The sequence below is a fragment of the Ditibartonella choladocola genome (assembly GCF_002007565.1).
GTDB classification, from domain to species: Bacteria; Pseudomonadota; Alphaproteobacteria; order Rhizobiales; family Rhizobiaceae; genus Bartonella; species Bartonella choladocola.
The window spans coordinates 461372-692057 of the sequence record NZ_CP015625.1; the positions used below are offsets into that span (position 1 = coordinate 461372).

Below are 230686 nucleotides of genomic sequence, written 5' to 3' on the forward strand. Positions count from 1 at the left end.
ACTGCTCAAGACCTTCTTTCCAGAATGAAAAATGGAATTGGCAATCAACCGCTAGGTTTTCCCATACATAGCTATCTTGAGTTACATATAGAGCAAGGACCAATTCTTGAAGACAATCAAAAACAGATAGGTATAGTAACCGGTGGTTTTGGATTTCGTCGTTATCAGTTGGATTTTACCGGTGAAGATGCACATGCCGGCTCCACTCCCATGGCAAAACGTAAAGATGCAATGCTTGTTGCAGCCAAATCCATCATAGTTGCCGATGAAACTGTAAAAAAGGATGATAATGCTCGTGCAACATCAAGCATATTAACGGTACATAATGGTTCACCAGTGACCGTTGCAGCAAATGTTTCACTTATTCTGGATATTCGTTTTCCAAATGAAGAAGGGCTGCAAAAACTTGAAGATGATATTTTTCAGCAAATTGCGACAATTGCCAAACAAAATGGCGTAGCATTTGATTGGAAATATATCGTTCGTTCTCAAACCGTGCATTTTGATGAAAATATTATCAATGTGGTTACAGACGCAGCAAAAACATTGGGATATAGTTCTATGCGCGTTGTAAGTGGTGCAGGACACGATGCTTTCAATTTAGCACGTAAATATCCTACGGGAATGATCTTTGCGCCTTCAGTGAACGGGCTGAGCCATAATGAGGCGGAATATACGAAGAAAGAGGACTGTGCGGCGGCAGCAAATGTTCTCTTACGCAGTGTATTGCAATTGGCACAATAAGCCGATCTTTTAATTTTAGCCAAGCAAAATCAAATTCAAAGAAAAGGTCCAGTAAATGAAATTAAAACAATTACAAGACCGCTTTGGTGGCAGCAATGAAATGGAAATATATGATGATCATTTTAGAGCTGTAGCTACGGGTGTTATTAATGAATACGGCACGCGTCAAGCACCTTTTGTAGGTATGCCAACATTATTGTCTGCACCATCACGTCAAGTCGATTGGAGCAATCCACAAATAAAGGATCTTGATGTTGCCTTACTTGGCGTGCCGATGGATCTGGCTATATCAAATCGCAATGGTTGCCGCTTTGGACCACGTGCATTACGTTCCATTGAAAGGATAGGCCCTTACAATCATGTTTTACGACTGGCGCCAGCTATGCTACTTAATATTGCAGATGTTGGAGATGTTCCATTTCGTAGCCGATACGATCTAGAGGGCTGTCATATTGATATTGAACATATTATTACAAAACTGGTTGATGCCGGCGTAAAGCCTTTATCAGTAGGTGGAGACCATTCTATTAGCCTGCCAGTCTTACGCGCTCTCGGTCGTAAAACACCATTGGCTATGATCCATATTGATGCACATTGCGATACGGGTGGCCCTTACGATAATTGTCGTTTTCATCATGGCGGCCCTTTTCGCCATGCTGTTCTTGAAGGTGTTCTCAATCCTGAAAAAACAATTCAAATTGGTATTCGTGGTGCTTCCGAATATCTTTGGGAGTTTTCATATCAGTCCGGAATGACTGTTATCCACGCAGAAGAAATTCAAAAAAACGGTATTGAACCGGTTATTGCACAAGTCCGTCAACTTATTGGAGATGACGAAGTGTATTTATCTTTCGATATTGACAGTTTGGATCCGGCTTTTGCACCCGGTACAGGAACTCCGGAAATTGGTGGCTTAACAACACGAGAAGCACAAATGCTGCTGCGCGGTTTCAAGGGGATGAATATTATTGGTGGTGATGTGGTCGAGGTATCACCTGCCTATGATGCTACTACAAATACAGCACAAGCTGGCGCACAAATGCTGTTTGAAATTTTAAGCCTGATGGCTTTCCGAAAAAGTGAGGAGAAATAATGCTAAACAAAGCGTCATCCATAACTGCCGAGGATATTAAAAGATCTGTTGATGAATTGTTTGATGAACAGGTTAAATTTCTTCAGGAATTAGTGCGTTTTCCTTCAATCCGCGGGAATGAAAAAGAAGTTCAGAACTTCATGGCAAAGGCGATGGGGGAGTTAAACCTTTCTGTTGACCGATGGACAATCAACATTGATGATATTCGCTCCCACAAAGGATTTTCGCCCGTTACGGTTTCTTACGAAAATACGACAAATGTTGTCGGCACTTATGAGCCCAAGAACCCGCCAAAAGGTAAATCCCTTATATTGAATGGTCACGTTGATGTTGTACCAACGGGAGATGAAAAACGTTGGCGCTTTGGTCCATTTAACCCGATAATTGAAGATGGTTGGATGTATGGACGCGGTGCCGGTGACATGAAAGCGGGCGTCTCGGCCAATGTATTCGCATTAAAAGCACTACAAAAATTAGGCGTAATGCCTGCTGCGCGCTTACATCTGGAGTCAGTCGTAGAAGAGGAATCTACAGGAAATGGCGCATTGGCGTGTCTCGTTCGCGGCTATACAGCAGATGCAGGAATTATTCCGGAGCCATTGGAACCTAAGCTGATGCGCGCACAAACAGGGCCGATTTGGATAAGAGTTGAGGTTGATGGAGCACCCGGACACGCTTCCGGAGATTTTGGTAGCGGCGCTGATGCAATCCATAATGCGATAGAACTTATCCAATCCCTTGACGTTCTAGAAGAGCGTTGGAATGCACGAAAAAAAGATTACCCACCATTTGATCGTCACCCCCATCCGATCAACTTTAATGTCGGTCGCATAGAAGGTGGTGAATGGGCGTCAAGTATGTCAGCAGGCTGTTGGTTTGAAGTCCGTATTGCTGTTTATCCAGGGCAAGATATAGAAAAAGCATGCCATGAATTTGAAGAATATATAAACGAACAAGCGAGTAAAAATCCTTTTTTTAGAGAGCATCCTCCACGGATAATCTATACGGGGTTTATGGCTGAAGGATATTTATTGGAAAATGCTGATGAGCAAGAGAAAATCCTTGCCAATTCACATTTGGATGTGTGGAAAAATACGTTGGAAGAAAATCTTTTTGCTGCGACAACCGATGCCCGTTTTACAGGGCTTTACGGTAATTGCCCGACATTGGTCTATGGACCATTTTGTAAAAATCCTCATGGTTTTGACGAATGTGTCGATTTGGATTCTGTCCGGAAGGTTACTCAGGTTATCGCTTTATTTATTGCGGAATGGTGTGGACTTGAAGATGTCGCAAAATAGCCATTCGGTTTAATAATACTATTAAATATAAAACTATTTTGAAAAATAATACGAACAGGGAACAAGCGTTAAAAGATGAATTATTGTTAAAACAGGCTGCCTATATCGGCGGAAAATGGATTGATGCAAATTCTGATAACGGGGTAGAAGTGACCAACCCCGCGACAGGCTAAATTATTGGTTATGTACCGAATTGTAGTGCTCAAATGGTCGAGACCGCAATCGAAGTTGCCCAAAAGGCACAAAAGGGTTGGGCGGAAAGAACAGTAAAAGAACGTTCGCTTATTTTACGCCGATGGTTCCGGCTGATAATTGAAAACCGCGAGGATATTGGTCAAATCTTGACACTTGAACAAGGCAAACCATTGGCCGAAGCCATTGGTGAAATTGATTATGGTGCAAGTTTTATTGATTGGGTTGCTGAAAAAGCGCGCCGCGTTAATGGCGAAACCATTCCAGGACATCAGCGTGACAAGCGTATTCTTGTGATGAAACAACCCATAGGTGTTGTCGCAGCTATTGCGCCCTGGAATTTTCCTAATGCCATGATTATCCGTAAAGCTGGTTCTGCTTTTACTTATGGTTGTGCTATGGTTCTGAAACCGGCAATGCAAACGCCTTTTTCTGCTATCGCATTCGCAATTCTTGGTGAGCGGGCTGAAATTACCCGCAGGTCTGTTTAGTGTCATCACCGGCTCTGCAACAGAGATTGGTAGAGTGATGACACAAAGCCCGATTGTTCGTGAAATTAACATTCACAGGCTCCTCTGAAGTCGGCATGAAACTTTATGCGCAAAGTGCACCAACCATTAAAAAACTCGGTTTGGAACTCGGTAGTAATGCACCATTTATCGTTTTTGATGACGCAGATATTGATGCCGCGGTGACAGGGGCCATTATTGCAAAATTTCGCAATAATGGGCAAACTTGCGTATGTGCTAACCGCATCAATGTTCAGGACGGCGTTTATGATACTTTTGCATCGAAACTTAAAGCTGCTGTTGAAAGCTTGAAAGTTGGTAATGGTATGGATGATGGTGTTGTCCTCGAACCATTGATTGATGAAGCAGCTTTGGAAAAGGTTGAAGAGCATGTTGCAGATGCTGTGTCAAAAGGTGGTCATGTTCTTTCAGGTAGCAAGCGACATGCTCTGGGCGGTACATTTTTTGAGCCAACGATCGTTACGGATGTGACAAAGGAAACGGTTGTTGCGCGGGAAGAAACTTTTGGTCCTATTGCACCATTGTTTCGTTTTAGCGATGAAACAGATATTATCAAACAAGCGAATGATACCGAATTTGGTCTCGCTTCCTATTTTTATGCCAAGGATATGGCACGTGTTTTCCGTGTCGCTGAAGCACTTGAATATGGCATGGTTGGCGTTAATACAGGGCTTATTTCAACGGCTGAAGCAGCATTTGGCGATGTAAAACAGTCAGGTCTTGGGCGTGAAGGTTCACATTTCGGTATTGATGATTTTGTCGAGCTTAAATATATCTGCTTGGGTGAAATAAAATAAATGTCATCATTGTTAATGAGTTAGAAAATCTTTTCTACCCATTAACAGAATTTGATTGCATAAATGGAAACCAGACTATTTTTCTATCTCGCACTTCTATTGAAGTTGCGTGTTCCATTTTGTATTCCTCGGATGGGTTCTTGAATATTCGGGCTTGACGAGCTTTGATGTTTTCGTGATGGATGTATTCGTGTGCTTGATTAAGTCTGAACGTTTAATCGGGTTGGAACGCTCTATCAAAATGGTTTGATCTTTTCACAGGCTCCATAACATTCAAGAATAATGTCGCAATCATGAGGATTATATTCGGCAAAATAAGCTCATCCTCCTGCCTTTTCAGCAGCAATCAAGATTGAACCGGAACCACCAAACAGATCGACAACAATATCATAGCGGTTTGATTGAGCTTTGTTCGCATCAGCTATTATCCCGACGGTTTTGGCTATCGGATGAGGGTCGAGTTCTTTATGATTGGCATTTCGATAAAAACAGCTCTTCATGTATGAGATAAAGTCATATCAAGCAATAAAGGCCGCCATAGCTCGTGCGAGATTCAAACAGACCGTTTGAATTATCAGGCGCGTAAAATGTCTGTCGTCACAAAATTAAATCACGAAATCTACACAGCAATAGAAAAATCAATGTTGGAAACCGAACCGGTTTACGCAATCGTGAAAAATAAATTTGCTGTTCATTTCCTGTATTTTTGTATTGCCCATAAAAATACCAATCCACACCGCAAAAATTGTAGACGAAGACAGAACGCAGAAAAATGCCAAACAATAACAGGAAATAAATCTCTTGAGAAAAAGACAGAATCTAACGCTTTGAAATCGTGCTTTATTTATATGGAATAAAAGGAACATCATACGATCATGATGTCTTAATGGCGGAGGGGGTGGGATTCGAACCCACGGTACAGTCGCCTGCACGCCGGTTTTCAAGACCGGTGCCTTAAACCGCTCGGCCACCCCTCCAAAAAGGATGCGCAAGTCTTTACAAGGTTCTGGCTAAAGGTCAATCATTTATTTGAATTTTTTTGAGCCAAATTTAATTTGCCTTCGTGCCTTTATAAATGTTCACTTTGAGATCGCGCACTTTTTTGCGCAAAGTATTGCGATTAAGCCCCAACAGTTCTGCTGCCTTGATCTGGTTTCCCTTTGTCGCCGTAAGACAGGCAAGAATAAGTGGATACTCGACCTCTTCCAATACGCGGTGGTAAAGTCCGGCAGGGGGCAGCTCATTGCCGAAAGAAGCAAAATATTTTTGCATATTCATTTCGACTGCTTCGCCAATCGTTATATTGTCACTGACCGAAACCGGATTGTCTGCCCCGTGAAGACCGGTTTCATTTTTCAACTCGGTCTCGATAACGTCGACCGCAATTTCTTCCTGCGGATAAAGTGCGGCAAGTCTGCGTACAAGATTTTCCAATTCCCTGACATTGCCCGGCCAGGAATAACGGCGCAACAAATCAAGCCCCTCATTGCTGATATGTTTTGAAGGCAACCCGTTGTCGGAGGCCAATTTGAAGAAATGGCGCACAAGGTCGGGAATATCGTCGGCTCTTTCACGCAAAGCGGGAATGCGTAGCGGCACCACATTGAGCCGATAAAACAAATCTTCTCTGAAATGTCCTTGATTGATAAGCTGGTGTAAATTCTTATTGGTTGCAGCAACGATTCTGACATCTGTTTTGATCGGCGTCCGCCCGCCAACTGTCATATATTCGCCTTGTTGCAAAACGCGTAGCAAACGTGTTTGTGCATCCATCGGCATGTCGCCAATTTCGTCGAGAAACAACGTTCCGCCGTTGGCCTGCTCGAAGCGCCCGCTCGAACGCATATTGGCACCGGTAAACGCACCTTTCTCATGCCCGAAAAGTTCCGATTCAATGAGATCCTTCGGAATTGCTGCCATATTGATTGCGACAAAGGGGCCTTTTCTGCGTCTGCCATATTCGTGAAGTGCACGGGCAACCAGTTCTTTTCCTGTTCCGGATTCCCCTGTAATCATCACAGTCAGGTCTGTCTGCATCATGCGGGCAAGAATGCGATAGATTTCCTGCATTGCAGCGGAACGGCCAACGAGCGGCATTGCATCGGCGGTTTCATCGGATTTGGGCTTTTCGTTTTCGGAGCGCGGCTCCACCATGGCTCTTCCGACAATATTGATAAGCTCCGAAAGATCGAACGGCTTGGGCAAATAATCATATGCACCCGCTTCCGAGGCTTTGATCGCCGTCATAAATGTATTCTGGGCACTCATGACAATGACAGGAATTTCCGGACGTGCCTTTTTAATGCGAGGCAAAAGGTCAAATGCGTTTTCATCCGGCATAACAACATCGGTAATGACGAGATCGCCATCGCCATTGGCAATCCATCTCCACAGCATTGCAGCATTCGGTGCGACGCGCACTTCATAACCGGCACGCGAGAGTGCCTGATTGAGAACGGTGCGGATCGCTGCATCGTCATCTGCAACAAGTATCATCCCTTTTGTCATTCGGTTTCTCCGCTGTGCTTGTGTTCTGTTTCTTCCGGCCGCCACATAGGTAAAAGAACACGAAATATCGTACGCCCCGGTTGTGAATCGCATTCGACCACCCCGCCATGGTCATTTACAAGCTTGGCAACCAGTGCAAGTCCAAGGCCGGATCCGTTCGGTTTGCTGGTAATAAACGGATCAAACAAGTTTTCCTGAATGTCTTTGGGAACACCCGCTCCATTGTCTTCCACACAGAATTCCATCGGCAAAGTGACTTTGTCATGCCGCCCTTGAACAGAAAGTTTGATACCGGGCCGATAGGAGGAGGTAAGCGTAATTGTCGGGTTCTTTACACTTTCCAGAGCTTCTGTCGCATTTTTAACGAGATTGAGGAAAATCTGGATAAGCTGGTCACGATTGGCAAAGACCGGTGGCAGCGAGGGATCATATTTTTCGACAAATTTTATATTCTTTGCAAAACCGTTTTGCGCCAGTCTTTTGACATGATCGAGAACAGTATGAATATTGATCGGAAAACGTTCGATTGGCCGTTCATCGGAAAACACTTCCATACGATCAACCAGAGCAACAATACGATCTGTTTCATCGGTAATCAGACGTGTCAACTGGCGGTCGTCATCGCCAACCACACTTTCAAGCAACTGGGCAGCCCCGCGTATTCCCGAAAGCGGATTTTTTATTTCATGGGCAAGCATCGAGGCAAGGCCGGTAACCGAGCGGGCAGCTCCCCGATGGGTCATTTGCCGGTCGAGCTTTTCGGCCATAGATTTTTCCTGAAACAGCACAACAACGCTACCCGGTATCTCCGAGAGCGGCTGGACAAAAATATCGACAAGCTTGTCATAACCCAGTTTTGGTGATGATAAATCGACATGATATTCATTAACCGGTTTGGGTTTTTCCCTCACCTGATTGATAAGCGAGAGCAGGGGGCTGCCGAAGGGCAAGAATGTTTCGAGCTTGTTTCGCGCCAATACAGAAGAACTCGCTTTAAAAAATTGTTCGGCATAGGCATTGGCATAGGCGATGCTATTGTCCTTATCGACGAGTATAACCGGATGACGAACAGCATCAAGTACAAGACCCGCCAGATTTTGCTCCGGATTTTTGGTTTTTTGTTGCATTGTCAAGCTGCCCTTTTCGGATGAACCGAATCTCTTGAAAATATCGAATTTATTAATGTAAGAACACGTTCCGGACTGCGTGAAGTCATCAGTTCCTGCCGCTCTTCGTTGCTATAAACTCCTTTGGCATGTTTGTTCAAATACCAGTCGATATGTTTTCGAGCGTGACGGAGACCGGTATTTTCACCATAATAATCAAGCATCGCCTGATAATGGTCGCAAACATAATCACCGAGATTTGCTGAAAAAGGATGGCCTGCAATTTCACCGGAGAGCCACGGCGCACCGTAACTTGCCCGCCCGATCATGACAGCATCGGCACCGGAGCGGCGCAGGCATTCTTCAGCCTCTTCAAGATTGCCAATATCGCCATTTGCTACCATGGGAATTGAAATGACATCACGAACTTTTTTCAAAGCATCCCAGTCGGCTTGACCGTTATAAAACTGCATTCTGGTGCGGCCATGCACTGTAATCATGGCAATACCGGCCGCTTCGGCCATTTGTGCGAGTTCCGGCGCATTGATTGTTGTTTCATCCCAACCAAGCCGCATTTTGAGTGAAACAGGTATTCTGGCTACTTTTAAAACGGCCTCTATCAATGACATGGCAAGTTTCAAGTCGCGCATGAGTGCCGCACCCGAATATCCACCAATGACCTTTTTGGCCGGACATCCCATGTTAATATCTATCATATCGGCATGATTATCCTGAACGATTTCAGCCGCTCTTGCCATCCATTCGGGGGCGCGACCGGCAAGCTGTACCACATGCTGGGGAAGGCCTTTGCCATTCACACGCATTTGGCTTTCAACCGCACCGGAACATAATTCCGCACTCGCCACCATTTCCGAAACCACCATGCCAGCACCGGCGAGCCAACTTCTTTGCCGGAACGGTAGATCACTTACCCCCGACATAGGGGCAAGAAAAACACGGTTTCTGAATTCCAGATTGCCAACTTTAAGAGGAGTGGAAAGAATGGACAATCACGAGTGCCTTTTTGTTGTGCAATTTTAAAAACGCCTAATCTTTTATCATTTTATTCACAAAAGGCAATGCAATGTCTAGGATTATGCATTCAAAATCGGTTCTATGCGCAAAAAATAAAGAGATCGGGAAGTGGCCTGTTAAAAATAAATTGAAATGCGCATTTGAATTGAACAATGTAAGATGAAGCGAGACTATTGAAAGAAACGAAAAACTGTATCAATTTCGGGCTATAAAACAGCAATATTTTTGAAGGGATAGAGATTATGAAATTGTATTTTGCCCCCGGTGCCTGTTCACTCTCTCCACATATCGTAGCGCTGGAAGCAGGTATACCAATTACGCTTGAAAAGGTTGATTTGGCAAAAAAGGTCACATCAAGTGGCAAAGATTACCTGACTGTCACACAAAAAGGCTATGTTCCGGCTCTTGAACTTGATGACGGTCGCGTCATTACCGAGGGGCCGGCTATTGTGCAATATCTTGCTGATCTCAAGCCTGAAAAGAATTTGGCTGAAAAGCCGGGCACTTTCGAGCGGGCAAAAGTGCAGGAATGGTTGAATTACATTGCAACCGAGCTTCATAAAGGTTTCGGGCCGCTTTTCCACCCGACCTCGGAAGAAGAGAAAAAAGCTGCGAAAACAAAACTTATCCAGAGGCTTGTCTACGCAGAAAAAAAGCTTGAAAATTCCGAGTTTGTAGCCGGTGACCATTTCACGGTTGCTGATGCCTATCTTTTCACAATTTTGACATGGTGCAAATTTGTCGGGATCGATCTTCTCGATATGCCTGCTTTGTCTTCTTATATGGAAAAAATCAATGGCCGCGACAGCGTAAAAAAAGCTTTTGCGGATGAAAAAGCTGCTTGAGTATATCAGAATCAATATGCGGAAATCACTGCATATTAGAATTCGGGTTGAGCTAGCCGGTTTCATTTTCAAGGGGAAGAAAGCCTGCTTTTGACGAGAGGTCGAAGCAGGCTTTCTGTTTTTCAATGGGGATTTTTTTATAACCATTGTTTTGCAAATTTTGTGAAGTGCTAAAATGCCTGAAGCTTGATAACGGTAGCGATTTGACTTCAAAAAATAGCAATCATCTTGATAATTGAATAAAGTGTCATCGAATTGAATTGATAAGACTTTTACCCTGTCAGCTTATTCCATTGCATCTTCAAATTCTTGCCGGTTCGCGTCATAAAGGTGGAAGCCATCCGAGATCAAACGACTTTTTCTTGTATGAAATGAAGTTTCCTCTTGAACTCGGAGTCTTTCCCGTTATATTGCGCCTCGCTGGAGAGGTGGCCGAGTGGTTGAAGGCGCACGCCTGGAACGCGTGTATACGGGCAACCGTATCAAGGGTTCGAATCCCTTTCTCTCCGCCATTGCAATCAAAAAATATATATAAAACAACAATATCAGCTACTTTAATATTTTCCCGTCCCCCATTTCATCCCCCAATACAACTTGGAAGGGACAGTATCATGATAGGCCGTAAAGGACTATAACTCATTGATAATATTAAAAAATTCTTTATGGCACGGCTTGGGACGTGCTGAAACAATAGCGAAGGGGACTTTTTCTCCGCCATTTTTAAAAGAAACTATTTTGATTCATTGGATTAATCAATTTTATCAGTTTTTCCAAAACTCTTCCTACATAAATTTTTAATGTATATTTTCGATATTTGATACAATCTGTCGCGCGAAAATATCATTATAAATGCAGGCGGTGTGACAGCTATAAAATAGTGGTCAATCACAATCGAATGACATCACTCATTTAAAGAACAGATTTACTTTTTAATTCTTTGCTTAAAGACATTTGTCCTTGGAACGGGTGCTGTAACTGCCTCTCCGATATTTCACATCAAGTTGGAAAATCGACAATGTGTTTCCAGATCTTTATCTCGATGCTACTAACATTTTGATTAACTCATATTGTCTGGTATCCGAAACGTCTGTGTGGTGATCGTTGGAATGTCGGTCATAAAACGCAATATAGCTCGTCTTTAGGGCTAACCCGCCCAATTCGGCTTAACCACTTCGTTGCGCTTTCGATAGCCGATAGTCGCCATTTCTTACTTCTATTTTTGTTTTAAGTGAATGTGAAACAACTTGAAGTGAGCTTGTTAGGTCAATTGAAGTGGCCAGCTTGACAGTTCAGTTAATAACCGGTTTACCGGGCAGCAAAAATAAAAATGGCGGCAAGGCCGCCATTTTTTAAACATCGCATCAAACCGGCTTTTTCAAGTAACAATCTGAAATAATATCGCAAACATCACGATATTCGCGATAACAATTGCCCAACCCCCGTAGAGCATATATTTAAGTGATGTCGAACGGGCTAATCCCATTTGTCCGAACATATCGGACGACGGAAAAGGACCAAACCAGTCAACCTGCGAACTGGCCAGTAGAACCGCAGTTAAACCTTCCGGGGTAACACCTTGTGCCAAAAGAATAGGTCCGAAGATTTTTTTGGTAAAGGTCATCTGGGCTACGGCAGCTCCCGGTACGTGGCCGATAATGTTGAACAGGAAAACAAAGAAGCACAACCAGGCGGCCGAGAAGCCTTGTAGATATGGCGTTACATCGTTGAGCAAAGCTTGATAAGCACTAAGTTTGTCAACCAATACCAGTACCGGATTATAAAGCCAATAAAGCAGGAACATCCAGACGAGACGACCACACCCTTTGTACATCGCATCCAGAATGTTTATGGGAGATAAACCACCTGAGAGACCGGTCAAAGTTGCAACCGTCAACATAACAAAAATCGCAAAACTGAAACCGGCTTGTACAATCACTCCTATGAAAGCCATTACAACAATGGTCAAGAAAAACACCAGTGCTGAACGCTTTCCTCTTTTTTCGTCGCCCACGTCGGTCTTATTTTTATCGACGATTTCTTCATCATATTTTATCTTGCCGACAGTCCATTGTTGAATTTTGTTAGACATAAACCAGCCAGCCAATAATGTAACAAGGCTCATTGGTAAGCCGGCGTGAATGAGAAATTGTGGATAGGACAAGCCGCCTAATTCCAGAATTGTGACTGTGCTCGGCGTAAATGGACCAATAAATAGACCGATTGATCCCGCAGTCATCAACAACAATGCCACAGTCGGGGGTGTCAATCCGACTGCAGCCGCTACGGGGATAATGACCGCAACGATGATCGCGTTCCCGCCTGCCATAGTGCCTAACGAGCCACAAATTACAATGGATGAAATAATAATTCCGAGTTTGACGCGTCTTTGGCTCGAAAGTCCAATTTTATTGACGATAAAATTGACCAGTTGCTTTGCCGCACCTGTGCGGGTTGCTACCTCTCCGACACCAGCTCCCAACATAATAATCAAGCCGACCGTAGCGATAAAAGAACCGGTGGATGCTGCTAAGAGCTTGCCTAATTCCACAGGTGTGGTCGACGTCATTATGACGCCAAGAATGATCGCAACAACCACAGATAAAACGATATCCAATCCGCAAATGGATAGAATTGCCAAGGCAAAAATTGGCGTCAAACCGATGATGCCGATTTCACCGCTAGGCAGCGTTCGCGTATATAGTGCCAATAATAGCGATACGAACATCACAAAACCAAGCACCAAATTGCGATTGCTAAAATGTAATTTCACCGCCATTTATAACCCTCCCAAGTGTTTTATTGTATTTTCCGTGCAATCTACTTTACAATGATCGAATCCGGAGAATGATTTTTTTTCCAGTACCTATAACCAAAGGTTAATGGCGGGAGAGGTAAATGGGACTTAGTCTGAAACATTTGGAAGTTTTCTATGCTGTAATGACGTGCGGAACGCTCAATGGCGCGGCATCAATTTTATGTGTGTCCCAACCTGCTGTTAGTAAATCATTGAAATTGGCAGAATATAAATTGGGTTTTTCCCTTTTTAAACGTGTAAAAGGCAAACTGACGCCTACGCAGGAAGCACATATATTATTTGAACAAATAAAATCGATTTATGTCGATCTAAACAATTTACAAAGTCTTGCAAGAAACTTGGCCAATAATCCTGAAGGCAGAATAACCATTGGCTGCTTGCCCAGTTTGGCTCTTTGTGCAATTCCGCAAGTTACAGCTCGATTTATAAAAGAAAACCCGCGTGTATTTATCACTGTCGGTACGCAACATAGCGATGAATTACAGCAACAATTAAATAATAGACTATTGGATTTGGCCATTACCTTCGGTTTGAAAAACGATAGCGGATTGATTTCGACGCCGATTGCAGAAATACCATTGGTATATATTGACAGTCTACCTCATCGTAACCCCATAAACATTCATCAGATTGATGAAGATCGCTGGATACATCCTAATGCATATTCTTTTACTACGGCGATCGGTCGATCACGAATATTCAAGAAAACAGTCGTTGATGTTCAAACTTATTACATGGCTGCCGAATTTGTAAAACAGGGCGTTGGTTCGTCAATTATCGACCTGTTCACAGCTTTTTTCATGCTGCCTGACCACATGATATTTCCAATAGAACCAAAACTTTCCGCAAAGATTTATCTCATCCAACACCGTGATTTGACAGTTTCAAAACCGACACAAAAATATATTTCCATGTTGCAACACCATTTGGCGACGCAGGTTAAACAACTTAACGAAAGGTTATATATGACAAAATAAAACTCAATTGTTGTTTTCTTCTTTATCCTTTTTACTCATTCTTATTGAAAGAAATGGGCGCGCTTATTGAAAGAAATGGGCGAGCTTATTGAAGGAAATGGGCGGGAGAGGAAAAGTGGAAAGACATGTCGTTGTCATTGGCGGTGGCGTTATCGGATTAACGACGGCCTATGCTTTGATTAAACAAGGGCAAAAAGTTACGTTAGTCGAACGAATGGACGATGTGGGATTGGTTACAAGCTTTGCCAATGGCGGGCAGTTAAGCTATCGCTACGTATCGCCTCTTGCTGACGCCGGAGTACCCATGCATGTTTTCAAGTGGATAGGTAAGCCACGGTCGCCACTTAATCTGAAGTTACGTTTTTCATTGGATCAGTGGAAATGGTTGTTTCAATTTCTATTGGCATGCAATGCCAAAACCAATAAAATCAATGGCGCTCATATTCTCAGATTATCCTTATTCAGCCAAAAAATTGTTACGCAATGGCGCGAGAGTGGCGAATTGGGTAATTTTGATTGGGTTAAGACCGGAAAACTGGTGATATATCGTGATTTGAACGATTTTAACAAAGCCAAAGCAGGTATTAATAAAGAATTTCAGAAGGCTTTGACCGCTAAAGAAAGTGTAGAACTTGAACCTTCACTCGGATTTATCGAAAACAAGTTGGCCGGTTCTATTTTTTCTCCCGGTGACGAAACCGCAGATTGTTATAAATTTTGTTGTGTTTTATTAGAGGCACTCAAAAAACATCCGAATTTTACTCTTAAAACATCAACCCATATAGATCATATTATTACACAAAAAGACCGTATTACGGGCGTCGAGACAAATTCCGGTTCTGTCACCGGAGATGATTATGTTATCTGTACGGGTAACAGCAGCAAACACATTTTGGCGCGTATTGGTATTTCTGTGCCGATATATCCGTTAAAAGGCTACAGTCTTACGCTTCCTTATCCCGAAAAACCACACATTGTACCAGCTATAAGTCTTACAGATTATAGCAATAAAATTCTTTACGCAAAACTTGGTGATCGTCTCAGGTTGGCTTGCATGGTCGATATCGGTTATGAAGATGCCGGAATCCGCCAATCACGTATTAATGCCATAAAGGAAATAGCGCGGGAAACTTTCAATGAGTTCACAACAATCGATAAAGCTGAAGAATGGACGGGATTGCGTCCGTCGACGCCAAAGGGCCCACCCATATTGGGCAAGTCGAAATATCAGAATCTCTGGCTGAATGTTGGTCACGGAAGCCTCGGATTTACGCTTTCGGCGGGAAGTGCAACTGTCCTTTCTCATCTCATAACTCATCAATCTTCACCAATCGATTTGAATGGCTTGGAACTGGAATAATATCATGACGATTGATCGTATTGACACAAATAAACGGCTTTCTGCTGCTGTTTCATGCGGCAACTTTGTATTTTTGTCGGGGCAGGTTCCCACGACACTTGACGGTGATTTTGTAACCCAGGCAAGAGAGGTATTGCAAAAAATAGATCATCTGCTTGATGAAGCTGGAAGTGATAAAGCTCATATTCTATCAGCGCAGATCTGGATCAAGAATATCGCAAAAGATTTTGGCGCGTTTAATGAAGTTTGGGAAGCATGGTTGCCTGAAAATTGTGCGCCGGCGCGTGCCGCCGTGGAAGCAAATATGGCTCGTCCGAATGTTTTGGTGGAAGTAGCGGCAATAGCTGTGAAGCGGTAAAATCAAGCTGCGTTAAAAACTATTTTTACTTCCATGAAAATGTTTTTACGGGTGCATAAAAACCGGGTTGTTACTCTTTGCAATGGATGGACTGTCCGCAGAGTGTATCATCCGGTTTTTGTTTTTTTGCAATTTTCATTATAATGATATACTAATTTGTAATTTTTATTTTATTATGGAATAATTATTATATAATAAATAAATTAAATCTAAATTTATTAATATAATTTATTTATAAAATTATTATAATATATTATAGATAGTATATATTTCTATTTTTTTATATTAAAAAATAATTTTTACAAATTGATAAGTCCCGAACGTAAGTATCATATTAAAAATTCGGGACTTTGTTTTTACCAGCGGGTTTTCAATTTGATGAAAGGGCGATTTTTTATTTTTAATTTTCACGGAAAATTTTCAGTCAGAACAGAAAAAACATTCCGACACAAACAAGTGTCATAACCCCCCAGACACCTGTCCATGATGTTGCGTTTAGTATCCACGGTATAATTGTCGGGGTTGCGAACAATATAAAGAAGGTTGCAGTGTTTGCCATTGCCATTGCGGTTGCAACGCTTTTAGGGCCTGCCATTGTTGCCAATTCGGTCATTCCGACGCCCTGCCAAGATAATATGAAGACACCGGCAACGAGTACTGCGGCAACCAAAGCCCACGATAGATGCGTCGAGGGAGTCTCTCCATAGAAGAAGGTAAGCAACGTAAGAACAAAAAACGCTATAGCACTTAATATTGTTACCGCTTTTAAAAAGCCTGCGCGATTGTTTTTCTTATCGGTATAATAGCCACCGGAAATACGTGTGAAACCGGCACTTATCTGGATAAAGAACAGTATCGCGCTGATATATTCGATATTGATATGTGCGAAGTCGTGTAAGAAAAGCATTGTAAAAGTCATCAGTGCAAACTGTGGTGCGCACAAAAGGCCTATTGCGACAACAATACGCCATATAGCGAACTGTTTGAAAACATGGGTAGCGGATTCGGTTTTTTGGGCTGTCCCGTTTGTTTCGGTGCTTTTTCCCTGATCTATATCAACAACCCAAAGATAAGTTAAAAAGGCAAAGAGAATGCAAAACAAGGCCGAGATATAAAGTGACCAGACAAAACCCATTTTATATGAAACGAGAGGGAAAAAGACTGCTCCCAAGGCATAGCCGAGCGGAACAGCAGTCTGTCTGACACCCATCGCAAATCCACGTTCGTCTTTGTCGAACCATTGCATAATAGCTCGTCCACTCGAACCATTCAGGCTGCCGCCTGAAAGGCCGATAATGAGTAGCCCGATGAATAATGTTACAGGAGCATAAACAATCGGAACGACATTTATTATGATAGCTGTCAGGATGAGGACAAATGCCGTGGTCGTCAAACCGGTTATAAGAATGGGCCGGTCGCCCAGCCGGTCGGTGAGCATTCCCCAAGGAACTTCACCAAAAGCTATGCCTATTCCGACAATTCCCATAAGCATCCCCAATACCGGTGTGGAAATTTGATAATCATCCCGCAAAAGGAGAGCTGCGGCCGGAACACCACCAATCACAAATGTAAAACATGTATTCGCCAACGCACATGTAAACAGTACTTTCCACTTGTGCCCGCTTGAACGAACCCTGTCGTTGATGAAAATTTTGTCACTCATTATTCAGCTCCGCTTTTTCAGTTGAGAAATGCGTAGCACTGGATTAATTATAAATATAACAGGAATATTTTATAAAATAATTCGGTTTTTCCGAATTTTAAAAGGTGCGTATATGCAAAATCTGGATCCCGATCTTTTAACGACCTTCATTACAATTTTGGAAACCGGAAGTTTTCTGAAAGCATCCGAACGCCTCTACCGTTCCCAGTCGGCATTGACAGAGCAAATGCAAAAGCTTGAACTTGTTTGTGGCTGTCAATTACTCGAAAGAGGAAAAAAAGGAACACGACCGACAATTGATGGCGAAAAGTTGCAAAAACATGCGCTTGCTATTTTGAAACTTAACCGTTTGGCGCTTGCCGATATGCATAATGTCGCAGCAACCGAAAACATCTCGATTTCTATTACAGATTACCTCATGCCTGAAAAAGTGGCAGAGGCTTTGGAGATGTTGACAGCAGATCGTCCGAAAATACAATTGAGCCTTACATTCAAAAGCGGCTCAAATACGCTTATTCACGAAAACAATCTTGACGGTTTCGATATAATAATCCTGACACATCTTATCGGTACGCCGTTACCCTCCTATTCCAATAGGGTTATTATAAAACGCGAGCGGTTATATTGGGCGGGTGCAGCAAAGAAGAGGTTTTCAACCGGTAGGGTCTTGCCGCTGATTGGTATGAAAAAGGGCTGTGTCATACAAAAGGCAGCCCTTCAACTTCTCTCGGATAGTTCGGTTCCTTTTGGATTGACGCATACAGCCTCGAATGTTGCAAGTTTACAATTGGCGGTCAAAGCCGGTTTGGGCATTGGGTGTCTTAACGAAAATTCGATGGATGACAGTCTAAAAGATTATACACATTTCTATAATCTCCCGACTTTGCCGGATATTGAATATCTGCTTTTATATAAGCCGGAAAAATCGGATATTGCCGAAGTTTTACGCCGCTCGCTTGATGCGACTTTAAATTAGAAAATGGAACGTGTTATCAAGGTTTTTGAATGAAAACGCCGTCACTTTCCATGAAGCCCTGAGCCTTTTTAATAAGATGGCAATGATGCAAAATCGCATAATGAAGTGCGAGGGGTACAACATATATTTTTTATCATAAATGGCCAATTTTCGTGGCATTTGCTTAAGGAAAAAGCAGATTATATTGTCGAATAAAACAGTGGTTCAGAAATTCGTAAAAAGGAAAGGATGTTCCATGTTATCAACATCCTTTCCTTTATTGTAATCTAATTAATGAACTCAATTCAGGGGTCGGCTTTGTTCAAATTGAGGGGTTTTGTTTCTGTCGCTCAAAAATATGAAACGACGAGGCCAAAAAAAGTAACAACCGCAGCAGCAGTTGGCGATGGTTCGCGGCTTATACGCAGTTCTATGCTTGGCTTTTTCCTTGCCGATTTTGCATGTGGAATAGATAGCGAGGAATTACGATATTTATTGAAGATGTGCCATCCCGAATGGTGTCCGCCTGAACCGATCAAAACAATTGCCGCAAATATCCGCATGTCATTGGAAGAATTCAATGCGAAAGGCGAAATATAATGTCAGCTTTTCAAGCTCGCTCGACATCATTAAAAATATTCATCAGTGGAATGACGCACTTTGTTTCCTGCTGATGAATAAAGGATAAATTCAATGATATTCGCTTATGTTCAACCAAAATTAGGCTGAATGGCGTTGAACCTGTCCGGTTATGATGGCCGGATATATAAAAGTTCGGGATAATTTTTCCCGCATTGCCAATTTATAGCTCCGCCAGTTGCAATTGCTTGGATGCATATGCATGATATTTGCAATGCGATTGGACTTGTCTTCGCCGATGCATTTCATCGTTTGGTAGTGAAATCACGCTTTAGCCGCTACTATTTCTAACAATTTAAGAAAATTTGTGTGTCTCCAATGTGCGATGATTGATTCATAACTATTTGAAAGAAATAGTAAAATATGATGCATAAGGGTCAGAAATGATATTTCAAATATAATTTTTCGATAAAAATTAGCTAGTAACAGATTTGAATTGCAATAATTCTGATGAAATGTAATTTATTACAAATTCGTTTTTTTAAAAATATTTTACGGGAGGATAATATGAGCGAAATAAGATTGTATATGCTGCAATCGGGGAGTCTGAAGTGCAAACTGCATAATATAAAAATGAACGAAGGCGCGAATACGGATTATGAAATTCCGGTTCCTTTTTATCTTATAACCCACCCGAAGGGTAATATTGTCATTGATGGTGGAAATGCCATTGAAGTGGCAACAGATCCGAAGGGCTATTGGGAAGAAATTTGTAATGTATACTGGCCGGTACTTGATCCTCACGACGGGTGTGTCGATCAATTGAAACGTTTGGGTATTGCTCCCGAATCCGTTCGTTACGTTGTTCAGTCGCATCTTCATCTGGATCATACCGGAGCAATCGGGCGTTTTCCGCAAGCAACCCATATTGTTCAGCGCCGTGAATATGAATATGCCCATACGCCGGATTGGTTTGCCCGTGGTGGTTATATAAATAAAGACTTTGATCGTCCCAATTTGAAATGGCAATTTCTCAACGCAGAAGCCGATGATTATTATGATATTTATGGCGATGGCACGTTGATAAGTGTTTTCACACCCGGTCATTCGCCTGGACACCAGTCTTTTCTGGTTAATTTGCCAAATACCGGATCCGTTATATTAGCTGTGGATGCAGCCTATACAACCGACCATTGGAATGAAAAGTCATTGCCCGGCTTTTTAGCTTCTGCAGTAGACAGTGTGCGATCGGTACAAAAATTACGTATGCTGGCTGATAAAACGGATGCAATGGTTGTAACCGGTCACGATCCTGACGGTTGGAAAACATTCAAAAAAGCACCCGAATATTACGATTAGGAGAATTGTGCTGTAATAGCCAAGGGATAGATGTCGCAAAAATTGCAAACCGAATTTGGTAAAGCGCATTGCGAAAGTTGATAAGCAATGCGCTTTTATATTTTCAATTGTTACGTTTTATGAAACCCGACGTGGAAATTTCAGATTCTCAAATCAACTAAGGAATGATGAAAAGGTTTTTAATTTCATTGTGATATTGATTGGTCATGTCGACCTTGGAAATATCAAGTTTGCCACGTTCATTCATGTAAAAGGCAGATTCGCAGTAATTCACTTTACCGGATAAAATAATATGCGCCGATTATATCGCACCGGTTCATATCGATAATCGTTTGCTCATCGGGAAATTTCTGCATTGTGTTTTGTCCGGTTTAAAAACGGAGAAGGGATATAGCTATGCTTGCATCAGGAAGACCGTTCACCGACAAAGGTTTTGGGAAAACGGAGTTGGCAATTTTGTATATTATGAACAGCATGATTAACATAAAAATATATTTTAACAATTTAAAACAAAAATTATATAAAAATATTATATATTATTATTGATAATGTTATAATTAATTTATTAGTAAAAACAATATAAATACATTATTATAATATTTTACTATGTGCTGTTTTTAAAGGTCTATTTTTCACGTCCTCTTGCAGCTATAAATCCGAAAACAGGATGTCAAAATCGCTTTTCTGTCCATGGCGATAGATTTTATTTAGAAAACAAATCTATCGCGACAGTGGCGTTGACATTTTCGTTGTTTTTTATCCACCTTTCAGAGGGGCGATACACCAACCGTCATACCGCCACAGACATAAAGCGTTTGTCCTGTTACAAAACCGCTCTTATCGGAAAGCATGAAAGAAACAGCTTGAGCGACATCCTCAGGCAAACCGATACGTTTGACGGGAATCGAGTTGATAATCGCTTTTGTGCGCGGTGAATCGTCAGGATTTGCCTTCTGGAACAATTCCGTTTTGATGGGGCCGGGGCCGATAGCATTGGATGTAATACCGAATTTGCCCAGTTCCAAGGCCCAAACTCTTGTCATTCCAATAAGTCCCGCTTTTGTTGCGGCATAGGCCGTGCGCAACTCTTTTCCCAATGCGGCGCGAGATGAAATGTTGACAATCCGGCCGAAGCCCGCTTCTTTCATGGAGGGAACTAACGCTTGCATACATTGCATGGCACAACGCAAATTAAGCGACAGGACGAGATTCAAATCGTCCAATGTTTGGGTTTCTGCACTCGCCGGACGGACGATGCCGACATTGTTGACGAGACGTGTGATGGGACCTTGTGCCAGTGCAGTCTTTAAAGCTTTTTCTGTCTCATCAGGATTGGAAAGGTCGGCAATAATGCCGTCGCCGGTTCTGTCAATAATTACCGGTTCATACCCGTCCTGTATCGAGCGTTGCGCGATGGCAGCACCAATCCCGTTAGCACCGCCGGTTATGAGAACACGTTGTTTCGTTGTCATTTGTTTTTCCTGGGTCTTTAATAATCGAATAGCTTGAAGAAGAAGACATTGCTTGGGTTAAAAAGAGGTCGAACCCTGTTACTGAAAACTCTCCTCGGACAGTGGCAACAGGTGTGAGGAGGGATGCGATTGCACAGGGTAGATCAAGGAGTGGTGCTGTCAAAAGAAAGCGATGCTTTTTATGGTTGCGCAACCGGTAGGCAAGTGGTGCTAAATTCCATAATTTTCCAATGAGGAGGCCGATTTTGAACAGGCAATGCTCATGCAACGGAAGAAGTGCGCAGCTATGTTCCCCTTCACGTGCCGGAAATGCTTCCACAGCATAATTATCTGCTGCAAGTGCCGCAATTTTTGTTTCGCTTAACCATTCCAGAAGCTTTTCATCGCTTCCATCAAGAACAGATGAACTGTTCTCAAGCTTGTCTTTGTCCGGATTGCGCTTCATTTTTAATACAAGATCGGCAAAGCCGGTATGGAGGCACAAGATGTCGCCCTTTGTCACTTCAATCACGTCTTTATCCAATATTTCCATAATATCGGAATAGGAAACGAGTTTACGTGCATCTCCGAAATGGGCACGTAAATCCAGCATGACAGCGCGTCCCTGAACGGCTTTGCGTGACATTTTTTCAATGCCCGATGCATATGCCGGTGAGGTACTTGCATTGTCGAAACCGGTCGGAATACCGCTATCCTTTATTTGTTCGGGACCGATAATATTTTTTCCGGCCGCAAATCCGCTATAGTAAAACGGTCGTCTGATACCCTCATCTTGCGTATTGAATAGCGAACCGGTATGCGCCAACCCTTCCCCATGGCTAGTATATTGCAGAAAAAATATAACCATATTGTCACTTGGAATGTCGGACTTTACCGGAACAAGCTTATCCATCTCGCAATGATAATTGACGCGGTTTTGACGTAACAATGGCCGCAAAACAGGTGGCTGACAATCAGGATCAAGTTTTTCACCTTCCGGATAGCCGAAGGGGGGATTTTGTGAAAAACTTGAACCCTTTTTAACTTCGGCTATACCTTCTTTCACTTTTTGCGGCAAAAGATAATTAATATAGTCCGGTTGATCGTCAGGACCAAAATCACCCCGGTTGGAACCGTCGGGGCGTTTTTTCCACCTCGATATTGGCATATTTATTTCTTTTTTATTTCTCCCGATAACTATAAAACGTTTTGGGTCGAAAGAGACCAACCGGAGTTGCCAGAATTGTTCGTAAAGCTTTTGGTCAGGCGCGTTCAAACGCGACAGCAATTCCTTGTCCGACACCGATACACATAGTCGCCAGTGCATATCTGCCTTGTGTCAGTTTCAATTGCAAAGCAGCAGTGCCGCCAATACGTGCTCCGGACATACCGAGCGGGTGGCCAAGAGCAATAGCTCCACCATTCGGGTTGACATTTTCGGCGTCGTCTTTGAGTCCGAGATCCCGCAATGTTGCAAGCGCCTGACTGGCAAAAGCTTCATTGAGTTCGATAACGTCGAAATCCTGAGGTGTCATGCCAAGATGACGGCACAGTTTTTTCGTTGCTGCTGCCGGACCAATTCCCATAATACGCGGTTCGACACCGGCGGTAGCACCTGCTACAATACGTGCAATCGGTTCTAGATTATATTTTTTTACAGCCTTTTCGGATGCGATGATGAGGGCTGCTGCGCCATCATTCACTCCCGATGCATTACCGGCTGTGACTGTAGCACCTTCTCTTTTATTAATGACACGCAAACCCGAAAGAGCTTCCATGCTGGTCGAGCGCGGATGTTCGTCTTTATCGACAATAATCGGGTCACCTTTACGCTGTTTTATTGTAACGGGAATGATTTCCTTGGCGAGGCGGCCGTTCTGTTGGGCTGCGGCAGTCTTCTGCTGGCTGCGCAGTGCGAATTTGTCCTGATCTTCACGTGAAATATTGAAATCAACTGCGACATTGTCGCCTGTTTCCGGCATTGAATCGACGCCATATTGCGCTTTCATCAACGGGTTGACAAAACGCCATCCGATTGTTGTGTCATAAATTTCCGCAGTGCGCGAAAACGCTTTATCGGCTTTCGGCAAGACAAAAGGCGCCCGCGACATGCTTTCTACACCGCCAGCAATTATGAGTTCGGCTTCTCCCGTTTTGATCGCACGGGCAGCAGTCTGGATTGCATCAAGCCCGGAACCGCACAGCCGGTTGATTGTCGCTCCGGATATTGAATAGGGCAGTCCGGCCAGAAGCAATGCCATTCTTGCCACATTGCGGTTATCTTCACCGGCCTGATTGGCGCAGCCCATCAAAACATCATCAACAGCTTCCCAATCAATGGTCTTGTTACGCTCGACAATTGCTTTGAGAGGCAAAGCTGCCAGATCGTCGGCGCGAACAGAAGCGAGCGCGCCACCAAAACGGCCGATAGGTGTTCTTACATAGTCACAGATAAAAGCTTCGGTCATTTTTCCTCCTCGATAGCTGGTACAACCAGATCTGTTATGGGGCCATCAATATGAAGTTTGGCGCCGGTTATTGCTTGTAAATCATCAAAACTGAGCGAAGCCAATTTTTCGCGTAACACAAAATGCCGGTCGACAATGTCGATGACTGCATGGCTCGTATAGACCCGTGTCACGCAATTGAGACCTGTTAGCGGAAAAGTGCATTTTTCAACGAGTTTCGGATCGCCTTTTTTGGTTATGTGTTCTGTGACAACGCAGACCTTCTTGGCTCCATGAACGAGGTCCATTGCACCGCCCACAGCAGGAACGCCTTTCGAGCCGACACGCCAATTGGCGAGATCTCCGTTTTCGGCAACCTGATAAGCACCAAGAATTGCCACATCAAGATGGCCGCCCCGCACCATGGCAAAACTGTCGGCATGATGAAAATAACAACCGCCCGGCTTCAAAGTTACAGCTTTTTTGCCCGCATTAATCAAATCCCAGTCTTCTTGACCGGGAAGTGGCGGTTCGCCAAAACCCAAAATTCCATTTTCGGTATGAAATATGGCTTCATGACCTTCAGGTTGGAAACGGGCAACCATTTCAGGAAAACCGATACCGAGATTGACATAGGCTCCATCTGCAATATCTTGTGCTGCACGCCACGCAATCTGTGCATTGGATAGCTTGATCTTCTCATACATATCCGTGTTCATTTGTAGACTACTCCCGCGTGAATAAGAACTTCTTCCTGAGCCGGATTTGTTACTTCGACAATATCGTCAACAAAAATTCCCGGTGTAATAATATTTTCAGGATCAATATCTCCCGCTTCGACCAATTTTGACACCTGCACAATCGTGTGTTCGGCTGCCATGCACATAAGCGGTCCGAAATTGCGCGCAGCCTTGTGATAGGTCAAATTACCATAGCGATCGCCGATATAGGCTTTAACCAGAGCAAAATCGGCCTTCAACCAACGTTCCTGTACGTAGAAACGACCGTCAAATTCTGCGACCGGTTTGCCAACCGCAAGTTCAGTGCCGTAGGATGTAGGCGTGTAAAAAGCGGCGATCCCAGCTCCACCGGCGCGTATACGCTCGGCCAGAGTGCCTTGTGGAACAAGCTCCAATTCAATTTTATGGGCAAGGTACTTTTCAGTGAATGCACGAGGATCACTCGAACGGGGAAAAGAACACACCATCTTCTTCACCATCCCCGCATCAATCATTGCGGCGATGCCGACATAGCCATTACCTGCATTGTTATTGATAACAGTAAGGCCGGTTACTTTTCTGTCGATCAGTGCATGAATAAGTTCGATAGGTGTACCCGCGCCGCCAAAGCCACCGATCATTAAGGTTGCTCCGTCTTTGATCGGTGCTACCGCTTCTTCGACGCTTGGAATAGATTTGTCCATCTTTAGCCTCCCGAAAGATGACATCAGTATGCTGACTTAAAAAATTTATGGTAGAGAGGGAACAAAACGGGACAAAACACAGAGTAACTGCCGGCAAACAAATAGATTTAACCTCCAGCAAACAAGATAAATCCCGTTTGCCATTAAACTTCCTGAAAATGCCGATGTCCGAATTCTAGACTCCCACACTACCTCCCATGACTCAAGTTAGGTCTTTTTTATTCCTTGCGTCAATATAAAATGTTCAATAATAGATATTTGTTCATATAGTGTACAAAAAGGAAAGCAAATGCATACGCCTGTTAAAACAGATTTTGTTGGCGGATTTGCCAAAGGGTTGAAAGTGATAGAAGCCTTCAATTCGGCTAAGGCACGCCTTTCCATTACCGATGTCGCAACGATTACAGGTTTCGACCGCGCCACAAGCCGTCGTTGCCTTCTCACGCTTTGTACACTCGGTTTTGCCAGACATGACGGAAAATATTTTTCACTCACAGCCAAAATATTACGACTCGGCTATAGTTATCTGTCATCGGCATCTTTGCCGGTTATCATCCAGCCATTTCTCGACAAGCTTTCAGCAAAAATCGGTCACAGCTCGTCTTCATCAATTCTTGATATGACAGAAATTGTCTATATTGCGCGTGCTTCGCAAGTAAAAATCATGTCGGTGAATTTGACTGCCGGAAGCCGTCTACCAGCCTGGTGTTCATCTATGGGGCGGGTATTACTTGCGGGCTTGCCGAAAGACGAGCGCAAAAGAATATTGGACGCAAGCCATATCGAACCGCGAACAGTAAAAACCTGCACCGACCGCAAAACACTTGAGAAAAAAATAGAAACTGTAGCCGAAAACGGTTTTTGCCTGATAGATCAGGAACTTGAATTAGGATTGTGTTCTATCGCTGTGCCTATAAAAATCGCTTCCGGCAAAGTCGTTGCTGCTTTGAATATCGGTGCGCCTGCTGTTGAAAATTGCTTGCATGAAATGACAACACATTATCTGCCCGAATTGCAAAAAACAGCTCATGACATTTCCGCACTTATTCCGTTTCGCTGAATAGTTCGGCGCCGGTTTAGATCATATACAGATCATATATCGCATATCTTACGAAGAAATCTTTGTCCCCAAACCGCCCGAAGTTGCACTCTTTTGAACAAAAACCGTAAGCTTATTATTGATCGAATGCCGGTTTTGCCTGAAAAGAAACGGGAAAAAGGCGCAGCCGATAGGTGGCAAGGCCTGCCTTTTCCGAAAGCTATAAATGCGATTATCACGATATAAATATCGCTCAAAAATAGCAATCGGGAAAGACATTTTAAAACGAGCAGTTTTCAAAACCCATATTTTTATGAAAACTATTCCCAAGCATCAGCCAGGCGTTCGATTTCATAAGAAACGCGACTGATATTGCCTTTATGATCGGCAAGTTCGACACGCCAATGATGCGAAAACTGGTTGACCGATTTTTTCATTGGTATTGTACCGCTCATCAATAATGTTCCGGGGCGCGCAAGACCTGCTTCTTCAAGCTTTTTCAGCCATTCGGAAGGGGAGATAAGAAGACCGGCATTGCCGTCCTGAATGAGCTGTTCTTCCTGGTTGTCTTTTACCCAAGCTTTCAAAGTAAAGTCGGAAAACGAATTTTTGACCTCGCTATAACGCCAGGCAAGATCACCGATAAAATCCGGTGCGGATTGTTTTGACCAGGCTACACCATGAGCTTCCAATGCGCGATCGGTATGATCGCATGCGGCCATTAACAGATGCTCGTTTTCATTGTTACCGATATAGAGTGCCCATTCGGCTTCACCCGAAGTTTTATCATGCGGAGCCTGATAAAGATGTTCTTGCGAAACGACGTGAGAGCCTAAAGGATAAAGTGTTGGAAATGTTTTCGGGGCAGGGACACCGAGTGCTGCTAGCTCCTCAATATGGTGACGGACTTCTTCGCTATTACATCCGGCATAACCGGCGTTGAATACCCATTTCACGTCAACAGCCCTCAAGCCACTGCCAACGACATATACAACCAGACTTCTCATTCCGTCCTCCGTAAAAAAATAGTAGACTTACTATATATCAATGATGCATATTTATGGTATACCAAATTCATTCAATAACAAGGGGAACTATTAATGAAAAATTTTTCAAAAGAGACGGAACCACCAATAGAGCGCAAAAGTCTTGTTAAAGCATTTGCTGCAAGCCTGAGTGGTACTTCTTTGGAATGGTATGACTTCGCAGTTTACGGAGCCTGCGCGGCTTTGGTGTTCGGCCATTTGTTTTTCCCTGACGGCGATTCACTTGCCGGCACGCTAAAAGCCTTCGGTACTTATGCTGTGGGATATATTTCCCGCCCATTGGGTGGCATATTTTTCGGGCGTCTTGGCGATATTGTCGGGCGCAAAAAAGTATTGGTATGGACGCTCTTGTTAATCGGCATCGCCACCTTCATCATTGGACTTTTGCCGACATTCGCCTCTGTCGGTTACCTTGCTCCGATTCTTCTTGTTTTGTTGCGTTTTGCTCAAGGTGTCGGTGTTGGCGGTGAATGGGGAGGTGCTGTTCTTCTCTCCAGCGAATTCAGCAAACCTGAACAAAGAGGTTTTTGGGCATCTGCGGCGCAAGTAGGCCCCCCTTTAGGTAATCTGATGGCAAACGGCGTTCTTGCTATTTTGGCTTTTTTCCTCACTACCGCCCAATTCAACGATTGGGGCTGGAGAATAGCTTTTCTGCTTTCTGCTCTTCTCGTCGTATTCGGTCTATGGGTTCGCTTTTCACTTGAAGAGACCCCTGTCTTCAAAAAACTTGAAGAAAAGAATGAACGCTCGAATGCGCCGGTGTCGGAAGTATTCAAATATGAGAGCAGAGCCCTTTTTGGCGGCATTCTTGCGCGCATCGGGCCTGATGTTCTTTATGCCTGCTTTACGGTTTTTGTACTCGCTTATGCCACACAATATCTGGGAATGCCGCGCTCTGATGCCATCGCATCTGTCACAATTGCTTCGGGTATTCAGGTGTTGTTCATCCCCTTTAGTGGCTGGCTATCGGATAGAATAGAACGGCGTGTCATTTATGCTGTCGGTGCGGTTCTTGCGACGATCTGGACATTTGTGTTTTTCTATATGATGGAAGAACCGACCTTTGTTCGCCTCTTCATCGGCGTGACAGGTGCTCTCATTTGCCATTCTTTAATGTATGGCCCGCAGGCTGCATTGATTGCAGAGCAATTTTCTGCACGTCTTCGCTATACGGGGAGTTCACTTGCCTATACATTTGCAGGGATTGTCGGTGGTGCCATCGCGCCTTTATTGCTCGCATGGTTTATATCATTCGATAAAAGCGGTTTTGCCATCTGCCTTTATATAGGCATTGCATGCGTATTGACCTTGATCGGGCTAGCCATGACAAGAAAATCGCACGAATCCTGACAAATAGGTTGAAACAGCACCGGAAGCCAAAACGGCACTGGTCGTTTCAGCCTATTCACCTTTTCGATAAATATGATGGGGGTTATCAGGCAAAAAACGATAAAGCTCTATCAAACGAGATATTGGCGTGTCTGCTCAAGATGTTCGAGAATGGCTTTCTTGGCTTTCCTGACATCTTTGGCGACAAGTGCATCAACGATGCGTTGATGTTCTTTCAGGACTTCAGTTCTTCTTTTCGCAGTTTTGCGGATGGCTCTTACACCAAAGGTTACATAACGGGCACGTAGCAACTCGTACATCTGGTTTAACACCATGTTACCGGTTGCTTCAATCAATGCACAATGAAAGGCACGATCATGTTCGATAAAGTCGATATAAGGGTCATCCGGTGCCATAAGTTTTTGAAATTCCAATTCCTTCATCATGGCAGGCGTCGGGTCGATATTTTGCGAGATACAATATTCTGCACTCCAGCATTCGACAACGCCACGCACCTGAAACAGGTCATTGACTTGCTGCATATTCGGTGGTGCGACAAACGCACCGCGATTGGGCTTCAGATCAATCAGATCTTCACTGGCAAGCATCATGAAAGCTTCTCTCACAGGCGTGCGGGAAATCCCCAAACTATCGGCAATTTCTCTTTCGTTCAGAAAAGTTCCGATAAAACAGGGATTGGTCAAAATAGTATTGCGTATATGCGAATATGCGCGTTCGCGACCTGACGATTTCTTGTTCATAATGCTACATTATTTATTTCTACCAAACGAATATATGAAATTACAATATTGATAAGTATAGTATAGGGAGAATTTTAATGGGTGAAAACATAAAAATAGGATTGGCACAAATAAGAAGTGGTATCGACAAACAAAAAAATAACGCCGAAATTATTGGAATGATCGAACAGGCGGCCACTCGCAAAGTCGACATACTGGTTTTCCCCGAAGCAGCCCAGGTTTCTTTTGAAGCGGCTTTGAAGGATGAGGCAGAACCGCTTGAGGGCCCTTTTGCAACATTGATCCGCTCTTATGCCGCTAAATATGATATGATGATTGTTGCAGGCATGTTTGAACCGGCAAATGACGGACGCATACGCAATAAGTTGATCATTACCGGAAAAAACACCGAAGCCACTTATCAGAAAGTCCATTTATATGACGCATTCGGCTCACGTGAATCGGACCTCGTTGAAGCGGGAAGTGATTACCTTGTTCTCGATACAGTATTCGGCAAGATCGGTTTTGCGATTTGTTATGATTTGCGGTTTGCCGAGCAATTTACGGCAATGGGAAGAAAAGGTGCAAAATTGATTATCGTTCCGGCCTCCTGGGGAGATGGTCCTGGAAAAGCCGGGCAGTGGGATTTGTTGGTTCGCGCCCGCGCTGCCGATTCTGAAGCCTGGCTTGTTGCCTGCGATCAGGCTTGGCAACCGCCAAAAGGAACAGCACCGCTGGGTATCGGACTAAGTTCTATTGTCGACCCGACAGGAAATGTGCGGGCACGTTTGGCGAGCGAAGCCGAGCTTTTGGTCTTCGACATCGATTTGGGAAATGTGGAAGCTATTCGCGCCCGTATTCCGATATTATGATAACCCGATATTCGGGTAACAAAAAATTATTCTGAAAAGATATTAAAGTGTTGCGCCACTTTCTCCAGAAGAGGTTCCGCAAAACACAAAATCGGGCAATGGTGAACTCCCGTCATGCCCGATTTTTCATTGGATTTTCATTTCAATTCGGTCGCAAAACTGTCAAGCGGATATTCTTTTTTGACAATGCCTTTTTTATAAAGATAGGCGCCGTAAGAAATATATCTTTCTCTGTCGAGGTGGAGCGGATTTTCGCTGAATAAGGGAACCGTTTCCATCCATATCTTTTTATTAAGATCTGTATCGAGTTCCTTATATTTTTTTGCAAAATTGTCCCATGTTTCCTGTGGGTGAGCCTTCAAATATTGCTGGCCTTCATGAACAGCTTCAAGGAATTTTTTATAAGCCTCGTGTTTTTTGAGGTCATTTTTGGCAACAAAAATCAGTTCGTCATAAGGGGGAATGCCATAGTCCTCAACCTTCATAATAACAGGCTCAATTCCCTGTTCACGTAATTCATTGCCTTCCACATTACGATAACCGCCAATGACAGCATCAACCTGTTTTGACATCAGCCCACTTACAAGGTTGAAATTGACGTTTACAAGCTCGACATCCTTTATCGTGAGCCCCTGATTTTCCAACATGGTTCCCAAGATCACCGGTTCAATACTGCTCACAGAAAAACCGACTTTTTTGCCTTTGAGATCGGCCGGTGTTTTGATTCCGCTATCGGGGAGCGCCAAAACAGTATTGAGCGGCGTTTCAATGAGTGTTCCTATACGTGTCAGAGGCAATTCTTCATCTTGAAAAATGTAGAGTTGCTGTTGATAAGATAAAGCAATATCGGCTTTGTCGGATGCAACCAGACGCGGTCCGATATTGGGGTCGGAGGGGGTGACGATTTCGACATCAAGTCCGCGTTTTTCAAAACTGCCAATCTGTTCGGCAACAATTAAAGGTGCATGATCGGGATTAAGATACCAGTCAAGAACAACTGTAAGTTTATCATTTGCTTTTGAGCCGAAAACGCCGAGAAAAATGATGATGATGGAGAATAATATTTTTTTTAACACGTTTCCTCCGGAAATATAAAGAAAAGAAAAATCAATTTTGTTGCGATTTTTTATCCCAGTAGATAACATATTTCAATATGATGTCGGTGATATACCATAAAATCATTGCGATAATGGAAAGTATAAATATTGCGGCAAAGCATGTCGGCGTCTGCATGCGGGCATTGGCGTTCAACATAATATAGCCGAGCCCGCCGGATGACCCCACCCATTCACCGATAATCGCACCAATCGGAGCAATGGCGGCGGCGACACGCACACCGGAACCAAGCGCGGGCAGCGCTGCCACAAGCCTGATATGGACAAGTTGCGACAAGGGAGATGCTCCCATGGTTCTTGCAAGATCAAGGTAACCCGCATTTGTGCGTCGCAAACCGTCAAAAAAGGCTGTTGTAACAGGAAAAAATATAACCAATATTGCGGCGATAATTTTCGAGAGGATTCCGTAGCCGAACCATAGAACCAGAATGGGGGCAAGGGCGAAAACCGGTATTGACTGGCTTACAATCAGAACCGGCATCAACCATTTTTGCAATGTTTTGGAAAACATTAAAAGAAGTGCCAGAGCAGCACCGGACAAAATTCCCGATACAAAGCCGATGACAATTTCGACAATTGTAATCAAAGAATTTTCCAGAAGGTATTGGCGTCCGTTCCAAAGTGATTGTGCGACAACAAGGGGGGAAGGCAATATGTATTTTTTGAGGTCAAAAATAATGGCAATTGCCCACCATAAAGCGAGAATGCCGAAGAAAACCACAAGACCGTGAAGGAAAAATGCAAGTTTTTTATTGAAGCGGTTCTGCAAACTATATCCCCTTTAAAAAATGCATCAATTCGGTTTCACTTTTTATGCGATTTTTGTCATCATAATTTCGCGGTGCTTCACCTTCAACAATGATAGCGGGCAGGAAAATTGCCGGCTGACCTTTCAGAACCAGTATACGCTGACATAATCGTGCGGCTTCCGATGGATCATGGGTAACAAGCAATACAGTTTTAGTTTTAAGAAGATCGTATGCAAGTTCCTGTATGGTGGCGCGGGTAACCGCGTCAAGTGCCGAAAAAGGTTCGTCCATCAATACAACGGGCTTGTCTTCATATAATGTACGGGCAATAGCCACCCTTTGGCGCATACCACCCGATAAAGTTTCGGGAAGCTGCTCTTTGACCGACAAAAGACCGACCTTTTCCAGTAATTCTTCGGCTTTTTTGTAATCTTTCTTCTCATGGCGCAATCTTGCTCCAAGGCAGACATTCTCTATTACCTTGAGCCAGGGAAATAGCAAATCCTGTTGCGCCATATAGGTTATACGACCATGAAGACTGTCACCGTCGGAACCTGAGATTTGTCCGCTATCGGGGGTAACCAGCCCCGCAATGATTTTAAGAAGCGTGGTTTTGCCAATTCCGCTTTGTCCCAAAAGCCCGACAAATTCACCGGCAGGAATATCAAAATCGAGCGATTGAAAAACCGGTTTTCCTTCATAATTTAGAGAAATGTTTCGACCTTTGATACCCAATAAGGGAGAAGAACTTGTCATTGATGAATGATCCTGAAATGAAGCTGTTCCGGCATTATCGAAATTCGGGTAAAAAGCAATTCTTTGTTATTACCGGCAAAGCAGTTTGAAACAAAAAGACCGTTTCTTCTCCGTGAGATGAGGTGGTTACAGGGCGACAAAGAACATGACCTGTTAAGTTACGCTAATCAAGCTAATTTTTTACCACAAATCAATAAGAAATCACCCTTAAAAACAATTTCAGGTTGTCTCGAACTGCAAGAAAATGACCGGTTGACGACAAAATGGAATGAGGCTCGTCAAATAAAATAGGCCATTATCTTCAGTTTGGGAAAATTATTCGGGATCATGCCGCTTCAAGGCTTCAATGAATAACTGGAAAGCAACCGGATGATGACGGCGATTGGGATAATAGAGATAATACCCCGGAAACGGTAAACAATATTTTTCAAGAACGCGGATGAGCCTTCCCTGTCTCATAAATTCCTCGACTTCCCGTTCAGGAATATAAGCAAGTCCGAAACCGTCAAGGACAGCTTCCACAATGTGCGGATAGGTGTTGAAAATGAGCTGTCCTTTCGGGCGTATATTCACTGCTCCGTTTTCGTCATCAAGCTCCCACGGATAAAGTCCGCCAGATGTCGGAACCCGCAAATTGATGCAATTCTGCTCCATCAGATCGTGCAAGTTTGCCGGTTTTTTATGTGTTTCAAAATAACTCGGCGCCCCGACAATTGCCATACGCATAGGCGCACCGATCGGAATGGCAATCATGTCTTTGGCGAGATGTTCGCCTATACGGATACCTGCATCAAAACGTTCTTCGATAATATCGGTAAGACCGTAATTGATATTGATCTCCACTTCAATTTTCGGATATTTCCGTAAAAAAGGCCGCAATTTCGGTCGCAAAATATAGGAAGCGGGATAATCGACCGTAGTGATGCGGATTTTTCCTTTCGGCTCTTCGGCTGCATTGGTGATAAGATCAAGCTTCTCGTCCATCGTCTCGATGAGCGGTGAAAGCTCTTCTATCAGCCGCTCGCCTGCCGTTGTTGTGGAAACATTGCGCGTTGTCCGTGTGAGAAGACGAATTCCCAAACGTTCTTCAAGACCGCGCATGGCATGGCTTAACGCCGATTGCGAGACACCCAGTTTGCTTGCCGCACGGGTAAAACTTTTTTCTCGTGCGACCACGAAAAAAGACATGAGATCATGGATGTTTTCTCTTAGCATTTTTTTGAGACAAAATCCGTTATTGGTAATTACCTTCATTATATCATGTTTATTCATGAATTGAATTCATAGAGACATGCAGAAATATCCTCTTAATTTATGCACATCATGGCTTTTAAATAGCAGGATGAAATGAGGCGACAGTTCGTCCGACAAGCTTTGAACGATTGTCATTGAGTCCGTCATTCGGGCATCATTCAAGCCGGTCATTCGGGTTTCGCTAAAAACGCCGGAAGTGTTTTAAGGGTTCGTTGCGGTGAACCGGCAAGAACCGGATTGACGGGGTGATAAATCCATTATGCCGGTTGGGGAGATTTGCAAATGTGTGAAGCGTGTGGAAATTCTAATCACAAAACCCAAGAAACATTGCCGCGACGCAAATTTTTGAAAGAAAGCGGCACGTCTGTTCTTGCCGCCGGTGCAATAATGGGGACAAGCGAACGGGTAATAGCCGAGGATGTGCGCTACCGGTTTGTTGTCAACTTTGCATCGGGTAAATCGGCATGAAACCGGCGCTCAAACTTCATCGACGACGATTTCTAAAGGCGAGTTTAATTTCCGCCGGTACGCTAACTTATTTTTCACAAAACGTTTTTGCAAAATTACAGGAAAAAACAATGTTGACACTTGAACAAAAAAGACTTGTTCCCGTTGCTGCTTTTGCGGCCGAAGGAAATATTGATGGATTAAGAAATGCTTTGGCACAAGCACTTGATGACAAGGTTGCGATCAACGCAATCAAGGAAGTTCTGGTTCAGACTTATGCATATGCGGGGTTTCCAAGAAGTCTGAATGCACTTTCCGCATTGATGGATGTAGTCAATAAAAGACGTGAAGCGGGTAAAAAAGATGAACAGGGTAAAGATGCCTCACCCTTTCACACAGATAAAACGATGGTGGAGGTCGGTACAGAAATCCAGACAAAACTGGTTGGCCAACCGGTGACAGGCCCGCTTTTTGAATTTGCTCCCGCAATTGACCAATTTTTGAAAAGTCACCTTTTTGGCGATATTTTTGTGCGTGACAATCTTGATTATGAAACAAGAGAAGTTGCTACAATTGCTATGCTTGCGGCACTTCAAGGCGCGCAGTCGCAATTGAAATCACATTATCAGATGGGTACAAATACCGGCCTTGAAAAACAGGATTTGAAGGAAATTGTTACCATTCTCGAAACGGAGGTCGGTCCGGAAGTTGGAAAACGTGCAAGCGAAGTGCTTGATAGCTTTCTGAATGGTTGAACTTTTTGGTAATCGTGTTTTTCAAGAGGCTGAATGATGAGTGAATGGACAAAGAGCGAGCTTGCGGCGATTGATGCAGCCGATGATCTCAAAATGGCTCCCTATCATGAGGATTTAGAAACAACGGGCACGCCTGTGTGGATATGGGAAGTGGTTGTTGATGGCGGCCTTTATGTGCGTGCCTATAGCGGAACGTCTTCGCGCTGGTATCAGGCTGCAATCAAACAAAAAAGCGGAAAAATTATCGTGTCCGGAAAGGTGGAATCTGTTCATTATGAAGCTGTCAAAGATCCGGCGGTTCTTGATAGAATTGATGAGGCTTATCACAAAAAATATGATCCAAGTCCCTATGTCGGACCAATGGTGGGCGAGAGAGCGAAAGCAGCAACAATCAAAATCATAAAAGCCTGATGGCTCATTGTTGGTTATCGTTTTTCAAAACAGCAATATGAAAGTTTTACATAAAAGGCCGACAGTTAGGGAGCTGTCGGCCTTCTCATAAAGATACTGTTTTAAAAAGCACGCACAGACTTGATTTGAAAATATCAAAGCCGGTTGCGCTTTTTCACTTTTTTACTGGCAAGTGACCTAGAATTCGAGTTTGTCACCTTCAAGCGGAATAATAACCGATTGGCCAATACCTGCTTTATCGACATAAGAGCGAAGTTCTTTCCGGCTTAAAACAGCATGGTTGCAGGCTTCCATATGGATAGCAACAAGCTTTGATTGCGGGGCGATTTTATGGGCGTGAACAACATCCTCCTTGCCCATAATAATTGAACCGAAGCCTTGAAGCTGTGCGTCACCTGCATGAAGAACAACAACTTCCGGCTTATATTGTTTTAAATTGTTCTCGACAGCATCGATCCATATTGTATCGCCTGCAAAATAAAGTGTTTGTTCATTCGGTGCTTGAAAAATAAAGCCGGTGGCATGGCCTAAGACTTCGCCAACCTCTCGGTTTTTGAAAGCTTCATTGCTTCCGTGCTGGCATAAAGTTTTGGTTACATGAATGCCGTTTTCATAATCAAATTTTTGCGGCAAAACGGCAAGATTTTTGAAACCCTGACTCCCAAGAAATTCTTTATCCTTTTCATTCTGGACGAATATTTTTTGTTCTTTGTCTATAAGTCCTGTCGCGACCTCGTCCCAATGGTCAGGATGGGTGTGACTTAAAAAAACGGCATCCACATTTTTGATAATGTCTTTGGCATCAAAAGGCAGTTCAACGCGCGGAAACCGCCGCTCGCTATGAACTGTACCGGGAAGTCCGGGATAGCGATCTTTTTCTGCCAGCATCGGATCAATCAAAATGTGTTTTCCGGCGTAATCAAGAATAACCGTTGCGTTACGAATGAATGTGAATTTCATGGTTCAAACCTCTTCAATTTCTTGAAGTTTATGTAAGCACGCTTTTTCTGAATAGAAACTGGCCTGATGGTCAAAAGCCATTCATATCGGGCCAAATGTTAGAGAAGTTTTTGGCCGGAATAAAAACGACCGGTTAAATTGAAAACGTCTGGCGCCATTTTGTTGGAGTGACTTTGAACGCGTCAATAAAGCTGCGGCGGAATGATTGGGTAGAGGGAAATCCGGCAAGTTGTGCAATTTCCTCAATAGAAAGTTTTGTTGTTTCCAATGCGTGTCTCGAAAAATGCAACCTTTCATGGTTAAGCCATTCCATTGGTGAACGGCCGGTTGCCTGATGAAAGCGGCGGGTAAATGTGCGTCGGCTCATACCGACATTCTTGGCCATAGCATCAAGAGAATAGGATGAAGCAAGGTTTTTTCTGATTGTTTCAAGCAATGAATTTATGCGCTGGTCACTTGTCGATATTGGAACAGGGGTGGCAAGATATTGAGCTTGTCCGCCCTCGCGATGCGGTGGCGTCACAATCATACGCGCAGCATGATTGGCAATAGCGCCACCGTAATTTTTGCGAATAAGGTGAAGACAACAATCAATACCCGCAGCAGTGCCGGCGGATGTGATGATGTTACCATCTTCGACATAAAGGGCATTAAAATCGACTTCCGTATCAGGAAACTGTTCGGCAAACTGTTTTTCATAGGCCCAGTGCGTTGCAGCTTTTTTCCCCTTCAAAAGCCCGCTAAAGGCCAGAACATAAGTGCCGAGACAAAGCCCCATAATGATTTTATTTTTTCGCACTTCATTGTTTAGACTTGTCTTCAGGTCAGAAGAGATCGGTTGTTCAGTATCCGGCCAATAGGGAATGACGATTATATCGGCGTCATCAAGGCTTTTTAGATCGTGTTCGACTTTTATCGAGAAAGCATCCTGACCTTCGACAATTCCGGTTTTTTCTGAAAACAGAATTGGCTTGTAATAGGTTTTGTCCGGCATGGCTGCGCCGAAGGCCATGACCGGAACAGAAATGTGAAACGGGCTGAAATTTGCCATGACATATATGGCAACAGTTTTCGGTGACCTGTTCAAAGTTACATTTTGACCGGCATCCATGTTGTGCAAGCCTTGTGATAACCGGTCCATTTTTTCAAACAGACCTTGCAATGGTTGTTACAATCTTGTCGAACGTCTCGTCATCAAGCCATGGACTATTCGATATGGTCAACATTCTCGCCGCAAAATCTCTGGCATTAGTGGTTGAAAAACGCATATTGAAATGCGGTTCAAGATAGGAATAATCCGCTAAAGCATGAACAAACAGGCGTGTCACGCCATAGGGTGAAGGCCACAACGTTTGAAGTGCTTTGTCCCGTGCTTCTCCGGTTTTAAAAAGCACCATAATAAATGGCCAAATGGCCCCTTCATCATCAACGCCTTTGACAACCTTGATTGAGGGAATTTTTGCAAGCTTGTTGATGCGAAGTTGCGCCTGTTTTTTTATGTCAACCAAAAAGGGTTTGAGCCTTGAAGCTGCGTTAGCACCTCTCTTCATTCTGAAACGGCTTACAAGGTGGACTGGAATATCGTCATCAAAAACATCACCGACCGCTTCCTCTATATTGCCGGCTGCAAGTTCCTTGCGCCTTGGCATGCCATAAGCGAGTGATAAAAGCCGCGGACGATAGGCGATAGAATATCCCAACAATTCGCTTATGCGTTTAAGTTCAAAGAAAATGCGGGGTTTTACTATTTTTTGGTGGGTTTCCTTTAATGACTGCCGAATTTCACTATTGGACGATGTCAAAAGGCCGCCCTCATAAAGGGTAAGCCCCTTTCCGACGGCAAGGCTGAAAAAAGCAATATCCCCCGTTTTTCCGGCTGCCGAACCGAGCGCCTGTGCCCCGTCTTCAATGACATAAGCGCCTTTTTTATGAGCCATTTGAACGCATTGTTCGACATCTGCCAATTGGCCGCCAATATGGGTCGGAATAACAGCCAGTGTTTTTTCGTCGATCAGCTTGTCGAGGCAATCAAAATCGAAATCAAAACTGTTTTTTGCTGTATCGCAGAGTTTTATTGTCAAATTGCAATGGGCAATGGCAAGCACAACGAGAGGGCAATTATAAGCGGGTATGATAACGTCTCTACGCCCTTCGTTCTTGGGCATATTTGCCAGAGTTTGAAGGGCAACAATAAGTGAAGCCGTGCCGGAACATTCCAGAATGAGCGGCGGCAAATCGAACATGTCGCTTAAATTGGGGCAGAGTTCTTTTTTTGTTGGCAACCAATCATGCCAAACCATAGGGAGACCGGCGGTTGGTGGAATTTCGCCTTGTCTCTTCATTCTTATGATTTCTCGTTTTCTTTTTTGATGACATCACGTTCGGCAAATGCAAGGCAGACAATACCCGCAACAATAAACAGCGCACCGGCAAAATGTGCCAATGAAATTGTTTCGCCGAATATCAGTACGGAAGCAATCATGACAGTGACCACTTCGAGATGCGACGCCGCAAATGCCGGACCGACAGGCGCGCGTCTTAAAAGCGTCATCCATGTGAAGAATGCCCCGACATAGCCGAGGATAGCAAAATAAACAAAAGGATGGGAAAAAATACGGTATAACCATCCGATACTTGCTTCCAATGGCAGGGCGGCTGTTGCCGAAAGCTTGAAGCTGATCTGTCCGAGCGTGTCGAACATCATCAAAAAGAAAAAGCCCAGAATATAGAAGCGACGCATTAAAAAGCTCCCACAATAGCAACACCTATGGCAACAAAGCTGATGCCGAGAACCCGCATAGAGGTGAGTTTTTCATCAAAAAACAGCCGCCCCAATACCATGATAACAATGATATTGATTGATCCGAGCAATATACCTTCCGAAAGCGGAACCAATGTCAAAAATGCCATCCATAGCAAAAATTCGGCGACATAGGCTATAATACCAAGCCATAGAAGCGGCTGGCGGAAAAGCGCTAACCAATATTGAAAAAGCGATTGCGGTTTGTTTTCCTCGTCCGGTTCTGTGGCAGCACCTTTGAAGGCAAGCTGGCCGACAGTGTCACAAACAATATTTCCAAACCACACCAGAAAAATCAGCCAACTCATTGTCAGGCAATCTCGCGAATAAACGGGTTTACAGCAGGGGGTACCAATTGATCTTTAGTGCATAAGGCACCAAAGAAGTTGGCACTTTCCTGAATGACTTTTTTACGGTCACGGTCAATTGTTATCATATGGTAGCTGTTCTCCAACGGTATCATCTTGACGGGGCCTGAAACCGAACGGGCAACAAGTCCCGAATTTGTTTCCATATTGGCAATGTCATCATGGTTTGAATGCATGATAAGGCAGGGAGCTTTTATATCATGCAATTGCGCCGCGGTTTGTTTTGCAAGTTCTTGCATCTCGGCAAGCGAACCGAGCGGATTTCCCGCAAGTCCACCTTTGGCACTGTCGCCTGAAAGCATACTTTCGGAAACGGTTTTGCGTATCCGCTCGTCTTTCAAACCATAAGGCGGCCGTTCGATAAACACACTTTTCTGGAAAATGCCGAGCGCTTTGAACCATTTCAACAAAAAGACAGACCGCTGGATATAACGAGGGATCGACCAGCCGTCATAAACAAACGTCGGACCATATACGCCAACACCTTTTACATTTTCGGGATGATCGGCGGTGTATTTGAGCGCCAGAACCGCACCCATAGAAAGTCCGCCGACAAACATTGTATCAACATGTTCCAAAAGACGATCTGCCGCACGTATGACACTATCATACCAATCATGCCAGCTTGTTGCCAGCAGATCATTTTCATCACCGCAGTGGCCTGCAAGCTGCATCCCGTAGACAGTAAAACCGTGCTTATGCAAACCTTTGCCCAGAATTTGCATTTCGGCCGGTGTGCCTGTCAAACCATGAATGAGAAGAACGCCAGCCCGACCACCTTTATAGAAAAAGCTGACATCGGTAATCATGAAGCCACCCTTTCGCGGGCTTTTTCCGGCCGTTGCAATTTGTGCCAGATTTGCATGATTTCGGCGAAGTTATCGACCTTGATGTGGTCAATGCTGTTTGCTGCACAATAATCGGCAAGTTTTCCTTTGGCGAGTACAAGGTCTGCTTTTCCGGCCGCGCAAAAATCCGACGTACCATCGCCGATATAAAGGGTAAATCCGTTACCCGCATTGGCAAAATGGCGGCATTTGCAATTGCCAGCCGGGCAAGCAACATTTTTGTAGGGAAATTGTAACTGCCAATTGTCATTACCGGCATAAAGAAGACGGTTTGCGAAAACCTTGACGTTTTCGAGACCATAACGTTTCAAAATAGTGCGGATGCTATAATCAAGCCCGTCGCTTAAAATGGCAATATCGACACCTTGTTCGTCAAGCAAATGGACAAAATCCGGAAAAGCAGGATCGATTTTCATTTCATCAAGACATTTTTTAAGCTCGGCAGGCGAGGCCTTGATAAGCGCAATCTGCCTCATCATGCATTCACGTGCACCGATTTTGCCCGAAAGCCAATCCTGTTCGATTGCTTCCCAGTTCGGAGATGCAAATCTTTCCAGAAGAACGTCTGTCACGTCATTATCGGCAATCGTGCCGTCGAAATCGACAAAGACACGGGAAAATATGGAACCCTGTGAGAATACGGGAGCGCTCAAAGCTTGAAAAGCATTCGGGAACGTTCTTGTCATATTCGTCTTAATCTCCAATAGAAGCCATAAACCGGAATTAGGTCAGCTTGATACATAGCGACCTTTTACCTATAAACAATAGAGACGAATATGCGTTCTTTGTTGCATTTCTGTAACCGAAAAGAAAAACCTGCATGAACAAAAAAATTCTTATAATAGAAGATGATACAAGGCTTGCCGAACTCGTTGCCAATTATTTGAAGCGACAAAACTATGATGTCGAGGTGCATCCTCGCGGCGATACAGCCGAGGAGGCCATCAAGCAATTGCTGCCTGATCTCGTTATTCTTGATGTCATGCTGCCCGGAAAATCCGGTTTCGATGTTTGCCGTGATGTGCGTCCTTTCTATAAAGGCCCGATATTGATTATGACGGCAAGCGAGGATGATATTGACGAAATTATCGGGTTGGAACTCGGTGCTGACGATTATATGTCAAAACCGGTCGAACCGCGCCGTTTGCTTGCCCATATAAGGGCGCTTCTAAGGCGCAAAGAAAGCGAAACTGTCGACGAAAACCATCCTGAAAGCGAAGCATCACCTTCGTCGCGCACCAAACTTGTTTTCGGCAATCTTGTCATCGACAAGGAAAACCGCGCGGTGCTGATTGATAATAAACCGGTTGATTTAACTACAGCCGAATTTGATCTTTTATGGCTTCTTGCAAGCCATGCCGGACAGATATTATCCCGCGACGATATATTGAATGCTTTGCGTGGTATCGAGTTTGACGGGTTGGACCGGTCGATTGATGCACGTATTTCAAGGCTTCGCCGCCGGCTTGGTGATGACCTTGAAAACCCGCGTTTTATCAAAACAGTGCGCGCCAAAGGGTATCTTTTTTTGCAATGGGAAGGCGAATGAGAAAATAGGCTGAAGCCATAATCAAAACCGGGGAGCCAAGCCTTACAAGAAAGATAGCAGGAAGAAGCAAATAAAAAGGCATAAAATCTGCCAGTGATTTAGCCTAAAATCTGCCAGTGATTTAAAAAGCGGATAATCGGGCTATATTTTTCGGGAAAGCTAAGCAGAAATACGTGAAAATGCGAATGACGGCAATAATGGGTGAAATGCTATGACGAGCGAAGAACACGATGGATTACAGAAAAGCCGTCGTCGAATGGTTATCATCCGCTCGATCAGTGTGCTTGTCATTTTGTTCTTTTTGCAAGGTGGCGTTGCCTATGGCACGTTACAATTGTTCCTTGCTTTGCCTGCCAACTGGACCGGCATTATTGACGACGCGGATATAGAACGCGATGCCCATCAGGGCACTGTCTATATGATTGATCGTGCGATCGCAAGCGAGCCGTTGAAAAAGCCGTCGGATGTGCTGCAAGAATTGCAGCCGCATTTTCATTTCCGCCTCACTTACATCGAAAAACCCGACCATTTTTCCGACGAGGTTCAGGAACAATTCAAATCCTATGACCTCGCTTATGATGATGAAGACGACCATATCTATGCAAAACTGCAATCGGGTGGCTATTTGAAACTCGGTCCGCTGATTACAACAGATATTAACGATGCCAATGCCAGCGCAATTTTCGTTCTTCTGGCACTGCTTACAATTGTCAACGCAGTGCTGTTTTTTGCCATTTTATATTTTGCTTTTTCCACATTGTGGCGCGAGGCGCGAGCCATCAGATTGACAGCCAATGCGTTAGGCGAAGGAAACCTGACAGCACGGGTTCCAAAAATTCGCAGCGAACCGTTAAAAATGATCGGCCATGTTATCAATGATATGGCAACCCGTCTTGAACTTCTCGTCGGTCATAGCCGTACTATGATGCATGCGATGGCGCATGAATTCCGCACACCTCTTGCCCGATTGCGCTTCGGCTTGAGCATGTTGGAAGATTCCGATCCGGAAGAAAAAAAGAAGCTTTACGCAGGAATTGACAAGGATATAGACGAGCTTGAACAATTGATTAAAATATCGCTCGATTATTTCCGCATGAACAACAAAAATATGCCGACAAAGCTTGAAAATGTCCATATCAAGCGTTGGGCAGAAAATATCATTGATGATCTGTCATTGTTGAAGCCGAAAGGATTTGAAGTCAGTTATAATATTGCCAATGTGGATAGTTCCATTGATCCGAAATTGGCTGCAATGGCGTTTCGCAATATTATACTGAACGCTTTCAAATATGCCCGTTCAAAGGTTTATATCCATGTTTATAAACAGGATGATGCGCTGATTTTTGAATTTGATGATGATGGGCCGGGCGTGGCAGAAAGCGCCAGAGAGGAAATATTTTCGCCTTTTTTCCGGCTTGATAACGATAAATCCGGCTCACATGAGGGGTATGGTGTCGGCCTCTCGTTTGTGCGTGCTATTGCCGAACTTCACCACGGTTCGGCTTTTGTCCTTTCAAGCCGCCTGGGGGGCGCACGTTTTGTCATGCGCTTCGGGCTTTAGCGCGGGAAAAATACGGCTTTCTTAAAAATACGCCTTTTAAAGATAAGCGGAAAGCGTTTCGATGAGCTTGCTATTCAACTCATGCTGTTCTTTTTGCCACTTTGTAACGAGTTCGTCGGAAACGGTTGTTTGCCCGTCAAGTTTACTTAACAGACTTTTCCAGAAACTGTGATAAGTGTAATTGGAAACTTCTCCGGTAATATCACAGGCTTCAAGTCGGGAACCGATATTGGTGATAAGGTCGGTCAAATGCCGCGGTTCCATCTCTCCCTGATCCCAATTGGTATGAATAAATTGCGGCGAAAGCGCATCCTTGTCGATTGACAGATAGACGGGAAGATTTTCCTTATAAATGCTGCTGATAAAGGCCGACATCATGTCATCGACATTGGCAAATGTCTGGAAAGCATTTTTCAAGCCCAGAATATTTGCCCAGCTTACATCCACTTTTGTCGACCAATAGGTCAATTTGCCGGACATAAGCGGCTTCAAGCGGTTTTCGACAGCATGTTTGACACCAATATCGCCGGAGGTAATGCCAACGACGTGAACATGGTCGACAAATGGCAAAGAAGCAGCATGACTGATCCATGAGCCACAATGGATACCGAAAGGATAACGCATATTGTCGGGATGGTTATCAATCACAATGAGCGTTAAAGGTTCTTGTTTGATATGTTTGTGACAATGTTTTATCAACAATTGGCTGACATGGTGATAATCGCCACTTCCAAGAAAAACCGCTCCATAAGTTTCCGGCATCTGCTTTTCAAGTTCCATTTCGAGCTTACGAAAATTAGAAAAAGTCGTAGCGTAACGGATACGGTCTTGCCACCCGCTTAAATCGATATTGATCGAATTGTCGAATGTTCCCACACTATTGTCAAAATCGAGGATAACCGGATTTTTCATCAGTTTTGGTCTCCTTGAAGTTCAAGATGGGCGTCACTCTCGAAATGATGCCGGAAGTGTTTCAATATCGCTCGCAACAAAGGATTGCGAATATAGACGGCATGGCGTGTATAAACGAATTTTGCGCCAAGATAGGCTTTGATTTCAGGATCGGTCCAACCGGCAACATAATATTTGAAGCCATTGAGGCGGGCATATTCAAGATTGAAAAACCAGCTTATGAAATAGAGATTATTGTCGGTTGCAAGCGGGTAATCGAAGCCGATATATTTATCGACAAGCATGTTTTTATAGGCAAAACAAATATTGTAACCGATGAGCTTGCCACTTTTTTTATAGACAACAACCCGCAGGCTTTCGTCGCCCGTATGTAACAAATCGTAGAAAAAATCTTCGCTCAAAAGATCGAAATGGATTTCGCTCTGTTGAAAGACCTGCAAATAAAGCTGGTAGAAGTGTTTTATCACCTCGTCACTTTGAAGATAAGGCGAGTTGGCGGTTAAAACATCAATTTCCAGATTTTCCATGGCACGGAGTTTCCGACGAAAATCCTTGCGGCGATTTTTAGAAAAACGGGAAAGAAAATCATCCTGTGAAGAATAATCGACCGGTACATAGGCAAGCGCTTGACCGGAAACAGAAATAAAGCCCGCCTGTTCCAATTGTTGGAGAAAATCCGCAGTTTTTCTCGCGTCTTCATCGGATATAAGAGGCGAAGGGGAGGGCAAGTCTTTGACAATGACAAGCGGGAAATTTTTGCCTTCTTTTTCTTTCAAGAAAAGCGCCGCTTGAGTTGCATCAAAAGGCGTGGGCAGTGGAGAAAATTCCGAGACAGTTGTGCCGACAAATAATGTTTTATACTTCAACAGCCGTGACCAGAATTTATAGAGCGGTATTTTTTTCAAACGCTTTTGATCTTCATTATCCATTGTTGTTGTGAGATCAAAAAGAGCTGAAAAAACCGGAAGTCCGACCTCGGAAATATCAGCCTTGAAATCAACAGGCGGGTGGCGCAAAAAATCGCTTAAAAGATAATCCGGTTCAAGCTTGTTCGACCAGGCTTTAATGGCGTTGTCTATCTCTTTTCGATTTCCCATATTTCACCGGTTTGTCTGTCAAATTTCTTGAAAGAATCGGGTTGAAATTCGCTTGTGCGTCTAAAATTCCCAATGAGCCAATTATCGGCACGCCGGATAAAAAGCCTGAAATTTCAAAAAATGCGAAGAATAAACTTCAACACTTAATGTGAAGGCAAACGCGTCTCCCCTCACGCCCATTGTTTGCCGGATCGGCTTAAACGCCGATCCGGCAATGTTTTATTGTTCTTTCTTTGCACGTGTAATCAATTGGTCAAGCAGCGAAATTGCTTTGTCAATTTCTTCTGTTGTGATGAGCAGTGACGGTGCAAGTGTGATGACGTTTTTATAATAGCCACCGACATCGAGAACCAGTCCGGTTTTTTTGCCCTGCCAGTCAAGGTCGCCCGAAAGGCCGATATCGACCATGCGATCAAGAAGGGCTTTATTCGGTGTGAAGCCGTCTTCGGTACAAATCTCGGCACGCAAGGCCAAGCCCAAACCGTCAACATCACCAATTTCCGGATGACGTTTCTGAAGATCTTGCAATCCTTCGAGAAAATGTTTGCCCTTTTCCATAACCATGGTTTCATAATCGGTTTCACCAAGCATATGGAAAACTTCAACACCGAGCGCAGTTCCAAGCGGGTTCGAGGCGAATGTTGAATGGGTTGACCCCGGAGGGAATATTTTCGGATTAATCAATTCTTCACGCGCCCAAAGGCCACCCAAAGGATTAAGACCATTGGTGAGCGATTTGGCGAAAACAAGAACATCAGGGGTTACGCCAAAATGTTCAATCGACCATAATTTGCCCGTGCGATAAAATCCCATCTGGATTTCGTCGACGACAAGAAGAATGCCATGCTCGTCCAGAACTTTCTTGATGCCTTTAAAGAAGTTCCTCGGCGGAATAACGTAACCGCCAGTCCCCTGAAGAGGCTCGATATAAAAGGCAGCGTATTCGGTTTCGTCAGCTTTCGGATCCCATACGCCATTATATTCTGTTTCAAACAGGCGGGCGAATTCGTTGACGCAATGTTCGCCATATTCTTCAACGGTCATTCCTTTAGGACGACGGAAAGGATAAGGGAAGGGCAGGAACATGGCGCGTTCGCCAAAATGGCCGTAACGACGGCGATAGCGATAGCTTGATGTGATAGAAGAAGCGCCCAATGTGCGACCGTGATAGCCACCTTCAAAGGCAAACATCAGGCTCTTTCCGGCCTTGGCATTACGAACGACTTTCAGTGAATCTTCGATACATTGCGAGCCGCCGACATTGAAATGGATACGCCCGTCAAGGCCGAATTTCTTCTTCATATCTTCGGCGATAATCTTTGCCAATTCGATTTTTGTCGGATGCAAATATTGGCTGGCAACCTGTGGCAAGGTGTCAACCTGCTTTTTTAACACATTATCAAGGCGGGGATTCGCATAGCCGAAATTGCAAGCCGAATACCACATTTGCAGATCAAGGTAAGGAACACCTTCGAGATCATACATATAGGAGCCTTCGCAGCCAGCAAATACTTTTGGCGGGTTTACATAGTGGACAGTGTCACCGAAGGAGCAATATTTTGCTTCATCGGCAAGTAGCCGAGACTCGAAAGCCTTGGCATCAGCGTTTGTCATTTTTTCTGGTTTTGCCATATTTGCACTCCAAACTAAAAGATAGTCAGAATTTTAGAGCTAGAAAGCGTTAGGGCTGTTGTGTTTGTGTTTTGCTTTAGTAACAAAACTTGTCTTTTAATCCGGCCACGTGGAAAATTATGGTTACAAAGTCGGATGAATCGGCCGAAAATGTCATAAAGATAGGTAATGTTCGTCGTTTTCAGCAGATTGACGCAATCAACCGACTTTGAAATATCCGTGGTCATGAACCATAGCGAATAAAACAATTGGCAGACCCATTGAATCTGCCAATCGAATTTTCAAAAAAATCTCGTATAAGTTTGTAACCTTATATAAATTTGCCTCTAAGCTTCATCTCTCTCATTAGGGATTTTTGCATATACAATAAGAGCAACAGCGCAAATCAAAGTAATGATGACCTGTGCAATAGCAAAACCCATAGCAGACAGGATGGTTCCCGTTTCATTGAGCAAATATTGTGCAATCATCGGCGTCGAACCGGCAAATATCATTGAACAAACCTGATAGGTTACCGAAATTGCCGTATAACGAACCTGGGTAGGAAATGCTTTTACGAGAATACCCGCAAGAGCTGCATAATAGAGCGAGTGCGGGACGGTTGCCAAAGCCATACCGATCATTGCTAACGGCATGGATTTTGTCTCGATGAGTGAAAACATCAGTGGCAACATGAAAATTTCAGGAATAAGCATCCATGTAACGGTTTTTCGTAAATCGAATTTTGAAGCCAGAATAGCACCGAAAGGCTGCACCAGAAGTTGGACAAAGATAGCAACACTGACAATGGATAGAAATTCGGTTCTTGTAAAAAGCTTTTCATGAACCGCCCAGGCAAGCGCAAAAGTTGTTTTGAAATAGGTTGCCGTGACTGTTATGATCGTCGCACCAATTCCCAGCAAAACGATTGCCTTATATTTTTTTAATACGTCTGCAATCGGAAGGCGGGCAACCGCTTTTTCTTTCTGTATTTTTTCCATTTCGGGTGACTCATCCACACTGATGCGGATGATAAGACCGATGATAACCAGAATGGCTGAAAACATGAAAGGCAAGCGCCATCCCCAACTGAGGAACTGTTCATCAGGCAATGTCGAGAAAAATAGAAAAACCAGGGTTGCAAGCAGATTTCCCGCAGGTGAGCCTTGTTGTGCGAAGGCCGCATAAAAAATAGATTTTCCTTTTGGCGCATGTTCGGCGGAAAGAACCACGGCACCGCCCCATTCACCTCCCATTGCCAACCCCTGGATCAATCGCAAAACAACGAGTAGAATAGGCGCAACAATACCGACATTTTGATATACCGGTAAAAATCCTATCAAAGTTGTACAACACCCCATTAACAGGAGCGTTGCTACCAATGTTTTTTTGCGGCCGATACGGTCACCCAAATGGCCGAAGACAATTCCGCCGACAGGTCTTGCAAAAAAGCCCACCCAAAACGTTGCGAATGCAGCCAGAGTTGCTGTTCCCGGATCTGTTGTCGGAAAAAACAATTTTCCCAAAACCAATGCAGCGGCCGTGCTATATGCATAAAAATCATACCATTCGATTGTCGTTCCGATGAAAGAGGCAATACCAGCTTTACGTGCGCGACGTGTTCGTTCCTTTATATTTTCTTCCATAGTTTGTTTTGTCCAAGATAAAATATGAATATTGTTAAACGGGGACGTTCAAACTTGGGATGTATTTGAAGTTCCTCCCCCTGAAATCGGACCACCTTTTAAAAAGCCTCCTGGCGGTCATTACGCAAAACGACAGAACACCTTTTGTCGCAAGCTTTGGCAAAGCTTCCGGCTGAAAGTTAAAAATAGGCTGTCGTTGATCCTCCCAATAGATTCCATAAATGGAATACTCTCTAAATAATGAAGGTTTTTATTTGAATATCAAGGGAAAAATGCGTTGGCTAAACGATATATCGCATAATCCAATCAGTTTTTTTTGAACGAAATAGTAAGTTACGGTATGGCTTCGGGAAAATGCATTGATAAATCGGGAAGCCTTAAAAAAATCGTTAAGCTAAAAAACATTCCGCGTTGAAATCTGAATGGTGAAATTTAAACGGGAAATTTTGCAAATACGCATCTGGAATGTTCAGATGATGTCTCTTAATAAAACTGCTTGGCATGAATGGCCTTTCATGCTTTCAATAACGCTTTCTGGAGTTCAGGTTTTTTGCGTTCGTTCACTTTGCGCGTGAGATTTTGCGGAGAAGAAAATGAAAACAGCACTTGTGTTGCAACATCTCGAATTTGAAAATGCCGGTTTGATCGGGAATATTCTTGGCAAACGGGGATATGAGCTAAAAAAACTTGACGCGACGAGAGATGACATTTCTTCGTTTCGGTTAACCGAAGCGGATGTTGTCGTTATTCTAGGGGGTCCTATCGGCGTTTATGATGGCGCACGCTATCCTTTTATCAATCAGGAATTGACGCTCATAGAAAATTTCTTAAAAATCAAAAAACCGATGATCGGTGTATGTCTGGGAGCGCAATTGATTGCAAGCGTTCTCGGTGCAAAAGTACAACCGATGGGTAAAAAAGAAATCGGTTTTTCGAGTTTGCAATTAACCGATGAGGGGCAGAAAAGTCCACTTGCATTGATCGGTACGACACCGGTTCTTCATTGGCATGGTGACCAGTTCGAGATTCCCGATGGTGCGAAGCGTCTGGCAGAAACCGGCATTTGTCCCAATCAGGCTTTTTCTTATGAAAATGTTTTGGCATTACAATTTCATCTTGAAGCCGATCTCGATTATTTTGAACATTGGTTGGTAGGCCATACCGCCGAGCTTTCGCAAGCCGGAATTGATCCGGTTAACCTTCGCAATGATGCAAAAAAATACCAAGGGGATTTGAGAATAAAAGCTGAAAAAATTTTCAATCTCTGGAGTGAGGAATTTTTGAAAAATATCTGATTTTTGCAAAATTGCTTCCGTCGACAGGGTAATCTCACCAACGGAAAATCTTGTTTTGTGAAGGTGAATTGAAAACGGCTGTACCGCTTCATGCATTGATAATTCTTTTTGAAGATTGTGCTTTATAAAATTTTACACGAATTTCATTCCAGTTTTTGCATAAGGTAAGGCGCGCTCTTTTTAAAATCGGTTGCAAAACTTTTGCCCCCCGACATCGCGTAACTTCGTTTGATTTTTGCCGTGATTTAAAATGAAAAATAAGGAAATAACTGTTCCGGCTTTTTTATTAATCGTAAAACAGAAGTGAAGTTATTCTGCCTGTTGTTATCAAGGCAGAATAACCGGATAAGGCGTTATTTCCGGTTTTACCAGTCCAAAGGCCAAATGTTTTCCTGAAATATTCAGAGCTATTCGGGAAACAAAATCACATATTCGGGTAAACGGGTCCTTCGCCACCTTGTGGGCATGTCCAAGTAATATTCTGGTTCGGATCCTTGATGTCGCACGTTTTACAATGGACACAATTTTGCGCGTTAATGACATAGGTTTCCCTGCCATCCTTTTCGATCCATTCGTAAACGCCAGCGGGGCAATAACGTGTCGAAGGTCCGGCATAAACGGTTAGCTCCGATTTTTCCTGAACATCAAGCGAGGTGACTTTCAAATGGCAAGGCTCGTTTTCCTCATGATTGGTATTTGAAAGAAAGACACTCGAGAGGCGGTCAAAACTGACAACACCATCAGGTTTCGGATATTCTATAGGTTTATGTTTTTCTGCCGGTTCAAGATATAGATAATCCGGCAGGCCATGCGACATTGTACCAAATAATGAAAAGTGGAAGAGCGTTTGGCACCACATGTCAAAGCCGCCCAGACGGACACCTTTTTTCGTGCCATATTTTGATAGCAACGGTTTGACATTACGTACCGGATAAAGATCTTTTCCGATTGCACTGTCACGCCAGCCATTTTCTATTTCTGTAATTTCATCATGACTGCGGCCGGATTTTATCGCATCGGCAATGGCATTGGCAGCATAAATGCCGGATAACACCGCATTATGCGATCCCTTAATGCGGGGAACATTCATAAAACCGGCCGAACATCCGATCAAAGCGCCACCCGGAAAAGTCAATTTCGGTACGGATTGCCACCCGCCTTCGGTCAGAGAACGGGCACCATAGGCAATACGTTTGCCACCTTCAAATATCGGGCGAATAGCCGGATGTGTTTTGAAGCGCTGAAATTCTTCAAACGGAGAAAGGTAAGGATTTTTATAGTTGAGGTGGACAACAAATCCGACAGCAATCTGGTTGTTTTCCATGTGATAGAGGAAAGAGCCGCCACCTGTCGCATCATCAAGCGGCCAGCCCAATGTATGCTGGACAAGCCCCGCATGATGCTTTTCCGGATTGATCTCCCACAACTCTTTTATGCCTATGCCATATTTCTGGGGTGAGCGCCCTTTATCAAGCTCGAACTTGTTGATGAGCGTTTTTGCGAGTGAACCGCGTGCGCCTTCCCCAATCAGCACATATTTGCCGAGAAGTTCCATACCCCGCATATAATTGGGGCCTTGGCTACCATCTTTTTCAACGCCCATATCACCTGTTGCAATGCCTGTAACAGCCCCGTCTTCATTATAAAGAACTTCAGTGGCAGCAAAACCGGGATAGATTTCGACGCCGAGGGCTTCCGCTTTTGTCGCAAGCCACCGGCAAACATTTCCCAAAGAGACGATGTATTTTCCATGATTGGAGAGAAGTTTCGGCATAATCCGGTTGGAAATCTGCTTGGCTCTCGTCTCGTCCAACATGAAAATATGGTCTTCTTTTACCTCCGTTGTGAAAGGATGATTTTGTTCATTGCGCCAGTCAGGCAAAAGAGTGTCAATCCCGATCGGATCGACAACAGCACCGGATAGAATATGGGCGCCGACTTCAACACCTTTTTCAACGATAACAACCGAAAGATCGGGATTGATCTGTTTCAGTCTTATAGCTGCCGAAAGGCCGGCCGGACCGGCACCAACGATAACAACATCAAATTCCATGCTCTCGCGCGGAGGTAATTCATTCATTTCAAAGTGCCTTTTCAAGCTCCGGAATAACGTCGAAAAGATCACCAACCAATGCATAATCGGCGATATGCATCATGGGTGCATCTTCATCCTTGTTGATTGCCACGATGACGCGTGAATCTTTCATGCCTGCAAGGTGCTGGATAGCACCGGAAATGGCAACTGCAATATAAAGATCCGGTGCAACAACTTTTCCGGTCTGTCCGACTTGCCAATCATTGGGGGCGTAACCGGCGTCAACGGCTGCACGGCTTGCACCCACTGCAGCACCGAGCTTGTCGGCAAGCGGAAGCAGAATAGACATGAAATTTTCTTCCGAGCCGAGGCCACGTCCACCCGAAACAATGATTTTTGCCGAAGTGAGTTCGGGCCGGTCACTCTTTTTAACCTCTTCGCCGATATAGCGTGACAAAGACGGGTCTGCTGCCGGTGTAATTTTTTCAATTGTTGCTGTACCGTTTCCGGCTTTTGCCTTGAATGAAGCGGTACGCACTGTAATGACCTTTTTGTCGTCCGTTGACTGGATCGTTTCAATAGCATTGCCCGCATAAATCGGACGTTTGAATGTGTCGGGCGAGACAACCTCGACAATGTCCGAAATCTGCATGACATCAAGCGATGCAGCAACCCGTGGCATGATATTTTTGCCATTGCTGGTCGATGCCGCCATGATGACATCATAATCTTTGCTTTGCGCAACAATTGTTGCAGCTACCGGTTCGGCCAATTGCTGTTCGAGATAGTCGGCTTCTGCCAGAAGTACTTTATGGACATTGTCGAGTTTTGCGGCCTGTTCGGCAACCGTCTGTGCATTTTTTCCACAAACGAGGATATCGACATCGCCACCGATTGCATGGGCTGCGGTTAAAGCTTTTGCTGTCTGTTCCGACAATTCCGCATTGTTATGTTCGGCCAATAAAAGAATGGTCATATTGAAATCCTTCCCTTGATGCTCAGAGGACGCCCGCGTCATTTTTCAATTTTTCGACAAGTTCGGCAACATTTTTAACTTTCACGCCTGCCTTGCGGGCCTGTGGTTCTTCCACTTTCAGGATTTTTAGTCGCGGCTGGCTGGAAATATTGAACTCGGAAAGTGTTTTTTGCTCGATCGGCTTTTTGCGTGCTTTCATAATATTGGGAAGCGAGGCATAGCGCGGTTCATTCAAGCGAAGATCAACGGTAAGAACAGCCGGAAGTTTGACTGCAATGGTCTGTAAACCACCATCGACTTCCCGCGTTACAATAGCCTCGCCATCCTTCAGCTCAAGCTTGGAGGCAAAAGTGGCCTGTCCCCAACCGAGAAGAGCCGCAAGCATTTGGCCTGTCTGGTTGGAATCGTCATCAATAGCCTGTTTGCCGAGGAAAACCATATCCGGTTTTTCGCTGTCAACCACCGCCTTCAGAACTTTTGCAACCGAAAGCGGCTCGATTTCATCATCTGTTGTAACCAGAATTGCCCGATCAGCACCAACGGCAAGAGCGGTCCGCAATGTTTCCTGTGCAGCCTGCGGCCCGACACTTACAGCAACGACTTCACTTGCGCGACCGGCTTCTTTTTCGCGAACAGCCTGTTCAAGCGCTATTTCGTCAAACGGATTCATCGACATTTTGACATTAGCAAGTTCGACACCTGTTCCGTCACTTTTTACGCGCGGCTTGACGTTGTAATCTATCACACGTTTTACAGCTACCAATATTTTCATAGGCCTATCCCTTTGCTAGAACCGCTGATCGTTTCCATTGTGCATTCGATGTTATTCGGTTGGCAAGATAATGTATAGAAGCAACATTACCTTAATCCAACCATTTTTATTGACTTTCGGGTTTGAAACCTTCCGTCAATCAAGCAACGAGTTTGCCATAATGAATGACATTCTCGATATGCACATCGCTTGAACCAAAAAGCATTTCAATCATTGTTAAACGACGGAAATAATGCGCGCCGATATATTCCATTGTCATGCCGATACCGCCGTGAAGTTGTACCGACATTTGCCCTACAAAACGGGCAGATTTATTGATTTGCGCTTTGGCTGCAGAGAGAGTGGCAAGACGTTCCTGTCGATCCTGCGCATTCAGCATCATCATCGCATAATAGCTCATGGAGCGGGCTTGCTCGGATGCAATCATTATATCAACGGCTTTGTGTTGGAGTGCCTGAAAACCGGAAATAGCGACACCGAATTGCACACGCTGTTTCAAGTAATCGACAGTAAGATGCAGTAGTTGATCCATAATGCCGGCAGCTTCTGCCATCATCGCAACCATACCTTCTTGCAAGGCACGTTCGATAACGGGAAAAGCTTCGTTTTCCTTGCCAAGGCGGTTTTCTTCGTCAATCAAAACATTTTTGAATGTAATGTTGGACGCACGCCCGCCGTCGGCGCTCTTGTAATGAGCGGCTTCAACGCCTTTTGTGTCTGCTGGCACGATAAACAAACCAAGGCTCTCTTCAGGTGCTTTGTGTTCGCCGGTTCTGGCACTGACAATATAATAATCGGCACCTTCTGCATAAGGGACGACCACTTTCGTACCATTCAGCGCATATTGATTTCCACTTTTTTTAGCAGACAATTCGATATTGAAAGGATCATTGAAAGTTTTTGCCTCATTATGGGCAAATGCAAAACGTTTCTGACCTTCAATCATAATAGAAAGCAACTTGCTCTTCTGGCTGTCATTTGCAGCTTTCGACAATATGACGCCGGGAATAACAATATTGTTGAGATAGGGAGCGGCCACCAAACCCCTTCCCAAGGCCGACATGACAATGCCGGTTTCTTCGATACCATAGCCAAGCCCGCCATCGGCTTCCGAAAAAGGCATCATTGTGAGGCCCATTTCCACCAGTTGTTGCCAATCGGCATCGCTAAAACCGCGAGTATTTTTCCGGGCGTTGTCAATAGCTTCCAGTGTCGAGAATTTTTCGCGAACAAAACGGCCAATGCTGTTTTCCAACATGGATTGTTCTTCATTAAGTTGAAAGTCCATTTTAGCCTCACATTCCCAAAATTGCTTTTGCAATTACATTATGCTGAATTTCGTTTGAACCACCATAGATCGAAACCTTGCGTGTGTTCATATAAAGTCCGGGAACACCACGGGCCCAATCCACACCGTCAGGCAGAGCTGCTGCATCACTTCCCGCCAATGATAACGGGCCGGCAAGTTCAAGTAATAATTCGGTTGATGCCTGCTGAAGCTCGGAACCCTTGATTTTTAAAATAGATGATGCCGGATCAGGTGCTTTATCGCCTGCAACTTGTTTTGATAAAACGCGCATTTGCGTTATTTCCAATGCCTTCAATTCGATTTCAAGCCAGGATAGCCGTTCCCTGAAACCGGTATTTTCCCACATGGTTTTCTGATGATAAGGAACAGTTTTGGCAATTCGTTTGATCCGCGATACACGTTCTTTGGTAAGCCCCAACCGTGCAATTCCGGAACGTTCATTCGCCAAAAGGAATTTGGCATATGACCAGCCTTTATTTTCTTCGCCGACAAGATTTTCGGCCGGTACTTTTACGTCGGAAAAGAAAATTTCATTAACTTCATGTCGCCCGTCAATGGTAATAATGGGGCGGATAGTGATGCCGGGGGTTTTCATATCAATAAGGATGAATGATATACCTGCCTGTTTTTTTACATTGGGATCTGTTCTGACGAGACAGAATATCCAGTCCGCATATTGACCGAGTGTTGTCCATGTTTTTTGTCCATTAACAATGTAATAGTCGCCTTCACGAACAGCTCTTGTTGTCAATGATGCGAGATCGGAACCCGCGCCCGGTTCGGAAAATCCCTGACACCACCAGTCGTCAAGATTGGCGGCACGTTTCAGAAAACGTTCTTTTTGCTTTTGGTTTCCGAATGTAGCAATCACCGGACCAACCATAAAGCAGTTGAACTGGAGGGGAAGGGGAACTGCATTGTAGAGGACTTCCTCGGTAAAGATATAGCGCTGGATAGGCGTCCAGTCTTTTCCCCCCCATTCAATCGGCCAATGCGGTACAGCAAGCCCTGCAGCGTTGAGAATACGTTGCGAGGTCACCATTTCTTCTTTGCTCAAACTCTCGCCGGCACTTACCTTTTCCCGAATTTTTTCGGGAATTTCGGTTTGGAAAAAATGCCGCAACTTATCGCGGAATTTCAGCTCTTCATCAGTAAAACGCAAATCCATAATGACACCTCAATTAATTTCAAAAAGTCCGGCACATCCCATGCCGCCGGCTACACACATTGTAACAACCGCATAACGTACACCGCGTCGTTTACCTTCTATCAAAGCGTGGCCGACCAATCGTGCACCGCTCATTCCAAAGGGATGCCCGATGGCGATCGCCCCGCCGTTGACATTGACAATTTCCGGATCAATTCCCAATGTGTCGCGGCAATAGACAGACTGCGATGCAAACGCTTCATTGAGTTCCCACAATCCTATGTCGGAGATCTTCAAATGATGGCGTTGCAGTAATCGGGGAACCGCAAAAACGGGACCGATGCCCATCTCTTCAGGCGAGCAGCCGACCGACACAAAGCCACGAAAAATACCGAGTGGTTCGAGATTTTGTTTGCTTGCCTGTGTTTTGGACATCAGCACACAAACCGAAGCACCGTCGGATAGCTGGCTTGCATTGCCTGCTGTCACAAAACGTTCGTCTTTAACCGGATTAAGTTTTGACAATGCTTCAAGTGTTGTGCCGGGGCGGTTGCCTTCATCCTTTGAAAGGGTAACGGTTTCTTGTGTAACCTCGCCGGTCTCTTTGTTGGTTTTCGAGCAAATCGTTGTAATGGGCACGATTTCATCATCGAAAAGGCCTTCTTTTTGTGCTTTGGCAACCCGCCTTTGACTTTCTACAGCAAATTCATCCTGCGCATGTCTTGATATATTGTAGCGTTCTGCAACAAGATCGGCCGTGTCGATCATTGACATATAAATTTCCGGAATATGTTCTTTAAGCCAGGGATTGACGACAAGGTCACGCCGTACATTCGGCTGGACAAGGGAAATGGATTCTACCCCGCCAGCAACCATAGTCGGTACTTTGTCACACATGATGCGATGGGCAGCATCGGCAATTGCCTGTAAACCGGAAGCGCAAAAGCGTGAAACAGTAACACCCGAAGATTTTACCGGTAATCCCGCAATAAGCGATGCATGGCGGGCGACATTGCCTCCCGTTGCTGCTTCCGGAAAGCCGCAACCAAGAACGACATCTTCAACATCGGCCGGATCAATACCTATTTTATTTATGGCTGCTTTGATACAATGGGCAGCGAGATCCGCACCATGTGTCAGGTTGAGACTTCCGCGAAATGCTTTGCCAATCGGCGTTCTGGCAGTCGAAACAATAACAGCTTCATCCATTTTCTCACTCCCGAATTAAACGATTTACACGGTGTTATGCCGGTCTTCCTCTCTTATGACCGGCAATTGTAAAATCGTATGGACTGGTCTTTGACCGATTGGTTTTAATCCCGTTCAGTCTTTCCTCTGTTCAGTCTTCAAAATGCTTGTTCGATTTGACCAATTGTTCAAGCAATGGCGCAGGTTTAAGACTTTCGTCACCGAACTCTTCGGCATAATGCTCAAGCCTTCCGGCAATGAGCTTCAGTCCTTTATGGTCGGCATAATAGATGGGGCCGCCGCGCCAGACCGGCCAGCCATAACCGTTGCACCAGATGACATCAATGTCACCGGGACGTGCAACAATACCTTCTTCAATAATGCGGGCGCCTTCATTAATCATGGGATAAATCAGGCGTTCGATAATTTCATCATCCGATATGGGGCGACGTTTTATGCCAAGCTTTTTCGATACATCTTCAATAAGCTTTTCAATTTCAGGATCGCGTTCGCCTGTCCTTGAGCCATTTTTATAAATATAATAGCCACGTCCGGTTTTCTGACCGAAATATCCCAATTCGCAGATAGCATCAGCGATCGGAAAGACTTGTCCGATTGCTTTGCGGTTACGCCAGCCAATATCAAGTCCGGCGAGGTCGGAAACGGCATAAGGCCCCATTTTGAACCCGAAATCGGTCATTGCCTTATCAATCTGCCATGGCAGGGCACCATCTTGTAACAATTTTTCGGAAGCTTCCGTTCTTCTTGCCAGCATCCGATTGCCGACAAAGCCATGACAAACGCCAACAACAACCGGAATTTTACCTATTTTTCTGGCAAAATTTACCGAACCGGCCAAAACCGGTAACGAAGTTTTTTTGGCTCTAACGACTTCAACAAGGCGCATAATATTGGCGGGTGAGAAAAAATGAAGTCCGAGTACATTTTCGGCGCGGGCTGTAACGCCTGCAATCTCGTTCACATCAAGGTAGGATGTGTTGGTTGCAAGAACAGCGGAAGGCTTTGCAATTTTATCAAGTGCGGTGAATATGTCTTTTTTCACCTTCATATCTTCAAAGGCGGCTTCGATAACCAGATCGGCGTGAGCTGCATGGTCAAGGCCGATTTTACCTTTAATAGATTCAACGCATTTTTGGCCGGCTTCTTTGGTCATCCGGCCACGTTCAACGAGGCTCTGATATGTATCGGCAATTTTTTTCAATCCACGCTCTAATGCTTCGGGATTTGTTTCAATAAGCGTAACAGGAAAACCCTTGCTCGCCGCTGCCATGGCAATGCCCGAACCCATTGTTCCGGCGCCTATGACTGCCAGCGAGTTTATCGTAACAGGGGTTGTATTTCCGGTGTCGATTTTTGCGGCAGCGCGTTCGGCAAAAAAAGCATATCGCATAGCTTTTGAACGTTCATCATTTTGCAAACAGGAAAAATGCTTTCGTGTACGCTTGAGATTATCTGCAAAGTTTTCGTGAAACCCTGCCTGCATCGTGTCGATAAGAGCTTCAATTCCGGGATTTTCCGACTTGTGCTTGAGTTCTTTTTGAACCAGTGCATCAAAGGCCTGTTTATTATCACGGCTAACAAAAGCTGCATCGTCCACACGGTTTTCATAATGTTCGGCTACAAGCGTATTTGCCAGTTCTATTGCTTCTCCAACAAGATCGCCATCGGCAATAACCGAGACGATTCCATTCGACAGGGCGGCTTTTGCAGAAAGCGGTTTTCCGCTTTTTGCCAATTCAAAGGTTTTGTCAGCCCCTATGATGGGAGGCAAAAGTTGTAACGCTCCCGCACCGGGAATGAGACCTAAATTGATTTCAGGCAGGCCGATTTGAGCTTTTGGCCCTGCTATACGTTTCGAGCAGCTAAGAGCAATTTCGGCACCGCCGCCAAAGGCTACACCGTTGATTGCAGCAACCACCGGTTTTTTGAAATGACGAATTTTTTCGATAAGATCGACAAGAACCGGAGACTTTGCCGGTTTGCCGAACTCGGTAATATCAGCACCTGCAACGAAGACATTCAGTTTTGAAGCAATGACTGCCGAACCAATGGCTTTATCGGCAGCGATTTTGTCCAAAGCTATGTCGATTTGCGACCGAAGCGCTTGGGACAAAGCATTCACCGGCGCATTATTAAGCCATATAATTCCTGTACCATCTCGTACTTCAAATGAAACAATGTCCGTCATTATTTACCTCCCAGCAATGAAAACGCCCCACAGCCAATGTCGAAAGCTGACCATTTCAACCAATTGATAGATGCAGAATGATTTTCGACACGTTCAGGAATACGGTTTGTAGAACCTACTCCCCCCTATGGAAACTCCAACCATTATTCTGCATAATGGAAAATAAAATGCAATGTCAAAGATCGAGTTTTGTTCACAATTATGTTTGCTGTGGTTTTTCAATCTACGAATTATCGGAATAAAGGAGATTTTTTTAGCAAAATAACATTTTCACTCGCGCCGTTTTGAAAAAGGTATGTCGCGTCAAAGTTGATTTTTACAAAAATATTCCGGTAGTTTGAATATTGTATCCGTTAAAAGATTGCCCGTTTGCTTTGATAAAAGGGGGTGCAGGCAAAGATTGAAAATAGCTATTTTTCGTCTCTTATTCCGCCATGCAGAAAAATATTGACGGGTTCCGGTGAATTGGTTATCGTTGCCAGACAAGGGGTTGTCTGGGAGGAACTTTGCAACCTTTTTCACAAAACAAATACATAGAAGAATAGTGTAATCATACTATACTAAAATATAGTATAACCACTAATTTTAAATATAAAATAATATTATTCAAACAGATATAACGGGAGGATGCTATATGGTTTGGAATAAAATTATATCCTTATTTATTGCAGCAATAGGTATATTTATTTTTTCGGGCGTTTCATTTGCCGAAGAATATGTTGTTGGTGCTCACCTGCCATTAACAGGGGCTTTTGCACGGGCAGGACAGGCTTATCGCGAAGGTATGTTGGTTGCCGAACATCTTCATAACCTCAATAGTGAAACGAAAGTAAGATTCGATATTGTGGATGATGAAAGTACTGCAACCAAAGCGGTGACTGCTGTCGAAAAATTTGCAAGTAGCGGCGATGCGGCGATTATCGGCGGTTATGCTTCAAGCATTATCGGGCCTGCCTCGGAAGTTTCCAATCGTTATGGCGTTACTTATATGACGGCGGGTGCTGTATCGGAAGAACTGACAAGACGGGGATTGAAAACCTTTTTCCGCGTCAATAACAATGGCGGTTATGCGGTTGCAGTCAATGGAATGCTTGACGAACTAAAACCGACAAAAGTTGCAATTTTTGTCAACACGCGTAGCGATGCTCCCAGTCTGCTTGCCAAAACGGTAGGAGCCCATCTCAAACAGCAAAACATAGAATTTGTTGAATATCCTTTCGACGCTTCAACCACCAATTTCCAACCGTTGGTCAACCGGATGCGTTTGCGCGACAAACCGGATGTTATCCTGATGATTGTCTATGAAAATGATTACATCGGAATTTTGCGTGCGGCTAAACTTATCAAGCCTGATGTCAAGGCTATGGTTGGAACATGGAGTGTCGCGACAGTCAAAATGCAGGAAGATTTTCCCGATCTTATGGAAAAAGTGATCGGTGCTGCTTTGATCTCCTTTCCGGCGGCTTTCAATGACGAGGAAGGCAAAACCTTTCAAGCAGCCTATAAAGAACTTTACGGCAAGGATGTCGATTATCAGGCAGTTTACGGTTATGTTCAGGCGAAACTTCTTTTCGATGCAATTGATCGCCTGGCCAAAAAGGGTTCATTCGACCGGACAAAACTTTCCGACGAATTACGTGCCGAAGAAGTTGACAGCCTGATTGGTAAAATCAAGTTTGATGATACCGGCGAGAATATCCATTTTTCGCTGCGTATGGCCCAGCATCAAGGCAAAGAACTGCCAATTGTTGCACCATTAGACCAAGCTACAAAACCGCTTCTGTTACCGGCTCGTCCCTGGTGAAGGGTGCTAAACCGCGTTGTTTCGTATGCAATACGGAATGATTTCTTTTCTCAAAAATCAAGAGTTCTATGATGGATTTATTGCTACCGGCAATTTTTACAGCACTTACAATAGGGGCGGTTTATGCATTGATTGCTTTAGGCCTTGCTCTTGTTTTCGGTGCGATGAAGATTATCAATCTTGCCCATGGCGAACTGGTACTATTGGCAGCCTATATCGGCTACATGTTTGAAAGCCAGTGGGGGTATAACCCTTATCTTGCAATTCCGGTAGCGTTTTTGGTGGTCGGGCTCATTGCATGTCTCATTTTTATCTTGCTCAACCGGATAACCAGACAACGCGAACTGAATTCGCTGATATTCACCTATTCGTTCGGTATTATTATTACCAATGCAATTCTTATCATAGCGCGAAACGAGCCACGCATGAGTGCCGATATGCAGGAAACGGTCGAACCGCTTCTCGCAATTGATATTTTTGCCACTTACAGTCAGCTTATTGCGCTTGTTCTGGCAATTCTTCTCATGTTGGCTTTGTGGCTTTGGCTCAAAAACAGTTGGTACGGGCGGGCGGTGCGCGCTGTCACTTCAAATCGTAATGCAGCCAAGCTGATGGGTATCAACCCCGTTCGCACCGAGCTTATTTCATTTGTTATCGGTGCCTTGCTTGCGACAGTCGCCGGAATAGCACTTTATACTTTTCAGCCGATCACTCCCGGTCTTGGACATATGCTGACGATCAAAGCCTTTATTATCACGGTGCTTGCCGGTATCGGTTCGATTCCGGGTGTGTTGATAGGTGCGATTTTGCTGGCTCTGGCCCAGACTATGACCGAAAGTTATTTCAATGCGTCATTTGCCAATATGGTTTCGATGCTGCTTTTCCTCGGTGTACTGATTTTCCTTCCGAATGGTCTTTTCGGCAAAACACAGCGGAGAGGTTAGAAAAATGGCAAAGCTTCAATCTTCTATTTTGTTTGTCTTGCTCATTATCATTGCAGGCGTGTTGCCATTCTTCCTGAATGATTATTATCTGATGACGATTATCTCGTCATTGGTCATTGCGGGGCTTGCCTTGTCATGGGCGATGCTTTCCAATCTTGGTGGCATGACGAGTTTCGGCCATGCAGCGTTTTTTGGAATAGCATCTTATGCGAGCGCAATTGTTACCATGCGCTGTGGAGTTCCGGTTTTGCTTGCTGTTCCATTTGCGGCAATTATCGCGGCTCTTTCAGCCGTCTTGATGTTGCCGATTATAAGATTGTCAGGGTCCTATTTTGCTCTGGCTATTCTTGGTTATGCGCAAATTTTCTATGGTCTGGCTGTCGAAATGCCGCAATGGACAAATGGTTCTGCCGGCATAAGCTCCATCCCGCCGCTTCCGGAAGTTTTGGGAATCGATTTTTCACAACGTCTTGGTGCTTATTTTCTGATGCTTGCCATCATTCTGGTTATCGCATTTATCTATGGTTCCATTCTGCGTTCCAGAACCGGTTTGGCATTGAAAGCTATAGCCGAAAGCGAGGATGCAAGTCTGGTTGTCGGTGTCAATGCTGTCAGGCTCAAATTTCTCATTCTCTTGTTATCGGCTTTCATTGCAGGACTTATCGGTGCTTTTAATACGCATCTCATCGGCTCACTCAATCCGGATGATGCATTTTCTGCCAATTGGAGCCTTTTGCCGATCATTGCCGCTATTTTTGGTGGCTCCCGAACATTGTGGGGGCCGGTTATCGGTGCTGTCGTGATCTATCTGTTCGACCAGATTGTTGCAAAAGAATTTTTTGCGGCTGTTTTCCATACTTCGGTCGGCCACCAGATCATTCTGGGGATTATTCTGGCAATACTTATTCTCGTTGCTCCGGATGGACTTTTATCGCTCTTTTTCAAGAACAGGAAAGCTCATGCTTGAGATAAAAAATATTACAGTCCGGTTTGGCGGCCTTGTTGCTGTAAACGATGTGTCTTTCAGCGTTGGCAGCCATGAAATTCTGGGGCTTATCGGTCCCAACGGTGCCGGTAAAACAACGCTCTTCAATGCAGTTTCGGGGCTTGTTCGCCCGACACTCGGCCATGTCATTATGGACAAAAGCGATATAACGCGATTGGCACTTTATAAACGTGCCCGTCTGGGATTGGGGCGCACCTTCCAGATTCCGAAGCCCATGCACCATCTCACAGTACGGGAAAATCTGATTGTTGCCCAAACTTTCGGCGCTCGCGAGAATAATCCGGAAAGGATAGATGAAATTCTGGAATTATTGGAAATTAAACATAAAGCCGATAGCGATGCGGCGAGCGAGCTTGCCATGCAGGAACTCAAACGGCTGGAAATTGCCAAAGCGCTAGCAACCAGACCGAAATTGTTACTGCTTGACGAGGTGCTGGCCGGCCTTGAAAGTCAGGCAAAACGCCTGTTTATGGAAAAATTGAAGCAGATCAATTCAACGCTTGGTATCGGAATTATTATTGTTGAACATGACATAGAGACAATTTCCAAGCTTTGTTCGCGGGTTATCGCATTGAATTTCGGCCAATTGATTGCCGACGGGACACCACGCGAAGTTTTCACCAACCCGAAAGTCATAGAAAGTTACACAGGTGCAAGTCATGTTGAAGATTGAAGATTTGCATACCGGTTATGGCGCGATCACGATATTGCGCGGTGTATCGCTCGAGTTTCCCGAAAAGCAATTGACAACCATTGTCGGTCCGAATGGCGCAGGCAAAACCACTTTGTTACGGGCAATTACCGGACTGTTACCATATCAGGGAACCGTCGAAATAAACGGCAAAAACGTTGCGGGAAAAAAGACTTGGGACTTTGTCGGTGTCAAACTCGCAATGGTTCCGGAAGGCCGTATGATTTTTCCGGATATGACAGTTGAAGAAAATCTCGCTTTGGGAGCTTTTGATAAACGCTGCCGTGCAACTTTTTCTTCCAAAGCGGAAGAAATGTATGTTTTGTTTCCCAAATTGAAAGAACGTCGTCTCCAATTGGCGGGGTCACTGTCAGGCGGCGAAGCGCAAATGCTTGCAATGGCGCGTGCATTGATGTCGGATCCCGAAATTCTTCTGATCGATGAACCTTCATTGGGGCTTTCACCGGTCATGGTGAAAGAGGTCTTCAATATTATCGGCCGCATGAAAGAGCATGGCGTAACAATTGTTCTCGTCGAACAGAATACCCGTATGGCCGTCAACATTGCCGATTTGGTCTATCTCATGCGCGATGGCAAGATTTTGCTAAAGCAACCGGCCGCCGATGTCGATCTTCATGCATTACACGAACTTTATCTGGCACAGGAGTAGGCAATGTCACTTCAGGAAATTATCGAACATCTCGCACTTCCGGCAATTGCTTCGCCGCTTTTTATCGTTTCCAATCCGCAATTGGTTATCGCTGAATGCTGCAATGGAATTATCGGTTCCATTCCTTCCCTCAATGCACGTCAAAAGGAAGATTTTCCCCTCATGCTTTCAACAATTGAAGAGGGCATCCAAAAAGCTGTCTCGACGGGAAAATGTGCAAAACCGGCTCCCTATGCGGTCAATTTGATTGTTCATGCGTCCAATGACCGGCTTGACCATGATCTTGGCGTGTGTGTCGAACATAAAGTTCCGGTGGTTATCACCTCCCTTCATGCGCCGGGAAAAGTGGTTGAAGCCGTTCATAATTACGGCGGAGTGGTGCTCCATGATGTCATCAGTATAAGGCACGCAAAAAAAGCATTGAACGAGGGAGTTGACGGTCTTATCGCCGTTTGTGCGGGGGCAGGCGGGCATGGTGGCTCGCTCAGTCCTTTTGCTCTGGTTGGCGAAATACGCCGGTTTTACGACGGTGTGATCGTTCTTTCGGGCGCAATATCACGCGGTGATGATATTCTAGCGGCGCAGGCAATGGGCGCCAATGCGGCTTATATCGGAACCCGTTTTATCGCAACTCCCGAAGCAAATGCGGTTGATGAATATAAAGAAATGATTATCCAATCGGATGCGAGCGGGATTGTTTACACACCCTTTTTCACGGGTGTTAATGGCAATTACCTGAGGGAGAGTATTGTTCGTTCCGGCCTTGATCCGGATGATTTGAAAAATGGTTTGTCAGCAAATTTCGGTTCGACGCGGGTCAAACCGTGGAAAAATATTTGGGGTGCAGGACAGGGCGTCGGTAATATCGACGAAATATTGCCAGCATCCGAAGTTATTGCCAAATTGAAAAGGGAATATCGTGCCGCTTTTCACCGTCTGCAAAATAAGGGGACAATCTATGTCCGGTAAAATATTGGTGGAAATGCCAATCCCTGAGGTCTGTCATATTATTATGAACAGACCCGAAAAACATAATGCACTCGATCGGGAAGCATACCGGTTGTTGACTGATGCGCTCCAGAATGCCGACGAGAATGAAAATATCAGGGTTATTGTGCTTTCGGGCGCGGGTAAATGTTTTACCGCGGGCAATGACCTTCATGATTTTACCGGAGAGAGTTTGCTTGATGGGAAAGGCCAATCTCCGGGGTTGAAATTGCTGCTCACACTTCATGGCATGAACAAACCGGTCATTGCGGCTGTGGAAGGTTATGCGGTCGGGATAGGGGCGACAATGCTTAACCACTGCGACCTTGCCTATTGCGGAACGAGTGCCCGTTTCAGATTCCCGTTTGCAACTTTGGGGCTATCTCCGGAAGGTGGATCGACATTCTATCTCCCGCTTGCGGCAGGCTACAAAAAGGCAGCCGAATTGTTGTTTTTCGGAGATTTCTTCAGTGCGGAGGATGCCTTACAGTTCCATCTTTTGAACGCTATTGTTGAAGACAATAATGCCGTTTCTTATGCACTTCAAAAAGCGGAAAAACTTGCAAAAATGCCGTTTCAATCCATATTGGCAACCAAAAAAATGCTAAAAAAACGGAATAAGGATAAATTAGTGTCAGTCCTTGAAGAGGAAGCAAAAACATTTCACAACTTGCGAATGAGTGCAGAAACTCAAAAAATTATCAAAGGATTTTTCAATAAATAACAGGAATCATAATGGCGCGTAAAAGAACACCTATTCCATCCAATGATATTCCGTTGACCGACAGCAACAAGGTCGACAGGAATACCGAACGCCATTTTGTGACCGCTCTTGGGCGCGGGCTGAAAGTGCTTGCCTGTTTTCGCCACGGGGACATTCTGCTTTCTAACAACGATATTTCCGAACGCTGCAATTTGCCACGTTCCACCGTTTCAAGACTAACCTACACGCTGATGCGTCTGGGCTATCTTTATTATGTTGAAAGCAAGGGGAAATACCGGTTGGGAGCGGCTGTCATCACGCTTGGTACGACAATGCTTTCAAGCCTTACTATAAGGTCCATTGCCAAACCTTACATGCAGGAATTGTCCGATATGAGCAAAGCTTCGGTCGGGCTTGGTATAGCCGATCACCGAAGTGCACTTTACCTTGAATATTGTACACCGGCGGATGGGTCGGTTTTGCCTACGCGTTTGGGAACGCGTATTTCCATTATCAATAGTGCAATGGGGCGTGCTCTACTTGCAGCCAGCAGCGAACGTGACCGCGAAGCGATTTTTTATGACATTCGCCGACGCGACGAAATCGAGTGGCCGGAAATATATGACGGAATCAAAAAAGCAATCCATGAACATGAAACCACGGGTTGCTGCACCTCTTTTCAAGACTGGCAACAGGATGTCAATGCGATAGCGGCAGGTTTTAATCCGGGTGAGGGATTGCCTGTTATGTCTATTAATGTGGCGGGACCTGCTAAAATGGTGGGGAGAGAACTACTGCTCGGAGAGGTGAAAAAGAAATTATTGGGAATCGTTCAGTTGTTGAAAAACAGCCAGACGATAGAAGGAGGAAATTATGACAGGAAAGTTAGACACTAGGAACGAGGTTCAGCACGACAGCAATGCAGCACCGGAAAACAGAAAAGCGATACCTGGTGAACCATTGGCGGGAGTGAAAGTGGTTGATGCTTCACGCGTTCTTGCCGGTCCTTTGTCTGCGCAATGTCTGGGAGATATGGGAGCTGATGTTATCAAGATAGAACATCCCGAACGTGGCGATGATACACGCGATTGGGGGGTGCGCATCGGCGAGCGCGATACAACCTATTTTTATTCAATGAATCGCAATAAACGTTCTATCGGTCTTGATTATACCGATAAAAAAGATCTCGATATTGTATTGAAGCTCGTCAAAAATGCCGACGTGTTCATTCAAAATTTCAAATATGGCGGAGCGGAAAAACTCGGTATCGGTTACGAACAATTGTCGAAGATAAACCCGCGGCTTATTTATTGTTCGATTTCTGGCTATGACCGCCATAGTTCGGAAAAAGAACGTCTGGGATATGACATCGTTTTACAAGGCGAAACGGGGCTCATGGGCATGAACGGCGATCTCGGCCAACCACCTTTAAAATTCGGTGTTGCGGTGGTCGATTTGTTTACCGGATTATATAGCGCACAAGCAATCCTTGCCGCATTATATGAGCGGGAGCGGACAGGGCGCGGCAGCCATGTCGAAATATCGCTTTACAATACAGCCGTCCAGCTCACCGCCTATTATGGGCTGGAAGCCTTGGCCAATGGCAAAGATCCGCTAAAATGGGGTAACAATCACCCCTCGATTATGCCTTATGGTGTTTATGAAGCGGCAGATGGTCCGGTTGTTATAGCTGTCGGTAATTTCAGGCAATTTACGGCTTTCTGCACCAAAGTCATTGACCGGCCGGATATTATGGAAGACCCGCGTTTCAAGACCAATCTGGACAGAATAAAAAACAGGAATATTATTGGCCCGATTTTCAAGGAGGAAGTAAAAAAGTTTCCGCGCGCCGAGTTGATCCGTCGCATGAACGAGGTCGATATTCCCTGTGGCGAAGTGGACGGGCTTTATGCGGCGATGACTTCAAAACGCGCACAAGAAAATCAAATGGTGTGCGAGGTTGACCACCCGATTGCAGGAAAGGCCAAAGTCCTTAACCCGCCTTACCGTTTTCATGGTCAGCGTTCGCCTCTGCAACGTCGCCCGCCAATGCTTGGCGAACACAATATCGAAATTCTTAAAGATGTGCTCGGTTTCGCCGATGAAGAGGTCAATGAATTCATGCACCGGCATCATTTGAATTGAATTTTGAAAAATTGGTTCATGGTTTGACAATCAAAAGCACAGCATCCGATAGGCGGTACTGTGCTTTTTTGTGTTCGTTCACATGGAAATCATAAAATTAAGCGATAGCAGGCAGAAAACCATAAAAATCAATCAACGGGCGACTGAATACTTTGTCGGGTTTGACAAAGTGTTCCTCCCGTTATCGACAATGTTAGCCACCCGCTATCGACAAAGAGTGCCTCCCGCAACCCGCAAAGTGTAAATCATGCAATTTATGGGGGGCTATTAAGGAAATTCGCCTCTAAAAACCGGAGACTAAGGCCGCAGATTGCGGCCGGAGATTGTGGTCGGAGATTGTGACCGGAGATTGTGGCCGGAGATTGTAGAGTGTCGCGGAATGACCGGTTCAAATTCCGAAAATCCGACTTTTTTGCTAATTTATGATTTCAAATACTCACTTTATTTTGTCGCTTTACCATGCATAAGCTTCGGGCGCTTCGCCTTTTGGACCCGGCCAAATTTTGTCGAGCCTGTCCAGTGTTTCCTTTGACAAAGAAATATCAACAGCTCGCAAATTTGCTTCCAATTGGGCTTTTGTTCTGGGCCCGATAATGGGAGCGCTGACAACGGGATTATTGAGGCACCAGGCAAGCGCAACATCTGCCGGTTTTTCATTCAATTCTTTGCATAACGCTTCATAGGCAACGAGTTGATCGTGGTGTTCGGCAACAACATTTTCAAGATCGGCGCGACGGCCACTCTCGAATTTGTCAAGTGCTCCTGCAAGTAACCCGCCGTCAAGCGGACTCCACAAAATCAATCCCAGACCATGATAGCGGCAGGCAGGAATGACTTCGGTTTCAATGGCGCGATTTCTCAGATTATAGATGTCCTGTTCGCTGACAAGGCCGAGCATATGCCGTTCGACAGCTTTGCCTTGGGCTGTTGCAATGTGCCATCCGGCGAAATTCGACGAACCGACATAGGAAATCTTTCCTTGTGTGATGAGAACCTCCATCGCTTCCCAAATTTCATCCCACGGTGTCCCGCGGTCGATATGGTGCATTTGATAAAGGTCGATATGATCGGTTTTAAGCCGTTTGAGGCTTGCTTCACAAGCTCGCCTTATATGGTAGGCGGAAAGATGTCTGTCATTTACACCATAATCCATAGGCTGATAAAGCTTGGTCGCAAGAACAATCCGGTCACGTTTACCGCTGTTTTTGATCCAGTTGCCGATAAATTCTTCCGAAATTCCGCTGCCCTTCGGGATTTCAGGATATTGGCGCGTTCCATAAATATCGGCTGTGTCAAAGAGATTAATTCCATTATCAACGGCAGCATCCATAATATGACATGCTTCTTTTTCATCCGTCAGATAGCCGAAATTCATCGCCCCCAATGCCAAACGGCTGACTTTCAGACCTGTGCGACCAAGATGGGTATATTTCATTTTGTTTTCCTCATGTGAACAAATGCTGCGAAACTTCATCGCGATTTTTAAAGCCGGTCATTTTAGCAAGACGTTCATTTTCCGGAATATTCCTTATCAATTCGGTTTATGCGTGAACGCCGTTTTTCGAACATTTGTTCTTGACTGTTTTCATATTCGGCAAATCATCCCGTTGGCTGCACCCGCTTTGTTTTTCGTCAAAATGTTCCGTTAAATTCAACGTCGCACAATTTGCCAAGCCGGTAGATACAAAACAATGTAACCGCACCTTGCCAACGAAATCTCATCGCTATCGGTAAACAACATAACATAACCGGTTCTGCTGTTTAGACAGGAAAACTCGCATGTTATCATGAATGTCGTTCATATATTTGATGATAAGTCGGGCAACAAAAAACTAGGCGGTAAAGAGGAAATGTCGGGATGTGAATTTCAAAACTCTTTGTTGCAATAGAAACAAAAACATTAAAAATCTTCCGGCCTGTCCATCACCATAAAACAGCACAGTGCGGAAAGACAAGCTGACAGCGACCGGTTTACTGAAGCTTCAAAATTGCATCTTGCTTAAGAGATTTTCTTTGTTGGTACGCTCTTGTTATCGGGGGTGAATTCTACAAAGCTTGATTGCGCGACGCCATTTTCATTGCCCACCCAAAGTTCGGCTTTACCGGAGCCGACGATTTGACCGGCCGTTATAAATTTTTCCGGACAAAAAACCGGTCTTCGGCTGCGGAAGGAAAAGCTTGATATTCCTGCATCCGGATTTGCATTTTTGAAAGCCTGAAGCACGAGAGTGGCAAGTAACTGGCCTTGTACCAGCAAAGCAGGATAGCCTTCTTTACCGGTCACGTAAGGATAATCATAATGGATGCGATGGCCATTGAAAGTCACTGCCGAATAGCGGAACAAAGTGACACTATCGGCTTCATGCGTTTCTGACCATTGTGCGCGAGGACAAAGATCCGATTTTATATTCACGAATTTTGTCGGTTCCCGATAGACAATATCCTGTTCTTCCAAAAGCGCTGTTTCATCATTTTGAATATGTTTATGTTCGACAGTGACAAAGAGCAGCTTTCCGCTTCTACCTTGCTTTTCGTTAATCTGTCGAATAGTCGATATGCGTTTTGCCGGTTTTCCGATGATAAGGGGGCGGAAAAATTTCAGCCTCCCGCCGGCCCACATCCGGTTGAAGTTTTCGGCAGGCGGCAGGAACTCGCCGCGTGAGGGATGCCCGTCTTCACCTAATGAATGAAAGGAAAGCGTTGGTTGAAAATACATCCAATGCCATAAAGGTGGTAGAGGATCTGTTCTTTCAGGAAGCTTTGATCCCAGTGTCGCGGCCATACGTGCCACCAGAACATAGTCGAGACCATCTTCAATCGTTTCCGTTTTTCCGACCCAATCGGTAAAATCTTTCAAATTTTTCTCCTCCCGATGTTTTTTCCGGATTGTTATCTAGTATCTCAAACGACCAATCCGGATATATCGTTACATAATGCCTTGATATTAGCGGTTTTCGAGCGCTTTTTTGACAAAACAATTATCGAAAGTTTGCGACACTATTTCAGCACCGGTTTGATATTCATCGATTGGTTCAGGCATTCATCGTTCCATAATCTTGCTATAACGGGTTGAATTTGCAATTTGCTTCAAGTTTCGTTTGCCACATTGGCTATCACGATAAAAGAAGAAATTATGTAAACGTGTTTTTCAAGTAAAATATAAAATTTTCCCTTCTTTGTGCGAAATAAAATTGCGTGTCGCTCACTTGTTGATAAAGCATCTGCGGTGCATTCAAAGCGGAAAACAAACCGTTGATCGCCGAAATCATGATTGCAATTATAGTTAAGGCTAAATTTACCAAACTTGAGCTATGAATAACAAGGGTTTAAGGGATCAAGCGCTTAAAGCCCAAGATGTTTTAGTCTATCGCGTTTTGAGTAAAAGGCCGTGCAATGAATATGAATCGTTTATCGCTTATTTCCAATGAAGCGGGTGAAAAGCAATTTGCGCGACATCAACCACAAGAAATACAGCGCCAACAGATCACACTTTCGGATATTGCCGCACGGTTGCGGTCGGTTCACGAACAAATGAAAACGAAAGCGCCGGTCAAGTTGGAAAATGTTATGCCTTTTCCGAAAAAAAATAACGATGATGTAAAGGCTTATCTCGACGATATAGCACGCGCTTTGCTGAAAGAATATGAGGCAAGAAAAACCGGACAGTACGAGCTCGTTCGCCATCTTGCCAGAATCGAGCAATTGCTTGAGGCAAATAAACGGGAACTTGAACAGACCGCGGAGAAAGACAAACAGGCATTGATGAACGACATTGCCGGTGAAGTGCACTCGCGGTTAAAACAGGAACTGGCCGGGCAAACAAAAAGTTTGGCAGACGAGAGCCGGAAAACCAATCAGGAAATATCGCGCCAATTGCGCGAAGCCGTTGCTGCGTCACGATTTTCTGTTCAACTAGTTTCACTCCAGCGGCAAATTACAAACCTTCAGGCAACACTTGACGCCCATGACAAGTCACCAACAAATTGTTCGCACGAAGACAAGAGGGAGCATTTAGACGACGAGCTTCTGTCGAATATAAGCCCGCAACCATTGCCCGCAACTGATCGCGGACAAAATCATCATGATATGAAGAAATCTTTCGACAAGCCGGTTATTCGCTTATTGGCTGAAAAAAAAACGCCGGAACAAATTCCGGAGCTGAATAAAACATCTGTAGAGCCTGATAAGTGCGAGCGTGAAGATGAAGTCGGAATAAAAAAATGCGAAATTGGTGATAGCACGCAGAAAAAAGACTTTCAAAAATGCGATGCAGAAACAAGTGCGGAAATGACCGGATGCGGGCGGATAGTCAACACCGGACAGGAAAAAGATAAAGCAACGCGCGCAGGGAATGGAGATAACAAAACAAAAAGGACAATCACACGTGTGAGTGCACTTTTGTTGATGGCGGCATTGGCTTATGGTTTGAACGGCCATTTCGATATGATCGACAATGCGTCGATTATTTCATGGCTACATTGATTGGCTTTAAAAACAGTTTTACGACATGAATTGTCGAATTTTTGATATATTTAATAAGCTGGCAGAAGTGGCAATCGGTGTTCAAGTTATAAGATATATATTTTAACACTTATTGCGGCTTTTCTGGTATCAACCTTGAGAGACAAAACAAACAGCAGAATTTGGCAAAACAAAGGACCGTTTTCCCGTTAGGTGAGAGATGTGAGTATTTATTTACCGATAGCAGAAATGTCGCTCAATATGTTGATCCTCATCGGCATGGGAGGGGTTGTCGGTTTTCTTTCGGGAATGTTCGGTGTCGGCGGCGGGTTTCTGATTACGCCACTTCTTATTTTTTATAATGTGCCACCGGCAATAGCTGTAGGTACGGGGGCAAATCAGGTGATTGCTTCATCTGTTACCGGTGCGCTTACACATTTCAAGCGCGGGACACTCGACATTAAACTCGGCATTTTTCTTGTAGTCGGTGGCATATTGGGATCCTGCCTCGGTGTCGAATTATTTACTTTTCTGCGTAAACTTGGTCAGCTCGATCTTATCATTTCATTGCTTTACGTGGTTCTTTTGGGCGGCGTTGGCAGCCTTATGGCCATTGAAAGCTGGCGGGCAATCGTCAATGCAAGGAAGGGAAAGGTGGTTGTTGTTCACCGCCCCGGCCACCATAGTTTGGCACAGCGTTTGCCTTTGAAAATGCGGTTTCGCGCATCGAAAATCTATGTCAGCATTATTCCGGTTCTCGGCATCGGACTTGTTATCGGCCTACTTTCTTCGGTCATGGGGGTTGGCGGCGGCTTTATTATGGTTCCCGCGCTCATTTACATGTTGCGCGTTCCGACCAATGTCGTTGTCGGCACATCGCTTTTCCAGATTACTTTTGTGACAGCGTTCACAACAATTCTACAAAGTATAACCAACCAATCGGTTGATATTGTGCTGGCATTTCTATTGATGGTTGGCGGCGTTATCGGCGCAACTTATGGAACAAGGATAGGTAGAAAGCTCAAAGCTGAACAATTGCGTATGCTGCTTGCCATTCTGGTCTTACTGGTTTGCGCCCGTCTTGCATTCGAGCTTTTTGTTCGTCCCGATGATCTCTTTTCGCTAAGCTTTATCGGCGGGTAAAATGAAAACAGTTTTAGCCGCAATAATGGTTTATCTGGCAGTGTTTCTGACATGTGAAACCGCCTATGGGGATACAGCTACAACATCTGCCGCACCGAAAGAAAATATACAGATCATTGTGACAACCAATGAAATTACACTGGATACCAATTTTGCCGGTCGCAACGTCTATATTGCAGGTGTTCTCGAAAACGCCGATCCCCAATTAAGGCGTCAGGGGCGTTATGATATTATCGTTGTTATGGAAGGTCCGATACGGCCGATGGTGATGCGCGAGAAAAAGCGTAAACTGGGTGTATGGGTGAATACGGATGCACTGACATTTGTAGCGGTTCCACAATCCTATGAAATGGCAACCACACGTGAAATCAGGGATATTACCAGCCCGATCAATTATAAAAGACTGGGGTTGGGGCTTGAATATCTGCCGCTGCGCGCAGAAACCGATGACGCGGATAAACTCAAATTATTCCGCGAGGAACTTATCAAAATCAAACGCGATCAACATCTCTACAGTGAAAATATCGGGGCCGTTACGTTCGGCTCGGCTTCGCTTTTTTCAGCGAATTTCAAATTGCCAGCCAATATCCCTGTCGGTCATCATACAATTCACGCTTATCTTTTCCGTGATGGCGAATTCGTAGAAACAGTGTCAACAGAGCTTGAAATTGTCAAAGCCCACACAGCCTATGCAATTTACCGTTTTGCTCAGGATAACAGCATTTATTACGGTTTTGTCGCCGTCTTTGTAGCAATGTTTACCGGCATTCTCGGTCGGTTGATTTTCCGCAAAGATTGATTGTTCGGTCAAGATGGTGTCGCTATTTTTTGATGGAACAGTGTGCCCCTGCCGTTTTATTTATGACTGTAACGATTATTTCATAGCGAAAAACGATCGTTTAGCTTCTATCAATGAGAATACACAAGAAGGAATTATTGCGAAAAGAAAGATCGTTTTTGAATGGGATAAATGGTGTTCTTGCCTAAGAGACAGGCGATCAACGCCGATTTATCAAAAATATTGTAAAAAGCCTTGTGTGACAGATCAAGCCCGCCGGCATAGGCACCGAATGCCGGTAAAATCATCCGGTTCCCGTCGCTTGCAAAACAAAATCGTCTAACCGACATTCCTCGGCGGGAAATGCGAAGAGCGGGGTGAAGGTGACCGGCAATTTCCCCTTTCTGTGTTCCGGCAAGCGGTTCATGACGGAACAATAACGAGCCTATCCGGATTTCATGTGTCCATTGACCGGTAAATTCCGTTTTTTCATCGTCGTGATTTCCGGCAATCCAGATCATCTCATGATGAGTAATGATGTCTTCAAGCAATTGCCGGTTTTTTTCAGAAAGTTGCAGAGACGCCTGATTATCATGGAAGCTGTCGCCCAAGGCAATAATTGTTTGTGGTTGATATTTTTCGACCACGGTTTTCAAACGTTTAAGGGTGCGTTCGCTGTCATAGGGTGGCAATAATTGGCCATGACGGGCAAAACATGATGATTTTTCAAGGTGAAGATCGGCAACGACCAACAGTTTTTCGGCGTGCCAATAGGCTGCACCACTACAATCACAAGTAATTCGGGCATCATTGACTTTGACTGTAAAACGATCAAGTCCGGTTGTCATATTCACCAACAAGCCTGTTTCAGTTTTCAAGAACAGTATGGATGAGTTCTTCTGCTGCTTCCATTAAAATATTGTCTTCCGCGCTTCCCGGAATCATTTCTTTTCCTATTTCAAGCATAACCGGTAGCGCAAGTGGCGACATCCTGTCGATTGGACGATGGATAATGTGATTTTTTATCCGTTTCAACATATCGCCAAGCCTTTTGATGTCTAAAAGTCCACGCGCCGCTTCCTGACGTGTCGCCTGAAGCAGGATATGATTTGGTTCATGCGTTCTTAAAACGTCAAAAATAAGGTCGGTAGAGACAGTCACTTGCCGTCCCGTCTTTTCCTGCCCCGGATGGCGCCGGTTAATCAAACCGGCAATCATTGCGCAATTACGGAAAGACCGTTTGAGCAGATAGCTTTCATCGAGCCATGCTTCCAGATCATCGCCCAACATGTCTTCGGAAAAGAGTTCTTTTAACGAAAGGTTTCCGGCTTTTATCGCCTCGCCAATGTCGTCAAGTGTCCAAAGGCCGATCGAATAATCGGTAGCGACAAACCCTACAGGCTTCAAACCGGCCCGTTCGAGCCTGCGTGTCAACAACATTCCGAGTGTCTGATGGGCAAGCCGCCCCTCGAATGGATAGGCAACCAGAAAAGACCGGTTTTTCTCATTGAATGTTTCAATCAATAATTGATTGGTATCGGGCAGAATGGACGAGATTTTTTGTTGGTTTAGCCACTTTTGAACCTGTTCAGGCAAAACATGCCATTCTTTCGGGTTTGCCAGCATTTTTCGCAATCTGTCCGCAAGATAAGTCGAAAGTGGAAAACGCCCCCCCATATAGCTTGGAACACGTGCTTCCGGTTTTTTCGACAAGCTTACATAACATTCATTTTCGCGAATAGCTTCAAAACAAAGAACGTGACCGGCAAAAATGAATGTATCGCCTTTCGTCAGACTTTCGAGAAAACTTTCCTCGATGCGTCCCAGCATTCTGCCACCGCGCATTGCAGTACTATTGCCCGCTTTGACAAGCCTGACATTGAGTTCGGCAGCTTCGACAATGGTTCCCATATTGAGCCGGTATTGCCGGGCAATTCCGGGATTGGAAACGCGCCAGCGGCCGTCTTTTGTAAGTCTTATTTTTGCATATTGCTCGTAAGCTTTAAGAGCATATCCACCTGTTGCAACGAAATTCAATGTTTCATCAAATGTTTTTCTTTTGAGCGATGAATAGGGTTCTGCGGTTTTGACTTCCTGATAAAGCTCGTCGGCATTGAAAGGTCCGGCGCAAGCCATGCCGAGAATATGTTGGGCAAGAACGTCGATTGCCCCTTCACTTAAATGCGGGCTATCCTGTGCGCCGATATAATTTGCGTCAAGTGCAGCCTGACATTCGAGAACTTCAAAACAGTTTGCCGGAACAAGCACCGCTTTACTCGGCTCGTCCATGCGGTGGTTGGCACGGCCAATACGCTGGGCAAGTCTGCTTGCGCCTTTTGGTGCGCCGACATGGATGACCAGATCAATGTCACCCCAATCTATGCCGAGATCAAGCGTCGAGGTGGCAACAACGGCGCGAAGCTTGTTCAAAGCCATTGCTTCTTCCACCTTGCGGCGTTGCCCGACATCGAGCGAACCATGATGAAGTGCAATAGGCAAACTGTCTTCATTCATGCGCCACAATTCCTGAAACAACATTTCGGCTTGCGAACGTGTGTTAACGAAAATCAATGTCGTATGCGCCGCTTTGATGAGGTCGAGGATGTCTTTGACCGCATAACGGGCAGAATGTCCCGCCCAGGGAATATGTTCTTCAGTTTGTAAAATGCTGATTTCAGGTTTTGCGCCGCCTTCAACGGTAACAAGACCGGCCATTGCCGATTTTTGTTTCTGGCTCACCAGCCAACGCCGTAAAGAATCAGGATCGGAAACGGTGGCCGAAAGGCCGATTGTTTTCAAATCCGGTCGCAATGTTCTTAAACGGGCAAGTGCAAGAGAAAGCAATTGTCCACGCTTCGACGTGACAAGCGAATGAAGTTCGTCAAAAATGACAGTATCAAGAGAGCCGAAAAATTTTTCGGCCTCGTGCGACGATAAAAGCAGCGACACTTGCTCAGGTGTTGTCAACAATATATCAGGTGGAATATATTTCTGTCTTTGTCTTTTATGTTGGGGCGTATCACCGGTACGGGTTTCGATCGCAATATCAAGCCCCATTTCCTGAACGGGTATTTTTAAATTGCGTTCAATATCCTGAGCCAAAGCTTTGAGGGGTGAAATATATAGTGTATGAAGATGACGGGTATGAAGATGATAGTGTTCAACATTTGAAAGATCAACCATGGAAGGTAAAAAACCGGCAAGAGTTTTACCAGCACCTGTCGGAGCAATAAGCAAAGTTGATTGTCCACTTTTCGAGCGTTTTAAAAGTTCGGCCTGATGGGGGCGCAGATTCCATCCTTTTTTCTGAAACCAGTTGTTAAAACGGTCAGGTAAAAGAGAATTTTCATCTTGCAGAAGTGAATTGCATTGATCGTGATACATAAAATCTATTTAATATGCGCGATTAAATTCGCCAAGTTACCGGTTAAGAATCATTATGAAGCTATATGTGATCAATCTTGATCGTTCACCAGACCGATTGGACCGCCTTGATAAAATTTTTAGGAAGTTGAATCTTGATTTTTCACGTATTCCGGCAATAGACGGGCTTCATCTTGATGAAAAATTCGTTGCCAATGTCAGGCAACACCAGCTATGGCCGGATCCGTTTACACGTGGGGAAATTGCCTGCTTTTTAAGCCATAAATTGGCAATCGAAAAAGTGGCAGCAGGAGAAGACGATTTTGCAGCCATTTTTGAAGATGATGTTATTTTGTCGGAAGACGCCGCCGAGTTTTTGAAGAATGACGATTGGATTCCCGAAACTGCAGATGTTGTCAAGATTGAAACCCATGGTAAAAAAGTCTGGCTGGGAAAGTCGATAGCCGTGAAAAACGGTTATAGCGTTGCGCCATTGAAAAGTCGGCATATCATGGCTGCGGGCTATATAATTTCAAAACCGGCAGCAAAGCGACTTGACGCGATGATGGTACAAATAACATTTCCGTTCGACCATTTTCTTTTCAACCCGAAATGTCACGTATTTGAAAAATTTGAAATGTGGCAACTTGATCCGGCAATTGTGCGGCAAGCCGGTTTGGAAAGCACTCTTTCTGTTGATCGTACACAAATTGCCATAGTCAACAAACAAAGCCGACGCGCATCAAAAACTTTCAGGCGCGAGCTAAAACGGTTTTTTTCGCGCGCAAAAACCGGCCTTTGGGGCATGTCTATCAACCTTTTTACGCGAGAAAAATGGAAACGGGTCAAATTCAAACCTTGAGTTTTTCGCCCATCAGACCGGATTGAACGGTAAAATCGCTATTTTTGAATTGTTGCGAAGTTAAATTTCGCATTAGCCTGAGGGGAAAACGCAAAGGCTCATGCATTCACGGGCTCATGCATTCACGCAATCGGAAAAGCATGAAAAGCAATGATGCATTATTCCGATCGGGCTATATCGACTGTTGATTTTTCTGTCTCGACGCCGATTTCAACGTTTGAATTCCATTGCCCAATAAATATAATTGGGGCGCTTCGGTGATGTGGCCTTTGCCAGACCATAATAATGAAAAGACGGGTAAAGCATATTGCTTCTGTGGCCGGGGGAATTCATCCACACATTATAGGCAGCCGAAACCGTTGAACGTCCGGCACACAGATTTTCTCCTGCTGCCCCATGAATGCCGAATTTGCGCAAACGTGTGACAAAATCATTACCCGAACTGATTGTGTGGGCAACCTTTTGAGCATCAGCCATAAGATTGGCCTGATCCTGAGCCATTTTTTCCAATTGGCTATCAGGTGCGAGAGGGCCACGATCGTTTTGGGCTCGCAAAGCGTTGATGAGACTTGTCGGATCTTCACCGTCGGCAAAAGCCGGAATTCCTCCTGCTGTGCCAATCATGAAAGCACCGGAAAGAACAAAAAAATTTCTACGTGTCAGCACAATATCACCTGATTATTAAATAGGCTCATCAACAACGGGGGTTTTAAAGTCCGATGCCGTGAAAAACAATAGGTCGCAAACGCCCTGCCATTCCAATGCACCGAAAATTATGAGCCGGCTGAATTTATTAACAGATGTTTATGAATATTCTTTGGCAACGTCAAAATTTTTTAAGGCTTTTGTTTTTCAAGTGTATTTATTATCGACCACCATTCGAGAAAAACAGCGTTTCACCGTGTTTGCCACGACATTTCGCCCAACAATAGCGTGCTTGCATTTTTCAATGGAAAAGGGAAAGCAAAACCTATTTGATCCAACTTAAAATACGCATGATAATAAATATCGGAACAACAATTGCAGCGCCGACGATCAGAACATTGAAGAGCTTTTCAAATGCTTCAAAACCCATTGACCATAACGAGGTGAAGAAATGGCTGATTTTCCAGACAACATCCATTGGTGTCCAGCCGAGAAGCGTCATCACAATGCCGACCAGAATTGAAAAGACGAGCAGTTTGATAACGACGCGTCCAGGTGTATCTCCAAGAAATGAATTGAGCGGCTTTGACATTGACTATCCCTCAAAGGTGCAAAATAAAACCTTAAATAGGTCTCGACGGTTTAAAGTTCAATCTCCATCATTTTCAGTCTCAAGACAATAACAGCCAGTGTCGAATTAGCAAATTTTCCAAATCTGGCTTTCGTCAATATCTCTTTCTTCATTGAATGAGACGAACGCCTTAAATAGTCTTTCAAGGCCATCGCATAACTTGAAGGAAAGTTTGGAGTTTGGCGTATATTTTAATCGGCAAAACTGCTTTCTTGACTGAAAAAAGCAGGATGAAGCGCAAAGCAGAAGAATGGGCTTTAACAAGAAGGCCAGTCGCGAATACGAACATAGAAGCAATGATACTTTCCGTACTCATTGCTGCTTTGTCTGACAAACACAATGCGGCCTCTTTACAGAAGTTTTTTAACGCTTGTTGTTTTTTGTCGACTTTTCTTTTTCCACCTGCTTTTCAAGCTTTCCGCCTTTCAAAGGTGGTGTCACTTCCTTTGCAACGTCACTTGCCCGTTCATGATCTACAGGTAATTTTCCCATTTTTTACTCCCGAAGCTGATTTGAATGAAACGAAAAAGAAGAATAATTGTTCCCGTTCATTGTATCGTGGCGGTTTTTTAACAGCTTGAAGTCGGCGGCATTTATGTCTAGTGGATTAACCGCAACAATTGATATAATGTGGGCATATGAGTGATTTTTTCTCTGAAAACAGTGCTGCAACCAATGCGGTAGAATATACGGTTTCCGAAATATCGGGCGCGTTGAAGCGTACGGTAGAGGATCAATTCGGCCATGTTCGGGTTCGCGGCGAAATTTCAGGATATAGAGGGCCGCACGCATCCGGTCACGCTTATTTTGCTTTGAAAGATGATAAAGCGCGCCTTGAAGCTGTTATCTGGCGTGGCGTAATGGGCAAACTCAAATTCCTTCCCGAAGAAGGAATGGAAGTGATTGCTACCGGTAAACTCACAACCTATCCCGGATCGTCCAAATATCAGATTGTCATTGATAGCCTTGAACCGGCGGGTGTCGGCGCATTGATGGCACTTCTGGAAGCAAGAAAAAAGAAACTTGCCGCCGAAGGACTATTCGACGAAGCCAATAAACAATTATTGCCCTTTATGCCCAAGGTAATAGGTGTAGTCACTTCGCCGACAGGTGCTGTTATCCGCGATATTATCCATCGCATTTCCGACCGCTTTCCCCTTCATATTGTTGTTTGGCCGGTGCGAGTTCAGGGAGAGACGTGCGGGGCCGAGGTTGCAGCCGCAGTTTCAGGCTTTAATGCTTTGGAAGAAGGCGGACCAATCCCGAAGCCCGATCTTATCATTGTTGCGCGCGGGGGTGGCAGCCTTGAAGATTTATGGGGATTTAATGATGAAATCGTTGTAAGGGCTGTTGCCTCTTCACTCATTCCGGTAATTTCCGCTGTCGGCCACGAGACTGATTGGACATTGGTGGATTATGCGGCGGATGTGCGTGCACCAACGCCGACCGGTGCTGCGGAAATGGCAGTTCCCGTCAAAGCGGAATTGGAGGCAAGCGTTGCTTCTCTTTATGCGAGATTATTGGGGGGAATTTCCCGCCAATTCGATTTCCGCAAGCAAAAACTTTATAGCGCAGTGCGTGCACTTCCTTCTGTCGACCAGTTGCTCGCACTGCCGCGCCGCCGTTTTGACGAGGCTGCAAGCAGGCTGGAACGGTCTCTGACAGTAAATTCCGAAAAGAAAAGACAGGATTTCAACCTGTTGGCGCGCGGGCTTTCACCGCATCTGGTTACCAGTCTTATCAATCAGAATCGCCAAAAGATAAGCCATATCGCCTTGCGACTTGAACAGGCATTTATTGCATTAACAATAGGAAAAAGACAAAAGCTCCTATCGGTGACGAGGAGTTTCAACCCGCGACTTGCCGAAAGCATCATGGATAAGGCCAAAGAAGCCGGTTTGTTTTATTTCATGCGTCTTCAAAATGCTTTTGTGCTCATTGTTGAAAAACAACGTCAGAAAGTTGATATGGCGGCGCGGTTGTTAAACTCGGTTTCATATGAAAAGACACTTGAACGCGGTTTTGCGCTGGTTCTCGATACAGAAGGAAAGCTTGTCAAAAACGCGCGAGAAGTTCCTGAAAACGGGTTTTTGAAGATCAGATTTTCTGACGATACGATTGACGCAACAACGGTTCACAAAGCCCATCAACCGGCAAAAAAACAAAAACGCCATCCGGTTGACGATGACAATCAGGGGGATCTCTTTTGAAAGCTCTGGCAGAAGGGCTAATGCTTGGTGCTGACGGGAAAATCCGTTGCGCATGGGCGGGCAAGGACGCGCTTTATTTAGCCTATCACGATCATGAATGGGGCAAGCCTGTTTACGATGACAATCATTTATTCGAGAAAATTTGTCTGGAAGGATTTCAGGCCGGCTTGTCGTGGCTGACAATATTGAGAAAACGGGAAAATTTTCGCAATTCATTCGATGGGTTCGATTTTAACAAAATCGCTTTTTATGACGAAGAGAAAATAGATGAACTAGCGAAAAATCCGGGTATTATCCGCCATATCGGAAAAATCCGGTCGGTAGTGAACAATGCCAAATGCGCTCGTCAACTCGTTGAAGAAAAGGGAAATCTCGCCGATTATTTCTGGTCTTTTCAGCCGCCCGAATCCGAACGGTTCAAACATGTCGATTATGCAACGCTTAAATTAAATCCGATAACGCCGGCTTCAATCCGCCTTTCAAAAGATTTGAAAAAACGCGGGTGGAGCTTTGTTGGCCCCACAACCTGTTATGCTTTCATGCAATCAATCGGCATTGTCAACGACCATATCGAAGGTTGTTTTTGTCGCTGAAAGCCGCTTTTCTCGGCTGTTTGGAAACACCAAATTTTCTTGGTAAAGCGGACTTATTTTTTCTCCCCATTTTCCTGTGGTGCTGAAGTCAGACTTTTTTCGGCTTCAAAACGGGTGAATTTTATTTTTTTGGCAAGATCTGCAAAATGGCTATTCAAGTAATCCTGAAAACGGGCAGATGTCAGGCTTCCTTCTGCCGTTCCAGTGTTGGAACCGAACAGAAAACTGTGGCTGGACTGATGTCTTATGTCGAGAATACCGGCATCAACAAGTTCGTTTTTGTCGATATGGATAAAATTTGCACCGGCCACAGGTAACTTCTCACGGGAAAATAAATCGCTGAAAAAATTATCGTGCCCGTTTTCGCCCATCGAGACACGAGCATTTGCGTCAATATTACATTCAAGGCCGGTCAATATATAATCGCCTGGAGCAATTGGAGAAAATGCTGTCGCAATTGTTTTATTGGTGAGCTTTTCCGAAATCGTCTCAAAGGTTACTTTACCGAGGAACCATTTATCCGATTTGCCAAGAATCCATTTGGTTTGCGAAATCGCTTTGTCGGATAAACCGGCAATTGTATAATTATCTCTACCGGAATAAACATTTGTATAATTTTTCTGGTCAAGCCTGTCACCAACGATTTGCCGCAAGCGTATTGTTGTGCTTTGGCAAAACCGGCCTTCATAAACGACTCTGACAGCAATGGCCGCACCTTTTTGGGAAATCGTATTCTGGAAGAAATTAACAGCTTCATCGCTATTAATGTCATTTTTCTTGGAGTTCGTGCAATCGGCACAAAAAATACACAAAAAAACCAATAACAAAGTCCGATAATGCGGCATTTTCTCTACCCGAAGCTTTCCGTTTAACCGGATACACTGGGTAACAGTATATCGTTGGAAATAAAATGGGTTACCGCGATCAAGCCGGATTATAGCTGAAGAAGATGTGGATAAAGCGTGGTCATTAGCCACTCAAACGCGAATGGACATAACAGATGTGGAATGACGGAAGGGCAAAAGCGGATATTCAATTGTGATTTTACCAATAAACTTTAGCGGGCAGGGAATGCATGCCTTGCCGCTTGGTTCACGATGAGTTACAAACCAACACCCTTTCAATTGCAGAACAGTTTTATTGGCAGGAATAAAATGGCAGACAGACAGGTAAAAACGATAGCACGCGTTCCTCGCGGGTTTGTTGATCGCACGAGCGCGGAACTCGACGCAGCAGAAAAGATGATGTCGGTTATTCGTAGCGTCTATGAACTTTACGGGTTTGAAGCGGTTGAAACACCGATTTTTGAATATACTGATGCGCTGGGAAAATTCCTGCCCGATCAGGATCGTCCGAATGCCGGTGTTTTTTCTATTCAGGATGATGACGAACAATGGATGTCATTGCGATATGATCTGACGGCACCACTTGCACGTTATTTTGCCGAAAATTTTGAAAGTCTGCCAAAGCCTTATCGCAGTTATCGTGTTGGCTGGGTCTTCCGTAACGAGAAGCCGGGACCGGGACGTTTCCGCCAATTCATGCAATTTGATGCCGATACTGTAGGAACGCCGACCGTTGCGGCTGATGCCGAAATTTGCATGATGGCAGCCGATACGATGGAACGGCTTGGTATAGAGCGCGGCGATTATGTCGTTCGGGTGAATAACCGCAAAATCCTTGATGGAGTGCTGGAGCTGATCGGCCTTCAAGGCGAAAACAATGCGGAAAAAAGACTGACTGTTCTTCGTGCCATCGACAAGCTGGACAAGTTCGGCTCTGAGGGCGTGAAGCTGCTCCTCGGTAAAGGCCGTCTGGATGAAAGTGGCGATTTCACCAAGGGAGCCGAGCTTTCGGATGAAGCGATTGCCAAAGTTCTTTCTTTTATCAATGCCGGTGCTGACAATGGTGAGGCAACCCTTGCCAATCTTGCAAAGGTGGTTGAAGGAAGCAGCCGCGGCAAAGAAGGCGTTGATGAACTACAGGATATGCTGGCACTTTTTACGGCAGCGGGCTATGAAAAACGGATCAAAATTGACCCGTCTGTTGTTCGCGGGCTTGAATATTATACAGGACCGGTTTTCGAGGTCGAATTGTTATTCGATGTTGTCAATGAAGACGGACAAAAAGTTGTTTTCGGTTCGGTCGGCGGTGGCGGGCGATATGACGGGTTGGTATCGCGTTTTCGCAGCGAACCGGTTCCGGCAACCGGCTTTTCAATCGGTGTTTCGAGATTGATGACGGCCTTGAAAAACCTTGGCAAACTTGATCTTGATGAAAAAACAGGACCGGTTGTTGTTTTGGTGATGGATAAAGACCGGACCTCGCTTGAACGCTATCAGAATATGGTTGCCAGGCTTCGTAATGCCGGTATTCGTTCCGAACTTTATGTTGGTGGTTCGGGCATGAAAGCGCAAATGAAATATGCCGATCGCCGTCATGCCCCTTGTGTTATTATTCAAGGTTCGCAAGAACGGGCTGAAAATCAGGTGCAGATCAAGGATCTTGTTGAAGGTGCAAGATTGTCGGCTGAAATTGAAGATAATAAAACGTGGCGTGAAAGCCGTCCCGCACAAATTACAGTAGACGAAAATAAAATGGTCGACGCGGTTAAAGACATTCTCGCCGCGCAAGATCGGAAATAGATAGTGTCAAGCGGGAAAGATATGACCGAACCCGAAATAAAAACGAAAACAATTGAAGAATTTTTTGCAAATAATAATTTGCAGACGGTATCAATTCCTATTTTACAACCGTCCGAACCTTTTCTGGATATGGCGGGAGAGGATTTACGCCGCCGCATTTTTATGACGGAAAATGAAAATGGCGACAGTTTGTGCTTGCGTCCCGAATTTACGATTCCGGTTTGTATAAAACATATTAAAACAGGTGCGACAACGCCGCGCCGTTATGCCTATATTGGCGAAGTATTCAGACAAAGCCGTTCTGGCGAAAACAGTTTTTATCAGGCAGGTATAGAAGATTTGGGCGATGTTGATGAAGCAACAGCCGATTCACGCTGTCTCTATGATGCCTTGTCTCTATTGAAACATATATCGGGAAATCCCGCATATACAGTCTTGTTGGGCGACCAGAATGTTTTTGCCTCGGTTCTTCAGGAACTCGGTATTGTTCCGACATGGCAAAAAAGGCTGTTGCGCAGTTTCGGAAACGCCAGACAATTGCGTGATCTTTTGCATATTCTGGCTGAGCCGAAAAGCGAACAAAGCTTGCCTGCTGATCTTATGAAGCTTGTCGAGGCTCAGGATGAGGCAGCTTTGACCAATTATATTGAAGGGGAAATGCTTGACGCGGGCATTTCGCCATCTGCCGGACGCAGCCCGACAGAAATTGCCAGACGCCTTTTGGAAAAACAGCTTTTGTCGTCGGTGAGGCTGACCAAACCGGTGTTGGAGGCTTTGGAAGAATTTCTGTCTATCCGCTTGGCTCTTGATGAAGCCGAAGAGGCTCTTTTCGAGTTCGGGAAAAAACACGAACTGGTAAGCGACCATTTTCTGATGCCGTTCAAAGCACGAAATCGCGCTTTTTCAAACAGGGGGATTGCTCTTGAAAGCTTGCAATATGATGCAGCTTTTGGCCGTCCGCTTGACTATTACACCGGATTTGTTTTTGAAATCCGCCGTGACAGTGATGTCATGATCGGTGGCGGTCGCTACAACCGGTTAATGACAATGTTGGGAGCCGACAGACCCATACCGGCGGTCGGTTTTTCGGTCTGGCTCGACAGACTCGCGAATGGCAAAGCCAACGGAATTGGAGTCGAAAGCAGGGAAGGGAAATCATTATGACAGTTACACTCGCGCTTCCCTCCAAAGGCCGTCTTAAAGATAAAACACTGGAAACTTTGAAAGACGCCGGTTATCAGATCGCGCTTGCCGATAACGAACGTAATTATCGGGCAACAGTCGCCAACGATAAAAATATTGATATTCTTTTTTTATCGGCTTCCGAGATTGCTCGTGAACTTGGCTACGGGAATGTTGATCTTGGCGTCACGGGACAGGATTTGATAAACGAAACGCTTGCTCATCCCGAAACAAAAGTCAAAGTTGAGGTTCCGCTCCGTTTCGGTTTTGCCGATGTGGTGGTGGCTGTTCCTGCTGTTTGGCATGATGTTGTAACTATGGCCGATCTTGATGATGTTGCTGCGGAATTTCGTCAACGGCACGGAAGGCGACTTCGTATTGCAACAAAATTCTGGCGTTTGACACAACAATTCTTTTCGCAAAAACATGGAATACAAGTCTATCGCATTGTCGAAAGCTTGGGTGCAACCGAAGGTGCACCGGCGGCCGGTTCAGCCGACATGATTGTTGATATAACATCGACGGGTGAAACGTTAAGAGCAAATAGGCTCAAAATATTGGATGACGGTGTCATTCTCAAATCACAAGCGTCACTTGTTTCGGCATTAAGAAGCCGTGAAAAAAAGGAAGTTCAGGCAATTATTGAAAAATTGCGCCATGTTGTAGATAAAAAAATCTAAAAGCCGAAAAAGAGAATAAAGCCATTTTCAGTTTTTAAAATCAGACAATAACGTTCAATCAGACAATAATATTCAATCAAATAATAACGTTCAATCAGACAATAGCGTTAAGAGCCTCAATTCCGGTGAGGTCAAAAAACGCAAATGTCATAATAATAAGCAGTATCACAAGAATGATTGCTGCAATCAGCAAGATAAAAAAACGCGATCTTATACGGCGTTTTTCAGAACAAGCAGGATCTGACCGATCAGCCATTAATTTTAGTCATCATTGCTGGAATTCAAACGGTCGGGACTTGTGCCTGCACCCGGTTCTCTTCCCAAATATCCCAAGTCTTGAAGCGATTTTTTAAGAAAAAGCTCTACTGCTTCTGCCTCGCTTTTTATTTTATGATTGTCGCGCAGGAAGTTTTGTAGTGCCGACAATGTCTGTGCATCAAGATTGAACGAAATACCCATATAGACCTCTTTAATATATCAAAAATATATAAAAAGCTCCTGCGCAGAAACGCAGGAGCTTTGATTGAAATTATTTCTCGCCTTTGAGAACTTTCAAAATGTTCTGCGGAGAAGATTCACCATAAGGATCGGTTTCGCAGTTATCTGAAAAGCCTTTTTCCTCGAACCATTTTTCGACAACGCCATCATTGACAATAGCCGCATAACGCCAAGAACGCATGCCGAAACCCAAATTGGATTTGTTGACAAGCATACCCATTTTACGGGTGAATTCGCCATTGCCATCAGGAATGAGCTTGATGTGTTGCAATTTATTATGTCTGCCCCAGGCGTTCATGACAAAAGCGTCATTGACGGCAAGGCAATAGACTTCATCAATGCCCAGTTTTTTAAATTCCGGATAGAGTTTTTCAAAATCCGGCAACTGGTAAGTCGAGCATGTAGGGGTGAATGCGCCCGGCAAGGAGAACAATACAACGCGCTTGCCCTTGAAATATTCGTCAGTGTTGACATCCTGCCAACGGAAAGGGTTTGAACCCCCGATCGATTCATCACGAACACGCGTATGAAATGTCACATTTGGAACTTTTTGTCCGATCATTAATTTGCTCCTGTATTTTTATATCCTTCAGTCTGCCCGAAAAGACAGACAGTGTGAGCCGGAATTCACATAAGAAAGGTAAGAGATCAGTCGTTAACTTGCAAGCGCACCTCCGGAAGATTGATAATTTTACACTCGATATTTTCGATTAATCGCTTTAAATTGATCGCATCAAAGAACATATGGTGATGGATATGGCGATTCAGACAATTTCTACGACTGCCTTTGACGATCAAAATCCCGGAACTTCAGGATTGCGGAAGAAGGTAAAAGTTTTCCAAAAGCCGAATTACGTGGAAAACTTCATCCAGTCTATTTTCAATAGCGTTGGTGATGTTTCCGGAAAACTCTTTATTCTCGGAGGCGACGGGCGATTTTTTAATAAAGAAGTCATCCAGAAAATTCTAAAAATGGCTGCGGCCAATAAAGTTGGCCATATCAAAGTCGGATTGAACGGTATTTTGTCGACACCGGCCGCTTCCCATCTTATCCGAAAATATAAGGCATTCGGCGGCATTATTCTGTCGGCAAGCCATAATCCGGGCGGGCCATCCGGTGATTTCGGTATCAAATACAATATTTCCAATGGCGGTCCGGCACCGGAAAAAGTAACAAAAGCCATTTTTGAATCATCGAAAAATATCACCTCGTATAAAATAGAAGATTGTGGTGATATTGACATTGCGAAGTTGGGAAAAACGCAAATCGGCTCGATGGTTGTCGAAGTTATTGATCCGGTTGTCGATTACGCAAATCTGATGGAAGAATTGTTCGATTTCGACCTCATCCGCAAAGCCATTGCCGGTGGTTTGACATTCCGCTTCGATGCATTGAATGCTGTGACCGGTCCATATGCCCATGAAATTTTCGAGAAACGTCTCGGCATGAAAAAGGGAACAGTTGTGAACGGTACACCGCTTCCCGATTTCGGCGGGCGTCACCCTGACCCCAATCTCGTCCATGCCCATGATCTTTATGAATTGATGATGTCGGAAGACGGGCCTGATCTTGGCGCTGCATCCGATGGTGATGGCGACCGCAACATGATTGTGGGGTGGAAACGGTTTGTCACTCCTTCCGATTCTCTTGCCATTCTCGCGGCCAATGCAAAGCTCGTTAAAGGCTATCGCAATGGTATTGCCGGTATTGCACGCTCTATGCCGACAAGTGCCGCAGCCGATTATGTGGCCAAAAAACTTGGTCTCAATATTTACGAAACACCGACAGGCTGGAAATTTTTCGGCAATTTGCTGGATGCCGGAAAAGTAACATTTTGCGGCGAGGAAAGCTTCGGTACCGGTTCTAATCATGTGCGTGAAAAAGACGGTTTGTGGGCAATATTGTTCTGGCTCAATCTGCTTGCGGCAACCGGTAAAAGTGTAAGCGAAATTGTCGAGCAACATTGGCAGCTATTCGGTCGCTCCTATTACACCCGTCATGATTATGAAGAAGTCGACCAGACAGCCGCAAAAGCTCTTATAGAGGATTTGCGCTCACGTCTTGGGAAACTTGCCGGAACCGATGTTGCAGGGTTGACGATTGCCAAGGCTGACGATTTTTCATATCACGATCCGATTGATGGCTCGGTCAGCGAGCATCAGGGCATTCGCATTTTCTTTGAAGGTGGCGGTCGTATTGTCTATCGCTTGTCAGGGACCGGAACAGCGGGTGCGACTGTCCGCATTTATATGGAACATTATGTTGCCGATCCTCTGAAACAGGATGACAACACACAAGAAGCACTTGCGGCATTGATTGTTGCGGCCGACGAGCTTGTTGATTTGAAGAAAAAGCTCGGTCGTGATGCACCGAGTGTTATTACCTGAAAATAAAAGGCAAAGTGCAAAGGAAAAGCCTTTCCTGCTGCTTATTATTTCTGCTGCTTATTGCTTTTTGAGACGTTTTCTGATTGCCATCTGCAATTTTGTTGAACGCATATCAACTCCGAAAAAAAGCCCTGTAGATTCTACAGGGCTTTTTGAATGCTATTCAAGAAAACCGGACGACACTATCAACGTCGTCATGTTTCATGTCATTTCGGATGAATCATGTCTTCCGGCTTGACCAGACGATTATAATCTTCCTCGGACACACCGGCCTTTAAAGCTTCTTCGCGCAGTGTCGTGCCATTCTTATGGGCAGTTTTGGCAATCTTTGCTGCCTTGTCATAACCGATTGCCGGTGCAAGTGCAGTGACCAGCATCAAGGATTTCTCAAGAAGATCATGAATGCGTGCTTCATTTGCTTTGATACCTTTTACACAGTGATCTGCAAAAGAAACCATGCATTCCGACAAAATTTTGATTGATTGCAAAACATTGAATGCGATAACCGGTTTATAGACATTGAGCTCGAAATGTCCCTGACTTGCGGCAACGGTAATCGTTGTTTCATTGCCAAATACCTGACAGGCAACCATTGTCATCGCTTCGCACTGTGTCGGGTTGACTTTGCCCGGCATAATCGAAGAACCGGGTTCATTTTCCGGCAAGCTCAATTCACCAAGGCCGCAGCGCGGGCCGGAGCCCAAAAGGCGAATATCGTTGGCAATCTTGAAAAGATCGGTTGCCAGAGCGTTGAGACTGCCGTGGAAATTGGTTATTGCACCATGGCTTGCCAAAGCTTCAAATTTGTTATCGGCGGTCTCGAATGCAGCACCTGTAATGTCGGTAACAGCTTCGACAAAATTCTTGTCAAAACCGATCGGCGCATTCAAACCTGTACCGACAGCCGTACCACCCTGAGCAAGTTTCAAAACGTCCTGCAAGGAGGCTTCGATACGTTTACGGTTATGTTCGAGTGCTGCACGATAGCCGGAAAATTCCTGCCCCAGCGTAATCGGGGTGGCATCTTGTGTGTGGGTGCGACCGATTTTGATAATTTTGGAAAATTCTTTTTCCTTGTCCTTCAATGCAATCGTTAGATGGTCGATTGCCGGAAACAGCTTATTGATGGTCTCTAAAGCCGCCGAAATATGGATAGCTGTCGGGAACGAGTCGTTTGATGATTGGCTCATATTGACGTGGTCATTGGGGTGAACAGGCTTTTTGGAACCCATTTCCCCTCCGAGCATCTCGATAGCGCGGTTGGCTATGACCTCGTTGACATTCATATTGGTTTGCGTACCCGATCCGGTTTGCCAGACCACAAGTGGAAAATTGTCATCAAGCTTGCCGTCAATGACTTCATCGGCTGCGGCAATAATTGCTTTTCCAAGTTCCGGCGAAAGCTTTTTGGCTTTCATATTGGCCATTGCGGCCGCTTTTTTAATAATTCCCAAGGCGTGAATGAGCGGCAGTGGCTGCTTTTCGCCGCCAATTTTGAAATTATGTAAAGAACGCTCTGTTTGCGCCCCCCAATAATGGTCAGCAGGAACCTCGATCGGACCGAATGTATCCGTTTCTGTACGGGTTTTTACCATGATAAAACTCCTCTTTGGTTGAGGAGACGATAGACCAAGAAAAGCCTTGAGAAAAGCCTTAAACAGTTCAAGATCTATTTGTTGAACGGCTTTTTATACATATTTTGGTGAGGAAAAATCGGCCACAACAATAGCTTGTCAAAGAACAAAGCGGATATATGAAATTCTGTTCGTCGTTTTCATATGAAATGCGCTTTTAAACATGTGAAACGCAAGAAAGAGCAGGCATTCTGATCCTGAAACCGGAGTTTGGCGATAAAAGCCGGTTGCCGTTTTGAAACAAGGAAAAGGGTTCAAATATCGAAGGCCGGTTTCATTTCCGGATAAACAGAAAATGATTTCTAAACCATCTTCGGCTTTTAGCTATTTTCCGTTTTATGAAAGTTAAAAGGGGTGAATGTTTGGCCTCACTTTTAAAAGTTATATTCGCCCGTGAACTGGCAAGACATTTCTCAGCAAAACAACCTGATCGTCACAAAAAAACGGGCCCGAAGGCCCGTTCATGAATGTAGTCGAGGACTTTATCAGAAGTCCATACCACCCATGCCGCCGCCCGGCATTGCAGGCATTGGAGCCTCTTTCTTCGGCAGTTCGGCAATCATAGCTTCGGTTGTAATCAACAATCCGGCAACGGAAGCAGCGTTTTGCAGAGCAGAACGAACAACCTTTACAGGGTCGACAATGCCCAGAGCAATCAAATCGCCATATTGGCCATTGGCTGTGTTGTAGCCGAATGTATCGCTCTTGTTTTCAAGAATTTTACCAACAACGATAGAAGCTTCATCGCCAGCGTTGGTCGCAATTTGACGGGCAGGAGCCTGCAAAGCACGACGAACGATATTGATACCGGCTTCCTGATCGGAATTGGCACCTTTTACCTTGATGTCGGCTGCTGCGCGCAGAAGTGCAGTGCCACCACCGGCAACAATGCCTTCTTCAACAGCGGCGCGTGTTGCATTCAAAGCATCGTCAACGCGGTCTTTTTTCTCTTTAACTTCAACTTCTGTTGCACCGCCAACGCGGATAACAGCAACACCGCCTGCCAATTTTGCAAGACGTTCCTGAAGTTTTTCACGGTCATAATCGGATGTTGTTTCTTCGATCTGGGCCTTGATCTGGTTGACACGTGCGTTGATTTCCGGCTTCTTGCCAGCACCGTCGACGATTGTCGTGTTTTCTTTGGAAACGGTAACTTTCTTGGCGCGCCCGAGCATGTCGAGTGTGACATTTTCAAGCTTGATGCCGAGATCGTCGGAAATAACCTGACCGGATGTCAGAATGGCGATATCTTCCAACATTGCCTTGCGACGGTCACCGAAGCCAGGAGCCTTGACAGCAGCAATCTTCAAGCCGCCACGCAACTTGTTGACAACCAGAGTTGCCAAAGCTTCACCTTCAACATCCTCGGCAATGATAAGCAAAGGCTTGCTTGACTGGACAACAGCTTCAAGAACGGGAAGCAGTGCCTGCAAGTTTGAAAGTTTCTTTTCGTGGATAAGGATGTAAGGATCATCCAGATCGGCAACCATTTTTTCTGTATTGGTTACGAAGTAAGGCGAAAGGTAACCGCGGTCGAACTGCATACCTTCAACAACTTCCAATTCGGTGTCAGCGGTTTTTGCTTCTTCAACGGTGATAACACCTTCATTGCCGACTTTCTGCATGGCTTCGGAAATCATTTTACCGATTTCAGTCTCGCCATTGGCAGAAATAGTGCCAACCTGTGCAACTTCGGCTGAAGTTTTGATCTTCTTTGCTTTTTTCAGAAGATTTTCGACAACTTCATTAACAGCAGCGTCGATACCGCGCTTCAAATCCATCGGGTTCATGCCGGCAGCAACAGCTTTTGCGCCTTCCTGAACGATTGCCTGACCCAGAACAGTTGCTGTTGTGGTACCGTCACCGGCAATATCGTTGGTCTTGGAAGCAACTTCGCGCAACATCTGTGCGCCCATATTTTCAAACTTGTCTTCAAGTTCGATTTCTTTCGCAACCGAAACACCATCCTTGGTAATTCGCGGTGCACCGAAAGATTTGTCGATCACAACATTACGGCCTTTAGGACCAAGTGTTACCTTCACGGCATTGGCGAGAATATCGACGCCACGCAACATACGTTCGCGCGCATCGCGGCCAAATTTGACTTCTTTTGCAGCCATTTCATATCTCCTTGGGAATTATCCCGGAATTGTTTTTTAAAATTTATGGGGAAATGGCTATCAGCCGAGAATACCCATAATGTCGGACTCTTTCATAATCAGAACGTCTTCGCCATCAAGCTTGACTTCGGTTCCTGACCATTTGCCAAAGAGAACGCGGTCGCCTGCTTTAACGTCAAGAGCAACGAGCTTGCCGCTTTCATCACGTGCACCCGGACCAACAGCGAGAACTTCGCCTTCCTGCGGCTTTTCTTTGGCTGTATCAGGGATGATGATCCCACCTGCGGTTTTTTCTTCTGATTCAACCCGACGAACGACTACGCGATCGTGTAATGGGCGGAATTTGGTTTTTGCCATGTCTTGAACCCTTAAATTGTTTAACTTTAATTAAACTCGAATTGTTTGAGGTCTTGCCTCGATTAGCACTCTCGATGTCAGAGTGCTAACTCATGAGAACAGATAAAAATTGCCCTTTATAATGTCAAGAAGGCGGTTTCATTTTTTTAGTGAATTGCTTGAGCCTTCCCGAATTTCGGTGAAGATATGAACTGTTTCCACCGGATAGGGCGGTTAAATCATGGTTGAAACACAACTTTGCTGTTTCCTGTTCGGGCAAAGTGCCGGAACTCCGGCAGGAGGTCATGATCTATGAGAATTTATACATGGTCATCAACAGGTTAGATCGTATTCCGGATAGAAGAACCGAATGTCTTTGAATATCTTTATCCAAAGTCCCGACCGGATGTTTTGCAATTAACATAAAGACCGTTTCAAGAACACGCTTACATAAAGCCTGCCGAAAACAGTCTTGCACATTTTTTTGATAAACTGTGCAAGAGAGAATTTTTTACAAAGAAATTTACTTTATTTTGCGAAAATTTATTTCATTTCGCGAAAGTCAGCTTTGTCAGGAAGGATATTCCTCGACTCCCAGAACTTCGGGAACAAAGTGGCGTAGAAGATTTTCGATACCGTGCTTGAGCGTTGCAGTCGATGCAGGGCAACCGGAGCAGGCTCCACGCATGTTCAGATAAACAACACCGCGTTCAAACCCGCGAAACGTAATATCACCGCCATCATTGGCAACAGCAGGGCGAACCCGCGTTTCAATAAGTTCCTTGATCGTGTCGACAAGGTCTTTGTCTTCGTCGGAGAAAAATTCTTCACCAACCGGCACATCGGGCACATCATTGACATGTGCTGCCATGATCGGGCTATTGGACATGAAATGCTCCATAATAGTCCCTAATATAGCCGGTTTCAGATGTTGCCACTCGCTATTGTCTTTTGTAACAGTAATGAAATCATAGCCGAAGAAAACGCCTGTTACACCGGGAATTGTGAAAAGCTTGGAAGCCAGCGGCGAACGCTCGGCAGCATCTTCCTTGTCACGAAACTCTGCCACGCCTTCTTCCAGCACAACCCGACCGGGCAGGAATTTCAGTGTTGCGGGATTGGGTGTCGTTTCTGTCTGAATGAACATTTAATTTCCTTTTCATGGTCAAGGCATGCAAGGTGCATTATTCGATTACCTTCTATATGCTGCTTTAGGGAACAAAAATTCAAGAGGCAAGTCATTCTCGTAAATGACGTTGCAGTGATTGTTAGCTTTTCAAGCGTTGTTTTTATTCTTGCCGCCCGAACAAAGCCGGTCAGGCGACCGAATCTATATCTTCTGCTGTCAAACCATCTGGAATAATTGTAACAGGAATGGGAAAAGCACTTCCCTTTGCAGCAATTGATTGAACGAGGGGGCCGGGGCCTTCGGCACCGGAGCCGGCCGCAAGCACAAGAACCGCAATATCCTGATCGCTCTCGATAAGCTTGACTATTTCAGCAGCCTTTTGCCCCTCGCAAATTTTTGTTTCCGTCTCTATTCCCAGATTTTCCCTTACCTCTGCAGAAATTGCGGATAAGGTCTGGTGCGCCTGCTCATGGGATTCAGCACGCATAATATCACCAACCCCAAGGAAGTGCTGGAACTCCGAACTGTCGATCACATAAAGCAGGATGAGCGAGCCACCTGTATTTTTAGCGCGCCTTGATGCATAGGCAACGGCGCGTCGACATTCAGGTGTTTCGTCGATAATTGCCAGAAATTTTCGCTTATGACCGTATTGGCGGCTTAGTCGTTTCGATAACATTTGTCATTCACCGGATGATGAGCCATCAGGAGCCAATTCAATGTGGCATATGAGGCCGCTTGCAGCATAATCAATTTTTACATTGTTATGCGGATTGTAGCTTAAACTGCGTTCAATTAATGTTGAACCGAAGCCCTTTTTATGACGGGAGGCCACTTCAGGTCCGTTACTTTCAACCCATTGGAGATGAATAATTCCGTCTTTTGCAAGCGACCAGGTAACCGAAACCTTTCCGGATGAAACAGAAAGAGCACCATATTTGATGGCATTGGTCATGAGTTCGTGGAGCGTTAGTGCAAGTGCCAAAGCCGCTTTTTCGGAAACACTGACTTTCGGCCCCTTCACTTTGATATTGCCGTAGGTTTCCATGGCAACCGACATGGTATTTTCAACAAGTATCTTAAGGTCGCTCTTCTTGCCGCTATCCTCTTTCAAAGTGCTTTGCGCTTCCGCAATTGCCCTTAAGCGTGCACCGACTTTTTCGCGTGCACTCTCTATATCTGTGCTGCTATTCAAAGTTTGAGCCACCACGGCGTTGACCATGGCCAGAATATTTTTCACGCGGTGGGCCGATTCTCCGGCAAGGATATGCAACTGGTTTTCAAAATTGATACGTTCGGTTATATCAATGCCCTGAACATAAATTCCGACAACATCACCCTCGCTATTTTTGATCGGTTGATGGATAAAATCGACATAGTGCAATACCGGTTCTTCGTCACCCGGTCGCTCGATCAGAAGTGGTACGCTCGCCCCGCGAAACGGTTCTTTTGTTTCCCAAACCTGATCGAGAAGAGCAATAAACCCCTGTCTGGGTATTTCGGGCATCGCTTCGGCTACAGTATGGCCGATCAATTCCCGCGTGCCGACGAGCTCCATAAAGGCATTATTGACAAGATAAAAGCGGTGATCGCGATTGAGCAATACAATAACAAAGCCCGGCGCCTGCTGCACAAGGTCACGTAAAAAATCAATCTCGGCAATGAAACGTGAACGCTCGCCGTCATCATTCTTCGTTGATTGTGACTTCGTTCCGTCAGATTTGCCCGCTTTGTCAATTTCCGTCTTTAAAGAAAACGTCACACAATATTCCAATCCAAAATTTGAACCGGTTTTTAAATTAGTGCAATTCAGCTATTGTGCAAATTATTTTTGTTAAACTGATTTTATATACAGGTGCTTTTATTCAAAGCACCTGTATCATTATCTGTTTGAACTTCATCCCTGAAGAAAGCCGACAATATCACGCACATGTTTCATCGTGTCTTCAGCGAGAACGCTTGCGCGTTCGGCACCGTTTCTTAAAACATCATCAATATAGGAAGGTTCATTGTTGAGGCGACGCAATTCTTCTGTGACGGGCGATAATTTGCTGACAGCCAAATCGGCAAGTGCCGGTTTGAATACGGAAAACTGCTTACCCGCAAATTCTTCGATAACAGTTTTTTTATCTGTGCCGGAAAGGGCGGCATAAATTCCTACAAGATTATCGGCTTCCGGACGGCCACTCAGGCCGTCAACGGTGTCAGGCAAGGGTTCTGAATCGGTTTTTGCCTTTTTGATTTTTTTGGAAATGTCATCGGCTGTATCAATGAGATTGATACGCGATAAATCGGAAGGATCGGATTTCGACATTTTTTTTGTTCCGTCACGCAATGACATAACGCGTGTGGCCGTGCCGCCGATCAACCCTTCAGTGAGCGGGAAAAAGCCGTTAACAGTTTCATCGCCAACCTGCATTTCCACGCCGACACCGAGTTCGGCGATGCGGGCCGAATAGTCATTGTTGAATTTCTGCGCAATGTCGCGTGTCAATTCGATGTGCTGTTTCTGGTCTTCGCCGACGGGTACTTTTGTGGCGCGGTAAACCAGAATATCGGCAGCCATCAAACTTGGATAGGCAAAGAGGCCGAGAGACGCATTTTCGCGATCTTTTCCGGCTTTATCTTTGAACTGTGTCATTCTGTTCATCCAGCCGATACGGGCAACACAATTGAAGATCCATGCAAGCTCTGCATGTTGGTGAACGCGGGACTGGTTGAACACAATGTGGCGTTTCGGGTCGATTCCGGCTGCCAGAAATGCCGCGGTTACTTCACGTGTCGACCGCATCAGATCATGCGGATCAGGATTGACAGTGAGCGCATGCATATCAACCACGCAATAGATACACTCATAGTCTTTCTGCAATTCAACCCAACGCTTGATCGCACCGAGATAATTTCCCAGATGAAGATTTCCGGTAGCTTGAACTCCAGAAAAAACACGTTGTTTGAATGTGCTCATAGTAAATAATCCGATCTTTCAAAAATATAATTGTTTGTGTCAAAGCTTTCTTTTGAAAGCAATCAAACGCTTTATCGCTTACGCAGCAATCCTCTTTTAAGCAACGATATATTTGTTGCGCCAAGAAGAAACGCAGAACCGAAATAGACTATTATGGCTCCAAATACCAGAGAAAGGACGCCGACAGCCCGATAAGATAGAGGTGCGTTTGCCGAAAGCGGGTAAGAAAGATAGCCGATCGCATAATGGAGGGCGATAGCCATTATAATTGTCGAGAGTAAAATTCGCGGAATACGTTTCAAAAGAATTCGATCCCGTCCCCATTGGCGTCTTCTGACAAGCGTAATGAACAACAGAATTGCATTGACCCAACCCGCCGAGATTTCGGCAATTGCGATTCCGCGTGCCGATAAAATCGGGAAAAGTGTGAGCGCAAGCGATATATTGACGGCGACGGAAATTCCGGCAAAAATCATGGGCGTTTTGGTGTCTTCGCGGGCAAAGAACCCCGGTATGAATGCTTTTATCAACACAAAAGCAGGAAGTCCCAAGCCGTAAATTCCCAAAATTCCGGCGACAATTGTCGTCGACTGGGCAGAAAAATGCCCGCGCTCGAATAACAGGCGCACAATCGGTTCCGACATAACCAGAAACGCGGCAGCGGCCGGCAAAGTCAAAAGCAGAGTAAATTCGACAGACCGGTTTTGCAAGTTATCGGCTTCTTTCAGATTGCCGCTTCTGAGTGCACGCGAAAGTTCGGGCAAAAGCACTGTGGCAACAGCGATTCCGACGACACCCAATGGCAGTTGATAAAGCCGGTCGGCATAAACAAGTGACGAGACAGCACCTGATTGCGCGGAAGCAATATTGGTATTGATGAGAAGGTTTATCTGTGTAATGCCGCCGGTTATAGCAGCAGGTAGTGCAAGCCAGAGAAGCCTGCGAACATTATCGGTAAAGCGGGGAAAGCGAAAACCTATTTTCATACCGGCATTGGCTACAGCAATCCAAACGATAACAAGTTGCACAACGCCGGAAGCCATAACCCCCCATGAAAGACCAATGCCGACATGCCAGGGATCCAGTTTATAAATCCAGGCATAGAAGAGAACGCCGATAAGAATAATATTAAGAAAAACCGGAGCGATTGCCGCAGCAAAATAACGATGAAGCGAATTGAGCATCCCCCCCATCATTGCCGCCAATGACATGCAGGCAAGATAGGGGAACATAATCACGGCAAAGCGAACGGTTGCGGAAAATTTTGTTGCATCATCGGTAAAGCCCGGTGCAATGACATAACGCACCAGAAACGGCATGGTCAGTTCCATAATGATGGTTAAAATCAACAGAATTGAAAACAACACACCGAATACTTCTTCGGAAAACCGCCGTGCACTGTCTAACCCGTCCTCTTCTATCTGTTTGGCAAATAGTGGGACAAAAGCCGAATTGAAAGCGCCTTCGGCAAATAGCCGGCGGAATGTATTGGGAAAACGGAATGCAGCATTGAAAGCATCGGCCACCGGACCGGTGCCGACAGCCGCTGCCATAAGCATTTCGCGGATAAAACCGAACAGGCGACTCATCAACGTGCCGGATGCAACGGTCGCGAATTGTTTGATGAGGCTCATGTTCTCTTCATATTTTCCTTCGGCTCAGCCGCTATAAGTGCCAGAAGTTTGCGTCGTATGGCAGCTTGTTTTTGCGGGTTGATAATCTTGTGACGGAAAAGATCATTAACATAAAAATTGTCAATAACTTTTTCTCCGAAGGTCGTAATATGTGCCGAGGCAATGTCAAGAGAAAGATCGGAAAGAGTTTTCGTGATTTCAAAAAGCAGCCCCGGCCTGTCAAGTCCTTCAATTTCGATAACGCTGAATTTGTCGGAGAGGGTGTTGTTGATCTCGACATTCGGCGCAACGTCAAAAGCTTTGGCAGCGCGCCGCGGTTTGGCACGTTGTGCAATCACTTCCGGTAAACGGATTGTGCCCTTCAAGGCATCTTCAATCATTTTGCCAACTCGATTTGCCCGCCTTGTTTCATCATCATCAAGTTCAAATTCGCGGCTGATAAGAATGATGTCGAGAGCACGGCCATCTGTTGTGGTAAATATTTGAGCGTCGACAATATTGCCGCCGGCGGCTGCGCAGGCACCGGTAACAATGGAAAGAACGCGCGGATGATCGGGGGCAAGAATGGTGAGTTCCGTTACCCCGTCAAAACGGTGGAGTTCCGACATTGTGGCAAGCGGGGTTTTGCGTTTATCCGCATCACGGATAAAATTGGCTTGCCTCACCTGGTCTTCGGGCGAAACAGTCAACCAATAGTTCGGATATTGTAAGCCGATATAATGTTGTTTTTCAGCTTCGTCCCAATTTTCAAGTGCATCATGCAGGCGTTCTTTCGACGCGTTGATGCGGTCTGTGCGCGGAACCTGCGAAAAACCGCCGGTCAGAACAAGTTCGGTTTCATGATAAAGAGTTCGCAACAATTGTCCCTTCCAACCGTTCCACACGCCCGGTCCCACGCCTTTGATGTCGCAAATTGTGAGAACCAAAAGCAGCTTCAGCCGGTCGGTTGTCTGGACAACATTGGCAAAATCTTCAATTGTTTTGCGGTCGTTGAGGTCACGTGACTGGGCAACCATGCTCATGGTCAGATGTTCTTTGATGAGCCAGGCGACAAGTTCGGTATCTGCCCGCGAAAGCCCGAAACGCGGGCAAAGTTTACGGGCAATTTTTGCGCCCGCAATCGAATGGTCTTCCGGCCTGCCTTTGGCAATGTCGTGTAAAAATAAAGCGACAAAAAGAATCGTACGCTCTTTTTTGAACGTTGGCACAATAGATGAAGCAAGCGGATGATCCTGATAAACTTCGCCATGGTCGATTTGGCTAAGGCAGGCAATGCAGCGCAAAAGATGTTCGTCGACAGTGTAATGGTGGTACATATTGAACTGCATCATCGCGACGATCTTGCCAAAATCGGGAATGAATTTACCCAATACGCCCGATTCATTCATCCGCCGCAAAATCAGCGACGGGTTGCGCGGAGATGTTAAAATGGCAATAAAAAGCCGATTTGCTTCTTTGTCTTCCCGAACTTTCGGTGTGATGAGTTTGAGCGAACGGGAGGCTTCTTGCACGGCATGCGGGTGGCATTCAAGACCATGGGTGTCGGAAAGATAAAAAAGGCGGATAAGATTGACCGGATCACGGACAAAAACGTCATCATCGTCAATATTGATACGTTTGGTATCAATGACAAAACCCGGATAATCGACAATTTTCTTTTTACGGCGGGAAAACGTCAAAAATACCCGATTTAATCCGGGAACGGGTTTTGCATATTCTTCTTCCAAAGCCGCTGAAACAATTCGCGTCAAATCGCCAACCTGTTTGGCAACAAGAAAATAGTGTTTCATAAAACGTTCGACATCTTCCATGCCAGGGTGGGCGGTGTAGCCGAGCCGGTGGGCAATATCGCGCTGTATGTCGAAGGACAAACGCTCTTGTGCTTTCCCTGTTAAAAAATGCATATGGCAGCGTACCGCCCATAAAAAATCATCGGCTTTTTTGAAAATTCTCAATTCCGCTTTGGATAAAACACCCAGTGTAACGAGTTTGTCGGTCGAGGTGATGCGATAGTGATATTTGGCAATCCACAACAGGGTTTGTAAATCGCGTTGACCGCCTTTGCTTTCCTTTACATTGGGTTCGACGAGGTAACGTGTTTCACCGGCTTTTTTATGGCGCTGGTCACGCTCCAGAAGTTTTGCACGGATAAAAGCAGGTGACGTACCTTTGACAACTTCATCTTCAAAACGGCGCATCAATTCGTCAAAAATTCCACGATTGCCAATCAGAAAACGCGCTTCGAGAAGGGCAGTTCTCACTGTCATATCTTCTTGCGCCATGCGGATCGAGTCTTCGATATTTCTCGTTGCATGCCCGACTTTAAGTCCCACATCCCAAAGCATGTAGAGAATATATTCCATAACCTGTTCGCCCCAGGGTGTCTGTTTCCATGGCAGCAAAAAATGCAAATCAATATCGGAGTGGGGAGCCAGTGTCCCGCGTCCATAACCACCGACAGCTATGAGAGCAATACGTTCACCGCTTGACGGGTTGGGCAGGGGGTAAATTCTTTCAACAACAAAATTATAAAGTGTTGTAATGACAGTATCAACGAGCAAACTCAAACGACGTGCGCATTGACGCCCTTTGCCATTTTGCTGAAGAATAAGTTCAGCCTGTTTTTGCCCTTCGGAAATAGTGTTTTTTAAAAGTGCAACGATTTTCGGTCGGATTTTTAAACCGATATCAGCTCCATTTTCGTTTTTAATAAGCTCTTCCATCATCTGGCGAAGTTTTGTTTCTTCAATCAGAACAAGATTTTTTTGTGAAGCACCCATTATTACCCGATCCGCTGCTCACCCATTTTGTAAATTGAAATAAATCTAGACTATATTTCAAATTCTTGGAATAGCCTATATTCGCGACAATCGAGAAAGAAGATGACATCATCTTTCTGTTGCGTTAGGTGTCTTGGAAAAACGTTCTGACAAGCTATAAATTCCGGCAAGCCGCGAGTTTCTAACAAGGTATGGTAACAAGATGGAAGAACCCGAAAGCTTACAAGCAATTATCGACCGCTATGACGCTGTTCTTTGCGATGTCTGGGGTGTCATTCACAATGGTATTCACGCTTTCGACAAAGCTGTTTCGGCTTTAAGGAAAGTCAGGCAATCGGGAAAATCGGTTATATTGCTCACCAATTCGCCCCGTCCCCACCAAGGTGTGGCCAGCCAGTTGGCTTCATTGAAGATCGGCACTGACGTTTACGATGACATTGTCACTTCCGGCGATGCCACACGTTATCTCATCATGGAAGCGCCGAAAAAAGTTTTCCATATCGGCCCCGAACGCGATCTCGCCTTGTTTGACGGATTGGATGTCGAGCTTGTCGAAGAATTTGAAGCAACATCAATTGTCTGTACGGGACTTTTCGACGACGAGCATGAAACGCCGGAAGATTATGACGAACTTTTGCTCAAACTAAGGTCGAAAAATCTACCCTTTATATGTGCCAATCCCGACATCATCGTTCACCATGGCAATAAGGAATTGTGGTGCGCTGGTGCACTTGCCCGCAATTACGAACAACTCGGTGGGCGCACATTGATTGCGGGTAAACCCCATCGCCCGATTTATGATCTGGCAATGAAGAAACTTGACAAAAAAAACGGCCTTGTTGCCAAAGATCGCATTCTTGCTATTGGTGACGGAATTCTGACGGATATGAAAGGCGGACAACAATTCGGTCTTGATACGCTTTTTATCTCCGGTGGAATTCATCAGAATGAATATGCGAAAAATGGTCATGTCGATCGTGCCTTGTTGATCGAATTTCTGAATAAATATGGCAGCCATCCGATTGCCACCATGTGGGCGTTGAAATGAAAAATGAATTTTTGCGGTTGGAAAACCTTTCTGCATTTCCTGAAAGCTATAAAAATGCAGTTGTAGCAATCGGCAATTTTGACGGTATCCATAGAGGCCATCAGGTGGTTTTGCAAAGAGCGCTCGATGTGGCGCGCCAGACACAACGACCGGCAATCGTCTATACATTCGAGCCTCACCCTAAAACTTTCTTCAGGCCGCAATCGCCGGTAGACCGGCTGACACCTGCGCCGGAAAAAGCAAAAATATTGCGATTGCTCGGGTTTAATGGTGTTGTCGAACAGAAATTTGACGCAGACTTTGCAAAACTTGGCGCCGAAGAATTCGTCAGACATATTCTTTGCGAGAAGTTTCAGGCTTCGGCCATTGTAACCGGAAGTGACTTCCATTTTGGCAGCAAACGCTCCGGTACACCCGAATATTTGGAAGATTGCGGAAAGAGATTCGGCTTCGCCGTTATTAAAGTTCCACCATTTTGTGATGAAAATGGCGGAATTATATCTTCAAGCCGCATACGCAAACTTTTGACTGAAGGGAAAGTCGGAGAAAGTGCCGATCTTTTAGGTTATCATTATACCGTTTGTTCAAAAGTTATCCACGGCGCAAAGCTTGGGCGAACATTGGGATTTCCGACTGCCAATATGGCACTTCCCGTAGAAACCGGCCTTGCTTTCGGAATCTATGCCGTGCGCTTCCGGCGAAATGACGGGACACTTTATGACGGGGTTGCAAGTTTCGGCAAACGACCGACAGTCGAAGGGGATGGCGTGCCACTTCTCGAAACGTTTCTCTTTTCATTTGATGGTGATTTGTATGATGAGGCCGCATCTGTCAGCTTCTATTCCTATTTACGTGGAGAAAAGAAATTTGACGGGTTGCAACCGTTGATTGAGCAGATGAAAAAGGATAAAGAAAGTGCACAAACGGCACTTGAAAAAGCCCGCCCATTATCGGCATTGGATAAAAACTTCACGTTTACCAATAGCTAAGGATAGGCTCACAAGATTTTTGAGGTGCCGGGGTTTTAATAGATTTTTAAAAACTTGATTGAATAGTTAAAGCAGCCAGTCTGCAAAGAGTTGGTGCGTAACGGCTTGAAATCAGGTCGTTTTGTCAACGTGTCTGGAGTATATACGTGTCGAATATTGGTGTGAAAATAGTTTTTGCCAGCATAACGGGCTTGATGACGATTTCGTGTTTTCAGGGAAAAGCCGAACAGCTTTACGACTATCAGACAGGCAAAGTCACCAATGTCTCCAGCCAACAAAGTTATGCGGACGACAGAAATTACCGGTCGACAGCACCGAAAAAACAACATTTTTATAGTGGAAACTGGTCGTTGACGCTGGGTGCATCGGTTTACGAAGCACCGAAATTCGAGGGCGACGATACATATGATATTGCAGTCGATCCGATTTTTTCTATCGGGAAAACCGGTAGTGATAGCCGCTTTTCGTCACGCAATGATAATATGTCTTTTGCACTTTTGGAAAAAAGTTTCATTCGACTCGGTGTCGTTGGCAAAGTCCTCAAGGATCGTGACAGCGATACTTCGGGCGACCTCAAGGGGCTAAGCCGGGTAAAATGGGGTGGCGAAGTTGGCGGTTTTGCCGAGATTTACCCGCTCGATTGGCTGCGGGCGAGGGCAGAACTGCGTAAAGGTATACGCAGTCATGATGCTGTAACGTCCGATATTGCAGTTGACGCTTATAAAAATTTGACACCATCTGTTCAGGTTTCCGGCGGGCCGCGTGCTTTCTACGCCACAAAAGACTATTTCAAGACCTATTACGGAGTTGACCATGAAGAATCGCTCCGCTCCGGTTTGAAAGAATTCCATCCCGATAGCGGTTGGGGGGCATTCGGCGCCGGTGGTGCAATCACCTGGAAGGCCACCGACAAAATTACCACCAGCGTATTCAGCGAATACAAGCGGCTGACAGGGGACGCGGGTGATTCATCTTTGGTTAGTCAGCGTGGAGACAAAAACCAGTTTACAATGGGTATTTCCGCATCCTATCGTTTTGATTTTACGCTACGGTGAAATGGATAATCCGCGCCTCATAATACGGAAAATCGCGATTTCTTATATCCAATATTGCCTGCCGGTCCAATAGCGTTAGCCGGAATTGCTCTTATATGTCGGGCGAGTGTTTTTATTGATTATCAAATGTCGGGCTGATGATCGGGCTATTGGCGGTTGTTTCCACCAGATTTGCAAATTCGTCGATAAAAATAACCGATATGGTGACAATAGCTGCAAGCGTAACCACTATAACAAGCAGATATTCAAACACGCCATAAACAAAGTGCGATCTTCTCGTGTAAGTCGATAGCTGTAATGCATCCGAACTATGTTTCAGCACCTTGTCTCCACCTTTCAATTGCGGGATCGCAATGGCATTCATTGTGCCCTAAATGAAAGCTGTACAGAAATGAAAATTACCATTTCAAGCGGGTTTCTAATGGTGTGGTAAACAAACAATAAATTTTATTGTCAATAAATCAGCGACAGTGTGTCGAACGATCTCCATTTTGAAAGTTGATAAAAAAGTCCTATTTTAATATTGAAAATAGCATGAGAAATCAAAGAGGAAAAAATGACCAAACAATTCAAAGTCGCCATATTGATTGGCAGCCTGCGTAAAGAATCCTATAGCCGGAAATTGGGAAAGGCATTTATCAAACTTGCACCGGATAATCTCTCGCTTGATTTTATCGAAATAGGGGATTTGCCGCTCTATAATGAAGATCTTGAAACGGCTAACCCGCCTCTTGCGTGGCAGAATTTCAGAAATGAGCTGAAAAAGGTTGATGCTGTCCTCTTTATCACGCCCGAATATAATCGTTCGATACCGGCTGTATTGAAAAACGCTATTGATGTCGCATCACGCCCATATGGCAAAGGGGTATGGAATGGAAAGCCGGGTGCAGTTGTTTCCATTTCACAAGGTGCACTGGGCGGCTTTGGTGTCAACCATCAGTTAAGACAAGCTCTGGTGTTTAATGATGTTCCAACCATGCAGCAACCGGAAGCCTATATCGGCAATATTCAGCAATTGGTGACCGAGGATGGAAAAGCTGCAAATGAAAGTGCCGAAAAATTCTTTTCAACTATATTGAATTCTTTCGGAAAATGGGTTGAACAACTTTTAAAATAATAAATTCTATTATTAATATAATAAATTCGATCCTGAAATGGTTGTTAATATAATAATCATTTCAGGATTTTTTATATTATAATTTATTGTCACATAAAAATATAATAATCCTGATATAATACACGTTTTTATAAAACGTGAACACTAAATTTTAAAATGCCTTTATATCGTCCAACTGAATCCCCATATAATATTTAGACATTGGGGAGTGAAAAATGGAAAATATTAATAGTTTAATTGAATGGCAGCCCTATCAACTCGTTAATGCCGGTCTACTGGTTATTATCGTCAATCTTGCTTTAGGTTTTTCGTTATGGAAATCATTATCCGACAGCGAATGGGCGCGGTTTTTCGATATTGCATCCATATTGACCGGCGTGGGAGCTGTGTCACTTGCGATAACAATGAGCAGGGTTGTGGTCGTTGATTTTCTTGTCAACTTTTCATCGCTATTGTTAGCAAGCGGTATTTTGATGACCATTTTTGGCGCGATTTGCGATATTGCACATCGTCTCAGCCTTTACCGCGATAGCCATCATAATAAAGAAGCATAGATTACAAAATTGTTTTCAACACCGGTCGGGTATGTAGCGAGAGATGAAGAGGCCTCAATCGGGATTTGAAGGGGATGTATCCCGACTTTATGTCGGCATCTTCTATTTTGAGTGTCTTCTATTGAGTGTCTTCTATTTTGAGTGAGTGAATTTCACTTAAAAAAACAACTTTACATAAAAACCAACTTTACAAGTGTTGCATCAGTTTTTTGCCAAATGATAGAGTGTTTCAGCTCTATGACCGGATTTACAATAAGCAAGAACCGGATATTCGCATTTATTCAAAACCCGTTTCATCTCGTCCACGTTATGACTTGTGATGTGGGGTGGGGTAACTGGAATATAATAGCTATCGAGGCCATGAGCTTTGGCAGCTTTTTCGATTGTTGAAAAAACTGGTTGGTTTTCTTCTTCATTGTCGGGACGATTGCAAATGATTGTCTTGAAACCGGCCTTGGCAAGTTCGTCAACAAAATCTTCTGTAATCTGTCCGCAGGTGAAAACGCCATCGTCAATTTCAGTCAGGTTCATGAGAATTTAGTCCTTGGAATATGTCGATTTTACCTGTTCGGGAAAATATTCTGTTGCGTAAACCTTGGCAAGCGTATCTCTTGCTTATAAAACATGAAACTTGAACGCGAGCCGAATGACAAACGCTTGTAAGCGTGATGCTTGACGATGTTTGATTATCTTGAAGCATGAATGCCTCACGCATTTCAATGCCTAGATTTCGGTTTTGTAACAAGAGAATGAATGGTTAAATGACGATCTTGAAAAAGGCGTTTCCTATTGGAAAAAATGGCGCTTCAACTATGGATGACACGGTTCTGGTAGATGTCGATATAGTTTCTTCTGCCGATAAAAAGAGAAGCCAAATCTCGAAAAGAGTTGCCGAAGAGGTGCCGATTGCTCTTTCTTATGATGGAACAACGCAGGCTGTATTGATGGCTTCGCCTGACGATCTTGAAGATTTTGCATATGGTTTCAGTCGAACGGAAGAATTTATACATGACCCGAACGAGATAGAAAACGTTGATATTGTTACGCTGCCGCGCGGAATAGATGTCCAGATAGCGTTACAATATGACCGGCGGGATGCTTTTAGAAAGCGGCGGCGTTCTATGGCAGGACCGGTGGGCTGCGGGCTATGCGGGATCGAATCTATTGAAGCGGCCATGCGCGATATAGCTCCGGTAAAACGGACAGATATTTTATTTGATGCAGGAGAAATTTTCGCATCGGCGCGTGAATTATGTGAAAAACAGGTTTTAAACAATGCGACAAGAGCCGTGCATGCCGCAGCTTTTTACGATAAAAATAAAGGTATAGTTGCAGTTCGGGAAGATGTCGGCAGGCATAATGCGCTTGACAAATTATGTGGTCATCTGTTTCGCAACCGCATGGATGTAAATTGCGGTTTTATCGTTGTGACCAGCCGTCTTTCAGTGGAAATGGTGCAAAAAGCTGCCGTTCTCGGCGTTTCTACACTTGTTGCTGTATCGGCAGCAACCGCTGAAGCCATTCGCATAGGCCAGAAATGTAATATGACATTGGTCGGCCGTACACGGGAAAATAGTTTTGAAATATATTGCGGTGAAAAGTGGATTATCTGATCCACCCCGCAACCTCGATCCCTCAGGCATCAGCTTGGAAGGCTGAGTGCCGGAACCCGAGCGCACATGCTATCCATGTACGCTGTTATCTTCAAGCTTAGTTCAATCCCATAACAGCAAAGGCGATTGCAACATTCGTGCTTACAATCATCATGGAATAGAACACTGCAATTTTCATCATATCAGTCATGATCTCACCTCGAATATCTCTATCTATCACAATATATTACAACACGTAATATAACAATGTGTTATAATTCGGGCAATCATATAAAGTTCCATAAATTTTTTAAAAAACCCGCAATCCGGTTCATTTTGGAAATTCGGGCCAAGCTTTTATCGCTTGATTCAGGGCTTCAGTCCGGTGATTGCCTTTATTGAATATCATTTTTAGGACACGTTGGTTACTATTTTGTAAAATTTCGTGAGCATGCTGTGGAAACTTCACGAACGCGCACAATGTTTCCACCGCTTTCGTTTCCACCACCTTCGCGCAAGCTTCGTTTTCTATTTTGTAACAGGACTTAAAGGTAATGACGATTGTGATCGCATTGTCGTGCCTTTTCTTGTTAAGGAGAACAACGTGCAGCAAAGTGCCGTAAACTCGATAAGCAAAAGCAGTAAGTTTTCCGGTAGTGATATTGGTTTCGCTGCCGGTATTGTCATTATATTGACAGTTTTGTTTTTGCCTGTTCCATCTTTTGTACTGGATATGGGGCTTTCGTTTTCGATAGCTTTTTCGGTTTTGATTTTGATGGTGGCATTGTGGATTCAGCGCCCGCTCGATTTTTCGGCTTTTCCGACGGTGTTGCTTATCGCAACCATGCTGCGTCTATCGCTCAATATTGCGACAACGCGTGTTATCCTCACTCATGGTGATGAAGGTTATACCGCAGCCGGACATGTGATTCACGGGTTTTCACAATTCGTGATGGGTGGCGACTTTGTCATCGGTCTCGTGGTTTTTGCAATCCTTATTATCGTAAACTTTCTGGTTATTACCAAAGGTGCTACCCGTATTGCTGAAGTCGGTGCACGTTTTACTTTGGATGCCATTCCTGGCAAACAGATGGCGATTGATGCCGACTTGTCATCCGGTTTGATTGATGAAAAACAGGCACAGGTTCGCCGTCGTGAACTGGAAGAGGAAAGCTCCTTTTTCGGCTCGATGGATGGTGCTTCAAAATTCGTTCGTGGTGATGCGGTTGCCGGTCTCATTATTACAGCGGTCAACATATTTGGTGGCATTGTCATCGGCGTTACCCGTCATGGCATGGATGTGTCGCAGGCAGCAGACGTTTTCACAAAGCTTTCGGTCGGTGATGGTCTGGTCACACAGATACCGGCTTTGATTGTTTCTCTTGCCGCCGGCCTTCTGGTTTCCAAAGGCGGAACACGCGGTTCAACAGAAAAAGCTGTTTTCGGGCAATTGGGTGGTTACCCGAAAGCCTTGTTTGTTGCTTCGGTTCTGCTTGCTGTTTTGGGGTTGATGCCGGGATTGCCAGCCTTCCCGTTTTTGACCATTGCAGCACTTCTTGCCGGTATCGGCTTTTCAATTCCGCGTCGTTTGCAACGTCAGGCGGCAGAAGAACAGGCTATGAAAGCACAGGCTGATGCAATTGCTGAAAAAGAAGAAAGCCAATCGGTCAAAGCTTCGCTGGAAAAACCGGCTATCGAACTTGTATTGGGCAAACAATTGGCAACGCGTCTGTTGCCGCATCAAACAGAGCTTGCCAACCGCGTTGCAAAAATGCGCCGCAAATTTGCGACCGATTTCGGTTTTGTTATTCCTGAAATCGAAGTCTCGGATGATTATAAAACACCGCCGAAATCCTATCAGATCAAATTACATGGAACGGTTGTTGCGAGTTACGAAGTCCGTATCGGAGATGTTCTGGTTATGCTGGGAGAAAAACCGGCACCGAACCTTCCCGGCGAAGAAGTCCGTGAACCGGCATTCGGAATGCGTGCATTTGCAACATCCGAGACATTCCGTTCGGAACTTGCACGTGAAGGCTATATGGCTGTTGACAACATGTCGGTGTTGCTCACCCATTTAAGCGAAGTCTTGCGCAATAATTTGGCACAATTGCTCTCCTATAAAGATATGCGGATTCTTCTGGAACGTCTGGGACCGGAATATCGCAAACTTCTGGAAGAAATTTGTCCGGCTCATCTTTCCTATTCGGGTTTACAATCGGTCTTGAGATTGTTGCTGGCCGAACGTGTTTCCATTTGCAATCTTGACCAGATACTCGAAGCAATCGCGGAAATTGCACCCCATGTCCGCCGTGCCGAGCTTATTGTCGAACATGTTCGCATGCGCTTGTCACAACAAATTTGCGGCGACCTCTCGGATAATGGTGTATTGAATGTCTTGCGCCTTGGCAGCCATTGGGATCTGGTTTTCCATCAGGCATTGAAACGTGACGGCAAAGGCGAGATTGTCGAATTCGATATTGATCCGAGAGAACTTGAAAAATTTGGTACAGAGGCTACAAATGCTATCCGTAAACATATGGAAAAAGGCGAAAGATTTGTTCTTATTACTTCGCCGGAAGCACGTCCTTATGTTCGCATGATTATTGAACGCTTGTTTGCGACCTTACCGGTTCTGTCACACGCAGAAATTGCCCGCGGTGTTGAAGTCAAAACCTTGGGGACGATCGCCGACTAAAAGGAACAGGATATGTCCTTTGCACTTTTGCCCATAGATCAGCTGGTGATTGTCGCCATGCTGATCTTTGCGCGTGTAGGATCCTGCCTGATGTTGATGCCGGGCATATCGAGTGCCCGCATTCCAATGTCCTTCAGACTTTTTTTGGCAATCGCCTTTTCATTGATTATGGTGCCGCTTTCAGGTTCCCAATTTACCGAGATCGCCAAAAATCCCACATTAGCTACATTGGTCGTGGGTATAGCAAGTGAATCGCTTGTTGGTGCGACATTCGGTATTATCGCGCAAGCCTATATGTGGGCATTGCAATTTATGGCCAATATTATCGGTATGTCGATCGGATATTCCGGTCAGCCGGGAACCAGTGTTATCGAATCCATGCCCGAAACCCAGGTGGCCAACATGATAACCATCGGTGCGCTGATGCTATTTTTTGCGGCCGACCTTCATATGGTTGTCATTCGCGGGCTTATGACATCCTATCAGGTTGTTCCGGTTTCATTAACACCTGCTCCCCAATCGGCTTTGACCGATTTTCAGGATGCGCTTTCACAAACATTTTTGACAACTTTGCGTATTGCATCACCTTTTATCATCTATTCGATTTTGGTGAATATAGCTGTCGGACTGATAAATAAATTGACGCCGACGATACCTGTCTATTTCATATCCATGCCATTTGTTATGTTTGGCGGGCTTTTGCTCATTTATTATCTGTTGCCGGAAATATTGACATTTTTGGGTGCCGAATATGCTTCTTGGTTGAATAGGGGGCCATAATGCCAACACAGAGCCAACGTTATGCGAGGCTTTTAAAAGCCCAAAAATTGGTGAAAGCGCGTGATGAAGCCGAGCTTGAGGGCACACAAAGCCAGCGCTCGGCTTTGGAAGATGAAGACAAGTTTTTGTTTTCATTAATGGAAAATGGCTCACAGTCGGATTTGTTCGACCCGATGATGATTTCGCGACGCCTTGAAAAAAATGCCCGCAACGAAGCTGTTCTTGATAATCTGATTGTAAAGCAAAGGAAAACGCTGTTGCAATCAACACGGCGCTGCGACGTTATTGACGAGAAGCGCAAGGCCGCCGAGGATCTCGAAGAAAGAAAAGAACTGGCAAAAATGCTTGAAGAATATGTTGCGGCAAAAATCGTCAAAGACACCAGTTTGGGATAAGCTTTATCACTTATAGTCAAAAAAGCGGGAAAACCGTGTTGTTCGTGTTTACGGCATTCGGGTGTGAACCGCATAGATGAGATTCCGGTATTTTACCGGATAAGAGCTTATAAGAGGACGAATAATGGCCATTCAACCACCTTCTGACTTGGTACTTGACGTGTCAAAAGCGGCGGATCCTCTCGAATACAGAGCTTCGGTCGAAAAATTGCGCAATGCACAAAGTGCAGTGCGCGCTGCAAATCTTGAAATGTCGGGTGAAGGCTTTTCACAATTTGCAAAAGCCGGTGGTGATACGTCAGTATCATCTGTTACCGGACAATATGCCAATCAGGTTAAAATAAAAGAGAAATCACCGAACAGCGACCATACCGAGGCCTATAAGAAATTTGAAGCTTTCATGTTGCAATCATTTATCCAGAATATGTTTACCACTGATACGCCGTCAGTTTTCGGTAAAGGTCAGGCCGGTGAATATTGGAAATCCATGATGGCAGAGTCAATGGCCAAGGAAGTGGCCGATCGCGGCGGAATTGGTGTGGCGAAAATGCTGGCGCGCGATGAAGAACTCAAGCAGGGCAAAGTTCCCGACGGTGGAATACAAGGGATGGGTTCGGCCTTCGGCGATCTTGCACGTACAAACCAGAATACTCAGGCAACTGTTGATAATATTGTCCATAGCCACGATATAAACTTCGTGCGCAAACAGATGACTGAAAATACTTGAACGTTTTATTATGATTTATGGTAACATGCTCAATCAAAGGAGATTCAAATGTCTTTAGCTGAGCAATCAGGCGAACAGAATATGGCTTCGGCTCCGGTCGTAAAGGCGCACATTAATGATCCCGCAGCGAGGGATGTTGCCTTGGCGAGGTTTGCAGCGGTTGTCAACGCTCTTGAAGAAGTTGTCGATTATGAAACAAGTGCGCTCGAACAACATCAAAACCCCGATTATAACGATATTAATGCTCGTAAAGCCCGTGGTTTGCGCGATTTGAATCAATCCATGACCGAAGTTGCCCGTTATTTTGATGATAGCGTGGAAAACAAAGTTGAAACATTGCTGAACGGGTTGAAAAAGAAACTTGAACGCAATAGCGAGTTATTGAAAATTCATCTGGAAGCTGTTACCGAACTCTCGCAAATGATGCAAAATGCAGCTCGCGAACAGGAGACAGATGGAACCTATGATCCATTTACTGTCAATAGTGGCCAGCAAAAATGATAAAAACTGTTGTCATCGGACTTTGGGTTTGCATTATTGCCTTAGGGTCATTGATGTTGGCTATCAAAATGGGGGCCGAGCCCAAGTCCGCTGCCGCAACAGAAGAGTCTTCGTCGTCGATTGATTTCGACCGGACAGATGTGATGAGTGTGCCAATTTTAGCCGATGGAAAAGTCGACGGTTATATTATTGCGCAGCTTGTCTATACAGTTGACTCAAACGTCAAAAATAAATTGCATGTCCCACTGGGACTCATTGTTAATGATGCTGTTTTTAACGTTTTTTACGGCTCCTATACCGATACAAAACGGATCGAACATGTGAAGTTCGAGGACGTAAAGCAAAAAATTATTGACGGCGTCAATCAACGTTTTCCTGAACCGGTGATTAAAGACCTGATGGTGGAGCAATTCAATTTTATTCCGGCCGATCAGGTCAGAGATATGAACAAGGTGAAGTAAATTCATTCGGTTCATAGAGTGAAATCTGTCAAATTATTTGAAACTCTCAGGAAAATTTTAATCTGTGTTCAAGACTTGATCGCAATTCTTTGCTAACCGGTAAGGGACGTTGTGCCGGTCGTCGTGAAGGCGGCCAACGCTGTTTTTCTCATTCCGGATTGGTAACGTCACCAATTCAACAATGGTTGATTTCTTTTCCCGATAATGGAAACGACGGATTTCGGTTTATGACAACCGGTTTTTCTATTTCCGCGTGTTGAATAATCATTTGCCAGAATTGATTGTCATTCCGGTTATTGCTCCTCGTTAGCGCCGCGGAAAATACCGGTTTGAGGCGTTCAATTCCGCCTTTTGTTAACCGACCGTTTACAAAAAATCGGATAGCCGTACGGAATAAGTTCAACGGCAAAAAAAGTGTGTTGTTTTCGGAAGAAGACTGTTTTCGGCTCCACCGCAGACTAAAATCAATCGGTTATTTTCAAAAATCGGGCAAGCAGGCGTATTCATGAAGTGCTACCCGTTTGGTCCCGTCTTGGACATCGGTAACCAGTTCCATATCGAAAATTGAAGCGTTTGAGCGATAGGCTTCAAAATATTCTGAAAATCCGGTCATGCGGCATGAAAAAGAATAGAAATTCGGGCAAGACATATTCATGGGTAATGCCTGATTTCAGCGGGAATATCGATTGTTCAATTCGAGACGAATATCAATGAATGAAATGTCTTATCGGCAGTCAATCTCTTCTCGTCGACAAAATATATTGGAGTCTATACATATATTGGAGCCTATGCCAAAGATCGAAAAACAGTTGGCAAAGGCGATTGATTTCAATTTGTCTATTCAACGTGTGAATATTGATATTCAACTCTATTTGCCTGACGTTTTTTTAAGCCGCGCATTGTTCAATGCGTCGATCAATTGGCGTGTATCGGTTTCATCATCTTGAGGATTTTCAAAAACGACATTATCAAGCTCGACGCCAAAACCTTCAGGCGACATAATGAGCTGGAAATAGGCAGTTACGCCGTCATTCGAGAATTCCATATCGAGAGTAATCGTCGGCGGTGTATCCCAGTCCAGTTCAAAGCTCCCCCCATTTGCGAAACGCAGGGTGTGGGGATAAAAATGCAGTTCGGTCGCCGCGTCGATAATATCACTGATATTGGCGAAATGCTCATCGTGTAGATAAGCAATGAAATCGGCCGGATCGACAAGTTTCAATTCCGGAATAATTCGCGCGACCTGTTTTGCAATCATCATCTCGCGCATTTCATGGACATCATCTTTTTTCATTTTATTTCATAACAGTTTTAGTAGAAGATTAGGGGTTAAGTATTTTTGTCAGTGTATTTTAGTTTTGTCAGTGTAATTTTTGACTGTTAATATAGCGGATCAATTCCGCTACAGCTTGATAGAATTCTTGGGGTATAACCTGGTCGACTTCTACCTGTTTATAAAGTGCACGTGCAAGCGGTATATTTTCTATAACAGGAACGTCGTTCTCGACAGCAATTTCTCTGATGCGAAGAGCCAGAATATCCTGCCCTTTGGCGACAACCACAGGAGCATAATCGGTAGGCGGTTTATAACGCAACGCAACAGAAAAGTGGGTAGGGTTGGCAACAACGACCGTGGCTTTCGGAACGTTGGCCATCATCTGGCGACGGATACGGTCACGGGCAAGTGAACGCATACGCGCTTTGACCATCGGATTACCTTCGATTTCCTTTTGCTCGTCCTTGAGTTCCTGTTTTGTCATGCGTAACTGCCGACGCCAACTGAAACGTGACCACGCAAAGTCAAAAGCGGCAATTGCGACAACGGCAACCGAAAATGAAATGAGAAGCTGGGCAACTTCCGAACGTATATATTCCGGCAATGCCGATGCAACCGTTCCCAATGCGTCGGTAAAAACTGTATTGCCTTTGAAAAAGGAAAGATAAACAATCAGACTGACACCAATCAGCTTGGCTAGCGATTTTAAAAATTCAACGAAGCCGCTTTTGCCGAAAATGCGGCTGAAACCGGCAGCCGGTGAAATGCGGGAAAATTGCGGACGTATTCTTTCCCCTACAACACGCGGAACATTTTGAATCATAGAGGCGGCAATGCCGATGAGTGGAATAATAACCAGAATAGGAAGCAAAGCCAGCCCCACATGACCACCGACCAGCAGCAAAAGATGTTTCACATCCTCTGCTCCATTCAATCGCCAGCTTTCGGGTCGCTCGATCCATTGCACAAGGAAATTGGAAAGCTTCGACATTGCAGGAAAAGCGATGAATATAGCAATCATGCTATAACCGACAAGACCTGCAAAGGTTGGCAATTCCCGCGAAAACGGAAGGTTACCTTTTTCTTCCGCTTTGCTTATTTTGTGTTCGGTCGGCTCTTCGGTCTGGCTATCCTTATCCGGTTTGTCTTCAGCCATTTGTTATCATTCTTCAGGTTTTTCTGCTTCTTTGGTGTCGCCTTCAGGTGCTTTTTGGTCACCATCGGGTGCGCCACCTGCGGCTCCATTTGCAGTTTCGTCTGCTGCCAGACTTATTTTTCCTTCACTTGAAAGTTTGATCGCCTGTTGTGCGATTGTTCTGCGGGCATTGGTAATATCGGCTTGCGTTATCATGTCATTCGGCGATTTCAACTCGGCTTCAACCATGCGGCGACTGCGTTGCGACAAGGAACCGAGAATAGTTTCGGTTGTCTCTTTGTCGGCGTTCCGCAAAGCAGTGATAATGACATCTGAAGGTATATCGTCGAAAAGCAACAGACGGGCTCTTGCCGACAAACGCGGAATGTCCTCGAAAACAAAAAGCTTCGATTTGATTTTTTCAAGATCTTCAGGATCAAGGCCGTCAAGGCTTGCAAGCATTTCATCAATTTCGCTTTTATCGAGCTGGTTGAGAATGTTTGCAATTTCACCATAATGCGATTGGTCGGCGGTTTCGTTCTTTTGCATCAGTTCGGGGCGTAAAGCCTTATCCAACAATTCGTCAACAATCGGCATGACCGAGCGTAAATGCAGTGTGCGGAAGATAATATCGCCGCGTTCGGCCATTGTCTGGAGGAGGAGCAGCTTTGCCGCGAGATCGGAAGGAAGTTTTGATACGATATAAGCAATAACTTGCGGATGTTCCTGTGAGAGATGATCCTGCAATTCTTCAGCCGACATTTTGCCCATGATTTCCCATAGGCTTTCCTCCGGAATAGCCGGTGTTGCATTCGGATCAAGTATTTTTGCCGCTTCATCTTCCGGCAAAGTTTCCTGAACAAGATTATCAAAACGTTCACCGGCTTGCGAAAAAGATACGCCTTCTGCGAAAGCATCCTCGAACTGGTGTACCAGAATGTCAAAATCGGCAAGGCTGATGTTGGGTAATGTATGGGCTTGACCACTCAACCGGCGTAAATCATCAGGTGAAAAATGCTTGAGTATTTTTGCAGCCGCCGGTTTTCCCATAGCAACAAGCAACGCGGCAACTTTTTGTTGCCCCGTCAGGCTGTCAATCACAGAGGATGAAGTTTTTCGCGGGCCGGTTGCAGAAACAACAGGCTCTTCATTTCCGGATATTTTTTCCTGTTCTGTTGACGCCATAGCTGTCTTTCAAAGCATTCAAATAGATTATTTGCCGATAATTTCCGTCAAGCTCACCCCGAAACGGGATGAATCATCTTCCATCACGATAACTTCACCACGAGCAATGACACGACCGTTGACAACAATGTCAACCGGATCACCAATTTGTTTATCAAGCGTAATAACCGCGCCGCGTCCGAGATTCATCAAAGTTGCAACAGGCATTGTTGTGCCACCGAGGACGACTTGTACCTCGACAGGAATGCTCATAATCAGATCGGCATTGCCTGCCGGCTCGCTCTGCTGTGCCTGGGTATTGTGCTGCGTGGCCCCCGACGCTCCGAAACCGCCGCCCGCACCAAAATTCGAGCCGGCAGGTTTTTGCGGGTTCGCGCCAAAGCCGCCGGCGGTTCCTGTATGTGCCCCTGCAAATGGAGCTGCCCCGCCAGTCGGGGCATTGGGTTTGAAGCCTCCCCCCGGCATAGCTGTTCCTGCCGGACGTGGCGGCATTGTCGGCTTGGCACCCATTGGTGGTGGAGTCGTTGTCGGTTTTGTATCGTCTGCCATAGTCTCACCGTTTCATTACAGCTATTGCCGGTTCTGATTAAAATTGTACTCTGTTGTCAAGATCTGCTTTATGTACCCTGCGCTGAACAAAAACCGGCAATCCGTTATTCTGCATTGTCTGCGGCGTTGCAGAACGGGTAGGGGCGGAATTTGCTGTCGGGCCATGCGCCTGTGCCGTCAATATACCGCGCAGACGATTAAAATCTCCTTGCAACTGGTTGCGTATGGTTTCCATATGGGCGACAGAACGGTCAACTTCCCTGCGAATGCGTGACGATTCGGTAATACGCGCATCAAGCTTTTTATTCTCATCCCGAAAATCCTGATGTTCTTCACGCAATGCTTTGACTGCGCGATCGAGACTTGATGTTGCAGCATGAACCTGTTCGGCCAATTGCCGTCCCAGACGGATTGTACTGGCCAGTTTGCGCGCGGTAATGACAAACACACCAACGGATGTCATTGCAAGAACGGCGCCAATAATATTAACTATGAACCAGTTCATCATACATTTCCTCTTCTTCATCAATCGGGTCGGTAACCCGTACAGAAAAATTTGACCCCACTTTGCCCAGAGAACATTTGTAAAGGGGTTTGTCTCCGCTGCGCATTCTTACCTGCTTGACTGCATTGGCAGGAAGCGGAAGGACTTGCCCGACTTCTATATGCATCAATTCATTCAACGTCATAGACCCTTGAATGATGTAAGCTTCAATGCCGACATGGGCGCGGCTGACTTCCTGACGCAAGCGTTTCGCCCATAACGGGTCTGTCCGCGTCGAAGGCGCCCTCAATATTCTGGTGACTGCTTCCTGTATCGGACGATGGCAGCTTCTGGGCATAAGCAGATTGAGTGTTGTTTCAACTTCACCCGATTTCACCGATAACAGGCACGAGAACATCCGCAATTGTTCAAAGTCTTCAATATCGAACTCTTGTGCATTGGTCGTCTCTTTGAAATTGAAGAGTGTACCATCACCATTTCCGAAAACATCATCCATTGCTGCGGATAAGGCTTGCGCCAATGTTTCGCCTGTTTTTGTCTCGACAGGACTGAAAGGCCGCCCATTGCGGTTAAGAATCGCCGGTTCGGGTGCTCCGAAGAAAGCATCCGTTACAACGCTTACCAGATTTGCATCCAGAACAAACAACACGTCACCACCCCAACGGTCGGCTTCGAACCTGACAACCAGCGTATCTCCGGTTATAATTTTCGGGAGTGCGTCGGCTTTCAAAGTGTCGAGCGATTTAACTTCTATAGTGAAAGTAGCAGACGTATATTGCGCCAACCTTGCGCATAAATTTGTTGCCGCATCTCCGAACACATGCTGGAAAGACTGGAGATCGTCACCGGATATTCCGGCGGCACGCAAAATATGCTCGGCCAGAACATCTTTCTTTTTTTCTTCTACCGATTCTGATGGCGCAGCGCTATTTTCTGCCTCAGGCGCGGCCTGGCTTTTTGCTCCGGCAGTTTGCGTTGTTTTATCAGTGGTTGCTTCCGACATATTTTATGCAGCCTCTTTTGTTGCCGGTTGACCGGAGATCGCTTCTTGTTCAACCACATCTATTGTCGGACGATCTTTTGCCGAAATTGTTTTTCGCCCGTATTCCAAAGCAATTTGTGGCATTGCACCATTCATATAAGCCAGCAAAGTCTGCTTGATTACCGTGTAAATTCGGGTTTTCTTGCCGCGAACAAGTTTGATTTTAGAGGCTATCGGAGCAAATACGGCATAAGCAAAGAAAATACCACCGAATGTACCGACCAAAGCCGCCCCGATATAATGGCCTAAAACTTCCGGAGATTCGTTAAGGTGTCCCATTGCTTTGACCACACCGAGAACGGCGGCAACAATACCTAGTGCAGGCAGCGCATCGGCAACTGTTTGCAAAGACGAAGCCGACTTTAATGCATCTTGTGAAATCGTGTGGATTTCCTCGTCCATCAGTGCTTCGATTTCAAAAGGCCGTGCATTGCCGACAAGAATAAGGCGGCAATAATCGCAAATAAAATTGGTGATCGAGTCATCTTTCAATATTGTCGGATATTGCTGGAATATCGACGATTCCTTGGGATTGTCGAAGTGGCCTTCAACTTCCGAACGTGACTTGGAACGCATTTCGCGCATCAATGCATAGAGAAGGCCGAGTAATGAAAGATAGTCCTTTTGTTTCGGGACAGCTTCTTTCATTGCTTCCAATGTGGCTTTGATCGTATCTTTGATGACCGAGAATGGATTGGCAATGATAAACGTGCCAAATGCGGCGCCCAAGATAATGACAAATTCCCAAGGCTGCATAAGAACAGATACATGCCCCCCCATTGCCATGAAGCTTCCGAGGATACAGCCAAGTGCAATTGCTAGTCCTAGAATAACACCCAACGCAAACGCTCCTATCTTTTAAGTCAACGAATGTATAGAATAGCTGCCTTGTGTGAAGCTTGCCATAATAAAATCTATCATTCAGCCCCGATATTATCGCATGATTCTTGCCAGAACGCTAAAAAACAGCCATTTCTAATATTATATTATAATAATAAAGACTGTTATGGTATAATCATTAACAGAGATAGTAGTGATAACAAACTGTCAGTTTTGTTTGTAACGGCGAGTTCAGCTTCGGGCAAGTTTCATCCGTTACACAAGAAATTACTGAGGAAAGGTAATCCTATGATTGGCACTTACGTCAGCTATAGAAGTACGATAGATAATATGTCAAAGACGCTTGACAGGGTTATGAATGAACCTGCGGTCAAACGGGAAACAGACTATTATACTCAGAACATCAAAAGTGTGAACGATGTTGATGATTTCTTTCGCGATCAACGGCTGTACAACTATGCGATGAAGGCTTACGGCCTTGAAGATATGATCTATGCCAAGGGCATGATGCGCAAGGTTTTAACCGATCCCGATTATGCGACTAGGCTTACAGACAAGCGCTATCAACAATTCGCTGCTGCGTTCAACTTCAACAAATACGGTGATAAGGCTACTTCCCAGGACAGTGCAACAAAAGCTACAGTCAATAAATACATGCAGCAGACGTTGGAAGTCGAATTAGGTAACCAGAATGAAGGTGCGCGTCTTGCACTTTATTTTACGCGTACGATTGGCAGCATGGCAAAAAATGGCAGCTTGTCAGAAGATGGATGGGCTTATCAGATCATTGCGGATAAAGCACTTGCAGAGGTTGTTTACACAGCTCTTGATATTCCCGACAGCGTAAGGGGTTCCGATGTCGAAGCGCAGAAACGTCTTCTTGAACAGAAGATGAACTTTGATGATCTGGCTGACGGGACAAAATTGGAAAAATTCATCGGCCGGTTTTCTGCCATGTATGATGCCAAGAACCAGCCGCAGGTCAGTCCTGCATTAACACTTCTGCAAAGCACAGGATCAGGTGGCTCATTCGGATTTTCGAATGCGTCGATGATTGCAATGCAGTCGCTCAAACCGGGCGGCAATTGATCTTATAGCTTTTGCTTTGATCTTTTGTCCGCTCTATTGGAAGCCAGACGGCTTGAAACTGTCTGGGCAAGAAAGGACAAAGATTGATGCAAAATCCGGTCTATGTCGGTGTTTCCGGGCAAATCAGTTTAGAAAAGCGCATGGAAACCATTGCGCGGAATATGGCTAATGTGAACACACCGGGGTTTCGCTCGGAAGAGATGAAGTTTGAATCTCTTGTTTCTCCCGTTGCCCGTGACAATAATCAGAATGTCAATTTCAGTAGCGCCGGCAAATCTTATATTTCAACCAATCGTGGTCCGGTTACACAGACGGGTAACCCTCTGGATGTTGCCGTTAACGGAGATTCCTATTTTTCGCTACAAACGCCTAACGGTCAGGTTTATACGCGCGACGGGCGTATGATTATGACACCGGAAGGCGGGCTTGTTTCGGTTCAAGGTTATCCTTTTCTGGATAATGGCGGTGCACCGATACAGATTGATCCTGCTAACGGCGCTCCGCGAATTTCGGCCGATGGTGCAATTTACCAAAACAACCTGCAGGTTGCTGCAATCGGCCTTTATCAATTCCAGCCTGATAGCAAGTTGAGTTACGGCCCGAATGCTTCGGTCGTGCCTGATAAAGCCCCCATACCCATGCAGGGAGACGCTGCAAACGGCGTCGTACAAGGCTTTCTGGAAAATTCCAATGTGAATGGCGTTGTTGAAATGACGCGTCTTATCGAAGTTTCGAGAGCTTTTGAACGGGTCGAAGCAATGATGCGTCAACAAGAAGAAAGAGGCACGCAGGCTATCCAGACTCTCGGCGGTAAAAGTCAGTAACGGATCAATCATCCGCAATCATATAAGATCGGGTTGAAAATTTTATGGAAAACACTGGACAAAAAAGTGGGCAGTTAAGCATTTCCCCAAGCAATGCACTGTCTTTGCTTGTCGCATTTGCCGAACAGGAAAAACGTCAACGCTCGCCTCTGGTAAGTAAAGGTGGAATTGTGAGCGATGTATCACGTGTCGCCGTTGCCGCACGTGGCCTTTCCGATGATGTGTCACTTGGAGATAATGTCCTGATTGATTGCGGGCGTGATATGGCTCGCGGTGAAATCATTCGTGTCAATGAAGACCATGTGCTGATTAAACCTTTTGATGAAACTATTGTTCCGGCACTTAATGCCTCGGTATTTCCGAATGGCCCTCTCACTGTTTCACCTGATAAATCGTGGCGCGGACGTGTTGTTAATGCCTTGGGAGAAGCAATCGACGATCTGGGACCAATTGTAACCGGCGAAAAGAAGATGCCGGTTGAAACCCACGCAGTGCCTGCATTGAAGAGAGCACGTGTCGGTAAAGGATTGCGCACGGGCGTCAAGGTGATCGATATTTTCACGCCCCTCTGTTTTGGCCAGCGTATCGGCATTTTTGCCGGTTCTGGTGTCGGTAAATCGACTTTATTGGCAATGATGACGCAGACAGATGATTTCGATACTGTTGTATTGGCCTTGACCGGCGAGCGTGGTCGTGAAGTGCGCGATATGCTTGATGATACAATGAAGGGAAAATTATCCAAAGTTGTTACCGTCGTTGCAACGGGTGATGAAAGCCCCATGATGCGTCGTCTTGCTCCGGCAATGGCGACAACAATTGCAGAATATTTCTGTTCCTTGGGTGACAATGTATTGTTGATGGTTGACTCGATTACGCGTTACGCTTTGGCTGCTCGCGAGGTTGCGATTGCAGCGGGCGAACCGCCGGTTTCTCGCGGATTTCCGCCAAGTGTGTTTAGTGATTTGCCACGTTTGTTGGAGCGTGCAGGACCGGGTCCCGAAGGAAAAGGGTCGATTACCGGAGTTTATGCGGTTCTGGTTGATGGCGATGACCATAACGACCCGATTGCCGATGCCATTCGTGGTATTCTGGATGGTCACATTGTGCTTGACAGAGCGATCGCTGCGCAAGGCCGTTATCCGGCCATTGATATTCCCGGTTCGATTTCACGTCTTGCTCCCCATAGCTGGACGGCCGAACAGAAAAAGCTCGTAAGAAGTTTGAAAGAAATGATCTCGCGTTATGAAGAGACGCGGGATCTGCGCGCCATGGGGGCTTATCATCCCGGATCGGATCCGGTTCTCGATCAGGCTGTGGTTATGGTGCCGCGAATTTATGCGGCAATGAACCAGTCTCCCGATACGCCGGTTTCCCGTGACCCTTACGATGATCTTGCTAAAGCATTGAGAGCTCAAGCTGCCTAGGATAAGTGCAGGAGAATTCCAGTTATGACAGATATAACAAATTTTGGTTCATCTTTCCCGAACTTTGGCAGCAATGAACGCCAAAGCTTCGGCGGTTTCAGGATGAAAGGCCTTGCAAGCAAAAAACGCGGTGACGATACCGAAAGAGAATTGGCAAAACTTTTGCAGGATCTTGAACACATTGATACCGGCACAGCCACTTCGGGCAATCCGCGCCAGAGTAAAAATCAACATTGGTTATTTTGGCGAAATCCTGATGAAGATGGCGAGACAGACCTTAACCGTAATTCCGGTATTGTCGAGAAACAAAACACCAATTTGTTCAAGAAAGCTGTAGCAGGAATTTCGGCGGCATTTGCGGGAATTCAATCCATCAGCATTGTAAATTCGGTTGCCGGTTCTTCAAGCGGTACGTTTTTCGGAATATTCAATTCGGTCGATTCACTATTGCGTGCTTTCGGCGTGGCCATGGCAATCGGCTGCGGGAGTTTGCCATTTGTGGTCTATGCCTTCCAGATTGGCGGGCAGGGTGGAGCCAATACGTCTGACAGCAAGCCGGCAGTGTCAAGCACTTTCAGACCGCATGACGGGTGGTACAAACGCTCGCGTTTTGAAACAGTCGACAGGGTAGATCCCTATGCTACACGCGATTATGATTCACAAAAAGCAATCATGTCCAACGGTCGTGGCTTGCCCAAGGCTGCCAATCCCGATGAGACGGACGGGAGTTTGAAACCCACCGCACCCGAAGCACAACCTTATGTCGTCAAAGATGTCGTGAACGGAATGGCGATGATCGAATATGGTCAGGGGTATTGGTTTGCAAGACCGGGTAGCAGATTACCTGACGGAAGTTATTATGTAAGAGTTATGAAAGACAGCCAAAGTGGAAAAGTGGCGTTGAAAACGTCGAGAGGGATTGTTCCGGTCGGTCACTAATCGGAATGCTACCGGTGCAATATTTTCAGGCTTGACGGGAGAGGTCATAGAGCTATCAGACAAAAGTGGAGCGACCGAACGTTCGTAGAGTGATCGATTGTTCCGGAATATGAAGACAGAAGTTTCGGATAAGGAACATAGAATGCCGGAGACGTTGGCTTTTTCGGGTTCAAACGGCGTTTCTTGTGTTACCGGTTATTTTGCCGGATTTAACAGTACCGGACATTTGTCGGATTTATATATAATCGGCAAATGGGCGCGGGTTTTTTAATAAAAAAATTGAAAATCGAACAGTTTTTCAACGCCGAAGCCAACAAGAATTGTGATTTTTATTTGTTAACTGATTGATTCAATTTATTTATTTATTGACTTTAAAAAACATTTTCTGACGCAAGTCTCGCGCAAGTTTACGCGCCTATTGTTTATTCTGTTCAATAGAGTATACGACAATGGGTCCGGTAAATCTTTTTGATATAGCAAATAAACAAGCTGACTGGTTGGCAACACGCCAAAAGGTCGTAGCGAGCAATGTTGCGAACGTCAACACACCCGGATACAAATCGCGTGACGTTAAAGACTTCGCTGCAATTCTCAACAATGATACCATGGCGATGACTGTGACAAACAGCAAACACATGGATGTCACGGATAATGGCATGGAAGCCCATGCAATGCGGCCTGAAGATACGATTGAAACCACCCACTCCGGCAATAATGTCAATCTCGAAGAAGAGATGCGCAAAGGTGGCGAAATCGGCCAGCAAATGTCACTCAACACCGTTATCGTAAAAGCCTTTCATCGAATGATGATGGCTACAGTTAAAGGAGGATCGTGATTATGTCTGATCCACTTATAGCAGCAGGACGTGTTGCAACAAGCGGGCTTGCCGCCCAATCCACACGCCTTCGTATAATTGCTGAAAATATGGCCAACGCCAACTCGACCGGCGAAACTGCCGCAGCAAATCCCTATCAACGCAAGACAGTCAGTTTTGAAGCCGCTCTCAATCCCTATGCGGATGCGCAAGGTGTCGAGGTCGCGCGGATTTCGACTGATAAATCGCCTTATATTGTTAAATATGAGCCCGGTCATCCGGCGGCCGATGCCAATGGTTATGTGAAATATCCGAATGTGAATGCAATTGTTGAAATGGCCGATATGCGTGAAGCGAACCGGTCATATGAAGCAAATTTACAAGTTATTCGTCAGGCCAGGGATCTTGTATCCCAGACAATTGACCTGTTGAGAGGTTAATAAGTTGAAAACCATAATTTTAAATAAAGATGAAAATCTTTCTAAGCTTGAAGAACAATTGGGTAATAATGAGATCAATATTAAAGGCCAGATTATAAAGATTAGTGATGAAAATAACTATAAAGCTAATCTCGAAGTTATCTGCCGTTCTGCACATTTGCTTGCGGGCGCGCTTAAAATGACGGGGATGTAATAATGATACAGTCGTTAACATCAGCAACAACACGTGCCGCTCTTGAAAGGTTGGGGCAATCACAAGGCGCGAATGCCAGCCAGACAACTTCATTAGACACGCAAGCTACAGGTCAGGCTCAGGGTGTAAAAAGTCCTAGTTTCGATCAGGTACTGGCTGAAGTTAGCGGTGCTGTCGGCAACAATCTTGAAAAGGCTGAAAGCCTTTCAATGCAGAAAATGGAAGGTGGCGACGTGTCGGTGCGTGAAGTTGTCAATTCGGTGATGGATGCCGAACGTTCATTGAATACCGCAATCGCCATTCGGGATAAAATTGTTCAAGCTTATCTCGAAATCAGTCGTATGCAGATTTAACCGGTTGGTCCGGATAACAAATTTGAACCAACCAGAGCAATAAAGGGAAAAGTCCAATGGTTATGAGATCTTTATCAATTGCGGCCACCGGTATGAACGCCCAGCAGACCAATCTTGATGTTATCGCAAACAACATTGCTAACATCAATACAACAGGTTACAAACGTTCCCGTGCCGAATTCAGCGATCTTATGTACACGACCGATCGCGCCGTTGGCGTTCCGAACATGATGAACGAAGCGACAATTCCTGAAGGTGCCATTGTCGGTCTTGGTGTTCGCACGGCTGCCGTTCGCAAAAACAATATGCAAGGTTCGTTTGTCCAGACATCCAACTCGCTGGATTTGGCAATCCGTGGCCGTGGTTATTTTGAAATTCAGGATCCGAATGGCAATACGTTTTATACCCGTTCGGGTGCATTCAATCTGAATGAAAACGGGCAAGTTGTTACTCTGGATGGTAATCTTGTCCAGCCGGTCATTACCGTTCCGAACGAAATCGGTAAAAACGGCATTATTACCGTGAGCGCCGATGGACGGGTGACCTACCAGCCGGATGCCGATGCTGCGCCTGTTGAAGCAGGTCGTCTCAATATGATCAATTTCACCAATGAAGCAGGTCTTGAAGCGGTTGGTGATAACCTGTTTCGTGAAACACAGGCATCGGGCGCACCGATTGCCGGTAACCCCGGTGAAGAAAATTACGGGTCAATCATGCAAGGCTATCTCGAAGCTTCCAACGTTGATCCGGTGAAAGAAATTACCGAATTGATAGCTGCCCAGCGCGCTTATGAAATGAATTCCAAAGTCATACAGGCGGCAGATGAAATGTCGGCAGTTGTATCGAAGAATTTAAGGTAATTTAAAATGAAAAAGCTTTCTCTCCTTATTGCTGGTTTATTGTTGTCGACCGCGTCGATAACGCAAGCTTATGCGGATAGGATAGGCTTTCTCGTTCCGACCACAACGGTTTATGCAGGACAACCGGTAAGCAATGTCGGTCTCAGCGAAAGAATGTTTTACATCAAAGTTGATGCCGCACCGTTATATGTAACAGATGTCAAGCAGGCTTTGAACAAAGTGGCCAAACGGACATTGCCGGCAGGCCGGCCGATTTCCTTGTCAGCTCTGGGCGATCCGGTATTGGTCGAACGTGGTCAAAATACAAAACTGGTTTTCAATGCCGGAGACCTCGTCATTACTGCATCGGGCGTTTCTATGGAACCAGGTAGTGCAGGCGATTTTATCAAGGTTCGCAATGTCGATTCCGGTCGTATTGTGAGCGGTACGGTCTTATCTGACGGTAGCGTCAGGGTAGGTGGGCAATGATTGGTCGTTCGTTTGGGATTGGTCGTTCGTTTGGGATTGGTCGTTCGTTAAAGATTGGTCGTTCGTTAGGACTTGTCGCGGCTTTATTGATGGGGGTTATGCCCGCATTTGCCGATGAAGGTGGCCGCAATGTACGCCATTTCAATTCCGAAGCGGCCTCTGATGCATCATGGCTCGGGTCGGGTGGTGATCCGGCAAAGATGCGCTATTCCGATCTTTCACGCCCCGGTGTTGTTGCCAGACTGAAAGATATTGCAGAAATTCAGGGTGTTCGTGAAAACCAGCTCGTCGGCTATGGTCTCGTTATCGGTCTTAACGGTACAGGCGACTCGCTACGTAATTCACCTTTCACCGAACAATCTTTGCGTGCCATGTTGGACAATCTGGGCATTAGCCCGCCAGCCGGTGCTTCGCGTGCAAACAATATTGCCGCTGTTATCGTTACGGCCGATATTCCACCATTTGCAACGCCCGGTTCAAGAATTGACGTAAGCGTTTCCTCGCTTGGTGATGCCAAGTCCTTACAAGGCGGTACACTGGTTATGACACCGCTTCTCGGTGCCGATGGCGAAACTTATGCTGTTGCACAAGGTAATATGATTATTTCCGGTTTTGCTGCACAAGGAGCTGCCGAGAGCGTAACACAGGGTGTTCCGACTTCAGGTCGTATTCCGAATGGCGCGCTGGTCGAACGCAAAGTCGAAGGAAACTTCAACCGCGATGCCGATATTGTTCTGGAATTGCATAATCCGGATTTTTCAACCGCTATTCGTGTTGCCGATCTTGTCAATGTTTTTGCCAATAAACGCTATCATCAAAGTGTTGCCAAAGAACGCGATGCAAAAACGGTCGTTTTGAAAAAACCCGCCAGCATTTCGGCAGCCCGTTTCATTGCAGAAATCGAGGGGCTTCCCATTCCGACAGACGAAGTTGCCCGCGTTGTCGTTGATGAACGCACCGGCACAGTTGTCATCGGCGAAAAGGTTCGTGTCTCGCGCGTTGCAATTTCTCACGGCAGTTTGACAGTTCGTGTTACCGAAACGCCTTATGCTTCACAACCTGAACCCTTCAGTGAAACGGGAGACACTGTTGTCCTGCCACAAACGGCAGTCGACGCAAATGAGCAAACCTCCAATATCGGTATTCTTGGTGGAACCGATCTTGATAATCTCGTCAAAGGGTTAAACCAGATTGGCGTTAAGCCCACCGGTATCATTGCTATCCTTCAGGCGATAAAAACATCTGGTGCACTTCATGCGGAGCTTGTGGTTCAATGATGAGATCGCGGCGTAAAGTTCTGGCAGTTCTGGGTTTGGTTCCGTTTTTCGGGCTTGTTAACACTGCTCTTGCACAGAAGGCGGGCAATACAGCCACTCAAAATAAATCTGCAACAGTTCCTTCAGCCCCGTCGGCACAGCGCACACTTCCCTCTGCCAATGCCTCGCAGGATGAAATTGAAAAATTTTGCGGTAACATTGATAGTCAGGCGGCGGATGCCCGTTTTGAATTGCAAAGCCAGCAATTGCAACAATTACGCACGCAAATTGATGATCGTATAAAAGTTCTGGAAGAAAAACGTCAGGAATATGAGAACTGGCTGAATAAACGGAACGAGTTTTTGGCCAAAGCACAGGATTCGCTGGTCAATATTATTTCCAAAATGCGTCCGGATGCGGCAGCCGCCCAATTGGCGCTGGTTGATGATTTTGCTGCTGCTGCCATTATGCTGAAACTGACGCCGCGTGTTTCGAGCGCCATTATGAATGAATTGCCACCGGAAAAGTCGGCAAATTTGACCAAGGTTCTGGTCAGTGCACAAAAATTACCGCCGGAAAACAAACCGGCACCCAAGGCTGTAAAAGCAGGCCAATGATGAAAGTTGAACAAATGAAAAAACTTTTAGACACCCGTAAATCAAGAGTCGCGCTTATCAGTGTCGTTCTGGCAACGGTTGCGCTTTCTGGCTGTTCTTACAATACAAAGGATTTCAACTCGGTGCCTGATTTTTCGCCGGTTCGGGCAGATCTCGGTTATGCACCGTCAATGAATCCGGATATTTACCCGACCAAGCCGAAAGAAAGCAAATATTCGCTTTACCGCTCTTCGTCGAACAGCTTTTATCGTGACCCTCGCGCCATGAAACCCGGTGATGTGCTCACTGTGCTGATTTTGATTAATGACCGCGCAAACATGAACAACAAAAGCGATCTGAAACGTGATGCCAATGGCAAATATACGTTGGGAGCAACCTATCCGCTTATCGGCAAGAATAGCGGTAGTGTGAACGGTGATTCCACCGCCCACTCGAAGGGTGATGCAAAAGTTGAACGTAAGGAAGACATCAAACTATCGGTTGCCGCCGTTGTCACAGATGTCTTGCCAAATGGTAATCTCGTTATCAACGGTTCACAGGAAGTTCGTGTCAACTACGAATTGCGTGTTCTCAATGTTGCCGGTGTGGTTCGTCCGCGTGATATTACCGGTAACAATACGATCGAATATGATAAAATTGCCGAAGCCCGTATTTCCTACGGCGGGCGCGGTCGTATGAGTGAAATTCAACAGCCGCCTTATGGACAACAGATTTTGAACCAGATCTCTCCGTTCTGATAGGATTGACCGGATATTCGGGCAGGGAGTTCGGTTTTAAACCGGCTTCCTGCCTTTATTATCCGCGATAAAGTCTTGAAAGCATGGTGCTTTAAGGTTTATTCATGTATTTCCGGTTAGGATAATAAACTATAGTTAAAGTGCAAATGCCTTTTAATTTTTAACCCAAGAGGTTTTTATGGCTGGCGAACCTGCAAAAGGCGACGGAAAAGAGAAGAAAGACAGTGGTGTCAAAACGCTGCTTGTTGCCGGTATTATTTTGACTTTGGTCGCAGCAGGCGGCGGCTGGTTTTTGGGAACACAGATCGGCAAAGAAATTGCTCCCCCTCCCGTCGAACAAAAAAATGAAGCGGAAAAAACGGCAGATACAATCGCTTCAAATAGCAGTGTTACAGTTTTAAATCCTATTCTTACCAATATGGCAGCACCGAACAATGCATGGATTCGTGTGGAATGTTCGCTTGTATCCCAGCCGGGCGAAGTGTTGTCGCCATCCGTCGCGGCGGAAATTTCCAACGATTTTCTGGCATTTCTGAGAAACAGTACGATTGCCCAGATCAAGGGTGCTTCGGGGCTTATGAATCTGCGTGAAGATCTTGTTGAAAGAGCACGTACGCGTTCAAAAGGCAAAGTCACCAATGTGCTGATTTCCAGTTTGGTGGTCGAGCAATGAAACGCCTTTTTCTGTTCAGTCTTGTTATAGTCATGATCGGCATTGGTTCGGCCTATGCCCAGGAAGCAAGCACTGCGGCTTCACAAGGGGCGGCCGCCAATTCTCTTTCAAACCTGTTGCCTCAGGCGGGTACGTCGATGAGCGGACGCATTGTCCAACTGTTCGGATTGTTGACGGTTTTATCTGTTGCACCGGGCTTGCTCATAATGGTTACGAGCTTTACCCGCTTTGCCATTGCTTTTTCACTCTTGCGTTCCGGCCTCGGTTTGCAAACAGCGCCTTCCAATCTGGTCATGATCTCGCTTGCTTTGTTCATGACATTTTATGTTATGGCACCAACCTTCAATCAGGCTTGGACCGGTGGTGTGCAACCGCTCATGAATAACCAGATCAATGAGCAGCAAGCGGCAGAACGCATTGGACAACCGTTTCGCGAGTTCATGCTTAGTCAGGTGCGGGAAAAGGACCTTGATCTTTTTGTCGACCTCGCAGACCCTTCATTTCAGGTGGGGTCGGGAGAACAGGTCGATTACCGTGTTCTGGTGCCCGCTTTTATGATTTCCGAATTGCGGCGTGGTTTCGAGATCGGTTTTCTCATTGTCTTGCCATTTCTGGTTATCGACCTCGTCGTTGCAACTTTGACAATGTCTATGGGTATGATGATGTTGCCGCCAACCGTCATATCATTGCCTTTTAAAATTCTTTTTTTCGTTTTGATTGACGGTTGGAATTTGCTTGTAGGAAGCCTTATCCGCTCTTTTAGCTGAATGAAATTGCCTCGAAAGGCGATTTTTAAAAAAAAATTTCCAAAAAGGTCTTTATTTTTATTGCTAAGCCGACTAAATACAAGGTGTGACAGGTTAGTGAGGTATTTGAAAGAATACCGGTAAAGCTAATAGGCATGAAGCCGCTCTGTCACCCGCTGGTTGGCCAGCATGTCCCTATTAAAATCTAATCCGAAGGGACAATTATTATGGGTACAAGTCTACTTACCAACCAATCCGCTATGAATGCTTTGCAAACACTGCGTTCCATTGGTGATAGTATGGACATAACGCAGCGCCGTGTTTCAACGGGCTTGCGTATTAACGAAGCATCCGACAACACCGCTTATTGGTCAATTTCATCCATGATGAAATCCGACCGTAATGCATTAAGTTCTGTTTCCGATGCGATGGCTTTGGGTAAAAGCCAGATTGATGTTGCTAACGCAACCATTGATAAATCGAAAGATTATCTTGATAACATCCAGAAATCCTTGACCACCGCCTATGAAAAAGGTTCAGGCGATGTTGCAAAGATTCAGGCTGATATCAAAGCCAATATGAATGATATTCAGTCCGCTGTTTATTCGGCATCTTTGGCTGAAAAGAACATTCTTGGTAATGGTGGCGAGTCAGTCCGTATCGCCGGTTCCTATCGTCGTGAAGGCTCGAATGTCTATGTCGATATGATCGACGTTGGCGGTGCCGACCTTAACTTTGCAACTAAAAACGCCGATGGCACATTCGATTTGACCAAAGGCGTCTTGAAAGACGTTTTCGGGAAAGCAGAAACTGCACCGGATTTTGCGAAATTGGACGATGATCTTCAAAAAGCTCAGGCTGATCTTGCAGCAAAAGGTGATACTGCCACTGACGATGATAGGAAAAATGTAACAGCGGCTCAAGACGCCATTACTAAGGCTGCCAAGGATATGACCGTTCAGGATTTTGTTGATGCCGATTTCAGTAAAGTTTCGTCGGCAACGATGGAACAGGTTCTGAAAACTGTTCAGAGCAAAGTCACGAATGCAACGTCTAATGTTGTTACTGCCGGTGCAGCTCTTGGTGCTGCGAAAGCTCAGGTTACAGGCCAGATCGACTATGTCAGCAAGTTGATGGATGCCGTTGATAAAGGTGTCGGTTCACTGGTTGATGCCGATATGAATGCAGAATCTGCCCGCCTTGCTTCTTTGCAGGTTCAACAGCAATTGGGCATTCAGGCTTTGTCGATTGCCAACCAGAACAGCCAGAACATCTTGTCGCTGTTCCGTCAATAATAGCAATCATGCTCTTCCGGTTGCAAATGCAACCGGAGTTGCTCTATCAATTTAAAAAGGCCGCGTTTCCGACGCGGCCTTTTTTTATGTGAAATTCTGATTGTTATTGCAGCGTATAGAGCCAATCAAAACATAAGCCGACTAACTATAGTTTTAGATAAAGTTTAAAAAATATCAATAAAAACATAAAGATAAGCGTATGTAGAAAATAAAAATAAGGTTTATATTATTTTTATAAAAATATATTTACAATTAATTAAATATAACGTATATATAAGTTGTGACAGGTTAGTAAGGTATTGAAAAGAATACCGGTAAAACTGGCAGGCATGAAGCCGCTCTGTCACCCGCTGGTTGGCCAGCATGTCCCGATTAAAATCTAATCCGAAGGGACAATTATTATGGGTACAAGTCTACTTACCAACCAATCCGCCATGAATGCTTTGCAAACGCTGCGTTCAATTGGCGATAATATGGACACAACGCAGCGCCGTGTTTCAACGGGCTTGCGTATTAACGAAGCATCCGACAACACCGCTTATTGGTCAATTTCATCCATGATGAAGTCCGACCGTAATGCATTAAGTTCTGTTTCCGATGCGATGGCTTTGGGTAAAAGCCAGATTGATGTTGCTAATGCAACCATTGATAAATCGAAAGAATATCTTGATAAAATCCAGAAATCTTTGACCACGGCTTATCAAAAAGGGTCAGGCGACATTAAAAAGATTCAGGCTGATATCAAAGCCAATATGAATGATATCGAGTCCGCTGTTTATTCGGCATCTTTGGCTGAAAAGAACATTCTTGGTAACAATGGTGAGTCAGTCCGTATTGCCGGTTCTTATCGTCGTGAAGGCTCGGCTGTTTATGTTGATATGATCGACGTTGGCGGTGCCGACCTTAACTTTGCCAAAAAGACCACTGATGGTAAATTCGATTTGACCAAAGGTGTTTTGGAAACTGTTTTTGCAAAAGACATAAACACAGACGATACTAAAAAGATTAGTGCTATACTCGCCAGGATTAATAAAGCAGATGCAACTGCAGGCGATATATCTAGTGCAGAATCAGATTTGATTACCAATGCCGGAGATATGACTGTTAAAGATTTTGTTGAAGCCGATTTCAGTAAAGTTTCCGCGCCAACAATGGAAGTACTTTTGAAAGCTGTTCAGGGCAAAGTCACGACTGCAACATCTAATGTTACTACTGCCGGTGCAACACTCGGTGCTGCAAAAGCTCAGGTTACAGGCCAGATCGACTATGTCAGCAAGTTGATGGATGCCGTTGATAAAGGTGTCGGTTCACTGGTTGATGCCGATATGAATGCAGAATCTGCCCGCCTTGCTTCTTTACAGGTTCAACAGCAATTGGGCATTCAGGCTTTGTCGATTGCCAACCAGAACAGCCAGAACATCTTGTCGCTGTTCCGTCAATAATAGCAATCATGCTCTTCCGGTTGCAAATGCAACCGGAGTTGCTCCATTGATTAGAAAGGCCGCGTTTCCGACGCGGCCTTTTCTTTTGCACTATATTTTTCTTCTCTTTTGTTGAATAAATAGTTATTCTTGAAAAGAATATAACAATATCTATTGTAAAAACGTTAATAAAAACAATAATGTAATGGTTATACAACTGATTTTGAGTGCGGTATTGTTTTTAATAATAAAATAGTATTTACAACTAATAATATATATATTATATATAGGTTGTGACAGGTTAGGGGGTAAAGAAAAACCTGAAAGTCTAATAGGCATGATGCCGCTCTGTCACCCGCTGGTTGGCCAGCATGTTCCCGTTAAACTTGTGATCCGAAGGAACAATTATTATGGGTACAAGTCTACTTACCAACCAATCCGCCATGAATGCTTTGCAAACTCTGCGTTCCATTGGTGATAATATGGACACAACGCAGCGCCGTGTTTCAACGGGCTTGCGTATTAACGAAGCATCCGACAACACCGCTTATTGGTCAATTTCATCCATGATGAAATCCGACCGTAATGCATTAAGTTCTGTTTCCGATGCGATGGCTTTGGGTAAAAGCCAGATTGATGTTGCTAATGCAACGATTGATAAATCGAAAGAATATCTTGATAACATCCAGAAATCTTTAACTTCGGCTTATCAAAAAGGGCCGGGCGACATCAAAAAGATTCAGGCTGATATCAAAGCCAATATGAATGATATCGAGTCCGCAGTTTATTCGGCATCTTTGGCTGAAAAGAACATTCTTGGTAACAATGGCGAGGCAGTCCGTATTGCCGGTTCTTATCGTCGTGAAGGCACGGCTGTTTATGTTGATATGATCGACGTTGGCGGTGCCGACCTTAACTTTGCCAAAAAGACCACTGATGGTAAATTCGATTTGACCGGCGGCGTCTTGCAACTTGTTTTTGCACAAGACATAAATACAGATCAGAAGATTAGTGATTTAGTCTCTAATGTTAATAATGCGACAGATGACGCAACACGAAATACAGCAGAAGGTAAACTGGCTGCCGCTGCCACGTATATGACTGTTAAAGATTTTGTTGAAGCCGATTTAAGCAAGGTTTCCGCGAAAACAATGGAAGCACTTTTGAAAGGTGTTCAGGGTAACGTTACAAAAGCAACGTCTAATGTTACTACTGCCGGTGCAACACTCGGTGCTGCAAAAGCTCAGGTTACAGGCCAGATTGATTATGTCAGCAAGTTGATGGATGCCGTTGATAAAGGTGTTGGTTCACTGGTTGATGCCGATATGAATGCAGAATCTGCCCGCCTTGCTTCTTTGCAGGTTCAACAGCAATTGGGCATTCAGGCTTTGTCGATTGCCAACCAGAACAGCCAGAACATCTTGTCGCTGTTCCGTCAATAATAGCAATCATGCTCTTCCGGTTGCAAATGCGACCGGATTTGCTTTATCAATTAGAGAGGCCACGTTTTCGACGCGGCTTTTTTAATTTTGCCCTATATTTTTCTTCTCTTTTGTTGAATAAATAGTTATTCTTGAAAAGAATATAACAATATCTATTGTAAAAACGTTAATAAAAACAATAATGTAATGGTTATACAATTGATTTTTGAGTGAGGTATTGTTTTTAATAATAAAATAGTATTTACAACTAATAATATATATATTATATATAGGTTGTGACAGGTTAGGGGGTAAAGAAAAACCTGAAAGTCTAATAGGCATGATGCCGCTCTGTCACCCGCTGGTTGGCCAGCATGTTCCCGTTAAACTTGTGATCCGAAAGGACAATTATTATGGGTACAAGTCTACTTACCAACCAATCCGCCATGAATGCTTTGCAAACTCTACGTTCCATTGGTGATAATATGGACACAACGCAGCGCCGTGTTTCAACGGGCTTGCGCATTAACGAAGCATCCGACAACACCGCTTATTGGTCAATTTCATCCATGATGAAATCCGACCGTAGTGCATTAAGTTCTGTTTCCGATGCGATGGCTTTGGGTAAAAGCCAGATTGATGTTGCTAATGCAACCATTGATAAATCGAAAGAATATCTTGATAACATCCAGAAATCTTTAACTTCGGCTTATCAAAAAGGACCAGGCGACATCCAAAAGATTCAGGCTGATATCAAAGCCAATATGAATGATATCGAGTCCGCTGTTTATTCGGCATCTTTGGCTGAAAAGAATATTCTCGGTAATAATGGTGAGTCAGTCCGTATTGCCGGTTCCTATCGTCGTGAAGGCACGGCTGTTTATGTTGATATGATCGACGTTGGCGGTAAAGAACTCAACTTTGCAACCAAGGGCGCTAACGGCACATTCGATTTGAGCCAAGGCCAACTGAAGGACATTTTCGGAAAAACCACCCCGGCTGATGGCACTGACCCCAACGGCAAACCCAAAGGTCCTATTGATGTAAAAACCCTCAACGATAATATTGCAACACTGAATTCGTCGAGTGCTACAGCCGATCAAAAAAAAGAAGCCGAAGGTAAAATTAACGGAATCATTAGCAAAATAACAGTTAGCGACTTCGTAAACACAGATCTTTCGTCTGTGGATGCAAATACGATGGAGCGCATCCTGAAGGCCGTTCAGGGCAAAGTCACAAGTGCCACGTCTAATGTTACTACTGCCGGTGCAACACTCGGTGCTGCGAAAGCTCAGGTTACAGGCCAGATCGACTATGTCAGCAAGTTGATGGATGCCGTTGATAAAGGTGTCGGTTCACTGGTTGATGCCGATATGAATGCAGAATCTGCCCGCCTTGCTTCTTTGCAGGTTCAACAGCAATTGGGCATTCAGGCTTTGTCGATTGCAAACCAGAACAGCCAGAACATCTTGTCGCTGTTCCGTCAATAATAGCAATCATGCTTTTCCGGTTGCAAATGCGACCGGAATTGCTTCATTGATTAGAAAGGCCACGTTTTCGACGCGGCCTTTTTTAATTTTGCCTTATATTTTTCTGCCCTTTTGTTGAATAAATAGTTATTATTGAAAAGGATATAACAATATCTATTGTAAAAAACGTTAATAAAAAAATAACGTAATGGTTAAATAATTGATCTTGATGGGCGGTATTTTTATTAATAATAAAATATTATTTATAACTAATAATATAGATATTACATATAAGTTGTGATAGGTTAGGGGTAAAAAAACTGAAAGTCTAATAGGCATGATGCCGCTCTTCCACCCGCTGGTTGGCCAGCATGTTCCCGTTAAACTTGTGATCCGAAGGAACAATTATTATGGGTACAAGTCTACTTACCAACCAATCCGCCATGAATGCTTTGCAAACACTGCGTTCCATTGGTGATAGTATGGACAAAACGCAGCGCCGTGTTTCAACGGGCTTGCGTATTAATGAAGCATCCGACAACACCGCTTATTGGTCAATTTCATCCATGATGAAATCCGACCGTAGTGCATTAAGTTCTGTTTCCGATGCGATGGCTTTGGGTAAAAGCCAGATTGATGTTGCTAACGCAACCATTGATAAATCGAAAGAATATCTTGATAACATCCAGAAATCTTTAACTTCGGCTTATCAAAAAGGACCAGGCGACATCAAGAAGATTCAGGCTGATATAAAAGCCAATATGAATGATATCGAGTCCGCTGTTTATTCGGCATCTTTGGCTGAAAAGAACATTCTTGGTAACAATGGCGAGGCAGTCCGTATTGCCGGTTCTTACCGTCGTGAAGGTTCGGCTGTTTATGTTGATATGATCGACGTTGGCGGTGCCGACCTTAACTTTGCCAAAAAGACCACTGATGGTAAATTCGATTTGACCGGCGGCGTCTTGAAACTTGTTTTTGCAAAAGACATAGACAAAGTGTATACGATTAGTGGTTTAGTCAATGCGGTTAATTATGCGGCAAATGAAACAACAAAAGCTAATGCAGAACGTGGCTTGGCTGCCGCTGCCACGTATATGACTGTTAAAGATTTTGTTGAAGCCGATTTAAGCAAGGTTTCCGCGAAAACAATGGAAGCACTTTTGAAAGGTGTTCAGGGTAACGTTACAAAAGCAACGTCTAATGTTACTACTGCCGGTGCAACACTTGGTGCTGCAAAGGCACAGGTTACAGGCCAGATCGACTATGTCAGCAAGTTGATGGATGCTGTTGATAAAGGTGTCGGTTCACTGGTTGATGCCGATATGAATGCAGAATCTGCCCGCCTTGCTTCTTTGCAGGTTCAACAGCAATTGGGCATTCAGGCTTTGTCGATTGCCAACCAGAACAGCCAGAACATCTTGTCGCTGTTCCGTCAATAATAGCAATCATGCTCTTCCGGTTGCAAATGCAACCGGAATTGCTTCATTGATTAGAAAGGCCGCGTTTTCGACGCGGCCTTTTTTATGTGAAATTCTGATTGTTATTGCAGCGTATAGAGCCAATCAAAAACATAAGCCGACTAACTATAGTTTTAGATAAAGTTTAAAAAATATCAATAAAAACAAAACAATGAATTTAATAACGGGGTGGTCATAGACGAGATATTGAAATATTTTAAAAATATATTTACAATTAATTAAATATAACTTATATATAAGTCGTGACAGGTTAGTGAGGTATTTGAAAGAATACCGGTAAAGCTAATAGGCATGAAGCCGCTCTGTCACCCGCTGGTTGGCCAGCATGTCCCTGTAAAATTCTAATCCGAAGGGACAATTATTATGGGTACAAGTCTACTTACCAACCAATCCGCCATGAATGCTTTGCAAACTCTGCGTTCCATTGGCGATAATATGGACACAACGCAGCGCCGTGTTTCAACGGGCTTGCGTATTAACGAAGCATCCGACAACACCGCTTATTGGTCAATTTCATCCATGATGAAATCCGACCGTAGTGCATTAAGTTCTGTTTCCGATGCGATGGCTTTGGGTAAAAGCCAGATTGATGTTGCTAACGCAACCATTGATAAATCGAAAGAATATCTTGACAACATCCAGAAATCTTTAACCTCGGCTTATCAAAAAGGGCCAGGCGACATCAAAAAGATTCAGGCTGATATCAAAGCCAATATGAATGATATCGAGTCCGCAGTTTATTCCGCATCTTTGGCTGAAAAGAACATTCTTGGTAATAATGGTGAGTCAGTCCGTATTGCCGGTTCCTATCGTCGTGAAGGCACGGCTGTTTATGTTGATATGATCGACGTTGGCGGTAAAGAACTCAACTTTGCAACCAAGGGTGCTAACGGCACATTCGATTTGAGCCAAGGCCAACTGAAGGACATTTTTGGAAAAACCAATAATGGCACAGACGATACTACTCATCAGCCCAAACCTGCTATTGATGTGGGAGCTCTCAAGAAAGCAATTGGAGATTATAAAGCAGAGGTAGAAAAAGCAAAGACTGATAACACTGCGAAACCTGCGGATAAATTAGCAGAGGTTACGAAGATCACTGAAAAAATAACGGTTAGTGACTTCGTAAACACAGATCTTTCGTCTGCGGATGCGGAAACGATGGAGTACATCCTGAAAGCTGTTCAGGGCAAAGTTACGACTGCAACGTCTAATGTTACTACTGCCGGTGCAACACTTGGTGCTGCGAAAGCTCAGGTTACAGGTCAGATCGACTATGTCAGCAAGTTGATGGATGCCGTTGATAAAGGTGTCGGTTCACTGGTTGATGCCGATATGAATGCAGAATCTGCCCGCCTTGCTTCTTTGCAGGTTCAACAGCAATTGGGCATTCAGGCTTTGTCGATTGCCAACCAGAACAGCCAGAACATCTTGTCGCTGTTCCGTCAATAATAGCAATCTCGCTCTTCCGGTTGCATTTGCAACCGGATTTGCTTTATCAATTAAAAAGGCCGCGTGAAGAACGCGGCTTTTTTTTATGGCAAAACATATTCTATCAGCGGTACGCAATTTTACGTAACTATTTTTTTCCGTTAAATAACAACATAAATTGCGCGACCCGATAATCTATCTTCTGTGCAATTTACGTTAATTTGCCGTTATAATTTTCGCCAATTTGCCGGTACAAAAAGAGGCACAACTGGTAATAGCGACAGGCAAGGTTGACGACATTTATCGGGCAACGTTTATTTGTGTAATCATTGCATCGACGTTTTTAAAGGAATAGGGCATAGGAACAGTTTTTTCCAAAGGCGTGGGATAGCGGACATTCGTCTTGGGATCGACATAGTGGGTCAATTTCATGGCGATTGAACAGCGCATAAAATCACCGCTTGGTCCTATAGTACGAGGGTCTGTTAAAGTAATTTTTGCCTTTTGCCCGTCATAATATCCATCCACCCCAATTTGGTAGTTCATCCCGATGACCAATTTGTCATGAAGGGCATCCAATATGTCTTTTGAACTACAGGTCTTTTTTGATCCGCCGCAAGCAATAAGTGGCAGACACAAAGCGGCTGTAAAAAATAAGCGGTACATTGATTATCCTTTTAATTTACAACAATTAGCCATCCCCCGTTGAGACAACATTAAAAATTATGTTGCGGCCTTGTTTACACTTTTATTGATAACTGCTTTACACAGGACAATAAAGTTTATTGATAGCTGTTTTACACAGGACAATAAAATTGCCACGTTGCGGGGATCACGTCAATCCGACCGCAACAATAATATTAACCATAAAGTCGCTTTAGACAAAGTGTGGTTCCGGCGTTTTCCTGTTGTTCATCCTCGCGCAAGCTTCAGCCTCTAAGGTGCAAAGTAAAGTTAGGGATATATCAGCTTTTAAAGTTTATATCCTTGATGAAAACCAACGGGTTTTTACCCAACTTATACGGTAGAGATACATGGATAGAATACTGGCTCTGTTTTCTTCAATTGGCTCGGCCCTCGGCAAATTGGGCGCTAAACGTCTGATAGCTCTGGGGCTGGTCGGAGTTGCACTATTCGGTACGATTCTGTTCTCAAGCTTTTATCTGACCCGTCCGACATACGAGACACTCTATGTCGGGCTTACTCGTGATGACGTGAACCGTATGGGTATGGCATTAGGTGAAGCAGGCATTGCTTTTGATGTCTCTTCCGACGGAACATCTGTTCAAGTGCCCGTAGGGCAAGCAGAAAAAGCACGTATGTTTTTGGCTGAAAAAGGTTTGCCGACATCGAACAATGCCGGCTATGAACTTTTTGATAATATGGGCTCTCTGGGGCTGACTTCTTTTATGCAGGAAATCACCCGTCAACGCGCATTGGAAGGCGAGATTGCACGCACAATCCAAGCTGTGCAGGGTGTCAAAGCGGCGAGAGTTCATATTGTTCTGCCGGATAAAGGTTCTTTCCGTCGTGCCAATCAAAAACCTTCGGCTTCGGTTGTTATTCGCACAGACGGTAATTTTGCCGCTGAATCTGCCCAGTCAATTCGCCAATTGGTGGCTGCTGCCATTCCTTCGTTGGAGGCAAGTTCGGTTACCGTGCTTGATACAAGCGGCAAGCTTTTAGCTTCCGGAACCGACGCGATGAATGGCGCACCGGTCATGATGGCATCTCTCGAACGGCAAGTTGCCGCACAGATTGACGAGAATATCCGTAAACAACTGGCACCTTATCTTGGTATGGATCATTTCCAGACCAGTGTTCAGGTTGCATTGGATACCGATCGTCGCCAGACCAACGAAACGATTTATAATCCCGATTCGCAGGTTGCACGTTCCGTTCGTAGTGTTCGCGATCAGGGGGACAGTCAAAACAACCGGAATAACGGTTCTGTCGGGGTTGAACAGAATATCCCGCAAGAAGAAATTGCCGGTGGTTCGGGTGAAAATTCTTCCGACAAAAAAGACCGTCGTGAAGAGACAACCAATTACGAGATCAACTCGAAAACAATTTCTACTGTAAGCGACGGGTTCAACGTCAAGAAACTGGCTGTTGCTGTTGTCATTGACCGGTCCAGATTGAAACCCAGCGACAAGGACGCACCGGCACCTGCCAACTATGTTGACGATCAGGTCAACCGCATTCGTCAAATGGTTGCGACAGCTTCGGGGCTCGATCCTGATCGTGGTGACATTATTAACGTAACGGCGGTTGATTTCGTCGCGAATGATGACGCAAACATGCAGCCGGTTGCAACACCGATCTGGCAATCATTGTCGAAATATACATCCGGCCTTGTAAACGGTGCAGCTCTTGTCATTGCAGTTTTGCTTATCATGTTTCTTGGTGTACGCCCGCTTATGCGTGAAATGCACGGCAACCAGCTTGCACTTGCCGACAATAATGAAAGTGCTTTGGCAGGACCGGAGAATATGCCTGCTTTGCCGAATGAAGCTAGCAAAAACGAGGGGTTTGATGGTAATATGATACCGGACGAGGACGGGCTACAGGATTTACGTAGCCGTATGCGTGTTCCACCGCAGAACCGGCTTGACCAGATGATTTCAATGGATGAAGACCGTTTTGCAAATGTCTTACGCGAGTGGGTTCAGGAAGATAACGATAAAGGGACACCTGCTCAGGCAGCTTGACCACAAACAAAACCTCAGGTGAAAGATGACAAGCGCAATGAACAATAGCAATACAGAAATGGATAACAAGAAGGCGGCCTCGCTTTCCCATTTTTTGAGTGATTTTGCTCCGCGCCAGATTCCGGATACCGAAGTAGAGGTTCTGCCGATGGATGCGGAAGTTCCGGTTCATGATCCCGAACCGGCAGAAGAAGCCGGTCAGATGGTGGATTTCAACCATGCTGAAAGTGAACCGGCAGATCATTTTGATGAAGCTTCTCTTGTAACCGAGACAAAAGTCAATGCTGAAGAGCTGAGAAAACAAGCGGTTGACGAAGCGGTAGAAAAAACAAAAGCCGAACTGGAAGCAAAATTTGCAGAAGAAAAAGCTTCTCTTATTGCCAGTCATGAAAAAGAATTGGATGAACTCAAAGTTAAAACCATTGCCGAAGTTGCGGCTAATCTGGATAATGACTTGAAACAAGGCTTTGACAACATACTTGAAGATATAAGCAAAGATGTTGCAAAAGTTCTTGGGGGCTTTATTAGCGAACAAATGCATGATGAAGCGTTAAACGATTTTGCCAAGCGCATTGCCAAAGAAGCAATATCGGCAAAACAGCCACTTGTGCTTCAAGGCAATAAGGATTTGTTGAAGGCTTTGGAAGCACGCCCCGATTTTGACAAAACAAAGTTTGTTTTGCGCCCCACCGATGCCGGCGACATTCGCCTCGAACTTGGCGATCAGGTAATTGCCACACGCCTTGAACCCGTGATGAAAGAATTGAAAGGGCTGGTACAATGAGTACAGATACGCCCGAATCCCATAATGAAATCATTATCGTTCGTCGTGGAGGACAAGGCGAAGGCGAACATCATGGTGGAGCATGGGAAGTCGCATATGCCGACTTTATGACATCGATGATGGCCTTCTTCCTTGTTATGTGGCTTATCAACGCTGCAAACGAAGAAACCAAAGCTGCTGTTGCCAGTTATTTCAACCCTATCAAACTGGTTGATCGCCGTACAAATCCGAAGGGTATTCAGGATAATGATGCTGTCGGGGATAACGATAAAAAGTCGGGTAACGAAGCTCATGGTGAACCTGTTGGAAAAGAAAAAAGCGAAAACCAGAGCAGTGCCGAACAGCAAAAAATGATGAACGAGCCTTATGAAGAGCTCGATAAAATTGCCGAACATGATGCGGCAACCGAACCTCCTGAAAAAGGGACGGGTGGTAACGCTGATGGCGGGTCACAAAAAGGGGCAAGCGAAGGCACAGCCTATCGCGATCCCTTTTCACCGGATTATTGGACCAAAAATGCTTCACATGAAATAGCCGAAGCTGATGGCGGTCCGAGCCAGAATTCCGGCGGGCGTGACCCCAATTTACCAAGTCAGCCGGGTGTCACTTTGCCCCCTAAGACAGGTGAACCGACGGTGGCAGGTAATGAAGGTAAACCGATGCAGGCTGCACAAGAGACTTTACCACCGCAAAATACAGATACGGCTAACCAGAATAAACCGCAAAACGGGGTAAATGGGGAAGCACAGACGGCTGGCCAGTCGACTGCCGATAAGGGCAAGTCCGGAAATGCAACTGAAAAAGTAGAAAATCCTGCGCAGTCTCCGGAACAGGCTGTTGAGCTCAGTAAGGCTGAAACGCCCCAGGAAGCGGCAAAAGATAAATCTCTGCCACAAGTTGTACGTGAAATTTCTGGCGAGCTTAGCAAGCTTATCACGGATACAAAAAGTACCCAACAACCTATGGTTCGAGTTGTCACGGTCAAGGATGGCGTTGCAATAGAACTGATGGATCAGGCCCATTACGGAATGTTTGCCATCGGTTCGGCCAAACCGGATAAAAAAGTGGTTGATCTTCTGGCCGGTGTTGCAAAAATTTTGCAAAATAAAAAGGGCGAGGTTGTGATTGCAGGACATACGGATTCGCGTCCCTATAGAAATGCGACTTATGACAATTGGCAATTATCAAGCTCGCGTGCACAAATGGCTTATTATATGTTGGTTCGCGGCGGGCTCGATGAAAAACGCGTTTTGCGTGTCGAGGGTTACGCCGACCGCGAACTCAAGAATAAGGCCGACCCATATGCCGCAGAAAATCGCCGTATAGAAATATTCATGCGCTTGCCACAAGGAGAGACGGAAGAAAAAAACAACAATACCGACAATGAAAAGGCCAATGGCACAAATAATGTGGAGAAAAAACAATGATGAAGCGTTTTTTCAAAATAATGTGCTGTGCCGGAATTGCTGTTCCTTTAACTGTTGTATCTCCGCTTGAAGCGCAAATGAGCGAGTCTTCCGCACTTGGTCCGGTTCAACTCGTTCGTTCATTGGAAAGTCTGCAAGATGATATTGCAAGTGGTCAACCGGGAGCGCTGCAAATGCAACCGCGTGTGCTTGCCGATATTGGCCAGAAAATGCTGAGCGAGGATCCTTCCATATGGGAAAACCCGCAAAATCTCTTTGCCGCCTTGACCTATCTTTTTAATGGTGGAAATCCCAATGTTGTCGAAACAATTCTCAAGAATGCTCCGGATGGAGTTATTCCTAAAAATTATGTTGTTGGTGCGCTCGCCTATGCCCATCACAGGAAAGACAGGTTTCTGAAAGCTTTCGACGAATTACCTGAAAATGATGACGAAGCTCCGGCTGCACTCTTACTTTCTATTACTTTGAGCACCGTCACGGATATTGCAGACGCAGATCCGGAAAAAGCATCCGAGCGGTTGAACTGGGTAAGACTGGTTGCTCCGGGGTCATTGTTCGAGGAAGCCGCAATACGTAGGCAGTTAAAAGTTGCAACAATGATTGGCGATATAAAACTGTTTCAGCTACTTACGAGAAATTACGTAACACGGTTTTCAAAATCGCCTTATGCCAACGAATTCTGGCGGGAATTTGCAACGTCGCTACCGGCGATGGACAATCGTCTGGACGATCAGCAATTGAGTGATTTTGTAGGCTATGCACCGGCCGCAATCCAGTTGGTTATTTATTTGAAAGTCAGTCGTACGGCATTGATCGAAGCGCGCATGCCGCGCGCCCATTTCGGTGCAGAAAAAGCTCTTGATCTTGCGCATAATCTCAACGTCGATGATTCTTCCGCACGCCTTTATTATGCAGCAAGTTCTGCCGGCACGACCGCAGCCGAAGACGCGGCCGAAATGTTAAAAATGATTTCGGTCAACAGTCTTCCGGAAAAAGATAGGCCATTATTAATGGCAGCAAAAGCTGTTGCAAAAGGTGTTGTGCTTGACACCAATATTTTACCGAAACAGCAAGACGAAGACGAAGATACTGACGATCAATCAACTTTGAAAGAAGCGGTTGGTGTCCCCGTCGATCAAGTGGGGAAAAAACCGGCAGAATCATTGCCAATGCCAACGGCCAGTTCTTCGGGACAAGCAGATGAGAAAAAGACAGCCACTGAAATTGATCAATTCATGCAGCAGACTCAAAAGAAAATTGACGATGTAGACAAACTATTGGAGAAAAAATGATGGTGATTTCGGGGGATTTTACGAACATTATTGCAGCCAATGCCCAACCGAAAGCCGACAATAAAAAATCGGCTCAATCCGATCAATCATCGCAAGCAAGTTTTGATGAGATCTTGCATAAAAATGAGGGTGACCGGTCTGCAACTATGAAAGATACCGACAGGCAATCGGCAAAGGTTGCGTCTGATAAATCCTATTCGGACAAAGCATATCCGGATAAATTCTATGCCGATAAAGTTACTAACGATAAAGTCTCGACTGACAAGGCTGCCAATGACAAACTTGCAACCGACAAGAATGCCAACAATGATAAGGGGCGTTTAAACGAGGTTGCCAAACAAAACGCTTCACAGGCAAAAAACAGTGTGTCCGATAAACCGCAAAAACAGCAAGAAAATGCGAAGACATCTGTTCAACATGAAAAAGATGCTCAGGAAGACCATTCGGCTTCGGCTATTCACGATATTCTTCAACAGATGGATGAACAAAAAGCCGCTTCATCAATAGAAAAAAACGCCGCCGGTTTGAATTTGAAAAACGATGAAGAGCGCGACCAATCCGGTTTAAATGGAATTATTTCCAAAGACAAAGTGCATTCGTCCAAGGGCAAAAATGAAAAATCGGACGATGTTGACGGCAACAGCCAAGAAAACGCCGAAAATTCTCATGGCTCTGACATTGGCCAATTGGCAACGGTTGACCACATAGTTGTCAATCAGGATAACCACACGAACGACACCAATTCACTTGGCGGAGATAAAACGACAGGTGATATAGATCAAGCGCAAACAACTGACAAAACCGTAGTTTCGTCAAACAATGCGGTAAATCCTTCAGACAATACTGCGGATCCGGCAGTGAAAAATGGAACGGATTTTCGTCTTACAGCCGTAGAACAGAATGGTAACAAAAACGAAGTCCATGCTGATGCAACTCAAATTTCAGGGTTGGAAGGAAGGGCAACAGAAGCATTTGGTAAATTCAAGGGCGATGGAAAACTGGCGGGCAAGGCCGACCTTTCAACCGGCAATGATGATGATCGTGGACAATCGGAATTTACGCTTGAAAATGACGGTAAAACTCGAAACCGGCTGGATGACGCTGTTCCGGAAGTGGCAGATAGCCGTGCTGACCGTTCCGTATCCGGACGCAAACTGAACGGCGAGAGACGTACACAGAACAATATCAACCAGACGTCGGTCAATGGTTCACAGCAGGTAAATTTTGAAGATATGGCCGAAAAATCTCAGGCTGGTTCGACATTGAATATCGGCGACAGAGTCGCCACGACCAATCCGAAGGGGGTAGATCAAACACAATTGGGGCGCATTACCGGCGTCGAGGTAACTGAAAATAGGCAAGTCGGTGATTTACGTGTTCTCCGTATCAAACTTAATCCGGAAAATCTTGGCATGGTCGAGGCACGATTGCGCAAAACAAGTGATGGGCTGCATATCGAAATCCATGCTGAACGACAAGAAACAGCACGCCTTCTTGCCGCAGATCACCATGCTTTGCATAAAGCACTGGAAAAATCCGGTTTTAATGATGACGGGCGCCTGACAATTATGGTCGTCGACAGAAGTTCACAAACAGTCCAACAGGGACAATCGACCAATTCGGGTCAATCAATGTCGCAGCAGGATAATGGCGGTCAGAATTTTAACGGACAGCAGCGGCAATTCTCCGGACAGCAGGGACAAGGTGGGCACAATGGGTCAAGGCAGACATTTACCGAGTTTCCGGTTACCGGCACTCCCTTGCAGGAAGAAGGCGGCCGTGAAGAACGTACTGTTCGCAATCCTCGCCGTCTGGTTGTTTAATTCGCCGATTGTGGCTACAGCCTTTGCCGGTAATGCTTGTGAAGGTGAAATGATTGAAGCTTCAAAACGGTATGATATTCCGTTAGGAATTCTTTATGCCGTGGGGCTTACCGAAACCGGCAACAAAGACTCACTTCAACCCTATGCGCTTAATATTGATGGAAAAGCGGTTTTTGCACAAAATGAGTCGCAAGCATTGCGTATCTTTTATGAGGCAAAACGTCGCGGAGCAAAACTGATTGATGTCGGTTGTATGCAGATCAACCACTATTATCATGGAGAGCGCTTTCCCTCGGTAGCAGCCATGTTCCAGCCCCATCTCAATGTCGATTATGCCGCGCGATTCCTTAAGGAATTAAGGCAACGTGAGGGAAGTTGGACCATGGCAGTTGCCCGTTACCATGCCGGTCCGAATAATAATCCCGCACAGAAACGTTATGTCTGTCAGGTCATGGCAAACATGATTGCTTCCGGTTTCGGAAAATGGACGCAAGCCTCGCGCCAGTTTTGTCGTGGAGAACTGTAAACGACGTTTTAATAAGCATGGTTAAATTTTATGGTTAACGTGCTTGACTATAACTAAGTATATGAAAATAAACGATTTTTATATAAAAAATAATTGTCGGAAACGGCAAATTGTTAAAAAGGAAGTCTAATTTTGGGAAAATATGGCAGATTCTCGGCAAGAAAAGTTAAAAACGACTTGTAATTTTCGTGGTGAAAGATATTTTAAAGAAAAGTCCTTGTTAAGAATAAGTTCTGGAATTTCAGAATTTGGTAAGGACGTTTATTAGGAATAGGGACATGATAATAGTTGTAGACGAACGTAAGCTGGTGACGGATGGTTATTCTGCCTTGTTCGCACGGGAGGGCATCTCGGCAACAGGTTTATCATCTGCCGATTTTGATGATTGGGTAGAAACTGCCCCCAAATCGGAAATGTCAGCAGTCGAAGCGATTCTTCTTGGCGATTGTAAAGATCGTATCGAATTGCCAAAGAAAATTCGTGCTCACTGCGACGCGCCCGTACTGGCTGTTACCGAAAACAATTCCCTCGAACAGACATTGGCTTTGTTTCAGGCCGGAATTGACGACGTACTTCGTAAACCCATTCATGTCCGTGAAATTCTGGCTCGTGTTGCGGCAATTCGCCGTCGCATGGGGGGCGAGATCCGTAAATCGGATGCTGCAGTTGTTCTTGGGCCAATCAGTGTGTTCAATGACGGACGCGATCCCAAGATCAATGGTGTGGACTTTGTCCTTCCCCGTCGCGAACGTCGCATTCTTGAATATCTGGTTGCCAATCACGGTCGGCGTGTAAACAAAACACAGATTTTCAATGCGATTTATGGTGTCTTTGATACAGATGTTGAAGAAAACGTTGTCGAGAGCCACATCAGTAAATTGCGTAAAAAATTGAAAGCAAAACTTGGAACCGATGTTATCGATTCAAAGCGCTTTCTTGGTTATAGTTTGAATATTGATTAATTTATCGCAACTCCACGCGATTTAAGCCTGCGTTTTCGCAGGCTTTTTTTTGGGCTTTATCAAGAAAAATTTGTAAACCTTTTTCTTGAGACCGGTGCTTTGAAATTCTGCTCGTTCGTATCATTTTATTTTACTGTTCAGTCGGTTGATAAAGTTAAAAACACATGAGCCGATCAGCGTTCTATTCTTGGTTTCGAGTTGCCAGTTTGATTTGAACCGGAAAACGGGTTCAGTGCAGCATTTTGATGGGCAGGTTTGACTCCAACAATCAGCTAACTTGCTTCAAAACTGTAATAACGCCAGCTTCGCGCAAGGAAACACTTCTATGTTGCAACTATGGTTCTCAACTCAAGGAGATAACAATGGGTATTTACGGTATGATGCGTACCGGCGTTGCAGGAATGAACGCACAGGCAAATAGACTGACAGGTGTTGCAGATAACGTCGCTAACGTTAGTACGGCTGGCTACAAACGGACGGATACCCAGTTTTCCGATCTGGTTATGCCATCAACACGTAATGCTTATCAGTCCGGTGGTGTCATGACAACTGTTCGCCATGATATTTCTATGCAGGGCGCAGGGCGCGGTACAGGAAAACCGGGCGATATCATGCTTGAAGGTAACGGTTTTTTCCGTGTTCAAGATGAATCCGGAACCGAGTATCTAACCCGTGCCGGTTCTTTCCAACGAAATGGTCAAGGCTATTTGCAAAATGCAGGTGGATTTTATCTGCTGGATGAAACCGGTAAACGTGTCATGATTAAAGGTGGCGCCGGCGAATTGCTTCAGGGGACAGCGACAACAAAAATTGATTTAACAGCAAACCTCCAGTCAGACAAAACGGCTATCAAAAGAGGGGATGATGAAGACAACGGTGAAATACCTTTCTCTACAACAAATGAAAAAAGTTACCATCTAAAAAAATCAGCTACGGTCTATGACAAGCAAGGCACGGCAGTGAGTGTCGACTTTTACTATACGAAGACTGCCGATAACACATGGGAAATGCGGGCTTGCGTAAATACAAAAGACGAAAACGGTAAGCCGATAGTAAAGCAATTGTTGAACCAACCTTTAACCTTTGACACTAAAGGTAACATCGCAACGCCAAAGGAGAAGTTAACGATCCACGTTCCAAACGTGAACAACCCTGCGGTAGATCCTAAACCAGGTGAGAAAGATCCAGATATATTAAATAATACATTTCCGGTTACCATCAACATGGCAGGCACAGATAATAACGGCAAAACAAGTATGACACAGATTGGTGCCAACTTCACATTCGATGCCGAAGCAGATGGTTACGCCCCCGGTACTTATAAAGGCTTCAGCTTTGGTGCAAATGGCGAAATACAGGTGAGCTATAGTAATAGTCAGGTGAGACAGATCGGTATCGTTGGCCTTTCCACAGTGACAGCGCCTGACTCACTTATTCCGATTACCGGAACAGTATTCCAGGCAGTGCCGGAAGCTGGCGGGCAGACATTCGGACATCCCGGTGAAGGTACATTCGGCGTTTTGAGAAGTGGTATGTTGGAAGAGTCAAACGCCGATATCGGTGATGAATTGACAGACATGATCGAAGCCCAGCGCAATTATACTGCGAACTCGAAAGTGTTCCAGACGGGGTCGGAAGTAATGGATGTTATTGTCAATTTGAAGCGTTAGGACTAACCTTACTTGAAACCGGCTAGATGGCCGATTACATGAGATAAAAGAAGGCTAAAATGACACTAGGTACAGCACTTTCTACAGCAAGAAATTCACTCAAGACATCGTCTGGACAGATGAGTGTTGTATCCCAGAATATTGGTAGTGCGCGTGACACGAACTATACCCATCGCACTACCCATGTCCTATCTGGTGCTAATGGCATGGTGAGTTCCAAGCTTATTCGGGATGATAATCCCGAACTTCTTGGAAACTACCTTCTCAAGTCGAGTCAATCGGCCGCGGCTGCGGCTATAAATGACGGGGCAACACAGCTCTCGAACATCTATGGTACAAACGACTTTGAAAATTCTCCGTCGCGTTTGCTTGATGATTTCAAAAAAGCTTTGCAGTTCTACGCCAATAATCCAAGCCAAAGAACAGCCGGTGACGCTGCTATTGACAAGGCAAAAGATCTTGCCAACAGTTTGAATGCCGGTTCCAAAGCAATTGATAAAATACGCACCGACACAGATAGCGAGATCAAGGATTCTGTTGATCATATCAACGACCTTCTAAAGCAATTCCAGCAAGTTGAAAAAGAAATTGCCAATGAAAAAGGGTTGGGGCGCGACGGCTATGCCTATATGGATCAACGTGATGCAATTCTGAAAGAATTGTCTCAGGAAATAGGTATAACAACTGTTACCCATCCTGATGGCTCAATGTCGATCTACGGCATGGATGACAGCACACTTTATGACAAGGTACCACGTCAGGTTTCATATTCTCCAAGCGGACCATTAGTGGCAGGAAAAGCGGGTAGCCCTGTCCTTGTTGATGGCGTTCCTCTTTCGCATGATGCTTTCAATTCGCCTAACGGTTCTGGCAAGCTTGGCGGTTTGCTGAAAGTTCGTGATGAAATTGCGCCGCAATATCAAAAACAACTTGATGAAATAGCAAATGCGCTGACCGATATTTTTAAAGGGCCTCCCGCTCTATTCGAGGGAGGTGACGAGACTAACGTTACCGGAACGGCGGGTAGAATTAGCGTTAATCCGGAATTTGATAGCAATACGGTTGACGGTGGTCCGGAAAAGCTCGGTAACGATATTCAGAAACTGATCGACAATTTGGATAAACCCCGTAATTTCGGTAAAGATACAGGGCTTGATAATACTCAAAGCATCACGTCTTACAGTAAGCAATCTTTGTCATGGATGGAAGGCGTACGCCAGTCCGCAACTTCGGATAACGAATATAAAAGCACAATGTTCAGCCGTGCGGGCGAAGCTTTGTCTAATGAAACCGGCGTAAATACCGATGATGAAATGGCTCTGATGCTTCAATTAGAGCAGACTTATTCAGCAACTGCGCGTATCATAACGACGGTCGGCAAAATGTTGGATGACTTGATGAGTGCGGTAAGATAGGTGTGAAATGAAAATTAACTCGATTTCTACTTATGTATTGAATAATTCGCAACGTTCGATTGTCTCGCAAGCGCAGTCAGAGCTTGATGAAGCAAGTTATGAGGCCGCAACACAACGGATCAGGGATCCCGGCTTGAAACTTGGTCGTCAGACGGGCCGTTTTGTTGAAAATGAAAATCAGATTTCAACATTGCAAGGATTGAAAGATAGCAACAATTTGGCAGCGCAGCGTATGGCTTCGGCACAAACGGCTCTGCAAAGTCTGGTAGAAGCAAGCAGCAAGGATAAACCCGGTGGTAGCCTTATCCAGTTTAATAAAGCGCTGATGGGCGACAGTGTTTCTGCAACTCCGGCAACCATGCAATCTGCTGCACAAACGGCGCTCGACTCTTTCGTCTCGGCAATGAATACGAGCTATAATGGTGAATATGTCTTTGGCGGCACCAATACCAGTCAGCCACCGTTCGATTATTATAAGGCGGGGAGCAATACCGGCACGAGCAAAATTGTGCAAGATACGTTCAGAGATTATTTCGGCTTTAATGTGGATGACCCACAGGTGGCCAATATTTCTGCCGATGACATGAAATCTTTCATCGATGGACCATTCAGTAAACTTTTTGATGATCCAAGTTGGAATACAAATTTTTCACGTGCCAAAGATGGCGAAGTGATGAGACGCATTTCACCCAGCGGTGAAAATGCCGATATTTCGGCAAGCGCCAATGATGCGGGCTTCCGTCACGCTATGAAAAATATGATTCTTGTGGCCGAGTTCGGTAATATCGGATTATCTTCGGCAGCTCAGGGGACAATTTCCGATCGCGCACGGGCTTCTTCGAATAACCAATCGACGGGTAGTGCTGTTAACGAGATTATTACGTCGGCGTCCAATCTCGGTAATTCGCAAAGTCGCGTCACCAATGCCACTAATCATATTAATGCACAGCTCAGTATTTTGAACCAGACACGCAATGACATGATTGGTGCTGATCCGAGCGAAGCAAGTGCGAAGATGATCCAGCTTCAGAACGTATTACAAATTTCATACACCATGACAGCCCGGATCGCTAAAATGACTTTGGCTGATTATATTTAATTTAATCCTTTAGGGGTAAGTTGAATAATACGGATGTAAAATCTGGGGAATTTTGATGTATCAGATGCGGTACGAAGATGTAATGGAAGACGATCAGATGGGAGCGCGTGAGCGCGAAAGCATTCTGTTCGATCGTTGTATAAAAATGCTACGTGCTGCCCAAAAAGCCGGGCCGGGAACTCGTGAAACTTATGAAGCAGTAGCTTTTACACGTAAGTTATGGATTATTTTGATTGAAGACTTGGGGCTGGCGGAAAATGCACTACCGACAGAGCTTAAGGCGTCTCTGATTTCTATTGGTTTCTTTATTTTGAAGGAAATTCAGAGATTGGAAAATGGGGAAACAGCAGACTTCGATGCTTTGGTGGAAATCTCTGAATCCATCAGGGACGGTCTTGCTACAAATCCGGAGAAGAGTGAAAATGACTGATAAAACGATGCATATTACGTTGCGGCCGAATGAAAAGATTTACTTGAACGGTGCTGTTTTACGCCCTGATCGTAAGGTTACACTGGAACTTTTGAATGATGCAACCTTCCTTCTTGAAGCTCACGTCATGCAGGCGGAAGATACCAACACGCCTTTAAAGCAGCTTTATTTTACTGCACAGGTGATGCTGATCGATCCCGATACAGCCGACAAGACAGTGATGATTTTCATTGAAATGCTTGGCAAAATGCTACGCACTTACAATGATCCGATCATTCTGGAAGGTCTGCGCAAATGCATTGATTTGACCGAACAAGACAAGATTTTTGACGTTTTGAAAGTTATCCGCGGATTGTTCGACAGAGAAGCAACCATAATGGGCAAAAAGCCTGCGGTTGAAAAGGAACAAAAAACCGCCTGATGTTAGGAGAAAGTTCATGACCATAAGTGCTGTAGACAATAATACATCAAGCCTTATGAAATATACTCCGGCAACCAATTCGGCTGCCGGAAAGTCCGCCGCAGCCACATCCAACTTCGCTTCAGAAACGCAAGCTGCATCCGACAAGGATAATACGTCGAAGACAAATACATATGCTTCGACAAATACAAATACTTCGACAACATCAACAACGTCTTCAACTTCTGGTACGAGTAGTACAAATTCTTCCGAGAATACCACTGGAAGCAGCAGTACAACTACGAAGACGCCGAATGCAGATTATAATACTTTCATCAAGTTGCTTATTGCCCAGATGAAAAATCAGGATCCGACCAAACCAATGGATTCGACGGAATTTGTTTCACAATTGGCAAGTTTTTCGGCTGTCGAGCAGCAACAGCAGACAAATACCAAACTTGATACAATGGCACAATCGCTCAAGAACATTATGGTTGATGGGCCAATTTCCCGTGCGGAAGGTTATGTTGGAAAATATCTTTCATATACTGATGAAAAAGGCGTTGTTACTTCCGGTACTGTCCAGTCGGTTACAATTTATAGCGACGGTTTGATCGCCAAACTTGATAATGGAAAAGACTTGCTTATCGGGCCCGGCGTTACGGTCATGAATAGTCAACCGAAACAAGCTTGAATTTTGTTGCGGGAGCTTGAGAATGAATGAAGCCGATGCCGTCGATATGGTAACAGCCGCAGTATGGACCGTTTTGGTAGCAAGCGGTCCAGCCGTTGGTGCGGCTATGGCAATCGGCATTGTTATCGCTCTATTTCAGGCTTTGACGCAAATTCAGGAAATGACGTTAACTTTTATTCCTAAAATCGTTGTGATTTTTGTGGTTCTTGCTTTGACCGCTTCATTTGTAGGCGGCCAAATCTATTCATTTACCCAACTTGTTTATGGGCGTATTGAAACCAGTTTCTAATTCCGATTGGCTGAAACTTGAACTATTGCAATGGCTTCAATGGCTTCAATGGCTTCAATGGGTTCAATTTTTTTGGTAGAACCGGAAATGGTTGCTATTCGGGCAATCCGGTCGGTAATATTGACGCGACAAACAAACGGAAAACATTGATTGAGTTGGACCCGCTTTCAGCTTTCTTTATGCTGTCGGCCATTTTGATGTCGTTCTGTAAATTGGATAAGTTGTCTCCTGGCAACGCCCGCCTTGATATAGATTTTCTAACCAATTTCCGCGAATAGTCTTGAACGGCGACCGGTCTTCAATGAGCGAGAAAACCGGAATGGGTGAGAAAATCGGAGTAGAAATGATTACCATTACTGTCAAGATGTTGTAATGGTTACACGTATTTTCTACCGTTATAATGGTAACTGACTATCCGGTCTCTATTCCATAATGACGTGTTATCAATATTATCGAGCGATTTTATCTATATAAATTTGATAATTCGGAATGAAATAAACCGAAGGAGAATCCCTCTTTAGCTAATTTATAGTTTTCACCAATATAAAGATTGTAATCCTCTATCTATGCTGACGTTTGAGCAATGCGGTTTTGATAAAAATCGACACACAATTTGAATTTATTTATGCCGATATAGGCAGACATAAGAATATTTTTAAAAAAATTTAAAAACACTATTCAAATATTTCAAATAAAAAGACAATCACAAATAAAAACTTGTTCAAAAAATCATTTTTTTAATTGAAGACAATAACAGAATGCAATTTTTCTCTAAAGTTTTATAAGCGGGCGTAACCCATCTCGATTATCATTTTTGTTAGAGGGATGAGATTTCAAGCAGCATTCGAGGGAACGATTTCAGGAAAATTTAGTAAACGTGCAGCTAAATAGGATTAGGCAAAAAATTAAAAATGGAAATAACGCCTATAGCAATTATTTCCATATTTATCAGGCTCATTCAGTCGTTATTTTTAAGGAAACTAAATATTTTCCTTCAATGTGTTGTTCTTGACGACATTGTTATCAATTTCAGGCTGATAGTCAGAATTTTCTGAACCGGCTTGCACATTTCCGGCGTTATCCGGCAAATTTTGTAAAGCATCATGAGATGCGCTATCAATTCCTGCACTGCTATTCTTTTTATCGGCAGCTTTTACATCCGAAGGCAAATGCGGCAAACGTCCGTTGTTTTTCGACGTCGTCTTTGTGTCATTTATTTTGCCACTATTATCTGCATGAACGCCCTTGGCAAGGCGATCGTCTGTTGTTCCATCCGTATTTGTAACATCACCCGTATTATCGAATGACATTACTTTATTGTCTTCATTATCAGGAACCTTGATTGTTTGACCATCAATCCCTTTAACTTTCTTGCCATCGGCTTTCGACAAGCTGTCAGTTGCTTCGTTACTATTTACAGCATCATCGGATTGCCTTTGGACAGCCTCGAAAAGCTTCTCCATTTCGGCCCGTGCTTCTTCAAGATTTTTCTGATGCAGGGCTTCTTGAGACGCCGTTTGCTGTTCTTTTATCAGCTCGGTAATATGAGCCATGATTTCAGCGACACTCGCAGAGATCGGATAATGCGGCCGCGGTTCGACCATAGGAATTTGCTCCACAACCGAGTCGGTCCGAGCCGTCTTAGTTGATGGCACCGCTACTTGCACTGTCGTCAACGAACGGGTGCCTGATGTAGCATCAACCGGTTGCATAATTACTCTCCAAAAACTATCAACAAGCTCCAATCTTCATGATTTTTCTTGTTCCGTTTCGAGCTTCTCATAAGCCTATTTGGCATCATATTCTATTTTACGGAAAAAAGCAAGAATTCTTAGTAATTCCCGTTTTTATGAAGAAATAAAAGAATCAAATGCGGTCGATCAGCAATAAGCCAATCCCCTGTTGCTAAATGACAATACAAACCGTTAAAAATTGTATTCATTTAACCAGGATATTATATCGTGCTTTATCTTGCTATTCAAAACAATTTTTCCCGATCTATTATAGGCGAATATCTTAACGCTATTGTTCGTATATTTAGATTTGCCCGTATAATGATTATTTTAGTCGCCCCGAATATGTTTTGAAAATTGATGTCGAGACGGCAGTAAACCGGTTTGCGACCATTATCACCCCATACGTTCGGAAGCATAACTTCCAGGAGTGGCCGGAAATACGACGGTGCGATTGTCGTTGATGAAAACACGATGATGGATATGTGCGTGAATTGCCCGTGCTAAAACTTGAGCTTCGACATCTCTACCAAGTGCAACATAATCGTCGGCATTCTGTGCATGTGTGACACGAACAATATCCTGCTCGATTATCGGTCCTTCATCAAGATCGGCTGTTACGTAATGTGCGGTTGCACCGATTATCTTTACACCGCGTTGAAAGGCTTGCTTATAGGGATTAGCGCCTTTGAAACTCGGTAAAAAAGAATGGTGAATGTTGATAATCTGTCCGGACATTTCTTTGCATAAGCGATCTGACAGGATTTGCATGTAACGGGCAAGCACCACCAATTCGGTATGTGTTTCGGTGATGATTTCAAACAGGCGATCTTCGGATTCCTGTTTGCGGTCTTTGTGGACAGGAATATGGTAAAAAGGCAGGTCATTATTGACAACCAATTTCTGGTAATCAAGATGGTTGGAAATGACCCCGACGATGTCAACCGGCAGCGCACCTATTCTCCAACGGTAAAGCAAGTCGTTCAGACAATGTCCGAACTTGGAAACCATGATGAGCACCTTCATGCGTTCGCTCGAATCGAAGAAATGGGCCTCCATCGAAAATTCCCGTGCAATAGGCTGGAAGCTTTGTTCAAGGTCATGAATATTTTTTCCGCCTTCGCTATCAAAACCGATGCGACAGAAAAATTTTCCCGAAATCGGGTCGTCAAACTGGGAACTATTGACAATATTACACGTGTTTTTTGCCAAAAATGTAGAAATAGCGGCGACTATACCCCGCTTTGCAGGACAAACTACAGTTAACACAAAGCTCGACATTGTCATTTAATCAAGGTTTCCTATCAGCCGGTTTTGAATATTTCAACGATTTGGAAGTTGGTTACTCTCGTCTTTAAGTAGAGATTATGAATATAAGGTTATTTTTGTTTTTTCCATGAATGACAGAACCCTCTCTTTTTTCATTATCTTTTTTCGAGCGTTTGTTGAAATAACATGGAAATTGTCGCCTTAACGATATAAAATATCAGAAATTCCCTCGCATGATGGAACGGGAAATTTTAAGTCTTTCAGGCGCATCCAATTTGACTTCAAGTAAAAATACAGGGTGGTTTGTGGCGGTTGTCGGACCGAGTGGTGCGGGAAAAGACACAATCATCAATGCTGTCCGTAAGATTGTGAAAGATCAGCCCGATTTTTTGTTTATACGTCGAACAATTACACGAAAAGCGGGAATATCCGGCGAAGCTCTACAAGCCGGAACCAAGATAAACATAGGCAATGAAGACAATATAGCCGTTTCGGAAGACGAATTTTTGAAGCTATCAAAAAACCATGCATTTTCCATGGAATGGTTTGCTCATGGAATTCATTACGGCTTGCCGAAGAATATTGCCGATAATATTAAACGGGGCAAAATTGTCATTGCAAATATTTCCCGTGAATATCTGGAAGCGGCAAAACAGATGTTCGGACGTATTTTTGTTGTGGAAGTCAATGCGGACATTTCAATTTTAAGAAAACGACTCATCATGCGAAACAGAGAGCAAGCGGAGGATATAAAAGAAAGATTGGGGCGTGCGAATGTGGCAATCCATTTGCCTGTAGGGGCGGGGTATTGCTATATTGATAACTCCGACAATTTGCAGCACGCGGTTGAAAAATTGCTATCGGTTCTTGAAATTTTGGCAGCCGGAAAAATACCCGATATTTCCGATAAGGCGTGGTTAAGCAAAAATAGATAAAAATAACCTTGTTGTTTTTCTCGTATAGTTTCTGATGCGAGCCTTTTATTGTCAAAAACTCTTTTGAAAGAAAATGCCGTTTTGCCATAAGTTATTGAAATGGCAATGACCGGTATTTTTTGCAACTTTTTCCCGCCGCAAACCGATGTCACTATCAAGCATCTGGTTGAATCATCGGGATAAACGGGTTCTCGCCCTGATGTCGATTAATATCCTGAAAATTGCAGAAAAATTATTTCCGGAAAAATCCCCGCGGGGAATTGGAGGCGTTAGACAGGCCTCCGCCCCGATGCCGGAAGTTTAATGCCCGACAAATCGAACCGGTTATTCCGGCTCGCCTTTATCCGGTTCACTGGTAAACAGATTTTCACCGACGACATCTCTGTCCTCGTCACTCAAGGGATTTTCTATATCTTCCTGCCTTTTGTTGCGAGGGCGGAATTCACCATTATCTTCGCCGGTCACGTCATCAAAAATATCAACCGTATCGACCGGACCATTTTTTTCGTCATCCTGTTCGTCGATTTTTTCAACGTCTACTACTTTTACATGTTTGTGCTTATCGTCATTGGTCATTGTAAAATTTCCTGTATTCTTTCGTCCGTTTAGATGTGTGGTCAAAGTGGGTAGACTGCAAGATTAGCCCATTTTTTTATTAGATAAGTAAATGGAGCAAATTTCAACTGCGGCAATTTACCGTTCATTTTGGAAAAGCGCATCAATAAATGAGAATAGTGGTTGTTCCAGAGCCTCTTCAAATACCATTTACGAAATTGGCGTCTCGCTCGAAAAAATGGTTGGAGACTTCAAAGTTCAAGGGTGAAAATTCGACAATTCCAACAAGTAATGCATAAGCCGCAGATAATGCATAAACCGCAGATTATTGTTCTGAAGACTGTCTAACCACTTCCGCAAAATGTTGAGCCGTAAAGCTGTGGAACGCTCGAAAAGTCAAATTTTAAAAGGAAATATTGGCTGGGGAACCTGGATTCGAACCAGGACTGACGGAGTCAGAGTCCGCAGTTCTACCGTTAAACTATTCCCCAGCATTTCTGCTTCAAGCGAGAACAGCATGGCTTTTAACATATCCAGTTCAAGATACAAGCCTAAACTTGAGAAAATAATTTTGCGGGTCAACAATCTCTTGATCGGCGAAAACTTGCCATCAACAACAAGCGGGATGCATGGCCGGAAAATCCGGTATCTTTTTTCAAACACATCATCAATCGACAATCTTGCAATTTTTAAAAAAATGAAGAAGGGCGTCTCCGGCTATTGGTAAAAACGACTAACGCTGTTACATTATAGGTAACGATAGCTCATGAAGTGTCCATTGCGAGAAAATGTCTCCTTGGCACTTTGAAGGAAAGATAAAGATGACTCCGTTGATCGACAACCCGAAAGGGTCGGAACGGGGAAAGCCTGGCGGAGATGGTGCGAAAGGTTTGCACGACCGCTTGGAAAGGCACGAAGATGGTGGCACGGTGCCGCCTTTAGCAGGGTCTTTTGCTGTTCCCTCATCCAAGAAGAAGCGCGCGAAACGGCGCCAAAAAGGTAGATTACGCGAGCATGGCGAAAGCTCATATGAAGGTGGAGCTGAAAAAGTCCATCATAGTAAAAAACGTTCGCGCAAAACGCCAATATTGACCAAACCACAGGGTGATGATGACCGGTCGAAACGTGAGACAAAAAGCGTTCTCGCAAATGATGTCAATAAACATAGTCATCCGTCGCGCGCTCGCGCGCAGAAAGTTCCGCTTTATGCGGCACTTGATCTTGGTACCAATAATTGTCGTTTACTAATAGCTGCTCCAACGAAACCCGGCCATTTTCATGTCATTGACGCATTTTCGCGTATTGTGCGTTTGGGGGAAGGTTTGGCGCGGACAGGTCGCCTTAATGAAAACGCGATGGAACGGGCTATCGAAGCACTCAAAGTTTGTCGTTTGAAACTCGATCAACGAAAAATAAGGCGGTGTCGTCTCATTGCTACAGAAGCATGCCGATCGGCAGAAAACGGAAAAGTTTTTATCGAACGGGTTGCACGGGAAACAGGAATCAATCTTGAAATTATTGATCGCGAAACAGAAGCGCGATTGGCCGTTGCAGGTTGCGGCACACTGGTTGAAGAAGATACCGACGCAATTGTCGTTTTTGACATAGGCGGAGGTTCATCCGAAATTGTTTTGATTGACCGGTCGAAGAAACGGTCACCGCGACTGGCTGAACATATCATTGCTTGGACATCGTTACCTGTTGGCGTCATTACTTTGGCCGAACGTTTTGGCGGGGAAAATGTCTCTGTCGATGATTTTGAAAAAATGAAAGATTATGTTCGCTCTTTGCTAAAAGGTTTTAAAGGGCGCGATAAATTGGGTGCTTTGGCGAAAAGCCCCCATTTTCATCTACTGGGAACTTCCGGCACAGTGACAACGCTTGCCGGAATCCATCTGGAACTTGCAAAATATGACCGTCGTCTGATCGACGGTATTTGGCTTAAAAATGATGATGTCGAACGCATGACCAAACGGTTGCTTTCGTGGAATTTGGCCGAACGCGTCGCAAACCCGTGTATTGGCCATGACAGGGCCGATCTGGTGCTTGCCGGTTGCGCTATCCTTGACGTTATCAGGGAAGAATGGCCAGCCGAACGTTTGCGGGTGGCTGATCGTGGTTTGCGTGAAGGGATATTGACCGAATTGATGTCACGCGATGGAGCCTGGCGCAAACGCCGTCATCTGAACGAGCGGTTTTATCTGCGGAAAAATCATGGAAGTGAACGTTTATGACAACGAAAAGAACAGGTGCACATGCAGGCGGGCGCGGTGGAGCCGGTACGCATGAACTCCACACAAGAGTGAAAAAGAAAGCCGGAACGATAAAAGCTTCCTCACGGCGGTGGCTTGAACGTCACCTGAACGACCCTTATGTGCATCAATCGAAAATTGACGGTTATCGTTCACGGGCCGCGTATAAACTTATCGAAATCAATGAACGGTATCATCTTTTGAAAAAAGGCCAGAAGATTATTGATCTCGGTGCAGCTCCGGGTGGGTGGTGTCAGGTGGCAGCCAATATTGTCGGCTCCACCAACGATCATCCTTCTGTCGTCGGTATTGATTATCTCCATGTAGACCCGTTACCGGGTGTCACAATGCTGGAAATGGATTTTCTCGATGATACTGCGCCCCAAAAGCTTATGGATGCGTTAGGTGCGAAACCTGATCTTGTCATATCCGATATGGCAGCACCAACGATCGGCCACAAGCAAACCGATCATATCAGGACAATTCACCTTTGCGAGGTTGCCGCAGATTTTGCTATATCGGTTTTGAAGCCGGGCGGGCATTTTCTTGCCAAAACCTTCCAAGGCGGGGCAGAAAATGAATTGCTGACAACGCTTAAACAGAATTTTAAAAAAGTCTATCATGTCAAACCGCCGGCAAGCAGGGCTGAATCAGTGGAACTTTATTTGTTGGCCTATGAGTTTAAAGGTAAACCGGCCTGAACCGGTTTATCCGACTGTTGCGTGAAGCATTTGTTGTTCCGGAAAAGCGCTATAAAACCCGTTTTTTGAAAAACGGTTAGTATGAAACTTTTTTCTTCAATCCAATCGGAAAAAGGTCGGCAAACCAAAAAGTATAAACAATAATGCTGAAATCATCGGGTTTATCTTCTTTTTTTGAATGCCTGTCCAATTGGTAGCGGATATTGAAATTTGGCGAATTTTTCATCCCGCTTTAAAAAGCAGGGCAAATCCGGCATTTATAACGATTGGCAAGATTGCTAAAACTTATAAAACCGGTAGCAGCAAAAAGGTGTCTCATAATCCGCTTCTCTTCGCCGAAATCACTGATTGTGCTGACTTTTTGCCTGTAATTGACAAAACGGGCAAGTCAAATATTTCGCCATCTATCAATTATGTTGTCTCTATGGCGTTGTTTGAAACTTTGCGCTATGAGAGGAGCCAAGACCAACGAAGAGTATGAATAATGAAATTTCTCGATCAGGCGAAAGTTTATATCCGTTCCGGAGATGGCGGAGCAGGTGCAGTTTCTTTCCGGCACGAGAAGTTTCTCGAATTTGGCGGGCCGGATGGTGGCGACGGTGGTCGTGGCGGCGATGTCTTTGCGGTTGCAGTCGAAGGGCTCAATACATTGATAGATTATCGCTATCAGCAGCATTTCAAGGCTAAAACCGGTATGCATGGCATGGGGCGCAACATGACAGGCGCAAAAGGCGCCGATGTTATATTGAAAGTACCGGTCGGCACGCAAATTTTTGAAGAAGATAATCAAACGCTGATTTGCGATTTGACAGAGGTCGGGCAAAAATTCTGTCTGGCGAAGGGGGGAAATGGCGGTTTTGGCAATCTTCATTTTACCACTTCAACCAATCGGGCGCCCCGTCGCGCCAATCCCGGACTTGAAGGTGTCGAACGTACTCTATGGTTACGTTTGAAATTGATTGCCGATTGCGGACTTGTCGGCCTTCCGAATGCCGGAAAGTCGACTTTTCTTGCCTCTGTTACCGCTGCAAAACCCAAAATTGCCGATTATCCGTTTACGACATTGCATCCCCATCTTGGAGTGGTGCGTATTGACGGGCGTGAATTTGTTCTTGCGGATATTCCCGGTCTTATAGAAGGCGCCCATGAAGGTATCGGCATTGGTGACCGGTTTTTGGGGCATGTCGAACGTTGTCGGGTTTTGCTCCATCTTGTTTCTGCTCAGGAAGAGGATGTCGTCAAGGCGTATGAGATTATCCGCGAGGAACTTGCAGCCTATGGTCACGGACTTTCGGAAAAACCGGAAGTTGTTGCTTTGAGCCAAATTGATATTCTTGATGAAGAAACAAAACAGACAAAACAAAAACAACTTGAACAAAAATCAGGGAAAAAAGTCCACCTGTTATCTGCAGTCACACATGAGGGAACCGAAACTGTGTTGCGTTCCATTGCGCGGATTATCGAAGAAAGTCGCAAAGAGGATTCAGAAAGAGCAGCCGGGGAATAGAGATTTATGGTGCAGGAACTAAAAAAGCTCGATCAATATAAGCGGATTGTTGTCAAAATCGGATCAGCTCTTCTTGTCGATCGCAAGCACGGTCTGAAAGTCGAATGGCTTGAAAGTCTGATTAATGATGTAGCCGGATTGGAAAAAAAAGGGGTCGAGATTCTTTTGGTATCCTCTGGCGCTATCGCCTTGGGGCGCACATTGTTGAAATTGCCTTCAGGTTCGCTTAAACTCGAACAAAGTCAGGCTTGCGCGGCAATCGGCCAGATCGAGCTTGCAAAAGCCTATGGCGCGGCACTTTTACACCATGGCTTGATGACCGGGCAGATTCTTCTCACCCTCGTTGATACGGAAGAGCGCCGCCATTATCTCAATGCAAGGGCGACAATCAATACATTGCTGAATTTGGGTGCTGTTCCTGTTGTTAACGAGAACGATACGGTTGCAACCGGTGAAATCCGTTATGGCGATAATGATCGTCTGGCAGCACGCGTTGCCACAATGATGGGAGCCGATCTCCTTATTCTTTTGTCCGATATTGACGGCCTTTATTCTGCACCGCCGCATCTTGACGACCATTCGCAGTTCATTCCCTATATCAGGGCGATTAATCCCGCCATTGAAAAAATGGCAGGGCAGGCTGCATCCGAATTGTCGCGGGGGGGGATGAAAACAAAACTTGAAGCAGGAAAAATTGCCAATCAATCCGGAACGGCTATGATTATTACATCGGGCAAACGCCTCAATCCCCTGGCTGCTATTGATCGTGGCGAGAGAGCGAGTTTTTTTGCAGCGAGCGAAAAGCCCGTCAGTGCATGGAAAACATGGATTTCCGGTCAGCTTGATCCATCGGGTACATTGACGATTGACGAGGGTGCTGTCCGTGCCTTGAAAAGAGGAAAATCGCTTCTTGCTGCAGGCGTTATTGCCCTTGAAGGTAATTTCCATCATGGCGATACGGTGGCGATCGTCGACAAGGACAACCTCGAAATAGCTAGAGGATTGGTCAGTTATGATCGGGAAGAGGCCGATCGTATTATCGGACTGAAAAATTCCGAAATAGAAACGATTCTGGGTTACGAACCAAGATCGGCGATGGTTCATCGCAATGACATGGTTTTGCGGAATTAGCCGGAATGACTTTAACGGTCATGTTTTATACGTTAAGCGGGTTATATTTTTAAACCGGCTCAAGAATAATTGTGCTTATATTTATATTGAGTTATCGGCTTTGATGTGTCTAACTACCGGATGATATGTGTTTAATTGAGGGAAGCGTTTCATGACAAGTTTGCATGACAGTCTGTTGAAGATGGGGAAAGATGCCCGTTCGGCTGCCCGAACGCTGGCGCTTACCCCCTCGCACCAGAAGACGCAAGCGCTTGAAGCTATCGCAAAAAATATTCGCGATTTTAAAGATAATATATTGTCGGCCAATGCCAAAGATATCGAAAACGCACGAAAAAATGGTATGAGTGCGGCTCTTGTCGACAGGCTGTTATTGGATGAAAAACGTGTTTTGTCGATCGCTGATGCTGTTCATACAATTGCCAATCTTCCTGATCCTGTTGGCGAAATTATGAGCGAATGGAAGCGCCCGAACGGTTTACAAATCCAGCGCGTTCGCACACCACTTGGCGTGATAGGCGTTATTTATGAGAGCCGGCCCAATGTGACTGCCGATGCAGGTGCTTTATGTCTGAAAGCGGGAAATGCTGTTATTCTGCGCGGTGGTTCCGACAGTTTCCTGTCATCCAAAGCCATTCATGAAGCGATGGTTGCAGGCTTGAAGTTTGCAAATCTTCCTGAAAAATCAATCCAGTTTGTCGACACAGTCGATCGTGATGCGGTGGGTGAATTGCTTACCGGACTTGATGGCAATATCGACGTTATTGTTCCAAGAGGTGGCAAAAGTCTTGTTGCACGTGTGCAACGGGAAGCACGCGTTCCTGTGTTTTCGCACCTTGAAGGTTTGTGCCATATCTATATTGATAAATCTGCCGATCTCGATATGGCAAAGAAGATTGTCATTAATGCAAAATTACGCCGCACAGGGATATGTGGTGCCGTTGAAACCATCCTTGTTGACAGGAAAATTGCCGACAAGATTGTGCCGGTTATTATTGCACTGCAACAGGCGGGCTGCGAAATACGTGCAAGCGAAGATCTCGTTGGTAAAATTCCCGGTGCCAGATTGGCGACAGAAGCAGACTGGTCAACCGAATATCTTGACGCCATTGTATCAATCAAAACAGTAGAGGGTGTTGAGGGTGCTATAGAGCACATCAACCGTTATTCATCCCACCATACGGAATCGATCATTGCCGAAGATAAAAGGGCGGTTGAACTGTTTTTCAAAAGTCTTGATTCAGCTATACTTATGCACAATGCATCGACACAGTTTGCCGATGGTGGCGAGTTCGGTTTCGGTGGAGAAATCGGCATTGCAACGGGCAAAATGCATGCACGTGGTCCGATCGGTGTCGAACAATTGACGACATTTCAATATCATGTCAACGGTAACGGACAGATACGCCCTTGAATGACGTTTTCCGATATGAAAACAAAATGCCGCATTGTGAAAGCGGCAACCGGATAGGCCTGTTTGGCGGGTCATTCAATCCGCCACATGAAGGGCATTTGCTGGTTGCCAAAATTGCGCTTCGCCGGTTGAAACTTGATGAATTATGGTGGATGGTGACGCCCGGAAACCTTCTGAAAGACAGAAGCGGGCTTTTGCCACTTCATGAAAGAATGCGGTTAAGTGCCGAACTTGTCGACAACCCGCGGATAAAAATTACCGGCTTTGAACAGTCGATCAAATCCTACACCTCTGTTACAACGCTGTCCTATATACTTGCCCGCCATCGCAATATTCGCTTTGTCTGGGTCATGGGTGCCGACAGTCTTGCGACATTTCACCAATGGCAGGAATGGAAGAAAATCGTCAATACCATCCCGATCGCTATTATCGACCGCCCTTCAGCTTCGATGTCGGCGCTTTTTTCACCTATGGCGGAAACATTCCGGAAATTCCGTGTTAAAGAATATGATGTAGCCGCATTGCCGTATAAAAAACCTCCCGCATGGGGATATATCCATGGTCGACGCTCTTTTGCGTCTTCAACCGACCTGCGGCAAAAACAGTCATCCAAGGGCTGAGAGACAACGTCGAAACGCTTCGGAAAATGCCGATTTTCCTTGAAAAAAACATTAAGTCTGTAACCATTATAAACGAAAAACAAGAATTCATATTCGGGTTCAAAAGGTGAATAATCTGAAAAAATCTCTAAAAACTTCAAAGATACAACAATCAGGAAAAGGCATTGGGGCGCAAGACAATGCAGGCAATGCCGGTTCGGATTTGATTGTCGAGAATAATTTAAAGCGGGTCTTGACCAGTCTTGATGATACAAAGGCCGAAAATATTGTTACGATTGATCTGCGTGGCCGCTCTCCATTAGCCGATTACATGGTGATTGCTTCGGGCGGCTCACAACGTCACGTTTCGGCATTGGCCGACCATCTCCTTTATGCGGTCAAAGATTTCAATAATGGTCCAACCAAAGTAGAAGGCCTTAGCGAGTGTGATTGGGTGCTGATTGATCTTGGTGACATTATTGTTCACCTGTTTCGCCCCGAAACACGGGAATTCTACAATCTCGAAAAGATGTGGGGACAACCGGAAAATGATGACGCTGTCGCTTTGAGAATTGGAGAAAATTGACGTGCAAATTTCGGTATTTGCCGTTGGTCGTATGAAAAAAGGACCGGAAAGCGAACTCGTCAGCCGTTATTTCGACAGGTTTTCCAAATTGGCTCCATCTTTGGGGTTAAATTTTCACACTGTCCATGAAATTGTCGAAAGCCGATTACAAAATGCGAGCCAGAGAATGGAAGAAGAGGGTGAGAAACTCCTCGGCTCCTTGCAGGAAGGGGGACGGCTTATCGTTCTTGACGAACGCGGAAAATCGATGACATCGGTTCATTTTGCAAAAATGCTGGAAGATTTTCGTGACAGCGGAAGCAAACATTTGACCATTGCTTTAGGCGGTCCCGACGGACATTGCGAAAAAGTGCGACAGCGCGCGGATTTGCTATTATCGTTCGGTGCCATGACATGGCCGCATCAGATTGCCCGCATTTTGCTTAGCGAACAACTTTACCGCGCCGCAACCATTTTGAGCGGTCATCCTTATCATCGTATCTGAAATATATAAAACGCAATCAAAAATCCGGTTCGTGTTAACATGATCTTAGGGTAAACAGTCTAGTTTTGTTGTTTTGGATTTGAGTAAACTTCTATAGGAAAAATGTCACGTTTGGTCATCGGAGATGGTGCGAAAATTATCCCGCGTCTATTGGCGGGGGCCATGGTTTTTTGTGCCTTGTTTTATCCGGCTTTCAAAGCTTTTGCAGATCAGGATGCAAATAAGGAAGCCGCCGGTAAAGCTTTGGATGACATACGTCAGACAATGACGATTTCGCGACAAAAAATGGCGGAACTCGCAAGTCAGGTTGACAATCTGAAAAAAGATCAACGAACATTGACGGGCGAAATCGTCAAAGCGGCAAAGAACGAACGGGAGAGTTCACAAAAAATAGCCGATAGCGAAGCCAAGCTGAAAGAATTGCTTGATGAAAAGTCGAAGGTCAACCAGAACCTTGAAAGTCGACGGGCTGAATTTTCCGAAGTTCTGGCAGCCCTCGAACGGATGGGGCTTAATCCGCCTCCGGCTATTCTGGTCGAGCCTGATGACGCACTCAAGTCGGTGCGCAGTGCCGCACTTTTGGGAACACTCGTGCCGGAAATGCGAGAGAAAACGCTGGCACTTTCGGCAAGCCTGAAAGATTTGACCAAAGTGCAAAACGCCATACAGGCTGAACATGAGAAGATGAAGAGTGAGGTGCAATTGCAGGTCGAACAACAAAGGCGATTGGCCTTGTTGCTTGAAGAAAAAGCAAAATTGCAAAAGACTTCCGAAAGCGAGTTGACGACACAAAGAAAAACTGTTCAGGAACTTTCAGAAAAAGCAAAATCTCTTGAAGATTTGATAGCCGAACTTGACCGGCAATCGCGCCAGGCGACAACGGGTAGCGATACAACAGTTGAAAATGCCGGTTTGTTGCAAAATCTGGATTTCGAGGCAAAAAAGGGGAGCCTTATGTTGCCGGCTGCCGGTAAGCTCGTCCAGAAGTTCGGTGCTAATAACGGGGCAGCTCTCGGTGATACAGTTGAAACCCAACCCGGAGCAATCGTAACTGCACCGGCCGACGGAGTGGTTGCCTATGCAGGGCCTTTCCGTTCATATGGCGAGTTGGTTATTCTTGATACCGGACAAAATTATCATATATTGCTAGCTGGAATGGACAAGATTTATGTTGCCCAAGGGCAATTTTTGTTGTCAGGTGAGCCGGTAGGCACAATGGGGAGTCAACAAATTGCTAGTGCGGCTTCTTTGGATATAGGCAAAAGCACTCCGATGCTTTACATTGAATTCAGAAAACAAGGTAAACCTGTAAGTCCGGCACCGTGGTGGGTAGCTGGTAAGTCGGGAAGGAACCAGAATGATTCGTAAATTGACCGTTTTAGCCGCCGGTGCACTGCTTGGCGCAAGTTCAATGATTATGATGCAATCTTTTGCAGCTAATAGTGATGGCGACACCTACAAGCAGCTTGCTATTTTTGGCGATGTGTTCGAGCGTGTGCGGGCACAATATGTAACAGTGCCGGACGATAAAAAGCTCATTGAAAATGCAATCAACGGTATGTTGACCTCGCTTGATCCCCATTCATCCTATATGAATGCCGAAGAGGCAAAGGATATGCGGGTTTCCACCAAAGGTGAATTTGGTGGCTTGGGCATTGAAGTCACAATGGAAAATGATCTTATCAAGGTTGTTTCCCCAATGGATGATACGCCTGCCTCGAAAGCAGGGGTTTTGGCCGGAGACCTGATTTCAAAGATTGATGATGAACAGGTGCGCGGGCAGACTTTGAACGATGCCGTCAGCAAAATGCGCGGCGAAGTCGGCAAGCCGATCAAGTTGACAATCATTCGCAATGGCGTGGATAAACCTTTGGAAATCACTGTTATTCGCGATATTATCAAGGTCAAGGCCGTCAAATATCGTGTCGAGGGTGACATCGGTTATTTGCGTCTTATCCAGTTTACCGAACAAACTTACGATGACCTTCAAGCAGCCATTAAAGACATCCAGTCAAAAATTCCTGCCGACAAGCTCAAAGGATATGTTCTGGATCTGCGTTTGAATCCGGGGGGCTTGCTCGATCAGGCTGTGAGTGTGTCGGATGCGTTCCTTGACAAAGGGGAAATCGTTTCAACGCGCGGGCGCGATCAGGCGGAAGTTATGCGCTTTGACGCAAAACCCGGCGATATTTCCAACGGCAAACCTTTGATTGTGCTCATTAATGGTGGTTCGGCCAGTGCTTCCGAAATTGTTGCCGGTGCTTTGCAGGATCATCGCCGTGCGACAATTCTTGGCACACAATCTTTTGGCAAAGGTTCGGTGCAAACAATTATTCCGCTTGGCGATAATGGCGCTCTACGTTTGACCACAGCTCTTTACTATACGCCTTCAGGTTCCTCGATTCAGGGGAAGGGGATCACACCGGATATCAAGGTAGATCAACCATTGCCCGATGAATATAAAGGCTATGATGTAAACTTGGGTGAGTCCGAGTTGAAAGGACATATCAAGGGCAATCAGGAGGATGATAAGGGGTCCGGCTCTGCCGCCTTTGTTCCGAAGGATCCGAAAGACGATATCCAGCTCAATGAAGCCTATAAATTGCTTCGTGGCGAGATGGCAAATGCCGCCTTTCCTCCGAACCCGCAAAAAGGCGTTCCCAATTGAACGGAATAAAAGCGCGTCCAACGCGCTTTTTATTTGCGCAAATGTGCCGTTAATATTACGCTTTGAATATTATCAATATTAGACGGGCAGAGGTAATTTCAAAAATATAAATTGATGTTGTTGGTTTTTTTGAAACCGTTATAGAGTTTATATAGAATCTCGGACGAACAATGCGGTTGGTAGGATATTGGTAGGATATTGGTAAGATAATGACAAAAAGTGATAGTGAGAAACAAAAAAAACCGATGGATTTGCCTTATCGTAAATGCGTCGGTATAGCCTTGTTCAACAAAAACGGCCAAGTCTGGGCGGGACGGCGTATTACAAACAGGTTAAGCGAGCTTAAAGGTGCTTCCAAAATCTGGCAAATGCCACAAGGAGGTATCGACAAGGGCGAAGAGCCGATTGATGCGGCCAAACGCGAACTTTACGAGGAAACCGGTGTTCACTCTATAGAGTTGATCGAGGAAACAGAGGGCTGGGTCACTTATGATTTGCCTGAAGAGCTTGTCGGTATTGCTTTAAAAGGGAAATATCGTGGCCAGACGCAAAAATGGTTTGCTTTCCGCTTTTTGGGTGATGACAAGGAAATAGCAATCAATCCGCCGCCGGAAAACAATGCAGCAGAATTCGACCAATGGAAGTGGGTGGATCTCGAAGCTCTTCCGATGATGGTCGTGCCTTTTAAACAAGCTGTATATGAAAAAGTTGTTGCGCAGTTCAGGCATATTGTTTGTTAATATAGTAAGCTGGAAGAAAAATTGTCTGGTTTGAAAGACTGACATCCTTTATACGGGTAAACAGAATTTTAAATATTGGGTATAAATAATTCGGAAGAGAATATTCAAATGAAGGGTTTACTCTACTCCTTTTTTGCTGTCGGTCTGCTATTTTCCAGTTTTTCGGCTCAGGCCGCCAATGATAAGGAGGTCAAACCGGGTTCTGCTACATTGCCGAATGGTGCGTCGTCGCTTACTGAAACCTATGGTTTGTGGACTGTCAATTGCGCTGTGCAAAATGGTGAAAAAGCGTGTGCTCTTCTTCGTCAGGAAGTCAATAATCAGAACCAGCCGGTTATCAGCATGAATGTGTCGACCAATAATAACGGCGATGTATCCGGCGTTCTGGTTGTGCCCTTCGGTATTCTGGTTTCCAAACCGGTGAAGCTTCAGGTTGACGACACCAAGGTTGTGATTGAAACAAATGTTCGCACATGTATGCCGGTTGGCTGTATTGTGCCTGTTGCTTTTGACAAGACATCAATTGCCGGCTTGCGCAGTGGCAAACAGCTGAACGTCAAAGCAACATCTGCCGGTAATGGAGAACAGGTTCTGGACAATCTCTTTGTTCAGCTTGACGGTTTCGGATCGGCACTTGATCGTTTGGGAGCACTTAAGAAATAAGCAGCAGACATTTGGCTGTTTAATCATTAACGCTTGAAAACGTATGGAAAATGGCTCTTGCGAGCCATTTTATTTTTTTGAATTACAACTTATTTTTTGAATAACAAAAGCCGTAATGCGTTGAGTGTGACAAGAACCGTTGCGCCTGTATCTGCCATAACCGCAAGCCAAAGTCCTGTAATGCCGAAGATTGTTGTCAGCAGGAAGATCAACTTCAAGCCGAGCGCTATGGCAACATTTTCTTTAATATTCAACATTGTCGTGCGGGCTAGCGAAATCAGTGTGGGAATATCGCTCACACGGTTGCGCAATATTGCTGCATCGGCAGTTTCCAATGCCACATCGGTTCCCGATCCCATAGCAATGCCGACATTTGCGGCTGCAAGCGCTGGTGCATCATTGATACCATCGCCCACCATAGCAACGATATGATTTTTTCCAAGTTCGTTGATCGCTGCCACTTTCATTCCGGGCATCAACTCGGCTTTGACAGAAATTCCGAGTTTTTTTGCAATGGCTTCACCGGTCAATCTGTTATCTCCGGTAAGCATGACTGTTTCGATTTTTAAACGATGCAGTTGGTCCAAAGCATTCATGGCGTCGTCTCTTGGCTCGTCACGCATTGCAATAACGCCGATTGCCTTGCCATCATGATGGACAACAATGACTGTTTTTCCCTCATTCTCGAATTTGTCGGCACTTGTTTGCAATGCTTCACCGATAATGCCGTAATCGTGAGAAAATCTCGGCGCGCCAATGAAAACCGGTTTGCCGTTCCATTCAGCGGTAATGCCTTTACCGGCAACAGCTTTTACATCTTTTACCGGAACGGCTTCTATTTTACGCTTTCCGCTTTCTGTTATGATAGCAACAGCTAACGGGTGGCTCGATTCCCGTTCGAGGGCGACAGCAAGTTGCAATACCTCGTTTTCCGAATATTCGGTTGCGACAACATCAGTCACAATCGGCATGCCTTTTGTCAAAGTACCGGTTTTATCGAATGTGATGCAATCGACTTTTGATAAGGCCTCGACAACATTGCCACCCTTTACCAGAAGCCCTTGGCGGGTTCCGGCCGAAAGTCCCGATGCAATGGCTGCCGGCACAGAAATAACCAGCGCACAAGGACAACCGATCAGCAACAAAGCCAATGCGCGATATGTCCATTCCTTCCATTGCCCGTCAAAGAGCGGGGGAATAATGGCGACAAGGATCGCAATACCGACGATAATCGGCATATAAATTTTTGCAAAAGCGTCGATAAAGCGTTGTGTGGGGGCTTTTGCATCCTGCGCTTCTTCAACCAGAGAAATGATACGCGCGATCGTATTATCGGCGGGTCTGGTTTCGACACGAATGCGCAAAGCGGATTCATTATTGATGGAACCGGCGAAAACTTTGCTATTGACCGTCTTTGTCACAGGAATGGATTCACCAGTAATCGGCGATTCATCGACACCCGATGTCCCATCGACAACAACACCATCCGCCGGTATACGGTCACCGGGACGAGCAAGGACAGTGTCGGCAATTTGAAGACTGTCAGCAGGGACTTCTTCAAGCTTCCCGTGAACTTCCTTCCATGCTGTCTTGGGGGTAAGTTTGCTTAATGACTTTATACCAGCGCGGGCATGGCCTGTTGCAACACCTTCAAGCACTTCGCCAACGCAAAACAGGAAAACAACGACAGCCGCTTCCTGTGTCGCATTGATAAAAATTGCACCGATTGCTGCAATTGTCATCAGCATTTCAATGGTAAAAGGGCTACCGTTTTTCAATGCGGCAAATGCCCTTTTTGCGACAGGCAGAAGCGAGACGAGCGCTGCAATTGTAAAGAACCAGAATGTTAAGTCAGGTAAAAAAGTCGAGGCAATATAGGCCAATGCCAATAAGACACCGGAAAAAATAGCCACTTTACCTTTCTGTGTCTTATACCACGATTTTTCTTCATTGTGTTGGTGTGGCTGGTCACCATCAATTTTATAAAGACGATAGCCAAGCGAGCTTACTGTTTTTTCGATGTCTTCGGGGCTGACGCGGCTTTTATCCGCTTTCAAAGACAGTCTTTCTCTGGTGAGTGAAACATGGACATTCCCGACCCCGGACATACGTTCCAAAGCGGTGGTAATTGTTCTGGCACAGGCTGCGCAATCCATGCCCTCGACGCGCCATAAAGAGTCATTTCCCGCCTCTAGCCGCGGATCATCTTCGACGATTTTTTCATCCTCGTCATCATGGTCATGAGAATGGGAATGATTGTGGTGTTCATGAGAATGCTCGTGACAATGATCGCCACAACATTGATCGTCACTATGCTTATGGGAATCGTCATGACTGTGACCGGCGCGGGAGTGATGTTCATGATGGTGTTCCTCTTCCCCCACGGTCAACGACTTCTTTCCGGTGCGATGATGGTCGTTGTCGGCTGCGAGGGAGAGAATTTCATGAAGCTCTTTATCGTCGCTCACGGGGTTATCCCTGTCGTGCTGTTGAGCGTGATTATGTGGAGCGGTTTTCTTTTCGACTTCAGCCATAGATTGTTTCTCCTCTTAAGGCTTTCCCGTCATGTATCAAAAATCCCGACCATGGAAATCGGAGAGCGATGGAGATAAATTTTTGAAATCCGGCTCTCGACATCCACGAACTGAAATTCCTTGAAAGGGCATTTCTGACTGTGGAAATCATTGTCGAATAATTATATAATTCCTGTAGTAACTACAGGTTCAAGAGGAAAAATGCAGAAAATTTATTTTTCAATTGGCGAATTATCAAAACATACCGGCTGCAATGTCGAAACCATCCGTTATTATGGGAAAATTGGCCTCCTTGACGAGCCGGAGCGCACAGAAGGCAATCAACGCCGTTATGTCGAGGCAGATTACAAGCGCCTGTTGTTCATTTTGCGAGCAAGAAATCTCGGATTTTCTATCGAAGCCATACGCCAGCTTATTGCATTATCCAAACATCCGGATGATCCATGTGGCGAAGCCGATACAATTGCGCACAAGCAACTTGCAGAAACACGTATGAAAATTGCACGATTGAAAATTCTCGAAAACGAACTGGAAAGAATAACAAAGCCGTGCAGCGGTCATAAAATACACGAATGCAAGGTTATCGAAAGCCTTGCAGATACAAGCTCTCTTCAAGCTTGACCGCTTGAAGAGAGAAAAAAAGCCCTTTTACAAAGCCTGAGGGGTATAGCCTTCTTCTTTTATAATCTCGGAGAGGCTCGCTTTATCCGTAACACCGCCAACCTTGACGAGGTGTTTGTCGAGTTCGATATTGACATCGGCAGACGGATATTTTTCTTTTATCGCATTGGTGATTGTTTTTACACAATGCCCGCATGTCATATCCTCTACCTTGAACAAGCTTGTGTTTTTCTCAGACATTTTTATATTCCTTTACCTATTGACTATTTACTATAATATGAGGGCTTCCTATAGGGTAAGGTCAAGGGTGGAGAATTGTTTATTTTGATAAAGCCCATAAAACAGGAAAAAGATGAAGTCTGCACGTAATTTGAATGGTGATGACATACGCACTTTGGGGCTGGCCTCTTTGGGGGGAGCGCTTGAATTTTATGACTTCATCATATTTGTATTTTTCACCGCCGAGATTTCGCGTACGGTTTTGCCTGCGGAAATGTCGCCCTGGCTTGCCACAACATGGACTTACGGCATATTTGCTGCGGGTTATCTCATGCGCCCCATTGGCGGAATTGTCATGGCGCACCTTGGCGACAAGCTTGGACGAAAACGGATTTTTACGTTTTCAGTGCTTTTGATGTCACTTGCAACTCTGGGAATGGCTTTTGTGCCGACCTACAGCCATTTCGGGCTTGCGTCACCACTCATTCTGTTATGCTGCCGGATGATGCAGGGGCTTGCTGTCGGGGGCGAAGTACCCGGTGCATGGACGTTTGTTGCAGAGCATGTTCCCGAACGTCATGTCGGTTTGGCAACAGGTGTTCTGACTTCGGGTTTGTCACTCGGCATTTTGATCGGCTCGTTCATTGCATTTGCGATCAATCATATTGTTCATAACAATGTGTTGCCATGGCCTGAAAATGTAACAGATTTCTGGGGCTGGCGGGTTGCCTTTGTTATTGGCGGAATCTTCGGGCTTATCGCTGTCTGGCTCCGGCGTTTTTTGGAAGAAACGCCGATTTTCAAAGAGTTGAAAAGGAAGAAAGCCCTATCAAAAGACATTCCTTTGAAAGTGGTTTTGACACATTATTTGGGAAGCGTCAGCGTCGCTATATTGCTGACTTGGACATTATCGGCAACGGTCATGATTAGTACCTTGCTCACGCCGAATTATATGAAGGCAGCGCCTTATCATTATTCTGGCGATATTACACTTGCCGCCAATTCGATAACGAGTTTTTTCCTTATTCTTGGAACGCCGGTTGCCGGATTTCTTTGCGACCGTTTCGGGAGCGGCAAGTTTTTTACTTTTTCGGGAATTGCTTTTGCTATCGTTGTCTATATTTTTTATCACTGTGCAGGCTATTCGACGGGATTGTTTTTTGTGCTTTCCGCCTTTCTGGGCTTTTTCGCCGGTTATGTCGGTTCGGTCGCTTATGTGATTGTGCGCGGTTTTCCGGCAACTGTCAGGTTTTCGGGATTGTCCTTTTCTTATAATATTGCTTATGCGATATTTGGCGGCTTGACACCGTGGGTCATCAATTTGATGCAACCGATCTTTCCGATGTTCCACATGTGGTATCTGATTGTTATTTCCCTGCTTGCAAGCCTTGTCGGGCTTTACCTCATTTTCTACGGAGAGAAAAAGCAAATGCCGATAGGGATTGAAGAACTGGAAACAGAGAATTTGTGATTATTGTTGACTGAAACGGAATTTGACCGGAATGGAATTGAGCCGGCAACTTTTAGCACTTCCGGCAGTTTTTAGGAAAAGCGTTAAAAGCCTGATAAAAAAGGCTTGCCCATTCTATGTCGGAATGGCAATTTCACTATCGACCGACGTTCAAAGGATTAGAGAATGATTTTTGCTTTACTATCTGTGATAGACCTTGTCTTTAGCGTTTATATTTTCATTCTCATTGCTGGTGCGGTATTTTCCTGGCTTTATGCATTCAACATTGTCAATCCGCATAATCCGTTAATTGCCGCAATCGGCAATTTCCTTTACCGTGCAACAGAACCTGTGCTTGCACCAATACGGCGCGTTTTGCCGAATCTCGGCTCAATCGACATATCGCCAATCGTTGTTTTCCTGATTATCTATTTCATCCGCATTTTTATGTGGCGCGCCTATTTCGGAGTCTTTTTCTGATATTTCGATATTATCTGTCGATTGACGAAACCAGCTAAAGAAAATTGGCAGTGGATGCGATCGACATCCCTTACTTACGCAATTGTTTAACTGCTTTTAGTGAACTTTTTTGTTCCGGCTTAAAAAGACTGCCCCCAAACACAGAATATTGGTGAAGATCAGATAGTAAGCCGGTGAGGCGGGATTTCCTGTCAGTTTCAAAATCCACGTCACAACAATTTGCGCCGTTCCACCAAATAGAGAAATTCCCAACGCGTAGGAGATGGAAAAACCGGTTGCCCGCAATCTTTTCGGGAAACATTCACATAAAAATATGACAATTCCGGCACCACTAATATTTTGCAATGCCGTGAAAACGGTAATGACACCGAAAAAGACCCAAATATTATTATGCTGGTTGACGAGATAGAGGCCTGGCCAAAGGATAACAAGCAAAATAATACGCGGAATAACGATTGTTTCCCGCCGCCCGAACCTGTCGGCACAATAGCCGCCGATCAATGCAAAAATAACAACACCCACCCCCACAACAAAAGTGGCAAGCATGGCAAAATTCTCGCCATAGTGCAGCTCGGTCAAGGCATAGGTTGTTGTATAATTCAAGAAATATTGCGTGACGGTACTTCCGGAAAGAACGAATATTCCGATAAAAATCAAAGCACTGTGATGCTCGAATATTTCTTTCAGCAGTCCCTTTGTCGAGTTATTTTCGGATTTGTCTTCAAGTTGCAACGTTTCACCCAAATGGCGACGCATTAAAATTGCAATGGGTAGAATGCAAAGCCCAAGACCGAATGCAATCCGCCAGCCCCAATCGGTTTGTTGCTGGTGGCTTAAATAAAGGCTTAGAATATAACCGACCAAACCGGCGACTATGGCCGCGCTTCCTTGTGCTACAATCTGCCAACTTGCATAAAAAGCGCGTTTTCCCTGTGGGGCTGCTTCCATGATAAACGTTGTGGCAGGTCCTGCTTCGCCGCCCCATGCCAGTCCTTGTGCCAATCGCGCTACAACCAGTAATATCGGCGCAGCAATTCCGATTGTCTCGTAACCGGGCAGAAGAATAAGTCCGGCAGTGCCGATTGCCATCAACAACATTGTCAGGATCATTGCAGGTTTGCGTCCGACCTTGTCGGCATAGGTGCCGATGAGGATTGCACCCAAGGGGCGGGCTATAAAACCTATGCCAAACGTAGAAACCGACAAAATCAGGCTTGAAAACGCATTATCAGACGGGAAAAAAGTTTTCCCGATCATGACTGCAAATGTTGTATAGACGATAAAATCATAGAATTCGACAGCATTGCCGACGGCAACCGCGGCAACATCACCTTTGGTGATGTGATGTTGTTTTTTAACTGTGTTTATACGGCCTTCCATGCATTAAAACCCTGTTGCGTCATTCTCGTCAGAATACAGGTTCGGCTTTTACCTGCATGTCTTGTTGAAGCTTCTACTTAAAAAAACGACCGGCAGCGACATGCTGTCGGAAGAATTTTTTTTAAATATTTCCAATCACGAACCAGAAATATCAACCCGTTCAATCAGGATAATGTTCTCGCCCGATTATTCCGGAATTGGCAAGAATTTAGGCATTGGACTTTTCCAAAGACAAATCAAATTGTCGTAAAAACACGTTTTCGTCTTGAATGTCTTTTTTCAAAACAACGGAAAAAAGAAATACCGCAATTTAAAAAAGACTTTGATAAGTTGCAAAAAAATACGCCCGCCAAATTTGACGGGCGTTTTATGAAATAAGGCTTGAACTCAGAAAATTGACAGATGGCCTATCAATTATTTTTTAGCGCGCTTGATCGCTTTATTGATAAGTTCGCGGGCAAAATCCTCGTCTTCCCAACCACCGATCTTGACCCATTTTCCGGGTTCGAGATCTTTATAATGCTGGAAGAAATGTTCAACCTGTTTCAAAGTGATCTCGGGCATATCGGCATAATCGTGAACATCAACATAGCGTTGGGTCATTTTCGGAGTCGGAACAGCAATGATCTTTTCATCCTTGCCGCCGTCATCTTCCATAATCAAAGCACCGATCGGACGGCAATTGATTACACAGCCCGGAACAAGCGGACGGGTGTTAAGAACGAGAACATCAATCGGGTCGCCATCTTCGGATAATGTGTGCGGAACAAAACCGTAATTCCCCGGATAAGTCATAGGTGTATAGAGGAAGCGGTCAACAAACAATGCACCGGATTTTTTATCCATTTCATATTTGATTGGCTGTCCGCCGACAGGAACTTCAATGATAACATTTACGTCTTCCGGCGGATTTTTGCCGATGGGGATCAAATCAATATTCATAGAGACATCCTTTCCAGAATAAAAAGAGCCGGATACCTTTTCGATATCCGGCGTAAATGGTCAAAAATCAGGCAGCGCTATCGGATGGACGCGGCTTACCGTTTCTTTTACGATCAATCGGGTCGAGGTATAGCTTGCGCAAACGAATATTCTTTGGCGTAACCTCGACAAGCTCATCATCCTGAATCCACGATAAAGCACGTTCCAACGTCATTTTGATCGGAGGTGTCAGTTTCACCGCCTCATCCTTGCCTGCCGCACGGACATTGGTGAGTTTTTTACCCTTCAAGACATTCACATCCAAATCATTATCGCGTGAATGTATGCCGATAATCATTCCTTGATAGACCTTGACACCCGCATCAATAATCATCGGGCCACGATCTTCAAGATTGAACAGGGCATAGGCTACCGATTCACCATTATCATTGGAAATCATGACACCGTTTGTGCGCCCTGCAATATCGCCCTTATAAGGTTCATAATCATGGAACAGACGGTTCATGACAGCCGTGCCACGTGTATCCGTCAACAATTCCGACTGGTAGCCGATAAGGCCGCGCGTCGGCGCATAAAAGACCATGCGGACACGGTTTCCACCCGAAGGCCGAAGCTCGATCATTTCGCCTTTACGTTCAGACATCTTCTGGACAACAATGCCCGAATATTCTTCATCAACGTCGATGACGACTTCTTCTACCGGTTCAAGCTTGTTTCCGTTCTCGTCTGTATGCATGACAACACGCGGGCGCGAAACCGAAAGCTCGAAACCTTCACGGCGCATATTTTCGATGAGTACAGCAAGTTGCAATTCGCCACGGCCGGAAACATAGAAGGAATCCTTGTCTTTTGACTCCTCGATTTTCAAGGCGACATTGCCTTCAGCCTCTTTGAGCAACCGGTCGCGAATAACACGGCTTGTAACCTTATCACCTTCTGTGCCGGCAAGCGGACTGTCGTTAACAAGGAAACTCATTGTCACCGTTGGCGGGTCAATAGGCTGGGCTTTTAACGGCTCGGTCACAGACGGGTCACAGAATGTGTCGGCAACTGTCCCTTTTTGCAAACCGGCAATTGCCACAATGTCACCGGCGTCACCTTCTTCGATCGGTTGGCGTTCAAGGCCACGAAAAGCAAGAATTTTTGAAATTCTGCCCGTTTCAACGAGATTGCCCTGTTGATCGAGAACTTTCACAGCCTGATTGGGTTTAACTTTTCCGGAGTGGATACGGCCGGTAATAATACGTCCCAGAAATGGATCGGCTTCAAGAATGGTTCCAATCATTGTGAATGGGCCGGGAGCAACTGTCGGAGCCGGAACATGGCGCACCACCATATCAAACAAAGGTGCCAAGCCCTGATCTTTCGGGCCTTCGGGGCTTTCAGCCATCCAGCCATCGCGCCCCGAACCATAAAGAATCGGAAAATCGAGCTGTTCGTCTGTTGCATCAAGTGCAGCAAACAGATCGAAAACTTCGTTGATAACTTCTTCAGGACGTGCATCAGGACGGTCAATTTTGTTAATCGCAACAATCGGACGCAACCCGACTTTCAAGGCTTTGCCGACAACAAATTTTGTTTGTGGCATCGGGCCTTCTGCTGCATCGACGAGAACAATCGCACCATCCACCATATTGAGGATACGTTCAACCTCGCCGCCGAAATCGGCGTGTCCGGGAGTATCAACAATATTGATACGCGTATCTTTCCATACAACAGAGGTAACTTTGGCAAGGATGGTAATTCCACGTTCTTTTTCAATATCGTTGGAATCCATCATACGCTCGCCGGTGCGTTGATTTTGGCGGAAATTTCCTGATTGCTTTAATAGCCCGTCGACAAGCGTTGTTTTACCGTGGTCAACGTGGGCAATGATAGCAATATTGCGCAATTGCATGTAGATCTTCTTTTCGTTCACTGAAATTTCAAAATACGGTAACAAACAGAGCTACCGCATGGGGTTGCATGCCTCTTACAAGTTTTTTACAGTTTTTGGAAGAGGGGAAACTGTTTTTGACTAAGATAAACTCGTTCTCATCACTGCGAAACTTCGAGAGCATCGCCCTATTTATATGAGAATAGCCATCGGACCAATCAATAACCATGGCCGGATATATTCTTCTTTTTGGCAAATAATGGCGATTAATGACAATATGAATCAATAGTTTGCGTATTATCCTCTCAAGCCCGGATATGCTGTTATTCTGCGATACTATGATTTCAGGCTGTTATCGGATTAAGTGGAACAGCAGCCTGAAAAATTTATTGGATTATGCGATTTTTATAGAAGTGTGCCACTCAGGATGAGTGCTGCAACGGAAAAATAGATCACAATACCCGTTACATCGACCAGTGTTGCCACAAAAGGCGCGGAAGCACTTGCCGGGTCAAATCCGAGACGGTTCAAGAGAAACGGAAGCATAGAACCGGTCAAACAACCGAACATAACAATGCCGATAAGGGCAGCACCTACAGTTATTGCAACCAGTACCCAATGCTCGCCATAATCATATATGCCGGTTTTCTGCCACACTATAATGCGTATGACACCAATCAATCCGAGCATTGCGCCCAAAGACACGCCTGCGGGTATTTCTCTTAAAGCGACTTTCCACCAATCTTTGAGGTCAAGCTCTCTTAATGCGAGTGCACGAATGATAAGCGATGTTGCCTGTGAACCGGAATTACCGCCGGAACTCATGATAAGCGGAATAAAAAGAGTAAGAACAATGGCTTTTTCAAGTTCGACTTCAAAATGCTGCATGGCGCTCGCGGTCAACATTTCACCCAGAAACAGAACGGCAAGCCAGCCGCCGCGTTTTTTCATCATATCGAAAAAACCGATATCCATATAGGGTTTGTCGAGCGCTTCCATACCACCGAATTTGTAAGCATCTTCACTCATTTCTTCAGTCATGGCATCGAGCACGTCATCAACTGTCACAATGCCGATGACGTGGTCTGTTTCGTCAACAACCGGAACCGAGAGCAAATCGTGACGCCGGAACAGGCGTGCAACTTCTTCCTGATCGGTCAAAGGACCGATTTTGATCGGTTCGCCATTGGTGGCAGCATTAAGAATAGTATCATCAGGATTTGCCAGAATAAGATTTCTGAGCGAAACCGCTTTGATAAGAACACTGGTTTCCGGATCAATGACATAACTTGCGTAAACCGTCTCGCGCGTACGTTCGACATCACGGATATGGTCAAGTGTTTGACGAACCGTCCAGGTGGAGGGAACCGCAATAAATTCTGTTGTCATTAACGCGCCGGCGCTGCCATCAGGATAACTCGACAGCTTTTTCATCTCGGCACGGGTGAGCGGCTTCAGGAGCGGGTAAAGTTTGGCGCGGGTTGCCTCTTCCATTTCCTGAAATACGTCCGCAGCCTGGTCGGCAGACATTCCGTCAAGAATTGTGACAGAACGTTCTGTGGGGAGCATTTCGAGAATCTGTCCGGGTTCGTCAAGCTCCGGTTTGTCAAACAGTTCTATCGCATATTCGATCGGCAAAAATTTGAACACATTGACACGTTCGACAATGTCGAGATCATTGATGACATCGACAGCGTCGGCAAAATGCAGACGGCTCAAGCGCTCGGCAAGCGCCTCAGCAGACAGCGTTTTGACATCGAATGCTGAAGTCTGGTTTTCAGTCATGATGGAGCTCCTTCAGAACAGTTCATTACGGACATTCAACCTGTCGGGTAATCTATAGGGCAGGTTTGACATCCCGACAGATCATATGTGGGGGGAGCATTTCCCTACGCAGATGTTTCAATTGTTATGTTTTAAACGAAAGTCAAGCACTGTTTGTCTATCAGTCACTTTTATTCTTTAAACAGCAAAAAACAGTGGAAACTTCGGGCGATATTTCGCCGCCTTTTGCTTCGTTTTGTCACAATTATAATCATTTGTTTTCGTTAAAGAACAAAAAATCGGACGGGCGTGAAAAACCGAAAATTTATAATTCGAATTTATTTGTTACTTTTATAGAGCAATAAAAAACCGGATAATTGACGAAGCAGAAAAATTGAAAAAAATGATTGCTTTATCTCGTTCTGATAATAATCTTTCGTCATGGTATTGGATGGCAAATGCGCTATGTCAAATCATAAGAGCGAGCTGTCGCGGGCATGTGGCAGAACTGCTATGAGGTATTGAAAACACGGCGTATTGAACGAGATCGAGACAATAGTGAAACAGTTGACCGATTTTTCTGAAACAGACGGAAAGCGCAATTTATTGCTAAAGGCGATTATCGGCGCGGTATCGTTCTGTTTTTTTTGCATCTGTTCAATTGTTTTGGTCTGTTTCCCGACAATGGCTTCCGAACTCAAAATTGCATTGCCGGATGACCCTGATAGTCTTGATCCGGTTTTATCGGGCACTTTTTCCGGACGTGTTGTCTACATGTCCATGTGCGACAAGCTTATCGACATTTCCCGCGAGGCCGATTTTATTCCCGAACTTGCAGAGGATTGGAATTTTTCCGACGATGGCAAGATTTTGAAATTGGACTTGCGAAAGGATGTCGTCTTTCATGATGGAACGCCATTCAACGCCGATGCCGCCGTCTATTCCTTGAAACGGGCTATGAGTTTTTCCCGATCTGTGCGGGATAACGAACTTGCTTCCGTTGCAAAAATCGAGGCAACAGGACCGTTTGAACTGACAATCAAATTGAAATATCCGGATGCTACGCTTTTATCGCATCTGGCCGACCGCGCCGGTGTCATGGTTTCACCCAAAGCTGCCCGTGAAATGGGAAGCGACTTTGGTCTTAAACCTGTTTGTGCAGGGCCTTTCCGCTTTGTCGAACATGTTCCCCGTGACAGAATTGTTCTGGAAAAATTCGATCGTTACTGGAATAGCAGGGAAATCAAACTTGACCGGTTGACCTTTCTAACAATTGAAGATCCTGCGGTTCGTTTTGCCAATTTGCGTGCGGGAATTGTCGATATGGTTGACAGGTTGTCGCCAAATGATTTTGACAAAGCAAAAAAAACATCGAGATTGCAAACCGATAGTGTTGCAAGCGAGGGCTATATTGCTCTCGTCATTAATATAGCAAATAGTAACAAGGCCGGAACACCTCTCGGTCAACAAAAATTGTTAAGGCAGGCCTTTTCGCTGGCTATTGATCGTGCATCTCTTAACGAACACGTCTATGGCGGGGCTATGGTTGTCGGCAATCAGCCCTGGGCGCCGGATACTGTCTGGTTCAATCCGGGTTTTCCTGTTTCCCCGCGTAATCTTGAAAAAGCGCGTCAATTGATCGAACAAGCAGGTTTTGCAAATCAGAAAATCGAAGTCCGGATTTCCCACAGCAATGACCCGACAGTTGTGCAAGCAATCGAGGCAATCCGGACAATGGTCAATGAAGCAGGCTTTCAGGTGAGCCTTCACCCGCAAGAAGACACAAAACTTGCGATTGACAATAGCGATGGTAATTTCGAGGTATCTGCACAAAAATGGAGCGGGCGTATTGATCCGGATGGAAACGTTTACTGGTTCGTTACATGCGGCGGCGGAGACAATATCGGTAAATATTGCAACCCCGAACTGGATAAGAAATTGTCGCTCGCCCGTCAAACACTCGATCCGGCAGAACGGGTCGATCTTTATCATTATGCAGCTTCTGTTCTTCAGGAAGATATGCCCGTCATTTATCTGGGACACCCTGACAATATCTATGCCTACACCAGAAAACTTCATGGCTTTCAGCCTTATCCCGACGGGCTGATACGGTTATCCAACGTTTATAAGGATTGAAGTGTTGGCAAATTGCGCAAACCGTTCCGGACAAGCCTTGTTTTACCGTTATTTTCCGGTTTTGCCGAAGACGTGAAAAAATCCCGAAAACGGGAATGTTTTGAAAGGGGCGTACCCCTAAATCACCACGTTTGCCTCGCGCGTCAAACGGAAGAGAATTTATCCAAAATAGCCAAGGGAGTTTCATATCCCGCTTATTTCATATCCCGCTTATTTCATATCACAGGCTTTTTATGCATGAATCATTTTATGCCAGAATTATTTTATAGTCGTCCGCTTCGGCTTTTGCGGAAGGAAAGGGCGGTTTTCATGACGGCACAACAATTTCTTTGTTTAAAAGCTTTCCTGATAAGCTGGTATTCCCGCTTTTAATGATTACATGAATAGCGTATTGCCCGATGCAAATGAATTGCAATAAATTATTGGAGAAAAAATATGTCAAAAACGGCTTTGCTGGAGTGGTCCGGTTTTGAAGGTCTGCCTGATTTTTCAAAAATCCATGATGAAGATTTCAAGCCTGCTTTTGAAGAAGCATTAAAAGATGCCGAAGCCGAAATTGAACAGATTGCCGCCTCGCCGGAACCTGCCACAATAGATGGATTTTTGCAGGCGTTTGAACTTGCCGGTCAGCCACTTGACCACGTATGTTCTGTTTTCTTTCTCCGTTCGGGTGCTTATAGCAATGAGCTGATCCAGCAATTGGAACAGGATTTTGTGCCCAAACTGTCGCGCTATTCCTCAAAATTGATGATGGATCCGCGGCTTTTTGCAAAAATTGACGCCCTCCATGAGGAAGCAAAAAAAGCAAAATTCGATGCTGAAACAACCCGTGTGATCGAACTCACATGGAAGGGTTTTGTGCGTAACGGTGCGCTTCTTGATGAAAAAGATAAAAAAAGACTGGCAGAGATAAACGAGAGATTGGCTCTGCTTGGCGCGCAATTCGGCCAGCATGTGTTGAATGATGAAGCCGAGTGGGTGCTTTATCTTGAAAAAAACGACCTCGCCGGACTTCCCGACGATCTTGTTGCAACCATGAAAGAGACGGCAAAGGAAAGGGGAAAACCGGATTCCTATGCACTGACACTTGCCCGTTCGATTGTCGAACCGTTTTTGACTTTTTCCGACCGGCGGGACTTGCGCCAGATTGCCTTTGAAGCATGGGCAAAACGTGGTGAAAACGGCAATAAAAATGACAATCGTGAAGTCATCAAAGAAATTATCGCGTTGCGTGATGAAAAGGCAAAGCTTCTTGGTTTCAAATCTTTTGCTGCATTCAAACTTGATAACACAATGGCCAAAACGCCCGATAACGTCATGAATCTTTTAATGCCAGTCTGGAAGCGGGCAGTCGCCAAGGCTGAAAAAGAAGCCGACGCGTTGCAAAAACTGGCAGCACAAACGGGAAGCAATGACGAATTGGCAGCATGGGATTGGCGCTATTATGCCGAAAAGCTTCGCAGCAAATTATTCTCCTTCGACGAAGCTTCGGTCAAAGTCTATTTTGAACTCGATAAAATGATCGAGGCAGCCTTTGCCACCGCAAAGAAGCTATTCGATGTCTCTTTTGAAGAAAAGCATGGAGTACCCTTGTGGCATGAAGATGCGCGGCTTTTCGAGGTAAAAAATCCGGATGGCAGCTTACGCGGACTTTTTATTGGTGATTATTTTGCCCGCCCCAGCAAACGTTCGGGCGCCTGGATGAGCGAATTACAAACCGAACACCATTTGGGAAAAGGGCGCAAACCGATCATTTATAATATTTGTAATTTTGCCAAACCGCCCAAGGGAAAACCGGCACTTTTGTCACTGGATGATGCGCGAACCCTGTTCCATGAATTCGGACATGCACTCCACGGCTTGCTATCGGAAGTAAAATGGCCATCTGTTTCGGGAACATCTGTGGCAAGAGATTTTGTCGAACTTCCTTCGCAATTGTTCGAGCATTGGGTCACTGTTCCGGAAACTTTGAAAACTTATGCAAGGAACGTCAAAACCGGTGAACCCATGCCGCAGGAATTGCTCGACAAGGTTCTGGCTGCACGCACGTTCAATGGTGGTTTCGATGCCGTTGAATTTACGGCCTCGGCACTTGTCGACATGGCTTTTCATGAAGGTGGCAAAGTTGATGACCCGACCGAATTTGAAAAGAAAGAATTGAAAAAATTGGGTATGCCGAAGGCAATCATTATGCGTCACCGTCCGCCGCATTTTACCCATGTTTTTACCGGTGACGGTTATTCGGCGGGATATTATTCCTATATGTGGGCGGAAGTCCTCGATTCAGATGCGTTCGAGGCATTTGAAGAAACCGGCAATGCTTTTGATCCGGCCACGGCTGAAAAACTGAAAAAATATATTTATTCGGCTGGCGGCAGCCGCGATCCCGAAGAGCTATACAAGGCTTTCAGAGGACGGCTTCCTTCGCCTGATGCATTGATGAGAAAACGCGGCATATGAAGCGATAGGCGTCCAACGCTATTTTCTTCACCCAAGTGGAAGGAAAACTCTTTCCACTTGCGGTTTTGGATTTCTCCAGATACCGGTTTTCGCTTTAATGCATGACGATAGATCGGGTTTTCGGGAATTTGTCTGTGGTGAAGCGAAAAATATGGTGCTGTCATTGAGCCGGATAGTCTTCAGGCGATCAAGGAAATATAATAAAGCCTTCTATCTTGGTTTTGACAGCTCCTTCATGCAGTAGTAAGAACTATTGGAAAAACTCTAAAATTCGGATTTTGAAAAATGGAAAAGTTCACAACACTGACGGGTGTTGCAGCGCCAATGCCGGTTGTTAATATCGATACCGATATGATTATTCCGAAAAATTATTTGAAAACGATCAAGCGTACCGGTCTTGGTAAAGGGCTGTTTGCGGATATGCGCTATCTTGATGACGGGTCGGAAAATCCTGATTTCGTTTTGAATAAACCGGCTTACCGTCATGCCAAAATCATTGTCGCCGGAGATAATTTCGGTTGTGGTTCTTCGCGTGAACATGCGCCCTGGGCATTGGCCGATTTCGGCATACGTTGTGTTATTTCAACTTCATTTGCCGATATTTTTTATAACAATTGCTTCAAAAACGGTATTCTGCCAATTATTGTCAGTCCCGAAGATTTACAAAAACTGATGGAAGATGCAGAACGTGGTGCCAATGCAACCATGACCATCGACCTTGAAAAAAAGGAAATCCATGGGCCCGATGGTGGTACATTGAAATTCGATCTTGATGAATTTCGTCGCCATTGTCTGTTAAACGGGCTCGATGACATTGGTCTTACCATGCGCAAAGTCTCGGAAATAGATTCGTTTGAAAAAAAGAATGCAAAGGAACATCCTTGGGCTTGAATAAAGCGGATTTTGCTGAATAACATCAATTTGAAATTTGAATTGGCCGCTAACTTGCGTGTTTTATGTACCGCGTTTTAAAATAGCAGCAACGGAGCATGTAATTTATATGGCTAGACCAGACCGTAGTCATAATTGGGCTTCCCGCCTGTCTCCAAGTCTCAACGAACTCGACTCGATTGCTCGCAATTCTTTTGCGAATTTGCCGTCGAAGTTTCGGGTTCTTTGCGATGATCTTATTATATCGGTGACAGATTTTCCCGATGATCAAATGATGGATGACATGGGACTTGAATCCCCTTCGAGCTTTTGGGATTGTTTGAAGGGCAGGGAATTAGTGAACGTTTTTCGCTCAATACAGGTAACGAGACGAACCGGATGACATTGTTTCGGCGGCCTATTCTTGATTATTGGTCGGAAAATGATGAAGCGTTGGGTGACATTGTTACCCACGTCCTCATTCAGGAAATCGGCCGCAACTTCGGCCTATCCGATGATACGCTTGACGAGATAGAAGAGGCGGTCGAATAAGCGGAAGCAATCTTGTTGCGGTTGCTATCATCCGGTTTTCGGCTTGTTTAAAACTCTTCACTCCGACTTCACCCTGTTCGATGTCGGGTTTTAGAAAAGCCTGTTAACCTTTGATTTTCCGAACACAAAAATCGGGTTTACGCCCCCCAAAAAAAACGCAATTTTACTGGACTGAAGAAAAGTTGTCGGCGCGTCCGGCCTCTTTGCCATTTTTGGGCTTCCAATGGTCTTCGGCTTTGTCGGGTTTCGGTGTTTCTGTGTCTCCTAACAAACCATTGTTCTGGCCCGCCATATCATAAAAGCCGATGGGTGCAACGCGGTCGACATCACGGGGTAATATGGAAATAACAGGCCCGTTCGGATCAACCTTGACTTTGTCACCTTCATTGTCTCCGTTGAGACTAATGAGATTTTCCAATGGTTTTTCGAGATAGAAGGCAAGCTTCTTCTTGCCTGCACTGGTAAAATTAATTCCATCATTGGCGCGAAGGCGTACCGTTTTCCCGTTAACGTCATAGCCGGAAAGTGCAAACTTTCCCTGTTCGTCTATAAAACCTTCCCAAACGTCAACGAAATGGCCACCGGCCGCTTCCATCTGTTGTTTGTAAAGTCTGTTGAGTGAAGAAATGGTCTGACTGAGCTGCGGGTCTTTGAACGACGGGTTCCCCAACCAAAAAAATGGCTTCCCTGTCCCTTTCAGCGCGCCCGAAAGTGAAACTATTCTCTGACGGTAATTATCGCTCCATTCCTTATCCTCGACATTAATGGTTTTTTCGCCCGTTTTGATAGGCTGATTATCATTGGCTCCAAGTGCCATGACAATAATGTCGGGTTTTTCCTTCGTTACCAGTTTTCCGATATTGTCCAGCCAATTATAATGGCTTTCATTGACAAGTCCCGAAGACAGGTTTGTCGAAGCAAGAATAACAACTTTCGGATTTTCCGCATAAAACTGGTTCAATCCGTCTGCCACGGCATTGCCGACAAAGTCTCCCAGCACAAGAATGCGTTTTGCATCCGGTGCTTTCTGATTTGTTTTCTGCGGGACAGGTGCTTTGATAATGCGTTTTTTCTTCACCGGCGGCGGTGGCGGCGGATAATCGGGCTGCGTCTGTTGCTTGCGGCCGAAAATGATATCGAAAAGATTGCGTGCATCTGCGTTTGAAGGTGCGAATGCCAGAATGCTTACAGGCAAAATCAGTATGGCGATCCTCAAGATATTTTTCATCGAAAAATTTCCGGATTAGCGGCTACGCAAAATGGTCAACAGTTCCCGACTTGGATTTCCATCCGTTGGCAAGCCGTTACGGCTTTGGAACGCCTGAATGGCTTTTTTGGTTATTTCACCGTTTTTGCCATCAATATTGCCGTGATAATAACCCAATTTCGTTAATCGGGTTTGCAATTCCTGACGTTCCTGAATGGTAAGCGGGGTAAATGGACGGTTCCAATCTTTTACCAATCCGGGACGCCCTGCGATCCTGTCGGACAGCAATCCAACCGCCAATGCGTAACGATCGGCACTGTTATACCGTTTGATAACAAAGAAATTTTTTGTCACCAGAAATACCGGCCCCTTGCGACCGTCCGGAAGTTTCAAAGTGGCTTTATCGGAAGGATAAGCAAACGGCTTTCCGTCGGCGCGCTTGACACCCATTTTTGCCCATTCGGCAAGAGTAAGCGAACCGGGCGGGAACTTACCATTTTCAGGCAGAATGACTTCATATCCCCAGCCGCGGCCTTCCTGCCAGCCATTTTTCTTCAAAAGGTTGGCGGCAGTGGCGAGAGCGTCGGGAACCGATGTCCATATATCGCGCTTGCCATCGCCATCCATATCGACAGCATAAATAAGGTAACTCGTGGGAATGAATTGCGTATGCCCCAAAGCACCGGCCCAGGAACCTTGCAAATGAGCCCTGTCAATATCGCCCGATTGTAAAATCTTCAGTGCCGCGATCAGTTGTGTTTGTGCATATTTTGCCCGCCGCTTGTCACCATAGCCGAGAGTGGCAAGCGAGCGTATCGCGTCGCGCATTGCCGTGTCACGATCCATGGCCTCGCCAAAATCGGATTCAATCGACCAGATAGCCAAAAGAATGTTGGGATCGACACCGAAACGCTTTTCAATTGCATTGAGCCATTTTGCCCATTTTTTCCCATGCGCACGACCGAGTGCAATGGCATTGTCCTGCACACGATTGTCAAAATAATTCCACGTCGGATCCGTAAATTCGGGTTGATAGGCAGCTTTCTTCAACACCTCCGGATCAGGAGAATCAACCCCCTTGAAAGCCAGATTGAAAGTTGCCGATGTAATGCCGGCATTCAATGCAGTCTTTTTGAAATCGGCAATCCAGCGGCGGAACGCAATGTCCGAACCGAGCGCCATTGCAGGTACAGAACAGGTGAGGCCAACGAAACACATTCCGCCGAAAATTGCCAATCGTCTGGTTATCCGGTTTCCGGATTTCTCTTCGATATTATTGCTGTTCATTTTCATATGTGCTCCGCGCGTTAGAAATGTCAGCCTTTTGCAAAAATGCACCCTTCACAATAGTAATCCGTTTTTTATTTTTATGAACGGTTTATCGTAGGCTTCATGAGGAAAATAAATCGGGAAAATGACATTTTCATAGTGGCATTGATAATTTATTTAGCCTTTGGCTATTATAATGTCATCACTTAAGATTGCATCTTGCGAAAAAAGATGATGGCTGTGAACATGCTTTTTCCATCATCCACGTTATAGAATGCAACCGAGTCAATTTGTAAAGTCGATTATATCGGGAGAGCAGTTTGAAAAAAATCCGTAAAGCAGTCTTCCCCGTGGCGGGACTTGGAACACGTTTCTTACCGGCAACCAAAACAGTTCCTAAGGAAATGCTCACCGTCGTCGATAAGCCTGTTATTCAATATGTGGTTGACGAAGCACGTGAAGCCGGCATCGAACACCTGATTTTTGTGACCGGTCGCAACAAAGCGGTTATCGAAGATTATTTCGATGCACAGGTCGAACTTTATACGACGCTTGCCGAACGTGGAAAAAAGGAAGAGTTGGCCCACCTTAAAGATTTACAACCGCAACCCGGCACAACGTCTTTTACCCGTCAACAACAGCCTTTGGGATTGGGGCACGCAGTTTGGTGTGCTCGCGAACTTGTTGGAAACGAACCTTTTGCTCTTCTCTTGCCTGATATGGTCATGCAAGCCGAAAAAGGGTGCCTTTCGGAAATGGTTCGCCTTTATGAAGCAACCGGCGGCAATATTGTTGCTGTTCAGGAATGTGATCCGGAAGAGGCACATAAATATGGTATTGTTGGTAAAGGTAAAGCGGTCGCCCACGGGTTTGAAATAACCCAGATGGTGGAAAAACCGGCAAAGGGCACAGCTCCTTCCAACCTCTATATTAACGGGCGATATATTTTGCAGCCGGAAATTTTCGATATTCTGTCACGGCAGGAAAAAGGAGCCGGCAACGAAATCCAGTTGACTGATGGTATGTGCTCACTTGCACAAGACCAGAATTTTTACGGGTATCGCTTTGAAGGGGCAACATTTGATTGCGGCTCCAAGACAGGATTTATCGAGGCGAACGTTGCTTTTGCGCTTTCGCGCTCTGATATGCGTGAAAAGGTTTTGGCACCTTTGACAGCATTGCTGAACACTACAAAAAAATAAAACTATAGTAGACGTCTGACCCGATTTGCTTTATCAAATCGGGTCATGATGACCGATAAAGACCTTCAATTTTCCGCTTCTGACGCAGTTCAATCTGCCAATCACACAATTTCTGTTGAAATGGCCGGACTTGCGGCTATTAAAAAGGCACTCGACGATGGTCTTTCCAAACCTTTCGCCGAAGCTGTTAAAAAAATTCTCCAGTCCAGAGGACGCGTTATTGTAACGGGTCTTGGAAAAAGCGGGCATATCGGTACAAAAATTGCCGCAACTCTCGCTTCCACCGGAACACCGGCATTTTTTGTCCATGCTGCGGAAGCTAACCACGGTGATCTGGGAATGATCGAAGTGGGGGATGTCATCCTTGCAATATCGTGGTCGGGTGAAACGGTCGAACTCGGCGGAATTTTGAATCATGCCGCGCGTTTTCGTATTCCTCTCATTGCTTTGACATCAGGTGCACATTCGGCTTTGGGGCAGGCTGCCGATATATTGTTGCTCTTGCCTAAAGTAGAAGAAGCTTGTCCGCATGGACTTGCTCCCACAACATCGACCACAATGCAGCTTGCAATGGGTGACGCACTGGCGGTTGCACTTCTCGAAATGCGCGGATTTACTGCCAGTGACTTCAAGATTTTTCATCCCGGTGGATCACTTGGAGCAAATCTCAAATTCATTCGTGACATCATGCACCGTGGCGATCGTATCCCGATTGTCAAAAGTGGTACACCGATGAAAGATGCCATGCAGGTGCTTACAGAAAAACATTTTGGTTGTGTTGCTGTTGTCGATAATGAAGGCAACCTCGAAGGCATTGTTACCGATGGTGATCTTGCCCGTAATATCAATCGCGACCTTTCAAAACTCACGGTCAATGATGTGATGACAAAAGACCCCAAAACGGTAACGCCGGATATGATGGTCGGCGCGGCAACAGCCTTGATTAACGATCATAAAATTGGTGCTCTTCTGGTGGTGGAAAATAAAAAACCGGTTGGCCTTGTCCATTTCCATGATCTTCTAAGAATTGGCGCAATTTGACCGCCTCCGGTTACTTTTCATTATATTTAGCCGGTTAATTAAACGGATTTTATTATTGAATGGAATGCGGGTTTAATATTTCGCTATAATTATTCTAAATAAAATAAACCGTGTTTTGATTTTTGTTTCTTTTTAATAGCTATTTTCAGGAAAAATATTTCTCAAAATTGCATAATCTACGGATTTAGACTATTCTGTAATGCCTGTGTCAGAGTTTGACATAGGCATAATAAGTTAGAAATACGTGGAGGATTTTATGACACCTGAATTTAACTTTATTGACGGCAAGCTCGTCGATTGCAAAGGATGCAAGACGATCGCTGTTACCAATCCTTCAACTGACGAAGTGATCGGAGAAATCTACGACACTCCGAAGGCAGAAGTTGACAGGGCTGTTGCCGCAGCCAAAAAAGCACAGCCGGCATGGGAGAAATTACCGGCGATAGAACGCGCAAAATTTTTAAAGCAGATTGCCCAGAAGGTGCGCGAACATGCGGACGAGGTCGCAAACATTCTGGTCAGGGAACAAGGCAAAACTCAGGCACTTGCAAAGGTGGAAGCAAATTTTACGGCCGACTATATGGATTATATGGCCGGATGGGCACGTCGCATTGAAGGGGAAATTATACCTTCCGATCGCCCCGGAGAAACAATTTTGTTGATGCGGCAGGCGATTGGTGTTGTGGGCGGTATTTTGCCGTGGAATTTTCCTTTCTTTCTGATTGCCCGTAAAATGGCACCGGCACTTCTTGTCGGCAATACGATTGTCATCAAGCCAAGTGTCGAAACGCCGCTCAACGCTTCAATTTTCGCCAAGATCGTTGCCAATACAGATTTGCCAAAGGGCGTATTCAATATGGTTTTCGGGCGTGGTTCAACCACCGGCCAGAATATTTGCGAAAATCCGGATGTCGGGCTTGTAAGCTTTACCGGTTCTGTCGATACCGGCGTTCGTATTATGTCTGCTGCTGCAAAGAACATTACCAAAGTCAATCTGGAACTCGGCGGTAAAGCACCGGCAATTGTTGCCAAGGATGCCGATCTTGATCTGGCTGTGCGGGCAATTCTTGCTTCGCGCGTTATCAATACCGGTCAAGTCTGCAATTGTGCAGAACGTGTCTATGTCGACAAATCCATCGAGGCAGACTTTCTTGAAAGAATGAGCAAAGCCATGAAGGCCGTCCGCTATGGCGATCCGGAAAAAATGGCCGATGCCGATATGGGGCCGTTGATTAACAAGTCGGCTTTGTCTTCGGTTTCCGGCTTTGTCGAAAGGGCACTTAAAGAAGGTGCTGAATGCCTTGTTGGCGGTCAGCCTGCCGATATGAAACATGGTAATTTCTATGAGCCGACATTGCTTGCCCATTGCAAACAGAAAATGGAAATTGTGCAGAATGAAGTGTTCGGACCGGTTCTCCCCGTCGTATCATTTGATACAATTGATGAAGCGATAGAAATGGCCAATGACACGATCTATGGTTTGACATCATCCATTTATACCAAAGATCTTTCGACCGCCATGCGTGCATCAAATGAACTCCGTTTCGGAGAAACCTACATCAACCGCGAGAATTTCGAGGCTATGCAAGGTTTCCACGCCGGTGTTAAAAAATCGGGCATCGGTGGTGCCGACGGCAAGCATGGAATTCTCGAATATACGCATACCCATGTTGTCTATATCCAGAATTGATTTGCAATTCAGAGCATAATAGCATAGCTTTTCAGAGAGCGCCTGACGAGGGTGCTTTCTGAATTTTTTTAGAATAGATAAAATATATTATATAATATATTTTATATTGTTTATTATTCTTTAAATTTTGATTATATTTTAATAGTATAAATAAATAAACATTGCAAAAATACTATTTCACTTTCACTTTAATTCCAGTATAATCAACTTCGTTGAAACGCTCTAGGATAAAAGCTGAAAGGGAGTGCTTTATGGCCAAAATGAAAGCAGCAGTATTTGTAGAAAAAAACCGGATTGTGCTGGAAGATAAGCCCGTTCCCGATATCGGGCCGATGGATGCATTGATCCGCATTACTACAACCACAATCTGTGGAACTGATATTCATATTCTCAAAGGCGAATATCCGGTAGAAAAAGGTTTGACAATTGGTCATGAACCGGTCGGAATTATCGAAAAACTCGGTTCCGAAGTCAAAGGTTTCCGTGAGGGGCAACGTGTGATTGCCGGTGCGATTACACCAAGCGGTATCTCCAATGCATGTATGTGTGGTTGTGGTTCGCAAGATGGCCCGCATACGAAACATGGTTTCGAGGCTATGGGCGGCTGGAAATTCGGCAATACGATTGACGGTGCCCAAGCCGAATTTTTGCGTGTCAATGACGCTGCGGCAAATCTATGTGCCATTCCTGACAATCTTACCGATGAACAGGTGTTGATGTGCCCTGATATTATGTCGACCGGTTTTTCCGGTGCCGAACGTGGCGGAGTAAAAATTGGTGATATTGTTGTTGTCTGGGCATTGGGGCCGATCGGCTTGTGTGCTGTTGCCGGTGCAAAATTATGCGGTGCAACAACGATTATCGGTGTTGATACAGTGCCGGCTCGTATGGAAATGGCCAAAAAACTGGGTGCAACCCATGTTGTCGATTTCAAAGCCTGCAATGCTGTTGAAGAAATCATGCGCTTGACAGACGGGCGTGGCGTTGACGTTGCTATCGAGGCTTTGGGTACGCAGCCGACTTTCGAGTCTTGCCTGAATGTTCTTCGCCCCGGCGGTACATTGTCCAGTCTCGGAGTTTATTCCAATGATCTAAAAATACCGCTGGCAGGTTATCGCGCAGGTCTCGGAGATATTGATATTGTGAGTGGTCTTTGCCCCGGTGGTAAAGAACGTATGCGCCGTTTGATGAATGTTGTTGAAAATGGCAGCGTTGATTTACGTTCGCTCGTTACACATACTTATAAACTGGATGATATAGAAAAGGCTTATGATCTGTTTGCGCACCAACGCGACGGGGTCATGAAGATCGCTATCAAAACCGGCGCCTGAACAAGTTCAGGATAAGTTATAAAAAAGCGGGCTGAAAAGCCCGCTTTTTCAATGCATGGAAATTATTTGCTTTCTTTTTTACGTTTTATGGCAGCCCGTACGCCTGCGGCATAATCCGGATGGACTTTTTCAAAGTGTCCAAGCTGACGTTCGATAATAAAATCGGGAACGCCTTCCATTGCATCGGCAATGTTGGAGAACAACCGGTTTTTCTGGTCTTGATCGAACAGATTGAAAAGTGCTGTTACCTGACTGTAATCGTCATTGCCAGCCCGATGATCGTAACGATAAGCGTCGCCGGAAATTTTTAACGGCGGTTCCTGTGCCGATTTGTCTTCTACAGGGCCATTGAACGAATTCGGTTCATAATAGGCGTCAACATTATTGGTCGAATGTCCGCCATATGTATTCATTTGCCCGTCACGATGGTAATTATGAACAGGGCAAAGGGGTTTGTTGACCGGAATTTGTTCATAATGCGTGCCCAAACGATAACGGTGCGCATCGGCATAAGAGAAGATACGTGCCTGCAACATTTTATCGGGCGAATAACCGATACCCGGAACGATATTGGAAGGCGAGAAAGCAGCCTCTTCGATTTCTGCAAAATAATCGTCCGGATTGCGGTTTAATTCCATAATACCGATATCCATTGGCGGATAATCTTTATGAGGCCAAACTTTTGTCAGATCGAACGGGTTATAAGGTGTCTTGTCAGCGTCTGCTTCGGGCATAATCTGAACCTGAACTTTCCAACGCGGAAAATTGCCACTTTCGATCGCATTGTAAAGTGCTTCCTGTGAACTTTCGCGCGTCGTTCCTACAAGTTCTTTAGCTTCTGCATTGGTGTAGAATTTATGTCCCTGCATTGTTTTGAAATGGAATTTAACCCAGAAACGTTCACCTTTTTCATTCCACAGTGAATAAGTGTGGGAGCCATAACCATTCATATGCATTGTATCGATCGGTAATCCGCGATCCGACATCAGAATTGTTACCTGATGCAGACTTTCAGGCGAAAGCGACCAGAAATCCCATTGAGCGGTGTTCGAGCGCAAATTGGTTCGCGGATGGCGCTTTTGCGTATGGATGAAATCAGGAAACTTATATGCATCACGAACAAAAAAGACCGGCGTATTGTTGCCAACCAGATCCCAGTTGCCCTCGGACGTGTAGAACTTCAATGCAAAACCGCGAACATCGCGTTCGGCATCGGCAGCTCCTCTTTCACCGGCAACAGTGGAAAAACGACCAAGCATCGGCGTTTCGGTTCCCGGTTTGAACACTGCAGCTTTCGTATAACGGGTAATATCACCGGTAATCTTCAGCACACCATGAGCGCCGACACCTTTGGCATGAACTGTCCGTTCCGGTATGCGTTCACGATTTTGATGCGCCAATTTTTCCAATAATTGATAATCTTGTATCAACACAGGACCACGTGGACCTGCAGTAATGGAGTTCTGATTATCAGGTACGGCAGCTCCCGCCGTTGTTGTCAATGTAATCCGCTCGCTCATGAGAGCCTCCAAATCTATTGTTTTCAAAACGTCACACCTAAAGAAGATAGAGCAAGTTTAAATTAATTCTAATTTTAAATTATTTAATTTCTCATTAGATAAGGTTATGGTGTGAGGATAAAATCCGGTTAAAGGCTTTCAACAAGCTCGGCACACCCGGAGGGTTCAATACCATATCGGCATGTGTCGCATATATTCCGATTGCAACGGTTGTAAGCGGGCTTGAGATTTTCACTTTAAGAACGAAGCAGTTTGCCGTCATATGGGTGGTTGTCCTTTTTATTCCCGCATTGTCAAAGCCGATTGAACGAACACTGGAATATGTCAGGATTTGATAACCAATCGCTCTATTTTAAAAATTGTTTCTGTTGGAAAATATTTTCTGTTTTTCGGGTGATCCCGTTTTAAAAAATATATTGAAGCGTTTAAATGTGAAATTAGAACTATTATAGATATATTCGAGTAAAGAATTATGTTTAGATTTGTTTTAAAAAAGTTTTAAAACAATTTATATAAAAATTTTCAAAGATATTGAATGTAATTATTGTATAATGTATTGTTTTTATAGAAAATAACAAACCAAATTAATAGTTTATTTTTGAATCGCTAATGATAACGGCAAGACAGGGAATTACATGGAAGAACCAATACTTGCGCTCGTTGATTCCTCTTTATATTGGAAATCGGTTTGTGACCTCGCCATTTGGGCTTCAAAAGAGTTGAACGCACCAATCAGACTATTGAATGTTCTTGATAAAATGTCCGAGGATGCTGCTATTCCGGCAGATATTGCAAAAGATATTGATAATCGCTTCTATACGGATTTTCTGGGCGGGATCCATGATGATAATGCTTCTTATGCACGCCTGATGCAGGAATTGGGGCAGACAGTATTGGATAACGCGAAAGCCTATATCGAGAAGCATACAAAAAATGCAGTTGATACCAAGTTGCGTTATGACAGTCTGGACGAGGCTATAAGATTTTATGGTAAAAAGTCGTCATTGATTGTTATAGGCAAGCAGGGGCAAAAGACTGTCAATAAAACCCAACAATCGGAAGTTGGCGGTAATTTCGAGACTATTATACGCGCTTCGCCAAAACCGGTATTGGCTGCGACTATCAATGCAGGTCCGATTGATAAGGCACTTCTTATTTATGATGACGACTTTGAACTTGATCTGGCAATTCGCTATATACGGCAATATCCGCTTTTTACCAATAAAACCATATATATAGCGTTTTCAAAATATGCATTTAAAACGGTATCCGAAGATGTCGACCAAATTATAAAACAGTTGGATGAAGAGGGAGTTCAGGCTTCCGCCTTGCTTCTGGAGGATGATCGCGACGGAGAAGGCATTAACAGGATTGTTGATGAAAATGAAGTCGATATGATTATTCTGAGTGCCTTCAACAAAGCAAAAATTAAAAAACTTATATTCGGTTCGTTTCATAAGACATTGATACAGAAAATAAAAGTTCCGGCACTTATTATAGGAAATCCAACGGATTAAAGGAAAGCCTATCGCAAGAGAGAACTTTGTTTGCCTTGTTTCGGAAAAACCAAGGCAAAAAAACACATGTTCTGATTTGTATGATGGTTTCTTTGTATCAAAAAAATATCAAGGAAAGGAGGCCGAAACATAGGGGGAATGTCCCGACCTCCTTACGGTCACCTGTTTTTTAACGATGACCTAACATTGAAGCGTTGACTGAAGAATATCTGTTACAGCCACAGATTGAGCGCTCGCCACATTCCAACCCGGAATTTTCCAAGTCGAAAAATAAATAGCAAGCTCTCAATCTCTGTAATAGGTAGAAAACCCTCCGGCAAGGTACTACCCCGTTCTTCTTCAGAACGGCTTGATAATATTCAATTAGGAAATAAAATCCAATTGATTTTTGTTTTAAATTATATAAGAAAAACTTATTATGTTCACTGTAAGACAGCTTCGCTATTTTCAAATTCTCGCCAATACCGGTCATTTCGGGGAGGCATCCGAAAAGTTGGGTATATCGCAGCCGGCGCTTTCCGTGCAAATTGCCGAAATGGAAAAGATAGCCGGTGCAGCGCTATTCGAGAGAACTTCCAAACGGATTATATTGACGCCGTTAGGGTGTAATTTTCTGCCGATAATCAATGATATTCTGGCTCGCCTATCTGTCCTGAGCGATATTGTTGCAGCCCATGAATCACCTTTGAGCTATCCCGTTAAACTGGGTATTATACCAACAGTTGCACCTTATATATTGCCGTCGGTGTTGCCGAAGGTGCGCCATTTATATCCATCTCTTTCGCTCCAGATACAAGAGGCGAAAACCGATCGCCTTGTCGAATTGTTACGCAACGGCGAGATTGATGCAGTTTTGGCTGCCACTCCGCTGGAGGATGGCGAATTTGTTTCGGAATTTCTATTTGACGATGAGTTTTATTATGCGTTGCCGCGTGACGACCCGCAGTCGATTTATAAAAACGTTCGTCAAGGGGATGTCGACACCGGTAAATTGTTGTTGTTGGAGGAAGGACATTGCCTGCGCGACCAAACGCTTGAAGCCTGCCAAACAAAAAAATATCGCCACGACATTACCGCGTCTTCGCTGACAACCTTGATGCAGCTTGTTGCGAACGGCATTGGAATAACAATCATTCCGCAAATTGCTGTTTCGACAGAAGCACGGCTTGATAATATCAGCATCGTCGCTTTTGAAGGAGAAACACCTAAGCGCCATATTTGTCTGTTCTGGAGAAGACGTTCCCGCCGCTCGAAAGATTTCAAACTTCTGGCCGATTTGGTGAAGTCACTCGCTCTTCCCATTCTCGAACAGGCAAGGAACTTCATTGTTTGATTCCCGACTTCACGGGAGGGAACTGTGATTGCCGGATCGATACATATTCCAACCAATCCGGACGCGACAGTTATTCAGTTGTTATTCTGTCGGAAGGCTTTCATCGCATTTTGCAAATCGTTTTGCGGCAGATAAGATTTCCGGTTTTTCCTTGTCTATTTTGCGCCGTGTTGCGAGGATGTGATGGAAAGTACTGAATGCAAAAGGTGAATTCTGTCAGCACAGGCCGAATAGAATTGGGTATAAGCCGGAACGATTCCAGCGCGGCGTTCTTGAAGCTGTCAACAGAATTTCAAATTTTTGCGCGGGAATGTGCTTTCCAGCCATTTGAAATATAGGCCGAAAACGTTTGAAGCTTTTCACTGCATAAGGAATGGAATTTCTTGTTCGGCACAAAAAAGCCCTTGCCGCCATTTCCGGTCGACAAGGGCTATCCGGTTTACAAGATTGCACTTTACAAAACTGCACTTGGATAATTCGGGCTTTCTCTCGTGATCGACACATTGTGTGTGTGACTTTCGTTGAGACCCGCATTGGTAATGCGAACAAATGTTGCCTTGTTACGGAATTCCTCAAGGTTTGGCGCACCGAGATAGCCCATCGAAGCCCGCAAGCCACCTGCAAGTTGGTGCAGAACAGAGGCTGCCGGCCCCTTATATGCAACCTGACCTTCAATGCCTTCGGGAACAAGCTTCAATTCGTCATGGACATCTGCCTGAAAATAGCGGTCGGCAGAACCTCTCGCCATTGCGCCAACCGATCCCATGCCACGATAGGCTTTGAACGAACGACCTTTATAGAGATAAACTTCACCGGGGCTTTCTTCCGTTCCGGCAAGCAGTGAACCGATCATGACAGCTCGTGCGCCAGCAGCCAGAGCTTTGGCAAGGTCGCCCGAATATTTGATACCGCCGTCGGCAATAATCGGAATACCGGCTTTATCGGCAACTTCGACAGCTCCCATAATTGCAGAAAGCTGCGGCACACCGACACCTGCAACGATGCGTGTCGTACAAATGGAGCCGGGGCCAATCCCGACTTTTACAGCATCTGCACCACAATCAATGAGTGCTTGTGTTGCTTCGGGTGTTGCTACATTTCCTGCCATAACGGCAGTCGAACCTGCAATCTTTTTGATTTCCTTGACTGCATCCAGCACACGTTGCGAATGGCCATGGGCAGTATCAATGACCAGAATATCAACACCGGCATCAATAAGCCGTTCGGCGCGTTCCATGCCATCCTTACCAACGGTGCTTGCCGCCCCCACACGCAAACGCCCGTGTGCGTCTTTTGCAGCATTCGGATTGAGACGGGACTTTTCTATATCTTTTACGGTTATCAACCCGACGCAACGCCCTTCATTATCGACAACCAGCAGCTTTTCGATGCGATTTTGATGAAGCAGTTTCTTTGCTTCGTCATGTTGGACATTTTCACGAACGGTGACAAGGTTCTCGCGTGTCATCAATTCGTAGATTTTCTGTTTGGGATCAGAAGCAAAACGGACATCGCGGTTCGTCAGAATACCGACAAGACGCCCCGGACCTTTTTCGCCGTTTTCGACAACAGGAATACCGGAAATTCCATGTGCAGCCATGAGTGCCTTGGCTTCTTCCAATGTTGCTTCCGGTCCGATTGTAACCGGATTGACAACCATGCCGGACTCGAACTTCTTGACTTGGCGGACTTCCTCCGCCTGTTCGGATGGTGTCATATTGCGATGGATGACACCCATTCCGCCCGATTGTGCCATGGCAATCGCCAATCTGGATTCGGTTACTGTATCCATTGCCGCCGACAAAAGCGGTATGTTCAAAACGATGTCGGTTGCAACAGTCGTTTTAAGATCGACCTGTCCCGGCATAACTTCAGAATGGGCAGGTTGTAAAAGCACATCGTCAAATGTCAGTGCTTCTCTACCTGTTGCTGTTTCGATGATTTTTGCCATGTCCAATATTCCTTTAAAAACGAATGAACCGCTGGAACAAAGTACCGCGGCATATTCGTATTGCTTCTTATGGATTGGCGCTGGTTTGTAACACGCCGGAATAAAATTGGAAAGAGTAATTGTATTATTTTTTTAACGTATATTTATAAATTTCGAGAATTATATCGGCATCACCGGTAATTGTGCCTCACAAAAATAGAGTTGTGATCTATCGGGATTTCCTTTCATTTTCAGCGCATCACTGGAATTAGCACGGAAATTGCGATTTCAGCAAAAATAACAAATGGGGAAAATTAACACATGAAGTTGCAAACTATATCATTCACGATTTTTTCCCGATAAAAGCTATACCCGTATTTTACAGAAGTTGGTCTATCAATAAATTGAAATTGATATTTTCAATATATTTATAAGAAGATCCGTCTTTTTTTTCGACATAGATTTTAATAGACAAACAAAGCACTTTTAAATTTCTTTTTGTTTTGCTTTTTATGAAGAAAACGCTTGCCCGCTCTTCATAGATGGAACAAGTCCTGATGCAGCATATTCTTGAATAGTCAGATTTCAAGCAAGATGAACGTGCCGTTTTCAAGCCGAGTTTGATAATCAAGAAATTTGGCGCGCCGGTTATTTTCTTACAATTGGGACTGGATAGGCAACCAACTTATCAATTTTGCAAAAGCCCGCCGCCATATACGACTTTCCGGTTCACGTTTCGCAATACATGGCTTTTCATCTTCAACATATTTCCAATAAATGCGGCTTTTATTGTCAAGATGAAGATGATAGCTCATCTCTTTTGTTGTTTCTTCGGCAAAAAGCTTGTTCAGTCTGTCGGAGATCTGCGGGCATTCAAACAAAATACCCATTTCTGTGTTCAGTGAAGCCGATCGCGGGTCAAAATTGAAAGAGCCGATAAAAGCTGTTTTGCCGTCAATCAGAAATGCTTTGGTATGAAGGCTCGCACGGCCGGAACCGAACAGGCGCAACCGGTGTGGCCCGCCATCGGGTTTTAGCTCGTAAAGTTTGGCTCCACCTTTAAGAAGCGGTTTTCGATAAGGGGCATAACCACCGTGAACAGCCGCAACATCGGTGGCTGCCAGTGAATTGGTGAGTATACGCACATCGGTTCCATTTTTTGCAAGTGTACAAAGCCTTTCGGTTCCCGCTTTCCCTGGAACAAAATAGGGTGATGTAATTTGAAGTTCTGTTTTTGCACTGTCAATTAACGGCGAAAATACGGTCATCAGCCAGTTTTCCGGTCTGTGTCCCAGCGCTTTTTCGGGAGGGTCCGAAACGACATCCACCGCGACAACGGGAAAAAGCTTATGCTGCGGTTTGATAAAGTGCTCGAAGTTCATATGAGCCTGCACATAATCGAGATAAGGCTTGGCATTTCCCGAATCGTGGAATTGGGTCAGCTTGTTTTTCCAATAATTGATGTCACGGGCTTTTTTGGGAACCGCAAGAGCATGGATTGGCAAAGCAACCGCACTATTCCAGAATGAATCGAAAATTGTTTCAACCTTTTTGACAGATGGCCCGACAAGCATCAAATCAAGGTCACGAAAATTGGACGCTTTGCCTGCACCAAAATAAGCATCGGCAATATTGCGCCCACCTACAAACGCTATGCGCCCGTCAACGATGAACGCTTTGTTGTGCATTCTGCGGGTGACTGTTAGTGCACGTAACATCATCTCAAGGCCACGCCGCAAGCCGCCATTCCTTGCTCTTCCGGGGTTGAACATGCGTATTTCTATATTCGGGTGTTTATCCAGAGCCACATAGGCAGGGTCGCGCCCTTGCGCATTAATGTCATCAAGCAACATGCGCACACGTACACCGCGTTCGGCAGCGTCCATTACTTCTTTTAACAAAAGACGCCCTGTGAGATCATCATCCCATATATAATACATCAAATCGAGACTGCGGCCGGAAAGTTCCGTTGCAACCGCACGTCCGGCAAAGGCGTCGAGATTATTGATAAAGAGTGACAGCCCATCTTTTTCAATGCCGAGACCGTTTTCGCGTTTTGCCAAATCTTCTATCTTGCGGTCGAGCTCAGTCCGGCTTTCGTCAACTTTAAGAGCGTAAGAATTTTCACCACGTGCACTTTTTGCAAAGCGTCCATATGCATATACGGCCAGCATTGAAGCCAGCACAAACACCAAAATCAACAGGATGACAATTTGCAAAATAGTCAAAGAAAATGCTCTCGAAGTTTAGAAAACGACGTAATTTAATATAATCGTATCGTGCCGTCTATTCATTAACTTGATTTGCCTTTTTAAAAACCGTTTCATAATTTTCAAATTTATCACTTATCGGTTTATCAGGCATAAAATAGGAGACGTTCATTTCATAAATGAAATCCGAAAGCGCGTTTTTCCCTTTTGCTTTTTCGAGAAGCTAAACTTTGTCAGTGGCTCGAAAGCGGGATGAAACATATTTTTCTGCCAGTGGAGGCCAATGAATGCTAGTAAATGCGTGTGAATACACATGAATGCCTGTAAAAGCCGGTTGGCTGTTTTCTATTTCAAGAAACAATAAAATGTCCGGTTGATACGCATGGCATTTTCATGGTGGGATAGGAACGATCGCAAACCCGATTGAAGAGCAGAAAAAAGTCGGGATCAGGCACTTTATTTTGAACAGCCCCTGATGAAATTCAACAGACAGGCCTGTATTAAGACAGATATATTACAGCGATGGAAGAGGTAGGGCAAAAGGAAATGGTCGGGCAAACTGAAGAAGTGTCACCTTATTGGCGACGAAATCTCGTTATATCGGCTTTCGGTGCTTTTACGACGATCGTCGGAATGACTGTGCTTCTTCCCTTTTTGCCACTTTTTGTTAAAGAAGTTGGAATTGATAATCCAAAAGCAATTTCACAATGGTCGGGCATTGCCTATGCCGCAACATTTTTTTCGGCTGCTCTTGTAGCACCGCTATGGGGGCGTCTTGGTGACCGGTACGGACGTAAGCTCATGCTTGTACGAGCAAGTTTGGGGATGGCTATAGCCATCGGATTGATGGGCTTTGTTACAAGCATTACCCAATTGGTTTTATTGCGATTATTAACGGGGCTTGCGGGTGGCTATGCTTCCGGTGCTGCTATTCTGGCAGCCACCCAAACGCCGAAAGACAAGACCGGATGGGCGTTGGGCATTATTTCTTCCGGCGTTATGAGCGGCAATTTTATCGGCCCGTTGATTGGCGGTATCTTGCCCGATTATATTGGTCTTAGAACCTGCTTTGTTGCAGTTGGTATTTTAATATTTATCACTTTTATTGTTACGACATTCGCAATCCATGAAAATCATAATGTTTTTGTCGAACGTCGTCGTGATAAAGCCGAACAAAGGCGGGTGCGCGGTCTTTTCAACCAAAGTGTTATTGTCATGTTGGCAACCGGAGCACTTTTAACCTTTGCCAATCTTTCAATAGAACCCATTATAACAATTTATGTCGAGACGCTCCAAAAGGGTGGGGCAAGCGTCACTTTCTGGGCGGGGCTGGTCATGTCCATGACCGCCTTGGGAAGTGCCCTTTCTGCAACCGAACTCGGTAGACTTGCCGACCATATCGGACATTGGAAAGTTCTGTTAGGTGCGATGGTTGTGGCGGTCATTCTGTTGCTGCCGCAAGCATTTGTAACCTCTGCCTGGGCACTTGTTGTTTTAAGGTTTTTGTTGGGACTGGCGCTTGGCGGATTAATTCCCTGTGTCACCGCTATTTTGCGCCATCTCGTTCCCGATTATGCAGTGGGAACAATATTGGGACTTTTTGTTTCTTCACAATATGTGGGGCAGGTATTGGGGCCGGTTTGCGGTGGTTTTATCGGCGGATGGTTCGGTGTTCGTCCGGTCTTTTTTGTGACTGCATTGATCCTTCTGATAGCCGTTGGCCTTAACCTTGAACTTTACCGGAAAACCAAGCGAGAAGGTTGACGGGGTTTGTAAAACTCACCTCATCATCATTAATCGGAAACGCCGTTAATCCGGTGACAAAAAAGAACAACCAACCAAAATGATAAAAAGGCAGTCTTTGACCGCCTTTTTTAAAAAATTATCCTATGCCCTGACATATCGGTTTTGAACTCTATAGCTGCCGACCGGTTTAATGGTCGGATGCTACAGAGGCTCCAATACCGGTTTCGGAGCGGATTTGTTGGGCAGCAAAACCGGCACGGTCTTGTTGTGCACGGCTGCTGTTATCCGTTATCGAAAACAGCCATACGCCGCCAAAACCCAATATCATCGAAAAAAGAGCAGGCGAGGTATATGGAAACAAAACCGTATCCGGTGAAAAACCGAATGTCGAAACCCATACGGCAGGCGACACGATTGTGAGACCAACCGAAGAAATCAATCCGAGAAAGCCGCCAATGACTGCACCCCTTGTCGTACATTTTTTCCAAAAAATGGAAAGCAGAAGAACAGGGAAATTTGCCGATGCAGCAATAGCAAAAGCAAGCGCCACCATGAAGGCAACATTCTGTTGTTCAAAAACAATGCCGAGCAGAATTGCAATAATGCCGATAAGTGTCGTGGCAATACGCGATATACGCAATTCGACATCGCTGGTCGCTGTTCCTTTTTTAATGACCATATTGAAAATGTCATGGGAAATTGCGGTTGCACCGGAAAGCGTAAGCCCTGCAACGACGGCCAGAATGGTCGCAAATGCAACGGCCGATATGAAACCGTAAAACATATTACCGCCGACAGCTTTTCCCACCATAACAGCCGCCATATTGGCAGCACCTGCACCACTCGAAAGCGGGGCTGAAAGTTGTGGGTCGGAAAGAACCAATGCAATCGCGCCAAATCCGATGATGAAGATAACAATGTAGAAATATCCATTCCAGACAGTTGCCCATAAAACGGATTTTCTCGCTTCTTTTGCATTTGGCACAGTGAAAAATCGCATCAGAATATGTGGTAATCCGGCAGTTCCGAACATGAGTGCCATACCGAAAGAAATAGCCGAAACAGGATCCTTAATGAAGCCACCGGGCGCCATAATGGATTGTCCTGCCGCGATTGCTTCAGGTGAAGTCGGGTCAACCGAGTTTTTTTGGGCAAACAGGCTTGCTTTGACATTGACTGCAGCCTGAAAGAAATTTTCAAAGCTGAAATTGAACTTGAGCAATATCATGAACGCCATGAAAGTTACGCCGATAAGTAGCAAAACCGCTTTGATAATTTGTACCCATGTTGTTGCTGTCATGCCGCCGAACAGCACGTAAATCATCATCAATACGCCAACCAGAATAACGGCATAAAGATAATCCAGTCCGAACAGGAGTTTGATAAGCTGGCCGGCACCAACCATTTGCGCAATAAGATAGAACGCCACAACGGCCAGCGTACCACAGGCGGCGAATATACGTACCGGCGCGGTGGCAAAACGGAAGCCTGCAACATCGGCAAAATTGAACCGCCCCAAATTTCTCAGGCGTTCGGCAACCAGAAACATGACAATAGGCCATCCGACGAGAAAGCCGACAGCATAGATGAGGCCATCATAACCGACGCTCATCACCATGGCCGATATTCCCAGAAACGAAGCGGCCGACATAAAGTCACCGGCAATCGCCAAGCCGTTCTGGAAACCGGTTATACCGCCACCGGCTGTATAGAAATCAGCGCGTGATTTGGTCCGGTTGGCAGCCCATTTGGTAATCCACAAAGTCAAAGCAACAAATACGAAAAACATGATTATTGCTGACCAATTGGTGGCCTGTTTCGGAAGTTCGCCGCCAATAGCATCAGCTTTCGCGTTGATACTGGCGAGTAGTGCAAAGGCGGTTCCGAAAATAACGGGTTTTTTAAAAAAATAAAGGAGGCTCATTGTTTGACCTCCTTCTTGATTTCATCAATATAATTGTCGTAACTGCTATTGGCGATCAAAATGTAGATTGCGGTCAGCAGAACCATCAACACAATCACACCAATCCCGATCGGGATGGCTATCGTTGTAACGCCGGTTCCAATGCGTAAACTCAGAAATTGTTTGTCAAAGGCAATCAGTGCAATCCAACCGTAATAGACAACGAGTGCTATAAGTGTGAGAACGCCGCCCAGTCTGTTACGTTTTTTCCTTAACGTGATATAGGCCGGGTTCGCCTCAATTCGGGAAATGGTTTCTTTATCCATAACGGCTCCTCTTCCGTAACAGGAATAGTTTTCAATTTCAGGAGAATATCGTTACTTGTAATATGCTCTACAGAAGAACTTGCGCTTTACTTGTTAAAATACGAGTTTTCTCTGTTACAATTTGCGTTTCAGGCAAATTATATTCGTCTCGCATTTCTTGGAGACAGCATAATTCCAATAAAATTATTAGTTTTAGAAGTAACAAAAACTCCTGTTTTCACCTATAAAGTGAAATGAACTCAAGGCCTCCTCTTGCTCCTTTTCGTTCGATTAAAAGGATTATTCAAATTGACTGTTATGTCAATATCGACAGGAAGAAGTTTAAGCGTTTTATTAGTTATGGTCATTCAACTTTTCGTATATATACTATTAAATGATTGTTTTTATTAATTTATTATAAATAAAACAGATTATAGTCCGGCAATGGGGTTTTTCACGACATGAAAAACTATATCATAATAAATATATCAAGGTTTTTGCTGATAGGAATGAATAAAAATCTGGTGTGAATTGTGTGCGGCATTGTCTTTGAAAAATCGTAGCAAAAAATAATATGGATTTTATCATATTCGGATATTGATAAATTTCATGATAAGCTATTTCGAGCTAACGGATTTATCGCAAATTTGGATGAAAGCATTATGAAAATAACGATAAAAAGGGTTTATGAACCATATTCGGAAGATGACGGTTGGCGCGTATTGATTGACCGTCTCTGGCCGAGAGGGCTTTCACGCGAGAAAGCCCATCTTGACGATTGGCAAAAGGAATTCGCTCCGAGCAATGATTTACGTCACTGGTTCAACCACGATGTGAGCAAATGGGAAGAATTCAAAAGCCGTTATATTACCGAGCTTGATGGTCAATCCCAAGCAATCGGGCAATATCTTTCTTCCCTCGAAAAACACCCCCGTGTAACTTTGCTATATGCTGCTCATGACGAAAAGCACAACAACGCGGTGGTATTTCTCAATTATCTGGAAAACCGTATTTTCCGGGATTGAGAATATTGTCGGGGTCAAGTGCCTGTTTGATAGTCCACATAAAATCTACGGCTTTTCCCAATTCTATGCGCAAATATTTGGTTTTGCGCTGGCCAATGCCGTGCTCGCCCGTGCAAGTGCCGCCCATTGAAATTGCACGCTCCGACAGTCTTTGAGTAAATTCATAGATGCGTTTTTCTTCCGCTTCGTTATCTTTCGGGTAACCGACAAAAACATGGAAGTTGCCATCTCCGACGTGACCAATGATGGGGCCAATCAAATTGTGTTCCTTCAAGTCTTTTTGCGTTTCGGTAACGCAATCGGCAAGACGTGAAATAGGCACACAGGCATCTGTAGAAAAGACGTCGCATTCGGGTAAGCTCGCCTCGGCAGCCCATAATGCGCTATGACGGGCTTTCCAAAGTTGGGCACGTTTTTCCGGGTCGGTTGATTGCTGGAAATTGGTCGAACCATGGGCAGCAGCAATTTCACTGAAAGTGGCAGCCTGACTTGCAACGCTTGCTTCGTCACCGTGAAATTCAACACAAAGCGTCGGCCGTGGCTCCAAAGTCAAACCGGAATAGGCGTTACACGCTTTGACCATAAATTCGTCCATCAGTTCCACACGTGCAAAAGGTATAGCGCATTGGATAGATTCAATAACCGTATTACATGCGTCTCCAATACTGGCAAAAGTACAAATACCGCTGGATACGACTTCGGGTATCGGGTGCAGACGTATTGTCAATTCTGTAAAAAGACCGAGAGTGCCTTCCGAGCCGACGAGAAGACGGGTCAAATCATAACCCGCAGCAGATTTTTTTGCGCGACTTGCTGTGTGTATAAGGCTGCCATCAGCCATAACGGCCTCGGCGCTCAGAACGGCTTCCCTCATTGTCCCGTAACGCACTGCACTTGTACCTGAAGCGCGTGTGGCCGCCATTCCTCCGATAGATGCATTCGCACCGGGGTCGATCGGGAAGAACAACCCGCTGTCGCGCAACCAGCTATTCAATGTTTCGCGCGTAATTCCCGGCTGTACAGTAATCGTCATATCTTCAGGCGAAAAAGACACAACCTGATCCATTTTTGAAAAATCGATGCTGATACCACCTACCGGAGCATTCAATTGCCCTTCAAGCGAGCTTCCCACACCAAAACCGATAATCGGCATTTTATGACGGGCGCAAATTTTTACCGTCTTGACAACATCATCTTTTGACAATGCATAAACAACGCCATCAGGCACTTCGTGCCGCAATTTTGTTTCATTGTGCGAGTGGGTATCACGAACTGAAAGATTGTTGCTGAAACGATTGCCAAAGGCCGTTTCCAATTCTTTACATACTTGATCTACGGTCTTTTGATCTAATCTAGCCATTCTCTACACTCCTCACCCCGTATTGGATAGCCATCCAGTAAGTTGATACGATTTTGCACTATTTTTCAATGAAAATCTTTTTGAAATGAATTTATTCCTAAAAATAATAGGTAAAACAGTGTGATTATATTTGTTTTTAAAAAGTCTTTGCGGATATGACGATGTAGATATGACTTTGAAAAACAATCAATATCAATAAATTCGGAATGGCTTTTAATGGTCTTCTTGCAAGTTATGAAACCCTGCACAAGTCGCTCGAACCTCAACAGGCTGTTATGAAATGAACTATTATGGAATGAAACAGGGAAGTGACGAACAAACGCGTCAGACAGCAAAGTTCGGTTCCATTGGTGGAAATAGCACTTTCAAAGCGGGCGCATGAACAGGCCGGTCGCATTAACAGGCCGAGCGCATGAACAGGCCGGTCGCATGAACAGGCCGTTCGCATTAACAGGCCGAGCGCATGGATGAAGAAAACGGGGATATTTGTTCATTCATTTTATTTTTAGCCGCAGATATATCGACTTTTCGTAATCGTAATCATAGGCGTTGAAAAGCCATGAAAAACGGAAATCCGAACAGTTTTTGGCTGTCGGGATTTCCGGTTAAAGCAGATTGTTCAAAAAAGAAGAACGAAACCGGCTCTCATAAATAAATCGGCTGCGTTACCAATATTCTAATTTTGAACCGGCCGTTCACTCTATTTTATCAATTTTGTCGATCTCAATAATCTTCAAAGCCGTATTTACCGGGATTGAGTATATTATCGGGATCAAGAGCTTTCTTTATTGCCCACATGTAATCGACAGCGTTGCCAAGTTCGAGCCTGAGATATTTGGCTTTTCTCTGCCCGATACCATGTTCGCCGGTGCAGGTTCCGTCCATAGAAATTGCCCTTTCGGACAATCTTTCGGAAAATTCATAAACCTTCTTTTCTTCCTCTTTGTTGCCTTTATGGTATCCCAGCAGGACGTGGAAGTTACCGTCGCCCACATGCCCGACCATGGGGCCGATCAGGTGATGCTCTTGCAAATCTTTCTGTGTTTCACCAACACAATCGGCAAGTCGTGAAATCGGCACACATGCATCGGTCGAAAAAACATCGCAATCAGGAAGGCTTGCTTGCGCTGCCCAGAATGCTTCATGGCGCGCCTTCCACAATTCGGCACGTTTATCGGGGTCAGTGGAATGTTTGAAATCTTTCGAGCCGTGAGAGGCTGCAATCTCTCCGAAAAGGGCAACTTGCGCAGCCACACTTGTTTTATCACCGTGAAATTCGACACAAAGGGTGGGAAGCGGATCAAGTGTCAATCCCGAATAGGCATTGCAGGCTTTGGTCATGAATTCATCAAGAAGTTCGACACGTGCAAACGGAATAGCGCATTGGATTGATTCAATCACTGCATTACATGCGTCTGTTACCGTCGGAAAGGTGCAAGCTCCACACGACACGACTTCCGGTATCGGATGAAGACGCACTGTAATTTCGGTAAAAATGCCGAGTGTTCCTTCAGAGCCAACGAGAAGACGTGTCAGGTCATAACCGGCAGCAGATTTCTTGGCACGGCTTGCCGTATGGATAATAGATCCGTCTGCCATAACAGCCTCGGCGCTCAAAACGGCCTCTCTCATTGTACCGTAGCGCACCGCATTTGTACCGGATGCGCGCGTGGAGGCCATGCCGCCGATCGAAGCATCTGCGCCGGGGTCGATGGGGAAGAACAGCCCGCTATCGCGCAACCAGCTATTCAGCGTTTCGCGGGTAATGCCGGGCTGAACGGTTATTGTCATATCTTCCGGCGAGAAAGATACGACCTGATCCATTTTTGAAAAATCAATACTGATGCCACCTTTGGGAGCATTGAGCTGCCCTTCGATAGAACTGCCCGCACCAAAGGCGATAATCGGCATTTTATAATGCGCGCAAATCTTTACAATTTTTGCAACATCATCCTTGGATGTGGCATAAACAACGCCATCAGGACATTGTTGATAAAGAGCTGTTATGTTATGGGAATGCGCCTGACGAACAGAAAGATTGCTGCTGAACCGTTCTCCGAAAGCTGTTTTCAATTCTTCACAAACACGATCTCTTGTCGCTTCATCACAGTTTTTTGCCATTATTTTTACTCTCTCTTTAGACGGGCAATTTTTCTTAGCCACTTTCGCGCCAGGCGTAAGAAATTGCAATGATATTTCCAAAAATCATATTGTCGATCGCCGACAGGCGACAATTTTTCCGATGGGCTAGATATTTGTTCTACCGGAAGGTTCAAATTCTTTTCGGGAACAAGCGGCGTTAACGGCTGAAAACATATGTCTTCGTAAAATCAAAGTTGACGTTCTTTGTCTTGACTTTTCGTTATGGGCAATTCGAGCATCGTGAACGTAACTTTCCCGATATTTTGCATTCACAGTCAATGCGGTCGCAAAGCGTTGGCACGCGAACTGGCTGAGCCTTAACCGTTATGAATGTTTCCGGCATTTTAACATTGCGCAATAAAATTGACCGGAAACAAAAGGCGATTGCTGATCCGAAAATTACAATACCGGTTTGAAACCTCTCAAACGCAGCGCATTGGAAAGCACAAAGACACTTGATATTGCCATCGCCGCGGCTGACAGCATTGGCGATAATTGGACGCCCCAGACCGGATAAAAAATTCCGGCAGCAACAGGGATGAGCAGAACATTATAGCCAAACGCCCAGAACAAATTCTGCTTGATGTTGCGGATTGTTGCTTTTGAAATAGCAATTGCATTGACAACGCCCGTCGGATCTCCCGACATTAATACAACATCGGCACTTTCAATAGCGACATCCGCACCCGTACCGATGGCAATGCCGGTATCGGCAGCGGCAAGGGCAGGGGCATCATTAATGCCGTCACCGACAAAGGCAACACGGCGTTCGCCCCCACTTATTTTTTTTACAGCATCGACTTTTCCTGCCGGAAGCACTTCAGCAACGATTTCTGAAATACCGAGTTTTGAACCGATCGTCTTTGCCGTATTACGGTTATCTCCGGTGACAAGTGCTGTTGCAATTCCCATTTTTTCAAGTTCTGCAATGGTTTTTCCCGAATTCTGTTTAACGGGGTCTTCGACCGCGAAAATTGCAGCCGCCTTATTGTCTATTGCAGCATAAAAAGGTGTCATGCCTTGATCGCCGAAATGCCGCGCATCGTCGGCAAAAGGCGTAATATCAACTTTTATTTCCTTCATATAACGGTCGGCCCCGATAACGACTTCATGCCCGTTAACCTTGCCTGAAATACCGAATCCGGGTTTGGAGTTGAAATCTTCGACCGTCGAAAGAGTTATGCCGGCTTTTTTTGCAGCTTCATTCAAAGCTTCGCCAATCGGGTGTTCGGAACGTAATTCTACAGCGGCAACATCCGCCAATGTTTGTCTTTCATCAAATCCTTTGGCTGTGATGATTTTGTTCAACACCGGTTTACCTACCGTCAGTGTACCGGTTTTATCGAAAGCGACGATGTCTGTATCACGCAAAGTTTGCAACGCGTCACCACGACGGAAGAGAATGCCGAGAGTGGCTGCGCGGCCTGTGCCCACCATAATGGATGTCGGGGTTGCAAGACCCATTGCGCATGGGCAGGCGATAATCAGTACCGATACACCGGCAATAAGGGCATGTGGAAATTGCGGAGCAGGGCCGACAAAAAACCAGATAAAAAACGTAACAATTGCGGCTGCAAAAACTGCGGGAACGAACCAGCCTGTCACTTTATCAACCAAAGCCTGAATGGGTAGTTTTGCAGTTTGTGCATCTTCAACCATTTTCTGGATTTGTGCAATGAGTGTGTCGCCCCCGATCTTCTCCGCACGAAATGTCAAGGATCCATTACCGTTGACCGTTCCACCGTAAACCTTGTCACCTTCCTTCTTGGCAACAGGTAAAGGTTCACCTGTCATCATCGACTCGTCAACATTCGAGTTGCCGTTGATAACCGAGCCATCAACGGGAAATTTTTCTCCCGGTCGCATAACTATAATGTCCCCGACGGCAACATCATCAAGTGCAACATCTATTTCTTCATTGTTTCTTAAAACGCGTGCTGTTTTCGGTTTCAAACCGGCAAGCATACGTATGGCTTCACCGGTGCGACCACGCGCTCCCGCTTCAAGATAACGGCCAAGCAGAATCAAGGTAACAATAACGGCTGCCGCCTCGAAATAGACATTGTTGGTACCTTCCGGCATATAAGCACCGGCAAAAGTGGCAACAGTGGAATAGGACCATGCCGCAAAGGAACCGACAGCCACAAGCGAATTCATATCCGGCGCGGCACGAAAAAGGTTTGGAATACCGGCCTTGAAAAACCGCCAACCGGGGCCGAACAGAACCAGCGTTGTCAAAATGAATTCGACGAGACGGGAAGGGAACATGCCAATCGTTGCCATCACAAAATGATGGAACCATGGGATAATATGCCCGCCCATTTCGAGAACAAAAACGGGAATAGTCAGAATAAGAGCTATAACCAGAGAGCGGCCAAGTTTATGCGCCTCGACAGCTTGTCTGTCGACTTGGTTATGATTATTGACCGGCTTTGCACCATAACCGGCTTTTTCGACCGCTTTTTCCAATGCATCGACTGTTGTCACATTTTTGAGCATTTCCACATGGGCGCGATTCGTTGCCAGATTGACAACAGCCGTCTTGACCCCGTCGACGGATTGTAGGGCTTTTTCGACGCGCCGCACACAAGAGGCACAACTCATTCCCTCAATATCAAGATCAACAGGCTGATAACCTACTTCGTAGCCGGCTTTTTCGACCGCGTTTACAAGTTCGCTGGTGGAAAGTTTCTTGCTGGCGGTAATATTGGCTTTTTCAGTTGCCAAATTGACGACCGCATTGTCTACGCCTTCAACTTTTTTCAGAGCCTTTTCAACGTGTCTTACGCAGGATGCACAGGTCATCCCTTCAATATCAAGCTCGATACGAAAATCGTCTTTTGCCGGTATTCGGTTATTTTCGTCTATATGTGAAATTGTTGTCATGACACGTGCCTTTCACACCAAGAGATAATGGTTCCCCTTATGGGAAGGTCAAGAGAAAAAGCAAAAGAAAAAGCCTTATCGGAAATTAGTTCCGATAAGGCTCTCATTAGCAAAATTTGAACTATTATTGCCGCGAAGCAATCAATAGGTATCGTTGATACGCGCAACTGCATGGAAATCGATCGCGCGGCCTCTCAATTCAGCAACTCTCGATACTTCCTGTTTTTTCTCAAGACCGGAAACAAAGACCACATTGGGAACTTTGCGCAATTCTTCGTCGGGAGCAACAGTATTATTATCATCTTTGACGGCAATCGGTGCTCTGTTTTCAGCGATAATATCCTTCAAGTCGTCCTTGTCAGGCCGATCAACTTTCGGAGCTGTTTTAGGTGTCTCGGCAGCTTTTTCGGTCTTTAACTCTGCAACGGTTGTCTTGTCGGGAGATTGGGCTTCATCCGCATCGGCATAGTCGGCATCTTCTTCGTAGTCGTCATCAGGAACAGCTATGATCTCGTTTGCTTCGATAAGGGCTGTCAGATCATCACCTGGAACGTTATCGGTTGATTTGCCTGATCCTGCGCCATTGTTGGCAATGGCAAGCGCAACCTTGTCGGCTTCATCCTGACGCAAAGGTCTTGCTTCGGGGAGAGGAATATTTGCAACCTTGACTGCGCCTTCTTCCTCGTCGTCACCATCGTCAGGCTTGAATGTCGGAACCGGCACATTGGCATAGGCCATAACAGGTGCACTGCTCGTATTTTCTTCTTCGTCGGGAGCCGGTTTTGAACCATTGGCGCGCAATGGCGAAGATTCAGGAAGTGGAGCATCTTTCTTCGGTAAAGATACAACTGTCGTCTGTGGTTCCTCAACTACAGCCGGAGCCTTTGGTTGTACCCGTGACGGTTGAGAAGGAACCTGCTCATCAGAATTCTTGCGACCGAACAACGAGCTGAAGAAGCCGCGCTTTTGTGTCGAAGTTGTTGCACTGGCATAGACAACCGGTGCCCCACGGCGAGCAAGCCATTCGGCTTTTGCCTGATCGTAACCGGCAAGCGGCTTGCCGTCACTCGGAATATACATGGTTTTGCCATCGGGGAACAAAGCCATCAATTCGCTGCGGCTCATACGTGGCCAATGGCGGACATTGCCAACATCCATATGCACAAAAGGTGATCCCGAACGCGGATAATAGCCGACACCGCCAACCTGTTGTTTCAGCCCGATAGCCCGCAACTTAGCAAGATTGACATCCGGCAGATAGAAATCCATCGCGTGGCCAAGTGTGTGCTGGCTGTTTTTGGCAACGCCACTATCCGGCGAACGTGAACGTAACATGTTGTTGGTTGCAGGCGAGCGGTAGGCCGATACAACATTGATATATTCGCGCGAACCACTGTTGCGATAAACCGACCAGATAAGATCGAACAGTCTTGGATCCATATTGGTTGGCTCGTTGCGTCTCCAGTCACGCAAGAATACGTTAAGCCTCTTCAAACCTGCTTGATCGTATTTGCCATCGCGTTTGAAAACAATTTCGGCCTTCTCGCCTGTGTGGACATAATAGAGTTTCAAAGACCTTGTTTCAGCCTTTGCTGCCAAAGGCGTCAACAGAAAGGACAAAGTTGTAGCCATTGCCAAAAGGGCCAATGACAAACTACGAAATCTCCAAAATGATTTTCTCAAACCGTCAACCACCATTCGTAAAACCTGTCCTGTTACCCGCGGATGAGACGTTATAACCAAACACCCACGGTCCGGTTTAATCGCCTTCCGACCATCTGAAATCGGCTTTATAGTTAGTAAAGCGTAACCCAGAATGGTTAACAGCAGCTTTATAAGAACCGCAACTTTACGTTGCTTGTCAATTACGACTATACCATGGCAAAAATGCCACATAAGAGAACAAATATTAAAATCTCAGTAACAATTTGTTACAATGGTTAATTTTATCTTTTTGTTGACACATTCCCGCGCAGCATCCTTGCGCCTCTTCTTTCAATATTGGGATGAAAAGGCTTCAAAACAAGGTGGTAATATCGGGAGAAGGATTTTCAACACAGCTTGTGTTGCTTTCTTTTACCTTGAGCGGGAAGACTGTCAATTTGAGTGAGAACATAGCCGATTTGAGCGGGAAGACTGGCAAATCGCGTGCGAACACCGGAAATTCGAGCAAGAACGCCGTTTTGTTAAAATTATCCAATCCTGTTTTCGTGACAAAGCAGGTCTGTTGCAGAAAACAAATGAATTTTTCAAAAATTCGGATTTTTCCGTGAAAAGAAATTTCCGACCATTTTTTTAAAATTAAACGATAAACAGGGAATAAAATCGTAAAATTGTTCATGCGGCAAACTTGCGGACATCAATTGCACAGACCGGATTTCTTCATCGGCGCGCAACGTCCGGCGTGAAATGATTTGCATTGCAAGCGTTTTCAGAGAATTAAAACGGATTTGGCATTTTGGCAGGGCTTTATACAAAAACCGACAGGCTCTCCGATAAACGGTTTCCTGCTATGTTGAAGTTTTATTCTTCGGTATCAATTGCAGGCAAAAGCCTGATATGCATGTAAGCCGTATATAGGCTCTAATAGAGTATATGGGATAAATAAAAATAAGGTGGCAAACTTGAAATAGTCTGCCACCATTCTTGAAAAATCGGAGGGAAAAGGCTTCAAGAACCCTTTTAACTTGCTTGTCTCAGCATTTCCGATTCTTTCCGGTTTTCGGCATGATACTCGTCAAGCTTTCTATAAAGTGTTGAACGGCCAATACCAAGGCGGCGTGCTGCTTCGCTCATCCGCCCGCGATAATGGTTCACCGTGCGTTCGATGATTTCACGTTCGAGTTCGTTATATGTTCTCACCTGACCATTTTCGTCGATCAGATGAACGATATAACGGTCGTTTCTCTCTGGCGTATCAACAGGCACATTGCTTCTGAAATCGGCAACCTGATTTCCCGTCAGTTGAGGAAAATCGCGGATTGTCAGCAGTGGCCCCTGACTGAGCAAGACAGCGCGGAAGAGCACATTTTCCAATTCGCCGACATTGCCCGGCCAATCATGTTGTAACAAAAGCGACAATGCCGAGCCTGCCACACCATGTACATGCGGTTGACCGCTTTCAACGACAATATGTTCGATAGCGCGCTGGGCAATATCGGCAAAATCGTCACGCCGTTCGCGAAGCGGGGGAATAATTACGTGACATTCTCTCAACAGATCATAGAATTCCTTCAGAAACAGACCGTCTTCGACAAGCCCCTGAAGCCGTGAAGTTGAAATGGTTGTCAAACGGAACTTCGGTTCTCCGCCTTTTTCAGCTTCCTTGCGTTTCTTCAGAAAATCAACCCAGCGTTTCTGTTGATTGATTTCAAGACGATCAATCTCGCAAAGACAAATTGTTCCATGGTCAATCGAGTTGATATGCGGCAGAATCTTTGTTTCCCACTTTTTACCATCCTGTATAGGGTCGGATATGGGAATACACTGGATACGGACAAATTTACCTGTTGCGTAAGGGCTCTCGTAGTGGATAACACGGGCAAGTGTCTCTCTGCCGGTTCCTTTTTCACCTTCAATGAGAAGATTTTTAGTCGATAACGCAGCTTGTTTTGCCCGTTCAAAAGGCTCTTTCATTGCTTCGCTATTTGCGTAAAGATCCGAAAACCGCAAGTGGTTTTCCTGCTGGCGACGAATATAATGAACCTCGCGCTCATAGGTATTATTGATAGAAAGATTGCCCAGTGTCACACTCAGTCTAAGCGAAGTAATCGGATAGACGAGATAATCGACAGCACCTGCTTTCAGGCTTTTCTGAAGCAGTTCCTCATTTTCTACATCCGACATGACAACAAGCGGCGCGGCAAATCCGGTAACCCTGATTGTTGAAACGAGATCGGTTCCACCAAGGTCACTCATTGTCAGATCGACCAATGCAAATGAGATATTACGGCGCCTGCGCAAAAGATCGAGTGTGCGCAGTCCGTTTTCAGCTTCAATTACACGATAACCGAGGGCACGAAGTATGGAAGAAGTGTTGGCTCGTTTACCATAGTCTTCGGCTGCTACTAGTATAGGACCCATCATTGCTTTCATCATCTCCTTTGTGATGAAGAAAACGCGTTGACAGGAGTTTGGTTGCAAAACATAGGTTTACCTCGTTTGCCCCGCAAGCGTCAGACTACTATCAATCTGGTGATTACATGCAACAGAAAAGAGAATTTTTTCCAAAAAAAAAGCTTTTAGGTTGATTTCCGTCAAAAGCGACATATTGATAGAACCCTAACATGTGAACACAGTTATAGCTATTATCAGCTATTGTATTGTCGCTTGATATCGGTTTTTTGGAGCAAACCAGATGAAACGTATTGCGCCCACTCTTTGTCTGACTGCAATGGCCTTTACCCTTGCAGCTTGTAATCTTTCCCAGAATTATGGCCAGCGCCCTTCGGTGCAAAACATTCCGACAGGAATAGATGGCCAATGGGTTGATAAAAACGGTATTGTCTCATCGTTCAGAAACGGTATCTTCGAGACGCGTTCCTCCGATACAAGGGAAAAGCTTTCAGAAGGAAATTATCGCTTCAGCAATCCGCAACTCGTTGAAATCGAAATGCGTTCTATTGTTCGCGGAACAGTTTCACGCGTCAATTGCGCAATATCGAACAATTCGATGCAGCTCTTGTGCACATCGAGCAATGGTTCACAATTTTCTTTGAGCAGAAAAATTTAGACCTGAAATAGAAAATCCACAGATTGAGATTTAATGGAAAATAAAAAAAGTAAAATCGGCGTTCTTCTGATTAATCTGGGAACGCCGGAAGGTACCGATTCAAAAAATGTTCGCAAATATTTACGCGAATTTTTGTCTGATCGACGGGTAATAGAATGGCCGCGCATTTTATGGTACCCGATTCTTTATGGAATAGTTCTCAACGTACGCCCGAAAAAATCCGGTGCACTTTATAAGCGAATCTGGAATTATGAATTGAATGAGTCGCCTTTGCGCACCTATACGCGCGCGCAGGCTGAAAAGCTTGGCCCGCTCCTTGATGAGCCGGATGTCGATGTCTATTGGGCTATGCGCTATGGCAAGCCATCGATTGACGAGGTGCTTGGCTCTATGATCGAGAAGGGCTGCGAAAAAGTTCTGTTTTTCCCCCTTTACCCTCAATATTCTGCAACAACAACGGCGACAGTACTCGACGCAGTATTCGCAAGCCTTGAAAAACGCCGTTATCAACCGGCTATACGCTCTGTTCCACCTTATAGCGATGATCCGGTTTATATTGATGCGCTTGCCCATTCTGTCGAAACACATTTGAAGGCACTTGATTTTGTTCCGGAAAAAATCATTGCGTCCTATCACGGGATTCCTCAATCTTACGCAAAAAGGGGTGACCCTTATCCGGAAGAGTGTGTGCGCACAACGGAAGCTTTGCGCAAACGGCTTGGAATGAATGAGGACAAACTCATTATGGCCTTCCAATCACGCTTTGGCCCTGAAGAATGGTTGCAGCCTTATACAGCCGCGACCGTTGAAAAACTTGCGAAAGAAGGTGTCAAGTCTATTGCAGTCTTCAATCCGGGTTTTGTCGTTGATTGTCTGGAAACTGTCGATGAAATGGGCCATGAAGCGCAAAAGACATTCAAAGAAAATGGCGGAGTGAATTTTGTCCATATTCCTTGCCTGAATGACAGTGAAGACGGAATGAAGGTCATTGCCCATCTTGTAAAAAAAGAGCTTCAAGGCTGGATTTGAAGTGTTTCCCGCGATCAATAGTGATTCCGGTGTAGTTCCGGCATAATAAAGCGTGGGAAACTATGCTATCAGGCGTTTTGCTGCTTTTCGCGGGCAAATAAAACTGTAACGATACATGCACTGATCTCGATATTTTTAAGGGAGAAGAATGTGTTCGGTTTTAATATCGCCTTATTGCTGTTGGTTGTGCTGGTTGTTGCAACATTGTTTGCGGGGATCAAGCAGGTTCCGCAGGGCTATCAATATACAGTTGAACGTTTTGGCCGCTATACCAAAACCTTGATGCCGGGACTTAATCTGATTGTTCCGTATTTTGACCGCATAGGCGCGCGCGTCAATATGAAGGAGCAGGTGCTTGATATTCCCACGCAAGAAGTCATTACCCGCGATAACGCAACTGTTTCGGTCGACGCAGTGGCGTTTTTCCAAGTGCTGAATGCAGCCCAATCTGCCTATCAGGTATCGGATTTGAATTATGCGGTCTTAAACCTCAATATGACGAATATCCGGACGGTTGTCGGTTCAATGGATCTTGACGAGCTTTTATCCAACCGCAATACGATCAATGAAAAGCTTTTGCATGTGGTCGATGAAGCAGCTCATCCATGGGGCTTGAAGATGACCCGAATTGAAATAAAAGATATCCAGCCGCCACGTGATCTCGTTGATGCTATGGCACGGCAGATGAAAGCCGAACGAGACAAGCGTGCGCAAGTTCTGGAAGCCGAAGGTGACCGGAATGCCAATATTTTGCGGGCTGAAGGTTTCAAACAGGCACAAATTCTTGAAGCAGAGGGAAAGCGTGAGGCCGCTTATCGGCAGGCAGAAGCGCGTGAACGGCTGGCGGAAGCCGAGGCAAAAGCAACATTGGTTTTGTCCGAAGCCATTGCCAAGGGAAATGTACAGGCAATCAATTATTTTGTTGCGCAAAAATATACCGATGCTCTTGCCTCTATCGGGACAGCCAACAACCAGAAGGTTGTGCTGATGCCAATGGAGGCTTCATCGCTTATCGGTTCGCTCGGTGGCATCGGTGCTATTGCAAAAGAAGTTTTCGGCTCGCCTTCGCAAAAGAAATAAAGTTTCATGCGAGAGCGGAAATTACGTTTCTATCATGGTTGATGAATACAGCTTAAAACAGGTGGTTTTGACCCGTCGGCATATGGTAAATCCTTACGGAGCTTCACCGCTTGTAAAAAATTGAATTTTTAAACAAGCTGCCAAGCTTCATATCGTGCGTATGACTTCATAGAGTGAACGTTGAAAGTTGCTGTTCAGAAGGAACAAGGATGTTTGATTTATTGATGACCTTGGGAGCATGGAACTGGGTGGTTTTAGGATTTATCCTGCTCCTTCTCGAACTCATATTTCCGGGCGTATTTTTTGTCTGGTTCGGTCTCGGTGCTCTTTTAACGGCACTTGTTTCTTTACTTTTTTATCACTTGCCATGGGTTGCATCCTGGGAAATGGAAGTCATTTTTTTCCTGATATTTTCTATCATCATGGTGTTGATCGGTCGCAATTTTTTTCGCCGCGACCGCGAAACCGACGAACCTTTATTAAACAGGCGAACCGATCAGATCATTGGCAAAAGAGTTGTTCTTGAAGAACCCGTTCGCGATGGCAAAGGGCGCATTCGCGTTGACGATACGATATGGCGTATCAAAGGGCCTGATCTTCCTGAAGGTACGGAAGTCAAAGTGATTGCCTTCGATAATGGCGTTTTCACAATCGAAAAGGCCTGAATTCAAGGCCACACCATGATCGCGCCTATCTTTGATGTGTTTTGTTGGTAAAACCTTGTCAATGCCGGATATTTTTGATGTGCTTCATTTTCGACTGGTCAAGCTCGTTTATTTTCCGATTCCATAAAGCTTTCGGATTTGGTTTTTCCAAACTTTGATAAATAAAGGTATTAACGTGATCTTTTTTTTAATGAACGGTTTTCCTTTTTTATAAATTCGTTTATTCCCTGTGCTGGAATATTAAGCAGGAATTGAAAAAACTATGCGACTGGGTGGGCGCCTTCAGGCGGCAATTGAAGTATTGCAGGATATCAAATCGCGTCGGCGTCCGGCTGCGGAAGCACTTAAAGATTGGGGGCTTTCGCATAGATTTGCTGGCGCGGGTGACAGGGCGGCAATCGGCAATATTGTTTATGACGCCTTGCGGGAACGTTATTTGCTTGAATGGCGTATGGATAGTGATGATCCGCATGATGCTGCTTTTGGTGCATTGTTGGAAGATGGCGGGCTTTCGCTTGATGAACTTGCTCGTAGTCTCGATGGTGACCGTTTTGCACCGGAACCATTGAGTGAACACAGCCGCAATATGTGGCTCACAAAAAATATTGACGAAGCGCCCGATTATATTCGCGGAAATCTGCCGCAATGGTGTGTACCTCTATTTCAGGATATTTTCGGCTCCCATTGGCTTGATGAAGCTGTCGCATTGGCAAAACGCCCACCACTTGATTTACGTGTGAACCGCTTGAAGGCAAAACCCGAAAAGATTGTGCGTGAACTTGCCGGAACAGGTGCAAAACCGGTCTCATGGTTCGACAGCGCTTTACGCATTCCACCGATCGAGAAATTGAAACGGCACCCCAATGTGCAGGCAGAGCCGGCCTTCCAAAAAGGCTATTTTGAAGTGCAGGATCTCGGATCGCAAATTGTGGCAAGACTTGCCGGAGCAAAAGCCGGTATGCAAGTGCTCGATTATTGTGCCGGCGCTGGTGGAAAAACATTGGCTATGGCGGCAGATATGGAAAACCGTGGTCAAATTCACTGTTATGACGCGGAAAAAGCCCGTCTTGCTCCGATTTTTGAACGTCTGCGCCGCTCCGGTGTGCGCAATGTTCAACCGCACGTCAATATAAGTGAACTTGACGCATTAAAAGAGCAAATGGATATTGTCCTGCTTGATGCACCTTGCACGGGTACGGGAACATGGCGCCGCCGTCCGGATGCCAAATGGCGCTTGACAGACGGTCAGCTTGAACGCCGTATTGCTGAACAGAAAACCGTTTTGAATGCAACTTTACCTTATCTCAAAACTGGCGGGCATCTCGTTTATATTACATGTTCGCTACTTTCTTCCGAAAATGACAAACAGATAGCGACTTTTCTCAAGGAAAATCCGCAATTCAAAGAAATCGACATGAAAAATTTGTGGCAGCAACATTTCGGGAAAGACGCGCCAAGGCCGGTTTTCCCTGAACATGGGCTGGTTTTATCTCCGGCAAGTACAGATACAGACGGCTTTTTTATATCGGTTCTTGAAAAACGTTCAACATAATGACGAGGTCAAGCATGTGGGGTGAAAAATCGGTTCTTTTTCTGATGGCAACCGAACTGGAATATGGCGAGCACCTCAAAAAGCTCATTAAACCGCACATTATCGGCGTGGGGCCGATCGAGGCCGCCATCAATACGACAAAAATTTTAAGTGCTATGAAAAACGAGAACCGCTTGCCCGACCTTGTTGTCTCGCTCGGTTCGAGTGGCTCGCAAAAGCTCAAACAAACAGAAGTTTATCAGGTGTCATCTGTGAGCTGGCGCGATATGGATGCGACGGTACTTGGGGTTGAAAAGGGGGTAACGCCTTTTGTTGATCTGCCCGCGACTGTGGAGATGCCGACATTGATACCCGATTTCCCGTCTGCAAGCCTATCGACCGGCGGCAATGTTGTTTCCGGTGATGGCTATAAAAATATAAAAACCGATATGGTTGATATGGAAACTTATGCAGTGTTGCGAAGCTGCCAGACATTCAATGTTCCTTTGTTCGGATTGCGCGGTATCTCCGATGGTCAAAAGGAGCTGGAACATGCCATGGATTGGCGCCAATATTTGCATATTGTTGATGAAAAACTGGCAAATGCGCTGAAGCTTCTTGATAAGGTGCTGGAACAACCGGAAAAATGAAATTCCGGAAAGATGGAATTAAAGCCTGTCGGAAATAATCAGCCAATCATTTTTAGGTGGTTTATCGTTTAAAAACTGTTTTCTCATGTATCACCCGATTGCATTTATCCAAAAGACTCTTTAAAGGCTTTCTATGAGCACGATACATCCTGACACAATTCTGATTATAGATTTCGGTTCGCAAGTAACCCAGCTTATCGCACGCCGTGTGCGTGAAGCCGGTGTCTATTCCGAAATCGTACCGTTCCAGTCTGCCGCAGAAGCTTTCAAGCGTATCAAGCCGAAAGCAGTTATTCTCTCCGGTTCTCCCCATTCAACCGTTGATATAGGCTCGCCCAGAGCACCCCAAGAAATATTCGATGCAGGGATTCCTGTTCTTGGTATCTGTTATGGCGAACAGACAATGTGCGCGCAACTTGGCGGCAAAGTTGAAGCAGGGCATGAACGCGAGTTCGGGCGCGCAGATCTTACTGTTGAAGAAGATAGCGCTCTCTTTCAAGGCATATGGAAAAAAGGAACCCATCATCAGGTCTGGATGAGCCATGGTGACAGGGTCACCGCTTTGCCGGAAGGCTTCAAAGTTATTGGCACCTCGAAAGGTGCGCCTTTTGCTGCAATTTCGGATGAAAAACGCCACTTTTATGCCGTGCAATTCCATCCGGAAGTTGTTCATACTTTGGATGGCGCCCGTCTTTTGCAGAATTTCGTTCACAATATCGCCGGTATCAAAGGCGACTGGTCTATGAAAACCTATCGCGAACAGGCCATTTCTGCCATTCGTCGGCAAGTGGGGAAGGGGCGCGTTATCTGCGGCCTTTCAGGCGGGGTTGATTCGTCCGTTGCAGCGGTGCTTATTCATGAAGCCATTGGCAATCAGTTGACATGCATTTTTGTCGATCATGGTTTGATGCGCAAAAATGAAGCAGAAGAGGTCGTCTCGATGTTTCGCGAGACCTATAATATTCCGCTTGTTCATGTTG

The 230686-nt window shown here is 45.1% G+C and carries 205 protein-coding genes, 3 tRNA genes and 5 pseudogenes (2 of these 213 cut by a window edge); 124 read left to right on the forward strand and 89 right to left on the reverse strand.

Annotation, left to right across the window (positions count from 1 at the left end; translation table 11 throughout):
• The 4 genes and pseudogenes from BBC0122_RS02045 to BBC0122_RS02060 form a co-directional block, all read left to right on the forward strand.
• Positions 1–744, forward strand: the 3' portion of a protein-coding gene (locus BBC0122_RS02045) for a Zn-dependent hydrolase (protein WP_188318066.1). 504 nt of this gene lie to the left of the window's left edge; 744 of the gene's 1248 nt are visible here — the last part of the coding sequence; its start codon lies beyond the left edge, outside the window; its stop codon occupies positions 742–744.
• A 55-nt stretch (positions 745–799) separates the two neighbouring features.
• Positions 800–1837 carry an agmatinase gene (speB, locus tag BBC0122_RS02050; protein ID WP_077990813.1) on the forward strand — a complete coding sequence of 346 codons (1038 nt, stop codon included), beginning with the start codon at positions 800–802 and terminating at the stop codon, positions 1835–1837.
• Positions 1837–3138 (forward strand): ArgE/DapE family deacylase, encoded by a 1302-nt coding sequence (locus BBC0122_RS02055; RefSeq protein WP_077990816.1) that lies wholly within the window; start codon positions 1837–1839, stop codon positions 3136–3138. Before speB ends, BBC0122_RS02055 begins: the two co-directional genes overlap by 1 nt.
• 38 nt (positions 3139–3176) lie before the next feature.
• Positions 3177–4657, forward strand: a pseudogene (locus tag BBC0122_RS02060) (NAD-dependent succinate-semialdehyde dehydrogenase).
• Positions 4658–4977: 320 nt separating this feature from the next.
• Here BBC0122_RS02060 and BBC0122_RS02065 read toward each other — a convergent pair.
• Positions 4978–5157 (reverse strand): DNA methyltransferase, encoded by a 180-nt coding sequence (locus BBC0122_RS02065; protein WP_077990818.1) that lies wholly within the window; start codon positions 5155–5157, stop codon positions 4978–4980.
• 87 nt (positions 5158–5244) lie between these two features.
• On the opposite strand from BBC0122_RS02065, the gene BBC0122_RS02070 reads away from it, so the two are divergent.
• Positions 5245–5514: a hypothetical protein gene (locus tag BBC0122_RS02070; RefSeq protein WP_077990819.1), complete on the forward strand. Its 270-nt coding sequence runs from the start codon at positions 5245–5247 to the stop codon at positions 5512–5514.
• A gap of 30 nt (positions 5515–5544) precedes the next feature.
• Here the strand turns inward: BBC0122_RS02070 and BBC0122_RS02075 are convergent.
• The 4 genes from BBC0122_RS02075 to dusB all read right to left on the reverse strand — a co-directional run bounded on the left by BBC0122_RS02075 (position 5545) and on the right by dusB (position 9281).
• Positions 5545–5634: transfer RNA gene (locus BBC0122_RS02075), tRNA-Ser, on the reverse strand.
• Between the two features lie 73 nt (positions 5635–5707).
• Entirely contained in the window at positions 5708–7165 is a 1458-nt protein-coding gene (gene ntrC, locus BBC0122_RS02080) for a nitrogen regulation protein NR(I) (protein WP_077990824.1), read from the reverse strand.
• Positions 7162–8292, reverse strand: coding sequence for a two-component system sensor histidine kinase NtrB (locus tag BBC0122_RS02085; RefSeq protein ID WP_077990826.1), 1131 nt, complete (start codon positions 8290–8292; stop codon positions 7162–7164). The genes ntrC and BBC0122_RS02085 overlap by 4 nt, the downstream gene beginning before the upstream one ends.
• Before the next feature lie 2 nt (positions 8293–8294).
• Positions 8295–9281 (reverse strand): tRNA dihydrouridine synthase DusB, encoded by a 987-nt coding sequence (gene dusB, locus BBC0122_RS02090; protein ID WP_077990827.1) that lies wholly within the window; start codon positions 9279–9281, stop codon positions 8295–8297.
• Positions 9282–9548: 267 nt separating this feature from the next.
• Here dusB and gstA point away from each other — a divergent pair, with 267 nt between their 5' ends.
• Positions 9549–10151, forward strand: coding sequence for a glutathione transferase GstA (gstA, locus tag BBC0122_RS02095; protein WP_077990829.1), 603 nt, complete (start codon positions 9549–9551; stop codon positions 10149–10151).
• Between the two features lie 422 nt (positions 10152–10573).
• A tRNA-Ser gene (locus BBC0122_RS02100) sits at positions 10574–10663 on the forward strand.
• An 863-nt stretch (positions 10664–11526) separates the two neighbouring features.
• On the opposite strand, the gene BBC0122_RS02105 is transcribed toward BBC0122_RS02100, so the two are convergent.
• Positions 11527–12927 carry a Na+/H+ antiporter NhaC family protein gene (locus BBC0122_RS02105; protein WP_077990831.1) on the reverse strand — a complete coding sequence of 467 codons (1401 nt, stop codon included), beginning with the start codon at positions 12925–12927 and terminating at the stop codon, positions 11527–11529.
• Between the two features lie 119 nt (positions 12928–13046).
• Between BBC0122_RS02105 and BBC0122_RS02110 the strand changes: the two genes are divergently transcribed.
• The 3 genes from BBC0122_RS02110 to BBC0122_RS02120 all read left to right on the forward strand — a co-directional run bounded on the left by BBC0122_RS02110 (position 13047) and on the right by BBC0122_RS02120 (position 15661).
• Positions 13047–13943 (forward strand): LysR family transcriptional regulator, encoded by an 897-nt coding sequence (locus tag BBC0122_RS02110; protein ID WP_077990833.1) that lies wholly within the window; start codon positions 13047–13049, stop codon positions 13941–13943.
• A gap of 115 nt (positions 13944–14058) precedes the next feature.
• Positions 14059–15303 (forward strand): D-amino acid dehydrogenase, encoded by a 1245-nt coding sequence (locus tag BBC0122_RS02115; protein ID WP_077994421.1) that lies wholly within the window; start codon positions 14059–14061, stop codon positions 15301–15303.
• Between the two features lie 4 nt (positions 15304–15307).
• A complete protein-coding gene (locus BBC0122_RS02120) occupies positions 15308–15661 on the forward strand; it encodes a RidA family protein (RefSeq protein WP_077990834.1) in 354 nt (117 codons plus the stop codon).
• A gap of 424 nt (positions 15662–16085) precedes the next feature.
• On the opposite strand, the gene BBC0122_RS02125 is transcribed toward BBC0122_RS02120, so the two are convergent.
• Positions 16086–17324: an MFS transporter gene (locus tag BBC0122_RS02125; RefSeq protein ID WP_077990836.1), complete on the reverse strand. Its 1239-nt coding sequence runs from the start codon at positions 17322–17324 to the stop codon at positions 16086–16088.
• A 112-nt stretch (positions 17325–17436) separates the two neighbouring features.
• Between BBC0122_RS02125 and BBC0122_RS02130 the strand changes: the two genes are divergently transcribed.
• From BBC0122_RS02130 to attM, 3 genes are all read left to right on the forward strand, one after another.
• On the forward strand, positions 17437–18300 hold the full coding sequence (locus BBC0122_RS02130) for a LysR family transcriptional regulator (protein ID WP_188318067.1): 864 nt from the start codon (positions 17437–17439) through the stop codon (positions 18298–18300).
• Between the two features lie 297 nt (positions 18301–18597).
• The gene (locus tag BBC0122_RS02135; RefSeq protein ID WP_077990839.1) at positions 18598–18879 is read left to right on the forward strand and encodes a hypothetical protein; all 282 of its coding nucleotides are present in this window, start codon (positions 18598–18600) and stop codon (positions 18877–18879) included.
• Positions 18880–19425: 546 nt separating this feature from the next.
• Positions 19426–20217 (forward strand): AttM family quorum-quenching N-acyl homoserine lactonase, encoded by a 792-nt coding sequence (gene attM / locus BBC0122_RS02140; RefSeq protein WP_077990840.1) that lies wholly within the window; start codon positions 19426–19428, stop codon positions 20215–20217.
• A 767-nt stretch (positions 20218–20984) separates the two neighbouring features.
• Here attM and BBC0122_RS02145 read toward each other — a convergent pair.
• The 5 genes from BBC0122_RS02145 to BBC0122_RS02165 form a co-directional block, all read right to left on the reverse strand.
• Entirely contained in the window at positions 20985–21689 is a 705-nt protein-coding gene (locus BBC0122_RS02145; RefSeq protein WP_077990842.1) for an SDR family oxidoreductase, read from the reverse strand.
• A complete protein-coding gene (locus tag BBC0122_RS02150; protein WP_077994423.1) occupies positions 21649–22836 on the reverse strand; it encodes a cyclase family protein in 1188 nt (395 codons plus the stop codon). Before BBC0122_RS02150 ends, BBC0122_RS02145 begins: the two co-directional genes overlap by 41 nt.
• Positions 22837–22930: 94 nt before the next feature.
• A complete protein-coding gene (gene pcaF, locus BBC0122_RS02155; RefSeq protein ID WP_077990844.1) occupies positions 22931–24136 on the reverse strand; it encodes a 3-oxoadipyl-CoA thiolase in 1206 nt (401 codons plus the stop codon).
• Entirely contained in the window at positions 24133–24834 is a 702-nt protein-coding gene (locus BBC0122_RS02160; protein WP_077990846.1) for a 3-oxoacid CoA-transferase subunit B, read from the reverse strand. Before BBC0122_RS02160 ends, pcaF begins: the two co-directional genes overlap by 4 nt.
• Positions 24831–25538: a 3-oxoacid CoA-transferase subunit A gene (locus BBC0122_RS02165; RefSeq protein WP_077990848.1), complete on the reverse strand. Its 708-nt coding sequence runs from the start codon at positions 25536–25538 to the stop codon at positions 24831–24833. The genes BBC0122_RS02160 and BBC0122_RS02165 overlap by 4 nt, the downstream gene beginning before the upstream one ends.
• Before the next feature lie 289 nt (positions 25539–25827).
• Between BBC0122_RS02165 and BBC0122_RS02170 the strand changes: the two genes are divergently transcribed.
• Positions 25828–26598, forward strand: a complete 771-nt coding sequence (locus tag BBC0122_RS02170) for an IclR family transcriptional regulator domain-containing protein (protein WP_077990849.1) — start codon at positions 25828–25830, stop codon at positions 26596–26598.
• A 299-nt stretch (positions 26599–26897) separates the two neighbouring features.
• On the opposite strand, the gene BBC0122_RS02180 is transcribed toward BBC0122_RS02170, so the two are convergent.
• On the reverse strand, positions 26898–27584 hold the full coding sequence (locus BBC0122_RS02180; protein WP_077990852.1) for a DUF2848 family protein: 687 nt from the start codon (positions 27582–27584) through the stop codon (positions 26898–26900).
• A 93-nt stretch (positions 27585–27677) separates the two neighbouring features.
• Between BBC0122_RS02180 and BBC0122_RS02185 the strand changes: the two genes are divergently transcribed.
• A complete protein-coding gene (locus BBC0122_RS02185) occupies positions 27678–28973 on the forward strand; it encodes an MFS transporter (RefSeq protein ID WP_077990853.1) in 1296 nt (431 codons plus the stop codon).
• A 110-nt stretch (positions 28974–29083) separates the two neighbouring features.
• Here BBC0122_RS02185 and BBC0122_RS02190 read toward each other — a convergent pair whose 3' ends face one another.
• Complete coding sequence (locus tag BBC0122_RS02190; RefSeq protein WP_077990857.1) at positions 29084–29713, reverse strand: GntR family transcriptional regulator; 630 nt, start codon at positions 29711–29713, stop codon at positions 29084–29086.
• Positions 29714–29790: 77 nt separating this feature from the next.
• Here BBC0122_RS02190 and BBC0122_RS02195 point away from each other — a divergent pair, with 77 nt between their 5' ends.
• Positions 29791–30564: a nitrilase-related carbon-nitrogen hydrolase gene (locus BBC0122_RS02195; RefSeq protein ID WP_077990862.1), complete on the forward strand. Its 774-nt coding sequence runs from the start codon at positions 29791–29793 to the stop codon at positions 30562–30564.
• A gap of 137 nt (positions 30565–30701) precedes the next feature.
• On the opposite strand, the gene BBC0122_RS02200 is transcribed toward BBC0122_RS02195, so the two are convergent.
• The 4 genes from BBC0122_RS02200 to BBC0122_RS02215 form a co-directional block, all read right to left on the reverse strand.
• Positions 30702–31640: an ABC transporter substrate-binding protein gene (locus BBC0122_RS02200; protein WP_225868135.1), complete on the reverse strand. Its 939-nt coding sequence runs from the start codon at positions 31638–31640 to the stop codon at positions 30702–30704.
• A gap of 31 nt (positions 31641–31671) precedes the next feature.
• On the reverse strand, positions 31672–32448 hold the full coding sequence (locus BBC0122_RS02205) for an ABC transporter permease (protein WP_077990865.1): 777 nt from the start codon (positions 32446–32448) through the stop codon (positions 31672–31674).
• Position 32449: 1 nt separating this feature from the next.
• Positions 32450–33184 carry an ABC transporter ATP-binding protein gene (locus BBC0122_RS02210; protein WP_077990867.1) on the reverse strand — a complete coding sequence of 245 codons (735 nt, stop codon included), beginning with the start codon at positions 33182–33184 and terminating at the stop codon, positions 32450–32452.
• Between the two features lie 315 nt (positions 33185–33499).
• On the reverse strand, positions 33500–34399 hold the full coding sequence (locus BBC0122_RS02215; protein WP_077994425.1) for a LysR family transcriptional regulator: 900 nt from the start codon (positions 34397–34399) through the stop codon (positions 33500–33502).
• A gap of 321 nt (positions 34400–34720) precedes the next feature.
• Here BBC0122_RS02215 and BBC0122_RS02220 point away from each other — a divergent pair, with 321 nt between their 5' ends.
• The 3 genes from BBC0122_RS02220 to BBC0122_RS02230 are packed head-to-tail and all read left to right on the forward strand — an operon-like array spanning position 34721 to position 36051.
• Entirely contained in the window at positions 34721–34906 is a 186-nt protein-coding gene (locus BBC0122_RS02220) for a twin-arginine translocation signal domain-containing protein (RefSeq protein ID WP_077990868.1), read from the forward strand.
• Positions 34903–35640 (forward strand): carboxymuconolactone decarboxylase family protein, encoded by a 738-nt coding sequence (locus tag BBC0122_RS02225; protein WP_077990870.1) that lies wholly within the window; start codon positions 34903–34905, stop codon positions 35638–35640. The genes BBC0122_RS02220 and BBC0122_RS02225 overlap by 4 nt, the downstream gene beginning before the upstream one ends.
• Positions 35641–35676: 36 nt before the next feature.
• Complete coding sequence (locus BBC0122_RS02230) at positions 35677–36051, forward strand: DUF2255 family protein (RefSeq protein WP_077994427.1); 375 nt, start codon at positions 35677–35679, stop codon at positions 36049–36051.
• 177 nt (positions 36052–36228) lie between these two features.
• Here the strand turns inward: BBC0122_RS02230 and BBC0122_RS02235 are convergent, their stop codons facing one another.
• The 7 genes from BBC0122_RS02235 to BBC0122_RS02265 all read right to left on the reverse strand — a co-directional run bounded on the left by BBC0122_RS02235 (position 36229) and on the right by BBC0122_RS02265 (position 41713).
• On the reverse strand, positions 36229–37011 hold the full coding sequence (locus BBC0122_RS02235; RefSeq protein WP_077990872.1) for an MBL fold metallo-hydrolase: 783 nt from the start codon (positions 37009–37011) through the stop codon (positions 36229–36231).
• 133 nt (positions 37012–37144) lie between these two features.
• A complete protein-coding gene (locus BBC0122_RS02240; protein ID WP_077990873.1) occupies positions 37145–38122 on the reverse strand; it encodes a GlxA family transcriptional regulator in 978 nt (325 codons plus the stop codon).
• Positions 38123–38156: 34 nt separating this feature from the next.
• The gene (locus tag BBC0122_RS02245) at positions 38157–39353 is read right to left on the reverse strand and encodes an aminotransferase class V-fold PLP-dependent enzyme (protein WP_077990874.1); all 1197 of its coding nucleotides are present in this window, start codon (positions 39351–39353) and stop codon (positions 38157–38159) included.
• Between the two features lie 2 nt (positions 39354–39355).
• Positions 39356–39751, reverse strand: a complete 396-nt coding sequence (locus BBC0122_RS02250; RefSeq protein ID WP_077990875.1) for a DMT family transporter — start codon at positions 39749–39751, stop codon at positions 39356–39358.
• A complete protein-coding gene (locus tag BBC0122_RS02255; RefSeq protein ID WP_077990876.1) occupies positions 39751–40119 on the reverse strand; it encodes an EamA family transporter in 369 nt (122 codons plus the stop codon). Before BBC0122_RS02255 ends, BBC0122_RS02250 begins: the two co-directional genes overlap by 1 nt.
• 2 nt (positions 40120–40121) lie before the next feature.
• On the reverse strand, positions 40122–40988 hold the full coding sequence (locus BBC0122_RS02260; protein ID WP_077990887.1) for an alpha/beta hydrolase: 867 nt from the start codon (positions 40986–40988) through the stop codon (positions 40122–40124).
• Positions 40985–41713, reverse strand: coding sequence for an MtnX-like HAD-IB family phosphatase (locus BBC0122_RS02265; RefSeq protein ID WP_077990893.1), 729 nt, complete (start codon positions 41711–41713; stop codon positions 40985–40987). Before BBC0122_RS02265 ends, BBC0122_RS02260 begins: the two co-directional genes overlap by 4 nt.
• A gap of 134 nt (positions 41714–41847) precedes the next feature.
• Here BBC0122_RS02265 and BBC0122_RS02270 point away from each other — a divergent pair, with 134 nt between their 5' ends.
• Both BBC0122_RS02270 and BBC0122_RS02275 read left to right on the forward strand, forming a co-directional pair.
• A complete protein-coding gene (locus BBC0122_RS02270; protein ID WP_077990894.1) occupies positions 41848–42576 on the forward strand; it encodes a response regulator in 729 nt (242 codons plus the stop codon).
• A 211-nt stretch (positions 42577–42787) separates the two neighbouring features.
• Positions 42788–44137: an ATP-binding protein gene (locus BBC0122_RS02275; RefSeq protein WP_077990896.1), complete on the forward strand. Its 1350-nt coding sequence runs from the start codon at positions 42788–42790 to the stop codon at positions 44135–44137.
• Positions 44138–44173: 36 nt separating this feature from the next.
• Here BBC0122_RS02275 and BBC0122_RS02280 read toward each other — a convergent pair whose 3' ends face one another.
• From BBC0122_RS02280 to BBC0122_RS02295, 4 genes are all read right to left on the reverse strand, one after another.
• On the reverse strand, positions 44174–45049 hold the full coding sequence (locus BBC0122_RS02280) for an arginase family protein (RefSeq protein WP_077990898.1): 876 nt from the start codon (positions 45047–45049) through the stop codon (positions 44174–44176).
• Positions 45049–46146, reverse strand: coding sequence for a GNAT family N-acetyltransferase (locus BBC0122_RS02285; protein WP_077990900.1), 1098 nt, complete (start codon positions 46144–46146; stop codon positions 45049–45051). The genes BBC0122_RS02280 and BBC0122_RS02285 overlap by 1 nt, the downstream gene beginning before the upstream one ends.
• Before the next feature lie 219 nt (positions 46147–46365).
• The gene (locus BBC0122_RS02290; protein WP_077990901.1) at positions 46366–47778 is read right to left on the reverse strand and encodes an aspartate aminotransferase family protein; all 1413 of its coding nucleotides are present in this window, start codon (positions 47776–47778) and stop codon (positions 46366–46368) included.
• A gap of 326 nt (positions 47779–48104) precedes the next feature.
• Positions 48105–49403, reverse strand: a complete 1299-nt coding sequence (locus BBC0122_RS02295) for an MFS transporter (RefSeq protein ID WP_077990903.1) — start codon at positions 49401–49403, stop codon at positions 48105–48107.
• 593 nt (positions 49404–49996) lie between these two features.
• Here BBC0122_RS02295 and BBC0122_RS02300 point away from each other — a divergent pair.
• A complete protein-coding gene (locus BBC0122_RS02300) occupies positions 49997–50698 on the forward strand; it encodes a glutamine amidotransferase (RefSeq protein ID WP_077990905.1) in 702 nt (233 codons plus the stop codon).
• A 424-nt stretch (positions 50699–51122) separates the two neighbouring features.
• Here the strand turns inward: BBC0122_RS02300 and BBC0122_RS02305 are convergent, their stop codons facing one another.
• The 7 genes from BBC0122_RS02305 to BBC0122_RS02335 form a co-directional block, all read right to left on the reverse strand.
• Positions 51123–52778 (reverse strand): electron transfer flavoprotein-ubiquinone oxidoreductase, encoded by a 1656-nt coding sequence (locus tag BBC0122_RS02305; RefSeq protein WP_077990907.1) that lies wholly within the window; start codon positions 52776–52778, stop codon positions 51123–51125.
• A gap of 1 nt (position 52779) precedes the next feature.
• A complete protein-coding gene (locus tag BBC0122_RS02310; RefSeq protein WP_077990908.1) occupies positions 52780–53709 on the reverse strand; it encodes an electron transfer flavoprotein subunit alpha/FixB family protein in 930 nt (309 codons plus the stop codon).
• Between the two features lie 22 nt (positions 53710–53731).
• Positions 53732–54481, reverse strand: a complete 750-nt coding sequence (locus BBC0122_RS02315; protein WP_077990910.1) for an electron transfer flavoprotein subunit beta/FixA family protein — start codon at positions 54479–54481, stop codon at positions 53732–53734.
• Positions 54482–54620: 139 nt separating this feature from the next.
• On the reverse strand, positions 54621–55769 hold the full coding sequence (locus BBC0122_RS02320) for an acyl-CoA dehydrogenase family protein (RefSeq protein ID WP_077990911.1): 1149 nt from the start codon (positions 55767–55769) through the stop codon (positions 54621–54623).
• A gap of 7 nt (positions 55770–55776) precedes the next feature.
• Positions 55777–56958 carry an acyl-CoA dehydrogenase family protein gene (locus tag BBC0122_RS02325; RefSeq protein WP_077990913.1) on the reverse strand — a complete coding sequence of 394 codons (1182 nt, stop codon included), beginning with the start codon at positions 56956–56958 and terminating at the stop codon, positions 55777–55779.
• Positions 56959–56967: 9 nt separating this feature from the next.
• Positions 56968–58146 carry an acetyl-CoA C-acyltransferase gene (locus BBC0122_RS02330; protein WP_077990915.1) on the reverse strand — a complete coding sequence of 393 codons (1179 nt, stop codon included), beginning with the start codon at positions 58144–58146 and terminating at the stop codon, positions 56968–56970.
• A gap of 130 nt (positions 58147–58276) precedes the next feature.
• Positions 58277–60334 (reverse strand): 3-hydroxyacyl-CoA dehydrogenase NAD-binding domain-containing protein, encoded by a 2058-nt coding sequence (locus tag BBC0122_RS02335; protein WP_077990918.1) that lies wholly within the window; start codon positions 60332–60334, stop codon positions 58277–58279.
• 634 nt (positions 60335–60968) lie between these two features.
• On the opposite strand from BBC0122_RS02335, the gene BBC0122_RS02340 reads away from it, so the two are divergent.
• The 9 genes from BBC0122_RS02340 (at position 60969) to BBC0122_RS02380 (ending at position 69284) form a co-directional block, all read left to right on the forward strand.
• Positions 60969–62138 (forward strand): ABC transporter substrate-binding protein, encoded by a 1170-nt coding sequence (locus BBC0122_RS02340; RefSeq protein ID WP_077990920.1) that lies wholly within the window; start codon positions 60969–60971, stop codon positions 62136–62138.
• A 68-nt stretch (positions 62139–62206) separates the two neighbouring features.
• A complete protein-coding gene (locus BBC0122_RS02345) occupies positions 62207–63082 on the forward strand; it encodes a branched-chain amino acid ABC transporter permease (RefSeq protein ID WP_077990921.1) in 876 nt (291 codons plus the stop codon).
• 4 nt (positions 63083–63086) lie between these two features.
• Positions 63087–64049 (forward strand): branched-chain amino acid ABC transporter permease, encoded by a 963-nt coding sequence (locus tag BBC0122_RS02350; protein WP_077990923.1) that lies wholly within the window; start codon positions 63087–63089, stop codon positions 64047–64049.
• Positions 64042–64761 carry an ABC transporter ATP-binding protein gene (locus BBC0122_RS02355; RefSeq protein WP_077990925.1) on the forward strand — a complete coding sequence of 240 codons (720 nt, stop codon included), beginning with the start codon at positions 64042–64044 and terminating at the stop codon, positions 64759–64761. The genes BBC0122_RS02350 and BBC0122_RS02355 overlap by 8 nt, the downstream gene beginning before the upstream one ends.
• Positions 64748–65449: an ABC transporter ATP-binding protein gene (locus BBC0122_RS02360; protein WP_077994429.1), complete on the forward strand. Its 702-nt coding sequence runs from the start codon at positions 64748–64750 to the stop codon at positions 65447–65449. Before BBC0122_RS02355 ends, BBC0122_RS02360 begins: the two co-directional genes overlap by 14 nt.
• 3 nt (positions 65450–65452) lie before the next feature.
• Positions 65453–66418 carry an NAD(P)H-dependent flavin oxidoreductase gene (locus tag BBC0122_RS02365; protein ID WP_077990927.1) on the forward strand — a complete coding sequence of 322 codons (966 nt, stop codon included), beginning with the start codon at positions 65453–65455 and terminating at the stop codon, positions 66416–66418.
• Positions 66408–67160, forward strand: coding sequence for an enoyl-CoA hydratase/isomerase family protein (locus BBC0122_RS02370; RefSeq protein ID WP_077990928.1), 753 nt, complete (start codon positions 66408–66410; stop codon positions 67158–67160). Before BBC0122_RS02365 ends, BBC0122_RS02370 begins: the two co-directional genes overlap by 11 nt.
• An 11-nt stretch (positions 67161–67171) precedes the next feature.
• The gene (locus BBC0122_RS02375) at positions 67172–68035 is read left to right on the forward strand and encodes an IclR family transcriptional regulator (protein ID WP_077990930.1); all 864 of its coding nucleotides are present in this window, start codon (positions 67172–67174) and stop codon (positions 68033–68035) included.
• On the forward strand, positions 68013–69284 hold the full coding sequence (locus tag BBC0122_RS02380; protein ID WP_077990932.1) for a CaiB/BaiF CoA transferase family protein: 1272 nt from the start codon (positions 68013–68015) through the stop codon (positions 69282–69284). The genes BBC0122_RS02375 and BBC0122_RS02380 overlap by 23 nt, the downstream gene beginning before the upstream one ends.
• Before the next feature lie 454 nt (positions 69285–69738).
• Here the strand turns inward: BBC0122_RS02380 and BBC0122_RS02385 are convergent, their stop codons facing one another.
• On the reverse strand, positions 69739–70719 hold the full coding sequence (locus BBC0122_RS02385) for an aldo/keto reductase (protein ID WP_077990934.1): 981 nt from the start codon (positions 70717–70719) through the stop codon (positions 69739–69741).
• Positions 70720–71283: 564 nt separating this feature from the next.
• Positions 71284–72141 (reverse strand): HTD2 family dehydratase, encoded by an 858-nt coding sequence (locus BBC0122_RS02395; RefSeq protein ID WP_077990940.1) that lies wholly within the window; start codon positions 72139–72141, stop codon positions 71284–71286.
• Positions 72142–72677: 536 nt separating this feature from the next.
• Between BBC0122_RS02395 and BBC0122_RS02400 the strand changes: the two genes are divergently transcribed.
• The 3 genes from BBC0122_RS02400 (at position 72678) to BBC0122_RS02410 (ending at position 75687) form a co-directional block, all read left to right on the forward strand.
• Positions 72678–73766, forward strand: coding sequence for a GumC domain-containing protein (locus tag BBC0122_RS02400; protein WP_077990942.1), 1089 nt, complete (start codon positions 72678–72680; stop codon positions 73764–73766).
• A gap of 201 nt (positions 73767–73967) precedes the next feature.
• Positions 73968–74888: a sulfite exporter TauE/SafE family protein gene (locus BBC0122_RS02405; protein WP_077990943.1), complete on the forward strand. Its 921-nt coding sequence runs from the start codon at positions 73968–73970 to the stop codon at positions 74886–74888.
• Between the two features lies 1 nt (position 74889).
• Positions 74890–75687, forward strand: coding sequence for a TIGR02186 family protein (locus BBC0122_RS02410; RefSeq protein WP_188318068.1), 798 nt, complete (start codon positions 74890–74892; stop codon positions 75685–75687).
• Between the two features lie 134 nt (positions 75688–75821).
• Here the strand turns inward: BBC0122_RS02410 and pdeM are convergent, their stop codons facing one another.
• Positions 75822–76514: a ligase-associated DNA damage response endonuclease PdeM gene (gene pdeM, locus BBC0122_RS02415; protein ID WP_077994432.1), complete on the reverse strand. Its 693-nt coding sequence runs from the start codon at positions 76512–76514 to the stop codon at positions 75822–75824.
• 19 nt (positions 76515–76533) lie between these two features.
• Positions 76534–79050 carry a ligase-associated DNA damage response DEXH box helicase gene (locus BBC0122_RS02420; RefSeq protein ID WP_077990945.1) on the reverse strand — a complete coding sequence of 839 codons (2517 nt, stop codon included), beginning with the start codon at positions 79048–79050 and terminating at the stop codon, positions 76534–76536.
• A 55-nt stretch (positions 79051–79105) separates the two neighbouring features.
• On the opposite strand from BBC0122_RS02420, the gene BBC0122_RS02425 reads away from it, so the two are divergent.
• Positions 79106–79891, forward strand: coding sequence for a glycosyltransferase family 25 protein (locus tag BBC0122_RS02425; RefSeq protein ID WP_077990947.1), 786 nt, complete (start codon positions 79106–79108; stop codon positions 79889–79891).
• A gap of 210 nt (positions 79892–80101) precedes the next feature.
• Here BBC0122_RS02425 and BBC0122_RS02430 read toward each other — a convergent pair whose 3' ends face one another.
• The 3 genes from BBC0122_RS02430 to BBC0122_RS13285 form a co-directional block, all read right to left on the reverse strand.
• Positions 80102–80557, reverse strand: coding sequence for a CAP domain-containing protein (locus tag BBC0122_RS02430; RefSeq protein ID WP_077990949.1), 456 nt, complete (start codon positions 80555–80557; stop codon positions 80102–80104).
• A gap of 304 nt (positions 80558–80861) precedes the next feature.
• Positions 80862–81128 carry a DUF6460 domain-containing protein gene (locus BBC0122_RS02435; protein ID WP_077990951.1) on the reverse strand — a complete coding sequence of 89 codons (267 nt, stop codon included), beginning with the start codon at positions 81126–81128 and terminating at the stop codon, positions 80862–80864.
• Positions 81129–81530: 402 nt separating this feature from the next.
• Positions 81531–81659 (reverse strand): hypothetical protein, encoded by a 129-nt coding sequence (locus BBC0122_RS13285; protein ID WP_257788082.1) that lies wholly within the window; start codon positions 81657–81659, stop codon positions 81531–81533.
• A 146-nt stretch (positions 81660–81805) separates the two neighbouring features.
• Here BBC0122_RS13285 and xseA point away from each other — a divergent pair, with 146 nt between their 5' ends.
• Positions 81806–83377, forward strand: coding sequence for an exodeoxyribonuclease VII large subunit (gene xseA / locus BBC0122_RS02440; protein ID WP_077990952.1), 1572 nt, complete (start codon positions 81806–81808; stop codon positions 83375–83377).
• Between the two features lie 20 nt (positions 83378–83397).
• Positions 83398–83970, forward strand: coding sequence for a DNA-3-methyladenine glycosylase I (locus BBC0122_RS02445; RefSeq protein ID WP_077994433.1), 573 nt, complete (start codon positions 83398–83400; stop codon positions 83968–83970).
• A 53-nt stretch (positions 83971–84023) separates the two neighbouring features.
• Here BBC0122_RS02445 and BBC0122_RS02450 read toward each other — a convergent pair whose 3' ends face one another.
• Complete coding sequence (locus BBC0122_RS02450; protein ID WP_077990954.1) at positions 84024–84815, reverse strand: hypothetical protein; 792 nt, start codon at positions 84813–84815, stop codon at positions 84024–84026.
• A 309-nt stretch (positions 84816–85124) separates the two neighbouring features.
• Here BBC0122_RS02450 and hisS point away from each other — a divergent pair, with 309 nt between their 5' ends.
• The 3 genes from hisS to hisG are packed head-to-tail and all read left to right on the forward strand — an operon-like array spanning position 85125 to position 88477.
• Entirely contained in the window at positions 85125–86615 is a 1491-nt protein-coding gene (gene hisS / locus BBC0122_RS02455; RefSeq protein WP_077990955.1) for a histidine--tRNA ligase, read from the forward strand.
• Between the two features lie 21 nt (positions 86616–86636).
• Positions 86637–87779, forward strand: a complete 1143-nt coding sequence (locus tag BBC0122_RS02460) for an ATP phosphoribosyltransferase regulatory subunit (RefSeq protein WP_077994435.1) — start codon at positions 86637–86639, stop codon at positions 87777–87779.
• The gene (gene hisG, locus BBC0122_RS02465; protein ID WP_077990956.1) at positions 87776–88477 is read left to right on the forward strand and encodes an ATP phosphoribosyltransferase; all 702 of its coding nucleotides are present in this window, start codon (positions 87776–87778) and stop codon (positions 88475–88477) included. Before BBC0122_RS02460 ends, hisG begins: the two co-directional genes overlap by 4 nt.
• A gap of 261 nt (positions 88478–88738) precedes the next feature.
• Here the strand turns inward: hisG and BBC0122_RS02470 are convergent, their stop codons facing one another.
• Both BBC0122_RS02470 and BBC0122_RS02475 read right to left on the reverse strand, forming a co-directional pair.
• Positions 88739–88936 (reverse strand): hypothetical protein, encoded by a 198-nt coding sequence (locus BBC0122_RS02470; protein ID WP_077990957.1) that lies wholly within the window; start codon positions 88934–88936, stop codon positions 88739–88741.
• Between the two features lie 70 nt (positions 88937–89006).
• Complete coding sequence (locus BBC0122_RS02475; protein WP_077990959.1) at positions 89007–89537, reverse strand: peroxiredoxin; 531 nt, start codon at positions 89535–89537, stop codon at positions 89007–89009.
• 194 nt (positions 89538–89731) lie between these two features.
• Between BBC0122_RS02475 and BBC0122_RS02480 the strand changes: the two genes are divergently transcribed.
• Positions 89732–91363 (forward strand): alpha-D-glucose phosphate-specific phosphoglucomutase, encoded by a 1632-nt coding sequence (locus BBC0122_RS02480; protein ID WP_077994437.1) that lies wholly within the window; start codon positions 89732–89734, stop codon positions 91361–91363.
• 206 nt (positions 91364–91569) lie between these two features.
• Here BBC0122_RS02480 and fumC read toward each other — a convergent pair whose 3' ends face one another.
• From fumC to BBC0122_RS02530, 9 genes are all read right to left on the reverse strand, one after another.
• Entirely contained in the window at positions 91570–92958 is a 1389-nt protein-coding gene (gene fumC / locus BBC0122_RS02490; RefSeq protein ID WP_077990965.1) for a class II fumarate hydratase, read from the reverse strand.
• A gap of 524 nt (positions 92959–93482) precedes the next feature.
• Entirely contained in the window at positions 93483–95117 is a 1635-nt protein-coding gene (gene groL / locus BBC0122_RS02495) for a chaperonin GroEL (protein WP_077990969.1), read from the reverse strand.
• Positions 95118–95177: 60 nt separating this feature from the next.
• A complete protein-coding gene (gene groES, locus BBC0122_RS02500) occupies positions 95178–95474 on the reverse strand; it encodes a co-chaperone GroES (RefSeq protein ID WP_075870318.1) in 297 nt (98 codons plus the stop codon).
• 550 nt (positions 95475–96024) lie between these two features.
• Positions 96025–96600, reverse strand: a complete 576-nt coding sequence (locus tag BBC0122_RS02505) for a NifU family protein (RefSeq protein WP_077990970.1) — start codon at positions 96598–96600, stop codon at positions 96025–96027.
• Between the two features lie 169 nt (positions 96601–96769).
• Positions 96770–97261, reverse strand: coding sequence for a universal stress protein (locus BBC0122_RS02510; RefSeq protein WP_077990972.1), 492 nt, complete (start codon positions 97259–97261; stop codon positions 96770–96772).
• Positions 97262–97264: 3 nt separating this feature from the next.
• Positions 97265–98344: an HWE histidine kinase domain-containing protein gene (locus BBC0122_RS02515; RefSeq protein WP_225868136.1), complete on the reverse strand. Its 1080-nt coding sequence runs from the start codon at positions 98342–98344 to the stop codon at positions 97265–97267.
• 135 nt (positions 98345–98479) lie between these two features.
• On the reverse strand, positions 98480–99547 hold the full coding sequence (gene trpS, locus BBC0122_RS02520; RefSeq protein WP_077990974.1) for a tryptophan--tRNA ligase: 1068 nt from the start codon (positions 99545–99547) through the stop codon (positions 98480–98482).
• Positions 99548–99618: 71 nt separating this feature from the next.
• Positions 99619–101181 carry a murein biosynthesis integral membrane protein MurJ gene (gene murJ, locus BBC0122_RS02525; RefSeq protein ID WP_077990975.1) on the reverse strand — a complete coding sequence of 521 codons (1563 nt, stop codon included), beginning with the start codon at positions 101179–101181 and terminating at the stop codon, positions 99619–99621.
• Complete coding sequence (locus BBC0122_RS02530) at positions 101178–103961, reverse strand: [protein-PII] uridylyltransferase (RefSeq protein ID WP_077990977.1); 2784 nt, start codon at positions 103959–103961, stop codon at positions 101178–101180. The genes murJ and BBC0122_RS02530 overlap by 4 nt, the downstream gene beginning before the upstream one ends.
• Positions 103962–104163: 202 nt before the next feature.
• Here BBC0122_RS02530 and BBC0122_RS02535 point away from each other — a divergent pair, with 202 nt between their 5' ends.
• From BBC0122_RS02535 to BBC0122_RS02545, 3 genes are all read left to right on the forward strand, one after another.
• Positions 104164–105009, forward strand: a complete 846-nt coding sequence (locus tag BBC0122_RS02535) for a TIGR01459 family HAD-type hydrolase (RefSeq protein WP_077990978.1) — start codon at positions 104164–104166, stop codon at positions 105007–105009.
• Positions 105006–105998, forward strand: coding sequence for a bifunctional riboflavin kinase/FAD synthetase (locus BBC0122_RS02540; protein WP_077990980.1), 993 nt, complete (start codon positions 105006–105008; stop codon positions 105996–105998). Before BBC0122_RS02535 ends, BBC0122_RS02540 begins: the two co-directional genes overlap by 4 nt.
• Positions 105999–106144: 146 nt before the next feature.
• On the forward strand, positions 106145–107053 hold the full coding sequence (locus BBC0122_RS02545) for a MipA/OmpV family protein (RefSeq protein WP_077990982.1): 909 nt from the start codon (positions 106145–106147) through the stop codon (positions 107051–107053).
• Between the two features lie 112 nt (positions 107054–107165).
• Here the strand turns inward: BBC0122_RS02545 and BBC0122_RS02550 are convergent, their stop codons facing one another.
• Entirely contained in the window at positions 107166–107417 is a 252-nt protein-coding gene (locus BBC0122_RS02550; protein WP_077990983.1) for a hypothetical protein, read from the reverse strand.
• 192 nt (positions 107418–107609) lie between these two features.
• On the opposite strand from BBC0122_RS02550, the gene BBC0122_RS02555 reads away from it, so the two are divergent.
• A complete protein-coding gene (locus BBC0122_RS02555) occupies positions 107610–108170 on the forward strand; it encodes an NADPH-dependent FMN reductase (protein ID WP_077990985.1) in 561 nt (186 codons plus the stop codon).
• A gap of 215 nt (positions 108171–108385) precedes the next feature.
• Positions 108386–108724: a hypothetical protein gene (locus BBC0122_RS02560; protein WP_077990987.1), complete on the forward strand. Its 339-nt coding sequence runs from the start codon at positions 108386–108388 to the stop codon at positions 108722–108724.
• 201 nt (positions 108725–108925) lie between these two features.
• Here BBC0122_RS02560 and BBC0122_RS02565 read toward each other — a convergent pair whose 3' ends face one another.
• The gene (locus tag BBC0122_RS02565; protein ID WP_077990988.1) at positions 108926–109255 is read right to left on the reverse strand and encodes a protein tyrosine phosphatase family protein; all 330 of its coding nucleotides are present in this window, start codon (positions 109253–109255) and stop codon (positions 108926–108928) included.
• Between the two features lie 230 nt (positions 109256–109485).
• Between BBC0122_RS02565 and fdhD the strand changes: the two genes are divergently transcribed.
• The 7 genes and pseudogenes from fdhD (at position 109486) to BBC0122_RS02605 (ending at position 115878) form a co-directional block, all read left to right on the forward strand.
• The gene (gene fdhD / locus BBC0122_RS02570) at positions 109486–110337 is read left to right on the forward strand and encodes a formate dehydrogenase accessory sulfurtransferase FdhD (protein ID WP_149866628.1); all 852 of its coding nucleotides are present in this window, start codon (positions 109486–109488) and stop codon (positions 110335–110337) included.
• A 583-nt stretch (positions 110338–110920) separates the two neighbouring features.
• On the forward strand, positions 110921–113014 hold the full coding sequence (gene flhA, locus BBC0122_RS02580; RefSeq protein WP_077990990.1) for a flagellar biosynthesis protein FlhA: 2094 nt from the start codon (positions 110921–110923) through the stop codon (positions 113012–113014).
• A gap of 12 nt (positions 113015–113026) precedes the next feature.
• Positions 113027–113794 (forward strand): flagellar biosynthetic protein FliR, encoded by a 768-nt coding sequence (gene fliR / locus BBC0122_RS02585; RefSeq protein ID WP_077990991.1) that lies wholly within the window; start codon positions 113027–113029, stop codon positions 113792–113794.
• Positions 113794–114189 carry a hypothetical protein gene (locus BBC0122_RS02590; protein WP_077990992.1) on the forward strand — a complete coding sequence of 132 codons (396 nt, stop codon included), beginning with the start codon at positions 113794–113796 and terminating at the stop codon, positions 114187–114189. Before fliR ends, BBC0122_RS02590 begins: the two co-directional genes overlap by 1 nt.
• A gap of 376 nt (positions 114190–114565) precedes the next feature.
• A pseudogene (locus tag BBC0122_RS13380) lies at positions 114566–114737 on the forward strand (rod-binding protein); the annotation flags it as partial.
• Between the two features lie 227 nt (positions 114738–114964).
• Positions 114965–115417, forward strand: coding sequence for a M35 family metalloendopeptidase (locus BBC0122_RS02600; protein ID WP_077990995.1), 453 nt, complete (start codon positions 114965–114967; stop codon positions 115415–115417).
• Positions 115414–115878 (forward strand): hypothetical protein, encoded by a 465-nt coding sequence (locus BBC0122_RS02605; protein ID WP_077990997.1) that lies wholly within the window; start codon positions 115414–115416, stop codon positions 115876–115878. The genes BBC0122_RS02600 and BBC0122_RS02605 overlap by 4 nt, the downstream gene beginning before the upstream one ends.
• A 478-nt stretch (positions 115879–116356) precedes the next feature.
• Here the strand turns inward: BBC0122_RS02605 and BBC0122_RS12950 are convergent, their stop codons facing one another.
• The 8 genes and pseudogenes from BBC0122_RS12950 to motA all read right to left on the reverse strand — a co-directional run bounded on the left by BBC0122_RS12950 (position 116357) and on the right by motA (position 122410).
• A complete protein-coding gene (locus BBC0122_RS12950; RefSeq protein WP_188318069.1) occupies positions 116357–116533 on the reverse strand; it encodes a hypothetical protein in 177 nt (58 codons plus the stop codon).
• A gap of 213 nt (positions 116534–116746) precedes the next feature.
• A complete protein-coding gene (locus tag BBC0122_RS02610) occupies positions 116747–117172 on the reverse strand; it encodes a hypothetical protein (protein ID WP_077990999.1) in 426 nt (141 codons plus the stop codon).
• Positions 117173–117239: 67 nt separating this feature from the next.
• Positions 117240–118310 carry a flagellar biosynthesis protein FlhB gene (gene flhB, locus BBC0122_RS02615; protein ID WP_077991001.1) on the reverse strand — a complete coding sequence of 357 codons (1071 nt, stop codon included), beginning with the start codon at positions 118308–118310 and terminating at the stop codon, positions 117240–117242.
• 6 nt (positions 118311–118316) lie between these two features.
• The gene (locus tag BBC0122_RS02620; protein WP_077991002.1) at positions 118317–119474 is read right to left on the reverse strand and encodes a flagellar motor switch protein FliG; all 1158 of its coding nucleotides are present in this window, start codon (positions 119472–119474) and stop codon (positions 118317–118319) included.
• Positions 119475–119501: 27 nt separating this feature from the next.
• Positions 119502–119741: pseudogene (gene fliN / locus BBC0122_RS02625) on the reverse strand (flagellar motor switch protein FliN); the annotation flags it as partial.
• Between the two features lie 319 nt (positions 119742–120060).
• Positions 120061–120531: a BAB2_0123 family type IV secretion system effector gene (locus BBC0122_RS02630; protein WP_225868137.1), complete on the reverse strand. Its 471-nt coding sequence runs from the start codon at positions 120529–120531 to the stop codon at positions 120061–120063.
• Positions 120509–121531: a FliM/FliN family flagellar motor switch protein gene (locus BBC0122_RS02635; protein WP_077991006.1), complete on the reverse strand. Its 1023-nt coding sequence runs from the start codon at positions 121529–121531 to the stop codon at positions 120509–120511. The genes BBC0122_RS02630 and BBC0122_RS02635 overlap by 23 nt, the downstream gene beginning before the upstream one ends.
• Positions 121532–121534: 3 nt before the next feature.
• A complete protein-coding gene (gene motA / locus BBC0122_RS02640) occupies positions 121535–122410 on the reverse strand; it encodes a flagellar motor stator protein MotA (RefSeq protein WP_077991012.1) in 876 nt (291 codons plus the stop codon).
• Positions 122411–122698: 288 nt separating this feature from the next.
• On the opposite strand from motA, the gene BBC0122_RS02645 reads away from it, so the two are divergent.
• The 21 genes from BBC0122_RS02645 to BBC0122_RS13335 all read left to right on the forward strand — a co-directional run bounded on the left by BBC0122_RS02645 (position 122699) and on the right by BBC0122_RS13335 (position 142383).
• Positions 122699–123499, forward strand: coding sequence for a DUF1217 domain-containing protein (locus tag BBC0122_RS02645; RefSeq protein ID WP_077991019.1), 801 nt, complete (start codon positions 122699–122701; stop codon positions 123497–123499).
• An 83-nt stretch (positions 123500–123582) separates the two neighbouring features.
• A complete protein-coding gene (flgF, locus tag BBC0122_RS02650) occupies positions 123583–124323 on the forward strand; it encodes a flagellar basal-body rod protein FlgF (RefSeq protein ID WP_188318070.1) in 741 nt (246 codons plus the stop codon).
• 80 nt (positions 124324–124403) lie between these two features.
• Positions 124404–125747 (forward strand): flagellar protein export ATPase FliI, encoded by a 1344-nt coding sequence (gene fliI / locus BBC0122_RS02655; protein ID WP_188318096.1) that lies wholly within the window; start codon positions 124404–124406, stop codon positions 125745–125747.
• 24 nt (positions 125748–125771) lie between these two features.
• The gene (locus BBC0122_RS02660; RefSeq protein WP_077991027.1) at positions 125772–126686 is read left to right on the forward strand and encodes a hypothetical protein; all 915 of its coding nucleotides are present in this window, start codon (positions 125772–125774) and stop codon (positions 126684–126686) included.
• Between the two features lie 449 nt (positions 126687–127135).
• Positions 127136–127522, forward strand: a complete 387-nt coding sequence (gene flgB, locus BBC0122_RS02665; protein ID WP_077991028.1) for a flagellar basal body rod protein FlgB — start codon at positions 127136–127138, stop codon at positions 127520–127522.
• A complete protein-coding gene (gene flgC / locus BBC0122_RS02670) occupies positions 127522–127941 on the forward strand; it encodes a flagellar basal body rod protein FlgC (RefSeq protein WP_188318097.1) in 420 nt (139 codons plus the stop codon). Before flgB ends, flgC begins: the two co-directional genes overlap by 1 nt.
• Before the next feature lie 4 nt (positions 127942–127945).
• Positions 127946–128134: a hypothetical protein gene (locus BBC0122_RS02675; RefSeq protein WP_077991031.1), complete on the forward strand. Its 189-nt coding sequence runs from the start codon at positions 127946–127948 to the stop codon at positions 128132–128134.
• A gap of 2 nt (positions 128135–128136) precedes the next feature.
• A complete protein-coding gene (fliE, locus tag BBC0122_RS02680) occupies positions 128137–128487 on the forward strand; it encodes a flagellar hook-basal body complex protein FliE (protein ID WP_077991033.1) in 351 nt (116 codons plus the stop codon).
• A 62-nt stretch (positions 128488–128549) separates the two neighbouring features.
• On the forward strand, positions 128550–129347 hold the full coding sequence (flgG, locus tag BBC0122_RS02685) for a flagellar basal-body rod protein FlgG (protein WP_188318098.1): 798 nt from the start codon (positions 128550–128552) through the stop codon (positions 129345–129347).
• 6 nt (positions 129348–129353) lie between these two features.
• Positions 129354–129815, forward strand: a complete 462-nt coding sequence (flgA, locus tag BBC0122_RS02690; protein ID WP_077991040.1) for a flagellar basal body P-ring formation chaperone FlgA — start codon at positions 129354–129356, stop codon at positions 129813–129815.
• Complete coding sequence (locus BBC0122_RS02695; RefSeq protein ID WP_077991042.1) at positions 129812–131092, forward strand: flagellar basal body P-ring protein FlgI; 1281 nt, start codon at positions 129812–129814, stop codon at positions 131090–131092. Before flgA ends, BBC0122_RS02695 begins: the two co-directional genes overlap by 4 nt.
• On the forward strand, positions 131089–131688 hold the full coding sequence (locus tag BBC0122_RS13350) for a MotE family protein (RefSeq protein WP_077991044.1): 600 nt from the start codon (positions 131089–131091) through the stop codon (positions 131686–131688). Before BBC0122_RS02695 ends, BBC0122_RS13350 begins: the two co-directional genes overlap by 4 nt.
• A gap of 14 nt (positions 131689–131702) precedes the next feature.
• Positions 131703–132425: a flagellar basal body L-ring protein FlgH gene (gene flgH, locus BBC0122_RS02705; RefSeq protein ID WP_077994443.1), complete on the forward strand. Its 723-nt coding sequence runs from the start codon at positions 131703–131705 to the stop codon at positions 132423–132425.
• 178 nt (positions 132426–132603) lie between these two features.
• The gene (locus tag BBC0122_RS02710; protein ID WP_077991045.1) at positions 132604–133098 is read left to right on the forward strand and encodes a flagellar basal body-associated FliL family protein; all 495 of its coding nucleotides are present in this window, start codon (positions 132604–132606) and stop codon (positions 133096–133098) included.
• Positions 133095–133865 carry a flagellar type III secretion system pore protein FliP gene (gene fliP, locus BBC0122_RS02715; protein ID WP_077991047.1) on the forward strand — a complete coding sequence of 257 codons (771 nt, stop codon included), beginning with the start codon at positions 133095–133097 and terminating at the stop codon, positions 133863–133865. Before BBC0122_RS02710 ends, fliP begins: the two co-directional genes overlap by 4 nt.
• A 206-nt stretch (positions 133866–134071) precedes the next feature.
• The gene (locus BBC0122_RS02720) at positions 134072–135139 is read left to right on the forward strand and encodes a flagellin N-terminal helical domain-containing protein (protein ID WP_077991048.1); all 1068 of its coding nucleotides are present in this window, start codon (positions 134072–134074) and stop codon (positions 135137–135139) included.
• Between the two features lie 401 nt (positions 135140–135540).
• Positions 135541–136581 (forward strand): flagellin N-terminal helical domain-containing protein, encoded by a 1041-nt coding sequence (locus tag BBC0122_RS02725; protein ID WP_077991050.1) that lies wholly within the window; start codon positions 135541–135543, stop codon positions 136579–136581.
• A gap of 389 nt (positions 136582–136970) precedes the next feature.
• The gene (locus tag BBC0122_RS02730) at positions 136971–138002 is read left to right on the forward strand and encodes a flagellin N-terminal helical domain-containing protein (protein ID WP_077991052.1); all 1032 of its coding nucleotides are present in this window, start codon (positions 136971–136973) and stop codon (positions 138000–138002) included.
• Positions 138003–138394: 392 nt separating this feature from the next.
• Positions 138395–139471: a flagellin N-terminal helical domain-containing protein gene (locus BBC0122_RS02735; protein ID WP_077991053.1), complete on the forward strand. Its 1077-nt coding sequence runs from the start codon at positions 138395–138397 to the stop codon at positions 139469–139471.
• A 389-nt stretch (positions 139472–139860) separates the two neighbouring features.
• A complete protein-coding gene (locus BBC0122_RS02740; protein WP_077991055.1) occupies positions 139861–140892 on the forward strand; it encodes a flagellin N-terminal helical domain-containing protein in 1032 nt (343 codons plus the stop codon).
• A 402-nt stretch (positions 140893–141294) separates the two neighbouring features.
• Positions 141295–142383 carry a flagellin N-terminal helical domain-containing protein gene (locus BBC0122_RS13335; RefSeq protein WP_077991057.1) on the forward strand — a complete coding sequence of 363 codons (1089 nt, stop codon included), beginning with the start codon at positions 141295–141297 and terminating at the stop codon, positions 142381–142383.
• A gap of 279 nt (positions 142384–142662) precedes the next feature.
• On the opposite strand, the gene BBC0122_RS02750 is transcribed toward BBC0122_RS13335, so the two are convergent.
• Positions 142663–143028: a hypothetical protein gene (locus tag BBC0122_RS02750; protein WP_077991058.1), complete on the reverse strand. Its 366-nt coding sequence runs from the start codon at positions 143026–143028 to the stop codon at positions 142663–142665.
• A gap of 368 nt (positions 143029–143396) precedes the next feature.
• Here BBC0122_RS02750 and fliF point away from each other — a divergent pair, with 368 nt between their 5' ends.
• The 14 genes from fliF (at position 143397) to fliQ (ending at position 157884) form a co-directional block, all read left to right on the forward strand.
• Positions 143397–145073 carry a flagellar basal-body MS-ring/collar protein FliF gene (fliF, locus tag BBC0122_RS02755; RefSeq protein WP_077991060.1) on the forward strand — a complete coding sequence of 559 codons (1677 nt, stop codon included), beginning with the start codon at positions 143397–143399 and terminating at the stop codon, positions 145071–145073.
• A gap of 25 nt (positions 145074–145098) precedes the next feature.
• Positions 145099–145857, forward strand: coding sequence for a hypothetical protein (locus BBC0122_RS02760; RefSeq protein ID WP_077991062.1), 759 nt, complete (start codon positions 145099–145101; stop codon positions 145855–145857).
• Positions 145854–147284: a MotB family protein gene (locus BBC0122_RS02765; RefSeq protein ID WP_077991064.1), complete on the forward strand. Its 1431-nt coding sequence runs from the start codon at positions 145854–145856 to the stop codon at positions 147282–147284. The genes BBC0122_RS02760 and BBC0122_RS02765 overlap by 4 nt, the downstream gene beginning before the upstream one ends.
• A complete protein-coding gene (locus BBC0122_RS02770) occupies positions 147281–148576 on the forward strand; it encodes a hypothetical protein (protein WP_077991065.1) in 1296 nt (431 codons plus the stop codon). Before BBC0122_RS02765 ends, BBC0122_RS02770 begins: the two co-directional genes overlap by 4 nt.
• The gene (fliK, locus tag BBC0122_RS02775; protein ID WP_077991068.1) at positions 148573–150399 is read left to right on the forward strand and encodes a flagellar hook-length control protein FliK; all 1827 of its coding nucleotides are present in this window, start codon (positions 148573–148575) and stop codon (positions 150397–150399) included. Before BBC0122_RS02770 ends, fliK begins: the two co-directional genes overlap by 4 nt.
• Complete coding sequence (locus tag BBC0122_RS02780; protein ID WP_198230693.1) at positions 150356–150925, forward strand: transglycosylase SLT domain-containing protein; 570 nt, start codon at positions 150356–150358, stop codon at positions 150923–150925. The genes fliK and BBC0122_RS02780 overlap by 44 nt, the downstream gene beginning before the upstream one ends.
• Positions 150926–151203: 278 nt before the next feature.
• Positions 151204–151887: a response regulator transcription factor gene (locus BBC0122_RS02785; protein WP_077991072.1), complete on the forward strand. Its 684-nt coding sequence runs from the start codon at positions 151204–151206 to the stop codon at positions 151885–151887.
• 362 nt (positions 151888–152249) lie between these two features.
• Entirely contained in the window at positions 152250–153557 is a 1308-nt protein-coding gene (locus tag BBC0122_RS02790; RefSeq protein ID WP_077991074.1) for a flagellar hook protein FlgE, read from the forward strand.
• Positions 153558–153616: 59 nt separating this feature from the next.
• A complete protein-coding gene (gene flgK / locus BBC0122_RS02795) occupies positions 153617–154972 on the forward strand; it encodes a flagellar hook-associated protein FlgK (protein ID WP_077991076.1) in 1356 nt (451 codons plus the stop codon).
• A 7-nt stretch (positions 154973–154979) separates the two neighbouring features.
• Positions 154980–156071, forward strand: coding sequence for a flagellar hook-associated family protein (locus BBC0122_RS02800; RefSeq protein WP_077991077.1), 1092 nt, complete (start codon positions 154980–154982; stop codon positions 156069–156071).
• Between the two features lie 55 nt (positions 156072–156126).
• Positions 156127–156501 (forward strand): flagellar biosynthesis regulator FlaF, encoded by a 375-nt coding sequence (gene flaF / locus BBC0122_RS02805; RefSeq protein ID WP_077991079.1) that lies wholly within the window; start codon positions 156127–156129, stop codon positions 156499–156501.
• Positions 156488–156922 carry a flagellar biosynthesis repressor FlbT gene (gene flbT, locus BBC0122_RS02810; RefSeq protein ID WP_369805206.1) on the forward strand — a complete coding sequence of 145 codons (435 nt, stop codon included), beginning with the start codon at positions 156488–156490 and terminating at the stop codon, positions 156920–156922. Before flaF ends, flbT begins: the two co-directional genes overlap by 14 nt.
• 16 nt (positions 156923–156938) lie before the next feature.
• The gene (gene flgD / locus BBC0122_RS02815; RefSeq protein ID WP_257788083.1) at positions 156939–157595 is read left to right on the forward strand and encodes a flagellar hook assembly protein FlgD; all 657 of its coding nucleotides are present in this window, start codon (positions 156939–156941) and stop codon (positions 157593–157595) included.
• A 22-nt stretch (positions 157596–157617) separates the two neighbouring features.
• Positions 157618–157884: a flagellar biosynthesis protein FliQ gene (fliQ, locus tag BBC0122_RS02820; protein ID WP_077991086.1), complete on the forward strand. Its 267-nt coding sequence runs from the start codon at positions 157618–157620 to the stop codon at positions 157882–157884.
• A gap of 980 nt (positions 157885–158864) precedes the next feature.
• On the opposite strand, the gene BBC0122_RS02830 is transcribed toward fliQ, so the two are convergent.
• Positions 158865–159488: a hypothetical protein gene (locus tag BBC0122_RS02830; protein WP_077991096.1), complete on the reverse strand. Its 624-nt coding sequence runs from the start codon at positions 159486–159488 to the stop codon at positions 158865–158867.
• 525 nt (positions 159489–160013) lie between these two features.
• Complete coding sequence (gene purU, locus BBC0122_RS02835) at positions 160014–160898, reverse strand: formyltetrahydrofolate deformylase (RefSeq protein ID WP_077994450.1); 885 nt, start codon at positions 160896–160898, stop codon at positions 160014–160016.
• A gap of 221 nt (positions 160899–161119) precedes the next feature.
• Here purU and phnN point away from each other — a divergent pair, with 221 nt between their 5' ends.
• Complete coding sequence (phnN, locus tag BBC0122_RS02840; RefSeq protein ID WP_077991098.1) at positions 161120–161821, forward strand: phosphonate metabolism protein/1,5-bisphosphokinase (PRPP-forming) PhnN; 702 nt, start codon at positions 161120–161122, stop codon at positions 161819–161821.
• A gap of 324 nt (positions 161822–162145) precedes the next feature.
• On the opposite strand, the gene BBC0122_RS02845 is transcribed toward phnN, so the two are convergent.
• Positions 162146–162397 (reverse strand): hypothetical protein, encoded by a 252-nt coding sequence (locus tag BBC0122_RS02845; RefSeq protein WP_077991099.1) that lies wholly within the window; start codon positions 162395–162397, stop codon positions 162146–162148.
• 396 nt (positions 162398–162793) lie between these two features.
• Positions 162794–162867 (reverse strand) — tRNA-Gln (locus BBC0122_RS02850).
• Positions 162868–163197: 330 nt separating this feature from the next.
• Here BBC0122_RS02850 and BBC0122_RS02860 point away from each other — a divergent pair.
• The 13 genes from BBC0122_RS02860 to BBC0122_RS02915 all read left to right on the forward strand — a co-directional run bounded on the left by BBC0122_RS02860 (position 163198) and on the right by BBC0122_RS02915 (position 175118).
• Positions 163198–164610, forward strand: coding sequence for a Ppx/GppA phosphatase family protein (locus BBC0122_RS02860; RefSeq protein ID WP_225868139.1), 1413 nt, complete (start codon positions 163198–163200; stop codon positions 164608–164610).
• Positions 164607–165329 carry an RlmE family RNA methyltransferase gene (locus BBC0122_RS02865; RefSeq protein ID WP_077991118.1) on the forward strand — a complete coding sequence of 241 codons (723 nt, stop codon included), beginning with the start codon at positions 164607–164609 and terminating at the stop codon, positions 165327–165329. The genes BBC0122_RS02860 and BBC0122_RS02865 overlap by 4 nt, the downstream gene beginning before the upstream one ends.
• Before the next feature lie 190 nt (positions 165330–165519).
• Positions 165520–165810, forward strand: coding sequence for a hypothetical protein (locus tag BBC0122_RS12740; RefSeq protein WP_149866629.1), 291 nt, complete (start codon positions 165520–165522; stop codon positions 165808–165810).
• A gap of 3 nt (positions 165811–165813) precedes the next feature.
• The gene (obgE, locus tag BBC0122_RS02870) at positions 165814–166836 is read left to right on the forward strand and encodes a GTPase ObgE (RefSeq protein WP_077991120.1); all 1023 of its coding nucleotides are present in this window, start codon (positions 165814–165816) and stop codon (positions 166834–166836) included.
• A 6-nt stretch (positions 166837–166842) separates the two neighbouring features.
• Positions 166843–167967 carry a glutamate 5-kinase gene (gene proB / locus BBC0122_RS02875; RefSeq protein ID WP_077991124.1) on the forward strand — a complete coding sequence of 375 codons (1125 nt, stop codon included), beginning with the start codon at positions 166843–166845 and terminating at the stop codon, positions 167965–167967.
• 151 nt (positions 167968–168118) lie between these two features.
• Entirely contained in the window at positions 168119–169378 is a 1260-nt protein-coding gene (locus tag BBC0122_RS02880; protein ID WP_077991126.1) for a glutamate-5-semialdehyde dehydrogenase, read from the forward strand.
• Positions 169379–169404: 26 nt separating this feature from the next.
• On the forward strand, positions 169405–169998 hold the full coding sequence (locus BBC0122_RS02885; protein ID WP_077994452.1) for a nicotinate-nucleotide adenylyltransferase: 594 nt from the start codon (positions 169405–169407) through the stop codon (positions 169996–169998).
• A 106-nt stretch (positions 169999–170104) separates the two neighbouring features.
• A complete protein-coding gene (gene rsfS, locus BBC0122_RS02890; RefSeq protein WP_077991127.1) occupies positions 170105–170563 on the forward strand; it encodes a ribosome silencing factor in 459 nt (152 codons plus the stop codon).
• 1 nt (position 170564) lies between these two features.
• The gene (gene rlmH, locus BBC0122_RS02895) at positions 170565–171047 is read left to right on the forward strand and encodes a 23S rRNA (pseudouridine(1915)-N(3))-methyltransferase RlmH (protein ID WP_077994453.1); all 483 of its coding nucleotides are present in this window, start codon (positions 170565–170567) and stop codon (positions 171045–171047) included.
• Positions 171048–171149: 102 nt separating this feature from the next.
• On the forward strand, positions 171150–172415 hold the full coding sequence (locus BBC0122_RS02900; RefSeq protein ID WP_225868140.1) for a murein hydrolase activator EnvC family protein: 1266 nt from the start codon (positions 171150–171152) through the stop codon (positions 172413–172415).
• On the forward strand, positions 172405–173715 hold the full coding sequence (locus BBC0122_RS02905) for a S41 family peptidase (protein WP_077991129.1): 1311 nt from the start codon (positions 172405–172407) through the stop codon (positions 173713–173715). The genes BBC0122_RS02900 and BBC0122_RS02905 overlap by 11 nt, the downstream gene beginning before the upstream one ends.
• 209 nt (positions 173716–173924) lie before the next feature.
• Entirely contained in the window at positions 173925–174455 is a 531-nt protein-coding gene (locus BBC0122_RS02910) for an RNA pyrophosphohydrolase (protein WP_077991131.1), read from the forward strand.
• A gap of 108 nt (positions 174456–174563) precedes the next feature.
• Positions 174564–175118, forward strand: coding sequence for an invasion associated locus B family protein (locus BBC0122_RS02915; protein ID WP_077991133.1), 555 nt, complete (start codon positions 174564–174566; stop codon positions 175116–175118).
• An 89-nt stretch (positions 175119–175207) separates the two neighbouring features.
• Here the strand turns inward: BBC0122_RS02915 and BBC0122_RS02920 are convergent, their stop codons facing one another.
• Complete coding sequence (locus tag BBC0122_RS02920) at positions 175208–177652, reverse strand: heavy metal translocating P-type ATPase (RefSeq protein ID WP_077991135.1); 2445 nt, start codon at positions 177650–177652, stop codon at positions 175208–175210.
• Between the two features lie 201 nt (positions 177653–177853).
• Here BBC0122_RS02920 and BBC0122_RS02925 point away from each other — a divergent pair, with 201 nt between their 5' ends.
• Positions 177854–178273, forward strand: a complete 420-nt coding sequence (locus BBC0122_RS02925; RefSeq protein WP_077991137.1) for a MerR family transcriptional regulator — start codon at positions 177854–177856, stop codon at positions 178271–178273.
• A 27-nt stretch (positions 178274–178300) separates the two neighbouring features.
• Here the strand turns inward: BBC0122_RS02925 and BBC0122_RS02930 are convergent, their stop codons facing one another.
• Positions 178301–178513 carry a heavy-metal-associated domain-containing protein gene (locus tag BBC0122_RS02930; protein ID WP_077991139.1) on the reverse strand — a complete coding sequence of 71 codons (213 nt, stop codon included), beginning with the start codon at positions 178511–178513 and terminating at the stop codon, positions 178301–178303.
• Positions 178514–178625: 112 nt separating this feature from the next.
• Between BBC0122_RS02930 and BBC0122_RS02935 the strand changes: the two genes are divergently transcribed.
• Positions 178626–179963: an MFS transporter gene (locus BBC0122_RS02935; protein ID WP_077991141.1), complete on the forward strand. Its 1338-nt coding sequence runs from the start codon at positions 178626–178628 to the stop codon at positions 179961–179963.
• Positions 179964–180128: 165 nt separating this feature from the next.
• Positions 180129–180422, forward strand: coding sequence for a YggT family protein (locus BBC0122_RS02940; protein ID WP_077991146.1), 294 nt, complete (start codon positions 180129–180131; stop codon positions 180420–180422).
• 96 nt (positions 180423–180518) lie between these two features.
• Here BBC0122_RS02940 and BBC0122_RS02945 read toward each other — a convergent pair whose 3' ends face one another.
• From BBC0122_RS02945 to mgtE, 4 genes are all read right to left on the reverse strand, one after another.
• The gene (locus BBC0122_RS02945) at positions 180519–181802 is read right to left on the reverse strand and encodes an MFS transporter (RefSeq protein ID WP_077991158.1); all 1284 of its coding nucleotides are present in this window, start codon (positions 181800–181802) and stop codon (positions 180519–180521) included.
• A 414-nt stretch (positions 181803–182216) separates the two neighbouring features.
• Positions 182217–182744: an inorganic diphosphatase gene (gene ppa / locus BBC0122_RS02950; RefSeq protein WP_077970583.1), complete on the reverse strand. Its 528-nt coding sequence runs from the start codon at positions 182742–182744 to the stop codon at positions 182217–182219.
• A gap of 67 nt (positions 182745–182811) precedes the next feature.
• Positions 182812–184641, reverse strand: coding sequence for a translational GTPase TypA (gene typA, locus BBC0122_RS02955; RefSeq protein ID WP_077991160.1), 1830 nt, complete (start codon positions 184639–184641; stop codon positions 182812–182814).
• A gap of 384 nt (positions 184642–185025) precedes the next feature.
• Complete coding sequence (gene mgtE, locus BBC0122_RS02960; protein WP_077991162.1) at positions 185026–186405, reverse strand: magnesium transporter; 1380 nt, start codon at positions 186403–186405, stop codon at positions 185026–185028.
• Positions 186406–187068: 663 nt separating this feature from the next.
• On the opposite strand from mgtE, the gene BBC0122_RS02965 reads away from it, so the two are divergent.
• The 4 genes and pseudogenes from BBC0122_RS02965 (at position 187069) to BBC0122_RS02980 (ending at position 192402) form a co-directional block, all read left to right on the forward strand.
• Positions 187069–188520: an ABC transporter substrate-binding protein gene (locus BBC0122_RS02965; protein ID WP_077994455.1), complete on the forward strand. Its 1452-nt coding sequence runs from the start codon at positions 187069–187071 to the stop codon at positions 188518–188520.
• Positions 188521–188955: 435 nt separating this feature from the next.
• On the forward strand, positions 188956–190980 hold the full coding sequence (locus BBC0122_RS02970) for a M3 family metallopeptidase (protein ID WP_077991164.1): 2025 nt from the start codon (positions 188956–188958) through the stop codon (positions 190978–190980).
• Positions 190981–191265: 285 nt separating this feature from the next.
• Complete coding sequence (gene leuD / locus BBC0122_RS02975) at positions 191266–191871, forward strand: 3-isopropylmalate dehydratase small subunit (protein WP_077991166.1); 606 nt, start codon at positions 191266–191268, stop codon at positions 191869–191871.
• A gap of 109 nt (positions 191872–191980) precedes the next feature.
• Positions 191981–192402 (forward strand): annotated as a pseudogene (locus BBC0122_RS02980) (metallopeptidase family protein).
• 163 nt (positions 192403–192565) lie between these two features.
• On the opposite strand, the gene BBC0122_RS02985 reads toward BBC0122_RS02980, so the two are convergent.
• On the reverse strand, positions 192566–193630 hold the full coding sequence (locus BBC0122_RS02985) for an SGNH/GDSL hydrolase family protein (protein ID WP_077991168.1): 1065 nt from the start codon (positions 193628–193630) through the stop codon (positions 192566–192568).
• 15 nt (positions 193631–193645) lie between these two features.
• The gene (locus BBC0122_RS02990; RefSeq protein WP_149866719.1) at positions 193646–194896 is read right to left on the reverse strand and encodes a lytic murein transglycosylase; all 1251 of its coding nucleotides are present in this window, start codon (positions 194894–194896) and stop codon (positions 193646–193648) included.
• Positions 194897–195198: 302 nt separating this feature from the next.
• On the opposite strand from BBC0122_RS02990, the gene galU reads away from it, so the two are divergent.
• From galU to BBC0122_RS03010, 4 genes are all read left to right on the forward strand, one after another.
• A complete protein-coding gene (gene galU / locus BBC0122_RS02995) occupies positions 195199–196080 on the forward strand; it encodes a UTP--glucose-1-phosphate uridylyltransferase GalU (protein WP_077991171.1) in 882 nt (293 codons plus the stop codon).
• A 48-nt stretch (positions 196081–196128) separates the two neighbouring features.
• Positions 196129–197121, forward strand: coding sequence for a KpsF/GutQ family sugar-phosphate isomerase (locus tag BBC0122_RS03000; RefSeq protein ID WP_077994456.1), 993 nt, complete (start codon positions 196129–196131; stop codon positions 197119–197121).
• Positions 197122–197377: 256 nt separating this feature from the next.
• Entirely contained in the window at positions 197378–198811 is a 1434-nt protein-coding gene (gene aldA, locus BBC0122_RS03005) for an aldehyde dehydrogenase (RefSeq protein WP_077991172.1), read from the forward strand.
• Positions 198812–199062: 251 nt separating this feature from the next.
• Complete coding sequence (locus BBC0122_RS03010) at positions 199063–200142, forward strand: NAD(P)-dependent alcohol dehydrogenase (protein ID WP_077991173.1); 1080 nt, start codon at positions 199063–199065, stop codon at positions 200140–200142.
• Between the two features lie 62 nt (positions 200143–200204).
• On the opposite strand, the gene BBC0122_RS03015 is transcribed toward BBC0122_RS03010, so the two are convergent.
• Positions 200205–201662 (reverse strand): catalase, encoded by a 1458-nt coding sequence (locus BBC0122_RS03015; RefSeq protein WP_077991174.1) that lies wholly within the window; start codon positions 201660–201662, stop codon positions 200205–200207.
• 635 nt (positions 201663–202297) lie between these two features.
• On the opposite strand from BBC0122_RS03015, the gene BBC0122_RS03020 reads away from it, so the two are divergent.
• The gene (locus BBC0122_RS03020) at positions 202298–203179 is read left to right on the forward strand and encodes a universal stress protein (protein ID WP_077991175.1); all 882 of its coding nucleotides are present in this window, start codon (positions 202298–202300) and stop codon (positions 203177–203179) included.
• 418 nt (positions 203180–203597) lie between these two features.
• Positions 203598–204512 (forward strand): hydrogen peroxide-inducible genes activator, encoded by a 915-nt coding sequence (locus tag BBC0122_RS03025; protein WP_077991180.1) that lies wholly within the window; start codon positions 203598–203600, stop codon positions 204510–204512.
• Positions 204513–204966: 454 nt separating this feature from the next.
• Here BBC0122_RS03025 and guaB read toward each other — a convergent pair whose 3' ends face one another.
• Together guaB and BBC0122_RS03040 are read right to left on the reverse strand one after the other, a co-directional pair.
• Entirely contained in the window at positions 204967–206463 is a 1497-nt protein-coding gene (gene guaB / locus BBC0122_RS03030) for an IMP dehydrogenase (RefSeq protein ID WP_077991184.1), read from the reverse strand.
• A gap of 635 nt (positions 206464–207098) precedes the next feature.
• Positions 207099–208670: a phospholipase D family protein gene (locus tag BBC0122_RS03040; RefSeq protein WP_077991189.1), complete on the reverse strand. Its 1572-nt coding sequence runs from the start codon at positions 208668–208670 to the stop codon at positions 207099–207101.
• Positions 208671–209198: 528 nt separating this feature from the next.
• On the opposite strand from BBC0122_RS03040, the gene BBC0122_RS03045 reads away from it, so the two are divergent.
• On the forward strand, positions 209199–210416 hold the full coding sequence (locus BBC0122_RS03045) for an MFS transporter (protein ID WP_077991191.1): 1218 nt from the start codon (positions 209199–209201) through the stop codon (positions 210414–210416).
• Positions 210417–210585: 169 nt separating this feature from the next.
• Here the strand turns inward: BBC0122_RS03045 and BBC0122_RS03050 are convergent, their stop codons facing one another.
• The gene (locus BBC0122_RS03050; RefSeq protein WP_077991193.1) at positions 210586–212322 is read right to left on the reverse strand and encodes a cation acetate symporter; all 1737 of its coding nucleotides are present in this window, start codon (positions 212320–212322) and stop codon (positions 210586–210588) included.
• Positions 212319–212627, reverse strand: coding sequence for a DUF485 domain-containing protein (locus BBC0122_RS03055; RefSeq protein ID WP_077991196.1), 309 nt, complete (start codon positions 212625–212627; stop codon positions 212319–212321). Before BBC0122_RS03055 ends, BBC0122_RS03050 begins: the two co-directional genes overlap by 4 nt.
• A 626-nt stretch (positions 212628–213253) precedes the next feature.
• On the opposite strand from BBC0122_RS03055, the gene BBC0122_RS03060 reads away from it, so the two are divergent.
• Positions 213254–213631 carry a DUF488 domain-containing protein gene (locus tag BBC0122_RS03060; RefSeq protein ID WP_225868141.1) on the forward strand — a complete coding sequence of 126 codons (378 nt, stop codon included), beginning with the start codon at positions 213254–213256 and terminating at the stop codon, positions 213629–213631.
• Here BBC0122_RS03060 and BBC0122_RS03065 read toward each other — a convergent pair.
• From BBC0122_RS03065 to BBC0122_RS03090, 6 genes are all read right to left on the reverse strand, one after another.
• Positions 213597–214991, reverse strand: coding sequence for an FAD-binding oxidoreductase (locus BBC0122_RS03065; protein ID WP_077991201.1), 1395 nt, complete (start codon positions 214989–214991; stop codon positions 213597–213599). The two genes, BBC0122_RS03060 and BBC0122_RS03065, sit on opposite strands and share 35 nt — an antisense overlap.
• Positions 214992–215714: 723 nt before the next feature.
• Positions 215715–217112 carry an FAD-binding oxidoreductase gene (locus BBC0122_RS03070; protein ID WP_077991203.1) on the reverse strand — a complete coding sequence of 466 codons (1398 nt, stop codon included), beginning with the start codon at positions 217110–217112 and terminating at the stop codon, positions 215715–215717.
• Between the two features lie 420 nt (positions 217113–217532).
• The gene (locus BBC0122_RS03075) at positions 217533–220019 is read right to left on the reverse strand and encodes a heavy metal translocating P-type ATPase (protein WP_077991206.1); all 2487 of its coding nucleotides are present in this window, start codon (positions 220017–220019) and stop codon (positions 217533–217535) included.
• Positions 220020–220160: 141 nt separating this feature from the next.
• Positions 220161–221717, reverse strand: coding sequence for a peptidoglycan L,D-endopeptidase MepK (locus BBC0122_RS03080; protein WP_077991208.1), 1557 nt, complete (start codon positions 221715–221717; stop codon positions 220161–220163).
• 319 nt (positions 221718–222036) lie between these two features.
• Positions 222037–222219: a hypothetical protein gene (locus BBC0122_RS12745; RefSeq protein ID WP_149866630.1), complete on the reverse strand. Its 183-nt coding sequence runs from the start codon at positions 222217–222219 to the stop codon at positions 222037–222039.
• Positions 222220–222701: 482 nt separating this feature from the next.
• Entirely contained in the window at positions 222702–224105 is a 1404-nt protein-coding gene (locus tag BBC0122_RS03090) for a sigma-54-dependent transcriptional regulator (RefSeq protein ID WP_077994458.1), read from the reverse strand.
• 271 nt (positions 224106–224376) lie between these two features.
• On the opposite strand from BBC0122_RS03090, the gene omp10 reads away from it, so the two are divergent.
• The 7 genes and pseudogenes from omp10 to guaA all read left to right on the forward strand — a co-directional run.
• The gene (gene omp10 / locus BBC0122_RS03095; protein WP_077991210.1) at positions 224377–224751 is read left to right on the forward strand and encodes an outer membrane lipoprotein Omp10; all 375 of its coding nucleotides are present in this window, start codon (positions 224377–224379) and stop codon (positions 224749–224751) included.
• 33 nt (positions 224752–224784) lie between these two features.
• Positions 224785–225780: a ferrochelatase gene (gene hemH / locus BBC0122_RS03100; RefSeq protein ID WP_077991213.1), complete on the forward strand. Its 996-nt coding sequence runs from the start codon at positions 224785–224787 to the stop codon at positions 225778–225780.
• A 150-nt stretch (positions 225781–225930) separates the two neighbouring features.
• Positions 225931–226851 (forward strand): annotated as a pseudogene (locus tag BBC0122_RS03105) (SPFH domain-containing protein); the annotation flags it as partial.
• A 218-nt stretch (positions 226852–227069) separates the two neighbouring features.
• Positions 227070–227525 (forward strand): NfeD family protein, encoded by a 456-nt coding sequence (locus BBC0122_RS03110; RefSeq protein WP_077991218.1) that lies wholly within the window; start codon positions 227070–227072, stop codon positions 227523–227525.
• Between the two features lie 262 nt (positions 227526–227787).
• Positions 227788–229077, forward strand: a complete 1290-nt coding sequence (locus BBC0122_RS03115) for an RsmB/NOP family class I SAM-dependent RNA methyltransferase (RefSeq protein ID WP_077991221.1) — start codon at positions 227788–227790, stop codon at positions 229075–229077.
• Entirely contained in the window at positions 229077–229706 is a 630-nt protein-coding gene (locus BBC0122_RS03120) for a 5'-methylthioadenosine/S-adenosylhomocysteine nucleosidase (RefSeq protein WP_077991232.1), read from the forward strand. The genes BBC0122_RS03115 and BBC0122_RS03120 overlap by 1 nt, the downstream gene beginning before the upstream one ends.
• Positions 229707–229839: 133 nt before the next feature.
• On the forward strand, positions 229840–230686 hold the 5' portion of the coding sequence (guaA, locus tag BBC0122_RS03125) for a glutamine-hydrolyzing GMP synthase (protein WP_077991235.1). It continues 713 nt past the right edge of the window; the window shows 847 of its 1560 coding nt (coding positions 1–847); it begins with the start codon at positions 229840–229842; its stop codon lies off the right edge, out of view.

Coding starts and splice junctions, on each gene's coding strand:
- speB (WP_077990813.1), top strand. CDS start 800: ATGAAATTAAAACAATTACAAGACCGCTTTGGTGGCAGCAATGAAATG.
- BBC0122_RS02055 (WP_077990816.1), top strand. CDS start 1,837: ATGCTAAACAAAGCGTCATCCATAACTGCCGAGGATATTAAAAGATCT.
- BBC0122_RS02065 (WP_077990818.1), bottom strand. CDS start 5,157: ATGAAGAGCTGTTTTTATCGAAATGCCAATCATAAAGAACTCGACCCT.
- BBC0122_RS02070 (WP_077990819.1), top strand. CDS start 5,245: ATGTCTGTCGTCACAAAATTAAATCACGAAATCTACACAGCAATAGAA.
- ntrC (WP_077990824.1), bottom strand. CDS start 7,165: ATGACAAAAGGGATGATACTTGTTGCAGATGACGATGCAGCGATCCGC.
- BBC0122_RS02085 (WP_077990826.1), bottom strand. CDS start 8,292: ATGCAACAAAAAACCAAAAATCCGGAGCAAAATCTGGCGGGTCTTGTA.
- gstA (WP_077990829.1), top strand. CDS start 9,549: ATGAAATTGTATTTTGCCCCCGGTGCCTGTTCACTCTCTCCACATATC.
- BBC0122_RS02105 (WP_077990831.1), bottom strand. CDS start 12,927: ATGGCGGTGAAATTACATTTTAGCAATCGCAATTTGGTGCTTGGTTTT.
- BBC0122_RS02110 (WP_077990833.1), top strand. CDS start 13,047: ATGGGACTTAGTCTGAAACATTTGGAAGTTTTCTATGCTGTAATGACG.
- BBC0122_RS02120 (WP_077990834.1), top strand. CDS start 15,308: ATGACGATTGATCGTATTGACACAAATAAACGGCTTTCTGCTGCTGTT.
- BBC0122_RS02125 (WP_077990836.1), bottom strand. CDS start 17,324: ATGAGTGACAAAATTTTCATCAACGACAGGGTTCGTTCAAGCGGGCAC.
- BBC0122_RS02130 (WP_188318067.1), top strand. CDS start 17,437: ATGCAAAATCTGGATCCCGATCTTTTAACGACCTTCATTACAATTTTG.
- attM (WP_077990840.1), top strand. CDS start 19,426: ATGAGCGAAATAAGATTGTATATGCTGCAATCGGGGAGTCTGAAGTGC.
- BBC0122_RS02145 (WP_077990842.1), bottom strand. CDS start 21,689: ATGACAACGAAACAACGTGTTCTCATAACCGGCGGTGCTAACGGGATT.
- BBC0122_RS02150 (WP_077994423.1), bottom strand. CDS start 22,836: ATGCCAATATCGAGGTGGAAAAAACGCCCCGACGGTTCCAACCGGGGT.
- pcaF (WP_077990844.1), bottom strand. CDS start 24,136: ATGACCGAAGCTTTTATCTGTGACTATGTAAGAACACCTATCGGCCGT.
- BBC0122_RS02160 (WP_077990846.1), bottom strand. CDS start 24,834: ATGAACACGGATATGTATGAGAAGATCAAGCTATCCAATGCACAGATT.
- BBC0122_RS02165 (WP_077990848.1), bottom strand. CDS start 25,538: ATGGACAAATCTATTCCAAGCGTCGAAGAAGCGGTAGCACCGATCAAA.
- BBC0122_RS02170 (WP_077990849.1), top strand. CDS start 25,828: ATGCATACGCCTGTTAAAACAGATTTTGTTGGCGGATTTGCCAAAGGG.
- BBC0122_RS02180 (WP_077990852.1), bottom strand. CDS start 27,584: ATGAGAAGTCTGGTTGTATATGTCGTTGGCAGTGGCTTGAGGGCTGTT.
- BBC0122_RS02185 (WP_077990853.1), top strand. CDS start 27,678: ATGAAAAATTTTTCAAAAGAGACGGAACCACCAATAGAGCGCAAAAGT.
- BBC0122_RS02190 (WP_077990857.1), bottom strand. CDS start 29,713: ATGAACAAGAAATCGTCAGGTCGCGAACGCGCATATTCGCATATACGC.
- BBC0122_RS02195 (WP_077990862.1), top strand. CDS start 29,791: ATGGGTGAAAACATAAAAATAGGATTGGCACAAATAAGAAGTGGTATC.
- BBC0122_RS02210 (WP_077990867.1), bottom strand. CDS start 33,184: ATGACAAGTTCTTCTCCCTTATTGGGTATCAAAGGTCGAAACATTTCT.
- BBC0122_RS02215 (WP_077994425.1), bottom strand. CDS start 34,399: ATGCTAAGAGAAAACATCCATGATCTCATGTCTTTTTTCGTGGTCGCA.
- BBC0122_RS02220 (WP_077990868.1), top strand. CDS start 34,721: ATGTGTGAAGCGTGTGGAAATTCTAATCACAAAACCCAAGAAACATTG.
- BBC0122_RS02225 (WP_077990870.1), top strand. CDS start 34,903: ATGAAACCGGCGCTCAAACTTCATCGACGACGATTTCTAAAGGCGAGT.
- BBC0122_RS02230 (WP_077994427.1), top strand. CDS start 35,677: ATGAGTGAATGGACAAAGAGCGAGCTTGCGGCGATTGATGCAGCCGAT.
- BBC0122_RS02235 (WP_077990872.1), bottom strand. CDS start 37,011: ATGAAATTCACATTCATTCGTAACGCAACGGTTATTCTTGATTACGCC.
- BBC0122_RS02240 (WP_077990873.1), bottom strand. CDS start 38,122: ATGGATGCCGGTCAAAATGTAACTTTGAACAGGTCACCGAAAACTGTT.
- BBC0122_RS02245 (WP_077990874.1), bottom strand. CDS start 39,353: ATGAAGAGACAAGGCGAAATTCCACCAACCGCCGGTCTCCCTATGGTT.
- BBC0122_RS02250 (WP_077990875.1), bottom strand. CDS start 39,751: ATGCGTCGCTTCTATATTCTGGGCTTTTTCTTTTTGATGATGTTCGAC.
- BBC0122_RS02255 (WP_077990876.1), bottom strand. CDS start 40,119: ATGAGTTGGCTGATTTTTCTGGTGTGGTTTGGAAATATTGTTTGTGAC.
- BBC0122_RS02260 (WP_077990887.1), bottom strand. CDS start 40,988: ATGATTACCGATGTCAGCTTTTTCTATAAAGGTGGTCGGGCTGGCGTT.
- BBC0122_RS02265 (WP_077990893.1), bottom strand. CDS start 41,713: ATGACAAGAACGTTCCCGAATGCTTTTCAAGCTTTGAGCGCTCCCGTA.
- BBC0122_RS02270 (WP_077990894.1), top strand. CDS start 41,848: ATGAACAAAAAAATTCTTATAATAGAAGATGATACAAGGCTTGCCGAA.
- BBC0122_RS02275 (WP_077990896.1), top strand. CDS start 42,788: ATGACGAGCGAAGAACACGATGGATTACAGAAAAGCCGTCGTCGAATG.
- BBC0122_RS02280 (WP_077990898.1), bottom strand. CDS start 45,049: ATGAAAAATCCGGTTATCCTCGATTTTGACAATAGTGTGGGAACATTC.
- BBC0122_RS02285 (WP_077990900.1), bottom strand. CDS start 46,146: ATGGGAAATCGAAAAGAGATAGACAACGCCATTAAAGCCTGGTCGAAC.
- BBC0122_RS02290 (WP_077990901.1), bottom strand. CDS start 47,778: ATGGCAAAACCAGAAAAAATGACAAACGCTGATGCCAAGGCTTTCGAG.
- BBC0122_RS02295 (WP_077990903.1), bottom strand. CDS start 49,403: ATGGAAGAAAATATAAAGGAACGAACACGTCGCGCACGTAAAGCTGGT.
- BBC0122_RS02300 (WP_077990905.1), top strand. CDS start 49,997: ATGAAAACAGCACTTGTGTTGCAACATCTCGAATTTGAAAATGCCGGT.
- BBC0122_RS02305 (WP_077990907.1), bottom strand. CDS start 52,778: ATGAATGAATTACCTCCGCGCGAGAGCATGGAATTTGATGTTGTTATC.
- BBC0122_RS02310 (WP_077990908.1), bottom strand. CDS start 53,709: ATGACCATTCTTTTATTGGCCGAACATAACAATGCGGAATTGTCGGAA.
- BBC0122_RS02315 (WP_077990910.1), bottom strand. CDS start 54,481: ATGAAAATATTGGTAGCTGTAAAACGTGTGATAGATTACAACGTCAAG.
- BBC0122_RS02320 (WP_077990911.1), bottom strand. CDS start 55,769: ATGGACTTTCAACTTAATGAAGAACAATCCATGTTGGAAAACAGCATT.
- BBC0122_RS02325 (WP_077990913.1), bottom strand. CDS start 56,958: ATGGATTTGCGTTTTACTGATGAAGAGCTGAAATTCCGCGATAAGTTG.
- BBC0122_RS02330 (WP_077990915.1), bottom strand. CDS start 58,146: ATGGATGAAGCTGTTATTGTTTCGACTGCCAGAACGCCGATTGGCAAA.
- BBC0122_RS02335 (WP_077990918.1), bottom strand. CDS start 60,334: ATGACGGACATTGTTTCATTTGAAGTACGAGATGGTACAGGAATTATA.
- BBC0122_RS02340 (WP_077990920.1), top strand. CDS start 60,969: ATGGTTTGGAATAAAATTATATCCTTATTTATTGCAGCAATAGGTATA.
- BBC0122_RS02345 (WP_077990921.1), top strand. CDS start 62,207: ATGATGGATTTATTGCTACCGGCAATTTTTACAGCACTTACAATAGGG.
- BBC0122_RS02350 (WP_077990923.1), top strand. CDS start 63,087: ATGGCAAAGCTTCAATCTTCTATTTTGTTTGTCTTGCTCATTATCATT.
- BBC0122_RS02355 (WP_077990925.1), top strand. CDS start 64,042: ATGCTTGAGATAAAAAATATTACAGTCCGGTTTGGCGGCCTTGTTGCT.
- BBC0122_RS02360 (WP_077994429.1), top strand. CDS start 64,748: ATGTTGAAGATTGAAGATTTGCATACCGGTTATGGCGCGATCACGATA.
- BBC0122_RS02365 (WP_077990927.1), top strand. CDS start 65,453: ATGTCACTTCAGGAAATTATCGAACATCTCGCACTTCCGGCAATTGCT.
- BBC0122_RS02370 (WP_077990928.1), top strand. CDS start 66,408: ATGTCCGGTAAAATATTGGTGGAAATGCCAATCCCTGAGGTCTGTCAT.
- BBC0122_RS02375 (WP_077990930.1), top strand. CDS start 67,172: ATGGCGCGTAAAAGAACACCTATTCCATCCAATGATATTCCGTTGACC.
- BBC0122_RS02380 (WP_077990932.1), top strand. CDS start 68,013: ATGACAGGAAAGTTAGACACTAGGAACGAGGTTCAGCACGACAGCAAT.
- BBC0122_RS02385 (WP_077990934.1), bottom strand. CDS start 70,719: ATGAAATATACCCATCTTGGTCGCACAGGTCTGAAAGTCAGCCGTTTG.
- BBC0122_RS02400 (WP_077990942.1), top strand. CDS start 72,678: ATGAATATGAATCGTTTATCGCTTATTTCCAATGAAGCGGGTGAAAAG.
- BBC0122_RS02410 (WP_188318068.1), top strand. CDS start 74,890: ATGAAAACAGTTTTAGCCGCAATAATGGTTTATCTGGCAGTGTTTCTG.
- pdeM (WP_077994432.1), bottom strand. CDS start 76,514: ATGACAACCGGACTTGATCGTTTTACAGTCAAAGTCAATGATGCCCGA.
- BBC0122_RS02420 (WP_077990945.1), bottom strand. CDS start 79,050: ATGTATCACGATCAATGCAATTCACTTCTGCAAGATGAAAATTCTCTT.
- BBC0122_RS02425 (WP_077990947.1), top strand. CDS start 79,106: ATGAAGCTATATGTGATCAATCTTGATCGTTCACCAGACCGATTGGAC.
- BBC0122_RS02435 (WP_077990951.1), bottom strand. CDS start 81,128: ATGTCAAAGCCGCTCAATTCATTTCTTGGAGATACACCTGGACGCGTC.
- BBC0122_RS13285 (WP_257788082.1), bottom strand. CDS start 81,659: ATGGGAAAATTACCTGTAGATCATGAACGGGCAAGTGACGTTGCAAAG.
- xseA (WP_077990952.1), top strand. CDS start 81,806: ATGAGTGATTTTTTCTCTGAAAACAGTGCTGCAACCAATGCGGTAGAA.
- BBC0122_RS02445 (WP_077994433.1), top strand. CDS start 83,398: ATGCTTGGTGCTGACGGGAAAATCCGTTGCGCATGGGCGGGCAAGGAC.
- BBC0122_RS02450 (WP_077990954.1), bottom strand. CDS start 84,815: ATGCCGCATTATCGGACTTTGTTATTGGTTTTTTTGTGTATTTTTTGT.
- hisS (WP_077990955.1), top strand. CDS start 85,125: ATGGCAGACAGACAGGTAAAAACGATAGCACGCGTTCCTCGCGGGTTT.
- BBC0122_RS02460 (WP_077994435.1), top strand. CDS start 86,637: ATGACCGAACCCGAAATAAAAACGAAAACAATTGAAGAATTTTTTGCA.
- hisG (WP_077990956.1), top strand. CDS start 87,776: ATGACAGTTACACTCGCGCTTCCCTCCAAAGGCCGTCTTAAAGATAAA.
- BBC0122_RS02470 (WP_077990957.1), bottom strand. CDS start 88,936: ATGGGTATTTCGTTCAATCTTGATGCACAGACATTGTCGGCACTACAA.
- BBC0122_RS02475 (WP_077990959.1), bottom strand. CDS start 89,537: ATGATCGGACAAAAAGTTCCAAATGTGACATTTCATACGCGTGTTCGT.
- BBC0122_RS02480 (WP_077994437.1), top strand. CDS start 89,732: ATGGCGATTCAGACAATTTCTACGACTGCCTTTGACGATCAAAATCCC.
- fumC (WP_077990965.1), bottom strand. CDS start 92,958: ATGGTAAAAACCCGTACAGAAACGGATACATTCGGTCCGATCGAGGTT.
- groL (WP_077990969.1), bottom strand. CDS start 95,117: ATGGCTGCAAAAGAAGTCAAATTTGGCCGCGATGCGCGCGAACGTATG.
- groES (WP_075870318.1), bottom strand. CDS start 95,474: ATGGCAAAAACCAAATTCCGCCCATTACACGATCGCGTAGTCGTTCGT.
- BBC0122_RS02505 (WP_077990970.1), bottom strand. CDS start 96,600: ATGTTCATTCAGACAGAAACGACACCCAATCCCGCAACACTGAAATTC.
- BBC0122_RS02510 (WP_077990972.1), bottom strand. CDS start 97,261: ATGTTATCGAAACGACTAAGCCGCCAATACGGTCATAAGCGAAAATTT.
- trpS (WP_077990974.1), bottom strand. CDS start 99,547: ATGAGCACATTCAAACAACGTGTTTTTTCTGGAGTTCAAGCTACCGGA.
- murJ (WP_077990975.1), bottom strand. CDS start 101,181: ATGAGCCTCATCAAACAATTCGCGACCGTTGCATCCGGCACGTTGATG.
- BBC0122_RS02530 (WP_077990977.1), bottom strand. CDS start 103,961: ATGGGTGCTTCACAAAAAAATCTTGTTCTGATTGAAGAAACAAAACTT.
- BBC0122_RS02535 (WP_077990978.1), top strand. CDS start 104,164: ATGGAAGAACCCGAAAGCTTACAAGCAATTATCGACCGCTATGACGCT.
- BBC0122_RS02540 (WP_077990980.1), top strand. CDS start 105,006: ATGAAAAATGAATTTTTGCGGTTGGAAAACCTTTCTGCATTTCCTGAA.
- BBC0122_RS02550 (WP_077990983.1), bottom strand. CDS start 107,417: ATGAATGCCATTGCGATCCCGCAATTGAAAGGTGGAGACAAGGTGCTG.
- BBC0122_RS02555 (WP_077990985.1), top strand. CDS start 107,610: ATGACCAAACAATTCAAAGTCGCCATATTGATTGGCAGCCTGCGTAAA.
- BBC0122_RS02560 (WP_077990987.1), top strand. CDS start 108,386: ATGGAAAATATTAATAGTTTAATTGAATGGCAGCCCTATCAACTCGTT.
- BBC0122_RS02565 (WP_077990988.1), bottom strand. CDS start 109,255: ATGAACCTGACTGAAATTGACGATGGCGTTTTCACCTGCGGACAGATT.
- fdhD (WP_149866628.1), top strand. CDS start 109,486: ATGACGATCTTGAAAAAGGCGTTTCCTATTGGAAAAAATGGCGCTTCA.
- fliR (WP_077990991.1), top strand. CDS start 113,027: ATGTCCTTTGCACTTTTGCCCATAGATCAGCTGGTGATTGTCGCCATG.
- BBC0122_RS02590 (WP_077990992.1), top strand. CDS start 113,794: ATGCCAACACAGAGCCAACGTTATGCGAGGCTTTTAAAAGCCCAAAAA.
- BBC0122_RS02600 (WP_077990995.1), top strand. CDS start 114,965: ATGTCTTTAGCTGAGCAATCAGGCGAACAGAATATGGCTTCGGCTCCG.
- BBC0122_RS02605 (WP_077990997.1), top strand. CDS start 115,414: ATGATAAAAACTGTTGTCATCGGACTTTGGGTTTGCATTATTGCCTTA.
- BBC0122_RS12950 (WP_188318069.1), bottom strand. CDS start 116,533: ATGAATATGTCTTGCCCGAATTTCTATTCTTTTTCATGCCGCATGACC.
- BBC0122_RS02610 (WP_077990999.1), bottom strand. CDS start 117,172: ATGAAAAAAGATGATGTCCATGAAATGCGCGAGATGATGATTGCAAAA.
- flhB (WP_077991001.1), bottom strand. CDS start 118,310: ATGGCTGAAGACAAACCGGATAAGGATAGCCAGACCGAAGAGCCGACC.
- BBC0122_RS02620 (WP_077991002.1), bottom strand. CDS start 119,474: ATGGCGTCAACAGAACAGGAAAAAATATCCGGAAATGAAGAGCCTGTT.
- BBC0122_RS02630 (WP_225868137.1), bottom strand. CDS start 120,531: ATGATGAACTGGTTCATAGTTAATATTATTGGCGCCGTTCTTGCAATG.
- BBC0122_RS02635 (WP_077991006.1), bottom strand. CDS start 121,531: ATGTCGGAAGCAACCACTGATAAAACAACGCAAACTGCCGGAGCAAAA.
- BBC0122_RS02645 (WP_077991019.1), top strand. CDS start 122,699: ATGATTGGCACTTACGTCAGCTATAGAAGTACGATAGATAATATGTCA.
- BBC0122_RS02660 (WP_077991027.1), top strand. CDS start 125,772: ATGACAGATATAACAAATTTTGGTTCATCTTTCCCGAACTTTGGCAGC.
- flgB (WP_077991028.1), top strand. CDS start 127,136: ATGGGTCCGGTAAATCTTTTTGATATAGCAAATAAACAAGCTGACTGG.
- fliE (WP_077991033.1), top strand. CDS start 128,137: ATGATACAGTCGTTAACATCAGCAACAACACGTGCCGCTCTTGAAAGG.
- flgG (WP_188318098.1), top strand. CDS start 128,550: ATGAGATCTTTATCAATTGCGGCCACCGGTATGAACGCCCAGCAGACC.
- flgA (WP_077991040.1), top strand. CDS start 129,354: ATGAAAAAGCTTTCTCTCCTTATTGCTGGTTTATTGTTGTCGACCGCG.
- BBC0122_RS02695 (WP_077991042.1), top strand. CDS start 129,812: ATGATTGGTCGTTCGTTTGGGATTGGTCGTTCGTTTGGGATTGGTCGT.
- BBC0122_RS13350 (WP_077991044.1), top strand. CDS start 131,089: ATGATGAGATCGCGGCGTAAAGTTCTGGCAGTTCTGGGTTTGGTTCCG.
- flgH (WP_077994443.1), top strand. CDS start 131,703: ATGAAAAAACTTTTAGACACCCGTAAATCAAGAGTCGCGCTTATCAGT.
- BBC0122_RS02710 (WP_077991045.1), top strand. CDS start 132,604: ATGGCTGGCGAACCTGCAAAAGGCGACGGAAAAGAGAAGAAAGACAGT.
- fliP (WP_077991047.1), top strand. CDS start 133,095: ATGAAACGCCTTTTTCTGTTCAGTCTTGTTATAGTCATGATCGGCATT.
- BBC0122_RS02720 (WP_077991048.1), top strand. CDS start 134,072: ATGGGTACAAGTCTACTTACCAACCAATCCGCTATGAATGCTTTGCAA.
- BBC0122_RS02725 (WP_077991050.1), top strand. CDS start 135,541: ATGGGTACAAGTCTACTTACCAACCAATCCGCCATGAATGCTTTGCAA.
- BBC0122_RS02730 (WP_077991052.1), top strand. CDS start 136,971: ATGGGTACAAGTCTACTTACCAACCAATCCGCCATGAATGCTTTGCAA.
- BBC0122_RS02735 (WP_077991053.1), top strand. CDS start 138,395: ATGGGTACAAGTCTACTTACCAACCAATCCGCCATGAATGCTTTGCAA.
- BBC0122_RS02740 (WP_077991055.1), top strand. CDS start 139,861: ATGGGTACAAGTCTACTTACCAACCAATCCGCCATGAATGCTTTGCAA.
- BBC0122_RS13335 (WP_077991057.1), top strand. CDS start 141,295: ATGGGTACAAGTCTACTTACCAACCAATCCGCCATGAATGCTTTGCAA.
- BBC0122_RS02750 (WP_077991058.1), bottom strand. CDS start 143,028: ATGTACCGCTTATTTTTTACAGCCGCTTTGTGTCTGCCACTTATTGCT.
- fliF (WP_077991060.1), top strand. CDS start 143,397: ATGGATAGAATACTGGCTCTGTTTTCTTCAATTGGCTCGGCCCTCGGC.
- BBC0122_RS02760 (WP_077991062.1), top strand. CDS start 145,099: ATGACAAGCGCAATGAACAATAGCAATACAGAAATGGATAACAAGAAG.
- BBC0122_RS02765 (WP_077991064.1), top strand. CDS start 145,854: ATGAGTACAGATACGCCCGAATCCCATAATGAAATCATTATCGTTCGT.
- BBC0122_RS02770 (WP_077991065.1), top strand. CDS start 147,281: ATGATGAAGCGTTTTTTCAAAATAATGTGCTGTGCCGGAATTGCTGTT.
- fliK (WP_077991068.1), top strand. CDS start 148,573: ATGATGGTGATTTCGGGGGATTTTACGAACATTATTGCAGCCAATGCC.
- BBC0122_RS02785 (WP_077991072.1), top strand. CDS start 151,204: ATGATAATAGTTGTAGACGAACGTAAGCTGGTGACGGATGGTTATTCT.
- BBC0122_RS02790 (WP_077991074.1), top strand. CDS start 152,250: ATGGGTATTTACGGTATGATGCGTACCGGCGTTGCAGGAATGAACGCA.
- flgK (WP_077991076.1), top strand. CDS start 153,617: ATGACACTAGGTACAGCACTTTCTACAGCAAGAAATTCACTCAAGACA.
- BBC0122_RS02800 (WP_077991077.1), top strand. CDS start 154,980: ATGAAAATTAACTCGATTTCTACTTATGTATTGAATAATTCGCAACGT.
- flaF (WP_077991079.1), top strand. CDS start 156,127: ATGTATCAGATGCGGTACGAAGATGTAATGGAAGACGATCAGATGGGA.
- flgD (WP_257788083.1), top strand. CDS start 156,939: ATGACCATAAGTGCTGTAGACAATAATACATCAAGCCTTATGAAATAT.
- fliQ (WP_077991086.1), top strand. CDS start 157,618: ATGAATGAAGCCGATGCCGTCGATATGGTAACAGCCGCAGTATGGACC.
- BBC0122_RS02830 (WP_077991096.1), bottom strand. CDS start 159,488: ATGGTCGAACCGCGGCCGCATTATCCGATCTCTGCGAGTGTCGCTGAA.
- purU (WP_077994450.1), bottom strand. CDS start 160,898: ATGTCGAGCTTTGTGTTAACTGTAGTTTGTCCTGCAAAGCGGGGTATA.
- phnN (WP_077991098.1), top strand. CDS start 161,120: ATGATGGAACGGGAAATTTTAAGTCTTTCAGGCGCATCCAATTTGACT.
- BBC0122_RS02845 (WP_077991099.1), bottom strand. CDS start 162,397: ATGACCAATGACGATAAGCACAAACATGTAAAAGTAGTAGACGTTGAA.
- BBC0122_RS02860 (WP_225868139.1), top strand. CDS start 163,198: ATGACTCCGTTGATCGACAACCCGAAAGGGTCGGAACGGGGAAAGCCT.
- BBC0122_RS02865 (WP_077991118.1), top strand. CDS start 164,607: ATGACAACGAAAAGAACAGGTGCACATGCAGGCGGGCGCGGTGGAGCC.
- obgE (WP_077991120.1), top strand. CDS start 165,814: ATGAAATTTCTCGATCAGGCGAAAGTTTATATCCGTTCCGGAGATGGC.
- proB (WP_077991124.1), top strand. CDS start 166,843: ATGGTGCAGGAACTAAAAAAGCTCGATCAATATAAGCGGATTGTTGTC.
- BBC0122_RS02880 (WP_077991126.1), top strand. CDS start 168,119: ATGACAAGTTTGCATGACAGTCTGTTGAAGATGGGGAAAGATGCCCGT.
- BBC0122_RS02885 (WP_077994452.1), top strand. CDS start 169,405: ATGCCGCATTGTGAAAGCGGCAACCGGATAGGCCTGTTTGGCGGGTCA.
- BBC0122_RS02900 (WP_225868140.1), top strand. CDS start 171,150: ATGTCACGTTTGGTCATCGGAGATGGTGCGAAAATTATCCCGCGTCTA.
- BBC0122_RS02905 (WP_077991129.1), top strand. CDS start 172,405: ATGATTCGTAAATTGACCGTTTTAGCCGCCGGTGCACTGCTTGGCGCA.
- BBC0122_RS02910 (WP_077991131.1), top strand. CDS start 173,925: ATGACAAAAAGTGATAGTGAGAAACAAAAAAAACCGATGGATTTGCCT.
- BBC0122_RS02915 (WP_077991133.1), top strand. CDS start 174,564: ATGAAGGGTTTACTCTACTCCTTTTTTGCTGTCGGTCTGCTATTTTCC.
- BBC0122_RS02920 (WP_077991135.1), bottom strand. CDS start 177,652: ATGGCTGAAGTCGAAAAGAAAACCGCTCCACATAATCACGCTCAACAG.
- BBC0122_RS02925 (WP_077991137.1), top strand. CDS start 177,854: ATGCAGAAAATTTATTTTTCAATTGGCGAATTATCAAAACATACCGGC.
- BBC0122_RS02930 (WP_077991139.1), bottom strand. CDS start 178,513: ATGTCTGAGAAAAACACAAGCTTGTTCAAGGTAGAGGATATGACATGC.
- BBC0122_RS02935 (WP_077991141.1), top strand. CDS start 178,626: ATGAAGTCTGCACGTAATTTGAATGGTGATGACATACGCACTTTGGGG.
- BBC0122_RS02940 (WP_077991146.1), top strand. CDS start 180,129: ATGATTTTTGCTTTACTATCTGTGATAGACCTTGTCTTTAGCGTTTAT.
- BBC0122_RS02945 (WP_077991158.1), bottom strand. CDS start 181,802: ATGGAAGGCCGTATAAACACAGTTAAAAAACAACATCACATCACCAAA.
- ppa (WP_077970583.1), bottom strand. CDS start 182,744: ATGAATATTGATTTGATCCCCATCGGCAAAAATCCGCCGGAAGACGTA.
- typA (WP_077991160.1), bottom strand. CDS start 184,641: ATGCAATTGCGCAATATTGCTATCATTGCCCACGTTGACCACGGTAAA.
- mgtE (WP_077991162.1), bottom strand. CDS start 186,405: ATGACTGAAAACCAGACTTCAGCATTCGATGTCAAAACGCTGTCTGCT.
- BBC0122_RS02965 (WP_077994455.1), top strand. CDS start 187,069: ATGGCTTCCGAACTCAAAATTGCATTGCCGGATGACCCTGATAGTCTT.
- BBC0122_RS02970 (WP_077991164.1), top strand. CDS start 188,956: ATGTCAAAAACGGCTTTGCTGGAGTGGTCCGGTTTTGAAGGTCTGCCT.
- leuD (WP_077991166.1), top strand. CDS start 191,266: ATGGAAAAGTTCACAACACTGACGGGTGTTGCAGCGCCAATGCCGGTT.
- BBC0122_RS02985 (WP_077991168.1), bottom strand. CDS start 193,630: ATGAAAAATATCTTGAGGATCGCCATACTGATTTTGCCTGTAAGCATT.
- BBC0122_RS02990 (WP_149866719.1), bottom strand. CDS start 194,896: ATGAACAGCAATAATATCGAAGAGAAATCCGGAAACCGGATAACCAGA.
- BBC0122_RS03000 (WP_077994456.1), top strand. CDS start 196,129: ATGACCGATAAAGACCTTCAATTTTCCGCTTCTGACGCAGTTCAATCT.
- aldA (WP_077991172.1), top strand. CDS start 197,378: ATGACACCTGAATTTAACTTTATTGACGGCAAGCTCGTCGATTGCAAA.
- BBC0122_RS03010 (WP_077991173.1), top strand. CDS start 199,063: ATGGCCAAAATGAAAGCAGCAGTATTTGTAGAAAAAAACCGGATTGTG.
- BBC0122_RS03015 (WP_077991174.1), bottom strand. CDS start 201,662: ATGAGCGAGCGGATTACATTGACAACAACGGCGGGAGCTGCCGTACCT.
- BBC0122_RS03020 (WP_077991175.1), top strand. CDS start 202,298: ATGGAAGAACCAATACTTGCGCTCGTTGATTCCTCTTTATATTGGAAA.
- BBC0122_RS03025 (WP_077991180.1), top strand. CDS start 203,598: ATGTTCACTGTAAGACAGCTTCGCTATTTTCAAATTCTCGCCAATACC.
- guaB (WP_077991184.1), bottom strand. CDS start 206,463: ATGGCAAAAATCATCGAAACAGCAACAGGTAGAGAAGCACTGACATTT.
- BBC0122_RS03045 (WP_077991191.1), top strand. CDS start 209,199: ATGGTCGGGCAAACTGAAGAAGTGTCACCTTATTGGCGACGAAATCTC.
- BBC0122_RS03050 (WP_077991193.1), bottom strand. CDS start 212,322: ATGAGCCTCCTTTATTTTTTTAAAAAACCCGTTATTTTCGGAACCGCC.
- BBC0122_RS03055 (WP_077991196.1), bottom strand. CDS start 212,627: ATGGATAAAGAAACCATTTCCCGAATTGAGGCGAACCCGGCCTATATC.
- BBC0122_RS03065 (WP_077991201.1), bottom strand. CDS start 214,991: ATGGCTAGATTAGATCAAAAGACCGTAGATCAAGTATGTAAAGAATTG.
- BBC0122_RS03070 (WP_077991203.1), bottom strand. CDS start 217,112: ATGGCAAAAAACTGTGATGAAGCGACAAGAGATCGTGTTTGTGAAGAA.
- BBC0122_RS03075 (WP_077991206.1), bottom strand. CDS start 220,019: ATGACAACAATTTCACATATAGACGAAAATAACCGAATACCGGCAAAA.
- BBC0122_RS03080 (WP_077991208.1), bottom strand. CDS start 221,717: ATGGTGGTTGACGGTTTGAGAAAATCATTTTGGAGATTTCGTAGTTTG.
- BBC0122_RS03090 (WP_077994458.1), bottom strand. CDS start 224,105: ATGATGGGTCCTATACTAGTAGCAGCCGAAGACTATGGTAAACGAGCC.
- omp10 (WP_077991210.1), top strand. CDS start 224,377: ATGAAACGTATTGCGCCCACTCTTTGTCTGACTGCAATGGCCTTTACC.
- hemH (WP_077991213.1), top strand. CDS start 224,785: ATGGAAAATAAAAAAAGTAAAATCGGCGTTCTTCTGATTAATCTGGGA.
- BBC0122_RS03110 (WP_077991218.1), top strand. CDS start 227,070: ATGTTTGATTTATTGATGACCTTGGGAGCATGGAACTGGGTGGTTTTA.
- BBC0122_RS03115 (WP_077991221.1), top strand. CDS start 227,788: ATGCGACTGGGTGGGCGCCTTCAGGCGGCAATTGAAGTATTGCAGGAT.
- BBC0122_RS03120 (WP_077991232.1), top strand. CDS start 229,077: ATGACGAGGTCAAGCATGTGGGGTGAAAAATCGGTTCTTTTTCTGATG.